Origin of the sequence: Ferrimonas balearica (assembly GCF_019802055.1) — a bacterium.
Lineage (GTDB): Bacteria > Pseudomonadota > Gammaproteobacteria > Enterobacterales > Shewanellaceae > Ferrimonas > Ferrimonas balearica_A.
Window position 1 is genome coordinate 1,032,160 of the sequence record NZ_JAHVHW010000007.1, and the last position, 230,686, is coordinate 1,262,845.

At 57.5% G+C, this 230,686-nt stretch carries 203 protein-coding genes, 11 tRNA genes and 2 pseudogenes (1 of these 216 cut by a window edge); 103 read left to right on the forward strand and 113 right to left on the reverse strand.

The window, feature by feature from the left end:
- Positions 1-31: 31 nt before the first annotated feature.
- The 8 genes from hisIE to hisG are packed head-to-tail and all read right to left on the reverse strand — an operon-like array spanning position 32 to position 7,083.
- Positions 32-640: a bifunctional phosphoribosyl-AMP cyclohydrolase/phosphoribosyl-ATP diphosphatase HisIE gene (gene hisIE, locus KUV52_RS12300; protein WP_222526230.1), complete on the reverse strand. Its 609-nt coding sequence runs from the start codon at positions 638-640 to the stop codon at positions 32-34.
- Positions 637-1,410, reverse strand: coding sequence for an imidazole glycerol phosphate synthase subunit HisF (gene hisF / locus KUV52_RS12305; protein WP_222526231.1), 774 nt, complete (start codon positions 1,408-1,410; stop codon positions 637-639). Before hisF ends, hisIE begins: the two co-directional genes overlap by 4 nt.
- Complete coding sequence (hisA, locus tag KUV52_RS12310; RefSeq protein ID WP_222526232.1) at positions 1,392-2,129, reverse strand: 1-(5-phosphoribosyl)-5-[(5-phosphoribosylamino)methylideneamino]imidazole-4-carboxamide isomerase; 738 nt, start codon at positions 2,127-2,129, stop codon at positions 1,392-1,394. Before hisA ends, hisF begins: the two co-directional genes overlap by 19 nt.
- Complete coding sequence (gene hisH, locus KUV52_RS12315; protein WP_222526233.1) at positions 2,126-2,713, reverse strand: imidazole glycerol phosphate synthase subunit HisH; 588 nt, start codon at positions 2,711-2,713, stop codon at positions 2,126-2,128. Before hisH ends, hisA begins: the two co-directional genes overlap by 4 nt.
- A 13-nt stretch (positions 2,714-2,726) precedes the next feature.
- A complete protein-coding gene (gene hisB, locus KUV52_RS12320; protein WP_222526234.1) occupies positions 2,727-3,794 on the reverse strand; it encodes a bifunctional histidinol-phosphatase/imidazoleglycerol-phosphate dehydratase HisB in 1,068 nt (355 codons plus the stop codon).
- Entirely contained in the window at positions 3,794-4,882 is a 1,089-nt protein-coding gene (gene hisC / locus KUV52_RS12325) for a histidinol-phosphate transaminase (protein ID WP_222526235.1), read from the reverse strand. Before hisC ends, hisB begins: the two co-directional genes overlap by 1 nt.
- The gene (gene hisD / locus KUV52_RS12330) at positions 4,879-6,159 is read right to left on the reverse strand and encodes a histidinol dehydrogenase (RefSeq protein ID WP_222526236.1); all 1,281 of its coding nucleotides are present in this window, start codon (positions 6,157-6,159) and stop codon (positions 4,879-4,881) included. The genes hisC and hisD overlap by 4 nt, the downstream gene beginning before the upstream one ends.
- A gap of 3 nt (positions 6,160-6,162) precedes the next feature.
- Complete coding sequence (gene hisG, locus KUV52_RS12335) at positions 6,163-7,083, reverse strand: ATP phosphoribosyltransferase (protein ID WP_222526237.1); 921 nt, start codon at positions 7,081-7,083, stop codon at positions 6,163-6,165.
- Positions 7,084-7,421: 338 nt separating this feature from the next.
- On the opposite strand from hisG, the gene KUV52_RS12340 reads away from it, so the two are divergent.
- Positions 7,422-9,338 carry an ATP-dependent DNA helicase gene (locus KUV52_RS12340; protein ID WP_222526238.1) on the forward strand — a complete coding sequence of 639 codons (1,917 nt, stop codon included), beginning with the start codon at positions 7,422-7,424 and terminating at the stop codon, positions 9,336-9,338.
- A 29-nt stretch (positions 9,339-9,367) separates the two neighbouring features.
- Here KUV52_RS12340 and KUV52_RS12345 read toward each other — a convergent pair whose 3' ends face one another.
- Positions 9,368-10,804, reverse strand: coding sequence for a glutathione synthase (locus tag KUV52_RS12345; protein ID WP_222526239.1), 1,437 nt, complete (start codon positions 10,802-10,804; stop codon positions 9,368-9,370).
- 335 nt (positions 10,805-11,139) lie between these two features.
- Here KUV52_RS12345 and tsaB point away from each other — a divergent pair, with 335 nt between their 5' ends.
- The 7 genes from tsaB to fadD (KUV52_RS12380) all read left to right on the forward strand — a co-directional run bounded on the left by tsaB (position 11,140) and on the right by fadD (KUV52_RS12380) (position 18,721).
- Positions 11,140-11,823, forward strand: coding sequence for a tRNA (adenosine(37)-N6)-threonylcarbamoyltransferase complex dimerization subunit type 1 TsaB (gene tsaB / locus KUV52_RS12350; protein ID WP_222526240.1), 684 nt, complete (start codon positions 11,140-11,142; stop codon positions 11,821-11,823).
- 76 nt (positions 11,824-11,899) lie between these two features.
- Positions 11,900-12,106: a hypothetical protein gene (locus tag KUV52_RS12355; protein ID WP_222526241.1), complete on the forward strand. Its 207-nt coding sequence runs from the start codon at positions 11,900-11,902 to the stop codon at positions 12,104-12,106.
- 71 nt (positions 12,107-12,177) lie between these two features.
- Positions 12,178-12,993: a class I SAM-dependent methyltransferase gene (locus KUV52_RS12360; RefSeq protein ID WP_222526242.1), complete on the forward strand. Its 816-nt coding sequence runs from the start codon at positions 12,178-12,180 to the stop codon at positions 12,991-12,993.
- Between the two features lie 84 nt (positions 12,994-13,077).
- On the forward strand, positions 13,078-13,953 hold the full coding sequence (locus KUV52_RS12365; protein WP_222526243.1) for an alpha/beta hydrolase: 876 nt from the start codon (positions 13,078-13,080) through the stop codon (positions 13,951-13,953).
- A gap of 74 nt (positions 13,954-14,027) precedes the next feature.
- Entirely contained in the window at positions 14,028-15,701 is a 1,674-nt protein-coding gene (gene fadD / locus KUV52_RS12370; RefSeq protein ID WP_222526244.1) for a long-chain-fatty-acid--CoA ligase FadD, read from the forward strand.
- Positions 15,701-16,825 carry a ribonuclease D gene (gene rnd, locus KUV52_RS12375; RefSeq protein WP_261389976.1) on the forward strand — a complete coding sequence of 375 codons (1,125 nt, stop codon included), beginning with the start codon at positions 15,701-15,703 and terminating at the stop codon, positions 16,823-16,825. The genes fadD (KUV52_RS12370) and rnd overlap by 1 nt, the downstream gene beginning before the upstream one ends.
- Before the next feature lie 228 nt (positions 16,826-17,053).
- The gene (fadD, locus tag KUV52_RS12380; RefSeq protein ID WP_222526245.1) at positions 17,054-18,721 is read left to right on the forward strand and encodes a long-chain-fatty-acid--CoA ligase FadD; all 1,668 of its coding nucleotides are present in this window, start codon (positions 17,054-17,056) and stop codon (positions 18,719-18,721) included.
- Between the two features lie 36 nt (positions 18,722-18,757).
- Here fadD (KUV52_RS12380) and minE read toward each other — a convergent pair whose 3' ends face one another.
- From minE to minC, 3 genes are read right to left on the reverse strand one after another with little or no spacing between them, the layout of a single operon-like run.
- Complete coding sequence (gene minE, locus KUV52_RS12385) at positions 18,758-19,006, reverse strand: cell division topological specificity factor MinE (protein WP_222526246.1); 249 nt, start codon at positions 19,004-19,006, stop codon at positions 18,758-18,760.
- Position 19,007: 1 nt separating this feature from the next.
- The gene (gene minD, locus KUV52_RS12390) at positions 19,008-19,814 is read right to left on the reverse strand and encodes a septum site-determining protein MinD (protein WP_222526247.1); all 807 of its coding nucleotides are present in this window, start codon (positions 19,812-19,814) and stop codon (positions 19,008-19,010) included.
- Positions 19,815-19,822: 8 nt separating this feature from the next.
- Positions 19,823-20,476 carry a septum site-determining protein MinC gene (minC, locus tag KUV52_RS12395; RefSeq protein WP_222526248.1) on the reverse strand — a complete coding sequence of 218 codons (654 nt, stop codon included), beginning with the start codon at positions 20,474-20,476 and terminating at the stop codon, positions 19,823-19,825.
- Positions 20,477-20,605: 129 nt separating this feature from the next.
- Between minC and KUV52_RS12400 the strand changes: the two genes are divergently transcribed.
- The 5 genes from KUV52_RS12400 to KUV52_RS12420 all read left to right on the forward strand — a co-directional run bounded on the left by KUV52_RS12400 (position 20,606) and on the right by KUV52_RS12420 (position 23,270).
- A complete protein-coding gene (locus KUV52_RS12400) occupies positions 20,606-20,884 on the forward strand; it encodes a YcgL domain-containing protein (protein WP_222526841.1) in 279 nt (92 codons plus the stop codon).
- A 20-nt stretch (positions 20,885-20,904) separates the two neighbouring features.
- Positions 20,905-21,879, forward strand: a complete 975-nt coding sequence (locus KUV52_RS12405) for a lytic transglycosylase domain-containing protein (protein WP_222526249.1) — start codon at positions 20,905-20,907, stop codon at positions 21,877-21,879.
- Positions 21,880-21,942: 63 nt separating this feature from the next.
- Positions 21,943-22,404, forward strand: a complete 462-nt coding sequence (locus tag KUV52_RS12410) for a YcgN family cysteine cluster protein (RefSeq protein ID WP_222526250.1) — start codon at positions 21,943-21,945, stop codon at positions 22,402-22,404.
- A gap of 123 nt (positions 22,405-22,527) precedes the next feature.
- Entirely contained in the window at positions 22,528-22,818 is a 291-nt protein-coding gene (locus tag KUV52_RS12415) for a hypothetical protein (protein WP_222526251.1), read from the forward strand.
- Between the two features lie 59 nt (positions 22,819-22,877).
- Positions 22,878-23,270, forward strand: coding sequence for a hypothetical protein (locus KUV52_RS12420; protein ID WP_222526252.1), 393 nt, complete (start codon positions 22,878-22,880; stop codon positions 23,268-23,270).
- Positions 23,271-23,346: 76 nt separating this feature from the next.
- Here the strand turns inward: KUV52_RS12420 and dsbB are convergent, their stop codons facing one another.
- Positions 23,347-23,874, reverse strand: a complete 528-nt coding sequence (gene dsbB / locus KUV52_RS12425) for a disulfide bond formation protein DsbB (protein ID WP_222526253.1) — start codon at positions 23,872-23,874, stop codon at positions 23,347-23,349.
- A 60-nt stretch (positions 23,875-23,934) separates the two neighbouring features.
- Complete coding sequence (gene nhaB, locus KUV52_RS12430) at positions 23,935-25,515, reverse strand: sodium/proton antiporter NhaB (protein WP_222526254.1); 1,581 nt, start codon at positions 25,513-25,515, stop codon at positions 23,935-23,937.
- A gap of 272 nt (positions 25,516-25,787) precedes the next feature.
- Between nhaB and fadR the strand changes: the two genes are divergently transcribed.
- On the forward strand, positions 25,788-26,507 hold the full coding sequence (gene fadR / locus KUV52_RS12435; protein ID WP_222526255.1) for a fatty acid metabolism transcriptional regulator FadR: 720 nt from the start codon (positions 25,788-25,790) through the stop codon (positions 26,505-26,507).
- Here the strand turns inward: fadR and KUV52_RS12440 are convergent, their stop codons facing one another.
- The 3 genes from KUV52_RS12440 to KUV52_RS12450 are packed head-to-tail and all read right to left on the reverse strand — an operon-like array spanning position 26,508 to position 31,253.
- Positions 26,508-28,016, reverse strand: coding sequence for a SpoVR family protein (locus KUV52_RS12440; protein ID WP_222526256.1), 1,509 nt, complete (start codon positions 28,014-28,016; stop codon positions 26,508-26,510).
- A 20-nt stretch (positions 28,017-28,036) separates the two neighbouring features.
- Positions 28,037-29,305, reverse strand: coding sequence for a YeaH/YhbH family protein (locus KUV52_RS12445; RefSeq protein WP_222526257.1), 1,269 nt, complete (start codon positions 29,303-29,305; stop codon positions 28,037-28,039).
- Positions 29,306-29,318: 13 nt separating this feature from the next.
- Positions 29,319-31,253 (reverse strand): PrkA family serine protein kinase, encoded by a 1,935-nt coding sequence (locus KUV52_RS12450; RefSeq protein WP_222526258.1) that lies wholly within the window; start codon positions 31,251-31,253, stop codon positions 29,319-29,321.
- Positions 31,254-32,061: 808 nt separating this feature from the next.
- On the opposite strand from KUV52_RS12450, the gene KUV52_RS12455 reads away from it, so the two are divergent.
- Together KUV52_RS12455 and KUV52_RS12460 are read left to right on the forward strand one after the other, a co-directional pair.
- Entirely contained in the window at positions 32,062-34,413 is a 2,352-nt protein-coding gene (locus KUV52_RS12455) for a multiheme c-type cytochrome (protein WP_222526259.1), read from the forward strand.
- A 182-nt stretch (positions 34,414-34,595) separates the two neighbouring features.
- Positions 34,596-35,912 (forward strand): transcriptional regulator, encoded by a 1,317-nt coding sequence (locus KUV52_RS12460; protein ID WP_222526260.1) that lies wholly within the window; start codon positions 34,596-34,598, stop codon positions 35,910-35,912.
- A 170-nt stretch (positions 35,913-36,082) separates the two neighbouring features.
- On the opposite strand, the gene sodB is transcribed toward KUV52_RS12460, so the two are convergent.
- Positions 36,083-36,664 carry a superoxide dismutase [Fe] gene (gene sodB / locus KUV52_RS12465; RefSeq protein WP_222526261.1) on the reverse strand — a complete coding sequence of 194 codons (582 nt, stop codon included), beginning with the start codon at positions 36,662-36,664 and terminating at the stop codon, positions 36,083-36,085.
- 203 nt (positions 36,665-36,867) lie between these two features.
- Here sodB and KUV52_RS12470 point away from each other — a divergent pair, with 203 nt between their 5' ends.
- Positions 36,868-37,200: a Grx4 family monothiol glutaredoxin gene (locus KUV52_RS12470; protein ID WP_222526262.1), complete on the forward strand. Its 333-nt coding sequence runs from the start codon at positions 36,868-36,870 to the stop codon at positions 37,198-37,200.
- A gap of 87 nt (positions 37,201-37,287) precedes the next feature.
- Here KUV52_RS12470 and speB read toward each other — a convergent pair whose 3' ends face one another.
- Positions 37,288-38,217: an agmatinase gene (gene speB, locus KUV52_RS12475; RefSeq protein ID WP_222526263.1), complete on the reverse strand. Its 930-nt coding sequence runs from the start codon at positions 38,215-38,217 to the stop codon at positions 37,288-37,290.
- Positions 38,218-38,402: 185 nt separating this feature from the next.
- Between speB and KUV52_RS12480 the strand changes: the two genes are divergently transcribed.
- Complete coding sequence (locus tag KUV52_RS12480) at positions 38,403-39,518, forward strand: hypothetical protein (protein ID WP_222526264.1); 1,116 nt, start codon at positions 38,403-38,405, stop codon at positions 39,516-39,518.
- Between the two features lie 128 nt (positions 39,519-39,646).
- Positions 39,647-40,315, forward strand: a complete 669-nt coding sequence (locus KUV52_RS12485) for a COG3650 family protein (RefSeq protein WP_222526265.1) — start codon at positions 39,647-39,649, stop codon at positions 40,313-40,315.
- 61 nt (positions 40,316-40,376) lie between these two features.
- Here the strand turns inward: KUV52_RS12485 and asnS are convergent, their stop codons facing one another.
- The 3 genes from asnS to KUV52_RS12500 all read right to left on the reverse strand — a co-directional run bounded on the left by asnS (position 40,377) and on the right by KUV52_RS12500 (position 42,896).
- Complete coding sequence (gene asnS, locus KUV52_RS12490) at positions 40,377-41,777, reverse strand: asparagine--tRNA ligase (protein WP_222526266.1); 1,401 nt, start codon at positions 41,775-41,777, stop codon at positions 40,377-40,379.
- 101 nt (positions 41,778-41,878) lie between these two features.
- The gene (locus KUV52_RS12495; RefSeq protein ID WP_222526267.1) at positions 41,879-42,475 is read right to left on the reverse strand and encodes an NUDIX hydrolase; all 597 of its coding nucleotides are present in this window, start codon (positions 42,473-42,475) and stop codon (positions 41,879-41,881) included.
- A 55-nt stretch (positions 42,476-42,530) separates the two neighbouring features.
- On the reverse strand, positions 42,531-42,896 hold the full coding sequence (locus KUV52_RS12500) for a DUF5329 domain-containing protein (protein ID WP_222526268.1): 366 nt from the start codon (positions 42,894-42,896) through the stop codon (positions 42,531-42,533).
- Positions 42,897-43,032: 136 nt separating this feature from the next.
- On the opposite strand from KUV52_RS12500, the gene KUV52_RS12505 reads away from it, so the two are divergent.
- Entirely contained in the window at positions 43,033-43,308 is a 276-nt protein-coding gene (locus KUV52_RS12505; protein WP_222526269.1) for a DUF406 family protein, read from the forward strand.
- Here KUV52_RS12505 and KUV52_RS12510 read toward each other — a convergent pair.
- The 17 genes from KUV52_RS12510 to KUV52_RS12590 all read right to left on the reverse strand — a co-directional run bounded on the left by KUV52_RS12510 (position 43,305) and on the right by KUV52_RS12590 (position 61,791).
- A complete protein-coding gene (locus KUV52_RS12510; protein ID WP_261389977.1) occupies positions 43,305-44,189 on the reverse strand; it encodes an FAD:protein FMN transferase in 885 nt (294 codons plus the stop codon). The genes KUV52_RS12505 and KUV52_RS12510 overlap by 4 nt on opposite strands.
- On the reverse strand, positions 44,189-45,481 hold the full coding sequence (locus tag KUV52_RS12515) for a DUF3570 domain-containing protein (RefSeq protein WP_222526270.1): 1,293 nt from the start codon (positions 45,479-45,481) through the stop codon (positions 44,189-44,191). The genes KUV52_RS12510 and KUV52_RS12515 overlap by 1 nt, the downstream gene beginning before the upstream one ends.
- Positions 45,472-45,684, reverse strand: a complete 213-nt coding sequence (locus KUV52_RS12520) for a DUF4266 domain-containing protein (RefSeq protein ID WP_222526271.1) — start codon at positions 45,682-45,684, stop codon at positions 45,472-45,474. Before KUV52_RS12520 ends, KUV52_RS12515 begins: the two co-directional genes overlap by 10 nt.
- Positions 45,685-45,694: 10 nt before the next feature.
- Positions 45,695-46,174: a TlpA family protein disulfide reductase gene (locus KUV52_RS12525; protein WP_222526272.1), complete on the reverse strand. Its 480-nt coding sequence runs from the start codon at positions 46,172-46,174 to the stop codon at positions 45,695-45,697.
- 89 nt (positions 46,175-46,263) lie between these two features.
- Positions 46,264-47,664 carry an aminodeoxychorismate synthase component I gene (gene pabB / locus KUV52_RS12530; protein WP_222526273.1) on the reverse strand — a complete coding sequence of 467 codons (1,401 nt, stop codon included), beginning with the start codon at positions 47,662-47,664 and terminating at the stop codon, positions 46,264-46,266.
- Between the two features lie 64 nt (positions 47,665-47,728).
- Positions 47,729-48,871 (reverse strand): endonuclease/exonuclease/phosphatase family protein, encoded by a 1,143-nt coding sequence (locus KUV52_RS12535; protein WP_222526843.1) that lies wholly within the window; start codon positions 48,869-48,871, stop codon positions 47,729-47,731.
- Between the two features lie 241 nt (positions 48,872-49,112).
- Positions 49,113-50,801: an NAD-dependent malic enzyme gene (locus KUV52_RS12540; protein WP_222526274.1), complete on the reverse strand. Its 1,689-nt coding sequence runs from the start codon at positions 50,799-50,801 to the stop codon at positions 49,113-49,115.
- A gap of 260 nt (positions 50,802-51,061) precedes the next feature.
- Positions 51,062-52,390, reverse strand: coding sequence for a DEAD/DEAH box helicase (locus KUV52_RS12545; protein WP_222526275.1), 1,329 nt, complete (start codon positions 52,388-52,390; stop codon positions 51,062-51,064).
- 69 nt (positions 52,391-52,459) lie between these two features.
- Positions 52,460-52,999: a hypothetical protein gene (locus KUV52_RS12550; protein WP_222526276.1), complete on the reverse strand. Its 540-nt coding sequence runs from the start codon at positions 52,997-52,999 to the stop codon at positions 52,460-52,462.
- Positions 52,972-53,568 carry a DUF3501 family protein gene (locus KUV52_RS12555; RefSeq protein WP_222526277.1) on the reverse strand — a complete coding sequence of 199 codons (597 nt, stop codon included), beginning with the start codon at positions 53,566-53,568 and terminating at the stop codon, positions 52,972-52,974. The genes KUV52_RS12550 and KUV52_RS12555 overlap by 28 nt, the downstream gene beginning before the upstream one ends.
- A 9-nt stretch (positions 53,569-53,577) precedes the next feature.
- Entirely contained in the window at positions 53,578-54,918 is a 1,341-nt protein-coding gene (locus KUV52_RS12560; RefSeq protein WP_222526278.1) for a heterodisulfide reductase-related iron-sulfur binding cluster, read from the reverse strand.
- Positions 54,919-54,966: 48 nt separating this feature from the next.
- Positions 54,967-55,386: a rubrerythrin family protein gene (locus KUV52_RS12565; RefSeq protein ID WP_222526279.1), complete on the reverse strand. Its 420-nt coding sequence runs from the start codon at positions 55,384-55,386 to the stop codon at positions 54,967-54,969.
- Between the two features lie 250 nt (positions 55,387-55,636).
- The gene (locus KUV52_RS12570) at positions 55,637-55,957 is read right to left on the reverse strand and encodes a helix-turn-helix domain-containing protein (RefSeq protein WP_222526280.1); all 321 of its coding nucleotides are present in this window, start codon (positions 55,955-55,957) and stop codon (positions 55,637-55,639) included.
- A 57-nt stretch (positions 55,958-56,014) separates the two neighbouring features.
- Positions 56,015-59,053, reverse strand: a complete 3,039-nt coding sequence (locus KUV52_RS12575) for an efflux RND transporter permease subunit (RefSeq protein ID WP_222526281.1) — start codon at positions 59,051-59,053, stop codon at positions 56,015-56,017.
- On the reverse strand, positions 59,054-60,091 hold the full coding sequence (locus KUV52_RS12580; RefSeq protein ID WP_222526282.1) for an efflux RND transporter periplasmic adaptor subunit: 1,038 nt from the start codon (positions 60,089-60,091) through the stop codon (positions 59,054-59,056).
- Between the two features lie 600 nt (positions 60,092-60,691).
- A complete protein-coding gene (locus KUV52_RS12585; RefSeq protein ID WP_222526283.1) occupies positions 60,692-61,570 on the reverse strand; it encodes a hypothetical protein in 879 nt (292 codons plus the stop codon).
- Positions 61,567-61,791, reverse strand: coding sequence for a hypothetical protein (locus tag KUV52_RS12590; protein ID WP_222526284.1), 225 nt, complete (start codon positions 61,789-61,791; stop codon positions 61,567-61,569). Before KUV52_RS12590 ends, KUV52_RS12585 begins: the two co-directional genes overlap by 4 nt.
- A 453-nt stretch (positions 61,792-62,244) precedes the next feature.
- Here KUV52_RS12590 and KUV52_RS12595 point away from each other — a divergent pair, with 453 nt between their 5' ends.
- The 5 genes from KUV52_RS12595 to KUV52_RS12615 all read left to right on the forward strand — a co-directional run bounded on the left by KUV52_RS12595 (position 62,245) and on the right by KUV52_RS12615 (position 69,641).
- Positions 62,245-63,588, forward strand: a complete 1,344-nt coding sequence (locus tag KUV52_RS12595) for an MFS transporter (protein WP_222526285.1) — start codon at positions 62,245-62,247, stop codon at positions 63,586-63,588.
- A 70-nt stretch (positions 63,589-63,658) separates the two neighbouring features.
- Positions 63,659-64,801, forward strand: a complete 1,143-nt coding sequence (locus tag KUV52_RS12600) for an efflux RND transporter periplasmic adaptor subunit (RefSeq protein WP_222526286.1) — start codon at positions 63,659-63,661, stop codon at positions 64,799-64,801.
- Between the two features lie 9 nt (positions 64,802-64,810).
- Positions 64,811-67,936 (forward strand): efflux RND transporter permease subunit, encoded by a 3,126-nt coding sequence (locus KUV52_RS12605; RefSeq protein ID WP_222526287.1) that lies wholly within the window; start codon positions 64,811-64,813, stop codon positions 67,934-67,936.
- Entirely contained in the window at positions 67,933-69,378 is a 1,446-nt protein-coding gene (locus tag KUV52_RS12610; RefSeq protein WP_222526288.1) for an efflux transporter outer membrane subunit, read from the forward strand. Before KUV52_RS12605 ends, KUV52_RS12610 begins: the two co-directional genes overlap by 4 nt.
- A 53-nt stretch (positions 69,379-69,431) precedes the next feature.
- Positions 69,432-69,641 carry an acetyltransferase gene (locus KUV52_RS12615; protein ID WP_222526289.1) on the forward strand — a complete coding sequence of 70 codons (210 nt, stop codon included), beginning with the start codon at positions 69,432-69,434 and terminating at the stop codon, positions 69,639-69,641.
- 38 nt (positions 69,642-69,679) lie between these two features.
- On the opposite strand, the gene KUV52_RS12620 is transcribed toward KUV52_RS12615, so the two are convergent.
- Positions 69,680-70,099 carry a desulfoferrodoxin family protein gene (locus tag KUV52_RS12620; protein WP_222526290.1) on the reverse strand — a complete coding sequence of 140 codons (420 nt, stop codon included), beginning with the start codon at positions 70,097-70,099 and terminating at the stop codon, positions 69,680-69,682.
- Positions 70,100-70,430: 331 nt separating this feature from the next.
- Here KUV52_RS12620 and KUV52_RS12625 point away from each other — a divergent pair, with 331 nt between their 5' ends.
- The 4 genes and pseudogenes from KUV52_RS12625 to KUV52_RS19065 form a co-directional block, all read left to right on the forward strand.
- A complete protein-coding gene (locus KUV52_RS12625) occupies positions 70,431-71,945 on the forward strand; it encodes a fumarate hydratase (protein WP_222526291.1) in 1,515 nt (504 codons plus the stop codon).
- A 78-nt stretch (positions 71,946-72,023) separates the two neighbouring features.
- Complete coding sequence (locus KUV52_RS12630) at positions 72,024-73,241, forward strand: cation:proton antiporter (protein WP_222526292.1); 1,218 nt, start codon at positions 72,024-72,026, stop codon at positions 73,239-73,241.
- Between the two features lie 148 nt (positions 73,242-73,389).
- On the forward strand, positions 73,390-75,417 hold the full coding sequence (locus KUV52_RS12635) for an alpha/beta hydrolase family protein (protein ID WP_222526293.1): 2,028 nt from the start codon (positions 73,390-73,392) through the stop codon (positions 75,415-75,417).
- A 237-nt stretch (positions 75,418-75,654) separates the two neighbouring features.
- Positions 75,655-75,791, forward strand: a pseudogene (locus tag KUV52_RS19065) (IS3 family transposase); the annotation flags it as partial.
- A 105-nt stretch (positions 75,792-75,896) separates the two neighbouring features.
- Here the strand turns inward: KUV52_RS19065 and KUV52_RS12640 are convergent.
- Positions 75,897-76,553 carry a CatB-related O-acetyltransferase gene (locus tag KUV52_RS12640; protein ID WP_222526294.1) on the reverse strand — a complete coding sequence of 219 codons (657 nt, stop codon included), beginning with the start codon at positions 76,551-76,553 and terminating at the stop codon, positions 75,897-75,899.
- A 912-nt stretch (positions 76,554-77,465) separates the two neighbouring features.
- Between KUV52_RS12640 and KUV52_RS12645 the strand changes: the two genes are divergently transcribed.
- From KUV52_RS12645 to KUV52_RS12660, 4 genes are all read left to right on the forward strand, one after another.
- Complete coding sequence (locus tag KUV52_RS12645) at positions 77,466-78,725, forward strand: hypothetical protein (protein WP_222526295.1); 1,260 nt, start codon at positions 77,466-77,468, stop codon at positions 78,723-78,725.
- A gap of 432 nt (positions 78,726-79,157) precedes the next feature.
- Positions 79,158-79,625: a nuclear transport factor 2 family protein gene (locus KUV52_RS12650; RefSeq protein ID WP_409996479.1), complete on the forward strand. Its 468-nt coding sequence runs from the start codon at positions 79,158-79,160 to the stop codon at positions 79,623-79,625.
- An 873-nt stretch (positions 79,626-80,498) separates the two neighbouring features.
- The gene (locus KUV52_RS12655; protein ID WP_222526296.1) at positions 80,499-82,073 is read left to right on the forward strand and encodes a phospholipase D family protein; all 1,575 of its coding nucleotides are present in this window, start codon (positions 80,499-80,501) and stop codon (positions 82,071-82,073) included.
- A 528-nt stretch (positions 82,074-82,601) separates the two neighbouring features.
- Positions 82,602-84,710, forward strand: a complete 2,109-nt coding sequence (locus KUV52_RS12660) for a TonB-dependent siderophore receptor (RefSeq protein WP_222526297.1) — start codon at positions 82,602-82,604, stop codon at positions 84,708-84,710.
- A gap of 109 nt (positions 84,711-84,819) precedes the next feature.
- Here the strand turns inward: KUV52_RS12660 and KUV52_RS12665 are convergent, their stop codons facing one another.
- The 5 genes from KUV52_RS12665 to KUV52_RS12685 form a co-directional block, all read right to left on the reverse strand.
- Positions 84,820-85,062, reverse strand: a complete 243-nt coding sequence (locus KUV52_RS12665; protein WP_222526298.1) for a VF530 family DNA-binding protein — start codon at positions 85,060-85,062, stop codon at positions 84,820-84,822.
- A 119-nt stretch (positions 85,063-85,181) separates the two neighbouring features.
- A complete protein-coding gene (locus KUV52_RS12670; RefSeq protein ID WP_222526299.1) occupies positions 85,182-87,998 on the reverse strand; it encodes an FAD-binding and (Fe-S)-binding domain-containing protein in 2,817 nt (938 codons plus the stop codon).
- A 69-nt stretch (positions 87,999-88,067) separates the two neighbouring features.
- Positions 88,068-88,724: a transglycosylase SLT domain-containing protein gene (locus KUV52_RS12675; protein WP_222526300.1), complete on the reverse strand. Its 657-nt coding sequence runs from the start codon at positions 88,722-88,724 to the stop codon at positions 88,068-88,070.
- 81 nt (positions 88,725-88,805) lie between these two features.
- Positions 88,806-89,237 (reverse strand): hypothetical protein, encoded by a 432-nt coding sequence (locus KUV52_RS12680; protein ID WP_222526301.1) that lies wholly within the window; start codon positions 89,235-89,237, stop codon positions 88,806-88,808.
- A 23-nt stretch (positions 89,238-89,260) separates the two neighbouring features.
- Positions 89,261-89,782, reverse strand: coding sequence for a YgjV family protein (locus KUV52_RS12685; RefSeq protein ID WP_222526302.1), 522 nt, complete (start codon positions 89,780-89,782; stop codon positions 89,261-89,263).
- 720 nt (positions 89,783-90,502) lie between these two features.
- On the opposite strand from KUV52_RS12685, the pseudogene KUV52_RS19070 reads away from it, so the two are divergent.
- Both KUV52_RS19070 and KUV52_RS19075 read left to right on the forward strand, forming a co-directional pair.
- Positions 90,503-90,727 (forward strand): annotated as a pseudogene (locus KUV52_RS19070) (methyl-accepting chemotaxis protein); the annotation flags it as partial.
- A gap of 126 nt (positions 90,728-90,853) precedes the next feature.
- Positions 90,854-91,159, forward strand: coding sequence for a CZB domain-containing protein (locus KUV52_RS19075; protein WP_261390049.1), 306 nt, complete (start codon positions 90,854-90,856; stop codon positions 91,157-91,159).
- Between the two features lie 75 nt (positions 91,160-91,234).
- Here the strand turns inward: KUV52_RS19075 and lon are convergent, their stop codons facing one another.
- The gene (lon, locus tag KUV52_RS12695; protein ID WP_222526304.1) at positions 91,235-93,661 is read right to left on the reverse strand and encodes an endopeptidase La; all 2,427 of its coding nucleotides are present in this window, start codon (positions 93,659-93,661) and stop codon (positions 91,235-91,237) included.
- Between the two features lie 286 nt (positions 93,662-93,947).
- On the opposite strand from lon, the gene fdhF reads away from it, so the two are divergent.
- From fdhF to KUV52_RS12710, 3 genes are all read left to right on the forward strand, one after another.
- Positions 93,948-98,048, forward strand: a complete 4,101-nt coding sequence (gene fdhF / locus KUV52_RS12700) for a formate dehydrogenase subunit alpha (protein ID WP_222526305.1) — start codon at positions 93,948-93,950, stop codon at positions 98,046-98,048.
- 727 nt (positions 98,049-98,775) lie between these two features.
- Positions 98,776-99,465, forward strand: a complete 690-nt coding sequence (locus tag KUV52_RS12705) for a rhomboid family intramembrane serine protease (RefSeq protein WP_222526306.1) — start codon at positions 98,776-98,778, stop codon at positions 99,463-99,465.
- Between the two features lie 123 nt (positions 99,466-99,588).
- A complete protein-coding gene (locus KUV52_RS12710; protein WP_222526307.1) occupies positions 99,589-101,355 on the forward strand; it encodes an alkaline phosphatase D family protein in 1,767 nt (588 codons plus the stop codon).
- A gap of 180 nt (positions 101,356-101,535) precedes the next feature.
- Here the strand turns inward: KUV52_RS12710 and dauA are convergent, their stop codons facing one another.
- From dauA to KUV52_RS12730, 4 genes are all read right to left on the reverse strand, one after another.
- Positions 101,536-103,251 (reverse strand): C4-dicarboxylic acid transporter DauA, encoded by a 1,716-nt coding sequence (dauA, locus tag KUV52_RS12715; protein ID WP_222526308.1) that lies wholly within the window; start codon positions 103,249-103,251, stop codon positions 101,536-101,538.
- A 204-nt stretch (positions 103,252-103,455) separates the two neighbouring features.
- Positions 103,456-104,838 carry a sigma-54-dependent transcriptional regulator gene (locus KUV52_RS12720; protein WP_222526309.1) on the reverse strand — a complete coding sequence of 461 codons (1,383 nt, stop codon included), beginning with the start codon at positions 104,836-104,838 and terminating at the stop codon, positions 103,456-103,458.
- Entirely contained in the window at positions 104,835-106,799 is a 1,965-nt protein-coding gene (locus KUV52_RS12725; RefSeq protein ID WP_222526310.1) for an ATP-binding protein, read from the reverse strand. The genes KUV52_RS12720 and KUV52_RS12725 overlap by 4 nt, the downstream gene beginning before the upstream one ends.
- Positions 106,800-106,900: 101 nt before the next feature.
- Positions 106,901-107,962 carry a porin gene (locus KUV52_RS12730; protein WP_222526311.1) on the reverse strand — a complete coding sequence of 354 codons (1,062 nt, stop codon included), beginning with the start codon at positions 107,960-107,962 and terminating at the stop codon, positions 106,901-106,903.
- Between the two features lie 360 nt (positions 107,963-108,322).
- On the opposite strand from KUV52_RS12730, the gene KUV52_RS12735 reads away from it, so the two are divergent.
- From KUV52_RS12735 to KUV52_RS12745, 3 genes are all read left to right on the forward strand, one after another.
- On the forward strand, positions 108,323-110,110 hold the full coding sequence (locus KUV52_RS12735; RefSeq protein ID WP_409996480.1) for a flavocytochrome c: 1,788 nt from the start codon (positions 108,323-108,325) through the stop codon (positions 110,108-110,110).
- Positions 110,111-110,231: 121 nt separating this feature from the next.
- Positions 110,232-110,810, forward strand: coding sequence for a GNAT family N-acetyltransferase (locus KUV52_RS12740; RefSeq protein WP_261389979.1), 579 nt, complete (start codon positions 110,232-110,234; stop codon positions 110,808-110,810).
- 87 nt (positions 110,811-110,897) lie between these two features.
- Positions 110,898-111,791 carry a L,D-transpeptidase family protein gene (locus tag KUV52_RS12745; RefSeq protein WP_315900142.1) on the forward strand — a complete coding sequence of 298 codons (894 nt, stop codon included), beginning with the start codon at positions 110,898-110,900 and terminating at the stop codon, positions 111,789-111,791.
- 68 nt (positions 111,792-111,859) lie between these two features.
- Here the strand turns inward: KUV52_RS12745 and KUV52_RS12750 are convergent, their stop codons facing one another.
- Entirely contained in the window at positions 111,860-112,120 is a 261-nt protein-coding gene (locus KUV52_RS12750; RefSeq protein ID WP_222526314.1) for an Lpp/OprI family alanine-zipper lipoprotein, read from the reverse strand.
- A 225-nt stretch (positions 112,121-112,345) separates the two neighbouring features.
- On the opposite strand from KUV52_RS12750, the gene KUV52_RS12755 reads away from it, so the two are divergent.
- A complete protein-coding gene (locus KUV52_RS12755; protein WP_222526315.1) occupies positions 112,346-114,652 on the forward strand; it encodes a DUF6351 family protein in 2,307 nt (768 codons plus the stop codon).
- Here the strand turns inward: KUV52_RS12755 and trhA are convergent.
- The 3 genes from trhA to KUV52_RS12770 are packed head-to-tail and all read right to left on the reverse strand — an operon-like array spanning position 114,542 to position 116,771.
- Complete coding sequence (gene trhA / locus KUV52_RS12760) at positions 114,542-115,222, reverse strand: PAQR family membrane homeostasis protein TrhA (RefSeq protein WP_222526316.1); 681 nt, start codon at positions 115,220-115,222, stop codon at positions 114,542-114,544. The two genes, KUV52_RS12755 and trhA, sit on opposite strands and share 111 nt — an antisense overlap.
- Before the next feature lie 44 nt (positions 115,223-115,266).
- Positions 115,267-116,250, reverse strand: coding sequence for an esterase-like activity of phytase family protein (locus KUV52_RS12765; protein WP_222526317.1), 984 nt, complete (start codon positions 116,248-116,250; stop codon positions 115,267-115,269).
- On the reverse strand, positions 116,247-116,771 hold the full coding sequence (locus KUV52_RS12770) for a GNAT family N-acetyltransferase (RefSeq protein ID WP_222526318.1): 525 nt from the start codon (positions 116,769-116,771) through the stop codon (positions 116,247-116,249). Before KUV52_RS12770 ends, KUV52_RS12765 begins: the two co-directional genes overlap by 4 nt.
- 113 nt (positions 116,772-116,884) lie before the next feature.
- Here KUV52_RS12770 and KUV52_RS12775 point away from each other — a divergent pair, with 113 nt between their 5' ends.
- Complete coding sequence (locus KUV52_RS12775; RefSeq protein ID WP_222526319.1) at positions 116,885-117,289, forward strand: VanZ family protein; 405 nt, start codon at positions 116,885-116,887, stop codon at positions 117,287-117,289.
- On the opposite strand, the gene KUV52_RS12780 is transcribed toward KUV52_RS12775, so the two are convergent.
- Positions 117,246-117,980, reverse strand: coding sequence for a metallophosphoesterase (locus tag KUV52_RS12780; protein ID WP_222526320.1), 735 nt, complete (start codon positions 117,978-117,980; stop codon positions 117,246-117,248). The genes KUV52_RS12775 and KUV52_RS12780 overlap by 44 nt on opposite strands.
- An 81-nt stretch (positions 117,981-118,061) precedes the next feature.
- On the reverse strand, positions 118,062-118,994 hold the full coding sequence (locus tag KUV52_RS12785; RefSeq protein ID WP_222526321.1) for a lipid A deacylase LpxR family protein: 933 nt from the start codon (positions 118,992-118,994) through the stop codon (positions 118,062-118,064).
- 147 nt (positions 118,995-119,141) lie between these two features.
- On the opposite strand from KUV52_RS12785, the gene KUV52_RS12790 reads away from it, so the two are divergent.
- Positions 119,142-120,455, forward strand: coding sequence for an alkaline phosphatase (locus tag KUV52_RS12790; protein ID WP_222526846.1), 1,314 nt, complete (start codon positions 119,142-119,144; stop codon positions 120,453-120,455).
- Between the two features lie 53 nt (positions 120,456-120,508).
- Here KUV52_RS12790 and dmeF read toward each other — a convergent pair whose 3' ends face one another.
- A complete protein-coding gene (gene dmeF / locus KUV52_RS12795) occupies positions 120,509-121,510 on the reverse strand; it encodes a CDF family Co(II)/Ni(II) efflux transporter DmeF (protein ID WP_222526322.1) in 1,002 nt (333 codons plus the stop codon).
- Positions 121,511-121,564: 54 nt separating this feature from the next.
- Entirely contained in the window at positions 121,565-122,383 is an 819-nt protein-coding gene (locus tag KUV52_RS12800) for a zinc-dependent peptidase (RefSeq protein WP_222526323.1), read from the reverse strand.
- A gap of 330 nt (positions 122,384-122,713) precedes the next feature.
- Here KUV52_RS12800 and nrdD point away from each other — a divergent pair, with 330 nt between their 5' ends.
- The 4 genes from nrdD (at position 122,714) to KUV52_RS12820 (ending at position 128,239) form a co-directional block, all read left to right on the forward strand.
- Entirely contained in the window at positions 122,714-124,834 is a 2,121-nt protein-coding gene (gene nrdD / locus KUV52_RS12805) for an anaerobic ribonucleoside-triphosphate reductase (protein WP_222526324.1), read from the forward strand.
- 50 nt (positions 124,835-124,884) lie between these two features.
- Positions 124,885-125,352 carry an anaerobic ribonucleoside-triphosphate reductase-activating protein gene (gene nrdG, locus KUV52_RS12810; RefSeq protein WP_222526325.1) on the forward strand — a complete coding sequence of 156 codons (468 nt, stop codon included), beginning with the start codon at positions 124,885-124,887 and terminating at the stop codon, positions 125,350-125,352.
- Between the two features lie 116 nt (positions 125,353-125,468).
- Positions 125,469-126,137 (forward strand): NAD-dependent epimerase/dehydratase family protein, encoded by a 669-nt coding sequence (locus tag KUV52_RS12815; protein ID WP_222526326.1) that lies wholly within the window; start codon positions 125,469-125,471, stop codon positions 126,135-126,137.
- Between the two features lie 92 nt (positions 126,138-126,229).
- Complete coding sequence (locus tag KUV52_RS12820; RefSeq protein WP_222526327.1) at positions 126,230-128,239, forward strand: NERD domain-containing protein kinase family protein; 2,010 nt, start codon at positions 126,230-126,232, stop codon at positions 128,237-128,239.
- Between the two features lies 1 nt (position 128,240).
- On the opposite strand, the gene KUV52_RS12825 is transcribed toward KUV52_RS12820, so the two are convergent.
- Genes KUV52_RS12825 through KUV52_RS12845 form a run of 5 tightly spaced genes read right to left on the reverse strand, consistent with a single transcriptional unit; the run spans position 128,241 to position 130,318 of the window.
- Positions 128,241-128,567 (reverse strand): TusE/DsrC/DsvC family sulfur relay protein, encoded by a 327-nt coding sequence (locus KUV52_RS12825; RefSeq protein WP_222526328.1) that lies wholly within the window; start codon positions 128,565-128,567, stop codon positions 128,241-128,243.
- Between the two features lie 2 nt (positions 128,568-128,569).
- Entirely contained in the window at positions 128,570-128,851 is a 282-nt protein-coding gene (tusB, locus tag KUV52_RS12830) for a sulfurtransferase complex subunit TusB (RefSeq protein ID WP_222526329.1), read from the reverse strand.
- On the reverse strand, positions 128,848-129,219 hold the full coding sequence (tusC, locus tag KUV52_RS12835; RefSeq protein WP_261389981.1) for a sulfurtransferase complex subunit TusC: 372 nt from the start codon (positions 129,217-129,219) through the stop codon (positions 128,848-128,850). Before tusC ends, tusB begins: the two co-directional genes overlap by 4 nt.
- Positions 129,220-129,609, reverse strand: coding sequence for a sulfurtransferase complex subunit TusD (gene tusD, locus KUV52_RS12840; protein ID WP_222526330.1), 390 nt, complete (start codon positions 129,607-129,609; stop codon positions 129,220-129,222).
- A 52-nt stretch (positions 129,610-129,661) separates the two neighbouring features.
- Positions 129,662-130,318 carry a Bax inhibitor-1/YccA family protein gene (locus tag KUV52_RS12845; protein WP_222526331.1) on the reverse strand — a complete coding sequence of 219 codons (657 nt, stop codon included), beginning with the start codon at positions 130,316-130,318 and terminating at the stop codon, positions 129,662-129,664.
- Between the two features lie 234 nt (positions 130,319-130,552).
- On the opposite strand from KUV52_RS12845, the gene KUV52_RS12850 reads away from it, so the two are divergent.
- Positions 130,553-130,643 (forward strand) — tRNA-Ser (locus KUV52_RS12850).
- 418 nt (positions 130,644-131,061) lie between these two features.
- Here the strand turns inward: KUV52_RS12850 and KUV52_RS12855 are convergent.
- Positions 131,062-132,036, reverse strand: coding sequence for a hypothetical protein (locus KUV52_RS12855; protein ID WP_222526332.1), 975 nt, complete (start codon positions 132,034-132,036; stop codon positions 131,062-131,064).
- Between the two features lie 210 nt (positions 132,037-132,246).
- Between KUV52_RS12855 and KUV52_RS12860 the strand changes: the two genes are divergently transcribed.
- The 7 genes from KUV52_RS12860 (at position 132,247) to KUV52_RS12890 (ending at position 140,340) form a co-directional block, all read left to right on the forward strand.
- A complete protein-coding gene (locus tag KUV52_RS12860; RefSeq protein ID WP_222526333.1) occupies positions 132,247-134,037 on the forward strand; it encodes an ABCB family ABC transporter ATP-binding protein/permease in 1,791 nt (596 codons plus the stop codon).
- A gap of 229 nt (positions 134,038-134,266) precedes the next feature.
- Positions 134,267-134,791 (forward strand): ECF-type sigma factor, encoded by a 525-nt coding sequence (locus tag KUV52_RS12865; RefSeq protein WP_222526334.1) that lies wholly within the window; start codon positions 134,267-134,269, stop codon positions 134,789-134,791.
- A gap of 33 nt (positions 134,792-134,824) precedes the next feature.
- On the forward strand, positions 134,825-137,578 hold the full coding sequence (locus KUV52_RS12870) for a serine/threonine-protein kinase (protein WP_222526335.1): 2,754 nt from the start codon (positions 134,825-134,827) through the stop codon (positions 137,576-137,578).
- 12 nt (positions 137,579-137,590) lie between these two features.
- Positions 137,591-138,097 (forward strand): hypothetical protein, encoded by a 507-nt coding sequence (locus tag KUV52_RS12875; protein WP_222526336.1) that lies wholly within the window; start codon positions 137,591-137,593, stop codon positions 138,095-138,097.
- Between the two features lie 125 nt (positions 138,098-138,222).
- Positions 138,223-138,987 carry a LytTR family DNA-binding domain-containing protein gene (locus tag KUV52_RS12880; protein ID WP_222526337.1) on the forward strand — a complete coding sequence of 255 codons (765 nt, stop codon included), beginning with the start codon at positions 138,223-138,225 and terminating at the stop codon, positions 138,985-138,987.
- A gap of 51 nt (positions 138,988-139,038) precedes the next feature.
- Positions 139,039-139,129: transfer RNA gene (locus tag KUV52_RS12885), tRNA-Ser, on the forward strand.
- 227 nt (positions 139,130-139,356) lie between these two features.
- Positions 139,357-140,340 (forward strand): transposase, encoded by a 984-nt coding sequence (locus KUV52_RS12890; protein ID WP_222526338.1) that lies wholly within the window; start codon positions 139,357-139,359, stop codon positions 140,338-140,340.
- 254 nt (positions 140,341-140,594) lie between these two features.
- Here the strand turns inward: KUV52_RS12890 and KUV52_RS12895 are convergent, their stop codons facing one another.
- Both KUV52_RS12895 and KUV52_RS12900 read right to left on the reverse strand, forming a co-directional pair.
- Entirely contained in the window at positions 140,595-141,086 is a 492-nt protein-coding gene (locus tag KUV52_RS12895; RefSeq protein WP_222526339.1) for a tetratricopeptide repeat protein, read from the reverse strand.
- A gap of 129 nt (positions 141,087-141,215) precedes the next feature.
- Positions 141,216-141,572, reverse strand: coding sequence for a DUF2750 domain-containing protein (locus tag KUV52_RS12900; RefSeq protein WP_222526340.1), 357 nt, complete (start codon positions 141,570-141,572; stop codon positions 141,216-141,218).
- Positions 141,573-141,765: 193 nt separating this feature from the next.
- Between KUV52_RS12900 and KUV52_RS12905 the strand changes: the two genes are divergently transcribed.
- Positions 141,766-143,043, forward strand: coding sequence for an integrase family protein (locus tag KUV52_RS12905; RefSeq protein ID WP_222526341.1), 1,278 nt, complete (start codon positions 141,766-141,768; stop codon positions 143,041-143,043).
- Between the two features lie 311 nt (positions 143,044-143,354).
- On the opposite strand, the gene KUV52_RS12910 is transcribed toward KUV52_RS12905, so the two are convergent.
- From KUV52_RS12910 to KUV52_RS12940, 7 genes are all read right to left on the reverse strand, one after another.
- The gene (locus KUV52_RS12910) at positions 143,355-143,750 is read right to left on the reverse strand and encodes a DUF3069 domain-containing protein (RefSeq protein ID WP_222526342.1); all 396 of its coding nucleotides are present in this window, start codon (positions 143,748-143,750) and stop codon (positions 143,355-143,357) included.
- Between the two features lie 245 nt (positions 143,751-143,995).
- The gene (yegD, locus tag KUV52_RS12915) at positions 143,996-145,360 is read right to left on the reverse strand and encodes a molecular chaperone (protein WP_222526343.1); all 1,365 of its coding nucleotides are present in this window, start codon (positions 145,358-145,360) and stop codon (positions 143,996-143,998) included.
- Between the two features lie 102 nt (positions 145,361-145,462).
- Positions 145,463-145,539, reverse strand: a tRNA-Val gene (locus KUV52_RS12920).
- Between the two features lie 6 nt (positions 145,540-145,545).
- Positions 145,546-145,622 (reverse strand) — tRNA-Val (locus tag KUV52_RS12925).
- A gap of 5 nt (positions 145,623-145,627) precedes the next feature.
- A tRNA-Val gene (locus KUV52_RS12930) sits at positions 145,628-145,704 on the reverse strand.
- A 113-nt stretch (positions 145,705-145,817) separates the two neighbouring features.
- Positions 145,818-146,810 (reverse strand): DUF3080 family protein, encoded by a 993-nt coding sequence (locus KUV52_RS12935; RefSeq protein ID WP_222526344.1) that lies wholly within the window; start codon positions 146,808-146,810, stop codon positions 145,818-145,820.
- Complete coding sequence (locus tag KUV52_RS12940; RefSeq protein WP_222526345.1) at positions 146,791-148,146, reverse strand: MATE family efflux transporter; 1,356 nt, start codon at positions 148,144-148,146, stop codon at positions 146,791-146,793. The genes KUV52_RS12935 and KUV52_RS12940 overlap by 20 nt, the downstream gene beginning before the upstream one ends.
- Positions 148,147-148,193: 47 nt before the next feature.
- Between KUV52_RS12940 and KUV52_RS12945 the strand changes: the two genes are divergently transcribed.
- Positions 148,194-148,805 carry a riboflavin synthase subunit alpha gene (locus tag KUV52_RS12945; protein WP_222526346.1) on the forward strand — a complete coding sequence of 204 codons (612 nt, stop codon included), beginning with the start codon at positions 148,194-148,196 and terminating at the stop codon, positions 148,803-148,805.
- On the opposite strand, the gene KUV52_RS12950 is transcribed toward KUV52_RS12945, so the two are convergent.
- Genes KUV52_RS12950 through KUV52_RS12960 form a run of 3 tightly spaced genes read right to left on the reverse strand, consistent with a single transcriptional unit; the run spans position 148,799 to position 150,617 of the window.
- A complete protein-coding gene (locus KUV52_RS12950) occupies positions 148,799-149,005 on the reverse strand; it encodes a CPXCG motif-containing cysteine-rich protein (protein ID WP_222526347.1) in 207 nt (68 codons plus the stop codon). The genes KUV52_RS12945 and KUV52_RS12950 overlap by 7 nt on opposite strands.
- Before the next feature lie 3 nt (positions 149,006-149,008).
- Positions 149,009-149,761 (reverse strand): pteridine reductase, encoded by a 753-nt coding sequence (locus KUV52_RS12955; RefSeq protein ID WP_222526348.1) that lies wholly within the window; start codon positions 149,759-149,761, stop codon positions 149,009-149,011.
- Positions 149,751-150,617, reverse strand: a complete 867-nt coding sequence (locus KUV52_RS12960) for a fructosamine kinase family protein (protein ID WP_222526349.1) — start codon at positions 150,615-150,617, stop codon at positions 149,751-149,753. The genes KUV52_RS12955 and KUV52_RS12960 overlap by 11 nt, the downstream gene beginning before the upstream one ends.
- A gap of 277 nt (positions 150,618-150,894) precedes the next feature.
- Between KUV52_RS12960 and thrS the strand changes: the two genes are divergently transcribed.
- From thrS to rplT, 4 genes are all read left to right on the forward strand, one after another.
- Positions 150,895-152,829 carry a threonine--tRNA ligase gene (gene thrS / locus KUV52_RS12965; protein ID WP_222526350.1) on the forward strand — a complete coding sequence of 645 codons (1,935 nt, stop codon included), beginning with the start codon at positions 150,895-150,897 and terminating at the stop codon, positions 152,827-152,829.
- 3 nt (positions 152,830-152,832) lie between these two features.
- Complete coding sequence (gene infC / locus KUV52_RS12970; protein ID WP_222526848.1) at positions 152,833-153,378, forward strand: translation initiation factor IF-3; 546 nt, start codon at positions 152,833-152,835, stop codon at positions 153,376-153,378.
- A 91-nt stretch (positions 153,379-153,469) separates the two neighbouring features.
- Complete coding sequence (gene rpmI / locus KUV52_RS12975; protein ID WP_013345357.1) at positions 153,470-153,667, forward strand: 50S ribosomal protein L35; 198 nt, start codon at positions 153,470-153,472, stop codon at positions 153,665-153,667.
- Positions 153,668-153,689: 22 nt separating this feature from the next.
- Positions 153,690-154,049, forward strand: a complete 360-nt coding sequence (gene rplT / locus KUV52_RS12980) for a 50S ribosomal protein L20 (protein ID WP_013345358.1) — start codon at positions 153,690-153,692, stop codon at positions 154,047-154,049.
- A 79-nt stretch (positions 154,050-154,128) separates the two neighbouring features.
- On the opposite strand, the gene KUV52_RS12985 is transcribed toward rplT, so the two are convergent.
- Together KUV52_RS12985 and KUV52_RS12990 are read right to left on the reverse strand one after the other, a co-directional pair.
- Positions 154,129-154,923, reverse strand: a complete 795-nt coding sequence (locus KUV52_RS12985; RefSeq protein WP_222526351.1) for a DUF1853 family protein — start codon at positions 154,921-154,923, stop codon at positions 154,129-154,131.
- Positions 154,924-154,960: 37 nt separating this feature from the next.
- Positions 154,961-155,314, reverse strand: a complete 354-nt coding sequence (locus tag KUV52_RS12990) for a hypothetical protein (RefSeq protein WP_222526352.1) — start codon at positions 155,312-155,314, stop codon at positions 154,961-154,963.
- Positions 155,315-155,550: 236 nt separating this feature from the next.
- Between KUV52_RS12990 and KUV52_RS12995 the strand changes: the two genes are divergently transcribed.
- Positions 155,551-156,543 (forward strand): 2-hydroxyacid dehydrogenase, encoded by a 993-nt coding sequence (locus KUV52_RS12995; protein WP_222526353.1) that lies wholly within the window; start codon positions 155,551-155,553, stop codon positions 156,541-156,543.
- 19 nt (positions 156,544-156,562) lie between these two features.
- Positions 156,563-157,318, forward strand: coding sequence for a Nif3-like dinuclear metal center hexameric protein (locus KUV52_RS13000; RefSeq protein ID WP_222526354.1), 756 nt, complete (start codon positions 156,563-156,565; stop codon positions 157,316-157,318).
- Here the strand turns inward: KUV52_RS13000 and KUV52_RS13005 are convergent.
- Positions 157,315-159,102, reverse strand: a complete 1,788-nt coding sequence (locus KUV52_RS13005; protein WP_222526355.1) for a cation:proton antiporter — start codon at positions 159,100-159,102, stop codon at positions 157,315-157,317. The two genes, KUV52_RS13000 and KUV52_RS13005, sit on opposite strands and share 4 nt — an antisense overlap.
- A 141-nt stretch (positions 159,103-159,243) precedes the next feature.
- The gene (metG, locus tag KUV52_RS13010; protein ID WP_222526356.1) at positions 159,244-161,301 is read right to left on the reverse strand and encodes a methionine--tRNA ligase; all 2,058 of its coding nucleotides are present in this window, start codon (positions 161,299-161,301) and stop codon (positions 159,244-159,246) included.
- A gap of 157 nt (positions 161,302-161,458) precedes the next feature.
- Between metG and apbC the strand changes: the two genes are divergently transcribed.
- From apbC to KUV52_RS13055, 9 genes are read left to right on the forward strand one after another with little or no spacing between them, the layout of a single operon-like run.
- On the forward strand, positions 161,459-162,571 hold the full coding sequence (apbC, locus tag KUV52_RS13015; protein ID WP_222526357.1) for an iron-sulfur cluster carrier protein ApbC: 1,113 nt from the start codon (positions 161,459-161,461) through the stop codon (positions 162,569-162,571).
- Between the two features lie 48 nt (positions 162,572-162,619).
- On the forward strand, positions 162,620-163,264 hold the full coding sequence (udk, locus tag KUV52_RS13020; protein ID WP_222526358.1) for a uridine kinase: 645 nt from the start codon (positions 162,620-162,622) through the stop codon (positions 163,262-163,264).
- Positions 163,265-163,295: 31 nt separating this feature from the next.
- Entirely contained in the window at positions 163,296-163,880 is a 585-nt protein-coding gene (dcd, locus tag KUV52_RS13025; protein WP_222526359.1) for a dCTP deaminase, read from the forward strand.
- On the forward strand, positions 163,877-164,692 hold the full coding sequence (pabC, locus tag KUV52_RS13030; protein WP_222526360.1) for an aminodeoxychorismate lyase: 816 nt from the start codon (positions 163,877-163,879) through the stop codon (positions 164,690-164,692). Before dcd ends, pabC begins: the two co-directional genes overlap by 4 nt.
- A complete protein-coding gene (gene mltG, locus KUV52_RS13035) occupies positions 164,683-165,696 on the forward strand; it encodes an endolytic transglycosylase MltG (protein ID WP_222526361.1) in 1,014 nt (337 codons plus the stop codon). The genes pabC and mltG overlap by 10 nt, the downstream gene beginning before the upstream one ends.
- Before the next feature lie 3 nt (positions 165,697-165,699).
- Complete coding sequence (gene tmk / locus KUV52_RS13040; protein ID WP_222526362.1) at positions 165,700-166,323, forward strand: dTMP kinase; 624 nt, start codon at positions 165,700-165,702, stop codon at positions 166,321-166,323.
- Positions 166,320-167,225, forward strand: a complete 906-nt coding sequence (gene holB, locus KUV52_RS13045; protein ID WP_222526363.1) for a DNA polymerase III subunit delta' — start codon at positions 166,320-166,322, stop codon at positions 167,223-167,225. The genes tmk and holB overlap by 4 nt, the downstream gene beginning before the upstream one ends.
- A gap of 8 nt (positions 167,226-167,233) precedes the next feature.
- A complete protein-coding gene (locus tag KUV52_RS13050; protein ID WP_261389982.1) occupies positions 167,234-167,563 on the forward strand; it encodes a PilZ domain-containing protein in 330 nt (109 codons plus the stop codon).
- Between the two features lie 43 nt (positions 167,564-167,606).
- The gene (locus tag KUV52_RS13055; RefSeq protein WP_222526364.1) at positions 167,607-168,374 is read left to right on the forward strand and encodes a TatD family hydrolase; all 768 of its coding nucleotides are present in this window, start codon (positions 167,607-167,609) and stop codon (positions 168,372-168,374) included.
- 202 nt (positions 168,375-168,576) lie between these two features.
- On the opposite strand, the gene rsmF is transcribed toward KUV52_RS13055, so the two are convergent.
- A complete protein-coding gene (rsmF, locus tag KUV52_RS13060) occupies positions 168,577-169,986 on the reverse strand; it encodes a 16S rRNA (cytosine(1407)-C(5))-methyltransferase RsmF (protein ID WP_222526365.1) in 1,410 nt (469 codons plus the stop codon).
- Positions 169,987-170,050: 64 nt separating this feature from the next.
- Here rsmF and KUV52_RS13065 point away from each other — a divergent pair, with 64 nt between their 5' ends.
- Positions 170,051-171,277, forward strand: a complete 1,227-nt coding sequence (locus KUV52_RS13065) for a nucleoside recognition domain-containing protein (protein ID WP_222526366.1) — start codon at positions 170,051-170,053, stop codon at positions 171,275-171,277.
- A gap of 4 nt (positions 171,278-171,281) precedes the next feature.
- Here the strand turns inward: KUV52_RS13065 and KUV52_RS13070 are convergent, their stop codons facing one another.
- The 3 genes from KUV52_RS13070 to KUV52_RS13080 are packed head-to-tail and all read right to left on the reverse strand — an operon-like array spanning position 171,282 to position 175,015.
- Positions 171,282-173,873: an MlaD family protein gene (locus KUV52_RS13070; RefSeq protein WP_222526367.1), complete on the reverse strand. Its 2,592-nt coding sequence runs from the start codon at positions 173,871-173,873 to the stop codon at positions 171,282-171,284.
- On the reverse strand, positions 173,830-174,483 hold the full coding sequence (locus tag KUV52_RS13075; protein WP_222526368.1) for a paraquat-inducible protein A: 654 nt from the start codon (positions 174,481-174,483) through the stop codon (positions 173,830-173,832). The genes KUV52_RS13070 and KUV52_RS13075 overlap by 44 nt, the downstream gene beginning before the upstream one ends.
- Entirely contained in the window at positions 174,473-175,015 is a 543-nt protein-coding gene (locus tag KUV52_RS13080) for a paraquat-inducible protein A (RefSeq protein ID WP_222526369.1), read from the reverse strand. The genes KUV52_RS13075 and KUV52_RS13080 overlap by 11 nt, the downstream gene beginning before the upstream one ends.
- Positions 175,016-175,261: 246 nt before the next feature.
- Here KUV52_RS13080 and KUV52_RS13085 point away from each other — a divergent pair, with 246 nt between their 5' ends.
- The 18 genes from KUV52_RS13085 (at position 175,262) to KUV52_RS13170 (ending at position 202,770) form a co-directional block, all read left to right on the forward strand.
- Entirely contained in the window at positions 175,262-175,735 is a 474-nt protein-coding gene (locus tag KUV52_RS13085; RefSeq protein ID WP_222526370.1) for a GAF domain-containing protein, read from the forward strand.
- Positions 175,735-176,034 (forward strand): hypothetical protein, encoded by a 300-nt coding sequence (locus tag KUV52_RS13090; protein WP_222526371.1) that lies wholly within the window; start codon positions 175,735-175,737, stop codon positions 176,032-176,034. Before KUV52_RS13085 ends, KUV52_RS13090 begins: the two co-directional genes overlap by 1 nt.
- Positions 176,024-176,683: an RNA chaperone ProQ gene (gene proQ, locus KUV52_RS13095; protein ID WP_222526372.1), complete on the forward strand. Its 660-nt coding sequence runs from the start codon at positions 176,024-176,026 to the stop codon at positions 176,681-176,683. The genes KUV52_RS13090 and proQ overlap by 11 nt, the downstream gene beginning before the upstream one ends.
- Positions 176,684-176,714: 31 nt before the next feature.
- On the forward strand, positions 176,715-178,757 hold the full coding sequence (prc, locus tag KUV52_RS13100) for a carboxy terminal-processing peptidase (protein ID WP_222526373.1): 2,043 nt from the start codon (positions 176,715-176,717) through the stop codon (positions 178,755-178,757).
- Positions 178,758-179,049: 292 nt separating this feature from the next.
- Complete coding sequence (locus tag KUV52_RS13105) at positions 179,050-180,426, forward strand: sodium-dependent transporter (protein ID WP_222526374.1); 1,377 nt, start codon at positions 179,050-179,052, stop codon at positions 180,424-180,426.
- Between the two features lie 66 nt (positions 180,427-180,492).
- Positions 180,493-181,965, forward strand: a complete 1,473-nt coding sequence (nhaC, locus tag KUV52_RS13110; protein WP_222526375.1) for a Na+/H+ antiporter NhaC — start codon at positions 180,493-180,495, stop codon at positions 181,963-181,965.
- Complete coding sequence (gene pepN / locus KUV52_RS13115) at positions 181,962-184,574, forward strand: aminopeptidase N (RefSeq protein ID WP_222526376.1); 2,613 nt, start codon at positions 181,962-181,964, stop codon at positions 184,572-184,574. The genes nhaC and pepN overlap by 4 nt, the downstream gene beginning before the upstream one ends.
- Positions 184,575-184,577: 3 nt before the next feature.
- Positions 184,578-184,796 (forward strand): DUF2835 family protein, encoded by a 219-nt coding sequence (locus KUV52_RS19080; RefSeq protein WP_222526377.1) that lies wholly within the window; start codon positions 184,578-184,580, stop codon positions 184,794-184,796.
- A 312-nt stretch (positions 184,797-185,108) separates the two neighbouring features.
- Positions 185,109-187,214, forward strand: coding sequence for a DUF1302 domain-containing protein (locus KUV52_RS13125; protein ID WP_222526378.1), 2,106 nt, complete (start codon positions 185,109-185,111; stop codon positions 187,212-187,214).
- 16 nt (positions 187,215-187,230) lie between these two features.
- Complete coding sequence (locus tag KUV52_RS13130) at positions 187,231-188,595, forward strand: DUF1329 domain-containing protein (RefSeq protein WP_222526379.1); 1,365 nt, start codon at positions 187,231-187,233, stop codon at positions 188,593-188,595.
- Positions 188,596-188,645: 50 nt separating this feature from the next.
- Positions 188,646-189,659, forward strand: a complete 1,014-nt coding sequence (locus KUV52_RS13135) for a WD40/YVTN/BNR-like repeat-containing protein (RefSeq protein WP_222526380.1) — start codon at positions 188,646-188,648, stop codon at positions 189,657-189,659.
- Positions 189,660-189,670: 11 nt separating this feature from the next.
- Positions 189,671-192,061 carry an efflux RND transporter permease subunit gene (locus KUV52_RS13140; protein WP_222526381.1) on the forward strand — a complete coding sequence of 797 codons (2,391 nt, stop codon included), beginning with the start codon at positions 189,671-189,673 and terminating at the stop codon, positions 192,059-192,061.
- 331 nt (positions 192,062-192,392) lie between these two features.
- The gene (locus tag KUV52_RS13145) at positions 192,393-197,234 is read left to right on the forward strand and encodes an NAD-glutamate dehydrogenase (protein ID WP_222526382.1); all 4,842 of its coding nucleotides are present in this window, start codon (positions 192,393-192,395) and stop codon (positions 197,232-197,234) included.
- Between the two features lie 60 nt (positions 197,235-197,294).
- Positions 197,295-198,320 (forward strand): quinone-dependent dihydroorotate dehydrogenase, encoded by a 1,026-nt coding sequence (gene pyrD / locus KUV52_RS13150; RefSeq protein ID WP_222526383.1) that lies wholly within the window; start codon positions 197,295-197,297, stop codon positions 198,318-198,320.
- A 184-nt stretch (positions 198,321-198,504) separates the two neighbouring features.
- Positions 198,505-199,044 (forward strand): cell division protein ZapC, encoded by a 540-nt coding sequence (locus KUV52_RS13155; protein WP_222526384.1) that lies wholly within the window; start codon positions 198,505-198,507, stop codon positions 199,042-199,044.
- Between the two features lie 211 nt (positions 199,045-199,255).
- A complete protein-coding gene (locus KUV52_RS13160) occupies positions 199,256-200,347 on the forward strand; it encodes a patatin-like phospholipase family protein (RefSeq protein ID WP_222526385.1) in 1,092 nt (363 codons plus the stop codon).
- 280 nt (positions 200,348-200,627) lie between these two features.
- Positions 200,628-201,770 (forward strand): HlyD family secretion protein, encoded by a 1,143-nt coding sequence (locus tag KUV52_RS13165; protein WP_222526386.1) that lies wholly within the window; start codon positions 200,628-200,630, stop codon positions 201,768-201,770.
- Positions 201,760-202,770, forward strand: coding sequence for a DUF2955 domain-containing protein (locus KUV52_RS13170; protein ID WP_222526387.1), 1,011 nt, complete (start codon positions 201,760-201,762; stop codon positions 202,768-202,770). The genes KUV52_RS13165 and KUV52_RS13170 overlap by 11 nt, the downstream gene beginning before the upstream one ends.
- Positions 202,771-203,135: 365 nt before the next feature.
- Here the strand turns inward: KUV52_RS13170 and KUV52_RS13175 are convergent.
- The 6 genes from KUV52_RS13175 to KUV52_RS13200 all read right to left on the reverse strand — a co-directional run bounded on the left by KUV52_RS13175 (position 203,136) and on the right by KUV52_RS13200 (position 203,902).
- A tRNA-Met gene (locus KUV52_RS13175) sits at positions 203,136-203,212 on the reverse strand.
- 111 nt (positions 203,213-203,323) lie between these two features.
- Positions 203,324-203,400: transfer RNA gene (locus tag KUV52_RS13180), tRNA-Met, on the reverse strand.
- A 111-nt stretch (positions 203,401-203,511) separates the two neighbouring features.
- Positions 203,512-203,588: transfer RNA gene (locus tag KUV52_RS13185), tRNA-Met, on the reverse strand.
- A gap of 30 nt (positions 203,589-203,618) precedes the next feature.
- Positions 203,619-203,695: transfer RNA gene (locus KUV52_RS13190), tRNA-Met, on the reverse strand.
- Positions 203,696-203,726: 31 nt separating this feature from the next.
- Positions 203,727-203,803, reverse strand: a tRNA-Met gene (locus KUV52_RS13195).
- 22 nt (positions 203,804-203,825) lie between these two features.
- Positions 203,826-203,902: transfer RNA gene (locus KUV52_RS13200), tRNA-Met, on the reverse strand.
- 176 nt (positions 203,903-204,078) lie between these two features.
- On the opposite strand from KUV52_RS13200, the gene rlmKL reads away from it, so the two are divergent.
- From rlmKL to KUV52_RS13230, 6 genes are all read left to right on the forward strand, one after another.
- Positions 204,079-206,181 (forward strand): bifunctional 23S rRNA (guanine(2069)-N(7))-methyltransferase RlmK/23S rRNA (guanine(2445)-N(2))-methyltransferase RlmL, encoded by a 2,103-nt coding sequence (gene rlmKL / locus KUV52_RS13205; protein WP_222526388.1) that lies wholly within the window; start codon positions 204,079-204,081, stop codon positions 206,179-206,181.
- On the forward strand, positions 206,171-206,407 hold the full coding sequence (locus KUV52_RS13210) for a glutaredoxin family protein (protein ID WP_222526389.1): 237 nt from the start codon (positions 206,171-206,173) through the stop codon (positions 206,405-206,407). The genes rlmKL and KUV52_RS13210 overlap by 11 nt, the downstream gene beginning before the upstream one ends.
- A complete protein-coding gene (locus KUV52_RS13215) occupies positions 206,404-208,326 on the forward strand; it encodes an ABC transporter ATP-binding protein (RefSeq protein WP_222526390.1) in 1,923 nt (640 codons plus the stop codon). Before KUV52_RS13210 ends, KUV52_RS13215 begins: the two co-directional genes overlap by 4 nt.
- 9 nt (positions 208,327-208,335) lie before the next feature.
- Entirely contained in the window at positions 208,336-210,390 is a 2,055-nt protein-coding gene (locus KUV52_RS13220; protein WP_222526391.1) for a DUF3466 family protein, read from the forward strand.
- A gap of 269 nt (positions 210,391-210,659) precedes the next feature.
- Positions 210,660-210,836: a ribosome modulation factor gene (gene rmf / locus KUV52_RS13225; RefSeq protein ID WP_222526392.1), complete on the forward strand. Its 177-nt coding sequence runs from the start codon at positions 210,660-210,662 to the stop codon at positions 210,834-210,836.
- 81 nt (positions 210,837-210,917) lie between these two features.
- Positions 210,918-211,400, forward strand: a complete 483-nt coding sequence (locus KUV52_RS13230; protein ID WP_222526393.1) for a glutathione peroxidase — start codon at positions 210,918-210,920, stop codon at positions 211,398-211,400.
- Here the strand turns inward: KUV52_RS13230 and fabA are convergent.
- Both fabA and KUV52_RS13240 read right to left on the reverse strand, forming a co-directional pair.
- On the reverse strand, positions 211,397-211,936 hold the full coding sequence (gene fabA / locus KUV52_RS13235) for a bifunctional 3-hydroxydecanoyl-ACP dehydratase/trans-2-decenoyl-ACP isomerase (protein WP_222526394.1): 540 nt from the start codon (positions 211,934-211,936) through the stop codon (positions 211,397-211,399). The two genes, KUV52_RS13230 and fabA, sit on opposite strands and share 4 nt — an antisense overlap.
- 69 nt (positions 211,937-212,005) lie before the next feature.
- Positions 212,006-213,730, reverse strand: a complete 1,725-nt coding sequence (locus tag KUV52_RS13240) for a S16 family serine protease (RefSeq protein ID WP_222526395.1) — start codon at positions 213,728-213,730, stop codon at positions 212,006-212,008.
- A 200-nt stretch (positions 213,731-213,930) separates the two neighbouring features.
- On the opposite strand from KUV52_RS13240, the gene KUV52_RS13245 reads away from it, so the two are divergent.
- Entirely contained in the window at positions 213,931-215,232 is a 1,302-nt protein-coding gene (locus KUV52_RS13245; RefSeq protein WP_222526396.1) for a tyrosine-type recombinase/integrase, read from the forward strand.
- Here KUV52_RS13245 and KUV52_RS13250 read toward each other — a convergent pair.
- Both KUV52_RS13250 and KUV52_RS13255 read right to left on the reverse strand, forming a co-directional pair.
- Complete coding sequence (locus tag KUV52_RS13250; protein WP_222526397.1) at positions 215,226-216,209, reverse strand: tyrosine-type recombinase/integrase; 984 nt, start codon at positions 216,207-216,209, stop codon at positions 215,226-215,228. The genes KUV52_RS13245 and KUV52_RS13250 overlap by 7 nt on opposite strands.
- A gap of 193 nt (positions 216,210-216,402) precedes the next feature.
- On the reverse strand, positions 216,403-216,810 hold the full coding sequence (locus KUV52_RS13255) for a hypothetical protein (RefSeq protein WP_222526398.1): 408 nt from the start codon (positions 216,808-216,810) through the stop codon (positions 216,403-216,405).
- A gap of 270 nt (positions 216,811-217,080) precedes the next feature.
- On the opposite strand from KUV52_RS13255, the gene KUV52_RS13260 reads away from it, so the two are divergent.
- The 3 genes from KUV52_RS13260 to KUV52_RS13270 all read left to right on the forward strand — a co-directional run bounded on the left by KUV52_RS13260 (position 217,081) and on the right by KUV52_RS13270 (position 220,599).
- Positions 217,081-217,269, forward strand: a complete 189-nt coding sequence (locus KUV52_RS13260; protein WP_222526399.1) for a hypothetical protein — start codon at positions 217,081-217,083, stop codon at positions 217,267-217,269.
- Positions 217,270-217,561: 292 nt separating this feature from the next.
- On the forward strand, positions 217,562-218,797 hold the full coding sequence (locus KUV52_RS13265; RefSeq protein ID WP_222526400.1) for a hypothetical protein: 1,236 nt from the start codon (positions 217,562-217,564) through the stop codon (positions 218,795-218,797).
- Between the two features lie 1,397 nt (positions 218,798-220,194).
- The gene (locus KUV52_RS13270) at positions 220,195-220,599 is read left to right on the forward strand and encodes a DUF3653 domain-containing protein (protein WP_222526401.1); all 405 of its coding nucleotides are present in this window, start codon (positions 220,195-220,197) and stop codon (positions 220,597-220,599) included.
- 27 nt (positions 220,600-220,626) lie between these two features.
- Here KUV52_RS13270 and KUV52_RS13275 read toward each other — a convergent pair whose 3' ends face one another.
- The 18 genes from KUV52_RS13275 to KUV52_RS13360 all read right to left on the reverse strand — a co-directional run bounded on the left by KUV52_RS13275 (position 220,627) and on the right by KUV52_RS13360 (position 230,574).
- Complete coding sequence (locus KUV52_RS13275) at positions 220,627-220,791, reverse strand: hypothetical protein (protein ID WP_222526402.1); 165 nt, start codon at positions 220,789-220,791, stop codon at positions 220,627-220,629.
- Positions 220,792-221,094 carry a hypothetical protein gene (locus KUV52_RS13280; protein WP_222526403.1) on the reverse strand — a complete coding sequence of 101 codons (303 nt, stop codon included), beginning with the start codon at positions 221,092-221,094 and terminating at the stop codon, positions 220,792-220,794.
- Between the two features lie 9 nt (positions 221,095-221,103).
- Positions 221,104-221,259: a hypothetical protein gene (locus KUV52_RS13285; RefSeq protein ID WP_222526404.1), complete on the reverse strand. Its 156-nt coding sequence runs from the start codon at positions 221,257-221,259 to the stop codon at positions 221,104-221,106.
- 10 nt (positions 221,260-221,269) lie between these two features.
- The gene (locus KUV52_RS13290; protein ID WP_222526405.1) at positions 221,270-221,677 is read right to left on the reverse strand and encodes a virion protein; all 408 of its coding nucleotides are present in this window, start codon (positions 221,675-221,677) and stop codon (positions 221,270-221,272) included.
- A gap of 56 nt (positions 221,678-221,733) precedes the next feature.
- On the reverse strand, positions 221,734-222,102 hold the full coding sequence (locus KUV52_RS13295; RefSeq protein WP_222526406.1) for a hypothetical protein: 369 nt from the start codon (positions 222,100-222,102) through the stop codon (positions 221,734-221,736).
- Positions 222,102-222,467: a hypothetical protein gene (locus KUV52_RS13300; protein ID WP_222526407.1), complete on the reverse strand. Its 366-nt coding sequence runs from the start codon at positions 222,465-222,467 to the stop codon at positions 222,102-222,104. The genes KUV52_RS13295 and KUV52_RS13300 overlap by 1 nt, the downstream gene beginning before the upstream one ends.
- Positions 222,464-223,120, reverse strand: a complete 657-nt coding sequence (locus KUV52_RS13305) for a hypothetical protein (protein ID WP_222526408.1) — start codon at positions 223,118-223,120, stop codon at positions 222,464-222,466. Before KUV52_RS13305 ends, KUV52_RS13300 begins: the two co-directional genes overlap by 4 nt.
- Positions 223,117-223,731 carry a hypothetical protein gene (locus KUV52_RS13310; RefSeq protein ID WP_222526409.1) on the reverse strand — a complete coding sequence of 205 codons (615 nt, stop codon included), beginning with the start codon at positions 223,729-223,731 and terminating at the stop codon, positions 223,117-223,119. Before KUV52_RS13310 ends, KUV52_RS13305 begins: the two co-directional genes overlap by 4 nt.
- A complete protein-coding gene (locus KUV52_RS13315) occupies positions 223,731-223,943 on the reverse strand; it encodes a hypothetical protein (protein WP_222526410.1) in 213 nt (70 codons plus the stop codon). Before KUV52_RS13315 ends, KUV52_RS13310 begins: the two co-directional genes overlap by 1 nt.
- A complete protein-coding gene (locus KUV52_RS13320) occupies positions 223,943-224,080 on the reverse strand; it encodes a hypothetical protein (RefSeq protein WP_222526411.1) in 138 nt (45 codons plus the stop codon). Before KUV52_RS13320 ends, KUV52_RS13315 begins: the two co-directional genes overlap by 1 nt.
- Positions 224,080-224,382, reverse strand: a complete 303-nt coding sequence (locus KUV52_RS13325; RefSeq protein WP_222526412.1) for a hypothetical protein — start codon at positions 224,380-224,382, stop codon at positions 224,080-224,082. Before KUV52_RS13325 ends, KUV52_RS13320 begins: the two co-directional genes overlap by 1 nt.
- A gap of 9 nt (positions 224,383-224,391) precedes the next feature.
- Positions 224,392-225,240 carry a major capsid protein P2 gene (locus KUV52_RS13330; protein ID WP_222526413.1) on the reverse strand — a complete coding sequence of 283 codons (849 nt, stop codon included), beginning with the start codon at positions 225,238-225,240 and terminating at the stop codon, positions 224,392-224,394.
- Between the two features lie 221 nt (positions 225,241-225,461).
- On the reverse strand, positions 225,462-226,997 hold the full coding sequence (locus KUV52_RS13335; RefSeq protein ID WP_222526414.1) for an RNA-directed DNA polymerase: 1,536 nt from the start codon (positions 226,995-226,997) through the stop codon (positions 225,462-225,464).
- 76 nt (positions 226,998-227,073) lie between these two features.
- Positions 227,074-227,811 (reverse strand): hypothetical protein, encoded by a 738-nt coding sequence (locus KUV52_RS13340; protein WP_222526415.1) that lies wholly within the window; start codon positions 227,809-227,811, stop codon positions 227,074-227,076.
- Positions 227,792-228,280, reverse strand: coding sequence for a hypothetical protein (locus KUV52_RS13345; RefSeq protein WP_222526416.1), 489 nt, complete (start codon positions 228,278-228,280; stop codon positions 227,792-227,794). The genes KUV52_RS13340 and KUV52_RS13345 overlap by 20 nt, the downstream gene beginning before the upstream one ends.
- Entirely contained in the window at positions 228,277-228,654 is a 378-nt protein-coding gene (locus KUV52_RS13350; RefSeq protein ID WP_222526417.1) for a hypothetical protein, read from the reverse strand. Before KUV52_RS13350 ends, KUV52_RS13345 begins: the two co-directional genes overlap by 4 nt.
- Positions 228,647-228,820, reverse strand: coding sequence for a hypothetical protein (locus KUV52_RS13355; protein WP_222526418.1), 174 nt, complete (start codon positions 228,818-228,820; stop codon positions 228,647-228,649). Before KUV52_RS13355 ends, KUV52_RS13350 begins: the two co-directional genes overlap by 8 nt.
- Positions 228,820-230,574 (reverse strand): replication endonuclease, encoded by a 1,755-nt coding sequence (locus tag KUV52_RS13360; RefSeq protein ID WP_222526419.1) that lies wholly within the window; start codon positions 230,572-230,574, stop codon positions 228,820-228,822. Before KUV52_RS13360 ends, KUV52_RS13355 begins: the two co-directional genes overlap by 1 nt.
- Positions 230,575-230,631: 57 nt before the next feature.
- Between KUV52_RS13360 and KUV52_RS13365 the strand changes: the two genes are divergently transcribed.
- On the forward strand, positions 230,632-230,686 hold the 5' end (the start) of the coding sequence (locus KUV52_RS13365) for a hypothetical protein (RefSeq protein WP_222526420.1). The gene runs 215 nt beyond the window's last position; only the first 55 of its 270 coding nucleotides appear in the window; it begins with the start codon at positions 230,632-230,634; its stop codon lies beyond the right edge, outside the window.

A 230,686-nucleotide genomic window follows, 5' to 3' on the forward strand; every position in this document is an offset into this window, starting at 1 on the left:
GGCTTTTTGCATTGTGTGCCTGAGTCGTGACTCAACGGTGGCGCTGACTCAGCCGGTCGATCACCTCAGCCATCGACACCTGCTGCTGCTCCAGCAACACCGTGAGGTGGTAGAGCAGGTCGGCTGTCTCATCGATCAGATTCTCCCGGTCGTTGGTGGCGGCGGCAAGGGCCACCTCTACGCCTTCCTCTCCCACCTTCTGGGCAACCCGACGCGGGTTACCGCTCAGCAGCGATGCGGTGTAGCTCGATTCCGGTGGGGCGTTACGTCGCTCGGTGACAATGGCGGCCAGGGTGTTGAGAAACGGCTGATTGGTCGCCTCGTCGAAACAGCTCTCGCTGCCCAGGTGGCAGGTGGGACCGTTGGGACGGGCCTGCACCAGAATGGCATCGTTGTCGCAGTCGGTACCGAGCGTCACCAGCTCCAGCACATGGCCAGAGCTTTCGCCTTTGGTCCATAGGCGCTGTTTGGAGCGGCTGAAGAAGGTCACCTGGCCGCTTTCCACGGTTTTGGCCAGTGCCGCTTCATCCATATAGCCCACCATCAGTACGCGGCCGGTGAGATGGTGTTGCACCACCGCAGGCACCAGGTTGTCCATCTTGGCCCAATTGATTTGGGGCAGATCCTTCACGATTGTCATGGGCGTACCACCACCTTTTGCTCAAGCAGATACTGTTTCAGGTCGGGAATGGCGATGATCCCCTTGTGGAAAACGGATGCGGCCAGGGCGCCGTCCACACCGGCGCGCTGGAACACATCTCGAAAGTGCTCTGGCGTACCAGCGCCGCCGGAAGCGATCAGCGGAACGGAACAGACGGCCCGTACCGCGCTGAGCTGAGTGATGTCATAACCTTGGCGAACCCCATCCTGATTCATCACATTCAGCACAATTTCACCCGCCCCCCGGCGGATAACCTCCTGCACCCAATCCAGGGTGTCCCACTGGGTTTCCCGGGTTGCGGCTTCGGAACCGGTAAACTGTTTAACCCGGTAGCGACCGGTATCAGCATCAAACCAGGAGTCGATGCCCACCACCACGCACTGGCGGCCAAAGCGATCATTGAGACGGTTGATCAACTCCGGATCCGAGAGGGCCGGGCTGTTGACGGAGATCTTATCCGCCCCATCGGCCAGAATGGTCTGGGCGTCCTCAATGGTTTTGATGCCGCCCGCGACGCAGAAGGGGATGTCCAGCTGCTCCGCCACCCGTGCCACCCAACTTTTGTCAACGGTTCGGCCATCGGCACTGGCGGTGATGTCGTAGAACACCAGTTCGTCCGCTCCCTCAGCGGCGTAACGGGCAGCCAGAGGCACGATGTCACCAACAATCTCGTGATTGCGGAACTGCACCCCTTTAACCACCTGGCCATCCTTAACGTCGAGACAGGGAATTATCCGTTTTGCCAACATGCCAGCGCCTCCTCAATGGTGAAACGACCAGCCAGCAGGGCCTTGCCGATGATGATGCCGCCGATATTGATCGCTTTCAGGGCACTGAGATCAGCCAGTTCTGCGATGCCGCCGGAGGCCTGCCAGCGGACCGTGGGGTAGGTGGTGACGAGATTCTGATACAGCGCCACGTTGGGGCCGGTAAGCATGCCATCCCGGTCCACATCGGTGCAGAGCACGTCGCTCAATCCCGCTTCCAGCAGTGGGGCGATCACTTCGGATAACGCCTTGCCGGAACCCTTCTGCCAGCCGTGGGTCAGCACTTCCGGCTCGCCCTGCTCATCCAGCCGCACATCCAGAGCGACGGTGATGCGATCCGCCCCATACTGGCGCAGCCATTGGGCCACCCGTTGTGGCTGGCTGACGGAGAGGGAGCCGATCACCACCCGGGCCACGCCGATATCCAGCAAGGCTTGCAGGTCCGCCTCAGTGCGCACGCCGCCGCCCACCTGAATCGGCGCTTCCAGCTGTTCAACGAGTGTGCGGATGGTCTCAAGCTGGCGGTTGGCCGGGTCCTTGGCGCCATCCAGATCCACCAGGTGCAGCAATTGACTGCCGGCATTCTGATAGGCCACCAACTGAGAAAGCGGGTCGTAGGCGAACTCGGTTACGGCGTTAAAGTCACCCTTTTCCAGGCGAACCACTTTGCCGCCGATAAGATCGATAGCCGGAATGATCATGCCGGGTACTCCAGAAAGTTTTTCAGAATGCGGGCGCCAACCGGCCCGCTGCGCTCAGGGTGAAACTGCACCCCCATAATGTTGCCGCGACCCACCGCAGCGGAGAAACGCTGACCATATTCGCAGCTGGCCAGCGTGAGGCTACCCTCAGCAACGCCGTAGCTGTGTACGAAATAGACGTAGTCCCCCTTATTGATGCCCTGGAACAGGGGGTGATCGATAGGCTCTAGTGTGTTCCAGCCCATGTGGGGCAGGGGACGGTCACCCACCTTTAGGCGCTGGGTGGTAAAGGGAAGCAGACCGGGCAACCGGGTATTGCCCTCCTCGGAAGACTCACCAAGCAGCTGCATCCCCAGGCAGATCCCCAGCAGGGGCTGCTCAATCTGCGGCAGCACCTCAAGCAGTCCACGTTCTGCCAACTGCACCATGGCAGCCTGTGCTGAGCCAACGCCGGGCAGGATCACCCGGTCGGCAGCAAGAATGGTGGTGGCATCGTCGCTCACCACCGCATTGGCCCCCAGTCGTTCAAAGGCAAAGCGCACGGAGGAGAGGTTGGCGCAGCCAGTATCGATAATGACAGTCATCGTTCTCTCCCGGTTACAAGGTGCCTTTGGAGGAGGGCAGGGTATTGCCCTCTTTCCGAAGTGCCTGGCGCAGGGTGCGACCGAGCGCCTTGAACAGCGCCTCCACCTTGTGGTGTTCGTTGTCGCCCGCCACCCGAAGATTGAGGGTGCAGGCCAGACCATCGGCAAAGCTGCGAAAGAAGTGAGGCACCATCTCGGTGGAGAGGCCACCCACCGCATCCCGCTTGAACTCGGCATCAAACACCAGGTAAGCGCGACCGGAGAGATCCAGCAGGCAGTGGGCCTCGGTTTCGTCCATCGGCAGGGAGAAGCCAAAACGACCGATGCCACGTTTATCCCCCAACGCCTGTCGAAGTGCAGCCCCGAATGCCAGTGCGGCGTCCTCAATGCTGTGGTGATCGTCGATGTCCAGATCGCCCGTCATGGTCAGAGAGAGGGCAAAGCCGCCGTGCGTGGCGATCTGGTCCAGCATATGGTCAAAAAAGCCGATTCCGGTGTCGATGGTGACCGGGCCGGTGCTGTCCAGGTCCACGGTCACCTGGATGTCGGTTTCTGAGGTGGTGCGGCGCAGCGTCGCGACTCGATTCTGGCCGGTTAATTGACGGGCGATCGCCTCCCAGTTGTTGCTGCTCGGATCATACTTGATGGCCCGCACCCCCATCGCCTGGGCCAGTTGGATATCGGTCTCCCGATCACCAATTACCCAGGAGCGTTCAAAGTCCACCTTGCCCTCCACCAGGTAGGGCTGAACCAAGCCCAGTTTGGGCTTGCGGCAGCTGCAGTTGTCCTGGTCGAAGTGGGGGCAGATCAGCACCTCATCGAAGCGGATCCCCTGGGATTCGAAGATCGCCATCATGGCGTTATGTGGCGCGTCAAAATCCGCCTTGGGGAAGCTGTCGGTGCCCAGCCCATCCTGGTTGGACACCATCACCAGTCGGTAGCCCGACTCCTGCAGTTGGCGCAGTACCGGAATCACCATCGGTTCCAGCTTCAGCTTATCCAGCCGGTCCAGCTGCTTGTCGATGGGCGGCTCCTCCACAAGAGTGCCGTCGCGGTCGATAAATAGAATGGGTTGCTTCATCACACCAGGTCCTTGTTGATCACGGGGGCGGTGTCCAGCGCGGCGTTCAGCGCCTGCTCGACCTGCTCAATTTCACTGTTGGCGCCGATGCTGATCCGCAGCCAGTCATCCAGCGACGGGTTGCGGTAGGCGCGAATAAACAGCCCCTGACGGGCCAACTGCTCGTAGCAGTAGCGGGCCTCGCTCAGCTCAAACAGCAGAAAGTTGGCCCGGGAGGGCAGCACCTGGCGCACACCGGGCAGCTCGCCCAGTCTCTGAGCCAGGCGCTCACGGCGGGCGTTGAGTTGGGCTACCTGGGTCTGCATCCGCTTTAGCCCCTCCGGCGAGAGCGCTTCCGCTGCCAGCTGCGCCACCGGCTCCGGTACCGGATAGGGCGCGATCACCTTCTCCAGAATGGCGATCACCGCCGGATTGGCCAGGGTAAAGCCGCAGCGGGCTCCCGCCAGTGCAAACGCTTTGGAGAGGGTGCGAAGCACCACCAGGTTCTCACACTTAGCTATCGCGGCGCTGACCGTCAGCTCCGGGCAGAACTCGATATAGGCTTCGTCCACCACCAGCAGGCTGTCCGGCAGCTGAGCGGCCAGGGCCACCAGGGTTTCTGGCGCAATCACCGTGCCGCTGGGGTTGTTGGGGTTGCAGACAAACACCAGTTTGCAGCCCTGCACCTGGGTGGCGAAGTCTTCCGGCAGCTGGTAGCCCTCCGCCCAGTTCAGGGTGCGACAAGCCACCGCATTGGTGGCCGCGCTGATGGCGTACATGCCATAGCTGGGGCCACAGGTGGCAACGCTGTCGATACCGGGGCGGCAGAAGGCGCGGATCAGCAGGTCGATCCCCTCATCGGCGCCGCGGGTGATCAATACCTGCTCCGGGCTGACCCCGGCGTATCCGGCGTAGGCACTGCGCACTGTGCCTGGCTGACAGTCGGGATAACGGTTGACGCCCACGACAGTACTGTTGTTCCAGGGGGACTCGTTGGCGTTCAGCCATACCGTGCCGCCGGAGGCCTCCCGACGGGCGGAGGCGTAAGGGGTAAGGGCCGCGATCTCAGGGCGAACCAGCCGATTGAACCGCTGTTCTGAGTTGCTCATGACTGGGTCTCCATCCGCAGTGTGACGGCGTTGGCGTGGGCTCTCAGCCCCTCGGCTTCCGCCAGAGTAGTGACCGCGTTGCTCAGGCCTGCCAGACCCTCGCGGCTGAGCTCCTGAACCGTAAAGCGGCGTTGAAAATCCGCCAAAGAGAGGCTGGATGCGGTGCGCGCGGCGCCGTAGGTGGGCAGCACGTGGTTGGTGCCGCTCGCGTAGTCGCCCACGGATTCCGGGGTCCAGGGGCCAAGGAAAATCGAACCGGCGGCCCGCAGCTGCGGCAGGAGATCCCTCGGGGCACGGGTTTGCACAATCAGGTGCTCCGGCGCATAGGCGTTGCTGATCTCACAGGCTTGCTCAAGGGTGGTGGCCAGGATCACCCGGCTTTCGGAGAGCGCCACCCGGGCGATGTCCGCGCGGGGAAGGGTGGCCAGTTGGCGAGTGACTGCGGCTTCCACGGCGTCAGCCAGCGCCGGGCAGTTGGTGACCAGCATCACCTGCGAATCTTCGCCATGCTCGGCCTGAGAGAGCAGGTCGGCGGCAACAAACTCCGGATTGGCGCTGTCGTCTGCAATCACCAGTACTTCAGAGGGCCCGGCGGGCATATCGATGGCGGTGCCCTGTTGGCTGACCTGGCGCTTGGCTTCAGTTACAAAGCGGTTTCCAGGACCAAAGATCTTGTCCACCCTGGGGACAGATTCGGTGCCGTAGGCCAGTGCGGCAACAGCCTGGGCACCCCCAATGGTATAAAGGCAATCCACTCCGCAGCGGGAGGCGGCGTAGAGAATGGCGTCGTTGACCGGTGGTGGTGTCACCATCACCTTCAGCGGACAGCCTGCAATACGGGCGGGCAGTGCCAGCATCAGCACGGTGCTGATCAGCGGTGCGGTGCCGCCGGGTACGTAGAGGCCAACCCGCTCAATCGCTTCACTGCGCAGCTCGCAGCGCACGCCTTGGGCCACGTCCAACGCCAGGGTTTGCGGCTGCTGTGCACTGTGAAACCGACCAATGTTATCAATCGCCTGGTCGATGGCCGATTTCAGACTCTGTTCCAGTCGAGCGCCAGCGGCAGCCATCTGCTCGGGACCCAGTTGCCACTCCTCCGCCATGGCGCCATCGAACTGTTCGGTGAGCGCAATCAGCCCCGCATCGCCCTGGCGTCGTACGGTTTCCAGTATGCGGCTGACCGCATCCGCCACCTGGTTGTCCTGAACCATCTCGGAGCGGGCCAGGACTCTGCACTGCTGCGCCTTATCCAGTTGTTGCCAGATTACCCTTTCCATCGTTTACCCCAGCATCTTCTCAATGGGCAGCACCAGAATGGAACTGGCACCAAGGGTTTTCAGTTCCTCCATGGTGTCCCAGAACAGGGTTTCGGAACTGACGGCGTGCAGCGCGACCCGGGAATCGTCCTCGGCCAGGGGCAGCACCGTGGGATTCTCAGCCCCGGGCAGCAGCGCGATCACTCGCTCCAACTCCGCCTTGGGAGCGTGCAGCATGATGTACTTGCTCTCTTTGGCCTGGATAACGCCGTTCACCCGAACCAGAAGCTTGTCCACCAGAGCCTGGCGCTCCTCGCTCAGCGGTTGCGGGGTCTGGATCAGCGTTGCCATTGAACGGAACACCACCTCGACCTCTTTCAGGCCGTTGGCTTCCAGAGTGGCACCGGTGGAGACCAGATCACAGATGGCATCGGCCAGTCCGGCGCGGGGAGCGACTTCCACCGAGCCCTTGAGCATGCAGCTTTTGAAGGGCACCGCTTTCTCATTGAGGTAGCGGCGCAGGAGGTTGGGGTAGGAGGTGGCGATGCGGCACTGGGCCAGGGAATCCGCAGCGGCGTAGGTAAAGTCTTCCGGCACCGCGAGGGAGAGACGACAGCCGCCAAAGTCGAGACGGCGGAGGGTCTGGAAGGCGGCTTCCTGCCCCCGGGCTTCCCGTTCAAGCCGCTCCTCCTCGAGGACGTTTTCACCGACGAAGCCCAGATCAACCACGCCGTCCATCACCAGGCCGGGAATGTCATCATCGCGAACCCGGAGGATGTCGATGGGCAGGTTTTCAACGTGGCTCATCAGGCGCTGGTCGCGCAGATTCAGCTTGAGACCACAGCGCTTGAGCAGAGTCTGGCTCTCGTCAGAGAGGCGACCGGATTTCTGAATGGCGATCCGCAGTCGCCCGGTGTTGGTGGATGGTGTAATTGGTTGTGTCATCTTATCAGTCCCAGTAAACGAAAAACCCCTGGCGCTCTGCCAGGGGTTTCGTCGTTGTTTGGACTTTCACCACCGGAGGCGCCGTAACGGCAACCTCCAGCGATATCGCCTTCGGCTACCGCTGTGTGTGATGATGATGATGCATAGCGTTCAGGCTAAAACGGTTCATTGATGTCCAAATCCGATAAATAGTTGACTGCTATTTACGCTAATGCAGCGATTTTTCATTTGCAAGACCGAATTTTGCTTTTTGCCGTTATGACTTATGACGTATGGTGGCGCCTGTTATGGCGGCTGCCAATCTGCCGCATCCAACCTGAACACTGCCGGGAGTCGTTGTGGCTGCAAGCCGTTTGCACAAAGAGGTGGCCCTTGCACTGGGTGAGGGGGGACTGCTGGGCAAGGGAGTCCCCGGCTTTCGTCCACGAGCCGTCCAGCAAACTCTGGCTCAGGCACTGACCGATACTCTGCAGAACCACACCATGCTGGTGGCGGAAGCGGGAACGGGGATCGGCAAAACCTTTGCCTATCTGGTTCCGGCACTGCTCAGCGGTAAGCGCACTCTGGTCAGTACCGGCAGTAAAAACCTCCAGGATCAGCTCTTTCTCAAGGATCTGCCCGCGCTGCTCAAACTGCTGGAGCGGCCACCCAAAGTCGCACTCCTGAAAGGCCGCAGCAACTACCTGTGTCATTACCACCTGAACCGGCGGCTGGCGGATCTGCCGGAAGATCCGACCCTGGTCGATGAACTGATGCGGATCCGCCACTGGGCCAACGGCACCGTCAGCGGCGATTTCGCTGAATTGACCTCCGTTCCTGAGGACTCTCTGGCGCTGGTGATGGCGGGCTCCACCAATGACAACTGCCTGGGCCGGAAATGCCCTGAGTTTGAACGCTGTGCGCTTAAAAAGGCACGAGATAAGGCAATGGAAGCGGACCTGGTGGTGGTCAATCACCATCTCTTCTTCGCCGATATGGCGCTTAAAGAGACCGGATTTGCCGAGATCCTGCCAAGTTGTGAGCTCTTTATCTTCGATGAGGCTCACCAGCTGCCCGACATCGCCCTCAACCATTTCGCCACCTCCGTCAGCAGTCGTCAGCTGCAGGATATTGCCCGGGAGATGTTACGCGCTTATGCGGGGCCACTCAGGGATTGCCGGCCGCTGCAGTCTGCCGCGTCCCGATTGCAGGCGGTGGTTGCTGATCTTTACGATCTTCTGGTTTCCGCCAGCACTCATGACTGGCGCCAACTGCGGGAGCAGGGTGCCGTTGCTGAGGCGATGGCGCGTCTGTCGGAAGCGCTCGCCTTTGCCCGTCGGATCCTGGAAAGCCAGTTGAGTCGTGATGAGGCTGCGGATCACGCCTTTGAGCGCGCCAGTCTGCTGGAGGCGAGGCTGGCCGCGTTTCTGACTCCGGCACAGGCTTCGCTGACGGTAGAGTGCCATCGTGGCCACTTTGTGTTGCGGTCCAGCCCGCTTTCCGTTGCCAGTGAGTGCCAGGGCTATTACCGCCAGTTCAAGGCGGGATGGCTGTTTACCTCGGCCACGTTGACGGTGGCGGATCGCTTTGACCATTTTATTGAGGCCCTGGGGCTGGAAACGCCTCAGGAACTCATTCTGGACAGCCCCTTTAACTACCCGGAACAGGCGTTGCTCTGCGTACCGCGATACCTGCCGGAGCCGGGCAGGGTGGAGGTGGCAGACAAGTTGGCGGAGATCGCCATCAAACTGTGCCAGGCCGCCCATGGTCGCACCTTCCTGCTGTTCACCAGTTACCAGATGATGCACCAGGTGGGTGAGCGTCTGGCTCGCCGTCTGGACCTGCCTTTGCTGGTGCAGGGGATGGGCTCCAAACGCACGCTTCTGAGCCGCTTTACCCAGTTGGGCAACGCCGTGTTGCTGGGCACCGCCAGTTTTTGGGAAGGGGTGGATGTACGGGGCAAGGCACTCAGTTGCGTGATGATCGATAAGCTGCCGTTTGCCTCACCGGATGATCCCCTGGTCAAGGCGCGCTCCGACGCGGTCAGGATGCGCAATGGCGATCCCTTTACCGAGGTGCTGGTGCCCGGTGCGGTGATTTCGCTGAAGCAGGGGGTGGGACGTCTGATCCGTGGGGAAACGGACCGGGGCGTACTGGTCATCGCCGATCCCAGGCTGGTCAGCCGCCCTTATGGCGCCATCTTTCTGGACAGTCTGCCACCGATGGCGCGCACCCGTGATCTTGAGCGCGCGCTTGCGATGCTGAAGCAGCTGTAATCGGGCGCCCAAAGCTGTGCTGGCAGGGGTCAGGGCGTCAGCATCAGAGAATCCAGTGCCCCCATCCCGCTGTGCACGCCACCCTCTGTGACCTGAGCTGATTTGCTGCGAATGAGGTAACCGGCATAGCCCTCATTGTCGAGGGCGGATTCCCCGTTGAAGTGGATCGTGAACATCCCGATTTCACTGATCAGATCGTCAATTCGGTGGATTTCGCCCTTACGGACGACATAGGCACTTTTCTCCCGAGCCGACGGATGCAGCCGTCGCATCAGGGTCCAGGCGGGATAGTCCTCTGGCCGCAGCTGTTTCAGCTTGGCTGGAATTGCCTCATCAAACACGCAGTGTCCACCGCCTTCCCCCTGGTTCTTCAATACCCAGTGGCCTGGTGGGCTGGTTTCAACACGCTCAAGGCTGAGCGCTGTAACCGGAGCCATCTCACCAAGCAGATGTTTGACGCTCTCCGCTTCGCTGAGTGACAGATCAAATCGGGTCAGCGCTTGCGCGTCGAAACCGGAGAGCAGCATCTGTACCCGCTTGCTGGTTGCCAACTGCTGACTCACAGTGGCGTTTACCGCAACGCGGTGTTGCTCAATGCGGATGCGGGTCTGCATCAGCGCTTCGCAGCAGGCCTGACCAATCAGATCCTTAGCGGCATAGTCACAGTACTGGTAACCGGAGCGCAGATAGACGCTGTCCACCGGACCGATCCCCTCAAGCAGCAGTCGATCCCCCGGGCCGGTGGTCAGCCCGTCATAGAGTTCTCTGAAAGTACGTCGTACGGTGCGCAGGCCACGCTGTTGCAACGCATACTCCAGCAGGTGCTGGTCGTAAACATTGTCCTCATGCTCCTGCACCACCATCAGGAAGGTTGCCAACCCCTCATCGTTAAATTCCTGCTTGATGCTGGTGGTGGCAGCGGCGATGCCGTCAGCAAGACGTTCCAAAGCCCGGTTTTCAATCAATGCGCCCGGTTCGCTCCCACTCCATTGCTCAAAGGGGACTGGCCACTGGGTTTTCAGGTGACGGTGGAGTTCATGAATGCGCTGGCCAAAAGGCCCCATTCCAGCAGCAATGCCATTGAACTCCACCAGTTTCGGACCCAGTTCGACGTCATCCATAAAGTCACTGCGCATAATAAGCAGAGGTCGACGAAGGGCGGGTTTCAGCCCATTGTGCAGTGCCTGATGCATCGCCAATAGCGCACTGAAAAACGCATCGCCCTCGGTAATGGGCGCGATTGCCTGATGCAGAAAATCATGATCTTCGGAGACGGCGTGGATCAATCGGCCAAGCAGGTGAACCGTTGAAGAAAGTTGCTCATAGCGGTCCCCCTGGATAGGAGTAGGGCTCAGGCTGAAGGCCGGATGGCGCGCGGAGTCTGATGTCACTTTCATGGCCATACCGTGGGCCAGTGCCCACTCGACCGCTTCGTTTTTGGCTTTATCGACATTTCGGTAGGCCATCTCGTTGCTCCTAAGTCGGGCACCCACGTCGCAGACCGGTGGTGCCATAATTCTATTATTGTCGAAATATAGTGTCCCAGACCGATTCTGACAATACATATTTCCAAACCCTTCGAAATGAAGCGGCCGGTTGTCAGCGTTACAGCACAAGGAGGTTACAGACCCCGCTTTCTGCTGTGCTATCATCCCGCCATCGCATTAGACCGCCTCAAAAAACCGGTTATCGGACGGGATACGACGCCGATGCCTGGGCGGCTGCCACTGAACCAAATCCGTTGCGGCGCACTGCAACGGTACAGGCCTGCTCAGGTCTGAGATGTAACAAGAGAGCCTTGATGAAGATCCTGATTATCGATACCGCCACTGAAAACTGCTCCGCCGCTCTGTATCTGGATGGCCAGATCAGCGATCAGGAGCAGGAGTCCCCTCGCGAGCACAGCCAGCGTCTGCTGCCGATGGTGGATACCCTGATGGCGGACGCAGGCATGACACTGAATCAACTGGATGCCATCGCCTTTGGCCGTGGTCCGGGCAGTTTTACCGGCATCCGGATTGGCACCGCCATGATGCAGGGTCTGGCGCTGGGCGCGGATCTGCCGGTACTCCCCATCTCCAACTTGGCTGCCATGGCTCAGGCCGCCATTGCCGAGGGTGCCAGTGAAGTCGTAGCCGCCATTGATGCCCGTATGGGAGAGGTCTACTTCGGCCACTTCCGCGCTGAAAATGGACTGGCTGTGCTGGTGGGAGAGGAGCAGGTGGTTGCACCGGAGCAGTTGTTGGCCCAATGGCAACTGGGTGACCAGGTGATTGCGGTCGGCACCGGTTTTGAAGCCTACCCGGAACTGGCCGCCGATGACCGAATCACTGTCGCTGAACATCTGCGCCTGCCCACTGCTAAACTGATGATTCCTCTCGCGGTTAGCGCGTTTGAACAGGGTCAGGCAATGCCGGTGGATGAGGTTGAGCCGGTGTACCTGCGTAACAACGTGGCCTGGAAGAAACTGCCGGGTCGCGAATAAACGAGGGTAGGGTATGCGTCCGGTCGGGATTGGGCTTCCGGGCCCACAGCACAGGGTTACTCCACCGGCCAGGCCGGTGGCGCCCACGGCTGCGGAAACCACCCCTGGTCCGGTTCTGGTGCAGCCTGCAGACCAGGCCGGCTGGGCGGATTGGCAGGCGGGCCGGGCGCAACTGCAACCCGATGGCGCTGACCACCCCGCGTTGTCTCTTTATCGTGATATTGCCCAGGGCGATCTGCGTCAGCAACTTCAGGCGATGGTCGGGGTTGACCTCTATGTATGACGCCTGTCTGGAGCCCGTTTGGCTAACCTGTTAAGGTCACTGCTGATTTTTTCTAAGGAAAGGAAATGATCATGACCAAGACACTTATCCCTATGGCCTTTCTGGCTGCGACCCTCTCTATCCCTGTTGCGGCTGAGTCGGCCCCGACCCTGACCGATCTGGCCGAGGGGAGTCACCGCAGCGAAGCCAATGTGGCGCGCAATCTCTATCGCCATCCCGTGGAAACCCTCGAGTTTTTCGGCCTGCATCCCCATATGCGAGTGATCGAGCTCTGGCCCGGCGGCGGCTGGTATTCCGAAATCCTGGCTCCCTACCTGAAGGGGCAGGGGAATTTTGTTGCCGCATCCTTTGACCTGAATCCTCCGGCAGAGGCGAATGCGCCCGCTTATCGGGCCCGCATCGGCAAGTCCTATCAGGAGAAGCTGGCGGCGGATCCCGACCTGTACGGTCAGGTCGAGGTGATCGCCTTTGACCCACCGCGCCAGTCCAGCCTCGGCATTGAAGCCACCGCCGATATGGTTCTGACCTTCCGCAATCTCCATAACTGGGCCAAAGATGGCCAGTTGGAAACCGTGTTTCGCAGTGCCTGGGAGGTGCTGACACCGGGCGGAGTGTTTGGTGTGGTGGAGCATCGCGGCAAGCCCGGACAGGATATCGCGAGTGGCTATATGGATGAGGCGGAAGTGATCGCACTGGCGGAGAAAGTGGGGTTCCGCCTGGCGGCTAAGAGTGAAATCAACGCCAACGCCAAAGACAGCAAAGACCACCCGAAAGGGGTGTGGACCCTGCCTCCCTCACTGCGCCTTGGTGAGCAGGATCGGGCGAAATACCTGGCCATTGGCGAGTCGGACCGTATGACGCTGAAGTTTTATAAGCCTGAAATTTAATCGCTTTAACATAAGTGCAACTGATCCAACCAGAGCCGAAGTGACACGGTTTTGTGAACTGGATCAGGACAGCGCAGGAGACCTATGGCAACCTTGCCCGCCGCCGAGGCGATAACCCTGAAACTGGATGATTTGACCCTGGCAGCACAGCGCTGGGGCGAGCCTGATGCGCCCTTGATTCTGGCGCTGCACGGCTGGCTCGATAACAGTGAAAGCTTTGCGCCCCTGGCTCCGGCACTGGTGGAGCAGGGTTACCAGGTACTGGCATTGGATTGGGCCGGGCATGGTTTGTCGGAGCATCGTCCTCCGGGTAACCACTACCCGTTCCTGGAGTACCTGTACGACCTGCACCGTGTGATGGCGATGCTGCCATCGCCCCCCTGCTGTCTGCTGGGGCACTCGATGGGCGGGATACTGGCGCAGCTGTATGCCGGACTCTATCCGGATGAAGTGCCTGCGCTGGTGGCCATCGAAGCGGTTGGGCCGCTGGTGTGCGAGACCGGCAAAGCCGCCGAGCGTTTGCGCTTTGGCTTTCTCAGTCGCCAGAAGCCGCAGGGGCCGATCCAGGGTTACGACAAGCTGGCGCCCCTGGTGGCGGCAAGAGCGCGCAGTGGCAGCTTTGACGAGCGCTTTGCCCGGATGCTGCTGTCCCGAAACCTGGAGTTTCGTGGTCGGCGCTGGTATTGGCGCTCCGATCCGCGCCTGCGGGAGCGGTCGGCGTGGATGATGACAGCATCCCAGGCCCAGGATTACCTGGCCGGATATCGACACTCTTCTCTGGTGGTGTTGGGGGAGCACGGCTACCCCCAGCTGAAATCCGCCCTGGAGGAGCGTCAGGATTGGTTTTTCGATGTTCGCATTGAGCGGATCCCAGGCGGGCATCATTGCCACATGGAGTCGGTGCCACAGATGGTCCAGACTCTGCTCAACTATATGTCACGGATACCTAACGGTTCCTGACCTGAATTTGGCTTTTTTAGGGGCAATGTGCCCCCAGTACCCCAAAGCAGTACTGTTCCACAAAGGAGAACAGCGTGGACAAACCCTGGCTGAACAGCTACCCCGCCGGCGTACCGGCAGAGATTAACCCGGATCAATACGGCAGCTTGCTGGATCTGTTTGAAGAGAGCTGCAGCACCTATCCGGATCAGGTGGCCTTTATCAATATGGGTGCCGTGCTCACCTATCGCCGTCTGGAAGAGCAGAGCCGGGCTTTTGCTGCCTACCTGCAGAACGAGCTGAAACTGACGGCGGGTGATCGCGTCGCCATCATGATGCCCAATCTGCTGCAATACCCGATTGCCCTGTTGGGGGTACTGCGTGCCGGTATGGTGGCGGTCAACGTGAACCCGCTCTACACGCCGCGGGAACTGAAGCATCAGCTGGTGGATTCCGGCGCCAAGGCGATCATCGCGGTCACCAACTTTGGCTCCAGCCTGCAGAAAGTGGTGCATGAGACTCCGGTAGAGCACGTGATCCTGACCAAGATTGGGGATCAACTCTCCGCGCCCAAGCGCACCCTGGTGAACTTTGTCGTCAAATACGTGAAGAAGATGGTACCGGCTTACCATCTGCCCGGTGCGGTTTCCATGCGCCGCGCATTGGCCAAAGGCCGCTTCCTGCAGTACGTCAAACCGAAAGTGGTGGCAGACGACATTGCATTCCTGCAATACACCGGTGGTACCACCGGCGTGGCCAAAGGGGCGATGCTGACTCACCGCTCCGTGGTGTCCAACATGCTGCAGTGCGATGCTTACTACGGCCCGTTGCTGGAGAACGGCAAAGAGATGGTGGTGACGCCACTGCCGCTCTACCACGTGTTTGCGAATACCGTGAACCTGCTGCTGTTCATTAAGAAGGGTGGTCAAAACCTGCTGATCACCAACCCTCGTGATCTGGATGCCTTTATCGGCGACCTGAAGAAGTACCCCTTCACGGCGCTGACCGGCGTGAACACCCTGTTCAATGCGATGCTGAACCACCCAGAGTTTGCCAACATCGATTTCAGCCAGTTCAAGCTGACCATCGGTGGCGGCATGGCGGTGCAGCGTGCAGTGGCAGAAAAATGGAAAGCGGCCACTGGCGTACCGCTGATCGAAGGCTATGGTTTGACCGAGTGCTCTCCGGTTGTGGCGGCTGGCCGCTACGATCAGACTGAGTACAGTGGCGCCATCGGTCTGCCTCTGCCCTCCACCGAGATGCGCGTTGTGGATGAAGAGGGCAACGTACTGCCCCAGGGTGAGGTTGGCGAACTGCAGGTATTCGGCCCTCAGGTCATGAAGGGCTACTGGCAGCGTCCGGAAGAGACCGCCAAGGTGATGGATGGCGAATGGTTGCTCACTGGAGACATCGGACGCATGGATGAAGAGGGCAACTTCTTCATTGTGGACCGTAAGAAAGATATGATTCTGGTCTCCGGCTTCAACGTATTCCCCAACGAGGTGGAAGACGTGGTTGCCCTTCATCCCAAGGTGTTGGAAGTGGCCGCAGTGGGTGTCCCCCACGAGGTCTCCGGTGAGCTCGTGAAGATCTTCGTGGTAGCGAAGGAGGCCGGCCTCAAGGAGCAGGACCTGATCGCCCACTGCCGTAAACACCTGACTGGTTATAAGGTGCCCAAGTTGGTGGAATTTAGGGACGAGCTGCCCAAAACCAACGTGGGCAAGATTTTGCGTCGCGAACTGCGCGACGAGGTAAAGGAGTCCAGTTGATGCAACCCATGCCCCAGTGGCAGTGGATCGACAATGACGATGACCTGGCGGCCTTGTGCCGCCAGTGTCGTCAGAAAGATGCGGTGGCGTTGGACACCGAGTTTGTTCGTACCCGTACCCTGCATGCCCAGCTGGGTTTGATCCAGCTGTATGACGGCGAAACCCTGGCGCTGATTGACCCTCTTGAGATCCGCGATCTTGGCCCTCTGTGGCAGCTGATTGCGGATCCCAACGTGGTCAAAGTACTGCATTCAGCCAGTGAAGACCTGGAGATCTTTGCCCATCGTGGCGGGGTGATCCCTCAACCCCTGTTTGATACTCAGGTGGCAGGTGTCCTGCTCAACCTGGGTGGCGCCATGGGATATGGCAAGCTGATTCATCACTACCTCGGTCTGGAGCTGGATAAGGGCGAAGCCCGCACCGACTGGCTCAAGCGTCCCCTGAGTGACAGCCAGTTGACCTACGCCGCGGCCGATGTGTTCTACCTGCTACAGGTCTATCGCCTGATGCATCCGGCCATCGAAGAGATGGGACGTTTGGATTGGTTGTGGCAGGAGGGTCAGCGCGCTTGTCGTGGCCGCCTCAAGCCGGATGATCCCAATAAAGCCTATCTTAAGGTGAAGAACGCCTGGCAGCTTAAGCCGGTGCAGCTGGCGGTTTTGAGATCCCTGGCCGCGTGGCGTCTGCAGATGGCAGAACAGAAGGATCTCGCCCTTAACTTCGTGGTTAAGGATACGGCGCTGCTTAACCTGGCCCGTCGTGCTCCGCGCTCAATGGCCTACCTGACCAAGATGGATTGCCTGCACGAGCGGGAGATCCAGCGTTACGGCAAAACTCTGCTGCGATTGATCGCGTCTGCGGACATCGACAATCCGCCAGAGCCGATCGACCCGATGGGATTGGACCCCAACTTCCGTGATGCCCTGGCAACGGCCCGCAAGGCTGTGCAGTCTGTGGCGGAAAAGGAGCAGGTGGCCCTGGAGCTGCTGGGTTCCAAGAAGTTGGTGCAGCAGTACGTGGAGTGGGTCTGGCGTGAGCGCTTCGGCCCTGAGCCGGACCTGTTGCAAGGCTGGCGCGGTGAGTTAGCCCGCGACACGCTGGAGCAGCTGTCATTACTGCCCTGAACCGTTTGAATAAAAGCCCGGCTTATGCCGGGCTTTTTTATGGCTGGACGTGCCTAAGCCGTTGTTGCCCGATAATGGTGCAGCGCTGCACCGAATGAATATCCTTACCGTGCCGGGGCTGGAAACGTGAGATTAAACGTGACATATTGTGGTGCAATTTAATTAAACGATTGTTTTAACGATACCAATAAAAAGTGACGACCACGTCACGGAGCAAGGAGGCTTTTGATGGAGAAGTTATGGCTGGGCAGCTACCCCAAGGATGTGCCGGAGGAGATCAATCCGGAGCAGTTTACCTCCTTGGTGTCGTTGCTGGAGGAGAGCGTTGCCAAGTTTGGCGACCGTGCTGCCTTCGTCAATATGGGCCAGTCTCTCACTTACCGTCGTCTGGATGAACTCAGCCGTGCCTTTGCCGCTTATCTGCAGCAGGACCTGGGCCTGAAGCAGGGCGACCGCGTAGCGCTGATGATGCCGAACCTGCTGCAGTATCCTGTGGCGCTGTTTGGCGTACTGCGCGCTGGCATGGTGGTGGTGAACGTCAATCCTCTCTATACGGCTCGTGAACTGAAACATCAGCTCAATGACTCCGGTGCGGAAGCGATCGTTATCGTCTCCAACTTTGCCCACACCCTGGAGCAGATCGTCGACGAAACGCCGGTAAAACACGTTATCCTGACCAGCCTGGGCGACCAGCTCTCCCTGCCGAAGCGCACCCTGGTTAACTTTGTGGTGAAGCACATCAAGAAGATGGTGCCCAAGTACCATCTGCCTCACGCCCGTTCCATGCGCAGTGCGCTGGCCAAGGGGCGTCATCTCCAATACGTCCGCCCGAATGTGAAGTCTGAAGACCTGGCGTTTCTTCAGTACACCGGCGGTACCACGGGCGTGGCCAAAGGCGCCATGCTGACCCACCGCAATCTGGTGGCCAATCTTGAGCAACTGTGTGGCTTTATTGGCCCCCTGCTGAATGAGGGCGAAGAAACCGTGGTGACGGCATTGCCGCTGTACCACATCTTTGCGCTGACCGCGAACTGCCTGCTGTTTATGAAACTCGGTGGCACCAACCTGCTGATCACCAACCCGCGGGATATGCCTCTGTTCGTTAAGACCCTGAAGAGCCAGCCCTTCACCGCGATTACCGGGGTGAATACCCTGTTTAACGGGCTGCTCAACACGGAAGGATTTGATGAGATCGACTTCTCCGGTCTGAAGGTGAGTCTGGGCGGTGGCATGGCGGTTCAGCGTGCTGTGGCAGAGCGTTGGCAGGCGGTAACCGGCACCCGTTTGCTGGAGGGCTATGGTCTGACTGAGTGCTCACCGGTGGCCAGTGTGGCGCCCTACACCGCGACGGGGTATGACGGCACCATCGGTTTGCCGCTGCCCTCCACCGAGATCCGCCTGGTGGACGAGGAGGGCTTTGAGGTTCCTCTGGGAGAGCGTGGCGAGCTGCAGGTAAAAGGTCCGCAGGTGATGAAGGGCTACTGGCAGCGTCCGGAAGCCAGTGCCGAAGTGCTTAAGGATGACTGGCTGGCAACCGGGGATATCGCGGTGTGCGATGAGCGGGGCTACTTCACCATCGTGGACCGGAAAAAGGACATGATTCTGGTTTCCGGCTTTAACGTGTTCCCCAACGAGATTGAAGACGTGGTGGCGATGCACGATAAGGTGGAAGAGGTGGCGGCGGTAGGGGTGCCCAACGAGGTATCCGGTGAAGTGGTGAAGATCTTCGTGGTGCGCAAAGATCCACGCTTAAGCGAAGAGGCGCTGATGGCGCACTGCCGCAAGCACCTGACCGGCTATAAGGTGCCCAAGCTGATTGAGTTCCGGGATGAACTGCCGAAAACCAATGTCGGCAAGATCCTGCGTCGTGCGCTCCGGGAGGAGCAGGCGGCCTAAAGCAAACAGAAAGGCCCGCGTTAGCGGGCCTTTTGTCTATTTGGGCGGCAGGGGAACATTCAGTTCCAATACCGCCAGATCCTCATCATGGTCGAGGGCGATCACGATGTCCTCGGTGGGCACGTACCGGCCCAGTACCGCCATCAACTCCCGTTGCAGCTCAGGCAGGTAGTCGGGGCCGTTGCGATGGAGGCGCTGGTGGGCGACGATCACCTTAAGGCGATCTTTGGCCATGCCGGCGCTCTCGTTGTCTTCGCCTTTACGGAAATACTCCAGAAATCCCATCTCAGCCCCCAAACAGCTTCTTAAGCCAGCCCTTCTTCTGCTCGGTGAAGCGCAGCGGCCGGGTTTCGCCAAGCAGTCGGGCGACGGTGTCCTGGTAGGCCTGACCGGCGTCCGATTCCTGGTCCAGAATCACCGGGTTACCGAAGTTGGACGCCTTCAGCACCGAAGGACACTCGGGAATCACGCCCAGCAGGGGGATCGCGAGGATCTCCTCAACGTCGGCCAGGCTCAGCATCTCGCCACTGGTAACGCGATTTGGGTTATAGCGGCTCACCAGGAGGTGCTCCTTTACGGGCTCAAGGGCCTGTTCGGCACGCAGAGAGCGGCTTTGCAGCATGCCCAGAATCCGGTCGGAATCGCGGACAGAGGAGATTTCCGGGTTGGTGGTGACGATCGCTTCGTCGGCAAAATAGAGCGCCATCATGGCGCCATGCTCAATGCCTGCCGGGCTGTCACACAGGATAAAGTCAAAGCGCTCTCTCAACTGCGCCAGAATCGCCTCAACACCCTCCCGGGTCAGCGCGTCTTTATCCCGGGTCTGAGAGGCGGGCAGAACGTAGAGGTTGGCACAGCGCTTATCTTTGATCAGCGCCTGATTCAGGGTGGCTTCGCCGTTGATCACATTGACGAAGTCATACACGACGCGGCGTTCACAGCCCATCACCAGATCGAGATTGCGCAGGCCAATATCGAAATCGAGGACGACGGTGCGGTGGCCGGCCAGGGCAAGGCCCATGCCGATGGCGGCGGAGGAGGTGGTTTTGCCCACTCCCCCCTTGCCGGAAGTGACGACGATGACTCGGGACATGAGTTCTCCTAGGGGCGTGACAGGGCGTGGCAGGTGAGTGCCGTGCCCTGTAACTGAACAAGAACCGCTTCGCCCCAGTGGGGGTGACTGGGCTCTACGGTTTGATAATGACCGGCCAGAGCAACAAGCTCTGGTTGGAAGTTGTGGCTGATCAGATAGGCGCTGCTGTCCCCGGTGGCGCCCGCAAAGGCGCGCCCCCGCATCGGGCCATAGACCTGGATATCGCCGTCTGCCATCAGTTCAGCACCGGCACTGACGGCACTCAGTACAATCAGGTCTCGCTCCTTGGCGTAGATCTGCTGACCGGAGCGCACCGGTTTGTCGATGATGAGCGGGGGCAGGCGGTGGTGGGCCTTCTGTGCCTTGTGCTCAAGGTTGGGCAGGTCCAGTTCGACCAGTTCGGATTTGTGAGTGGGCTGAGCGCGGCTGACCGCCATGGGCAGCAGCTGGTGGCGCCGCACCAGGGCGACCACCTCCGCCAGTGCCAATGTCGGGTCCAGACCCTCGATGTCGAGGATGACCGGCATTCGGGTAAACAGGGCGGGAGCGCGTTCAATATGTTGCGTCAGGGCAGCGTCCAACTGGGCCAGCGTACGGCCACAAAGACGGAGTGTGGACAGGGTAAAACTGCCACCTTTGAATTCGATGACGGGGGAATGCATGCACGCCTCAAACAGCTGGGCGGACTGGCGAATCGCTAGCCAGTAACGGATTCTTTTCTTGGAGGCGCATGGTATAGTGAGCGCTGCGATTTACGCAATAAGCAACAGAATGAATTGCCTAAAAAGATGATGATTTGTGCCATTTACAAGAGCAGTCGAAAGGCCGATACCTATTTGTACCTGCCCAAGCGGGACGACTTCTCCAAAGTGCCTCAGCCGTTGATGGAGGTGTTTGGCACTCCGCAGTTCGTGATGATCCTGCCCATGGTAAAGATCAAACAGTTGGCCAACGCCGACCTGTCAAAAGTCACCCAGGAACTGAGCGACAAGGGCTATTACCTGCAACTGCCTCCTCCGACGGAAGATCTGCTCAAAGCACATCGTCGTACCCTGGGGTTACAAGACTGATAACAAGGAGGTCCCTGTCTATGTGGAAACGGGCAATTGTCGCAGCACTGATCGGTTTCAGCGCCAGCACTATGGCGGTGGATGCTGATGGATTTCGGGATTACGTCAGCCAACTGAAGCAGGAAGCGGCGGATAAAGGCTATCAACAGGCCACCATCGATGAGGCATTTTCCGACCTTAAGCTGTTTAAGCGGGCGATCTCAGCGGACCGCAACCAGCCGGAATTCAAAAAGACCCTGGATACCTATCTGCCTCAGGCGGTGCCGCAGTGGAAGGTGGATCAGGCGCGCAAACTCTATAAAGAGCACAAGGAACTGCTTGAAGAGATTGGTAAAGCCTATGGCGTCCAGCCCCGTTTTATCGTGGCGCTGTGGGGCATTGAGACCAACTTCGGTGGCTACACCGGTAACTACCCGGTATTAAGCACCACGGCCTCTCTGGCCTATGAAGGCCGGCGCGAGGCGTTTTTCAAAGAGCAGTTCTTTGCGGCCATGACCATCCTGGATGAGGGCCACATCAGTGCAGACGCCATGCGTGGCTCCTGGGCTGGCGCCATGGGCCAGACTCAGTTTATGCCCACCTCGTTTCTCAGTTACGCCCAGGATTATGATGGCGACGGTCGCAAAGACATCTGGGGCTCTCTGCCAGACGTATTTGCCTCTGCGGCAAACTACCTGAAGAATGTTGGCTGGGAGTATGACCAGACCTGGGCTCGTCAGGTGAAACTGACGGCGCCGGTGGCCGAGGAGAACCAGGGTCTTAAGGTGAAGAAGACTCTGGAGGAGTGGCAGGCTCTGGGCGTCCGTCGTTTTGATGGGACCGATCTTCCGGCCCGTGGGATCGAAGCGTCACTGGTATTCCCGGATGACGCACACGGTCGCGTTTACCTCGCTTACGCCAACTATGACGCCCTGATGCGTTGGAACCGCAGCCACTACTTTGCGGTGGCCGTGGGTTACCTCTCGGATCGCATTAAGTTCCCTCCCATCGAGTGAGCGTTTTTGCTATCATGCGCGCCCCCGGAGTCCCGGGGGCGCCGTTGTTTTAGGGGAGTGGCCATGTCTGAGCAAACGCCGTTTTGGCAGAAACCGTTGACTGAAATGACCGATCAGGAGTGGGAATCCCTCTGTGACGGTTGCGGTAAGTGCTGCCTGAACAAGCTGATTGATGACGACACCGATGACGTGTACTTCACCAATGTGGCCTGCCAGCTGTTGAATCACAAAAGCTGCCGCTGCAACAAGTACGAGACCCGCTTCGACTACGTGCCGGACTGCTACAAGATCACCCCGGAAAACGTCGGTGAACTGGATTGGCTGCCGCCCAGCTGTGCCTATAAGCGCCTGAATGAGGGCCGTGGACTGCCGAGCTGGCACCCATTGCTGACCGGCAGTGCGTCCGCTATGCATGCTGCGGGGATGTCGATCCGCAATAAGGTGCTGGATGAGCGCGATGTGGGCACCGAAAGCCACATCCTGCTGGGCTGCATTGTGCATTGGCCAGCCAACGAGATTGATTGAAAAGAGGCGCCCAGAGAGGCGCCTTTTTTGTGACTGTCTGCCGTTGAGCAGAGTGTATCTAGGTATTGCCTCCGTAGGGTGATATGTGACACCGTCATGGAGTATTCCAGGGAGGGCAATGCCATGGTTCGAACCAAAACCTATGAACATGATGAGGCGGGAAACTGCATTCTGACCGTCAGTGCGGCCAGCCAGAATGGTGGAATGGCACAAGTGGTGGGTGGACATCTGTTTCGCCGTTACCTGGAGGGTGATCGCTCCTTTATCATCCGTTTGCCCGGCAACATCGGCCAGACCACCATGGAGGTGATTAGTGGCGCGCTGTTGGGGCTGAACGCCAATATCCGACTGGAAGGGGATGGGGCAGTGCGGGTCGAGGAGTACCTGCGCGAGGAGCATGGACATCAGCTTTAACCGGGAGATGAGGTGATAGCTGGCCTGATTCAGACCGTGTACTGGCTTAATGGATTACGATGCGCCGCCAATCCCTTGCGCAGGTGAACACGATGAAGAGAACGTTAAAACACGATATTCTGCTGATACCGTTGCTCTTCTTTATCGCTGTGCTTCTGCCAGTGTTCGCGTGGCATGGTGTGGGATCTCTGGACAGCGACATTGGTGAATGGTTTCAAAGAAGCGGGTCGCTGGTGGTGCTGTGCGCCGCAGTGCTGGAATACCTGCTGTTTAAAATCACGCTTTCTGCAACGCCGGCCAGTGGTGAGCGCACTGGGCGCCGGCCTCACTACCGGGTGTCATCCACCTACCTCAAGTACATTCAGGCGCTGAAGTACGTGACCGCAATAGTTGCCATTATCGGCACGGTGATTTGGGGCTATGGTGATCTGATGTATCAGCACGCGCGTTAACGTCCACGGGCAATTCCCTGAGCGGGAAGCCAAAAGAAACGGCGCCTGTTGGCGCCGTTTTCTATTCCAACAACGCTTATCGACGCTGGGTTATCACCGCCAATAACACCAGTGCCGCGGCCGCCAGATAGAGCGCAAAAGACACCAGCGTCCATTGCGCCATGGTGATGCCCAGCCACTCCCAGGCTTTGTCGGTGCAGTCGCCGGTAGGCTCAAACAGGGCCGGCATCCAGTGGTGCAGCGGTGCCCAGTTGGGGAAGTCCGGGATAAAGTCACAACTGGCGCCGAACAGACCAAAGCCCTCGGGCGGGGTGGACTGTTTGTCGATCAGTTGCCAGGCGATCTTCGCGCCCCAACCCGCGCCAACCAGCCAGCCTGCCCAGCCAACCAGACGGAACAGCACGTTATTGGGTGCCACTGCAGCAACCAGGGCGCCCAGAGCAATGGCGCAAACCGCGACACGGATGTAGATGCACATCACGCAGGGGCCCAGATCCATCGCGTACTGGAACGCCAGTGCGGCGATCATCAGGCCAAATGCGGTGAGGGAGAGCAGCGCCCAAGCGAATCGTTGACGGGGAAGTTGGGCGAGGGTTTTCAACATATCCATTCCTTAGAAATCAAAAACGGCGCCATCAGGCGCCGTTTTCAGTGAAGGGGGGTATCAGTGGCCGGAAACCGCTGCGCCCGCTTCAGCAGAGTGATGCGTGATCCACTGCAGGTTATACATCGCCTCGGTGGCATCAGACAAGACACCGAACTGAATCATAGCCAGTCCCACCAGAGTCAGGACGATGGTGTAAGGCAGAGCCAGAACCACCATACGGCCATAAGAGAGGCGGATAAGCGGAGCCAGGGCCGAGGTCAGCAGGAACAGGAACGCCGCCTGACCGTTCGGAGTGGCTACGGAAGGCAGGTTGGTACCGGTGTTGATCGCCACAGCCAGCATATCGAACTGGTCACGGGTGATCTGGCCCTGCAGCAGCGCGGCTTTCACTTCGTTGATGTAGACGGTACCTACGAACACGTTGTCGGACACCATGGAGAGGGCGCCATTGGCCAGGTAGAACATCACCGATTGGGTGTTGCCCTCAAACTGCAGTACCCAGTGAATTACGGGGTAGAACAGTTTCTGGTCGATGATCACGCCAACAACGGCAAAGAATACGGCCAGCAGCGCGGTAAAGGGCAGGGCCTCTTCAAACGCCTTGCCCAGGCTGTGCTCATCAATAACGCCGTTGAATGCGGTGCAGAGAATGATTACAGACAAACCAATCAGACCAACCGCCGCCAGGTGCAGAGCCAGACCGACGATCAGCCAGAGACCAACCAGTGCCTGAATGATCAGTTGCATCTTCTCTTTGTTGGTGCGGTTTTCATCTTCGTAATTGGCGTAGTCCACCAGGATCTGGCGAACCGCTTCCGGCAGGGGCTCGCCGTAGCCAAAGATTTTGAACTTCTCGACGAAGAAACAGGTGGCCAGACCGGCAACCAGAACCGGCAGACTCACCGGGGCCATACGCAGGAAGAACTCACCGAAGTCCCAACCGGCCTGAGCCGCGATGATCAGGTTCTGCGGTTCACCCACCATGGTGCACACACCACCCAGAGCGGTACCCACACCGGCGTGCATCATCAGATTGCGCAGGAAGGCGCGGAAGCCCTCAAGGTCATCCTTGGACAGCTCAATACTGGCATCGTCACTGTGGTCGTGGCTTTGCTGGAAGTTCTTGCCGGACGCCACTTTGTGGTAGATGGAGTAGAAGCCGATGGCAACGCTGATAACCACCGCGATAACGGTCAGTGCATCCAGGAAGGCCGACAGGAAAGCGGCGGCCAGACAGAATGCCATGGAAACCACGACCTTGGAGCGGATGCGGGTGATCAGCTTGGTAAAGATGAACAGCAGCAGCTGTTTCATAAAGTAGATGCCGGCGACCATGAAGATCAGCAGCAGAATCACTTCCAGGTTGGCTTCGATCTCATGAAGCACCTGGTTGGGCGAGGTCATGCCGATGGCGACCGCCTCAATGGCCAACAGACCACCAGGTTGAAGTGGGTAGCACTTTAGCGCCATTGCCAGGGTAAAGATGAACTCGACCACCAGCAGCCAGCCGGCGACAAAGGGGTCGATCATAAATACCACGGGGTTAATCAATAAAAAGGCGAGAATGGCCGTTTTGTACCATTTCGGGGCGCTGCCCAGAAAATTCTGGAAAAATGCCTGTTGTAATGAGACCGCCATGACTTCCTCAGGGGCTTAATAAAAGACTCACGAAGAGTCGATGTTATGATTTTAAGGGCGGATTTTAATGCGAATGAAGTCACAAAGTCACTGCTTGCGCACATTTAGTCAGCAAACAGGGGTACTGTGTGACGCTATTGTGTTCAATGTTGATGGCTTTGTAGCCGCGATACCATAAGGTTTGACGAGGGGCTGGCTTCCTATTTCACCCCCCTCTGGTATGATCACCCGACAACTAGAAGCGATAACATGACTAACAGGCTGCTGCATCAATGATTATTAAAGCTCAGAGCCCGGCCGGCTTTGCCGAAGAGTACATTGTAAAGTCCATCTGGAACAATAAGTTCCCGCCAGGCTCCATCCTGCCTGCGGAGCGTGAACTTTCCGAGTTGATCGGGGTGACTCGTACCACCCTGCGTGAAGTATTGCAGCGTCTTGCCCGTGATGGCTGGCTCAGCATTCAGCACGGTAAGCCGACTCGGGTCAACAACTTCTGGGAAACCTCCGGCCTGAACATCCTGGAAACCATCGCCCGACTCGATCAGGACGGCGTTCCGGAGTTGATGGACCAACTGTTGGCTGCCCGCACCAACATCAGCAGCATCTACCTGCGCTCTGCAGTGCGTCACTGCCCTGATAAGGTGCTGGAACTGGTTAAAGAAGCGGCAGAGTTGCCGGAAGATGGCGCCGCGTTCGCGGACTTCGACTACCGCTTTAACCACACCGTGGCGTTTGAGTCCGGTAACCCCATCTACTCTCTGATCCTTAACGGCTTTAAGGGCCTGTACAGCCGGGTGGGGCGTTACTACTTCACCAGTGAAGAGGGTCGCGAACTGGCCCGTGCCTATTATCGCGAACTGGGAGAAGTGGCCGCGAATCGTGACTTCGAAGCGGTGATGCCGCTGGTACGTCGTTACGGTATGGGTTCCGGCAAGATCTGGCAGAAGATCCGTAGCGATATGCCCAAGGACATCGCCGAAACCAAGATCTGATCACTCCCGACTCTTCTCCGGGCAGCGTGCGATCAACTCCACGCTGCCGTTTTCCTGCTCCTGTTCCAGCAGGACGTCAAAGCCCCAAAGCCGGTGCAGGTGCCTCATCACTTCGTCGGTGCTGTCTCCCAGTGGGATCCGATTCTGCGGTGTATAACGTAGGATAAGACTGCGGTCACCACGGACCTTCACGTTCCAGATCTGAATGTTGGGCTCCAGGTTGCTCAGGTTGTACTGGCGAGCCAACGAAGTCCGCAACTCCTTGTAACCCTGCTCATCATGGATGGCGGAGACCTCCAGATAGTTCTTCCGGTCATCATCGCGCACCCCAAACATCTTGAACTGACGCATCAGTTTGGGTGACAGGTACTGGGCGATAAAGCTCTCATCCTTGAAGTTCGCCATGGCGAAATGGACGGCGTCTAGCCAATCGGTGCCTGCCAGGTCCGGGAACCACTCCCGGTCTTCCGGCTCTGGGTTCTCGCAGATGCGGCGAATGTCCTGGAACATGGCAAAGCCCAGAGCGTAGGGATTGATGCCACTGTAGTAGGGACTGTTGTATGGGGGCTGAGCAACCACATTGGTGTGGCTGTGCAGGAACTCCATCATAAACCGGTCGGACAGTTTACCTTCGTCATACAGGTGGTTAAGGATGGTGTAGTGCCAGAAGGTGGCCCACCCCTCGTTCATTACCTGGGTCTGCTTTTGCGGATAGAAGTACTGGGCGATCTTACGGACGATACGCACCACTTCCCTCTGCCAGGACTCGAGCAGAGGGGCATTCTTCTCGATGAAGTAGAGCAGGTTTTCCTGCGGGTCGGGTGGGAATCGGATCTCATCCTCTTCTTGAGCCTCCTGTTTTCGCTGGGGCAGGGTACGCCAAAGGTCGTTGACCTGGGTCTGCAGGTACTCCTCCCGCTCTTTCTGACGCTGTTTCTCCTCCCGCAGGGAGATCTCTGCGGGCCGCTTGTAGCGATCAACACCGTAGTTCATCAGGGCGTGGCAGGAGTCCAGCAACTCCTCCACTGCATCGATGCCGTGTATCTGCTCGCAGTCGGCGATGTATTTTTTGGCAAACAGCAGGTAATCGATGATGGAGTCGGCATCGGTCCAGGTTCGGAACAGGTAGTTGCCTTTAAAGAAGCTGTTGTGACCGAAGCTGGCATGAGCCATCACCAGCGCTTGCATGGTGATGGTGTTCTCCTCCATCAGGTACGCAATACAGGGGTTGGAGTTGATTACGATCTCGTAGGCCAGCCCCATCTGGCCGCGCTTATAGTGCTGCTCGGTTTCAATGAACTTCTTACCAAATGACCAGTGTGAATAGCCGATGGGCATGCCCACGCTGGCGTAGGCATCCATCATCTGCTCGGCGGTGATCACCTCAATCTGATTGGGGTAGCTATCGAGACGGTAGTGCTCCGCCACCCGCGCGATCTCACCCTGGTACTTCTCCAGCAGTTCGAAGGTCCAGTCCGGACCGTCCGGCAGTGTCTTTCGCTCCGTCATGATCAACCCCCCTGAAAAGGTTACGCGGCCTGCTTTTTGAACAGCTCGCGGAATACCGGGTAGATGTCCTCCACCGAGCGGATGTGCTGAAGCGCAAAGTGCGGATTGGACTTGGCCAGCGCCTCATACTCCCGCCATAACGTCTGGTGGGCCCGGTTGGTGATTTCGATGTAGGTGTAGTAACGGCATACCGGCAGGATCTTGTTCTCCATGATCTCCCGGCACTGCGGTGAGTCGTCCGCCCAGTTATCACCGTCCGATGCCTGGGCGACGTAGATGTTCCATTCGTTAGAGGGGTAGCGCTCCGCCTGTATCTCATGCATCAGCTTGAGGGCGCTGGAAACGATGGTTCCCCCGGTTTCCTGGCTGTAGAAAAATTCGTGCTCGTCCACCTCTTTGGCCTGGGTATGGTGTCGGATAAACACCACATCCAGAGCCTTGTAGGTCCGGGTGAGGAACAGGTAAAGCAGGATGTAGAAGCGTTTGGCCATGTCCTTGGTGGCCTGATCCATCGAGCCTGACACGTCCATCAGACAGAACATCACCGCCTTGGAAGTGGGCACCGGGCGTTGGTTGAACGCGTTGTAGCGCAGGTCAAAGGTGTCGATAAAGGGCACCGCTTCAATGCGCTGCTTAAGCCCAGCAATCTCCTCTTCAAGCTCATGGATCTGCTCGGTACTGGAACCCGGGGTATTGAGGAGTTGCGCCAGCGCTGCCTCCAGCTCTGCGAGACGCTTCTTTTTCCCCGCCGTCAGCGCCGTTCGCCGCGCCAGAGACTGGCGCAGTGAACGGACGATGTGGATATTGGCGGGCACACCGTCAGTGGTCACCCCGGCGCGGTAGGTTTTGAACTCCACCAGCTTGTCCAGGCTGTTTCGCTGCAGGTTGGGCAGGGCGAGGTCGTCAAACAGCAGGTCCAGGTATTCATCCTTGGAGATGGTGAAAACAAAGTCGTCTTCACCCTCGCCACTGTTGGATGCCTGACCTTTTCCGGCTCCCCCGGCGCCTCCACCCGGAGGGCGCTCAATGCGGTCACCCCGGATAAACTGGTCATTTCCCGGATGCACCCGCTCCCGATCACCGCCAGCACCCTGATGGAATACCGGTTCGGTGATGTTCTTGGCCGGGATGCTTATCTGCTCGCCACTTTCAACGTCCGTAACGCTGCGGTTGGTGACCGCATCGGAAACGGCTTTTTTGATCTGCTGCTTGTAGCGACGCAGAAAACGCTGCCGGTTGACCGTGCTCTTGCCCTTGGCGTTCAGGCGTCGATCGATGAAGTGGGCCATAGGACACCTCCCATCAGCTCGACTTCCGAACGCGGAGGTACCATTCAGACAGCAGCCGCACTTGTTTGCGGGTGTAGCCCTTCTCCATCATGCGGTCGACAAAGTCGTCATGTTTCTTCTGCTCATCCGCAGAGGTTTTGGTGTTGAAGGAGATCACCGGCAGCAGGTCTTCGGTGTTGGAGAACATCTTCTTCTCAATCACCGAGCGCAGTTTTTCGTAGCTGGTCCAGTTCGGGTTCTTGCCATTGTTATTGGCCCGCGCCCGGAGTACGAAATTGACGATCTCATTGCGGAAATCTTTCGGGTTACTGATGCCCGCAGGCTTCTCAATCTTCTCCAGCTCCGCGTTCAGCGCTGCGCGATCGAACAGTTGTCCGGTTTCCGGGTCCCGATACTCCTGATCCTGAATCCAGAAATCCGCATAGGTGACATAACGGTCAAAGATGTTCTGGCCGTATTCACTGTAGGACTCCAAGTATGCGGTCTGGATCTCTTTACCGATGAATTCGACGTATTTGGGGATCAGATAACCCTTCAGGTGCTCCAGGTACTTGTCGGCCAGTTCCTGTGGGAACTGCTCACGCTCGATCTGCTTCTCCAGTACGTAGAACAGGTGCACCGGGTTGGCTGCTACTTCGGCATGGTCGAAGTTGAATACCCGGGAGAGGATCTTAAAGGCGAAGCGGGTAGACAGTCCGCTCATACCCTCATCGACACCGGCAAAGTCGCGGTACTCCTGATGGGACTTGGCCTTGGGATCGGTGTCCTTGAGCGTTTCCCCGTCGTACACCCGCATCTTGGAGTAGATGGAGGAGTTCTCCGGGTCCTTCAGTCGGGACAGCACACTGAACTGACTGAGGATGGACAGGGTGCCCGGGGCACACTGGGCGTCCAGCAGCTCGGAGTTGGCGAGCAGTTTCTCGTAAATCCGCTTCTCTTCGGACACCCGCAGGCAGTAAGGCACCTTAACGATGTATACCCGGTCGAGAAACGCTTCATTGTTCTTGTTGTTGCGGAAGCTCTGCCACTCAGACTCATTGGAGTGGGCCAGGATGATGCCGCCGAAGGGCAGGGCGGACAGCCCCTCTGTGCCGTTGTAGTTGCCCTCCTGGGTGGCGGTCAGCAAGGGGTGCAGCACCTTGATGGGCGCCTTGAACATCTCGACAAACTCCATGATCCCCTGGTTGGCTTTACAGAGTGCGCCGGAATAGGCGTACGCGTCGGCGTCGTCCTGGGCAAAATGCTCCAACTGACGAATGTCGACTTTACCCACCAGAGAGGAGATGTCCTGGTTGTTTTCATCGCCTGGTTCGGTCTTGGCGACGGCGATCTGGTCCAGTACGGAGGGGTAGACCTTGGCCACACGGAACTGAGTGATGTCTCCACCAAACTCGTGCAGCCGCTTTGCGGCCCAGGGTGAGGTAACGTTGCGGAGATAGCGTTTGGGTACCCCATACTCTTTCTCAAGGATCTCGCCGTCCTCTTCCATATCGAACAGACTGAGAGGATGGTCATTCACCGGACTGCGCACACCGTTGGCAGTGAGCACATAGATCGGAATGCGGGTCATCAGCTTCTTGAGCTTTTCCGCCAGGGACGATTTGCCGCCCCCCACAGGCCCGAGCAGGTAGAGGATCTGTTTGGATTCTTCCAGGCCTTGAGCGGCGTGCTTCAGGTACGCGACGATCTGCTCAATCGCCTCTTCCATGCCATAAAACTCGGCAAAGGCGGGATAGCGGGAGATCACGCGATTGGAAAAGATGCGGGAAAGCCTGGGTTCCAGTGCGGTATCGACCATCTCTGGTTCACCAATGGCCAACAGCAAGCGCTCGGCGGCGCTGGCATAGGCGGCGCGATCGGTTTTGCACAGCTCCAGAAACTCCTGGATGCTGTACTCCTCGTCGCGAGTTTGTTCATAGCGATGTTGATAGTGCTCAAAGATGCTCATGTGTCACCCCCCAAAGTCGCCAAGGCCTTAAACCACGGCTGCGTTGAATTTGCGCTACCTCCTCGTAAGCGTAGACCGATTATCCCTAACCTGTTCACTACGAAAGCAAAACCGGGCAGATCTTCTTCGGATATCTTCAGCTTAGCTGAGTAAGACTGCTGCCGGCTGCCTCCCTAGTAGACCCTCTTGTACGGGGGGATATTGCAACCAGATTGCTCTGTTGGGGTTTTGTTTTGAGAAAAGGGATGCCTCGGGAGGCCAACTGATGAAACGCGTAGGACGACTTTGCCCGTTCACATAATGCTGGGCAGGGCATTCTGGCCGTTCGTTACATTCCGGGGGCGACGGCACCTCTCAGCAGCTGGCGCTTGGCGTCAGCGGGTAACGCTGCTTGAGCACCCTTATCGATCCTCTCTCTGGTGCTCATGCCGACCCTTCTGATGGCTATGATAAATCGGGTTGGTGACGTTAAAAAGCCAAACGGTTTTAGTGGCTTAACCTCGATTTGGCAACTCTTCATGCTAATTCTTAACTAATCCCATTTTTGGCAATATTTGGGAGCCCAAAACCTGTCCCAAATCACCCAAATTGGAGCGGATGGATCAGAAGTGAAACCAGAATGGATCCAGGGATTATCCTGGCTGTTACATTGTGGCTTCATGTCTGTGCGTTTCGTTGTGGCTAACTCACAGTTGTTATTTTGTGTCACTTTGCAATTGAGTTGGTCACAGAGCCTCGCTGGCGCAGTCAATAGCATCTCCCTTGCCCGACATTGGGCCCAATCAAATCTGATTGAAGGGAAATGATGATGACGAACCAAAACTACAAATTGGCCATGCTGGCGACGGTGGTTGCTGCAGCCCTATCGGGATGTTCCGATGGGAAAGATGGTGCGCCTGGGGCACCTGGAGAATCTGCTCCTATCCTGGCGGGCAGTGCCACCGAATTGAATGTGGAAGTTGAACAGATTGCGCTGGGGCAGGATTCCACCCTGACTTTCAGAGTGACCAACGAAGAGGATCTGGCTGTCGCTGGTCTGGATAAATTTGGCTTTATTCTTTCAGGGTTAGAGCCGGGCCAGGAGGGTGACGCCAACAGCTGGAAACTGCTCTCCTCTGAGACCTGTCCCGCGTCCAGATACTCTCAGTGCGGCGAACTGGTCGACAACAAGGACGGTACCTACCGCTACCGGTTTGAGAAAGACCTCTCTGCCGCGGACGCCTTTGAGTTAACCGACAGCAAGACGCTGCGCCTGGTGGTTCGCACCGGGGGGGAATCCGTAGGCGCTTCAGAAGTCCCTTATGCCAACGCGATCCACGATTTCCGTCTGGATGGTGCCGAGATTGAGTACAGCAAAAATGTGGTTACCGCTGAGAACTGCACAAGCTGCCACGATGATTTGGCGTTCCATGGTGGAAAATACACCGAAGTGGAAACCTGCGTGGCGTGCCATGCGGATAACAAAGTCAGTGAAGACGCCGTCTTCCCGATTCTGGCTCATGAGGTTCATATCGGCGTAATTTCAGCGCCGGTTGGTGGCTGTGACAACTGCCACAGCGATACCGGACTGGCACAAGATTTTGCGAACTGGAAAACGGTACCGACGGCAGAGACCTGCTCGGTTTGCCACCAGGATGTGAACTTTGAATCGGGTGAGAACCACATCGGGGGGGCCCGCGAAGACAACAGCACCTGTGCCATGTGCCACAGCGAGTCTGATATTGAGATGAAGCACCTCTCCACCTACCAGGGCCAGACCTCGCGTCGTGAAAATCTGCACCTGACTGTGGTGGATGCCAGGATGGTGGATGCGCCACAAGCCCAGGAGAACATCGACTCTGGCCGTGACACCGACAAAACCGGTTACGTACAGCTCACCGTGGATATCCTCGATAAAGATGGTCAGTCCCTGAATCTGCAATTGGATAAGGCGGACTTCTTCTACTACTCCGAGTTCTACATCAACTGGGGTGGTCAGGATATGGGCATGCAACGGGGCAAGATTCTGCGCGTGTTCACCAACAAAGAGGAGACGCTGGACTCCGATTACGTGGCCAAGCCGGTACTGCTGAGCTTTGCAGATGGCCAATCGACCTACGAGATCGGCCCCTTTGATCTGGAAGACACCTTTGAGGGTGACCTGAATGATTCCTACGGCATGGTGACCCCTCGTATCTGGTTCTGTATGGACGCTAAGGGCGAGAAGATTGAATCCTGCTCTGAAACCTCCAGTGTTTGGGGACAAGGTGCCGCAGGCTACAACTGGCTGCACTTCTTTGATAAGCAGGGCATGCTGGACGAGCGCCCACGTCGTCAGGTGGTGACCAATGAGAAGTGTGGTTCCTGCCACGGCATGACCGAGCGTGAGAGCGACGGCATGGCGCAGATGACGCTCAACTGCCGCTCCTGTCACCCGGTCACCAAGACCGACTTCTTCGGAACGACTTGCGCTTCCGGTTCGGTAGACAGTGATGGTGATGGTCAGTTGGACGAGCAGGTCATGCTCAAGAGCATCGCCCCGCGCGGTGAGCGGGACTGGACCACGGCCTCTAATGCGGCAGAAGAGTGTGTGGCTTGCCACAACGCCAACAACCCGCCGACCCAGGTGATTCGGGACTCCCACACCAAACAGGGTGATGCGGATTATATTGAACAGCTGACCATGAGCCACCCTGACCACAAGGTATGGATCCACGCCATGCACGCCAACAACCGGGCTAACCAGGGTGGCGAAGGCTGGGTGCGTAATGTGGAGTACTCTGCTGATCTGGCGAACTGCGTTAAGTGCCACGAAGGGGACAGTTTCGACGCCAAGTATCTGGTGGGTCGTAAACCTCTGGCACTGGACCTGGATTACATGGACACCTATGACGGCCTTGATCCTGCAAACCCTCAAGACGTCAGTGGTAACAAGCGTTTTGCCATCGATGCCGAAGCGGATGCGTATGTCTCACCAACCGCCGCCGTGTGTTTGAGCTGCCATGGTAAGCGGGCGCCGGAGGCCGGTGAAGACCGTCGCCAGGTGCGCGCCGACGTTGTGGCTCACATGAAGCAGAATGGCGCTCAGTTCGGTGTGACTGAAGGCGAGTACACGGGTGAAGAGTCATGCTCAGTCTGTCACGACCTGAGCAACCTTAAACAGGTTCATGGACTGAAATAAGCCGAGTAAAAAGGAGCGCGTTCAGCGCTCCATTCCCTGCATGAATGTAAACCTCGGACTCATATTCCGAGGTTTTTTTCCATGTATCAGTGATTCGAGAACTGGGTCATGCAAAACATGGTTCGCTGCAAGTATGATTCATTTTCTTTACCCCTTTGTTGTGAATGGCGCTTGGAGGAAGGATGCAGCTATCTCAAAACTTGCAAATCGATGAAGCGCGGCGTGAGCTGATCGATGCTCGAGATGGCTCCGTACACCCACTTTCTTTTGCGGAACTGGCGATACTTAAAGAGCTGCATCTGCATTGGGGCGAGGTGGTAGATAAAGACAGACTGACCGATGTGGGCTGGCCCGGCCGGGTGGTGGCTCAATCCTCATTGACCCAGTGCATAAGCACCTTACGGCGCAAGCTGCAGAGCCACAAAGAGGTGGAACTCAAGACCATACCTCGTCACGGCTATTGCCTGTGCAGCAGCGAGTGTCAGCGAAATCCGGAAACCCATTCCCATATTGGCCCGGAGCAGAAACCACCACCGTATTCCCTGAGCCGGAGCGTGAGTTGGACTCAACTTGGAGCCTGGGCATTAGTGCCTGCCCTATTGATGGTGCTCGTGTTCCTTCACAGCAGCGGTTTATTCGCCAGGGCGAAGCAGAGGTTGCAGCTTCTGGACGCCCCGCAAGTGGCTGAAGTGGTGGTGGAACCCATTCAGGTGGGTCAAAACACCAACCTGGCTTATCAGGTTGTATTTGATGTGGACCAGGACATGGAGTCGGTGACACCGCAGCAATTCGTTGCCAATTGGCGTCATGTGGATCAGGTGATGCCTCGGGCCAATCAGCAGCGAAGTTTCATTAAACAGAGTGCGGACTTTGACTCCATTGCCCTGTGCATGAACTACCAGGATGGTTGTAAAGACCGCATCCCCCTCAATCTGGTCAAACGCCACCAGACTCAGCCTCAATTGGACCTGTCCTGGCTGCAGCAAACCAAGCTCAGGATGGAGCAGGTTACCTACAACAAGATCCTGCTCGATCGCTTTGAAGGCCCCTCGGATGGTTTGACGGAAGAGGTCTATCGAGCCGATGTCTATTACTACGGCGACAGTGACAATGTGGTTCGCAGTGATATGCGATTCTCACTGGTTTTTGAGTCCGATAACCGGGGCAAAGTGATCGTGGCTGCCTGTTTTACCGATGCGGTGAATTGGGATACCAGCATGAGATATGAGTTCTCTGGTTCCTTTAATGCCTATGACTCTCAGGTGGATGGTCGCTTAGTCAGGCGTTTCCAGGTGGATGTGGATAGCCAACAGTTCAATCGTCCCGGAGTGCTGACCGAAGAGATGGCGGTGATCTACCGCGAGTTGCAGAAGGCGGTGTTGTCTCAGAAGCAGTTAGTACTGCATCAGTTGCAGCAGGATGAAGGCAGCGGCGTGTGGAGCCTGCCTCTTTGGGGAGACACCATGGTTTGGGCGACTCGAGCTGAACTTAAGCTGTGAATCGTTGAGAAGACCTGTCTGGATACCAAGCCCTCGCCATCAAGGTGGGGGCTTTTTTTGCGCCTGTTGAACGGAATGGGTTGGTTCGCCGAAAACGAACAGGGCGGCCCATGCGGGCCGCCCTGTGTTAAGGCTGGCATAAGCCAGCCACAAAACTGCTGGTGTGCCTATCAGGCGAAGTTTTCGTTAACGAAATCCCAGTTCACCAGGTTCCAGAACGCGTCCATGTAGGTCGGACGAGCGTTGCGGTAATCGATGTAGTAAGCGTGCTCCCACAGGTCAACGGTCAGCAGCGGGGTTACGCCTTCTTCGGTCAGCGGGGTCGCAGCATTGCTGGTGTTCACGATGGCCAGAGAGCCGTCAGCTTTTTTCACCAGCCAGGTCCAGGAGGAGCCGAAGTTGTTGATGGCGGAATCGGTGAACTGAGCCTTGAACGCGTCGAAGGAACCGAAAGCACTGTTGATGGCATCGGCGATGGCGCCGGTTGCTGCACCGCCACCGTTCGGGGACAGGCAGTGCCAGTAGAAGGTGTGGTTCCAGATCTGGGCTGCGTTGTTGAATACACCGCCGGTGGAGGTCTTGATGATCTCTTCCAGAGACTTATCCGCCATCTCGGTGCCTTCAACCAGGCCGTTCAGCTTGGTGACGTAAGTCGCGTGGTGCTTGCCGTGGTGGAACTCCAGGGTCTCGGCAGAGATGTGGGGCTCCAGTGCGTCTTTTGCGTACGGCAGTGCAGGAAGTTCAAACGCCATTGCTCTTCTCCATTGATATTAGAGGTGTGTTATCCGTGTGCTGGTCGTCATTCTAACGGAGGAAAAGGTGAGGTGCATCAACTTATATAGCCAGCAAAAAGCAGTTGGTTAAAAATTTAGCCACAGAAATAATGGTGTTTTGTCCACCTGCCTCCTTGGCTTAGAATGGGACCAGGTCCACAACCCTAGAGACAAACGAATTCATGGATACCGTAGAAAAGATCAAGAGCCAGATCGCTGAAAACTCTATCATTCTGTATATGAAAGGGTCCCCCAAGCTGCCCAGCTGTGGCTTCTCCGCCCAGGCAGCCCAGGCGCTGATGAACTGCGGTGAGCAGTTTGCTTACGTTGATATCCTGCAGAATCCTGACATCCGCGCCGAACTGCCGGCGTATGCCAACTGGCCGACCTTCCCGCAACTGTGGGTAGAAGGTGAGCTGATCGGCGGCTGTGACATCATCATGGAGATGTTCCAGAAGGGCGAACTGCAGGCACTGATCAAAGAGACCGCAGCCAAAAACGCTGCAGCAGAGTGATTCCCCTTTCTTAGCGGGAACGAGAAACGGCGCCAATGGGCGCCGTTTTTTATTGTGCAGGGAGTGCCAATATCTCAGGCATCCCCATTAAGGCAGAGCCTTCAGACGCACGGCCTGAAGATGCAGCATCTCTGTGGCCAGAGTGGCGCCGGCCAGGGCGGTCAGATCGGCATGATCGTAGGCGGGAGCGACCTCCACCAGATCCATACCTACGATGTTCAGCCCCTTGAGACCACGGATGATCTTCAGAGCTTTATCGGAGTTCAGGCCACCGCATACCGGGGTACCGGTTCCCGGGGCAAAGGCGGGATCCAGACAATCGATGTCGAAGGTGAGGTAGATCGGCTTGTCGCCCACACGGGCACGAATCGCCTCGACAATGGCGTCGGCGCTCATATCGTTGGCGCTGTCCGCTTCAATCACGGCGTAGCCGTGGTTTTCCCGGGTGTACTCAGTCCGGATACCGATCTGGATGGAGTGCGCCGGATCCACCAGACCCTCTTTGGGAGCGTGGTAGAACATGGTGCCGTGGTCGTAGCGACCACCGGCATGGTAGGTGTCGGTGTGGGCATCAAAATGCACCAGCGCCAACTCCCCATAGTTCGCGGCATGGGCCCGGAGCAGGGGCAGGGTGATGAAGTGATCGCCGCCAAAGGTGAGCAGGGTCTTGCCCGCTTTGATCAGTTGGTCGGCGTGCGCGGTAAGACGGGTCATCATCTGCTCGCTGTCACCGCAATCAAACACCAGGTCGCCACAGTCCACCATCTTCAACTGCTCGCGCAGATCGAAATCCCAGGGCCAGCGACAGCCCTCCCACGCCAGGTTGACGGAGGCTTTGCGAATGGCCTCGGGGCCTTGTCGCGCACCTGAACGACCCGTGGTCGCCAGATCAAAGGGAACGCCGGTGATGACCAGGTCTGCGTCGGATTCCGCAGGACGGAAATCCAGCGGTTGGCGCAGAAAGCCAAAGGCGTTGCTGTACAGGGAATAATCAGGATGGTTGGCGAGAGTAGCCATAGTGCTCCAATGAAGAGTATTGAGGTGGGGTCAGCCCCGTTAGCGTCTCAAGTATTGTCCTTCAGGGATAGCATCTTGTCACTCATTGCGTGAGGCGAACGAGAGAATCTCACCTGTGCAGCTGGATTGGACAGGATCGGGATCCGGTCATAAGGTCAAAGAACCTCTCTGATTGGTGACGGCCTATGCGTTGGTTTCCTTTGCTGATACTTCTGTTTGGTTGCAGTGCCAGCGCACCACCGGTGCCCAGCGTAGAGCCTGAACCCCTGATGCTGACGTCGGAAACCGGCTATCTGGTTGATCGGTTAACCGAGGATCTCAACAGCGGAAATCAGGACGGGCTGCGGGAGGCGATTCAGCCGCCTCATCCTCTGGCGCAATGGGAACCTGAGTTGAAGAATGATCCCGCCTGGCAGAGCCTGGTGAACCAGTGGATCGAGGAGTTGGTGCTTCATGCCGGGGCCGGGGAGTGGCAGTTTCGTCAGCTCAATGTCATCCCATCGGGGTGGCGCGCCGAGTACCGTCTGGTGCATGAAAACTTTGCCGTGGAGTACTTCTACTTCGACATCGAAGAGGGCCCGGCTGGCCCACGGGTGTCGGACATGGGCAACCACCTGTTCCAGATGAGTCAGGTGCAACTGATGGACCATCTCTATCACCAGTTGATGCTGGAGTATGGTGAGTCCGAGCAACCCTTTGCCCAGTTTTTTGCGTTCCTTCAACCCTATGGTGAGGGCGAGGTCTCCAAGTCGGTGTTTGTGAAAGCCTACCGGGCCCTCCCTGGCGACCTGCAATCCCATTCGCTCACTCGGGAGTTGGTTTTGAGAGCGCTCAGCGGCAACGAGAGCCAATGGTATACTGGGCTGCCCACCAATATGGTGCATCGGCTCTATGGCGATGATTACCGTTTGATGCAGACCAACACTTGCCTCTCCAACCTGGATGCGGACTGTCGTGGCATCTTCCAGCGACTGCCCAGCACCCTGAAAAACGACGTGGCGATGCAAACGGAGATGGGGATCCGGGCACTGCACCGGGGGGAGTTGACCATCGCCGAAGCCCACGTGGACGCGGCGCTGGCTGACAGCAAAGAGTACCTTCCCACCTACTGGCTGAGTTTGCAGGTGGCGCTGGGGCAGGGGGATTACCCCGATGCCATCGCCAGTCTGGACAGACTCTCACGCCACTTTGATCTGCCGCTGGACAGAGAGATTCTGTTTGAGGTTTATCCCGACGCCGGAGCACGCTTTCTTGCCTCTTCGGACTTCTACCAGTGGGCCAAAGGGTTGCAGGATGAGTAGCACCGCGCGGGTGCTTCTTCGCATTTGATCCGGGTCACAGCTCAGGCGGATTTTACGAAACCCCTTCGACAACCCGGGTTGGGCGCATTACTGTTTTTGTCAGTAGATCAACTGGATGGAGAGGTTGAATGAATCGCCTTATTAATTCCCCGATTTTGGCGCTCGGCGCGACGATGCTGGTGGCGGGCTGTGCAGCGCCTGATGGCTCAGTGGAGATGGCGGCGCCACCAGAGCCGGTGGCTTCGGTTCAAACCGCTCCGGTGACTCTGGTGATGGAGTGCGGTGATATCACAGTACCCACCCGTATTGATGGGGAGAGTGCGTGGCTGTTCCTGCCGGGAGAAACGGTCAGGGCGGAGCATGCGATCTCCGCCTCCGGTGCGCGTTATATCGCAGAGGGGGTAGAGCTTTGGCTGAAAGGCGAGGAGGGCCTGCTGATCCAGGAGGGACAACCGAACCGCAACTGCACCAACAACCGTCGGGCTGCGATCTGGGAAGGAGCGAAACTGGATGGCATGGACTTTCGGGGCGCCGGCAATGAGCCGCCCTGGATCCTGGAGTTGTGGTACGACAAACTGGTGCTGAAAACCGGCTATGAACAGGCGCGTCGAGAATGGCCACGCCCCCAGCCGATCACGCTGGATCGGGCAAGCCGCTTTGACCTGGCGGATGGGGTATCCGTTTTGCTGGAGGGCAAAGCCTGCTCCGACAGCATGAGCGGCGAGGCGTTTGAAACCACCATCACGATTACCGATGGCGACCGAACCTATCGGGGCTGCGGACGCGCCCTGCATTAATGCGGGAACGGAGAATAAAAAAGCGCGCCAATCGGCGCGCTTTTTATTCACCCGGCCAATCTTAGAAGTTGGCGGTGCGCGGAGCGCGGGGGAACGGGATCACATCACGGATGTTCTGTACGCCGGTGACGTAGCTCACCAGACGCTCGAAGCCCAGACCGAAACCGGAGTGCGGGATGGTGCCGTAACGACGCAGGTCGCGGTACCAGTACATCTCTTCTTTCGGCAGGCCCATCTCTTCCATACGCTGGTCCAGCACGTCCAGACGCTCTTCACGCTGGGAGCCACCGATGATCTCACCGATGCCGGGAGCCAGAACGTCCATCGCAGCAACGGTCTTGCCGTCGTCGTTCAGGCGCATGTAGAAGGCCTTGATGTCTTTCGGGTAGTTCTTAACCACCACCGGAGACTTGAAGTGCTCTTCCGCCAGGAAGCGCTCGTGCTCAGAAGCCAGATCGATACCCCACTCAACCGGGAACTCAAACTGCTTGCCGCAGTTCTCCAGGATGGTGATGGCGTCGGTGTAGTCCACCTGGGCAAAGTCAGCAGCGATGAAGCTCTGCAGACGGGTGATCACCTCTTTGTTCACACGCTGCTCGAAGAACTTCAGGTCGTCCATGCGCTCATCCAGAACCGCCTTGAAGCAGTACTTCAGCATCGCTTCAGCCAGCTTGGCGTTCTCATCCAGATCGGCGAAGGCCACTTCCGGCTCCACCATCCAGAACTCCGCCAGGTGGCGGGAGGTGTTGGAGTTTTCAGCACGGAAGGTCGGGCCAAAGGTGTACACCTTGCTCATGGCGCAGGCATAGGTCTCAGCGTTCAGCTGGCCGGATACGGTCAGGAAGGTCTCTTTGCCAAAGAAGTCCTGGTCGTAATCCACTTCACCGTTTTCCAGGCGAGGCAGGTTGTTCATGTCCAGGGTGGAGACGCGGAACATCTCACCGGCGCCTTCACAATCGGAAGCGGTCAGAATCGGGGTGGCAACCCAGATAAAGCCCTGCTCGTGGTAAAAGCGGTGGATCGCCTGAGACAGACAGTTACGAACGCGCATTACCGCACCAGTGATGTTGGTGCGCGGACGCAGGTGAGCCACTTCACGGAGGTACTCGATGGAGTGGCGCTTGGCCGCCATCGGGTAGGTGTCCGGGTCTTCTACCCAGCCCACCACTTTCACGTCGGTGACTTTCAGTTCGAACTGCTGGCCCTGGCCGGGGGATTCCACCACTTCGCCGGTCATCTCAACAGAGCAACCTGCGGTCAGGCGGAGGATCTCATTCTCGTAATTCGGCAGATTATTGGGCGCTACGCCCTGAATCGGGTCAAAACAGGAACCGTCATACACAGCCAGGAAAGAGATGCCCGCTTTGGAGTCACGACGGGTGCGGATCCAACCGCGCACCGTGACTTCGCTGCCGACAGCGTGATCGCCCTTGAGGACGTCAGCAATGGTTGCCAGGGTCATACTCGAAAAGTTCTCCAACGAGTCGTTTACTATCAGGGTTTTCGGCTTTGCGCCGGACTGGACATCTTACCTTGAAACGCCAGTTTCTCAAGGCCCAATTCTCAAGGGCCGAAAGGAGATTCGGCGTATCCCAGATGGCGAACCAACTGTTCAATCATAGCCGCTGTCGCGCCCCATACCTGATGGGGCATAAAGTAGACACCCTGAACGCCATTGGGGCGTCGAACCGGCAGTTTCCAACGCTCTCTGGGCTCAAGAAAATCCACCAGAGGGGCGCGGAACAGACGGGCCACTTCACGCTCCGACAACACGGGTTCAAAAGGCTGGGTGATCAGGGCGATCTGGGGGAACACCCGGAAGCGACTGATGGTGTGAAATACCGGCAGCTCGCCAATCCGCAGCACGCTTTGCGGTGGCAGGCCGATCTCCTCCCAGGACTCCCGCAGGGCCGTGTGCCAGGGACTGGCATCGTCGCGGTCCATTTTGCCGCCGGGGAACGCGATCTGGCCGGCGTGAGTGGGCATCTGCGCGGTGCGTTCGGTCAGCAGCAGATGTAGCTCCCCCTCAATCTCCTCCAGGGCGATCAATACTGCGGCATCGCGCAACTTAGGGTGGGTCGACATGATGCTGCGCAGGGGGTCCTCCCCATCACTGCCCGGCTGGAGCTGAAAGCGCAGCAGAAATTCCGTTTTGTCCATCTTGACTCGGTAAAGGCTCGGTTACCGTCAGAGTGCCAGATGTGGAGGAGGGGAGCTAGCGTCCGCTGCCGTTACGGTAGGTCTCCAAAGCTCTGAGCAGCCAGGTAGCACTGGGTTCGGGGGGCTGATCCGGGCACTGGATCTGGTAAGCGCGTCCACTGAAGCTACTTTTGGTGGCGGCGAACTCGATAAACTGTTCGGCGGTGGGCTCATGGCCCCGATTAAGGATGTAGCGGTACTTGCGCTCGATGTGGTCCCGCGCCTCCTCGCCGTCGTACTCCTTGCCGTTGCGAATAAAGAGGCAGGGGGCCTGCTCTATCTCTGACAACAGGTACTGGATCTCCAGCTCAGAGGTCGGGTCGCCCTGAGCGGCAGCAGGGAGTATCACCAGACAGATAAAGGCAACGAAGGCTCGGTACATCGTCGGACTCCTGTTCAGGGAAAGTGTCGTGGGCCGGGGCTCATCAGGGTCATCTTCGCCCGAGTCGGTAACCGGGTCCAGCCCCTGTGGAGATCCTATACTCCAGCGGAGACGTTGACCGGGTTGGAGTGTGGCTATGGAAAATGTGGACAAGAACACCATCGTTGACAGTGATGATGGCCATGTTGAGGTGGATGCTGTGATTGATGAGCAGGATGCGGTGATGCATCTGATCATTGAGGCATCAAACGAAGCGACCGCACGGGAACAGTTTCAACTGCTGCTGGCCCAGGCTCAGGGACAGAGTCCGGCGGTAACCGGCTCAGCCAACTGGGTGGGGAAGCAACTGGAGGGCCAGTTACGTTTTCCCTCAGCAGCAGAGCGTCTGACCTTTGAGATGGGTCTGGGTTAATCGGTGATCCAGTAGGGCACCCGCTGAGCCTGGATAAAGGCCTCGGCATCGGGGCCGTGCAGCAGGGCCAGGGTGCTGAGCAGACCCGCCTGAAGACAGGTTTTGCCCGCTACCGTCATCTGTCGGGGGCCGCCATGGGTAGCCCTGCCGGTTTTGGGGTTAAGAAGGTGACTGTACCGAACCCCGCTATGCAGCAGAAACCGCTGGGTGTCTCCGCTGGTGGCCAGAGCCCCGTCTGTCAGCGTCAGCAAGGTGGGAGAGGGCGCGTCCTTTGATGCGGGTGTGATCCCGATACGCCATGGCAGATCCACAGGCTGGGACAGGGCCAGATCGCCGCCAAAGTTGACCAGCACCGGTGTGTCTGGCGCCAACTCAGCCATCAAGGCTGCCACGCAATCCACTGCGTACTCCTTGCCGATCCCACCAAAATCCAGCTCCATCCCCTCCGGCAGAATGATCCACTGGGCATTCCACTGCACCTTGTCCCAGCCAATTCTCGCCAAAAGGGGAGTGATCTGCTCCGGCGTTGGTAATCGATCTGAACCATCAAACTGCCAGGCCCTGCGCAGTACGCCGGAGGTAAGATCAAACAAGCCCTCACTCAGTCGATAGCAGGTGTCGGCGAAAAGAAGCAGCCGGTGAGTCTCTTCGTCGATCGGGACTGGCTTGCCCTGGCTTCGGTTTATCCGGTCACAGAGGCTGCCGGTGATATAGCGGCTGAATTTGGCCTCAATGGCGCGGGTTCGGGCTTCGGCGGCCCGCAGCAGCGAGTCAGCAAGGGCTGGATTGGCAGTGCGCATCAACAGCACACAATCGCAGGCCATCGCCGAAAACCGGCCCTGAAAGTGATCCTGCTGGCGGAGGAGTCGGGGCGAGTTCATCAGAACCGATAGCTCAACTGGGCCATCAAAGCCCCAACCTCGGGATAGAGTTCCAGGCTGGCCAACTGCCCCGGACCGACCGGCCCGTCAGGCTGCTGAAGATAGTACTCAAGCCTCGCCGCCGCCTGATGTTCGCCTACGGGGAAACCGTACTTGAGGCCAAGGGTATAGGTGTCCATCTCGGCCAGCCGGTAGTCGGCACTGGCGTATTCGGGCAAGGGGGCATCACTGAGCAGATAGGGCTGATAGAACTCGGCATCGGACTGGTGGTAGTAGCGGAGGTGAGGCTCCAGAGTGTGCCCGTTACTGAACTGCCAGTTCAGTCTCAGGTCCAGCGTATGGGAATCGATCGCCCAGTCGTCCGTCATGTAGCGGTAGCTGAAATCCAGTACCGGCGCCCCCAGATAGGCTTTGGTCTGCCAATAGAGGGCGTGCTTGCTGCGGCTGTCGGGGCGGGATTCATACAGCGTCCGTTGAACCATCCCATCGTTGTTCACGACGGAGACCAGTTTGAAGGGATCGGTCTGATAGCCGTCCACCTGGGCGTAGCTGTAGTTCAACTGCATAACCACATTGCGGTTGATGACCTGGGTGAGCCCAAGGGTGAGTTCCGCCGTAGTTTTGTGCTCCTTGGCATTGCCCCGGGTGGCGCTGAACGCCTCGGCAAACGCCTCTTCGCTGGGATAGTCCTGTCGAAGGACCATGGTGGAAAGGGGTAACGGTGTGCGCCCCTCCGGCTCAATGGTGTCGAAGTACGCCGACGAACCCAGTCGAATCGAGGTGTTTTTCCGGTCCAGATAACGGGTGAGGCCGCCACTGATGCCCAGAGAGGTGTAGTCGTACTCTTTGGAGAGGTGCCCGCCCAGGTCATAGTCCCAGTTATGGCTGAGGGCCGCGGCCCAGCCAGCATTGAGCTGAACCCGCGTATCCCGGAAAGTGTCATCCAGTGGCGTATTGCCAGCGGCAGAGGTGTATTCCCCCCGCCCTGACGGGCGGGTAAAGGTTTGCGCTGTGGTCTGGGGGACGGCACCGGTAGGGGTGGCGCCGGTCAGGCTGTCTACGGTGGCAGACAGACTGAGGATCTCGTTGTCAGCGTTGGTCCGGACGCCCTTCAGGGTACCCTCGACGGCGGTCACCCTGTCCCCATCTTCGCCGTAGTAGAGCAGGGCAGCGGTGTGGTCCCAACTGGCATCCTTGTCGAACCAGTCTGCCTGAGCGGGCGCGACCAGTGCCTGACTGGCCACCACCAGGCTGCCGGAGATGCAGGCGAAGGTTTTGTCGGTCAGTTGCATCCACAACCTCCCCCAGCGGTGCCTCGTCCGCCACTGCTGGCTTCCTTGGAGAAGTAGATGTGGTCATCAAAGGCCTTATCGAGTGCATCGGCCTCCAGCGCCATGCGGGGATCCGCAAGCCGATCCCGCTCCCAGGGCTGAACCCCCAGGCTGCTGCAACCGCAGAGCATAAGCAGACCGATCAGAGCAATAATGCCTTTCATACCGGGTGACCTACTCCTTCAGGTAGCTGGCGACCTCGTCCATCAGGGCATCGGATTCACTCTTTCTGAAACCCACGTGGCGGACCAGGATCTCGCCATCCTTAATCAGATAGCTGGTGGGCATACCGGGTACCTGGTAGGCCTCGGCAATCGTGCCCTCAGGGTCGTAGTGGATGGCAAAATCGGCGGGGTATTTGGCCAGGAAGGGTTTGGCGTCCTCCGGATCCACATCGACATTAACGGCGACCACCGTGAGGCCTTTGGGGCCGAGTTCCGTATGGAGCCGGTTCATAAAGGGGAAGCTGTAGCGGCAAGGACCACACCAACTGGCCCAGAAGTCGAGATACACCACGGTTTCCTGAGACAGGCTGACCAGCGTGGTGTTTTTGCCGTTGAGGTTCAGGGCAAAGTCCGGGGCGGGGGCCGCCCAGAGCGAGGGGCAGAGCAGTGCTGCCCCGATGACCATGGCACGAAGAGCGGATGGGGTCACGACAATCACCTCCTTGGATACGCCGTAGAGTGCTCTATATCAGAACCTTTGAATGTACTCCTGTCAGTCAGCCAAAAACAGCAGTGAGTTCAAAAAAGTTCTGAACGGGTGTCGGTCAATAGCGGCAGGATGCGACTGACCTTGTCAAAACTCTCCTGGTATTCGCTGGCGCATTCAGAATCCGCCACGATGCCGCCGCCCGCCCAGCAGTGCAGGCGCCCGTCTTTGGCAACCAGTGAGCGAATGGTGATGCTGGTGTCCATACGCCCATGCTGGCTGAGATAACCGATGCTGCCGCAGTACAGGCTGCGGCGGTGGGGCTCCAGTTCCTCAATGATCTCCATTGCCCGGATCTTGGGCGCGCCGGTGATGGAGCCTCCGGGAAAAGCGCTGCGCAACAGATCCAGGGCCGTGGCGTCGTCCGCCAATGTGGCCGTCACCGTGCTGACCAGATGGTGCACCGCTGGAAAACTCTCAATGGCAAACAGGCTGGGCACCCGCACGCTGCCGGGGGCGGCGATGCGGCCCAGATCGTTGCGCAGGAGGTCGACGATCATCAGGTTCTCTGCGCGGTCTTTGCTGGCCTGCTGCAGGGCTTGTGCGCTTTGGGCGTCCTCCGCTGGGTCGGCAAAGCGGGGTCGGGTGCCCTTGATTGGCTTGGTCTGCACCTGACGGTCATTGACCAGCAGGAAGCGCTCAGGGGAGACCGACAGCAGTACGGCGTCCGGCAGCCGGATAAAGGCGGAGAAGGGCGCGCCATTGTGCTCCCTAAGCCGCTTATAGGCGTCCCACTCATTGCCGCCGTAATCGGCACTGAACCGTTGCGTCAGGTTGATCTGATAGCAATCTCCACTGGCCAGGTAGGCCTGAACCTTGTGGAAGCGCTCAGCGTACTGCTCCGCCGTAAGCTGGTGCTGCCAGGGGCCCTTCAGAGCAAAGCCCGGTTGACGGGGCTCTGCAGACAGCTGCTCAACCAGCCAGTGATAACGCTCCTGCCACTGCGCTTCGTCCCCCAGCACCACCAGTTCCACCTGGTAATGTCCCTGCTCAATGATCAGCGCCCAGTCGTAGATCCCAACCGCCATCTCCGCCAGACCGATGTCGTCCTCAGCGGTGGAGGGAAGGCGCTCAAAGCGGCGACCAAGGTCATAGCTGAAATGGCCCAACGCCCCGCCAATAAAGGGGAGGTCTGCCGGGCCTTTAAGCTCCGGTCCCAACACCGCATTCAGAGTGACCGCCAGGACCTCAAGGGGATCTTCGGGATGACGGGTTACGCTGTCCCCCTGACGAACTTCGGTGCACCCGCCATGGGTTACCACGGTGGCTCTGGGATCGGCGACCAGAATGTCGTAGCGGGCATCCGGATGGGCGCTGGCCAGATCACCGATGGCGGAGTCCAGCAGCATCGCCCAGCTCTGGTGGGCAAAGTGTTCAAACAGTGCGATGGGGTTGGCGGGCAGGGAGAGGGGACGGCGAAAATAGTGTGTCATGGTGCGGCTTCACTGCGGCTGATGGCCGGGAGCCTACCATAAAGGCGCTACCCGGCCCAAGCCGTTACGGTCCGGTCAAATCCAGTTCAAGCCAGACCAGACGATGGTCCGATGAGGCACCTCGACCCGCTACCAAACGGGCCAACTCCAACCCCTCTACCGGCCAGAACACGGCGCCACGGTGGGGAGTAAACCCATATTGAGAGGGCAACACATAATCCACCTGTGCTCGCCAGGCCGCAGTGTGGTAGCGCGCTTCCGGGTTGTCCGGGCTATGCAGTGCCCCACCAGTGCTTTCCGGACGCAGTGTGGCGTTGACTCCAGGATGGTTCAGAAGCTGGTCGATGGCACCGGGACGACTGTTCCCCTCAGTGGGGGAGGCGTTGTAATCCCCCAGGATCACAAAGCGGGTGTCCGGCGCCAACCCGCCGCGCTGACCGGCATCATCCACCAGATAATCGGCGTTGTTCAGGTAGTCAGCCCAGAGGCGGATCTCGTCATAATTACGGGCGCCATTGCGGTTCTCCGGACCGTCAAACACCGGCGGCGTCGGGTGGGCGGCCAGAATGTGGACGGTGCGGTCACCCACCTGCACCGGCAGATCCCAATGGGATTTGGAGGAGAGCCTCAAACCCTGCCAGGTGTCGGTGTCGTAAAAGGGGCTGCCATCCGGGTTAAGAATCGGCTGGGCATCGGGCATCCGGTGCCAAGGGAAGGTGCGGAAGGTGCGTACCTGGTCCTGATCGATGGGGTAACGGGAGAGCAGCACCATGCCGTACTGCCCCGGATAGTGGCCAAATCCCCAGGCATCGCCACCGGTACCAGAAGCGACGCCATCGCCATCGATGTCATAGGGGCTGGGCACGCCGGTATTCACCGGAGCCACATAGTAATAGGGGTAATCCAACGGCTGGCGGCCATTCTGGCTGACCTTCAGATAGTGACGAAGAAACGCCTCAACTCCCTCTGCCGGGTCGGCGATATAGTCGAATTCGTTGAGCAGGACGATATCGGGGCGCACCCGTTGCAGAATCTCGGCGATATTGCGGATCTGAGGATGCTCGCCATCGGCCAGCAATTGGGCAAGTCGGTTGGGGTCGAGGGGGTCGCCTTTGGCGCGGTAGTTTCCCGCCTCCATGCTGACGTTAAAGGTCGCCACCTTCAGGCGGACAGGCTCATGGGATGGAGTCGGGGACTCTGAAGGCATCGGGGCGTGGCATCCAGTCAGGGCGGCAATCAGCAGGCCGCAAAGTAAACGAAGCAACACAAAGGGCTCCTGTCAGTTTGCGACAGTGTAGCGCAACAGGCTAATGGAAGCCTCGGTCGTTGCATAGCTAAGTGACTGACCTACTCACATTTCTACTTGTGGAAACCTGAGTGTTGCAAAGCCAGGTCGATAAAGTGAAAAAGGCAGCCATCCGGCTGCCTTTTTTAACGCTTGGCGCAAATCAGAACGAGGTGCGGCGGTAGTGACGGTATTCGGCGGTCCAGAACGCCGCCTCAATGGCGTCGCGCAGGTCGCTGTTCTTCACCTTGATCGCCACGCCATCAGCCATGGCGGCCTTGGCCACGGCAAAGGCAATCTGCTTGCTCACTTCCTGGATCTCCTCCAGCGGCGGCAGCAGGCTGCCATCGCCTTTCTGACCCAGCGGGGAGCACTCCGCCAGGGCGCGGCTGGAGGCCATCATCATGCCGTCGGTGACGCGGTTGGCGCCACAGGCGATCACGCCCAGGCCGATGCCCGGGAAGATGTAGCTGTTGTTGCACTGGGCGATGGAGTAGGTCTCTTCACCCAGCACCACGTCCTGGAACGGGCTGCCGGTGGCCACCAGCGCTTTGCCATCGGTCCAGCGCAGGATGTCTTCCGGCACCGCTTCGATGCGGCTGGTCGGGTTGGACAGCGGGAAGATGATGGGACGCTCATTGTTGGCGGCCATGGCGGTGATCACCTCTTCGGTGAACAGGCCCGGCGCGCCGGATACGCCGATAAGGATCCCCGGCTTGGCGTTGTTCATCACATCCAGCAGAGAGACGTTTTCGTGCTCCAAAGTCCATTTCTCGACCACTTTCGGGTCCTGAACCAGACGCTGTTGGAAGTCGAGCAGGTTCACCATGCCATCCTGCAGCAGGCCCCAGCGATCCACCATAAAGATCTGGCTACGAGCTTTCTTGTCAGAGAGCCCCTGAGCCACCATCTCCGCGATGATCGCTTCAGCGATACCACAACCGGCGGAACCGGCGCCGAGGAAGGCGACGCGCTGGTCTTTCAGCTCTTTGCCCTGGGCCTTACAGGCGGCCAGCAGAGAGCCAACGGTAACGGCGGCGGTGCCCTGAATGTCGTCGTTGAAGCAGCAGATCTCGTCTTTGTAGCGCTCCAGCAGCGGCATGGCGTTTTTCTGGGCAAAGTCCTCAAACTGCAGCAGGGCGTCGGGCCAGCGCACTTTGATCGCCTGGATCACGTCATCCACAAACTGCGCGTACTCTTCACCGCCGATGCGGGGGTTACGCCAGCCCATGTACATGGGGTCGTTCAGACGCTGCTGGTTGTCGGTACCCACATCCAACACGATGGGCAGGCAGTAGGCGGGGCTGATGCCGCCACAGGCGGTATAAAGGGAGAGCTTACCGATTGGGATGCCCATGCCGCCGATGCCCTGATCTCCCAGACCCAGGATCCGCTCACCGTCGGTGATCACAATCACTTTCACATTGTGGCGGGTGGCGTTGTTGAGTACGTCGTCGATCTTGTCCCGGTTGGGGTAGGAGATAAACAGACCCCGGGAGCGGCGATAGATGTTGGAGAACTCTTCACATGCGGCGCCCACGGTCGGGGTGTAGATGATCGGCATCATCTCGGAGATGTGGTCCTGCACCAGACGGTAGAACAGCGTTTCGTTGGTGTCCTGGATATTGCGCAGGTACACGTGCTTGTCCATGTCGTTGGTGAACGCCTGGAACTGTTTGTAGGCGCGGGAGGCCTGCTCTTCGATGGTCTCTACCGCATCCGGAACCAGGCCGGTCAGGTTGAACTCACTGCGCTCTGCCTCGGTAAAAGCGGAACCCTTATTCAACAGGGGCGTTTCCAGCAGCACCGGGCCAGCGTAGTGGATGTACAGGGGGCGTTTTTTATCGTCCATTAAGAAGGGCCTTTTGCAGCAAGGGCTTGGATCTTGGTTTTCGGGCGTGAAGTGTATCACGTTTACTCCGCAGGTGGACCAGGGTTCGGGATCCGACCAGAGACGGTCGGCGGTGTTCAGGGGATGCATGATAAAAACGCCTCCTTGCTGGCAGTTGCCGCAAAGACTAGGCGTCCATGAGATCCGAATAAGTGAATATTTGATTAACCTTTTCCGTCACTTAGCGAGCCCGTCGGGATGGGGCCTGGACGGTAAGGCGGTTACAGCAGGAGTTTGACCCTGACCGTTCGGCCCTTTATCTGGCCGTTGTTTAGCGCGGTCAGCGCGGCAGAGACCTGGGTTTTTTGCAGGGTGACGTAGCTGTGGTCATTCAGCAGATCGATGGCCGCGATCGCCTTATGGGGCACGCCAGCGCCTTTGATCAGCGCGCCCATCAGGTCCCCTTTGCGCAGTCGGGCACGGCGTCCGGCATCCACCATCAGGGTGGCCAGCGAATTGGGCGTAACCGTGACCGACTGGGATGGGGCCGGTTGTGATGGGATACCCGGCGCAAGCTGTTGCAGAGCGGATTGCTGCTCCGGACGATAGAGGGTGATCGCCCGGCCGCTGGCACCGGCGCGCGCGGTGCGGCCAATGCGCTGACTGTGGGTATCGCTGTCGGAGGCCAGCTCCGCATTGATCACCGTCTCAATCGCTTCCACATCCAGGCCCCGGGCTGCCAGATCAGTGGCGATAAGCAGAGGCGCGCTGCCGTGGCGGAAGCGGATAAGGGTCTGCTCCCGTTGCTGTTGATTGAGATCGCCATGAAGTGCCAGCGCCGGGCAGCGGGCTTTACACAACTGCTGTGCCAGGGTGCGGCAAACCGCTTTGGTGTTCACAAACACCAGCGTGCGGCCCTGCCCAGTGAGCTGGGGAATCACCTCAGCGAGCTGGGCACTTGGCGCCAGGCACAGGGCCTGTTGGTGAATGTCCGGGGTATCCCCCTGAACCTCAATGGCGTCAGCGGGCGCCATCGCCAGCAGCGCTTCCGGGTAAGTGGCGGAGCACCAGACCCGCTGACAGGCCCTGGGAAGGGCTGCCGTCAGGGTCTGTAGGTCCCGGACAAACCCCTCAGCGTGCAGGCGATCCGCTTCATCCAGCACCAGAATCCTGACCTGGTCCAGGGTTAGCGCCCCCTGTTTCAGCAGGGCAGTAAGGCGGCCCGGCGTTGCCACAATCAGATGGGCACCGTGTCTCAGTGCCGCCTCCTGTGCGCTCTGATCGGTACCGCCATAAACCGCGGCCACATGAAGATTGGGGTAGGGGCGCCCCAGTTGCCGAAGCACCTGGGCGATCTGTTCTGCCAGCTCCCGGGAGGGGGCCAGAACCAGACCCTGGGGCTGGCGGCGGGACAGGTCCAGTTTCGCCAGCAGGCCCAGCCCGAACGCCACCGTTTTACCGCTTCCCGTCGGGGCCTGGATCCGAAGGTCGCCTCCGGCCAGCAGCTTCGGCAGGCTCAGTTGTTGCACCTGGGTCAGTGGCACCAGGTTAAGCGCTTGGATATGGGCGTTGAGCGGGGCGGGCAGCAGGGTGAGGGTATCGGTGCTCAAGGGACGCTATGGGATCAGGGAAAACTGGGGCTTATGCTACCAGATATTGGCATCAGAGCGAGATGGCGATCAGGAGTCCGGCGCACTTAACCGGTTCAACTGGAGCGTTTGTCGCCGGATCCAGTGCGTTCCTTTGTCATCTTGATAATCCACCTCTTCTTCCCGGCTCAATTGTTGGGGCAGGCGTTGCCAGGTCTGGCGGACTCTGACGGGACGCTGTTGGCGAATTGCGCTGAACTCAAAGCGAAGGGTCCAGACCTCGTCACTGACGTAGTGAAAGCTGGTCAGTTCGCGCTCCTGCTCATACTCCGCGTGCTGAAACTGCTGGATAACACGGTAGGGCGGCTGAACTTCGACATATTGGGCAAACCGGGATTGGGGCGTGGTGACCTGCTCCTCAAGCCACTGGGGCTGCTCGGTGGCACTGATGGTCAGCTGCACCGGCGTTTCGGTGATCTCTCCACTGTCCAGGTTCATCCCCTGCCAGTGCCCTTGCCACTCTCCCTGCAGGCTCATCAGTGCCTGAAACTCCGGTTCAGTGGCGAAGGTGGGGGCCACCGCAAGCAGCCCCCACAACAGGATTAGTGTGCCCGGGGTTCGTCGAGACATGCGCGCAGCGCCTCCTTCTGCGGCTCGGTCAAGGTGGTTTCGACGGACAGGGCGGGGTGGTCGCACCCCAGATGCACCGCTTGTCCCTGTTTTAGCGCGGCCATCATGCTGTCGCTCAGTTCCCAGCGCAGAAAGTGCACACTGCTGGTCTTGCTTTCGTCGCTGCGCTCCAGATCCTCATCGGCGATGGCGTACACCCTGGGGCCATCGCCCACCTGAACCCAGACCCGACGCTCCACATCGATAAGCCGCGCCAATGCCAACCTGCGCTCCTCGACATCCGCGTATTCCAGCAACATGGTGGCTTTCCAGTTGTGTCCATCGGGGATCAGCGGGTTGTAGGCGTCCAGTTCCTCCTGAATCGCGTCGGGCTCAAACACCCGCTCAATGCGGAGCATCTCCTGAACCTGGTACTGAATGGTCATGCGATCCTCAAACAGCAGCCTCAGATGCTCACCCAAACCCGCCTGAAGATCCTTTTTATGGGCCAGCACCTGCTGGCGAAAGCCCGCGCGGTGCTGCGCGTACTCCTCAAGAGACCAGAGGTCATTCCGTGTCAGTTTGTCCATAACCTGTTCCTACAATCCGTATGCCTGACGAAGCAGGCTGATGGGGTGAAGGGCGTTGCCCGGCTTGTCGCCCAGTCCGGTGCGCTGACTGCCGATGTGGCTGGCGGCCATGGGGCAGTCGCTGACATGGTGGTCTGGTTGAGTGCGATCCACCTGACGAACCACGGGGCGGGCGATCTTCAAAGACGCTTCCCGGGTCTCCAGTTTGACCGCGTAGGTGCCATCATGCCCGGAGCAGCGCTCAATAGTGTGCACCTGTGTATCCGGTATCAGCGCCAGAATGTCGCGGGTTCGGGGGCCAAAGTTCTGTACCCGCTGATGGCAGGCTGGCTGGTAGGTGATGTTCCCCAGCGGCTGAGTAAACTCGGTTTTGAGTTTTCCCCCCTTGTGCCTGAGCCAGAGATACTCGAAGGGGTCGAAGAAGGCTCGCTGCACCAGTGCCACCTCCTCGTCATCCGGAAACATCAGGGGCAACTCCTGCTTAAACATCAGTACGCAGGAGGGGATGGGCGCGATCAGGTCATAGCCCTGCCGCACCAGCTCAGCCAGGCGTGGAATATTGTGCGCTTTCAGTCGGGCGACGCTCTCCATATCGCCAATCTCAAGCTTGGGCATGCCACAGCACTGCAGCGAGGTGGCCGGTTCAATCTGGATGTCGTTGTGCTGGAACACCTTCATGAAATCATCCGCCAACTCCGCCTGGGTGTAGTTGGCGAAGCAGGTGGCAAACAGGGCCACTTTGCCGCTGGTGTCGCCAACGGGCGTTGGCGGAATGGTTTGCACCTGTTCCTGAGCGCGCTGCTCCAGCGTTGGGCGGGAGTAGCGGGGCAGGGGCGCATCCCGATGGACGCCGAGGGTCTTCTCCAGTGACACCCGGAACACTTCGGTATTGCCCAGCCCCGACATCATCTGCGAGATCCCGGGACTGGAGGCGAACTTGCCCATGGCGTCGGTGTTGGTCAGAACCCGATCCCGGAATCGGGCGCCGGACTTGTGGAATCGTTGCGCTTTGGCCTGCAGCATCAGGTGGGGAAAATCCACTCCCCACTCGTGCGGCGGCACGTAGGGGCACTTGGTCATAAAGCAGAGATCACAGAGGTAGCAGTGATCCACCACCTTGTAGTAATCCCCCTTATCGACCCCATCCACCTCCATGGTGTCGGATTCGTCCACCAGATCGAACAGGGTCGGGAACGACTGACAAAGGCTGACGCAGCGGCGACAGCCATGACAGATGTCGTAGACCCGCTCCAGCTCCGCCATCAGTTTGGCGTCGTCGTAATAGTCTGGTCCCTGCCAGTCGATTGGGTGTCGGGTGGGCGCTTCAAGACTGCCCTCTTTACGGCTCATGGTGCCTCCGGCGCGCAGGGGCGATGCAGTCGCACCGCCCCGATCCGTTTAGCTGTCGAGATTATCCAGCGCTTTCTGGAAGCGGTTGGCGTGAGAGCGCTCCGCTTTCGCCAGCGTCTCAAACCAATCGGCAATCTCATCAAAACCCTCGTCCCGGGCGGTTTTCGCCATGCCGGGATACATGTCGGTGTACTCGTGAGTTTCACCGGCAATGGAGGCTTTCAGATTGGCTTCGGTACCGCCGAACGGCAGGCCGGTGGCCGGATCGCCTACCGCTTCCAGGTACTCCAGGTGGCCATGGGCGTGGCCGGTTTCCCCCTCCGCAGTGGAGCGGAACACGGCAGCCACATCGTTATAGCCCTCAACGTCCGCTTTGGAAGCGAAGTAGAGGTAGCGGCGGTTGGCCTGGGATTCGCCAGCAAACGCGTCTTTCAGATTCTGCTCGGTTTTGGATCCTTTCAATGACATGACTTTCTCCTGTGGCGTCAAACGCCTGATTGCTTCACACAGGATCAAGCGTAGACAGCCACGGGCCGTTTATAGATGGAATTTCTTCGCTGACCTAATCGTTGTGCTCGATTGAACCATGCAGGCTTACCCAGAACGCTATGGTCAGCGTCGCAGGGTGGGAGGAGGCAGTGGGTTAAGCGGTCGGAGAAGTGTGGCGCCCTGATGCAAAAAGCCCCGCACAATGGCGGGGCTTTTCAGGGTTCGGGCTTCAGGCGCCTTCCAGAGAGCGGCCCAGTTCGGCCAGTTTCTCGAGCGCCTCTGGATTGTCGACCGCTTTAGGGTGCTCAATATTGAACTTCCCAATCTTAATCGCATCGCGAATGGACCAACTGGTGTTCATACCCAGAACCCGCAGGAAGCCCAGTGCTGGCCCACGGGCACGCATGGTGCCGCGCTGCCAGCGACGTACTGTCTCTGGCGTGGTGCAGAGGAAAGCCGCAAGTTGACTGGTATCCATACCCGTATTGTCACGGATGTACTTCAGGATCTGGGCTTCCTCGGTATCGGCAAAGCCTGGGTTTCTGGACATTTCGTCTTCCTCACTCATCATATGGGCGTCATTGTACAACGGGACGCCCGTTGATTGTTAGGCCGGGTTCTTTACCCGGAAGATCATGCTGTAGTACAGCGGAATCACCACCAGAGTCAGCACGGTTGCCACCAGCAGACCCACCATGATCACAGCGGACATGGATTTGAAGAACGCATCCCCAATCAGTGGCGCTACGCCAAGAATGGTGGTGGTTGCCCCAAGGACCACAGGGCGTGCCCGACTCAGGGCCGCACCAATGATGGCTTCGTACGGCGTGATACCCGCCTTCACATCCTGGTCAGCCTGATCAACCAGCACGATGGCGTTCTTTACCATCATCCCCACCAGAGAGAGGGTGCCCAGTGTCGCCATAAACTCAAACGGTGTCTGGAACACGATCAGGCCAGCGGATACCCCCACCAGGGCCAGCGGAACAGTCAGCCAGATAACCAGGGCCTGACGAATGCCGTTGAACATAAATACCACGGCCAGAATCATGGCGGCGAAACCGTAGGGCGCACTGATCGCCAGGCCCTCATTGCCCTCTTTGGCGTCCTTGTATTCACCGTGCCACTCCAGGCTATAGCCGCTCGGCAGCGTCATTTCAGCCTCCAGTTGAGCGCGGATCTCCTCAAACGCTTCAAAGGAGAGGACACCCGGAGCCGGATCCGCCTGTGCCTTGATGGTCGGGACGCGGTCGATGCGCTTAAGCAGGCCATCTTCAAACGTCACGTCCATGGCAGTGACCAGTTGGCTGACCTGAACGTAAGCGCCTTGGGCCGGGCTGAACACTTCGGTGTTTTCCACAGCACGCTGGTGTGTGCGTTCGGCTTCCGGTGCACGGGCGACAATCGGGATCAGGCTATTGCCTTCACGATAAACGCCCACATCGCGCCCGTTCAGAGTCTGGGCGATCGCGCCATTGATCTCCTGAGCCGTCAGGCCCAATCGCTGTGCCACCTGGCTGTCATATTCAGGGCGCAGGGTCGGCACCTGATTGCGCCAGTCATCCTGGATGGCCATCAGCGCCGGGTTGCTGGCCATGATCGCTTTGGCTTCTTCGGACAGCTGACGCAGAACGGCGGCGTCGGGACCGGAGAAGGCGGCTTCAATCTTTTTCCCACCACCCGGGCCCAGCATAAATTTCCAGGCCATGATGGCGGCATCGGCGTACTTGGCGGACAACTCCTCGTTCAACTGTTCGAGCAGCGGGGCGATGTGTTTGAAATCATCAACGTCGACCAACAGCTGGGCGTATGCAGTGTTTGCAGGCTCCGGGCTGTAGATCAGCATAAAGCGCAAACCGCCGGCACCGATAAAGCTGGTGACGTTAGTGACGCCCTCTTTGGCCATCACGTCTTGTTCAATCTGAGCGACCACATCGGCGGTGCGCTGGAAGTCGGAGCCTTGCGGCAGGTTGATGTCCACCACGAACTGCGGACGCTCTGACTCCGGCATAAAGCCAGGCGGTACGAACTGCAGAGACAGCACACCCAGCACCATCACCGTCAGGATGGTGGCCAGGGATTTCTTTCGGTTGTGCAGCACCCAGACCAGAAAGGTGCGGTACGCCTTCAGAATGCGGCTCGGCTTTTGCCCCTTGCTGTCATTGACCTTGAGGAAGTCATGACACAGCAGTGGTACCACAGTGATGGCAAGCACCCAGGACAGCATCATGGAGTAGAGGATCACCCAGAACAGCGAACCGGCGTACTCCCCCATATTGGACGGGGAGAGGCCAATGGCACTGAACGCCAGGATGCCCACGATGGTTCCGCCCAACAGGGGCCACTGGGTGGCTCGCACTACCTCACCGATAACCAGCTTTCGATTGGCCTTAGGGTTCTGTTGCAGTCGCGTCAGCACGCCGTCGGTAACAACGATCGCATTGTCGACCAGCATGCCCAGAGCGATGATCAGCGCGCCAAGAGAGATCCGCTGCATGGCGATATCGTCAATCAGCATCACGATTAGCGTGCCAGCGACAGTCAGTACCAGTACGCCGCCGATGATGATGCTGGAGCGCAAACCCAGGAAGAAAAACAGCACCGTGAACACAATCACCACGGCAGCAATCAGGTTCAGTACGAAGTTGTCCACAGCCTCAGCAACACTGACGGATTGCAGCGAGATCGGATTGATCTCCATGCCAAGAGGGCGGCGATCATCGAGCTCGGCAAGGCGGGCCTGCACGGCATCACCCATCACCACCACATTGCCCCCCGAGACATTGGACACACCCAGGCCGATGGCAGGCTGGCCGTTAAAGCGAACCAGTTCGGTCTGATCCTGGTAGCCACGGGTAACCTCAGCGATGTCGCCAAGGCGAACCAGAGTGTCGCCCAGTGCGATCTGGATGTTCTCAATCTCCTGGAAGCTGGACACGCTGGAGATCGGGATGACATTGACGTTCATCGAGCCGGTTTGCATGGTACCCGCCAGAGTGACCGCATTCTGCTTGGCCAGGACGTCATAGACCTGATCCATGGTCAGACCGAAGGCGTGTACACGGGCGCTGTCTACTTCAACAAAAATGCGCTCCTGCTGCTCCGCCTGAGTGGCGACGTTGGCCACACCAGGCACCAGCGACAGCTCGCGAGCCAGCATATCCACGTAGTCCTGCAGCTGCTTAAAGCTGTAGCCCTCGCCGGTGACGGCATAGTACATGGCGTACACGTCACCGAAGTCGTCGTTGACGTAGGGATGGCTCGCCCCCGGAGGCAGGGACATCGCCGCGTTGTCCACTTTGCGACGAAGTTTATCCCAGACCTGCTGAATCTCGGCTTCGCCGGCCGTGAAGCGTCGGTCCATCTCAATGATCACTTCGGAGACACCGGGCTTGGAGGTCGAGGTGATTTCATGCACCTCCTGCATCCCCATCAGGGCACCGACGATGACGTCTGTCACCTCGTTGTCCACCTCCTGGGCAGTGGCACCGGGATATTGGGTGATCACAACGGCCTGACGAATAACGAACTCAGGGTCCTCAAACCGTCCCAACTTCTCGTAGCTGATCCAGCCACCGAGCAGTACCAGCAGGACCAGTACCCAGGTGGTCGTTCGTTTCGCAATAGCGGACTGGGCGATGTTCATTTACTTGGTCTCCGTAACAGGGCGAACGGTCATGCCTTCGGTCAGCGAGGACACGCCCGCCAACACGACACGCTCTCCATCAGACAAGCCGTCTACTGCGACTCGATCCTGACTGATCTCTCCGAGGCTGACACCACGGCGACTGAGGGTATTGTTCTCGTCAACGACCCAGACAAACTGGTTGCCAAGGTTGTCGGGAACCAGGGCAGTCAACGGGACGGTGATCTGCCGTTGGCTGCTGTTCGCCAGGGGGATCACCTTGGCGGCCATACCGGGCAACACAACGGCGTCCTTCAGGTCGGTAAAGGCGAACGTCACCTGATAGGTCTGGGTGGCCTGGTCTGCTTCGGTGGCGAAGCTTTTCATAACAACGTCGAACCGGCGGCCAGGCAGGGCAGAGATTTCAGCGACTCCGGTCACCTCATAGCCACCGGAGGCCACGACCCGATCCGGAACGCTGATGGTCACTTCCAACGCCTCCAGATTATGAAGAACGAAAGCGGCCGAGTTAGCGGCCACCTGGGTGTGGTTGTCCACCAGGCGGTTGCCGATGTAGCCATCAAACGGGGCGACCAGTGTGGTGTATTGAAGGTTGCGCTGGGCCTCTTCGACACGAAGGCGAGCCAACTCAACTCGGGTGGTGATCTCCTCCATCTCCGCAACGGAAATGGATTGGCTCTTCGCGAAGATCGCTTTGGCACGACGGTGGTCAGACTGAATGCTGTTGAGTTCGGCAACGGCGGAACTCAGTGCAAGCTCAGCCTCTTTGGGATCCAGTTGGGCCAGAACCTCACCCGCTTTTACTCGATCCCCTTTCTCTGCAAACACATTGATCAGATGGCCACCGGTGCGGAAAGACAGGTCAGCGCGGTCTGCCGCGCTGACAGCACCAAAAAACTGGTGGCTGGCGGCAACCTTGCTGCTCACAGTCTCAACCATCGCGGGCCGAACGGTCTCTACGGCCTCTTTGATCGGCGCTTCCTGGGTACAGCCCATCAGCATAGCGGGAAGGGCGAGGGCCAGAATCGTCTTTTTCATTGGTGGTTCCTATCTGTTTGCCAAGAAAAGGGAAGCTCAGTCCGTTTTCAGATGGTGATGGTGAAGCCAAGCAGCAGCGCAATCAGAAAGAACACCGGCTCTGAGGCGTTGACCAGGTAAGTCATGATTCGGTCGAACATCGTTTTCTCCTGAACGTCTGGTGTGGACACTGAGTTGCAGCTTGATTGTGTGTCGCATAATACGGACGAATAGGAGCCTAAACAACGCGAAAAGCAATTTAAATGCGACGACGATCCAAGGTTGTGATCTGCGTCACGGAATGGTTTTGTTCAGAAAGTGTTCAGTGGTTATCAGAGAGTCCAGCGCCGAGTGCGCCAGCGGGAGGTGCCGTAGGCTGTGGTACTGCTCTCTATCGGTTCTGGAAGGGCTTTCGGTTGGGGAGAAAGGTCAAGCCGGGTAAGGAGCGATAGCGCTTGTCGGGAAAAAGGGGAGTGGCGCGTTACTAAGAGGCCAGCAGGCCGGTGGCCGGGGAAAACGCGCCGGGCTGCCCACCGCGTCGGGAAGGGGCCGCCGTCCGCGAGCCCCTGTCGAAACAACAGGGGCAGGCCTGCCCCATCTCTGCCTGCACAGAGGAGTGGGTTACATCCGACGGGTCAGCGAGAGGAATGTCGTTCTGCGGGCCCCAAAGCCGGACTCAATCAGCAACTCCCAATCGCGATTCAGGGCGTACTGCGCGCCAACGATGGTGTTCCACCGGGAGGAGGCACTCTGTTTGACATCAAACCGGCCTTCACCGAGCAGAAGGGCAAGCTCCGGGATCAGGTCCGCCAGGTCTCCGGACAAATCCTGTTGTACCCGCTGATACATGCCTCCGGCATAAAGCCGAAACTCACGGCCACCGTCGAGTTCCCATCGATAGCCAACGCGAGGCGCCGTGACCAGTGTTTTGATCTTACCGTCCACTTTGCGCAGGTCAGTCAGGGTGTAGTTGGTGTCGATGACGCCAAACCAATTGCCGATTCCCCCGGCGAAGGTGGTGCCCAGGCCGTAGGTGGGTCCCGAGAGATCCAGCGCAAAGGGGGCGCCGACAACCGCGTCGCCGATACCGTCGATCAGGCCACAAAGGATCTTATCGCCAAACTCCGGCAGGTCGTCGGGATTGCAGCTCAGCTGTCTGATGGTGGCAACCGATTCACCGCTGGTGTAGCCCACGATCCCGTAGACATTCCAGAAGGGCAGTACCCACAGATCCCCTCGCAGAGTCGTGTTGTACCCTTCGAATTCGGCATCGGGAGCGCTGATCTCAAGCGCTTCAAGCACAGGAGACCCGGAAAGACCGATCTCCTGCACCCGCACCGGGTTGCTCATATCCATATAGGAAACCGACAGCCCCCACGGCTTGGGCAGGGTGTAACCCAGTTCCGTGGCCTTTTCTCCCCAGATCGGAAACCGGGAGTCTGACGCCAGGCCCGGTGCACTTGCTGCCAACAGGGCTACGGCAGAAATGACCTTTCTCATTGCAATGTCTCATTCAGTTGGTTGAAGCGGATTGGTCCCTCGATGGCGCCATACACCGCCACATGCTCCTCCAGGGTGCTGATGGGCGGGACCGGCTTGATCGATTTCACGCTGGCAGTGGTGTTCTGAAAGCTCAGTGCTTTAGGCACCGCTGCAACGAGAACCAGGGCCGCGAGTGCGACCGTCAATAGCGTCAGCTGTTGCTGAATTCGGATGGTCATGGCGCCCCCTACACACTGAGAACGAAGAGGAGGATGGCCAGAGCCGTCAGAAGCCCGGCCACTGGAGGCCCGTCTTCCTGTTGATGTTTGTTGTTTCTCATTTTCTGCTCCTGCACTCCCACAAGAACGGCATGGCTCTAACGTGGAGTGATGCTTGTTAAGGCTCTAATGGGCGCAAATATAGAGATAAAAGGCTTCCTAAAGCAACGGGCCGTAGCGTAAGGTGAGTTATTTTGTGATCCGCTTGGCAAACCGGTGTCAGTCTGTCGGTTGAAACCGCTGTGAAGTCCTCAAACTGGGCAGATGTGTTGCCCTGAACCGGCGTTTTGCCGGAACCCGGCGGTTTAGTGGGCATGACCTGAAGGAGAAAGCCGGGGAAGGTGAGGAAAGTCTTAACGTCACGGGAATGGTGTAAGCTGGTAAAAAATCAAACAAAAACGTGGATGACAACGGATGGTTCAGAGTAGGGCTGCGGCAGCGGAGCCGGTGAGTAAGCTCGAGATCTTCGGCTGGGCGATGTTTGACGTATCCAACTCCGCCTACACCACGGTGGTGATTACCATCGTATACAGCGCGTTCTTTGTGCATCACCTGGTGCCGGAAACCTCAGAGTGGGGCAACACCTACTGGGGCGTGGCGATGGTGGTGTCCAACTTGCTGACGATGCTGCTGGCCCCGTTAATGGGGACCCTCTGCGATCTGAAAGGGGGCAAGAAGCGCTTTTTGCTGGGCAACATGCTGCTCTGTGCGGTCACCACGGCATGCCTCTATTTTGTCGGCCCCGGCGCCATAGGGTGGGCCATCCTGTTGATCACCATCAGCAATGTGGCCTGGATGCTGTCAGAGGTGTTTTGCGCCAGTTTCCTGACCGATCTGGCCACCCCGAAAACCATGGGGCTGATCTCCGGCATCGGCTGGGGCGTGGGCTATCTTGGCGGACTGCTGAGTCTGGTGATGGTGCTGTTTGGTGTGATCACCACAACCGCAGAGGCAGATCTGGCCACCTACATTCACCAGAATCAGTTGTCGATGCTGGCGGTCGGCGCTTTTTTTGTGGTGGTTTCCCTGCCCACCATCCTCTGGCTCAAGGAACGCGACCCCATCCGCCGGGATGTGTCGGCCAAAGAGGTATGGCGTCAGACCTGGCAACGACTGAGTCACTGCTGGCAGTTGACCCGGGCGTTGCCTGTGCTGTGGCGCTTCTTTCTGGTGTTTACCCTGTATTCCGCCGGGATGGCGATCGTCATCAAATTCTTCGGCATCTATGTGGACGCCCGACTCTCCCTGAGTGCGGGTGAGAAGACCACCATCTTTCTGGCTCTGCAGGTGTCCGCTTTTGTGGGCGCCGTGGCCTTCGGTGTGCTGGAAACCCGCATCGGGCCCAAGGCGACCATCTTTCTGACGCTGGTCTGGTGGATCCTCGGTGTGCTCTCCATCTACGGTCTGACGCCTCTGTCTGAGTGGTTGGGGATGACGGAAAACCAGGTGTTTACCATCTGTGCACTGCTGGCGGGTTCCGGCCTGGGGTCAACCCAGAGCGCCAGTCGCACCATCGTTGGTCTGCTGACGCCGGTGCGCTACAGCGCCATGATGTTCGGCTTCTGGGGCCTGTTTGGGCGATTGGCCACCATCCTTGGCAGTCTCTCCTTTGCCCTGGTGGCGGATCTGTTCAGTCTGCAGGATGGCCTGCTGGTGATTCTGGCGTTTTTTGTACTGGGTGCAGTGCTGGTGCTCGGAGTGCCGATCAGTCAGGGGATGAAGCAGGCGGGTCATCACGCCGATAACGGCGCGACCTGAAACGCAAAAGCCCGATTGCTCTGCTAATTTTTGTTCACTGACTCGGCACTCAAGGAACATGGAGCAGGGCATGAATCCATGGCGCAACCATCTCGTTACCGGCCTGCTGATCGGCTTTTTGTCCGCCTGTGGCGGAGAGAAGCCTCAGCAGGGGCCACCGCCCGCTGCTGAAGTCGGCGTTATCACGCTCAAAACGCAGCCCGTTACACTGTCGGTCCAACTGGCGGGTCGCACCAGGGCGTCCCTGCAAGCGGAGGTGCGTCCCCAGATCTCCGGCATCGTGCTGGAGCGGAACTTTGCCGAGGGGGCTATGGTGCAGGAGGGCCAGCAGCTCTACCTGATCGATCCCGCCCCCTTTGAAGCGGACCTGGACCGGGCCAAAGCGGATCTGGCCAAAGCCCGTGCCAATCTGAAAACCGCCAAAAACCGCGCTGATCGTTACGCCAATCTGGTTGCGGCTCGCGCCGTGTCGCAACAGGACTACGATGACGCGCTGGCCAACTTCCAACAGGCACAGGCGGACGTCGCCACCGCGCAGGCGGCGATGGAAACGGCGGTGATCAACCTGGATTACACCAAGGTGTATGCCCCAATCACCGGCCTGGCCGGACGCTCGACCGTGACCGTCGGCGCGCTGGTGACCGCCAATCAGGGCGACCCGCTGGTGACGTTACAGCAGTTTGACCCCATGTTTGTGGACGTGACCGAATCCAGTCGGGCACTGAACCAACTCCGCCGGGACTGGGCTTCCGGCGCGTTGATCAAGCAGGACAGCGCCAAGGTCAAACTCTACTTCGACGATAACGACCTTTATGAGCACGAAGGTACCTTCGAGTTTGCCGACATCAATGTTGATACGGGTACCGGCACCTTTACCATCCGCACCGCCTTCCCCAACCCGGATTCGGTTCTGCTTCCCGGCATGTTTGTACGGGCTGAACTGGTGAGAGGCGTGGTGCCAGAGGGCTTGCTGGTGCCTGCTCGTGGCGTCACCCGTAACGCCAAGGGCGATGCCACCGTCATGGTGGTTAACAACGACAAGGTTGAACAGCGTGTTGTGCAGGTGGAGCAGATGGTGGGTCAGGACTGGCTGGTCCGTCAGGGACTCGCTGCGGGAGACAAGGTGATTCTGGAAGGGCTTCAATTCATCCGTCCCGGTGTGCCTGTGGGCACGGTCCGGGAAGTGAAATCCAGTCCGGACCCGAAAGGCTAGGGGGGCACCATGGCCAACTTCTTTATTGACCGGCCCGTCTTTGCCTGGGTACTGGCGATCCTGACGATGCTGGCGGGTCTGCTCTCCCTGTTGGAGCTGCCTGTGGCGCAGTACCCCAATATCGCCCCGCCGGCGATCCAGGTCTCCGCCTTCTACCCTGGTGCCTCTGCCAAAACCGCCGAGGAAACGGTTACCCAGGTGATCGAGCAGGAACTGACCGGGCTGGACGGACTTCGCTACATCTCATCCGAGTCGGACTCTTTCGGTAACGCCATCATCACCCTGACCTTTGAAGCGGGTACCGACCCGGACATTGCCCAGGTGCAGGTGCAGAACAAGGTCTCCGGTGCCACAGCGAAACTGCCGGAAGTGGTTCAGCGCCAGGGGGTGGTGGTGGAAAAATCCAGCGACACCTTCCTGATGGTGATCGCCTTCTACTCCACCGACGGCTCCATGACCGACACCGACCTGTCGGACTTTGTGGCCAGTAATCTGGAGGACCCCATCAGCCGGGTGCCCGGCGTGGGCTCGGTGCAACTCTTTGGCGCCGAATACGCCATGCGGATCTGGCTCGATCCCAACCGGCTGGAGAGTTACAGCCTCAACCCCACTGATGTGACCGCCGCGATTGCTGAGCAGAACACCCAGGTTTCTGCCGGTCAGTTGGGCGCCACGCCGGTGATCAAGGGGCAGCAGCTTAACGCCACTATTACTGCCCGCTCTCTGTTGAGAACCCCGGAGGAGTTTGAGGGGATCCTGCTCAAGGTGGAGGAGGATGGCTCTGAAGTGCGGATCCGGGATGTGGCACGGGTTGAACTGGGGGCCGCCAACTACAGCACCATCGCCCGCTATAACGGCCAGCCTGCCAGTGGTCTCGGGGTTGCCCTCGCCACCGGTGCCAACGCGCTGGATACCATGAATGCGGTCAATGAGCGCATCGATGAGTTGCGCAACCTGTTTCCACCCGGCGTGGATATGCAGGTGCCCTATGACACCACACCCTTTGTAAAACTCTCCATTGAGAACGTCGTCCACACCCTGATTGAAGCGGTGGTGCTGGTGTTCCTGGTGATGTACCTGTTCCTGCAAAGCTTCCGGGCAACCCTGATCCCCACCATCGCGATTCCCGTGGTGGTACTGGGCACCATGGCGGTGTTGATGGCGCTGGGTTACAGCATCAATACCCTCACCATGTTTGCCATGGTGCTGGCGATCGGTCTGCTGGTGGACGACGCCATTGTGGTGGTGGAAGGGGTTGAACGGGTGATGGAGGAGGAGGGACTGCCTCCTCTGGAAGCCACCCGTAAGTCGATGCAACAACTCTCCGGTGCCCTGGTGGGGATCGGCATGGTGCTCTCTGCGGTGTTTGTGCCGATGGCCTTCTTTGGCGGCACCACCGGGATCATCTATCGCCAGTTCTCCATCACCATTGTGACGGCAGTGGCGCTGTCGGTGCTGGTCGCATTGATTCTGACGCCGACCCTCTGCGTGGCCCTGATGAAACCGGGGCATGGCGGTGGTAGTGATAAGGGGTTTTTCGGCTGGTTCAACCGCACCTTTGAGCGGGCCACCAATGGCTACGTCAATCATGTCGATGGCTTTATCAAGCGGACGGGCCGTCTGATGATGGTCTACCTGGCGCTGGCGGCGGTGGCGGGCTACTTCATGACCCGCTTGCCCACCAGCTTCCTGCCGGATGAGGACCAGGGTGTGATGATTGGCATGGTGATGCTGCCAACCGGCTCTACCCAGGAGCAGACGGTCGAGGTGCTGAAAAAGGCCGAAACCTACTTTATGGAGAACGAAACCGAGTCGGTGGCCTCGGTGTTTTCGGTGGCAGGATTCAGTTTTGCCGGGCGGGGCGCCAACGCCGGTATCCTGTTTATGAACATGCAGCCCTTTGACGAACGTACCACGCCACAGACCTCGGTCTGGTCGGTAATGGGTCGGGCCCAGCGGGCCTTCTCCCAGATCAAGGAGGCGATGGTGTACGTGTTTGCGCCCCCGGCCATTATCGAACTGGGTACTGCTACCGGCTTTGACATGTACCTGCAGGATCGTACCGGCATGGGCCACGATGCACTGATGCAGGGGCGCAACCAGTTGTTGGGGATGGCGATGCAGAATCCCAACCTGATGAATGTGCGCCCCAACGGTCTGGATGACACCCCTCAGTTTGTGATTGAGATTGATCAGCTCAAGGCGGAGGCCCTTGGCGTCAGCATCAATGACATCAACAACACCCTGACCACCTCGTTCGGCAGTGCGTATGTGAACGACTTTATCGACCGCGGCCGGGTGAAGCAGGTGTATGTGCAATCCGATGCCGCCTTCCGCATGGTGCCATCCGATATCGACTTCTGGTACGTCCGCAATAACCAGGGTGAGATGGTGCCGCTCAAGGCGATCACCAGCACCCGCTGGGAGTTCGGTTCGCCCCGACTGGAGCGCTTCAACGGGGTGTCCGCCATGCAGATCCAGGGGGAGCCCAAGCCGGGGATCAGTACCGGTGTCGCCATGACCACCATGGAGCAGTTGGTGTCCCAGTTGCCTAATAATCTCAATGTGGCCTGGAGTGGGCTCTCCTATGAAGAGAAGGAAGCGGGCGGTCAGGCCGGAGCACTCTATGTGCTTTCGATCCTGATCGTATTCCTCTGTCTGGCGGCTCTGTATGAGAGCTGGAGTGTGCCTTTTGCTGTGGTGCTGGTGGTGCCGCTGGGGGTACTGGGGGCGGTGATCGCCACCGGTTTGCGCGGCCTGGACAACGACGTCTACTTCCAGGTGGGCCTGCTCACTACGGTGGGACTCTCAGCTAAGAACGCCATCATGATCGTGGAGTTCGCCAAGCAGTACTTTGAGGAGGGGGCAGATATGGTCCACGCGGCACTGCACGCGGCCCGGGTCCGTCTGCGTCCCATCCTGATGACCTCACTGGCCTTCGGTTTCGGGGTACTGCCCCTGGCGATCTCCAGCGGGGCGGGCTCCGGTGCACAGAACGCAGTGGGTACCGGGGTGATCGGAGGGGTGATTACCGCCACCTTCCTCGGTGTGTTCTTCGTACCGCTGTTCTTCGTGTTTGTCAGCCGCATTGCGCACAGGGAGCGCACTCAGGCGCCGGTGGAGGAGGGGGCATGAAGCGACATCTTATCGCGGCCACGGTCGCCGCCACACTGGCCACCGGGTGCAGCATGGCGCCGGATTATGAAACGCCGCCCTCACCAGTGGACGAGATTTGGCCCCTCAGCGCCGGCGAGGCGGATATGGGCAACAGCGCCATTGAGGATTGGCGCACCTTTGTTCTGGACCCCCGTCTGCAGGTGTTGGTGGAAAGGGCGCTTGAGCACAACCGCGATCTGCGGGTAGCGGTTCAGACCCTGCGCCGGGCGGAAGCCCTCTATGGGGTGCAGCGTTCGCAGAAATTCCCCGACATTGATTTGGGTGTTCGTGGCAGCAACCAGCGTCTGGGCGAAGCGGTCACCGGCGGAGAAAGTCGCATTGACCGGCAGTACAGCGTTGATCTGGGGATGACCGCCTATGAGATCGACTTCTGGGGTCGTCTGGCCAGTCTGGAGGAGCAGGCGCTGCAATCCTTCCTGGCCACCGATGAAGCCCGACGGAATACCCACATTGCTGTAGTCAGCCAGGTGATCACCGCCTATCTGACTCTGGCGGCGGACCGGGCGCTGTTGCGCCTGGCCAACGAAACCCTGTCGACACAGAGCGCGTCACTGGCTCTGACAGAGCGCAGCTTTGAAAACGGCGTCGCCACTGGACTTGATGTGGCACAGGCCCAGGTCACCGTGGCGATTGCCCAGGTGGATGTGGCCAACTACACCAACCGGGTTGCAGCTGATATCAATGCACTGGCAGTGCTGGTGGGCACCGGTTACGACCCGATCCTGCTGCCGGATGGCCGACGTGAGATTGAACTGGGGCCGATCCAGGTGGGGATGCCCTCGGCCATGCTGATGCAGCGGCCCGATATCCGTTCTGCCGAACATACCCTGATGGCGGCCAACGCCAATATCGGTGCGGCACGGGCGGCGTTCTTCCCCAATATCTCCCTGACCGCCACCGCCGGGGTGCTCAGTGGTGACCTTGACGATCTGTTCAGCGGCGATGCCCGCAGCTGGAACTTTACCCCGACCCTGACCCAGCCGATCTTTCACTGGGGTGAGTTGAGCGGCAACCTGGACGTGGCCAAAGCGGATCGGGAGATCGCCCTAGCGCAGTATGAACGAACCATTCAACTGGCGTTCCAGGAAGTGGCTAATGCGCTGGCGTCCCGGCGCAATCTGGCGGACCAGTTTATGGCTCAACAGCAGTTGGTGGCGGCCTACCGGGACAGCTATGAACTCTCCGACCTTCGCTTCCGACAGGGCGTGGACAACTTCTTCTCGGTGCTGGATTCCCAGCGGAACTACTACCAGGCGGAACAGGATTTGATCAGTCTTCGCCTGAGCCAACAGGCCAATCTGGTGGCATTGTTCAAAGCGATGGGGGGCGGCTGGACCGGCAGTTGGCAGGCCAGGGAGCAGGGCGATCAAACCCCTGAGCCTGAGAGCGAGGCGCCATAGTCCTCAACTACACTGAAAGGGACAGATGACGTTATTTTGGGAGGCAGTGACCCATGCTATTACGTGATACCCAGTCCGGCGATCTGGTGGAGGTGATGGACACCACCGCATTGGTGAACCCCTTTGCGGACTCCGTTATGGTGCAGTTCCAGTGCGGTGAGGATCTGCCTGATCCGGAGATCTGCACCAAGTCCAACCTGGTGTTTCCCTCCGGAGAAACCCTGCCGGAGTGCTGGCGCAACGGCCACTACCGCCAAAGCTGATAAAAAAAGCCCCCGTGTCGGGGGCTTTTTGTTGAGATTCACACCTCAATCATATTGAGCCACACATCGTGCTTGTTGCACATGCTGAGGGCGTACAGTGGGCCGCTGTATTCGGCGAGGGCAAATTCGGAGATGGGGGCGGCGTCCTTCATTGGGTCAAACATCCGCTCATCGATAAACTCAAAGTTGCCGTCCAGCAGGGTGTGTTTAACGATGTAGTGCTCATACCCTTTCATCTCGTGACCGGTCACCACTTTCACCTTCCCGGCGTCTTTATCGACCTCAATCATCGGCAGGTGGCCAGCCACCTTTTTGCTCCAACGGCCAGGGGCGTCCTGAGTGTAATAAACGCCGCCCGCCATGGGTGAGCCTTCCACTCCGGCCAATACCTGACGGGGGGCCACCAGCGTGGCTGCGGCTCCCACTAACCCCAACCGGATCAGTTCACGTCGTTGCATACTCATCTCCCTTTGCAGTTATTCGGGCATCATCGCCCTGAAAAATGGCTCTCCTAGTGGTGGCACACGGGGGGCAAATTGTCCATTTAATGACCGCCTTGAATTGACTCCAGGCAGGTGGGATTGAGTCAACTAGCAACTGAGCCGACGCTGTCCGACGTCCAGGTAGGGTTTCGGAGGGAGCATTCATAATGTGAAGGTATGAAGTCAGACGTGACCGGGATCAACCTCTGGCCCCGCCCGACTCAGGGGGGTATCATAGTCGCCACTTCCAAACTCTTATAAAAACACTGGCATAGCAAAAAAGGGCGGGACGCCCGCGGAGTAGAAAATGGCCGTGATCCAGAAAGAGCACTTCATCAGCTCAGTGGCTGATGCACTGCAATACATCTCCTATTACCACCCGAAGGACTTTATCGACGCGCTGACTGAGGCCTACGCCCGGGAGATCAACCCGGCAGCCAAGGACGCCATGGCGCAGATCCTGATCAACAGCCGCATGAGCGCACAGGGCCATCGCCCGCTGTGTCAGGACACCGGCATCGTCACCTGCTTCGTCAAGATCGGCATGCAGGTTCAGTGGGACAGCGATCAGACGGTTCAGGAGATGGTGGATGAGGGCGTGCGCCGTGCCTACTCCAACCCGGACAACCCGCTGCGTGCCTCCATCGTCGCCGACCCGGCTGGCGCCCGTAAGAACACCAAAGACAACGCTCCCGCCGTGGTGCACATTGAGATGGTGCCGGGCGACACCGTGGAAGTGGCGATCGCAGCCAAGGGAGGTGGCTCCGAAAACAAATCCAAGATGGTGATGCTCAACCCCTCCGACGACATCGCCGAGTGGGTAGAGAAGACCCTGCCCACCATGGGCGCAGGCTGGTGCCCCCCGGGCATGCTGGGCATCGGCATTGGCGGCACCGCTGAGAAAGCGGCGGTAATGGCCAAAGAAGCCCTGATGGAGCACATCGACATCCATGAACTGCAGGCTCGCGGTGCTGAAACCACCGAAGAGAAGCTGCGTCTGGAGATCTTCGAACGCGCCAATAAACTGGGCATCGGTGCTCAGGGTCTGGGCGGTCTGACCACGGTGCTGGATGTGAAGATCAAATCCGCGCCGACCCACGCCGCCTCCAAGCCGGTGGTGATGATCCCCAACTGCGCCGCCACCCGCCATGTGCACTTCCACCTGGACGGCACCGGTCCGGCAGAGCTGCCGGTACCCAAGCTGGAGGATTGGCCGGAAGTGACCCAGGAAGCGGGCGACAACGTCAAGCGCGTGTTCCTCGACAACATCACCAAGGAAGAGCAGGAAAGCTGGAAAGCGGGCGATGTTCTGCTGCTGAACGGAAAGATCCTGACTGGCCGTGATGCCGCTCATAAGCGCATCAAGGACCTGCTGGACTCCGGCGCAGGTCTGCCGGAAGGCGTGGATTTCAACGGTCGCTTTATCTACTACGTGGGCCCGGTCGATGCGGTGCGTGACGAAGTGGTTGGCCCCGCGGGCCCCACCACCGCAACCCGTATGGACAAGTTCACCGAGCAGATGCTGTCCGAAACCGGCCTGATGGGCATGATAGGTAAAGCGGAGCGTGGCCCGGCCACGGTACAGAGCATCGCTGACCACAAGTCCGTTTACCTGATGGCCGTTGGTGGCGCTGCTTACCTGGTTGCCAAGGCGATCAAGCAATCCCGCGTGGTGGCGTTTGAGGACCTCGGCATGGAAGCGATCTACGAGTTTGACGTGGAAGATATGCCGGTCACCGTGGCGGTGGACTCCACCGGCAACAACGTCCACGAATCTGGCCCGGCCTACTGGCGCGGTCAGATTGCCGAGTTGGATAAGTAATGAAGAAGGCCCCTTAATCGGGGCCTTTTTTATGGGTTGTTCAATACTGTAGGAACTCAACCAACAACAGGACCCGTCATGGAAACCCTGACACTGCTGGGACAGGTACTGGCTTTTGTGGCCATGGTGATGTCTGGGGCTCTGCTGAATCGGGTCACCGGGCTGGAGATCACCCTGTCCTGTCTCACCAGCGGCGTGGTGGCCGGGCTGCTGGTGACCACCTTTGGCTGGGATGTGGGTTTGCGGGCTGAGTTTGTTCAGGACCAGGTGTTCTACCTGTTTTTGCCCATTCTGATCTTTCAGGCCGCCTGGGCATTGCCCCCCTCCATGTTGCGGCTGTGGGCGGGCAAAGCGCTGTTTCTGGCCACCGTCGGCGTGCTGCTGACCGGTTTTATCTGTGCCCTGGTGATCTGGTGGGCCATCGGCCATCCCACTGGCCTGCCGCTGATGATGGCGGCGCTGACCGGCGCCATTCTCTCCGCGACAGACCCGGTTGCCGTGGTGGCGACCCTCCAGCGTCTGCATGCCCCAAAGGATCTCGCCACCCTGTTCGAGGCGGAAAGCCTGCTTAATGACGCCACGGCAGTGGTGCTGTTTGCGCTGGTGATGGGGATTCTGCAGCAGGAGATGACAGACCCATCGCTGCTGGGGATCGTGCTGGAGTTTTGTGTGGTCTTTTTCGGCGGGATCCTGACCGGGGCTGCGCTGGGCTGGATGGGGCAGGGGCTGATCCGCTATCTGGCAAGGGAAGATCTCGGAATGATCACTCTGCTGCTGCTCGCCTTCGGCAGTTTCTTTGTGGCGGAGCACCTGCTCCACGTCTCCGGCATTATGGCTGCCGCCAGCGCCGCGCTGGTGTGCCGGGCCGGGTTGGCCAAAGCGGAATCGGCGGCGATACCGAGACTGAGCAATGGTCTGGAGTGGTTCGGCTTGCTCTTCAACCTGCTGATCTTCTGCCTGATGGGGCTGGTGATCACCTTTGATATGTTTTTGGAGCGCTACTGGGCCATGGCTTTGGCCATCGGCGCGGCGGTGTTTGCCCGGTTTGCGTCGGTCTATCTCTGCCAGGGCATTCTGACTCTCAGCGGTCGCCCATTGCCTCGTGGCTGGCCGTTGCTGCTCAGCTGGGGTGGGCTGCGTGGCGCCATTGCCATCGCGCTGGTGCTCTCCCTGCCCATAGCGCTGCCCGGCTGGTGGACCGTGCAGTCCATGGTGTTTGCGGTGGTGCTGTTTTCCCTGCTGGTACAGGGCACCACCTTCGCGCCGTTGCTCAGGCGTCACCTGGATTCGGTGTGATCCCCTGACAGCTCAGAGAGTTGGGCTGTAGCGACAAGGTTGCACATGGGTTGCAAGCGTGGAAAAGTATGGGGGCTTTAAACCCTGAGCGGTCTCTGTATGGCGGGGGCATTTCCGTCAGCCGCCTAGCTAAGTGGGAACAATAACAATGAATCAATGGATTGCGGCGCTGACTGTGGCGCTACCCCTGGGCAGCGCTGTCGCTGCTGAACCCTTTAATGTCCACCACCTCAACAGCTTCAATAAAGTGCACTCCAGTGCCTTGGCACCGGATGGCAGCACCGTGGTGTACGGCCTGAAAACCGTTGATGGCGACCACACTCAGTCTGATCTCTATCGACTGACGGTAGGTGGCGAAGCGGAACGCCTGACCTTCGACAAAGGCACCGAGCACTCCGTGGCGTTCAGCGCCGATGGCAAAGGGATCTACTTCCTCTCGGCCCGTTCCGGCTCCACCCAATTGTGGTATCTGCCTCTGAGCGGCGGTGAAGCCCGTCAGATCTCCGATCTGCCCCTGAGCGTGGACGGCTTTAAGTTCGATAACGCCGGTAAGCAGGTGGTTCTGCAGGTGCGCATCGACCCCGCCTGCGAGACCCTGGCCTGCAGTGCCGAAAAGGCCGAAGCCCGCGAAGAGATCAAAACCACCGGCCAGCACTATACCCAGTTGATGTATCGCCACTGGGACACCTGGACCGACGGCCTGCGTAACCACCTGTTTGTGGCGAACCTTGAGGGTGACAGCCTGAGCGAGCCGGTGGATGTGACGGTGGGTCTGGATACCGAAGTTCCGCCACTGCCGTTCTCCGGTCTGGAAGAGGTGAGCTTTACCCCGGATGGCAAGCACATCGTTTACGCCGCCAAAGCTCCGGGTAAGGACCAGTCCTGGCACACCAACTATGACCTCTGGCAGGTGCCGGTAACCGGTGGGGATGCGGTTAACCTGACCGCTGATAACCCGGCCTGGGACAGCCACCCGACCTTCTCCGCCGACGGCCAGTACATGGCCTGGATGGCGATGAGCATTCCCGGTTACGAGGCAGACCGCTTCCGCGTGATGCTGAAAGACCTGCGCTCCGGTGAAGTGAAAGAGCTGGCGCCCGGTTGGGACCGCAGTGCCGGTGGCATCGCGTTTGGCGATGACAGCAATACGCTCTTCGTCACTGCACAGGATCTGGGGCAGGTCTCCATCTTTGCCATGGACACCCGCTTTGGTGACCGTGTCACCCTGGTGAACGAAGGCAGCAACAGCCTGCAGGCCGCGGCCGGTGGCAAACTGCTCTATACCCGCAACACCCTGAACGAGCCGACCGATCTCTACCTGATGGACGCGGGCGGTCGCAACCAGACCCGCCTGACCAACGTCAACGCCGACAAACTCAAAGAGGTGGCGTTTGGTGAGTATGAGCAGTTCAGCTTCAAGGGCTGGAACAACGAAACCGTCTACGGCTACTGGATCAAACCCGCGGACTACAAAGAGGGCGAGAAGTACCCGGTGGCATTCCTGGTTCACGGTGGCCCACAGGGCAGCTTTGGTAACCGCTGGCATGGCCGCTGGAACGCTCAGCTGTGGGCGGGCGCCGGTTTTGGCGTGGTGATGATCGACTTCCACGGATCCACTGGCTACGGCACCGAGTTTACCCACTCCATCTCCAAGGACTGGGGCGGCAAACCGTTGGAAGATCTACAGAAGGGCCTGGCTGCCGTGGGCAAACAGCAACCCTGGCTGGACGTGAATAACGCCTGTGCCGCAGGGGGCTCCTACGGTGGCTACATGATGAACTGGATTGCCGGTAACTGGAACGACGGCTTCCAGTGTCTGGTTAACCACGCCGGTCTGTTCGATATGCGCAGCTTCTACATGGTGACCGAGGAGTTGTGGTTCCCTGAGTACGAGTTCGGCGGCACCTACTGGGACAGCACCGAACTGTACGAGAAGTTCAACCCGGTTAACCACATCGACAAGTGGCAAACCCCGATGCTGGTGATCCACGGTGCCCTGGATTACCGCGTCCCGCTGGAGCAGGGCCTGGCAGCCTTTACCGTGCTGCAGCGTAAAGGGATCGAATCCGAACTGCTGATGTTCCCGGACGAGAATCACTGGATTCTCAACCCCGACAATCTGGTGCAGTGGTATGAACACACCCTGGGTTGGATGAAGAAGCATACCGATAAGTGATCCCGCGCGATTAGGGATTGCCTGCTGAAACGGCGCCACTCGGCGCCGTTTTTATTGGGCTGCATATCACTGCCATAGAGGATGCTTTAGCTCAGGAAGTGCACTAGTGAACGGCTCATCCATTACGGCGCTTTGACAAGAAAGCGTCGCTCATTCAATACGGAGTTCAAACTGGAAGCCGCATGCCTGGTTCTCGATCAGAGTTATTGCCGAGGCCAAATGCCGGTTAGACGTCGGCAGCAGCAAAAGATCCAAGCGTTTGAAGCCCGAATTAATCGGCTTAAACGTGGGAAAGCGGTACTTAAATATGGCCACAGCTCTCTTCTGATGGCGGACGAATTCGAATGAGCGCGCTGCTAGACCGGGCGAGAGAGCACAATGATGGGTGCCGCCTTCGAGTGCCGAGTTTTGGTTTAAACAGGCGTCCAGATATCGTTGACCATTCCATATGTCCAGATAAGTAAGCGAGATAAGCCGCCTTATACCAATCCATTTCTATCGGCATACGCCAGGAGATTGGATACTCTGCCGCTGACCAACAGCGGTATGGCGGCTACAAGATGGTTTTCCGACCAGTCCCACCAGGCTAAAGCTTCCAGGGTAGCTTGCTCTTCCTCGCTAAAGCGGGCTCTAAAGACTCTGGCGGGATTGCCCACTGCGATGGCATAGGGAGGAATGTCTCTGGATACCACGGATTTGCTTCCGATGATGGCACCGTTGCCAATGGATACACCAGGCATCACGGTGACCTCGAAGCCCAGCCAGACATCATGGCCAATCACCGTGTCCTTAATTTTTTTGAATGGGTAATCAGTGATGGGCTTAGCCTCGGCCCATTTTCCGCCAAATACTGCGAAGGGAAAGGTGCTTATCCCGGCCGTGGCGTGATTGGCGTCGGGCATGATGAACTTCACGCCGTGCGCGATGGCGCAGAACTTTCCGATATGAAGGGACGCTCCGGAGAAGCCGAAGTTGTACAGCACATTATTGTCCAGGAACCGTGTTGGGTCCTCAAAGTCGCTGTAGTAGCTGTAATCCCCGACAAACACATTGGTGACGCCGCTTTGGGCGATCAGGGGCTTCAATAAAACCGTATTGTCGACATTTTCAATAGGATACAAGGTGTTCGGATTCATCCGGTTACCAGTTTATGGGGTTTACCCAAGGCTAACGAAACGCCCCTAAGAAGGCTACGGTTCCATTTGACTTGTTCTTTCCTGGTTTGGCTGGCGAAGTTAATAAAGGAGCTAAACTAGAAGGAGCTAAGCTGGACACCCATTTTCAGCCTCAATGGCCGCTTAGGAGGCAATATTTGCCTGTAAAGCCCATCCTACGAGTAGCTGTGTCATATATCCAAGCGACCATCTTATGGCGCTTTAAGTCCTCATGGTGGATGTCCAAATTAGGGCTTTGCTCAAAACACTAGGAGGAGATCATGGCATGTGGCGAGCGTGTAGAGGTCACTGAGACCTATTGGTCTGTTTGTTGGAAATGGTTTGTTCCTTATCCTTGTAAGAAGTCACGAACAGTGACTCGCTACCAATACGATTTTACTCCCTGGCGCACGAGATTCAGTTGGTCTCCCTTTCGTCGTAAGTACCAAGGTTGTTGTGGCGGTTTGCTTTACGAATGGAGCTACTGGACTTGGAGTCCATTTGGCACTGGCAATGGTCCGTGGGTTTACACTCCTTGGAAGTATTACTCCAAGGGGACAATCGGCTCAATCGGCAACTGTCCATTCAATGATGGTGGGGACATTCTTTAACACGAACCAGCACTGAGACGCGGATTGAAGGGCAATCTGTCGTTTCCCGTCGGTAAGTTGCTGCAATTCGATGTTCGTTTGTCGACGGTTGGTTTCGCGGTAACGCGAGTACAAGTGCTTTGAAGTAAGCATTACTTCGCAGGCCGTACACCTAACTCACTTCAGGCGACTTAGCTGGCCTCGGAATGCGAGTGCCTTCCAATCTTGGAAGACCAGTTCAAATTTATTGTGTAGCTGAATAAGTCTGGGAACTTTCTTAAGTCAATTGAGAAGGAGGTAAACCATGGCACGCAAAGTAATTCGAATTAATCTGGAGCTTGATCATATTCATTGTTATGACGAAGGGGATGGTTGGGGGAGTGCGGAGCCCTACTTGTGGACCGTATTCTTTAAAGTGGATGGAGGTACTGTTCAGCTCACTGAGTCACTGAGTTTGTCCGGTACTCCAACCACGCACAATACTCCTGGGAGCCACGGGAATCTGGGTGACACTGACGTCGACGCAGGTGACAACGTAACCATTCCCGCTTCCATTGGTGAGTGGGAAACATACTTGAAACCGATTCCGGTCCCTGCCAGTTTTTCCAGCTTACTGGGAGATGTTGGCGGGGTAGTGGGGGTTGTGGCTATTCTCATGGAAGAGGACAACGTGACTGACGACGGTGCAGATGCGGGGCACGCGGCGGTGAATTCGTCGGTACGTGATGCATTGCAACAAATCGTCGACACTCGTTCTCTCACGAATCAAGATGTCTCCGAAGAGGAGATCAGCGGATTCACCGGAGTGATCGAAAGCAAGATTAAGGATGCAATTGTCGCTCAGCAAAATGCCTTTGAAAACTTCTGGAGTTGGCTAAACCCGGATGACACTATCGGAGTCAAAGTGTTTGTATTCAAACACGATGATCTCGATCCCGCCGTTACACAGAACTTTTCTCATCGCTGGAAGAACGAGGGTGACTGGGAGCTATTCGGCCATATCACTTCCACGCCGTTATGTCCGGCTAAGGCGTTGAACGCGTTGTTTGAAGGCATAGGTGGGAAAAGTGACTCTTCTGGCGCGAGTGCATCTGCCACGAGCAAGGCGAACCTGGGAGAAAAGTGCATGGAACCCTCTGTTGATTTGGAGCCAATGCGCAGATTCCGGGATGGTGATTACCGTACCATGCCTGGCCTTGAGCGTTGGTTCAGGTTAGCAGAGCGCCACGCCGGACGGATCGTAGGTCTTGCGCTCACAGACCCTGACTTACGTGCATCTGCGCGCAAAATGCTGGAATGGGGCAATCTCATTGCACATCAACCCGAGGCGGTGTTAGCGAAAGAGCATGTGGAGCATGCTGAACGCCTGTTGACTGCTTTGTCCAAGCACCGAAACCGTCATGCACGTATCGATGCGCGCCGTGCTCTGTCGATTCTCAGTGCGATAAAAGGAAAAACCCACCGTGAAGCAATGGCATTTCTAGCAGGCACAGCACCGGCCAGACATCCGACGGTCGAAGGAAACACCTGCGCCCGAATCCTTCCAAATAACAAGCGCACGTAATTGGACGCTTCACGAAAGGCAAAATGTTGATTGCTAGCGACTAGAACATTCGTTGGCTTCAGCAAAACACTTATGCTGGCCAGCAAGTCGATACGCCAAACCACAAGCGTTTCGCTTAAAGGCGGCAGGTGAGTTGGTACGAGCAGCTATGAACGGTTGGTATCTGCAACAAACGCGACTCATCCCCAATGAAAGCGGCGCCACTCGGCGCCGTTTTTATTGGGTTGCGCATCGACACTGGAGTGGGCGCTTTAGCAAAAAATGCATTTCGAGCCAATGTTCCCCTTATGGAAGAACCACTTGTGGATTCTGGTGCTTCCGGTAAGTTGAGGGTTCAGAGAATTGGGCTCGGAGTGAGAGCACCAACAGGAGTACTGAGCATACGGCTTGCGGATTAGGCCTCGTATTAACGCTTCAACAAGGGAACAGGGCGTGAAGATGCGAATTGCACTCTCCTTTTTACTGCTTATCTCCATCTCAGTATCGGCCAACGACGCCAAGATCGACCTGAGGGAGTTTGCCCAGACCTACTTCGACAGAATGACCGAAACTCAGGCGCCGGATGCCACCGGTGAGGCGCTTGAATCCTATTTGGCCCTGTTGACCGATGATGTGGGGCATACCCATCTGCCCTGGCAAACCGATGGTGCCCGTCTGCCGGATGGTAAGGCCGCAATGAGAGAGGGGATGACCTTCTACCTGGGCGCCCACACCCACTACCGGGCAGAGTTGCTGGATGTGTTTGTCTTTAACCACTCCGCTATTGCCATTCGTTACCGCAATCACGCCAAAGGGGTACACCCGCAAACTCAGCAACCCATTGAGTACACACAAACCATGATGGAGGTGCTGGAGATGGAGGAGGGCAAAGTGGCGGTGATTCGGAAATATCACGAATGACCGAGAGCCCAAACGAGTCTGGGGACTTTGAGAGAGAAATGCGCGAACTCTATCGTGGCTGTGATCTTTACAGGGACGATAAAGAATCCAACAGCAAAAGGTGGATATGAAAAAGCTAAAGGCTCTGCTGGAAAACAAAGGATTGGACAACAGCCCTCACTATTTATTGAGTCAGGAGCTTGAGTTTGAATACGCTAAATCGATCGTGACCTATTCAGTGGCGTTCATTGGGGTGTCGTCACCTTGAAATCGGCATTATCCATCGATACACCCATCGAAGAGGGCTTGTCTGTTGCCATCACGGCTGCTGTGCTTTCCGCCGTGATATCGTTTGAAAATCAGCAGGGCATCATCAGGGACCTACGCTTGAAGAGAACGCCCAGCTACTTTCGGACTTTGTACCGGAAGTTTGCTGCGCCCATGTGTCTGGGTGTGGCCATTGGCTATGCGTTGATCTATTTCGGAGTGCTGGTGTAAATGGGGAGGGCTACAGTGGCTCACGTGCTCAGCTGGACACTCATCTGTAGAGCCAGCGATCCTGTTGTGGCGACGGTTGCCTTTTCCCGTTTAATCCGTGTGCCACAGGCAGCAGGCTACGGCAAGATCCCCATTCTGAACCGGTGAGGCTGCGCTTCGCCGACCCTTTCATACCATCGGCATCCACCAAGGCTCCCTGGCCACCGCCCATATCAGGGCACAATCCGCCACCTTTGCGCAGCAGGAGTGGTGGTCGGAAAGGCGCCAGGATTGACCGATATTTGTCAGGTATCTCTGGACGCTATCGGCTTTCGAAATATTCTGGTTCAGGGTCTTTGATATAAACCGAGTTTATGATTTAGTCTTAGAAATAAATTCACGGGATAATTTGACAGCATGAGTATGGACAATGTCAGAAGGATAGCACTATCTCAGAATTCACTGGTGCGAATCGCTTTTCTCTGCGCGTTGATTTTTCTCACAAGCTGTTCAAGCACTCCACTCCCAGAGCACACTGAATTTACCCATCATATAGGTCGTGATACAGCGAGTTACCTTCAAAAGACAACGACAGAATTAAGGGCTGATGGAATTGAGGAAAATGATAGCGGCTTTTTCATTCTGGCTAACCCTATCGATGCACTGGTGGCCCGTGCAGCCTTGATTCGAAAAGCTGAGCATACAATAGATGTTCAGTACTATATTTACAAAAGTGACCTAACCGGAAAAATACTAGTAAAAGAGATGCTGGATGCAGCAGATCGAGGTGTGCGCGTGAGAATTCTTCTCGATGATTTTGGTAGTTTTGGCAATGATAAGGGTCTGATTGCTCTCAATGCACACCCTAATGTATACATTCGGTTATTTAATCCTTTCAAACGTAGTGGCTCAATGTCTCTTCAACTACTGACAGGATTTGGGAAAAAGACACGACGGATGCACAACAAAGCGCTTATTGCGGATAATCAATTGTCAATAGTTGGTGGTAGAAATATCGGCGACGAATACTTTGGTGCAAACCCCAGTGTCGTTTTTGATGATCTCGATGTTCTATTAACCAACCCGGTGACCAATGACATTTCACAAGTGTTTGATGAGTTCTGGAATAGTTCAAAGTCTCGTCCCGTATCTGAAAAAATTGATATGAGTTTTGATGATGAGCAGTTAATTCAACTCAGACACAACTTAGAAGAAGAACTGGCGGCTCACCAAAACTCTGAGTACTCTATTGCTATTAGAAATAGTCGGTTGGTGAATAAAGAAACTCTTTCTGAATTCAGTTTCCGCTGGGCCGGATGCAAACTGAAAGCGGACAGTGTTGAGAAAATCAGAGCTGAGCGTGATGCAGAATCCTTGATGCTGGCTCCACAACTGGCTTCACTGCTTAAAAGTCTGTCTGAACGATTTATCGTGGTCTCTCCCTATTTTGTGCCAGGAGAAAAGGGGGTAGCCTTTTTCAAAACATTAAGAGATCGAAACGTGGAAGTCATTGTTGTCACTAACTCTCTGGCTTCCAATGATGTGGCGATCGTTCACTCTGGTTACAGCAAGTATCGACGTGACTTAATTGAGTTAGGTGTAAAAATCTACGAAATAGATGGGAGAGATTTTGAAAGTAGACCAAGCGGATCCCTGTCTGAACGCTTTGCTTCACGGTCCAGCCTTCATGCCAAGTATTTCGTCTTTGATGACACGGCGACATTCGTTGGCAGTTTTAACTTCGATCCGCGTTCTTTCTATGAAAACACTGAAGTCGGTGTCTCCATTTACTCGTCTGAGTTGAGTCAGGCACTGGCCGATGAGGTGCTGAAACAACTGCCATTGGAGGCATTTGAAGTAACACTGAATGATAAAGGATCGCTTCAATGGCAGTTGGGAGATGAGATTTTTGACAAGGAGCCGGGTACCAGTTGGTTTAAACGAGTACTCAATGTGATTATGGGTTGGCTACCGGTAGAATCACAGCTGTGAATTTAATGGATGAGGTCGCTGGGCGGGCTTAAGGTTCATTATTCGCTTGCTGACCATGACGACGGTCCATAAAGAAAGGCGCCTTTCGGTGCTGTTTTCGGTTCTCTTACTCCCACACCCTATGCAGGAGGTGGAGGTGATTATCGCACTGCTCGAATGTCACCGACGACTTGAGTGCGGCTCCAGCTCATCGCGTCCTAATCCTGTCCATCTTCGTGCACACGCACTTCAACTCCGACAGGCTGATTGACCTCTAGCGCGTACCCGCCAAAAACCGCCACGCCTCTCTTTAATCATTCTCGCCATCCCTCTCACCATGCGGGGTGCGGCAGGCTCCATCCAATCCGATCCGCGCAGCTCATTCGGTGCCCGGTCGCCTGAGCACCTCAGCGAGGGGAGGGCGAAAAATCGTGCACTCAGTTCAAATTAATCAATTTTTATATTGAAATGAGAACGATTCGCATTACAATCCAGTCCCAACTTAATCCGGGCGCTGACTCGAACCCAGCGACCCTTTTGGAGGAACCGATGATGAAACTCTCCCCCCTGTTCAGTGCCATGCTGATGGCTGGTTTATGTGCGCCAGCCAGTGCCCTGGCAGCGGAATCCAGCGAACAATCTGTCGACGAAACCCTGATTGTTCGTGGTAACAGCTTTGACGACTACAAGGTGGACAACGCCAGTGGCGCGATGCGGGGTGACATTCCCCTGCTGGACACCCCTCAGTCCGTTACCGTGATTCCGGAGATCGTCATCGATGAGCAGCTGGCAACCACCCTGAGCCGGGTACTGGTCAACGACGCGTCGGTTACCGGGGGCTCGCAGAAGTGGAATCGGGAGGTGTTCTCTCTGCGTGGTTTCGAGCTGGACTCCGGCAGCGGTTATCTGCGGGACGGGATGCAGCACTGGTCTCACTATGTTCAGCCGATTGAGATCCTGGAGCGCGTCGAAGTGCTTAAGGGCCCGTCCTCCATGCTGTATGGCCAGTCCAACCCGGGTGGTCTGATCAACATGGTTACCAAGAAGCCCACCGTTGAGCGCATCACGGACTTTGGCTTCGATGTGGACGACAACGGTTCCACCCGCTACCAGATCGACCTTGGCGGTGCCCTGGTGGACTCCGGCGCACTGCGCTACCGCGCTGTGGGCGTGAAGCAGGACACCAAGGAGTGGCGTGAGTACACCAATGGCGAGGAGCGTGAGCGTGACCGCTGGCTGGGTTCATTGATGGTGGAAGGGGACATCGGCCAGTGGGGCACTCTGTCGGTCCACTATGACAAAACCAGCGATAAGGCAGGCATCGACCGGGGCGCCATTCTGGATGCCAACGGCGACGTCATCGGTGATCGTGACACCATCTGGGACATGCCCTGGGCCTTTATCGACAACAACATTGAGAACTACGGCGCCAACCTGAACCTGTACCTCAGCAGCAACTGGGAAGCCAAGCTGGGCTTTAACCACCAGATGTATGATCGTCAGCGCATGGATTCTCTGCCGGGCAACCACAATGTGGCGGAAGGCACCTACGTGGTGGAGGAGTATGACCGCTACGATGATTGGGAATTTAAGACCGCCTACATCGACTTTACCGGTCTGGTTCAGGCGATGGGGATGGACCACCAGGTTCTGTTCGGCGCCAACCGCCTGGATTACCGCTACCAGCGTGTGATGGCCCGAGGCGACAAGATCACCGTCACCAACGACGGCACCAACCTGCCGGACGCTCCGGTGTTCGCTGCGGATGACTACACGGTTTACGACGCGTCCACCTACGATTACTACGGCGTTTACCTGCAGGATTTGGTGACCGTAAACGAACACTGGCAGGTTCTGGTGGGGGTTCGTTACGACAAACTGAATGATGACGCCAATGGCGACTCCGATTCCCTGCTGCCAAAAGTAGGCCTGATCTACCACCCGGTAGACAACGCCTCTATCTACCTGAACTACAGCGAGAGCTTTGTTCCTCAGGGCACCGTAATTAACGAAGGCCCCAACGGCGATGAAGAGCTGAACCTGGACCCGGAGATGGGTACCCAGTGGGAGTTGGGCTACAAGTGGGAGTTGTTTGATCAGCGCCTGATGCTCTCTGGTGCCGTGTTCGACATCCTTAAGGACAACATCACCATCACCGAAAACGTCGATGGCTTCGACATCACCACTCAGGGGGGCGAGCAGCGTCACCGTGGTCTGGAGATGGCGGCACAGGGACAGGTTAGCGACAGCTGGTTCCTGATGGCGTCCATGATGTACCTGGATGCCAACTACGAAACCCACGACAAGTACCAGGACAAGACGCCCATCGATGCGCCGGAGTGGACCGCCAGCTTGTGGTCCCGCTACATGATGACCGAGGACCTGGCCCTGAACGCCGGCCTGTTCTACGAAGGAGATCGCTTCGCTGACGCGGACAACACCATCGTCAAAGATGGCTACGTTCGGGTGGATGCGGGCCTCTCCTACGGGATGAAACTGGCCAACACCGAGCTGGATTTCCGCCTCAATGTGGAGAACCTGTTCGACAAGGAGTACCTGAGTGGTGGTAGCAGCACCATCAACGATGGCATCTACAACGGCGACGTGGCGATCGGTAATGGCCGGACTTTCCGTGCCTCAGTACAGGTGGCGTTCTAAGCGTCGGCGCTCAACACTGTTCTAACCAGCAAGCAAGTCAAAGCGGGCCATAAGGCCCGCTTTTTTTGACTCTGAATCCTGTGGCGTAAACCCACGATTTCAGACGGTGTTATTGCTGCCAGGGATTCACATTGCGAACAAAAGTCTCGATGTACAGGGCTTCCACCTTGTCCCGGGCCCATTGGGTTTTGCGCAGAAACTTCAGGGAGGATTTGATGGAGGGGTTGCTGTTGAAGCAGTTCACCTGGATATGGTCATGCAACTCCTCCCAGCCGTAGTAGTCCACCAACCGGGTAAGGATGGCTTCCAGTGTCAGGCCGTGGAGCGGATTATTGGGTTGTTCTTGGCTCATGGAGCGGGTGTCCTAATGGCATTGGCGCACCATCTGCGCCGGGTCATGCGGCGCAGTCTAACAGAACCGCTCAGGGGCGCGGCACATTTCGCCCCTGAGCGAACAGTATCTGCGGGCCATCAATCGGGTCTGGTGCACTCCTCCACCAGATACGCCAGGTGACGATAACTGATGCCGCTGTGCCGGGTTAACCCGACCTCGCACATCCGGTTGGCGTAGTAGCCTTCCCGGGTCTGCTCCGGCAGTTTCTCTTTGAGGTGGCGCAGCGACTCGGCGTTGATCTCCGGCTTGAACAGGCCCTTTTCGCCGGCAAAACCACAGCAGTGGATGCCGTCGGGGCGGATCACCTGATCGGCGCACCGGGCGGCGATGGCGGCCATCTTGCCTCCGGCGTTCATATGGCTGGCAGTGCAGCCCACATGCAGTGCCACTGAGGCTTTGCGCCGATGAATCGTCAGTTTTGGCAGCAGTGTGTCTTCGATAAAATCCACCGCATCCAGCAGGGGGTAATCCACGCCTGCGTCCTGAAGGGTGCGCTTGGTGCAGGAGAGGGCATCCACAATCACCGGATGGCGACCATCTTCGGTCAGGGCTTTCAGTGCGGCGATCATCTCAGCCCGTTTGCCGTCGGCGTTTTTGTAGTCTCCCTTGGATTCCCACATCTGACCGCAGCAAAGCGCTCGGGTGTTGTCCGGCACCCGGACTTCGTAACCCGCCCGCTCCAGCAGAGTGACCATCACTTCCGGCAGGGTGGTGCCGTCCGGATCCTTTGGTGTGGGGCCAAAGGTGCGGCCGCCACAGGCGGCAAAATAGACCACCACCGGGCGACCATTGCCACGTAAGGTGGGTTTGGGCAGGGAGCCCCCCCGGGGAAAATCCGGATCCCAATAGGGCACTTCGCCGGAGATTTTGCGGCCCAATGCCATCACCTGGCCGGTAAAGGTGTCTCCGGTAAACCGGTGCAGACCATGCAGCAGGTCGAAGCCGCCACTCAGCACCTGGTTGACCGCGCCATAGTGATTGGCCTGGAAGTCCAGCACCTTCTGGGCGGTGGAGGTGAGCTGTTCGCCCCGCAGCTGGCGCACCAGCATCCCCATGTTGTTGTCCACCGGACAGGCGATGGTGCACAGCTGGCAGGCGGTGCAGGTGTCGATCACATCGTATTGCGACGCCTTCCGCATCGCTTCGGCCTCATCCCGCTGTCCGGCCTGATCCAACCGGGCGATCTCCCGCAAGGTAGTGATGCGGTGGCGGGGCGACATATTGAGAGAGGAGGTGGGGCAGGTCTTTTCGCAGAAACCGCACTCGATGCAGCGGTCCACCCAGTCGTCGACAACGGCGGCCTGCTTTATCCGCTTAATGTGGACCTCGGCATCGTCATTGAGGATCACGCCGGGATTGAGCAGCTCCTCCGGGTCAAAGGCGGCTTTGATCCGCTTCATCAACTGATAAGCCTGAGTTCCCCACTCCAGCTCGACAAAAGGCGCCACCGCGCGGCCGGTGCCGTGTTCCGCCTTCATTGAACCGTCGTACTTGTTGACCACCAGTTCGGCCACCGCCTGCATAAAACGGTCAAACTGCTCGATGTCGGTCTGGCGACGGAACATCGGCGTGATGATGAAGTGGAAGTTGCCATCCAGAGCGTGGCCGTAGATTACCCCCTCCGGATAGCCGTGGATCTGAAACAGTTCCGACAGATCGGCGGCAGCATCGGCCAGGTCTTCAACCCGAAATGCCACATCCTCAATGATCACCGAGGTGCCCTTGGGGCGTTCGCCGCCAATGATGGGAAAGAGCCCCGAGCGCATAGCCCAGTACTGGCCATAAACCAGCGGGTCGGTGCTGAACTCGATGGGACGAAGCGTATTGATGTGGCTGATGGCCTGGGCGGCCATTTCGGTGAAGCGGTGCAGGGTTTGCTCATCGTTGGCCCGGCATTCGATCAGCAGAATGGCGGTGCCCTCCGGCAACTCCGACAACCACTCCGGCATCCCCTTTTTACCGGTTACCGCTTTGATGGAGGCCCAGTCCAGCAGTTCTGCTGCCGCAACCGCTTCGGTTTTCAGGGGAGGGATGGCGGACGCCGCATCCACCATATTGTGGAATACCGCCATGGCGGAGGCCTTAAAGCGGGCTTCTTCGACGGTGCGGTAGGTGACCTCCTCGACAAAGGCCAGGGTGCCCTCAGAGCCCACCACAAGGTGGTTGATGAGATCAAAGGGGTCGCGGAAATCCACCAGCGCATTCAGGCTGTATCCCGTGGTGTTCTTAATGGCGTATTTGTGGCGAATCCGCTTGGCCAGCGCAGGGTCCGCCTGGGTGCTGGTGGCCAGCTCCGTCAGATTGGCCAACAGGTCGGGGCGGGCCTGAGCAAAGGCCTCCCGGGATGCGGTATCCCCGGTATCCAGCCGGGTGCCATCGGCAAACAGCAGTTTGGCGCTTTCAATGGTCTGGTAGCTGTTCTGGGCGGTGCCACAGCACATCCCGGAAGCGTTGTTGTTGACGATGCCGCCCACCATGCAGGAGGCGAGGGTAGCGGGATCCGGACCTATCTTTTTATCAAAGGGCTTGAGACTGGCGTTGGCTTCGGCGCCGATGACGGCTGCCCCCAGGGTAACGCTTTCCCGGTCGTCACTGATCCGGATCTGGCGAAAACCGTCGTAGCCCAGCATCACCAGAATCCCCTCACCAACGGCCTGCCCGGAGAGGCTGGTGCCTGCTGCCCGGAAGGTTACCGGAGCCTGATGGGCGCGGGCGACGGCAAGGGTGGCGGCCACTTCATCCGGGTGGTTCACCCGCACCACTAACTCTGGAACGATGCGAAAATAGCTGCCGTCGGTGGACCAGGCGAAGCGGCGAACCGGATCATCGGTAACCGCTTGCTCGCCCAGTGCTGCCTTCAGATCGTCGTGAACCTTGGTGTAATTGATGGCCATCCCGGTTCCCTTTGTCGAATAGGGTGCTCGTTCGACGATAGGAAACGCAGGCGATCTCGTCCAGTGCGATCAGATCCCGATGGTCTGTTCCGGACGCTGGGGAAAGTGCTTATCCAGCACGTATTCATCGTAGGCGGCGAGGGCGCGGGTCATCTTGTTCAGATAGCGGTTGGCGGCTGCCTGACTGCGAACCGGTTTACGGAGCAGGTTGCCGGGGCCGACATTGTAGTGGGAGAGGGCGCAGGCGTAGGGGGCGAACTCGTCGTCACAGAAGCGGGTTTTGTAGTGAGACAAGACGACGCCGGCACACAGCACATTGGTGCGGGGCTCGGAAACATCGCCGCAGGCCTGTTCCCAAATCTTCGGCATGATCTGCGCCGGGCCGATGGCGCCCACCACCGACACCGCCTGGTCACGGAAGTGGCTCTCGGTGTGGATCAGGGCGGCAATCAGCTCTTTGGGTACGCCGGAGTAGGCGGCAGATTCCAGAATGTATCCAGCGTAGCGACGGGCTTTGTCCGGGCTCAGTTGATAGGCCTCGACCAGACGTCGGGAGTAGGCGTCCACCTCTTTCTGAGGGGAGAGGCTATCCGCTTCAAATGCTGGAAGATCAAGGGCCTGTCGACGGGCGGACTCGGTGACGGTGTCACCAAGGACGGCATCGCAAAGTAGGGCTGATGCGCCAAGAACGGCGCCGCTGGATAATGCTCTAAATGTCATTTTCATGGCGCGCATTATGCCAGAAAACTGACGCCGCAAATCTAACGCATTGTAAAAACTGGGTAAAAGTCTGGTGTAAAGACAGGGCTACGCTTCGTCATCCTGAACCGAGATGGCGGCCTCGCACATTGCCAGCCAGTAAGGGGGCCGTTGATGGTGGCGTTGTGCCTGATGCTCGGCCCGGGTCTTGTGGTGGCGTACCCAGTCACACAGGCCGCGAAACGCCGGGCTGGTCCAGAAAAGGGAGTCGGGAATGGGGGCGGTGGGACCGGTTCGGATCGGCAGACCAAATGCCTCGGCGACCACGCCAACCTCCTTTTCGGTCAAGGTACTGAGCGCAATGTGTCCTTTCAGATCAAACACCCACCAACCCGGGTGGGAGGGGAAGTCATGGGCCAGGTAGGCTTCTCCGACCGCCAGACTGTCGCCGCCTACCACTTTCAGGTGGGGCCCATCGGTCGTTACCATGCCTTCAAAATCACCGGACGCCATTGTCAGCAGGTAGAAACGGTTTGCCATATCTCCTCCGACCCTGAATGCTCCTACTGAACAGTGTAGGCGGGAAAATGCCGTTTTAGCTCAAGGATTAATTGGCGGCTAAGCAAGCCGATGGCCACCGTGTGGTACAGCATTCCGGAGAGGGAACCCAGACTCAGGGCAAAGATCAGATTAAGGCCACTGCAGATCAGCAATCCCCAACGCAACCGCTCGCCCTGAACGGTAAAGAGCAGCAGGCTGCTTAACATCGCCGCCGCGACCGCACACCACTCGCTCCAGTGTTGGGCCAGCAGCAGGCCCTGAAGTGCCGCACCTAGGGCAAATATGAGGGCGAGCCGGACAGAAGGGCCACGGCGGGCCAGGCCAAAGCGCAGGGCGGAGAGCATCTGGGTTGCCATTCCCAGAGGACTGCCGAGCAGCGCAAGGTGCAGCGCGGTGGCGCAGGCGGCTGCCAGGTTACCGGTGAGCAAGCGGCTGTCCTGTTGCTGTGCGCTGGCCCACCAGCCCATCAGCATGGCGATCCCTCCCAGGATCTGCGCTGCCCAGTAAACCTCGTTGCCCTGCATCTTCGCCCGTCTCAGAAAAAGGGCGCTATTGTCCGTACTTCTGTCACCGAGTCTGTGATCGATGGTGAATATTCCACCAATTCAGGCTGGGTAAGGTGAAAAAATGTGCGCCATGCCACGGGAAACGGCGCTGTCCGCAGAGTGACGTTTGTGGGAAGTACGCACTGATTGACCGGCTTTTGGGAAGGGACTTTGGGCCAATGCGCATAAGAAGCTCAAAAGCGGTCACAGCTTCGGTTTTCCGGACTTTGTTATAACGCGTTGGCGGGTATAGTAGGGCCGCTTACCACCTAGGGAACCCCAATGTTTTTTAACAATAAGAAGAAATTAGAGGCCCTTGAGGCCCGTTGTCACGAACTGGAACAACAGGTTCTGACCCTTGAGCAGGAGCGCGCTGCCAACCAGCGACTTGTTGAAACGACAGAGTTGGAGCTGTCACGCACCGCTCAGCAACACGAAACCCATGAGCAGTCGATGACACTGCTGCTCAGAAGTTATTTTGGTGTGGGGGACGTGCGCCAGACGGTGGCGGACCTCTCTATGGCGATGCTGGCCCAACGGGAGCAGGTGACCGGCTCTGCTGTCCTTTATGACCAGTCGATCCAGGTGCTGGAGCGCATCCACCGTGAGCTGGAGCGGGTATCGGGTCAGGCGGAAGCCAGCCTGGCCAGCCTTGGCCAGCTTAAGCAGGCGGCAAAGCGGATCGACGAGTTTGTGGGCGTGATCGGCAACATCTCCGAGCAAACCAACTTGCTGGCCCTGAATGCGGCGATTGAAGCCGCCCGGGCGGGCGATCAGGGTCGCGGCTTTGCGGTGGTAGCCGGTGAGGTACGGGATCTGGCCGAACGCGCCAACACCGCCAGCAGTGAAATCAGCCAACTGATGAGTCGCATCGAGGCGGACACTGACAGCACTGACCGCCACCTTCAGGACACCCATGATATCTGTGAGTCCCTGGTTAAGGAGGCCAATGAGGGCCTGCAGGCGGTGCAGGAAGCACTGGCGCTCTCCAAGGAGATGCATGGCGCCATCGAGCGCAATGCGGAGCTGGGCTTTATTGAAACCGTGAAGATGGACCACCTCAGCTGGAAAGCCACCGTCTACCGCGCCGCGGTATCCGGAAAAGCGGAGGGCGACATGGGGGATCACACCACCTGTCGTCTGGGTCAGTGGTACTACTGTGGAGATGGCCGGAAATACCACATCGGCAAAGCAGAGTTCGCGGCACTGGAAGCGCCCCACAAAGCGGTGCATGAGTTCGGTGTGGCGGCGTTGGAAGCGGTGGCGGAAGGGAAACCAGCCGGGTCGTTACTGCTGGCGATGGAGGAGGCCAGCGATGCCCTGATGCAGGGGTTGGATCGTCTGGTTCAGTCCTGAGGCCCAGTCATAAAGCACAGTCGTAAACCGATAAAAAAACGGGACGCCAGGCGTCCCGTTTTCTGTTGCTCAGTCTCACTCAAACATCAGGCCGGCGACCTGCTCATAGCGATCGGCGAAATGCACGGTGATGCCCTCTTTGACGTAGTCAGGCAGCTCATTGAAGTCGCCACGGTTCGCTTCCGGCAGAATCACCGTGGTGATCTTCTGACGCTTGGCGGAGATCACCTTTTCGCGGATACCACCCACCGCCATCACCTGGCCTGACAGGCTCAGTTCACCGGTCATGGCCATCCCTTTGCGCGGGGCACGACCCAGTGCCAGAGAAAGCAGCGCCGTGGTCATGGTGATGCCGGCACTTGGCCCATCCTTGGGCGTCGCGCCATCGGGCACGTGCAGGTGGATATGAGCATTATCAAAGTAGTGTTCAGGGGCTCCGAGGTGACTCAGGCTGCCACCTTCGCCGATGCCCGCACTGACGTAGCTGTGGGCGATGGTGGCGGACTCCTTCATCACGTCGCCCAGTTGGCCTGAGAGGTGCAGGCCGCGGCGCTGCTCATGGATGCGACGCGCCTCAACCGGCAGTGTGGCACCTCCCAGTGAGGTCCAGGCCAGGCCGGTGACAATGCCGACGCCACAGAGGAGATCCTCTGGCTTAAAGCGGGGCATCCCAAGCATCGGCTCAATCTCTTTAAGGCCGATGGTGGCTTTTTCGTTGCCACTTTCCATCAGTTTGACCACGGACTTGCGCACCAGCTTGGCGAGCTGCTTTTCGAGGGCTCGAACCCCCGCTTCACGGGCATAGCCATCAATCACCATACGCAGTGCCGGATCGCTGATCCTCAGTTGGCTGCGTTTCAGACCCGCCTTCTGCAACTGGCGCGGCCAGAGATGGTGTTTGGCGATCGCCAGCTTCTCTTCCGCCAGGTAGCCGGAGAGGCGGATCACATCCATCCGGTCCAGCAGCGGTCCGGGAATGCTGTCCAGGGTGTTGGCGGTACAGACAAACAGGGCTTTGGAGAGGTCAAGACGCTGGTCGAGGTAGTGGTCCAGGAACGCCACGTTCTGTTCCGGATCCAGGGTTTCCAGCAGCGCCGAGGCGGGATCGCCCTGGTAGCTTTTGCCCATCTTGTCGATCTCGTCCAGCATGATCACCGGGTTCATCACCTCCGCCTCTTTCAGCGCCTGAACCAGCTTGCCGGGCATGGCGCCGATGTAGGTGCGTCGGTGACCCTTGATCTCAGCCTCGTCGCGCATCCCCCCAACACTGAATCGGTAGAAGGGGCGGCCCAGACATTCGGCGATCGATTTGCCGATGGAGGTCTTGCCCACGCCGGGCGGTCCCACCAACAGGATAATGGAGCCACTGATCTCACCCTTAAAGGCGCCAACCGCCAGAAATTCGAGAATGCGATCTTTGACGTCAGCCAGACCATCGTGGTGTTTATCCAGCACCTTGCGGGCGGTGGGGAGGTCGATGTTGTCCTCCGCCAGTACGCCCCAGGGTACCTGGGTCAGCCAGTCCAGATAGTTGCGGGTGACCGCGTATTCCGGGGAGCCGGTTTCCAGTACCGACAGCTTCTGCAGCTCTTCGGTAAAGCGTTTATTGACCGCATCCGGCAGAGTTTTTCCCTTCAGGCGTTCCTGAAACTCCTCGGCGTCGGAGGTTTTGTCGTCCTTGGACACCCCGAGTTCACGCTGGATCACCTTAAGCTGTTCACGCAGGAAGAACTCCCGCTCGCGCTGCTCCAGCTTCTGGTTCACCTGCTCACTGATCTCGCTGTGCAGCTTGGCTGCATCCAGCTCGTTTTTGAGCAGGGCCAGGGTTTTCTCCATGCGCGGCAGCAGGCTGACGGTATCCAGCACACTCTGGAGCTGCTCCGCCTTGGCGGTGGTGATCGCCGCGCCAAAGTCGGTCAGCGGAGAGGGCTCATGGGGACCAAAGCGCTCAAGGTACTGCTTGAGCTCTTCGGAGTAGAGCGGGTTGAGGGGGATCAGCTCCTTGATCACAGCGATCATGGCGATGGCGTACGCCTTGATCTCCTTGGTGTCCGGGTGCTCTTCAATGGGGTAGGACAGCTCGGCCAGGTAGGGCTGTTCGTCACTGACCCAACGCAACAGGTTAACCCGCTCCATCCCTTCGGCAACGAAGTTGAAGTGGCCATCTTCGTTTTCCCGAATCTCATGCACGCGCACCACGCAGCCGGTTTTGGCCAGCGCGTTCTTATCCAGAACACCGTCGGCGGCATTGGGCTGATGGGAGTAGAAGAGCGCCATCAGCTTATGATCGCTCTCCTTCACCGCCTTGAGCGTGGCCTCCCAGTGGCGGCCTTTGACCGCAACCGGCATCACCTGGGCAGGGAAAAAGGGACGGTTCTGCACCGGCATCACCGGAAGGGTATCCGGACGATGGGGTTGGGCGGGGATCAGCTCAGTGCCGCTCTCTTCGGGTTCGTCCATATCCAGGTGCCAGTCAGCGTTGAATTCGATGGTTTGGGTCATGCGTCTGCAACACGTTGCCAATGATAGTGGGGATCTGGGGATGATGAGGCAGATTTGCAAGGTCATCCCGGGGCGACTGGTCAGGGAGTGAGCAGTCGGGCGCAGCAAATCCCGATTTTTGGTCATACCAGCGAACCAAAGCGCGAACTTCGTCACGCTTAAGATCAATGGCGATGTTGGCAGGGGAACCCGATTGATAGCCTTAGCGTCAGAAAAATCCGGGACTTCGCCCCGAGACAACATTTTCGACAGGTGGCCTAAGTAGCCACCGGCATGATGGACTGTGATGATCGAGATTACCCTGGACAGCAAAGTAGTGGTCGCCGAGAAGGGCGTCCGTCTGTTGGATTTCGCCAAGAGTCAGGGAGTGGCCATTCCCACACTCTGTGAGCGCAACGTCGATGGGCCCAAGGTGCCCTGCGATCTTTGCGTGGTCGAGGTGAACGGTGAGCTGCAACGCAGCTGTGAACTCACCCTGGCGGAACCGATCACCGTGGTCAGCCACTCCGAAGCGATCACCGCCCACCGCCAGGCCGCACTGAAACGGATTCTGGCGGACCATCACGCCGATTGTGAAGCCCCCTGTAAAACCGCCTGTCCTGCGGCGGTTGACGTTCAAAGCTACCTCTACCACATCGCCCAGGGCGATGCCGTCGCCGCCACCGCAGTGGTCAAGCAAAGCTTGCCGATGCCCCTCTCCATTGGCCGTGTCTGTCCCGCCTTCTGTGAAACGGAGTGCCGCCGTACCCTGGTGGATGAGCCGCTGGCGATCCGCCAACTAAAACGCCATGCGGCGGACATCGATCTCGATGGCGAGCCCCACCTGGCCCCGATAGAAGCCCCCATTGGCAAAAAAGTGGCGATCATCGGCGCCGGACCGGCCGGTCTGGCGGCAGGTTACTACCTCACCCATGATGGCGTTGAGGTGGACGTGTTTGAAGCGATGCCGGAAGCGGGCGGCTGGCTGCGTTACGGCATTCCCGAGTACCGTCTGCCCAAAGCCACTCTGCGCAAAGAGATTGAGCTGATGTGCCGCGCTGGCATGCGCATCCACACCAACACCGCGTTGGGCCGTGAGATCCAGCTCGATACCCTGAAGCAGGAGTATGACGCCGTCTGTCTGGCTATCGGTGCCCAGAAAGCGGTGCGGATGGATTACCCCGGTTCCACCCTGGAAGGGGTGATTCTGGGTGTGGATTACCTTAAAGCGTTCTCCTCCGGCCTGCCCGTTGCCACCGGCAAAAAGGTGGCGGTGGTCGGGGGTGGCAACACCGCCATCGACTGTGCCCGAACCGCACTGCGTCAGGGCGCCGAGGTGACGCTCATCTACCGCCGCACCAAGGCGGATATGCCCGCCGAGGATTACGAGATCCATGAAGCGGAGGTGGAGGGCATTAACTTCCGCTTTATGTCGGTGCCGGTGGAGAACCAGGCCGATGACAATGGCCGGGTATGCCGGGTTAAGGTGGAGCGCCTCGAACTGGGCGAACCGGATGCCTCCGGTCGTCGCAGTCCGCAGCCCACTGGCGAATTCGAGTGGATGGAGTTTGATACCGTGATTCCGGCGGTGAGTCAGAAGCCGGACACCAGTTTTATTCCGAAAGGAGCGATCCCGCTGACCCGCTGGAACACCGCCGACGCCTGCCCGGACAGCCTCCATACCGGTATCGATAACGTCTTTGCCATCGGCGATTTCCGCCTGGGTCCGGCTACCGCGGTGGAAGCGATCGGGGAGGGGCGTCGCAGCGCTGAGGCGATGCTGCGCTTCTTCAAAGAGGGTCAGTTCCGTCCTGAACCGGTGCAGTTTAATGCCCGTAAAGCCGCCAGCCTGAAAGAGGTGGAAGCGCGCTTCTACGACGAGATCCCCTTTAAAGCCCGCCTGAAAATGCCGGAGCTGCTGGGCGAGCGCCGAACCGGTTCCTTTGACGAGGTGGAACTGGGCTTTGGTGTGGACGAGGCAATTGCCGAGGCGGCTCGCTGCCTTGCCTGTGGTTGCCAGAAGAGCCAAAGCTGCGACCTGCGTGATTACGCCACCGAATACCGGATCCGCGATGAGGATCTGCTCAATCCGGCGCCGCAGAAATTTGCGCTGGATGAGAGCTCGCCCTTTATCCGCCTTGATCGCAACCGCTGCATCAGCTGCGGCCAGTGCGTTCAGGCCTGTCGGGAGCAGGGGGTACATAATGTCCTCAACTTCCCGGATGGCCAGCCTCTGTGTCGGGTGCAGGTGGGTGAGGGCGAACTGATGGCCTCCTCCGATTGCGCCCAGTGCGGCATGTGCATTCAGGCGTGCCCGGTAGGGGCGATCACCGCCAGAACGCAGCATCAGCACGGTCAGAAAGAGACCTACAAGAAGGTCAACACCATCTGCACCTACTGCGGTGTGGGCTGTGGCCTGACCCTGCACGTGGATGAAGCGAAGAACCGAGTGGTGAAGGTGACCGGCGTTGAAGGTTCACCGGTGAATGACGGCATGCTCTGCGTTAAGGGCCGTTTTGGTTTCGACTTTATCGCCTCCTCAGAGCGTCTGACTCAGCCGCTTATCCGCAAGGATGGCGAGTTGCAGCCCGCCAGCTGGCCGGACGCCATCGCCTACGTGGCCGCTCGTCTGGGTGAGATTAAAGCGCGCCATGGCAATGACGCCCTGGCCGGTTTCTCCTCCGCTAAGGCGACCAACGAAGACAACTACCTGTTCCAGAAGTTTGTCCGTACGGCGTTGGGCACCAACAACGTGGACCATTGCGCCCGCCTGTGCCACGCCACGACGGTAACCGGTCTGGAACCGGCGGTCGGCAGCGGCGCCATGACCAACGACATTCCGAGCATTCAGCACTCGGACCTGATCCTGATCATCGGCTCAGACACCAGTAACGCACACCCGATCATCGCCTCCCACCTGAAGCAGGCGGTGAAGCGCGGTGCCCGCCTGGTGGTGATCGACCCCCGCAAGATCGATATGGCGTTCCATGCGGATCTCTACCTGAGCCAGCGCCCTGGAACGGATGTGATGCTGCTGAACGCCGTGATGCAGGAGATCCTGCGCAACGGCTGGCAGGATGACGCCTACCTCGCGGCTCGTACCGAGGGGCTGGACACACTCAATGATGAGGTGATGCGGTGTGACTACAGCCTCGATAACGCGGCGGCGGTCACCGGCATCAAGGCGGACGACATTGCGGCGCTGGCCCGGATGATCGGTACGGCGGAGCGCACCGCCGTTTACTACGCCATGGGTATTACCCAGCACACCACGGGTACCGACAATGTTCGCTCCTTGGCCAACCTGCAGCTGCTGTGCGGCAACATCGGCATTGAGGGCGGCGGCATCAACCCGCTGCGCGGCCAGAGCAACGTACAAGGCGCTTGTGATATGGGCGCTCTGCCCAACTACCTGCCGGGCTACCAGAAGTTGCCGGATGACGGTTTGATCGACCGATTCCAGCAGCACTGGGGCGCGGTGCTCTCCCGCACACCGGGTCTGAAACTGACCGAAATGGTGGACGCCATGGCTGAGGGGCAGATCAAGGGCCTCTACGTAATGGGAGAAAACCCGGTTCTGTCCGACCCGGATCAGCACCACGTGATTGAAGCGTTGGAAGCGCTGGAGTTCCTGGTGGTTCAGGACATCTTCCTGACCGAAACTGCCCGCATGGCCGATGTGGTATTGCCCGCGCACGCCTTTGCAGAAAAGGCGGGACATTTCACCAACACCGAACGCCGGGTACAGCGTCTGAATCCGGCGGTTATCGCCCCTGGTGAGGCCCGCGCCGATTGGGCAATTCTGCAATCGGTGGCCAATGCCATGGGGCTGGACTGGCACTATCAGGATGAGCGCGCAATCTGTGATGAGATCTGCGCGGTGACCCCCAGCTACCGGGGCATCACCTGGGCACGCACGGAAGCTGAGTCACTGCAGTGGCCTTGCCCGGATGCGAGCCACCCCGGCACGCCGGTGATGCATACTGAGCGTTTCCTGCTGACCGAAAAGGCGCAACTGGCGCCGGTCTCCTTCCGCGTTGCGGCTGAGCTGCCTTGCGAGGAGTATCCGCTGGTGTTGACCACCGGACGTCAGTTGGCCCAGTTCCATACTGGCACCATGACCCGCAAGACCAAGGGGCTGGATGAGATGGCCGGGCCGGTGGCGATGATAGCAGTACAGGATGCGGAGCGACTGGGTCTGGTGAATGGCCAGCGCATCAAGGTGGCCACGCGTCGTGGTGAACTGGAGGTGCCTGCCTTTATCACCAAACGGATGCAGCCGGGCGTGGTGTTCGTGCCGTTCCACTTCGCCGAGGCCGCCGCCAATGTGCTGACCAATTCGGCGCTGGATCCGGAAGCGAAGATCCCGGAGTACAAGGTATGCGCAGCCCGGGTAGTGGCAGCCTGAGCCCAGTAGATAAGTGATAAAAAAGCCCGCATTGCGCGGGCTTTTTTTGTCAGTCTTAAACCACCTCCTATGGAGGTGGTGATCGTTTCCTCGGGACTCTGCCCGTAGAGTTGGGATTTCTAAATAATTCTGCGCAAACGAATAAGCAGAATTGCCACGAAATTGAATCCATTTTGATGTTGTCGCAGATCTTTCACGGCGACAGCCGTCCACCTTGGCCGACTCGCGGCGCCGAGCGGGAACGACTGGGAATGAAGCCGAGGGCCAGGGAAGGTCCGAGTGGCCAGCCGAGCATGGAAGCGAGTCTGGCCAGAGCTGAAATGGGAAGGAGAGGGAGCGAGGGGCATTCGCCGCGCCGGAGGCAAAGGGGAGTCCAGAGGGGCGTAAGCCCTTCTGGCGGCCCCCGGGCCGCTCCCGGCAAAGGGAGTAATGGTGCATCTAAAGTCACATGCCTGTGGCATCCCCGAAAACAAAAAGCCCCCTTAAAGGGGTCTAATCAAAGCCACCTGCTATGCAGGTGGATGTTTACATCACCAATGAGCAGACGAAACACCGGTATAGGGCGGCATAAGTTATCGGCAAACGCTGCCGGAGGCTGAAGCTCACGCTACGTCCCCCCCATCCGCTCAAATAGATTTTTTTCGAATACGATTGAAATCTCCCCATTATCTCCCCATAGCTAGAGAAGGCCTCAGGGCAACCGGGTTCGGCGGAATAGGGAGATAAGATGGCGCAATCAGGGCGCAGAGATGAACGACTGCAGCAAAGCATGCTGGCCATCGGCCTGTTTCTGGCGCTGCTTTGGGCCATCAAAGGGATAGAGTGGGTCAGTGGCGCGGACCTCTCCGTGTTGGGCGTGCGCCCCGGCCAGCCCGACGGGCTGTGGGGGATACTGTTTGGGCCTCTTATCCATGGCTCGGTGACTCATCTGGCGGCCAACAGCGTCGGGGTACTGGTGTTGGGCACCGCGCTGTTCTACGGCTACCCCAACAGCCGCTGGAAGGTGGTAGCGTTGATCTGGATCGGCTCCGGCATCGGAGTTTGGCTGTTTGCCCGACCCAGTACCCACTATGGTGCCAGTGGTGTTACTCACGGTCTGTTCTTCTTTCTGTTTCTGGTGAGCCTGCTGCGGCGGGATAAACGCTCCATCGCGCTGATGATGATCGCCTTCTTTCTGTTTGGCGGCATGATCTACTCGGTGTTTCCCCGGGAGCCCGGGATCTCATACGAATCCCACTTTGCCGGTGCCGTCGCGGGGATCGCCGCCGCGCTATTATGGTGGCGCAATGACCCCATGCCTCCGGTCAAACGCTATGACTGGGAGGGCGAGGCGGAAGCGGAACCGGATGACGATGATGTGATAGGCGACCTCTGGCAGCATCCACCCACTGATTCGGATAAACCGAGAGACTCCTGATGGCCTGAGGGATAGCCAGGTGGCATTTACAGACAGCCTGAACTGACCTCACTCGTCACTTGCCTGACACAAAGCGTTGCCAGTATGTTGCAAAAATTACACCTAACACCAAGGGAATGAATGATGCAACAGAGACTGACACGGCGGCACTTTCTGAAAATCTCCGCCTATGGGGCGGGCAGCGCGGTGCTCTCTGTAGGGCTCTCAGGCTGTGGTGATGATGACAACGATGCGACCACCGGTATCACGGCACGCTTTGATCATGGCGTCGCCAGCGGTGACCCCACCACCAACGCGTTGATCCTCTGGACCCGGGTGACCCCGGAAACTGACGGTGAGGTGACCGTCAGCTGGGAAGTGGCCACCGACAGGGATTTTACGCAGCTGGTCACCACCGGCAGCACGGTGACCGACGCCTCCCGGGACTACACGGTGAAAGTGGATGCGGCAGCGCTTGAGTCCGGTCAGTCCTACTTCTACCGCTTTAAATCCGGCGAGACTTACTCCGCCACGGGCCATGGCAAAACCCTGCCCGTCGGCGCGGTGGACTCGGTGCGCTTTGGAGTCGTCAGTTGCGCCAACTATCCTGCGGGCCACTTCCACGCCTATCGAGGCATCGCTGAAGAGTCTCTGGATGCGGTGCTGCATCTGGGCGATTACCTCTATGAGTACGGCCAGGGCGGTTACGCTACCGAAGACGCGGCTGCGCTCGGTCGCGAAGTGCAACCCGCTCATGAACTGCTCAGCCTGTCTGACTATCGCACCCGCTATGCCCAGTACCGGACCGACCCCGATCTGCAGGCGGCTCATGCTGCTCATGCGTTTATCGCGGTCTGGGATGATCATGAGATCGCCAATGACGCCTGGCGCGAAGGGGCGGAAAACCATAACGAGGGGGAGGGCGAGTACGACGTCCGTCAGGTGGCGGCACTGCAGGCGTACTTCGAATGGCTCCCGATCCGCCCGCCGGGTAACGAAGCGGTCTCCGACACCATCTATCGCAGTTTCGCCTTTGGGGATCTGGTTGGCCTGCATATGCTGGACACCCGTGTGATCGGCCGTGACCAGCAACTGGATTACGGCCTCTACCTGGACCCGGCCACCGGTGCCTTTGATGCGGAGCGGTTTGTGGCGGAGGTGAGTGACCCGAACCGGACGCTGCTGGGGGCGGAACAGCTGACCTGGCTACAGGGCACACTGCTCAGCGATACCGCCACCTGGCAGGTGCTGGGACAGCAGATCCTGATGGGCCGAATGGTGTTGCCGGCGGCCATTGCCACCCAGCAAATGAGCATTCAGGAATTTGCCGATCTGGCCTATGTGGCTCAGTTGGCTCAGCGCGCGCAAGCGGGTGACACGCTGACTCAGGAGGAGCAGGCGTACCTTATCGCCAACGCCCACCGTCTTACGCCGGAAGTGATTGCGGCGCTGCAACTGCCCAGCATCCCCTATAACCTGGATGCGTGGGACGGTTATGCCTACGAGCGGGAAGTGGTGTTGGGCACCGCACTGGCGGCCAACGCCAACCTGGTGGTGCTGGCGGGGGATACCCATAATGCCTGGGCCAACAACCTGTCCGACATCGAAGGTAAGCCGGTTGGGGTGGAGTTTGCCACCGCATCGGTGAGTTCTCCGGGGCTGGAGGAGTATCTGGGGATTGCACCGGAGGAGGTGGAAGCCACGGAAGCGGGCATCGTCTCACTGGTTTCGGGCCTGGAGTATCTCAACGCGGCCGACCGGGGGTATATGACGGTCACCTTTACCGCCGACAAGGCGGAAGCGAGCTGGCAGTTTGTGCGGGACATCAAGAGCGCTGAATATGCACTGGAACCGGCCCGGGCCTACGCTGCGAGCGTGACTGCGGGCAACAAGCAGCTCGATACGTTGTAAGACGGCAAAAAAAATAGAAAACCCGGGCCATGGCCCGGGTTGTTCCGTTTTTTGCAGGGAACGGAATCCGCCGCCCGGTTTAGGGGAGGGGGTGGCGGATTCGCTGACAATACGCCGATTCAGAAGCATGCGACAGCGTATGGATCACAACTTCCCATCTTTTGTTGCCTTATCCGTGTGTTACGCCTCTGCCAATGCCTCTTCCAGCGTCGGGAAGAACTTCAGCACCCTCTCAATCGGCTGCACTTTGGCTTTGGCCAGGGTTTTCAGCGGTTGGAACTGCAAGTCGCTGATCAACAGACGGGTGCCCCGTTCCTGACAGCGCTGAATCAATTTGGTCAGCGCGGAAAGCCCTCCGGCATCCAGCAGGGTGACGCCATCCATCTGCAGCACCAAAGTGTGCGCGTCACCACTAAGCAGGCTGATCTCACCAAACACATTGTCCGCCGCTGCGAAGAACAGCGGGCCTTCCACTCTGAGCACGGTGGTGCCTTGTGGCAGTGGCTCGCTGACGTAGCGTTTGTCCTCACTGATCTCCCGGACCCGGGTCATCTCCGCCACCTCTTTCATAAACAGCAGGGCGGCCAGCGCGATCCCCACACTGATGGCGATCACCATGTCGAACACCACGGTCAACAGGAAGCAGATCAGAAACACCAGAATGTCACTGCTGGGCGCGGTCTTCAGCAGGTGCAGGGCTTTGGGCGCCTCGCTCATGTTCCAGGCAACCACCAGAAGCAGCGCGGCCATGGCCGCCATCGGGATGTAGGCCAGTACGCCGGTCAGGGCGACCAGTGCCAGCAATACCACTGCCGCGTGAACCATGGCAGATACCGGGCTCTGGCCACCGGCCTTGACGTTGGCGGCCGAGCGGGCGATGGCGGCGGTGGCCGGGATCCCGCCAAAGAAGGGCGCGACGATATTCCCGAACCCCTGGCCCAGCAGTTCACTGTTGGCGCTGTGGCGTGTGTTGGTCATCCCGTCCAGCACCACGGCGCAGAGCAGCGACTCAATGGCGCCCAGCATGGCGATGGCGAAGGCCGAAGGCAGCAGTGCCTGAACCAGAGACCAACTGATGGTTAAGGGTTGCCCATCGGGGCCGGGTTGAAGCCAGGGCAGCGCAAACTCCGGCATCACCGCGGGAATGCCAAACCCGCTGGTGCCGTCCGGCAACGTGTAGCTGAAACGGCTGCCGATGGTGTCCACCGCAAAACCGTGTTGATTCAGATAGAGCCCGATAAGGCTGCCGATGATCACCGCCGGAAGATGGGCGGGCACCGGCAGTTTCAGCTTTGGCCAGATAAGCATAATGGCCAGCGTAACTACAGCCACCACCAGGCTGGGCCAGTGGGCAGTCGGCGCGGCGGCAACCAGAGTCGCCACCTTATCCCAGTAGTGTTCCGGCATGGTGGCAACATCCAGGCCGAAGAAGTCTTTCAGTTGCAGTGTCGCAATCACCACACCGATACCGGCGGTAAAGCCAAGGGTGATCGACTCAGGGATGTACTGAATCAGGCGCCCCAGCCGCAGCAACGCCATGACCACCAGGATCACACCGGACATCACGGTAGCCAGCAGCAGCCCGGCCAGGCCAAACTGCTGGGCGATGGGGAACAGCAGCACCACAAAAGCGGCGGTGGGGCCGGAGATGCTGTAACGGGAACCGCCGGTGAGGGCGATAACAAACCCGCCGATGATGGCGGTGTAGAGACCGTACTGGGGGGGCACACCACTGGCGATCGCCAAGGCCATGGCCAGGGGGATGGCGATGATGCCTACGGTAATGCCAGCCAGAAGATCCTGGCTGAAACGCCGCCCGTTATAGGGATCGGCAACGCAAGCCTGAGACAGCGCATGGCCGATCTTCAGGGAAAACAGATGAGCTCTATGTGGCACGATGATAACCCGCAATGAGAAGGAGGGTTGGCAAGAGGCGCTTATAGTAGTGCGCAGAACGGAGCGCCAATGGGATGGCGATCACACATTCTGATCAGCTTGCTTTTCTTCTCGGGTTGGGTGTGATTGCCGCCGGATTGCCATAGGGCAAAAGCGGCGGCAGATCACAGTCGCGGGCGATTTGAACGGTTTCCCGCTCAAATACTACTCGGACCGGCTTTTGGCCAGTCGTCGGCTAAGGGCAGGCTGACTGAGGCCAAGCAGCGCGGCAGCGGCACTTTGATTGCCGGCGGTTCGGCTCATCGCCTCCTCAATCAGCATATCGCTGACCTGCGCCAGGGTGGGCAACTCAGCCGGAAACACCAGGTGATCCGGTATGGTTGAGGGCACGGCGGCACTGACCAGTTGGCTGAACGGGTCCAGACAGAGCGTCGAGCCGGTGCTGCGACTGACGGCGTCGTAAGCCAGCGCCGCCAACTCTCGGACATTGCCCGGGAAGGGGTACGCTTTGAGCAGGGGAAACACCGCTTCGTCGATCTGCAGTGGCGTTTTGCCAAGCTCTTCGCAGGCCTGATGGACATAGTGGCTCAGCAGCAGGGGCAGATCAGCGGGACGATCCCGCAGGGCAGGCACCTGAATTTGGTGCGCCCGTAGCCGGTAGTACAGATCCTCCTTAAGCCGCCCCTGTTCAAACAGCGCCGTCATCGGCTGAGTGGCAGCACAGAGAATGCGACACTGGCTTTGCAGACTGCGATCGGAACCCAGCGGGAAGTATTCGCCGGTTTGCACCAGGGTAACCAGTTTACTCTGGATCTCCGGCGCCAGTTCATCAATGCCGTCCAGGAACAGTACGCCGTTTCCTGCGCTCCGCACCAGTCCGGCACGGTGGCTGTCGGCACCGGCGAAGGCGCCCTTAATGTGGCCAAACAGCGTGTCGTCGATCGTTGCCGGGTCCAGGCTGGCCAGGTTGATGGAGACGAAGGGTTCATTGGGGCAGCTGGTTTGGTGTATCGCTTTGGCGATAAGGCATTTGCCGGTCCCGGATTCACCGCAGATCGCCATGGGTTGGCGGCTGACGGAGAGGGCTTCGATATAGCGGAAGATGTCGAGCATCGACTCACTGCAGGTCAGGATCTCTGAGAACGCCTGCGGGGTCTTCAGCAGCTTATCGAGGAACCGGCTGCTGAGGTTGAGATAGGCCTGCTCCAGGTTGGCGATCTCCAGCGCGCGCTTGACGCTGGCTGCCATGGCGGCCACCTCACCGGTTTTGACAAAAAAGTCATAGGCCCCTTTGCGCATGCAGCGGACGGCGGTGTCCACCTCGTTAACGCCGGTCACGATGATGACACGGATCTGCGGATGGTGACGCCGGATCTGCTCCAGCAGCATCTCGCCGCTGACGTAGGGCATGGTCAGATCCAGCAGCACCAGAGAGAAGGGGCTTTGGCCGAGCCGGTCCATCACTTTGCGGCTGTCCAGACAGGTCTCCAGCATGGCATCGGGAACCAATCGGTTCAGGGTCATGGTCATGCTGCGCAGCCAGCTGGCTTCGTCGTCGACGATCAGAATCGATTTGGTGTGGCTCATGCCAGGGCCTCCGGCGAAAACAGAATGCGGATCCGGGTACCCTGACCCGGGATGGAATCGATGGTCATCTTGGCGTTGTGCTCCGCCAGGATCCGGGCGCAAACGGCCATGCCCAGACCGGTACCGCCCTCGGCGCGACGGGTGGTAAAGAAGGGCTCGGTGATCCGCTCACGGATCTCGGCGCTCATACCGTGGCCGTTATCTTCCACCTCAATAAAGGGCTGGGCATCGATCAGTCCGGTGCGAACCCAAAGCTGGCCATGCTCCGTTGGCAGCGCATGGCAGGCGTTCTGCAACAGATTGATCAGCACCTGCTCCATCGCCTGCTGCTGCGCCTGAATGGCGGGCAAGCCTTCAAACAGGGTGGTGTGAAGCTCAAACGCTTTATGCTGGTTGGTGGTCAGGCGCAGGGCGGTTTCCACCACATCGTTAAGGCACACCTCCTGGGTCACATGGTCATGGTCCGGTTGGGCATAGCGCTTCAGATCACTGACGATGGTACTGATTCGGCGGGCGCTGTCCTGGATGCTCTCCTGGCAGTGCTGCAGTTCCGCCAGAGCACGTTGCGGCGGCAAACCGGCGATTTGCCAGAACGGGTCATCCTGTTCGTAGGCGTCGCAGGCGGGCAACAGGTCCGGCAGGGCATCGGCCAGCAGCGCCACCTGTTGCAGGATCAATCCGGTGGGGTTGTTGATCTCATGAGCCACGCCCGCAGACAACTCTCCCAGACTGGCCAGACGGCTGGCTTTTTCATTCTCGTGCCTGAGTTGGACCTGTTCGGTGATCTCCAGCCCCATTACTACTACCTGTCTCTGCAGCAGAGGTTGGAAGCGGATCTCCCAGTGGCGGCCCTGATCGTCCTGGTAGTGCTCAACCAGAGGCTGACCATGTTTGAGTACCACCAGTATGCCGGCGTCCAGATCCAGTGGCCCGCGGGCATTGCTGAGTCGGTGTTTTACCGTAAGGAAGGCTTCGGCCTTGTCGTTCCCCCATAAGCGATTGCGCTGAGCGTCATAGAGCGCGATACCGTGGGGCAGACCGTCAAGCACCGACTGGAATTGACGGGAGAGCAGGGCGTAACCATTTTCTGCCTTGCGACGTTGAACCAACTCTTTGCGAAGCTCACTGTCACGGGCCTTAAGGCCTCGACTCATGCGCCAGGTCACCAACATACCTATCATCGAGATGATGGCGACGGCGTAGGCGGCAACGGTATAGCGGTCCTGAGTGGCTTCGAGATCCACCTTCTCCCGGCCCACCCCCAACCACTGATTAAGCAGACGGTCGTATTCGCCGCTGATCTTCATCTGACGCAGTTGCAGGTTGATCTCATCGATCAACGCTTGGTTGCCCTGGTAACTGACGAAGTTGAAGGAGCCGTAGATCAGCGGGTCGGAAGCGGAGTGCACCCGGTCATATTTGGGCTGCAACCGCCGGGCGACGTACTGCTCGGCGATGACCAAATCAACCTGACCCGCCTGAAGACGGCGAAAGCCGGTTTCGTACAGATCCACCGGGACGATCTCAAAAGGCCAGTCCCGGCCGCGCAGGAACACATCGACAAAGGAGCCGGTTTTTACCGCAATGCGCATTCCCGCCAACTGGGCCCAATCGGTGATGTAGGGCTGGGAGGGCAGGGAGTAGGCTTTGGCGAAGGTGGTGAAAATCGGGTCGGACTGGGGCAGGTCCCGGCGGCGATCCACCGGACTGACGGCCACCACCAGGTCAACCTCCTGACGCTCCAGCTTGTCCAGAAGGGTCTGAAAGGTGTGGCGGCGGACCTGGAGATCTTTGCCCAGGCGGCGGGCCAGTCGCTGGCTAAGATCAACATGCAGGCCGGTATCGATGCCATTTTGGCGCCATTCAAACGGGGGCGTATGGGAGTGCACCCCGAGCACGATGGGTTCAGCGTGTGCCAGGGCTGGCAACAGCGCCAGGCAGAAAATCAGAAGACGGTTCATGGCAGTCATGATACTGAGCAGATAGTGACGGGGATGTTGCCCTGATCGCAAAAAGCCCGACTCAGCAAAAGCCGAGTCGGGCGGGCGCTAGCTAACCGAAGTTAGAATTTGAAGTGCATGCCGACGGTCACCAGGTTGTCGGTGTCGTCGTACAGAGTGGCTGCGGCGGTCTTCACCTCAGCATCAAACACACTGTAGTGGGCGAACAGTTTGGTCTGCTTGGACAGGGCGTAGTCGGCACCAACGGCGTAGTTGGTGACCTTGGTGCTGTCTACGGTGGCTTTGTCCAGGCCGTCCAGGCTGCCCATAACCTTGCCGATGTAGCCGCCGTTGCCGGAGTCATCCTGACCATAACGGGCTTTCAGGCTGAGCTTATCGGTCAGGCCGTAGGCCAGGTCAACAATAAAGCCGTTGCCATCCAGGTTGTCGAACTGGGTGTCCTGAGTGTTCTGGTAAACCGCGCCAATCTTGAACTTGCCCAGTTTGTACTGACCGGTGGCACGAATCGCTTCGTCACCGCCAATACCAGCGTTGTAGGCCACAGCGAAGAAGTAGGGCTGGCTCTTCATCATCTTGTCGCCGTAGCTCAGGGTCATGGAGTAAGGATCAGCGTCCTTCGGCTCGTTGCCCTTGCCGTAGTAGTCATCTTCCAGCAGGTAGGAACCGATGAACTGGAAGCCAGCCATATTGGGGCTGAAGTACATCACCTGGTCGCCGTGACGGTTGTTACCGGCCAGCAGACGGTTCATATCGGTGTTGGTCAGGTTGAACTGGTCCACCTTACCTTCGGCCAACATAAAGGCCTGGTCGTGGCGACCAAAGATCAAACGACCCAGTTGGCTGGAATCCAGACCCAGGTAGGTGTTACGGGAGGAGAAGGGGTCTTTGCTGTTGGACTGATCCATGGCGTTGACCTGAACTTCCGCCTGGTAAACCACCTTGACGGTTTCGGAAACAGCGTGGCTGCCGCGCACCCCGATCATGGAGAAGTCGTTCTCCAACTGGGTGCCTTCGCCGCCGCCCGGGTTAGAAGCAAAACCGGTATCGGCGTGGGTCACACTGGCGCGGAACGCCCCGTAAAACTGGGGCTCTTCGGCCTGAGCCATCAAGCTGGTGGCAGACAGGGCAATGGCCAGAGTAGACAGCGCAAATTTGTTCATCATATCCCTCAATCATTTCTATGGCTGTGTTGAGACAGCGCCAGAGTAGGCAGGGGCGACCGGATGAAATGTGATTTGAACCTCATTTCAATTTGCGACATTGAAGGACGCTCATTTCTGTTAGCTGGGTGGCAACAGTGGGGGTAAAAAACAAAAAGGTTCCACCTCGATATGCAAAAACGCATAGCGGGTTGTTATTCGTTATGCACCAGCGCATAGGGCATAAATCCTTTTGTGACGGTGTTTTAGGATTTTGCACTGGTGCGTTTCTCCGCTGAGATAAGTGCTGAATAGTAATCAGGCATTGAAACACCCTGTCCGGCGCAAGGGGCTGAGGCAGGGGGGAACCCTCAGTGGAGAGAGATGATGAAAACACGTTTTACCCTGACACTGGCCGCTGGCCTCGTGGCTGGTGTACTGGCCGCGCCGACTCTGGCCGCCGACAACCTGGCCGCCTTCCATGCCGATATGGGCGGCTGCCAAAACTGTCACAGCGACGCCAACAAGCCGACCGATGACAACCTGACCTACGAAAACGAACAGTGTCAGACCTGTCATGGCACTCTGGCGGACGTTGCCGCGACCGAAGAGAACGTGGAGCACAGCCCCCACCTGTCTCACCTGCCTGGCGAGCCGGCCTGTACCTCTTGCCACATGGGTCATGAAAAGTCCGTGGTGTACTGTGATTCCTGCCACAGCTTCGACTTCAACATGCCGTTCCAGGGCAAATGGGAGCGCAAGGAGCAGGGCATCAACGACCTGCTGCAAGCCAATCTGGACATCGAAAAAGCCCTGAAGGCTGAGCCTCGCGCCACTACCGATATCGTGATCATCGGTTCCGGCGGTGCTGGTCTGTCTGCTGCGGTTGCTGCCCACGACAAAGGCGCGGGTGTGATCGTTCTGGAGAAAGAACCTCTGGTAGGTGGTAACACCAAACTGGCGGCAGGCGGCATGAACGCGGCCCTGACCAAGCAGCAGGCAGCCAAGGGCATCGAAGACAGCCTGGAGCTGATGACCGAAGACACCATGAAAGGCGGTCGCAACATCAACGATCCGGCGCTGGTTGAAGTGCTGGTTACCCACTCTGCGGGTTCCGTTGACTGGCTGACTGGCCTGGGTGCTGACCTGAACGATGTGGGTCGTATGGGTGGCGCGTCCGTTAACCGTACTCACCGTCCGACTGGTGGTGCCGGCGTCGGTGCCCACGTGGTACAGGTGCTCTACGATAACGCCATCAAGCGTGAAATCGACATCCGTTACAACAGCCGTGCGGTTGAGATCCTGGAAGATGACAAAGGCCAGGTTCGCGGCGTGCTGGTGAAAGGTGAGCACACCGGTTACTACTGGATCAAAGCAGAAGCGGTGGTTGTGGCTACCGGTGGCTTTGCCCGCAACAACGACCGTGTATCCGCCCTGGATCCCAAGCTGAAAGGCTTTGCAGCCACCAACCACCCGGGTGCGACCGGTGATGGTCTGGACGTTGCCGGTAACGCTGGCGCTGCCATGAAGGATCTGGAATACATCCAGGCTCACCCGACCCTGTCCGTGGCCGGTGGTGTGATGGTGACTGAAGCGGTACGTGGTAACGGTGCCATTCTGGTGAACCGAGAAGGTGACCGTTTCGTCAACGAAATCACCACCCGTGACAAAGCCTCTGCTGCCATCCTGGAGCAGACCGGCAAAACCGCGTTCCTGATCTTCGATGATTCCGTACGTCACTCTCTGAAGAAGATTGAGCGTTACATCGAACTGGGTGTGGTACCGAGCAACTCCAGCCTGAAAGCGCTGGGTGACTCCCTGGGCATCAACGGTGCCGAGCTGGAGAAATCCGTTGCCCGTTACAACGAGTTTGTGGCTTCCGGTAAAGACGCCGACTTCGCTCGTCCCAACATGCCGCGCAGCCTGAACCAGGGCAGCTACTACGCCATCGAAGTCACCCCGGCCGTTCACCACACCATGGGTGGTGTTCAGATCGACAACCAGGGTGAAGTGGTTGGCAAAGACGGCAAAGTGATCAAAGGCATGTTCGCCGCCGGTGAAGTAACCGGTGGTGTTCACGGCGCCAACCGTCTGGGTGGTAACGCCATCTCTGACATCGTGACCTTTGGTCGCATGGCCGGTGAGAACGCTGCCAGCTTCGTGAAGAAGTAAGTTTTCCTTTCACACAGGTCAAAGCGGTCCCTCGGGGCCGCTTTTTTTTTGTGCCTGATTATTGATGAGACCCGTTGGCCTGCTTATTGCCTGACAGTTGTACACGGGAGACCGTGACAGAATGACAGTGGAGGAGAGCAGTTTGCTTATCGGGGAGTTGAGTACGATCCACGGCCGGGAAAAGGCGTTAAGCGCGCTGCTTATCGATACGGTAGAAAGCGGCGCTTCGGTGGGCTTTCTGACGCCCATTGAGCCTGAAGCGATCAACGCATACTGGGCCGAAACGGAATTGGCCTTGCGTCAGGGCAGCAGGAAACTGTTTGTGGCGCTCGATGAAAGTCGCATTTTGGGCGCGGTACAGTTGGCGATGTGCCAGAAGGCAAACGGGAGGCATCGTGGCGAGGTGGAGAAACTGATGGTGAGATCGGATGCCCGGGGAAAGGGCATTGGTAGGGAGCTGATGCACCATCTTGAACCGGTGGCAAAACAGTGTGGGTTGTCCCTGCTTATACTCGATACCCGGCAGGGGGATGTGGCTTCTCACCTGTACCGCGCTTTAGGCTATGTTGAAGCGGGGCGGATCCCCCGGTTTGCCCTCAGTACTGATGGCCAACTGGATACGACGGTGTTCTTCTATAAATGGTTGATGGAAAGCCGCGGGACGGCCGTGGGTGAGGGTGGTAAAACGGACGAGATCTGAATGGGATCTGTGGGACTCGACTCAGTCGACTTTTTATCCAGAGTGGAGGTAGGTAGAATGTCGCCTCGTTTGTCTTGGAGAAATGGCGTGCGTGCTCTGATCTCGCTTCTGTTTTTATTCGGATTTTCCGCCCAGGCAGCCATCTACTCCGCACCGGCCCATGACAGTCGTCTGTTGGGCTTTCCCATGGTGCATCAGGTGGTTGAAGGGCAATCTCTCGATCATGTGGCCCAGCAATATGACATGGGCCTGTTGGCGATGATGGCCGCCAACCCGGGCGTTGATCCCTTTTTGCCCCCCACCGGCAGCTCAGTGACCCTGCCGTCCCAGATGCTGTTGCCGGACGTTGAGCGCAAAGGGGTTGTGATCAACCTGGCTGAACTGCGGCTCTACTACTTCGACAACGCGCGTGGCCGGGTATACGTGTATCCAATTGGCATTGGCCGGGTAGGGCGGGAAACCCCGCTGGTGACCACCAAAGTCAGTCAGCGCATCAAGGACCCAACCTGGACCCCAACCGCACGTACCCGCAAAGAGTGGCTGGAAGAGCGGGGCATTGAACTGCCCAAGGTGGTACCGGCCGGTCCGGATAACCCGATGGGTCATCGCGCGTTGCGTCTGGCCTATGGTCGCGGTGAGTACCTGATCCACGGCACCAACCACAAGTTTGGCATCGGCATGCGGGTCAGTGCCGGCTGCATCCGCATGCGCCCGACTGACATCGAAGAGCTGTTTGAGCTGGTGCGTGTGGGTGAACCGGTTCGTATCATCAATGAGCCGATCAAGATCTCCCAGGAAAGCTCCGGTCTCTATCTTGAGGTTCACGAGCCGTTGAGTCAGGACGAGGAACTGGACAAAAGCGCCAAGACTCTGGAACTGACCGCAGACCAACGTCAATCATTGAGTGAGCCGGGTCTGAACGAGAGCAAGATTCAAACTCTGCTGCGTGAGCAGCGTGGTCTTCCGATGACAGTAAACTGAGGATTCAGTTTGATTCGGTCAATAAAAAAGGGCGCCTCAGGGCGCCCTTTTTGCTGGCGTGCTCGAAATTATTTGCGATAGCCGGTGGCCATGTTGTCGATACGAGCGTTGGCGCGAGCAGCTTCAGCTTGTGCATCTTCAGCGGCTGCGCGAGCGGCGCGAATGTCGCTGTTCATCTGGCTGTGATCAGCACGCAGGGCACCCACCTGGTCAGACAGGGAGTCCACTTTGTTAGACAGGGACGATACCTGGGCTTCCAGTTCAGAAGTGTTGGCACAACCAAAGAGCAGGGCGCTCATTGCGATACCGAGAAACAGTTTTGCTTTCATATCCTCTCCTTAAAACCTGACAACGACGGCGCGAATGAGACGGCCTGCACTCGCCGACACGTCATTGCGCCGTAGAGTATGGCACATTAATTCGCCACCTCAAGGTTGTCACATCCGATAAGTCTTTGCCAATAAAAACTTTTGGCAGCAAATTGCGTCGAATCAACAGCAAGCAGGATCATTTCATTAACACGCCTGCCCTATACTGGCTTGAGGGAGGTGGCCATGAAACGTATTGCGCTTGTAGTATCCTTCATCCTCGCCGTTGGCCTGTTGGGTCTGTTCATTTGGGGGCAGTATCAACTCGCGACGCACCCCTACGCCAAGCACCAGGTTCAGGGTATCGCGGACGCCAGTAACGATCCTTTACCACTGCGGCCAGATGCTCATCTGGCGCTGACCCTACGCCCTGACGATCCCTTTCCTTTCCCGATTGCGGTCGGTGAGCCCGGCCCGGCGGTCGCCCTTTATGCCGGGGCACGCCAGTACCCGTTTTTCTGCATGACCATGAACTCCGGACTGGGGCAGCCTCTGGTGGATAACTGGGCGGGAGAGGGGGTTCCGGTATTTCGGGAGGAGAAGGGGGAGATCACCGAAGATGTGATCGGCTATTCCCGCGACTGCATGCTGGCCACCGCGATTCAGTACTGGTACGTCGACGCCAAAGGGCAGGTTCGCCCCTATGACCTGGCCTCTCCGCCCGTTGGTGTGGGACAGGTGTCCTTGGGCGAGCAGAGCATTCCGGAGATCTACCGGGTGGAGACCGGCACCATCAACCGCTTTCCCTACTTTATCGTGATGCTGGCGGATCCGGGCGCACCCCGGGAAGACGCCCGCTATTGGGATCGTCGACTGATCTACCAGTTTCACGGGGGCAGTGGCATCGGATTTCGCCAGGGGCGACTGCGTCCTCAGCGCCTGATAGAGAAGCGTCTGGATCAACTGCGGCGGGGTTACGCCGTCATCAGCTCCACCGGCAACAAAACCGCTTACACCTACAACATGCTGCTGGCGGAGGATACCGCACTCAGGGTTAAGCGGCAGTTTGTCAGCCTCTACGGCGAACCAAAGTACACCATCGGCATTGGTGGCTCCGGTGGCGGGCTGGTGCAATACCTGTTGATGCAGAACGGGGGCGGCGTGATTGACGGTGGCCTGGCCCTGTATGCCTATCCCGATATGTTGAGTCAGACCCTCTATGGTCTGGATTGTGACCTGCTCAACACCTATTACGCGTTCCGGGCCGACGAGCCGGAACTGTGGCAAAACTTTGATGCCCGGCCCTCGGTCGAGGGGCTCAATGCGGTGGCAGGCTTTGACCAGAGAGCGCCGTTTCTGGAGCCGCTTAATCAGCTTATCCGCGGGCAGTGGCCCTACTGGCCGAAGGGTTCCAGTGAATGCATCAATGGCTGGTTTGGGCTTTCCGCTCTGATCCACAACCCCAAGCAGGGTTACCTCCGCCCCATGTTCAGTGAGCGTATCCAGGAGCAGCAGCACTGGAGTTACTGGGAGGATCTGCATCAGATCCTGGGCCGGGACGAGCAGGGCTTTGCCCGCTCCACCTGGGATAACCGAGGGGTGCAATATGGACTGGAAGCGCTTCGTGCAGGGCAATTGACCCCCAGAGCCTTCCTGCACCTTAACCAGCGGATCGGTGGGTGGGTTGAGTCAGGGGAGATGGAGCCGGAAACCCTTTGGGCGCCCTTTGGCAAGTTGCTGCCCCTGTGGCTGACACTGTGGGGCAATCACAACATCCATGACGGCGAGTTTGCGCGCCGTACCGAGGGTGACCCTGTCGCCATTGAGCGGGCCTATCGCGCCGGTCAGGTTTTCCTGGGGTATAACCCGTTGCCGGTGATCGACCTGCGCCACTACCTGGAGGATCAACTGGATATGCATCACCTGTCCGCCTCCTTTGAAGCCCGCGCTCGAATTCGAAGCTGGCATGGACACCATGACAATCAGTTGATCTGGGTTTCTCATAAAGGCTACACCCCGCTGGCGGAAGCGTTTGATGCTATGGAGCGTTGGATTGAAGCGGGACAGGGCGGAAAGGAGCGTCCGTCGGATCTTGAGGATCTCTGCTTTGACCAAGCGGGTGAGGTGATAGCCATAGGCGAAGGGGTCTGGGATGGGGCCTGGAACGGTCGCACCAATGGTGTCTGCACTGAGCGATACCCGGTCTATACCAATGCCCGCATACAGGCTGGCGGGCCCTGGCAGGGCGCGGTGTTCCAGTGCCACCGTATCCCGGTGACGCAAGCGCTGGCCGAAGGACTCTACCAGCCGGCACCGATGGCGGCTCACCGGGCCGAGCTGGAGCGGATCTTCCCCGATGGGGTGTGTGATTATCGACGAGGCGACGCCGCCCGGCCCGCGGATCTGAATCCCTGGACGCTGGGGCTGACGTTGCCCCAGGATTTACGGAATGACGTAGAGCGCGATGGTCAGACAGTGGCAGACGGCACCGCCCAGTACGAACAGGTGCCAGACCGCGTGGGTGTAGGGGAACCGCTTGGCGGCATAAAATAGAGTGCCAAGGCTGTAACTCAATCCACCGGCCAGCAGCAGCGCAAAGCCCGCTGTTGGCAGCACCTTGTAGAGCTCGACGATCACCGCAAGACTGGCCCAGCCCATCAGCAGGTAGGTGGTCATCGCCAGCTTTTTGAAGCGATGGACAAACAGGGCTTTGAACAACACCCCGAGCGCGGCCAATACCCAGATAAAGGCCAGCAACAGATGGGAACCGTTGTTGTCCAGCGAGATCAGCATCAAGGGGGTATAGCTGCCTGCGATCAACAGATAGATGGCGCAGTGATCCAACCGCTTCAGTACCGCCTTGGACGGCGCATGCTGGATGCTGTGGTAGAGGGTGGAACAGAGGAACATCAGGATCAGCGTGCCGCCATAAACACTGATGGCCGCGATGCCACTGGCGGGCAACACGGGGATCCCTTTGTTGAGCATCAGTGTGAGACCAACGATGGCGGCGGCAACGCCGAGGCCGTGTGTGACGGCGTTGGCGATCTCTTCGCCGATGGAGTAAGCCCGGATCTGCATAGGGTCTGAGATTCCATTAGAGTTTTTATTCTGAGTCGTCATCCTAACAGGCCTCCAGTTGGGCGCACAAGTGTTCGCCGAAACTTTCAGTTTAGCCACTCAAACAGCATCAGCAGGGTATTTTGGCGGCCGGGGCGTTGCCAATCGACATTATCGTCTGAGATCAGAAGCAGATATTGGCGTCCCTCTCTCTCAAAGGCGGCCAGACCTTCAAAATTATCCAGTGATTGGGTCAGCATCAAGCTTCGCATCTGCAACAACGATTGCGGCACTATTGGTGAGTCTGACTGCAACTCCTGGCCGTCATACCGGCTCAGACCAATGGTAATGATGCCGGAGGCGTAGTGACGATGAAGCAGGATCAGATCGCCATTGGGGAGCCGGGTGCTGCCCACCGGGGAGAGATCCATGGCGAGGGGCAGCGAAAAAGGGATGGCGTCACTGCCCGGAGTAAGCCGCCATGCCTGACGAGCTGAGGGGGAGCCTGAGTCGGGCCTGGCCTTCTCGGCAATGGGCAGCAGGGGACCGGCAGGTTCGATAAAGGCCAGAGATTCGATGCCGTCATTGCGTCCGGGGCTGAATGACGCCAACGTAAAGCGTGGCCTGGCGCGAGTGCGATGCCGGTCAAGTTGGTAGAGGACCGGGCTTTCATCCAGACCGACCAGGATCAGCTCGCCCGCCACCAGCATCGATTCAATGTTCTCAAGCCCTTTGCCGTCGGGGCCCAGGATCTGGCCGTGATCCAGGTAGTGTGCCCCAATCAGTTCGCCCTCTTTAACCTTGACGTCAAAGGTGAACCAGTGACCGTTTCGGTCTGAGGTGGCCTGAAATCCCAGATGGGGCCCGAGATAGACCAGCGCCGACCAGGCGCCCCGGTGGGTGTCGAGGCCGCTTGGTGGATGCAGACGTAGAGTGCCAGCGTAACGAAGCCGATCAGTTTGCTGCTGCAACACCTCAAAGTCGGAGTGCCAGCGCTCGGTGACCAATGTCGGCGTGTTCTGCTCTGGCGCAGCCTTAGCTCCCAGGCCTATCAGGAGCAATACCACCGCCTTTAAGACAGGGCGGATCATCCCTGTGTCTCCCGGTACTGTTGCCGGGTGATGCCGTAGATCTCCACATCAAAGCCGCGCACCACTTCATCCCGCCAGTAACGCTCCCCCAGACCGAGCGCTAAGCGCTTGGATGCCAGGTTGTCCGGATGAATGATGCTGATCACCTCATCGCGCTCTGGGTCGGAGAAGGCCCACTTCAATGCGGCTCGGGCTCCCTCTGAGGCGAGCCCCTGGCCCTGATATTCGCGGGCGATGCACCAGCCAATCTCAAATCCGGGCCACCCCTCGGGCTGCAGAAAGCCCAGCCGTCCGATGCAGACTCCGGTTTCCCGATGCTCAACCGCCCAGTGACCAAACCCTTTCAATTGCCAATGACCAGCCATCACCGCCATATGACGCCAGGCTTCCTCCCGGCTCAGGGTATGGCCTCCCAGATAGCGCATCACCTCTTCATCGGCGCAAAGCGCGGCGTAGGCATCGATGTCGCTGTCGCGCCATTGGCGCAGGTGCAGTCTTGGTGTGTCCAGTTGTAGTGACAAAGCGCTCTCCCTTAGCGGTTCAGTCCAGGTTGTTCTCCTGAAGGCTACTAGGTTACCCTGCGCAACCTGATGACAAAAGCGCAACAATCCAGGGAGGGAGTGGCGTGGCCGGAATGAAAACGGTGGGGAAGTGGCTGGTAGCCTTCGGTTTTTTTGCCTTTATCCTCTGGGTGATCCTGCTGGCCAATCGGGGAGAGGTAGGTCAGTGGTTCGGCTTTATCCGCACCTTGCCCTACGGCGACAAACTGGGCCATGCGGTGCTGTTCGGTGGCCTGGCGCTGCTGTTTAACTGGGCATTGGCGTGGCGCTCGATGGACTCGGCCGGCTGGCTGCAGTGGGGCACAGGGTTGGTCGCCACCTTTGCGCTGTTTGAGGAGTTGTCTCAGGCCTGGAATCCTAATCGGACCCTGGATTGGTGGGATCTTATGGCGGATGGCGTGGGTTTTCTGGTGGCGACACTGCTGGCGGTATGGCTTAAGCGGGGCAGCGCACCAGCTCCAGAATCTGCTCTGCGCTGAGCAGGGATAAGCGCCCCTGCGAATAGCCGGAGCCGGTGTCGAGCCAGACGCGGTTACCGTGGCTTTTCAGATTTTGCTGCGGAGTGTGTCCCATTACCACCGCATCGATGCCGGGCAGGGGCGGCGGGTAGGCGCCCTTGGTCATCTCCCTGAGGGTGTCCCGGCTCCAAAGGCAGGCAAACTGCTGATGGTGGTTTAGGGGGTATTCGCAGGCTTCACGAAATTCGGCCCAATGGTCCGTCGGGCACTCGGCGTGCACCACCCCTATCCGTGCCTCAAGTGAGGGGAGCTGCACCTCCAGACCAAACGGCACCTGCGGCAACAGCCTTTCTGCTTTGGCCATCATCGCGATTCGTTCGGGCTCTTCCAGGTCAAGGTACCAGGCGCCACCGCAGCGCAACCAGCTGTTGAGGTTTTCGGCGTCACCGGTTAACGCGTCCATCAGCATCGCTTCGTGATTGCCCAGTACAGAGTGGAACCAGGGCAGGTCCAGCAGGTCCAGACAGGCAACCGAATCCTGGCCGCGGTCGATAAGATCACCGACGCAGATCACCCGGTCACCCCGTTCGGGCGCAAAATTAACAGCGCTCAACAGCTGGCTCAGCTGTTTGCGCTCACCGTGCAGATCCCCAATAAAGAAAGCCCGGCCCTCAACGGTGAGGGTCTGGAACTGACCGTTGTAGTTACTCAAACCGTGTGTCTCTTACCTGTCACTCAACCCCAAGTGTAGCGAGCCGGAAGCGGCAACGAAAAGGCACGGCATGAACCGGGGTTAATATTGCCAGGTAAAGAGAAGACGTCCGTAGCTTGTCCAGCGGTTGGAAACGCTTTCGTAGGCGGGGCTGTCGCCCTGCACGCTGAAGGCGGCGCCGACCCGTTTGTAGTGGCCTCTCAGCCCCACGGCCCAGCTGCCCTGCCAATGGGTCATGGTGACATCGGGGGCGTCGTCGGGCCTCGGTCCCTGCAGGGTGATGTCATTCAACCGGTATCGGACCTCGGTGCCGATAAAGAGCGCCCAGCCAACCTGTCCGGAGGGAGAGATGGGCGGTTGTTGCCAGTGTCGTCCCCGTAATTGCCCCAAATCGTTGCCGAAACTCAGACTGGCACCCACAGCCGCTTCGCTTTGCACGTTGCCACCCTGGGCACGGGGGTGCCACAGCAGATCCCAACCGGTCCCCTCGGTTGACGATTGCCACAGCCGTTCATTTCGCAGCCAGGACAGCTGCATCAATGGGGTGTTTTCAATCTGGGATTCCCAGCCATCCGGCGCAGTATTGCCCAGCCACTTGTGTACCTGACGCTGTACCGCTTCTGCGCCGGAAGCAGGCCCGATAACGCCAACCGAGATGCCGTAATGATCACTGTGTTTCGTCTCTTCGGTGCCCAGCCCAACGGTGGCCAGCAGGACACCGGCATAGGGCCGCTCCAGTTGTGATTGTTCGTCGGGGTTGAGGTCTGAAGGCGTCCACATCTTCTGGCTGAGTTCCGCATGCCAGTAAGTGTTGGATTCAGGCAAATGGCGGGCGAACGGACGCAGGGGAGCGGGAAGGCGGGCGCCGGGCTGGCTGACGTGCCCAAGAAAGAGACCGTTGGTGTAATCGCCATCGGTGCGTACCACCACATCGTTATCCATGATCCAGTAGCCGGTTGAAGCCTGGCCGGGCAGGGCAGTGGCCAGGCCCAGCAGTGCGAGCCACACTCTCATCACGACTCCTTACTGTGTGAGGTCACTTCACTCTACTGGGCTTACGTTGATGGTGCAAAAATTGCCCCGTTGGTGACTTTATAATGGCGCTGGAGTGAGATACGCTGGCGCGACTTTCGGAGAACAAAGACAAGGAAAATCATGTCGATGAAGCGTTCCATGACCGCCTTGGCCATCGCTGCTGTTGCGCTTGGCGGTTGTGCCAGTCAAACCGCTCAGGCCCCGGCCAGTCCCAAAAACATCATCTTTATGATTGGGGATGGAATGGGCCCGGCCTACACCACCGCCTACCGTTACTATCGGGCAGGCGAGGCCGGCTCCGAGGTCAAGCCTACGGTGTTTGATGAACTGCTGGTGGGAATGGCCAGCACCTATCCGGCGGACAACACCTGGGTGACCGATTCAGCCGCGTCCGCGACGGCGTTGGCTTCCGGTGTAAAAAGCTACAACGGCGCCATTGGTGTGGATGCGCAGAAACTGCCGGTGCAAAGTGTGTTGGGGCAGGCTCGTAAGGCGGGCTGGTCCACCGGTGTGGTCGCCACCTCTCAGGTCAATCACGCTACACCAGCGGGCTTCGTGGCCAATGTGGCGTCTCGCCGGATGTACGACGCCATCGCCGAGCAATATGTGCAAAAACGGATCGCCGATAACACCATGCTGGATCTGATCCTCGGTGGCGGTCAGCGTTACTTCTCCCGAGATCCCGGCGGCCTGTCCGAACAGATGGCGGAGCAGGGATACCAGCAGATCTGGGACCTGGCCGATCTGGACAGTCTGACTCAGTTGCCTGCCATGGGACTGGTAGCGGACGTGGCACTGCCCCATGCCATCGATTCCGACCAACCGGAGCGCCTGGTGGCGATGACCGACAAGGCACTGTCGCTGATGAGCGAGCAGGAGCAGGGTTTCTTCCTGTTGGTGGAAGGCAGCCAGATCGACTGGTGTGGCCACGGAAACGACATCGCCTGCGCCATGGCAGAGATGCACGATTTCTCACTGGCCATTGAGCGTGCCAAAGCGTTTGTGGATGAAAACCCCGATACCCTGCTGGTGATCACCGCCGACCACTCTACCGGCGGCCTGACTCTGGGCGCCAATGGCGTCTATGAGTGGAAACCGGAAGTGGTGGCACAGGTGCGCGCCAGCGTGCGCCCCATTACGGAAACCCTGATGGCGGGCAGCAGCGCTGAGTTGGCGGAGCGCTGGCGTCAGCACGTGGATTTTGACCTGAGTGAAGAGGAACTGTCCGCGCTGGATACCGCTTATGGCAAGGGCGACAAGGCGTTGGCGCGAGCGGTACTCAAGGTGATCAACGACCGCAGCCTGACCGGCTGGACCACCGGTGGGCACACCGCCGTGGACGTCCCGGTAATGGCCTACGGCGCCGGTGCCCAAGCCTTTATCGGCTACCAGGACAATGTGAACATTCCACAGCGCATGATGGCCATGATGGGATGGTAAAAAAGAGGGCAGCGAAAGCTGCCCTTTTTGATCGCCTTGCCTGCTATCTGGTTTTATCCGTCCAGGCAGGGCGTGTCGTGGCAGGGGTGCACCTCTACCGTGATATGAGCGAGTTTGGGCAACCCTTCCAGCAGCGAACGATAGTGCTGTGGGGGTTGAGGGTGGTGGGTCACCAGGCTGATGATCACGCCGTAGTGGTGGCCGGAGAGGGGCCAGAGGTGCAGATCCGCGACCCGGTTATCCCGATCCGCTTCGATGCGGGCCTGAATGGTCTGGGCCAGTTCGCCGTCCGGTGTGCGGTCCAGCAGGGCGGGGCCGGTGTCCCGGATCAGGGACCAACCCCAGCGGGTGATGATCACCGCGCCAACGATGCCCATGATGGGGTCGAGGCCGGGCATGTCGAAGTGACGGGCGGCCAGCAGCGCCAGAATGGCGGTAAATGAGGTTAGGGCATCCGCCAGCACGTGCAGATAGGCCGCATACAGGTTGTGGTCATGACCGTGATGGTGGTGGCCATGATCATCGTGATGGTCATGGTGGTGATGATGATGGTCGTGGTGATGATGATGGTGGTGGTCATCCCCCTGGTGCAGCAGCACGGCGCACACCAGATTGATCACCAGACCAATCACCGCTACCAGAAGGGCATTGTCGTAGTCGATGGTCACCGGATCGATCAAACGCCCAATGGACTCCAGCGCCATCAATACCGCCACCAATACCAGCGCTACCGCGCTGGTGTAGCCCGCCAGCAGGTTAACTTTGCCAGCGCCGAAGCTGTAGCGATGGTCTGCACTGGCGCGGCGGGCAAAGCGGTAGGCAAAGAGGGTAAGGCCGAAAGCCGCGACGTGGGTGCCCATGTGCCAGCCGTCGGCGAGCAGGGCCATCGATCCGGTCACGTAGCCGGTAACAATCTCAATCACCATCATGGCCGCGGTAATCAGTACGGCGTACCAGGTGCGTTTTTCGTTTTTCTTCTGTTGCTGGGCAAACTGATGATGGTGTTGCCAGCGGTGGAGGCTGTGACTGTGCATAGAAGTAGGAATCAGTTGCATTTGATATCCAAGTTTATGCGCAGGTTGCCGATTCAAAACGGGGCGGTGATCACTTTATTGGGAATTTGGGGTTATTGGTGACCAAAGGGGAGCGCGGGTTTGAGGATCCTGCCCAAAGAACGCTTTTAATAGCCGATAAAGTCGAGGAAATCCCTGGTCCAGTGAGATGGGGTCGGTAAAGAAGGCCTCAACGCAGACGGCGAAAAACTCCGGTTCATTCTCGCAACCGTAGGGATCCAGCCAGACAGCGGACCAATCATTCGTTTGCTCCGCCTGCTCTGCCTGCTGGCAGTGACGGTGGAAAGCCGCAGGAAACGCTTCAAGCCACGCCGGTCGCAGGGCAGGGGGCAGGTCCGGATACCCGGTGGCCTGACCGCCATTGGCGATATCCAGCTTGTGGGCCAGTTCATGGATCACCAGATTAAAGCCGTTCCAATCGCCGCTTTGGCCCAGTTCAGCGAGGGAGAGCAGTAGGGGGCCCTGTTCCCACGCTTCCCCGGAGAGCGCCTCTTCGCCTTCATGGGCCAACCCATCTTCATCCACGTAGTGTCTGGGGCTGACAAAGTCCTCGGGGTAGATCAGCAACTCATGGAAATGGCCGTAGTGTTCCAGGCTCAGGTGGAGAACAGGAAGGGCGGCCTGGAGGGCGATATCGATGCAGTGTTCGGAGGTCAGAACCGCTTCGCCAACCGGAGTGAAGCGCTTCTGGTGAAGAAAGATCCAACCCACTTCAATAAGGCGTTGCTGCTCGCCGTCGGTGAGCCCCTGAAGGATCGGCAAACGATCGATGCGGGTTTGCCACCGTTCGACGACAGTCTCATCCAGATCGTTAAGCAGACGTTGTTCGCGCCAGCGGGTTAACCAGTTCAGCATGGCGCCAGCCTAGCCTGGAGCGAAAAAAAAGGGAACGTCAATCGCAGATCAAGCTTGATTTTCTCAAGGGGTGATCGGCGGCATGGATCCCATTTCTCGTGGTAACCCCAAGGCCAAAATTGGGGTAGAGTTCGCTGCCTTCAAACGCCGATTCCGGACGGCCATCAGCCCCCTGAATAACAAGTAACCCGTTGAACCCGAGATTGATCTTGATCACGGTACACGGGCGCCACTTGCCGGACAATGCACTAGATGTTGTGTTTATCGATGGCGCCTATACTAGATATAGGCGCTTTTTGGGCGTCGGACACTTTACTTAGGAGTGAAAAAATGGGACCAGTTGTGATTAAGCGGGATGGATGCCGCGTGCCTTTTAAACCAGAGCTAATTCAACAGGCGGTGCTGCGCGCAGCGGCGGCCGTTGGTTGTGACGATCTGGTTTATGCCGCGGGCGTAGCTCAGGCAGTGGCAGCACAACTGATCGGTGAATCTGAGGTGCCGATCCACCGTATTCAGGATGCTGTGGAGAATCAATTGATGGAGGGGCCCTATAAGGATCTGGCTCGCTCCTATATCGAGTATCGTCACGATCGCGATCTGGCACGTGAAAAGGCCAGTCGTCTCAACCAGGAGATCCGCGGGCTGGTTGAGCAGAGCAACTCTGCTCTGCTGAACGAGAACGCCAACAAGGACTCCAAGGTGATCCCCACGCAACGGGATCTGCTGGCGGGCATCGTTGCCAAGCACTACGCCTGCCGTCATATCCTGCCTCGTGACGTGGTGGAAGCCCATGAAAAGGGCCAGATCCACTACCACGATCTGGATTACGCTCCCTTCTTCCCGATGTTCAACTGCATGCTGATCGATCTGCATGGCATGCTCACCGGCGGCTTTAAGATGGGCAACGCCGAGATTGACACACCCAAGTCGATCTCCACTGCCACCGCGGTTACCGCTCAGATCATTGCACAGGTCGCCAGCCACATCTATGGCGGCACCACCATCAACCGCATTGACGAAGTGCTTGCGCCTTACGTTAAGTCCAGCTTCGACAAGCACCTGGCTATCGGTCAGGAGTGGCAGGTTGCGGATCCGGAAGCCTACGCCAACGCCCGCACCGAGAAAGAGTGTTATGACGCGTTCCAATCTCTGGAGTACGAGGTCAACACCCTGCACACCGCCAACGGCCAGACGCCGTTCGTCACCTTTGGGTTTGGCTTGGGCGACAGCTGGGAAGCCCGTCTGATCCAGAAGTCCATTCTGAAGAACCGCATCGCTGGTCTGGGCAAAAACAAGAAGACCGCGGTGTTCCCGAAACTGGTGTTTGCCATCAAGGCAGGCCACAACCAGAAAGCGGGCGAACCCAACTACGACATCAAGCAACTGGCCCTTGAATGCGCCAGCAAACGGATGTACCCCGATATCCTGAACTACGACAAAGTGGTTGAGGTGACGGGCTCCTTCAAGAACCCGATGGGTTGCCGCTCCTTCCTTGGCGCTTACGAGAAGGATGGTCAGTTGGAGCATGAAGGCCGCAACAACCTGGGTGTGGTCTCCCTGAACCTACCCCGTATCGCCATCGAGGCGCAGGGTGACGAACAGCGCTTCTACCAGTTGCTCGATGAGCGTCTGAATATCGCCCGCAAGGCATTGATGACCCGCATCGATCGCCTGGAAGGGGTGAAAGCCCGTGTGGCTCCGATCCTCTATATGGAAGGGGCTTGCGGTGTGCGCCTGAAGGCGGACGACAACATTGCCGATATCTTCAAGCATGGTCGCGCCTCCATCTCCTTGGGTTACATCGGCCTGCACGAGACCGTTAACGCGCTGTGTGGCAACGAGACCCATGTGTACGACTCTGAGCAGCTGCGTGAGAAGGCGCTGGATGTGGTTCGCTACCTGAAGAAGGCCGTGGAAGCGTGGAAAGCGGAAACCGGTTACGGCTTCAGCCTCTACAGCACCCCCAGTGAAAACCTGTGTACCCGTTTCTGCAGCATCGATACCAAGGCGTACGGACTGCTGGATGGTGTGACCGATAAGGGCTACTACACCAACAGCTTCCACCTGGATGTCGAGAAGAAGGTGAACCCCTACGACAAGATCGACTTCGAGATGCCGTATCCGGCGATCACCTCCGGTGGCTTTATCAGCTACGGGGAGTATCCCAACATGCAGCACAACGTCGAAGCCCTCGAAAACGTCTGGGATTACAGCTATGACCGTGTGCCTTACTACGGCACCAATACGCCAATTGATGAGTGCTACGAGTGCCACTACACCGGTGAGTTTGAGTGCACCAGCAAAGGCTTCGTCTGCCCCAGTTGCGGTAACCACGATCCGGCCAAGGTGTCCGTGACCCGCCGAGTCTGTGGCTATCTCGGCAGTCCGGACGCTCGTCCCTTCAACGCCGGTAAGCAGGAAGAAGTAAAGCGCCGGGTTAAGCACATGTAACCGTTGCCGGCTCCGTTCAGGCGGGGCCGGTATTCGCTTAAGAGCAGAAGATGAACTATCACGCCTACTATCCGGTTGATGTGGTCAACGGGCCCGGTACCCGTGTGGCCCTGTTTGTTTCCGGCTGCGAACACCAGTGCCGGGGTTGCTACAACCAGAGCACCTGGCGTTGTGACTCTGGCCATCCCTTCGACCAGGCGATGGCGGATCAGGTGCTGGCGGATCTGACCGACACCCGTATTCCCAAGCGCGGCCTCTCCCTGTCCGGAGGCGACCCTCTGCACCCGGCTAACCTCGCCGATGTCCAGGCGCTGGTAAAACGGGTACGGGAGGAGGCACCGGATAAAGACATCTGGGCCTGGACCGGCTACACCCTGGAATCCCTGACTGAGGCGCAGCAGGCCGTGGTGGATCTGGTGGACGTGCTGATCGATGGACAGTACATCGAGTCCCAGCGCGACGCCAATCTGGTATGGCGTGGCAGCGCAAACCAGCGCATCCACCGCTTTGAGCGCTAAACACCTTACATTGTTGTTAAAAACGGCAAACAGAACGGTCGCTTATTGCTGAGGGATCGCCCAGCGTCTAAGCTGGGCGGCCCTTGATGTTTTCCGACAACAGAGTGTCGTTTCCGATGAAAACTGCCCTAGTGGTAGGCGCCACCGGCGCCACCGGCAGCGCGCTGGTGAATGCGCTGCTCACCAGTGATGAATACCGCGCCATCCACCTTGTCAGTCGCCGAACAACCCATTGGCGTCACCGCGACGCGATTCGTGAACACATCCTCCCACTGAGCCGAATCGGCGATCTCACCACCCCATATGCCATCGACGAGGTCTACTGCTGCCTCGGCACCACCATGAAAACCGCCGGCTCCAAAGCGGCATTTCGCGCCGTGGATTACAGCGCGGTAGTGGCACTGGGCCAGTGGGCCAAGGCCAACGAGGTCGGGCAGATGCACGTGATCAGCTCCAAAGGGGCGAATGCGGGTTCCCGAAACTTCTATCTGCGCACCAAAGGGGAGATGGAACAGGCGCTCTCCGCCCTGGATCTTCCTGCGCTCTATCTGTATCGCCCCTCGCTGCTCAGCGGTGAGCGGATTGACTCTCGACGTAAAGAGCGACTGGGTGAAATGGTGCTTAACGGCCTGACCTGGCTGCCCGGTTCTGCCCGTTGGCGGCCGGTGCCGATCGAGACCCTGGCCCATGCGATGATCGCACGTGCCAAAGCGCATGAGGGCAAAGGGCGTTTCCGAATCGAATCGGACCAGATCCTTCGCGGCGCACCGCAAATGACTGAGTGAAAAGCGAGCAAACGGGGAATTCCCCGTTTTTTTTCGTCCTCGCTCTGGCCTAGACTGGCGTCACCCCCATAAGCCATCGACAGGGAGACAGCATGGCGAAACAGATCCGGTTTGGCGATCCCGTCAACGAATCCGAGCGTTGGGCCTTTAAACTGCTGGCGGAGGAACTGCCAGACGAGTACCTGCTGCTGACCAATATCGAGATCCCCACCCAGACCGGACAGGCACTGGAGGTGGACGCCCTGGTGATTGGCCAGTGGGGGATCTACGTGGTCGACGTCAAAGGCTATATCGGTCAACTGGAAGCGGGGCAGCACGCATGGCAGCTGGACGGCCGCGATGTGGACAACAGTCTCGCCAAAGCCAACTACGTCGCCCGGGTGCTGGCCGGGCGCTTTAAGCACAAGTTTCCTATCGGCGTTTACGCCCCCTGGTGCCAGGGCATGGTGTTTGTTACCGGCCGCCGTGGCAACGAGATCAGCCTGCGTAAGCGGGAGGGGGAACTCTCCATCTATACCCCAGAGCAGATCGTGGAGGCACTGACGGGAGACTGGGCCCTGACCTCCCGTTTCGCTCATCAGGTGACGGAACAGCAAAAGGAGTTAGTACTGGACGCCATCGGCCAGGTGGCGTTGGTCGAGCAGCGCAACAATCGCATCCAGGACTTTGAGAAGCAGAAGTGCCTCTACATCAAACACGGCCTGGAGATCTGGCAGGCGGACTACAACCCCGGTGACTGGCAGGCCCCCTGGTTGTTGAAGATCCTGGTGCCCTCCGAGTGTGAAGACCAGGACCAGGCGACGATGCTGGAGGGGCAGATGCGAGAGGAGCTCTACCGACTGCAACAGCTGGCAGGGTGCTCCGGAGTGCCGTTCAGTGCGCCGCTGATCCAGGATGGGGAACAACTGGTGCTGCCCATTCGTATGCCCAGGGGCACCCCGATGCACCAGTTTGATTACCAGAAATGCGACCGCACCCAGGCGTTATCACTGCTGGTGCGCGCGGCGGTTGCTTTGCAGCAGATCCACCGCCGCGGCATCACGGTTTCCGGCTGGGGCGAAAACGGTATCTTCCTGAGTGAATCCGGTGAGGTGGAGTTTATCGATATCCGCAATACCCTCACCGAAGCGGAAGACATACAGCACTTTGCCACCGTATTCAGCGAATTGGCCCACTGCACCCATGAGCCCCGCATCACCAGTTGGTTTGCTGAGGCGGCCCGGGGTCGCACCGACTGTCTCGATGAGTTAAGAGTGGATTTGGCACTGGTGGTGCAGCGCCCCGAAGCCTCCCGGCTGGCGGTGGACCCGGACACGCTTGCACCGGGCATGGCGATCGACGGCCGCTACCAGTTGGAAACCTGCATTGTGGAAGGGGAGTCCAGTCAACTGTGGCAGGCGCGGCATCTGCAAGGCCAGTATCCCTGCGCGCTGTCTGTGTATCGCGGGGTGTCCGAGCGCTGGCCCCATCTGGCCAGTACCTACAAAGCCCTGAAAGGGATCTACCACCCCAATGTGGAACAGGTGCTCGATTTCGGTGAAATGGGCAGGAAGGAGGCGCTCTACATCACCCGGGCCTGGGTGGAGGGGGAGTCCCTGCGAGACCTGCAGGGGCGGATTGTCGTAGGTCAGCCCGGGGCCTGGTTCCCGCAGCTGTTAACGGCACTCTACTACCTGCACAGTCAGCAGATCTTCCATGGTGCCATCTGTCCTGCCAACATCATCTGCCAGGGCAACCGGGCGGTGCTGGTCAACTTTGGGGTGGGTCTGGATGTGGCGGCCAGCGGTTACGCGCGCCGTTATGCCGATCCTGAGTTGTGGGCCAGTGAAGGCGCTGCCGAGCAGGATCTGTTCGGATTGGTGGCCAGTTTCGTAGATGTATTGGCGCCGGGGGTGGAGTGTCGGGACCGCGCCGAATTACTGGCCGCGTTGGATGACTTCTCGGCAGAGCTGGTGCCGGAGGCGTTTCGGGAGTTGTGCCGGAAGGTGCTGAACTTCGAGTTTCAGCTGCTGGATGGGGTGGATTACCTGAGCCAGTTTGGCTGGGACGAGATGCCGGCACGTCCGGCGGGTGTGGTCCCGCCGGAACTGCTGGAGGCGTAAATCAGATGCAGCGGGCGGGCTTCGGCAGCCCGGCAATCTTGGTGGCCTGCTTGGCCGGGCCTTTGGGGAACAGCTTGTAGAGGTACTTGCTGTTCCCTTTGTCTTCACCCAGTTTCTGGCCAATGGCCTTCACCAGTACCCGAATCGCCGGACTGGTATTGAACTCCAGGTAGAAGTCCCGCACAAAGTTCACCACTTCCCAGTGGGCGTCGGTCAACTCGATGCCTTCCTCTGCCGCCAGTAACGGCGCCATTCCCGGCTCCCATTGGCTGGCGTCCAGCAGATAGCCCTGCTTGTCGGTGGCGATGTCGTTTCCGTTAAAGTTCATGGTTACCACGCTTGCACGTTGTCGTGTTGAAGAGTCAGGGCCACAAAACCGGGGTAGTCTACGGTAGTGGCAGAAAGCGCCAGTGACAGTCCCCGCGCCGTGAGGTCATCCGCCAGCACATAGAGTGCGTAGTCGGAGAACGCCTCGGCAAACCGGGCCTGTGCTGCCATCGCAACCGCATCCTGCATCAGCAAAATGCTGGTGCCCGGGGCCAGATAGGTAAGGGTCTCTGCCAGGGCAGCCGGGGAGGGCGCCAGATCGCTCAGGGTATGCAATACGGTCAAAACGTCAGTACCTGTTGGCTTTGATTCAGATGGGCGGTGACCGCGTCCGCGGTCACCAGAGTGACCGGGAGGATCAGATCCTCAACGCTCATCCCCCGTTCCGCCAGGGCGGTTTCACACACCAACACCGTTTCCACATCGTAGAGGGGCAGCGCTTTAAAGGTGGCGATGTAGTCCTTGCTCTCGATGGCAGCGGGTTGCTGGTCTTTGCGCAACTGGAACACTCCGTCACCGACGAACAGGGCCGCACACTGCTGGTCGTAACTGGCGGCCAGCAACAGCAGATCCAGACCTTCACGACCCTTGGCGCTACCGTGGGGCGCGTGGCGGAACACGACCGCCAAATCGTACTTGATTGAACCCATCATCTACCCGAATTGCACCGTGCGGTCAGCCGTAGCGGCAGCCGTGACATATTCACCCAGCCCGCCAAGGATAAAGCAGGCTGAGAGGTTGGCAGCATCAAGCTCCGCGTCTTCGGCGGCTTCAACGTCGATAACCCCCCGACGCAGGCCCGCAGACACGCAGCTCACCAGGGGAATGCCCCGTTCATGCAACCGCTGCCAGCGCGCCGCCAGATCCAGCTCGTCGCTGGCAGGGCAGAGCAGACGAGACGCGTTTTGCACCCCATCCTGGTAAAAGAACACCTGGCGCACCTGGTGGCCGGCTTCCAGCGCCGCCTCGGCAAACCGCAGCGCCGAATAGGCGTGTTGGGTGCCGTAGGCGGGGCCGTTTACGAAAATAACAAATTGGCTCATAGCAAGAAAAAAGGCCCCGTTAAGGGGCCTGATTGTAACGGATCCTGACCGCTTAGTCGTCGCTCATGCCGAGCAGGCTCAGCAGGCTGACGAAGATGTTGTACAGCGATACGAACAGGGTCACAGTGGCGTTGATGTAGTTGCGCTCACCGCCGTGGATGATGGCACTGGTCTGCATCAGGATGGCACCTGAGGAGAACAGGATAAACAGTGCGGACAGCGCCATCTGCAGCGGCTGAATGCTCAGGAACAGGTTGGCCACAAACAGGGCGACGATCACCCAGAAGCCCGCCTGCATCATGCCGCCGAGGAAAGACATGTCCTTGCCGGTCATCAGTACATAAGCGGACAGACCGAAGAACACCAGAGCGGTACCGCCCAGGGCCATCATCACTACGTCGCCCATGCCTGCACCCAGGTACATGTTCAGGATGGGGCCGAGGGTGTAACCCATAAAGCCGGTCAAGGCGAATACGGCGGGGATCCCCATGGCGCTGTTGGCGGTTTTAGCCACCAGGAACAGCAAGCCATAGAAACCAACCAGGGTGATCAGAATGCCCGGGTAGGGCAGGTTCATGGCCATGGTGACGCCAGCAACGGCCGCTGAGAAGGCCAGAGTCATGGCCAGCAGCATGTAGGTGTTGCGCAGGACGCGGTTGACCGCAATCCCGGAGTCAACGCTGGCCGTTTCAAAACGACGGGTTTCCATAGAGGCTCCTTAATAGTGGGCTCAATTGCCTTTCGGTAGATTAGGATACCGAATCGCCAAAGAGTTGCACCCTTTGAACTGTGAAAAAGTATATCGGGATCATCCTTCCGCTTTTCAACCCCTTGGGCGATCTTTCTCGATCTTCCTCATTGATGAAAACTACGCCACTTGAAACACTTAGCCGGAATATGGCCTTTACAGGCACCGGATAAACCCCTACTATTCTGCTCCGTCGGAGGGATGGCAGAGCGGTTGAATGCACCGGTCTTGAAAACCGGCATACGTTAGTAGCGTATCCAGGGTTCGAATCCCTGTCCCTCCGCCATATTAGAGAAAGCCTCCCAATGTGGAGGCTTTTTCGTATCTGAAGTAGGGCGCTGGGGACAGGGTGAGAACCCTGACCGGGTTCGCAACGAGCGTAGCGAGTAAGGCCGAAGGCGGTCATCCCGCTTTGTCCCTCCGCCATATTAGAGAAAGCCTCCCAATGTGGAGGCTTTTTCGTATCTGAAGTAGGGCGCTGGCATTAGGCCCGGGGTAACAACACTTCCCTGTGGCGGGGTTCCTGTCGGCATCCCTGCCTCCACTTCGCCGGACTGCGATGCGTTGCATCGGTTCCGGCTCACCCTGCCGGGTTCGCAACGAACGGAGCGAGTAACGCCGAAGGCGGTCATCCCGCTTTGGCGCTCCGCCATATAAGGAAAGGCCCGCAGAGATGCGGGCCTTTTCTGTATCTGCGAAACAGTTTAGAGCTTCTCAATGGTGGGCGTCTGATTCGCCTTCAGCAAAGCAACCGACTCTCGGGCCGCCCGGGTCAGCGCTTCTTCATCCCCAAGTTGCTGGAAGGCCCAGATCTCGGCATTTGGGGACAGTCCACAATGAGCGTGAAGCTTATCGCCATCCACTTTCAGGTCACACCGGTACAGCACCTGCTCCTCGTGCTTCACTCTCAGGTAAGCGCCGGGCTGACGGGTGCCATGCACGCGCCAGGTGGTTTCCACCTCGGTGGTGGCGCCCGGGAGTTTCAACTGGCTGATACGGGCCGCCTGGTTCTGGTGCAGCATATCGGCGTTTTTATCCTTGATGGCGCGGTGGAGTTGGCCAAAGACCTCGTGTCGCGTGATCACCACCTCCTTGTCCAGCAGCAGACTGATCCGCTGCCGGTTGATTCGGTGGGTGGGCTTTAACGCCGCAATCAGACGGGAAACCGTGCTCTCCGGCGCCACTTCACCGGTGCCGACCAACCCCTGTATCAGTACATCACAGCGCAACGCGGGGGCACCGCGCGCTTCGATATAGCGCCGGTTCTGTTTTTCCATCGCTGAGGCCAACTCTTCCCGTCCCGCCACCAGCAGATGCCCGACCGACAGGGTAGGCAGTTCGGCGGTATGCAGGGCCACGCTCATGGTGATGCCCACATTGGGGTTCAGGTCATTGTGCCAGGTACCCGGCAGATACCAGGCCTGGGCAAGCGGATTTTGTGGCTCCCCCTCGGGTCCGTAGGGGAAGTTGGCCGTATGACGCTCGTACAACTGAGCCCCGGCTTCGCGACACCGCTCAACAAAGGGCTGGAGCGCGAGTTTCAACTCCGGTTTTTGATGAGTCAGATGCCCGATGGGGGTATGGGTGGCGCGACTGTGAACCGATAGATCGGGCAGGGCGTCGGCGCCAGCAAGCGGGCTGGCCAAAAGGAGCAGCAGAGAAAAGGTTGTTCGAGTCATCGTATGTTGCTTTCGTCCCTGAATATTCAACATCGGATCGCAGTAAAGACACTATGGCGCGTTTTTGCACTTCGGCCAACCGTTAAACCGGGAATTTTTTTCAATCAAAGAAGGCTAACTGCCGGTAAATGAACAACTTTAATCCATTGATTCTTCACGGTTACAATAGGAGTCTGGCACCAGTCCGTGTGTCGATACCGAGCGAAGACAATGCGATCCCGAACCCAAACTCATGTGGCCTTTTCTGAAGTGAACTGGGGCACCCTGAAATCCCTATTGCCCTACATGATGGAGTTCCGCACCCGGGTGGCCCTGGCCATGCTTTGTCTGATCGCCGCAAAGATCGCCAGCGTCGGACTGCCTTTTATTCTCAAGCACGTGGTGGACAGCCTGGATGCCAAGGGGGCGGACGCCATGCTTGCGCTGCCACTGGGGCTGCTATTGGCGTACGGCGCAGTGCGCTTTTCCAATGTGCTGTTTGGCGAGTTGCGGGACACCCTGTTTGGCCGCGTCACTGAGCGGGCGATGCGTCGTCTTGGCCTGAAAGTGTTCAAGCATCTGCATCACCTCGACCTGGAGTATCACCTGGGGCGCCAGACCGGCGGCATCTCCCGGGATATCGAGAGGGGCACCGCAGGCATCTCCTTCCTGATGCGCTTTATGGTGTTCAATATCGGCCCGACCCTGCTGGAGATCGCCATGGTGATGGGGCTGCTGTGGTGGAACTACCACCTGGGGTTTGCCCTGATCGTGGGTGTTGCGGTGGTGTTGTACGTGGGGTTCTCGGTGCTGGCCACTGAGTGGCGGACCCATTTTGTGCGTGAGATGAATCAGGCGGAATCGGAGTCCAGCAGTCGAGCGGTTGACAGCCTTCTTAACTTCGAGACGGTGAAGTACTTCACCAACGAAGCGGAAGAGGCGCGGCTATACGATCGCGGTCTGGCGCAATGGGAAATGGCGCGCCGCAAAAACCGGCTCTCCTTGTTTGCCCTCAATGGCGGGCAGGCGTTGATCATCGCTGTGGCCATGACCGCGGCCCTGATCCTTGCGGCCAATGACGTGATCAACGGCAGCATGACCCTTGGTGACTTCGTCCTGATCAACGCCTTTATGATGCAGGTGTTTATGCCCCTCAACTTCCTGGGCTTTGTCTACCGGGAGATGAAAGGGGCAATGGCTAATATCGAAAAGCTGTTTGGCCTGTTGGACGTTCAACCCAGGGTGGTCGACTCTCCGGACGCAGGACCGCTGGTACCCGGGCCGGGGCGCATTGAGTTTGAGGACGTGCGGTTTCATTACCACTCTGATCGCCCCATTCTTAAGGGGATTGGGCTGACCGTGGAGCCACGCCAGAAGGTGGCGATTGTTGGCAGCAGTGGCGCCGGCAAATCGACGCTGTTTAAGCTGCTTTTCCGGTTCTATGACGTTACTGGTGGGGCGATCAGGATTGATGGTCAGGACATTCGTCACCTTACCCAACACTCCCTGCGTCAGGCGATCGGTGTGGTGCCTCAGGACACGGTCCTGTTCAACACCAGTATTCTGGAAAACGTCCGCTATGGTCGGGTCGATGCCACAGACGAAGAGGTGTGGGATGTGATCCGCCTGGCCCACCTGGATGAGTTTGTATCCCGTCTGCCTGAAGGGCTTCAAACCCGGGTTGGCGAAAGGGGACTGAAACTGTCCGGAGGGGAGAAGCAGCGGGTGGCCATCGCCAGAGCCTTGTTGAAACGGCCCCCCATTATGGTGTTCGACGAAGCCACCTCGTCACTGGACAGCCATTCGGAGAAGAGCATTCTGACCGCGCTTAAGGAGGTGGCGGCAGAGCAAACGACGCTGGTGATTGCGCACCGCCTTTCAACGGTGATCGACGCGGACGCCATTGTGGTGCTCAAGGATGGGGTAGTGGTGGAGCAGGGCACCCATCAGGCGCTGCTGGCCCTCGGGGGACACTATGCGCGTCTCTGGGCGTTGCAGCAGAAGCAATCCGACGAGATGTAATGAATCTGTCGTGAGTTAATAGCAGTGTTTGAGCGACTATATTGTGGTTGCCCCTGAGTAAGACGAGCTATCGCGAATTGATCTGTTGCTCGAAATCTGGGCCAATGATCTGCGTAGAAATCGAACGTAAATAGGGTTATCAATCGCTTGCAGGAAAACCGGGTGCTGCATTAAGGTGGGCTGGATGTTAAATTGGCCTTATAAAACATTCTGATGGGAGAAGTCTGACGTGAGCGAAGGGAGTGTTCGCGAGACTTTTGCGGATAGGCAACTGAGTGAACTGGTCGAGCTGCTGTACCAGCAGTTGCGTCAGCGTGCCCGCTCGGTCCGCAATCGCATGCCCCACTGCGCCACCATGGACTCTCGCGCTCTGATCCACGAGGCCTACGCCAAGATGGCGCTCGGAGAGAATCAGTTTCAAAGCGAAACCCACTTTCTGGCCACTGCCAGTACGGCGATGCGCCACATCATGATCGATTATGTCCGGCAGCGGAATGCCGGAAAACGCGATGGTGAAGGGATAGACGCCGACTTCTTTCTGCCCGAGGCCCAGCAGGATCAGATGCTGGAGATCGACAACGCTCTGACTCGATTCGAGCAACACTACGACCGCGAGTATCGGGTCGCGGTGTACCGCATCTTTGGAGGTATGACTTTGGAGGAAACTGCATTGGCGGTCGGCGTTTCGCTGGCAACCGTCAAGCGGGACTGGGCCTTTGCGCAGGCCTGGCTCCATAAGCAGATCGCCAGCTGAATTCGCCCAATGCCGTTCATAGGGAAATGACCGATGGCCAAGCCTGATAACTTGCGCTCGCTGTTTGAGCGGGCGATGAACCTGCCGGAACCCGCAAGAACCCGGTGGATCGCCAGCCTGGATGACGATACCCGCGCTGAGCTCGAAGCCCTGCTGGAGCACGTGGACGAAGGCCGGGATTACTTTCGTGGCGTCACCCAGGTCCTCTTTGGCGAGCAGGAGCAGGATCCCTTTACTGACGACCCGCTGGAACTGCTGGGCAAAACCATAGCGGGTTATACCGTAACCGAACTGCTCGGGCAGGGCGGTATGGGCGTAGTGTATAAGGGCTACGACCCCAAACTGGCTCGCTCCGTTGCCATTAAGCTGCTGGCGCCGGGCCAACACCTCTCTGACGCTGCCCGAGACCGTTTCCTCAATGAAGCGCAGCTGATCAGCCGCCTTGATCACCCCAATATCGGCACCGTGTACGGCCACGCCCAAACCGATCAGGGCCTAGATGCCCTGATCATGGCCTTCTATGACGGCAATACTCTGGCTGACCGAATTGAATCCAGTACCGTCGATGGGGAGTCTATCGTCTCCATCGGACAGGCGGTGCTGGAAGGGTTGCGCTACGCCCACAGCGAAGGGGTGATCCACAAGGACATCAAGCCGGCGAACCTGATGGTTCTTCCCGGTGGGCAGGTCAAGATCCTCGATTTTGGTGCGGCGGCTTACCTGGAGCAGGAGCAGGAAGATACGGCGGTGCCCATTGGGACCACCGCGTATATGAGTCCGGAGCAGATCCGAGGCGAACCGCTGACCGGCGCAACGGATCTCTGGTCGCTCGGCGTGGTTCTGTTTGAAGCCGCCATCTCCCTGGGCTGGCTGGACAGGGTTAACGCGTTCACCTGGGCGCAGAATCCGTCTGCCAGCGCGAAACGGGCACCAGAAGCGATCGAACAGATGCTGCTGGCGCTTTTGGTGGTGGATCCAGAACGTCGTCTGGAAGCGGTCGCCGCATTGGATCTGACCGAGTTGGACCGTGCCGCTCGACAGATCAAAGTTTCACTGACCGGCAAAACCGCCAGAACCGTTGCACTCACTTCGGTACTGATCGCTGTTGCAGCCTTTGCCTGGCAGACGTTGAAGCCGGCCCCTTTGGCGTTGCCAGAACACCGCAAGTTGGCGTTGGTTTATGACCTCAGTGATGGACTGGATACGGCGCTGGCGGGAGAATTGACAGAGCGACTCAAATTGTTGGCCTACGAGCAGGGCAACATCAGTTTTATTGGCGAATACGGTTACCAGCAGGAGGGTGGTGCCGTTGGCCTAGAGCCGACCGGTGCTAATCTGACTTGGAACCTCTCAGTGAGTGACGACAGCGACAACCCGGCTTTGGAAGACGATGTCAAGGTATCCCTGAGTTTGCTGGACACTTTAACTGGCGAGCCGTTAAGCCATTGGCAGCAACGCTATCCCAAGGCCAGGATGGATCTGGTGCCAACGGATCTCTACCAGCAGATATTAAGTGCGCTGCAAGTGCAGCCTGCCGGGCTGGCCAGCTTGCAGAATCAGGAGTCCATCACCGATCCCAGATCTTACAGCCTCTACCTTGACGCCAAAGCCAAGATGGCGCGCTATCAGCAATCCGGCGACACCGATGATTCCCCCCTGCTGGAGGAGGCCAAACAGAGTTTATTAGAGGCTCACAACCTCAGCCCTCGGGCCAGTTATCAGTTGGCACTGGCCCAGGTGTATACCAAACAATATGAAATGCAGGAGCGGCCCCAGCAGATCAGCGACGCCATCTACTGGGCCAACAAGGCGCTGGAGACCAATCCGCAGTTGATCCCCGCCTACCTCGCCTTGGCTGAACTCTATGGCCTGAAAGGCGAGTATGGTACTGCCATCGCCTCCTACCGACTGGCTCTGCAGCAGCAACCCAGCAATATTGAAGCGCTTCAAGGCCTGGCACTGATCTACCGGGAAGCGATGCGGTTTTCCGAGGCAGAAGAAGCTTTACAAAAAGCGGTTGTGTTGGAACCTAATAACTGGAGAAGTCATAGCCTTTTAGGTACGGTCGATCACTTTCAAGGAAAGTTGGATGATGCAGCGAATCACTATCATGATTCGTTGTTACTGTATCCGAATAACCGACTTGTTCAATCTAATTTGGCTGTTTTATATATCAATAAAAAAAGATATTCAGAGGTGTTGGATATCTACTCTAAAGTCGAAGAAGATGAATTGGATGGCTACGAAAGATTGAATCTGGCACTCGCTCACTTTTATCTAAAAGATTATGTTGAAGCGGAAAGGTACTATGCGCTAACCGCAGAAAAATTGACTGACAACCATAGTGTCTGGTTTCAACTTGGCCTTTCGAGACTGCTCGCACACGGAGACGAGGAAGGCGCAAAAGAAAGCTTCGAGAATGCGCTGAAAGTTGCGCAGAGAATGCTTTCGGAAAAACCAAACGATATCCTTTTGATCGTGAACCTGGCATCAACCTATTCCTGGTTAGGAAAGCATGATGACGCAATTTTGACGATTGAAAGGGCTTACGAGCTGTGGACCAACAATCAAAAGAAGAGCGATGCATATGAATTGAGTGCGCTCTTTTCGACCCTTATTGTGGTGTACGAGAAATCCGGTAGGAGAACGGAAGCTCTGAACTGGCTGGCTCTTGGTATGGACAATGGGTACAAGCCTCAAGACCTTCAAGCTCTTCCTATACTTGATGCATTCAAAAAGGATGTGCGTTTTCAACAAATCGCGTTTTCAGATGAACGTGATAACTAAAGGAGCGACACTATGACATTGGATGGTTACTACCTGGTGCCAATCACCATTACTCTGGAAGACGGTAAGCCGGTAGCAAAATATGACCCTTTGGGGAATGGCAGTGAGCCACAGCTAAAAATCGACCTGGAAGACAATCCGGACAGTACTTACGATCAGATCCAGTATCAGATCACCATCGATCCAAATACGAACCTAAAGGCAATTCAGTGGGCTTTTTCCGTCGAGGCTGACGAAGGCGATATCTCCAAGTATGTAAAGCTCTATAACATTGATGGCAGTGGCAAACTGACTCCAGTCACTGGTGTCGTTACCAGTGGCGAATTTGATGCGACAGACGTCTTTGAAAAGAAACTGAACTTTGCGTTGTCGCGAAAAGGACCTTCTACTAGTGGCTTGGTCTTTACCTTGACCAACAAGTTCCTGTCGCTGTCTCTAAGTCAGCAAGGCGAGTCAGATATGACAACGGTCACCGGAGGTGCAACAAATATCCCACCCGGTGGCATTATCCGCAACTGATAGCGAGCTAGTCGGATCTACGCCGCCACCCTGGCGGCGATTTTTATTATTTTCAAAAAAGTTGAGCCAATCGGGGAGGTCTTTCCGTCCTATTGAATAAACCGTGACACAACCAAGGACCGGACATGACCTCACGAACCCACCAAACCGCAATCGCCCATACCAACTATGCGCCCTCCGCCTGGCAGCGCCTGGTGGAGGCACTGCCCCAACTGATGCAGGAGCGAGAGCTGGAAAAGCAGCTGGTTACCCTGTCAGATCTCTTTTCTCACTGTTTCTCAGGCCTCCATATTGATTGGCACTGGCGCGGTCGGCGTTACGCCAATCTGCACTCCGTTCACCCCGAGCAGTTTCGCCACAGCTGCAACAACCTGCTGAGTGGCAGGGTTTATGGAGAGCAGACTCCGGATGAGCTGCTGAAGGCAGAGCTGTTGGCCTGGATCCAGGCTTGTGGTGACGTGCTGGTGAGTCATGGACGAACTCAACTGAGCCGCGCCGATTTCAGTGCTCTGGCTGACATCCGCGAACAGCTCCGTAACGTCGAATACATTCAGGCCGCCAATCAGTATGTTGAGTTGTTCAGCGCTGACGAAACCAGTTTCTTGTTCAGGGTCAACCTGCATCAGGTGGAAGCGATGTTTGGCGATGTGTTGTGCCGCGTGCACCGCAGCTACCTGATCAATCCCGCGGCGGTGACAGCAGTGGAGCGTAAGCGCAATGGTCGTTATGTATTGAAAATCGATGAGGTCGCCATTCCTGTGGGTGACAGTCACCTGGACAAAGTGCGCGAATTGAACCCGAGCTGGTTCAGCCAGCGCGCCAATCCGCGCCCCCTGCAGAGCTGGTTGTATCCGAAAGGGGATGAAAACGGCGCAAACCTGACCGGTTGACCACTGAGCCCCTTTACAGAAGTCTTTCGCGTCCCTATTATGCACGGCGTCGGAGGGATGGCAGAGCGGTTGAATGCACCGGTCTTGAAAACCGGCATACGTTAATAGCGTATCCAGGGTTCGAATCCCTGTCCCTCCGCCATATTAGAAAAAGCCTCCCTTAGTGGAGGCTTTTTCGTATCTGAATCATTGCACTTGGGACAGGGTGAGAACCCCTCCAATTAAGACACCCACCTTTAATCTGATTTAACTCGACGCCCTCTAATCTAGACACCCACCATTAATCTGATTTAACTCGATGTTATGCCCCTTCAGGGTGAGCTGTCGCTACGTTGAACGCAATGTCCAACGATTGCCTGGGGGTGTTCCATGGCACAACCTCGTCGAAACCAAGTCAGTTTGCAGGATACCTGCTTTTACCATTGCATCAGCCGCTGCGTGCGCCAAAGCTATCTTTGTGGGGAAGACGTCCGCACGGGAAAAAGCTACGAACACCGTCGCCAGTGGGTTGAGAAGCGTCTCCTTGGGTTGACCCATATCTTCGCGATCTCAGTATGCGCTTTCGCTGTGATGAGCAATCACACCCATGTGGTGTTGTGTGTAGAAACCCAACAAGCGGAGAGCTGGGATACGAGAGAAGTGTTGGAGCGCTGGCACCTACTCTACAGGGGCACGGCACTTACCCAAAGATATTGCCAGCAAGAAGAGTTCAGACAAATGCCCAAGGCGGAGCGTCTGGCCGCCGAGCTCTTAGCGGAAACCTATCGACAACGGCTTCTGGACATCAGTTGGTTTATGCGAGCGCTTAATGAGCCCATAGCCCGGATGGCCAATCGGGAGGATGGCTGCACTGGTCGCTTCTGGGAAGGGCGCTTTAAATCCCAGGCATTGCTGGATGAACAAGCGCTATTGTCCTGTATGGCCTACGTCGACCTCAATCCCATCCGCGCCGATATTGCGCAAACCCCGGAAACGTCCAACCACACTAGTGTTCAGCTTCGCATTAGAGCTGCGATAAAGGGCAAACAGCCCGACGTATTAAAGCCATTTCAAAGAGATAAGCTTGATGATGAACATGCATTGCCATGCCATCTGAATGACTATCTGGATGTGGTGGAGTTCAGTGGTCGTGCTCAACGGTTGGATAAGCCGGGCCATATTCAGGAAACCGCGCCTGATCTGACTTCGCGCCTTGGCATCTCAGGCGAGAACTGGCTCTCTTTAACGGAAGGCTTTGAGTACCAATTTGGTTGTCGTGCTGGCACATTTACCAGCTTGCAACGGTGTCGAAATCGAGAGGGTGGGGTTCGGATCCGAGGTTCCTGTAATGCACGCCGGTTGTTTGCGGCTTAATTCCTTTACCTCTCTCCACAAGTGACCGCAATGCACCCCAGTGCAGGGGTTATCATGACTAAAGAATGGATTGTGCCGAGGTTTCTGCCTCTAAATCACTTCATCCGCGCCCAGGAGAAGGGAAGTGGATGTGGTCAAGCGCCAAATCGGGTGAGTATCGACGTTCTGCATCGCCTCTGCAGCCGTTCACTAAGATGGGTGTCCAATTTGGGATTTTTGAAGTTTAAAAGTGGGTGTCCAATTTGTGGGGGAGGTTAGTTCTTCAGCGGGGGGTGTTTAAGGTAGGCCTGTTCGATCAGCCGGATGGCGGTTTCCTGGTTACCCAATTGGTGCTGTGCCCTGGCGAGAAAGGCCAGATGGAACCAGCGTAAAGCGGGATGACGTTCAATCAGGAAGCGGTACTTCTGATACTCTTGGTGCTGGCCCTCTGCTAATGCCAACTGTGCCAGGCCGGTAAGTGCCTCCAGTTGGGAGCGATCCATCTCAAGCGCTTCGGCAAAAAGTACTCTGGCCTGGCCGTTTGAGTGGCGTTCCAGCTCTATCTGACCCAATAGGGCCAGTGTCAGCGCATCGGGGCCCTGTTCTACCAGAATGGCCTCCAACTGGCTGGCCAGCGGATCCAGGGATTGGGCCTGGCAACAGTGGACGCTCTCGTTGTGGGATATCCAGTTGCGCATGGTGTCGAGATCAGGGGTGCCGAGCGCACTGAGGTAGGCGTGCTGCATGTCGAATAGGAAATGCGGCATCTTGGCCTGGGCCGGTATGAGGCTCAAGCAGAGGAGAATAGGTAGTAAGGGGAAATAAAAAGGGATCCGCATAATGGATCCCAGTGAAGCGATTTTAGGTGCCGTCCTCAAGTGGACGGAGTGAGTCGATCAGACTTCCTTATCCGCCATCAGCTTGGCCAGATCAAAGGGATCGATCTCTGCACCTTCAAGATCGGCATTCCAGTCGATGCCCACCATCACTTCGTCTTCGCTCAGGCTTTCCAGCCAGGTGTCGAAAAACTCGGAAACCGGAATGGCTGCAGGTTGGTAGTCTGCCCACTCGTCGTGGCAAATCGCCTTGGCGGCGGACTCGCTGGAGAACAGGGGCAGGGCATCGGTGTCGGCGAACTCGGCGGAGTCCACAACCACCCAGTCGTCACCGGCGCTGAGGGCCCAGATCTGACCGCTTTCGGTCACCGCTTCGATAAACGCACGGATTTGAGGGTTGATGGCATTGTCAGTCATGGGGGATCTCCTAGTGGTAATGGTGGGATCCTCGCCCACTGTTTCCGCAAGCGCAACCATAATGCAGCGCCTTTGTGGAGTGAATGCCTAAAAATAGCACCAACTGGTTGTCGTACTGCGCAATTTCCGCTGGGAAAGTGGCGCTCGATCTGGAAGGATCCATAGGGATCAGGTTATTGGACAGGACAGTCCCATGGTCAAATTGACCCCAAAACAACAAGTGCTGATGCTGCTGGATGAAGCTCTGGCCACTGGCGTCCGAGGCCGGGTGGCCACCATTCTTAAGCAGGCCAAGGCAGAGATTGAGGGACGGCCGATTGCGGACGATAGCTTTTATGCACAAGCGTCCAGCGATCTGAGCGATCCCGACCGCCCGGGACTGGTGTTCAAAGTCGGCAAGCATAAGCGTCGCTGGATCTACCGTTATACGCCCCCGGGTAAGCGCAGCACTCAGCAGGTGACGCTGGGTCACTTTCCGGAGATGGGCGTCGAAGCGGCAAGAGCCGCCTGGGAGCAGGCCCGGTCTCAACGAGAGCAGGGGCCAGTCACAGAACCCGCTCCAGTAGAAATGTCGGTAAAAGAGCTGGTGGAGCGCTATCTCGACTATGCCCGTCATAGTCGTCCCCAGTGGCGACAGGAGCAGCGCCTACTCGAAGGCGATCTGTGGGAACAGTACGGCGAGAGTGACGCGCACAGCATTGACCGTGCCGTGATTGAGCTGTTGCTTGAACAGGCTAGGCAGCAGGGCCAACGCCGGGGCGGGCACGGCCAGCGTGCCGCCGAACACGCCCTGCAATGTTACCGACACCTCTTTAATGTGGCCCGGGGGATAGCGGAGCCACCCGCCCCGGAGTCACCCTGGCTTTCCCCACGCCTGGCCAACCCCTGTGAAGGGATTCATCTCCGCCGGGTGCCGAATCTGGACCGCGCTATCACCCTGTCCGAGGTTGGACGTTACCTGAAAGCGCTTATCCGCTTACCCGTGAACGAATCGATCAAGCAGGTGCTGATGTTGCAGTTAAGCCTGCTTTTGCCACTTTCCGCTCTGTGCCGTATGCGGTGGCAGGGGGTCGACTGGAAACAGGGAAGGGTGGTTATCGAGAACGAAAAGGGTGAGCGAAGAACCTTCCCATTGACGGATCAGGCACTGGAGCTGTTGCAGCAGCGCAAGCGAAAGGCGATTGCGAGCGACTGGGTTTTCCCCGCCATGAAGGTTCAGCACAAGGCCCTTCCGGTCGCCTATCCAACTCAACTGCTGGTGGCGGTTCGTCGCCATATCGAATTGCCAGACCAATTTACCTCTGAGTCAATTTGCCGACTTGGACGGGAGTGGTTGCGCAACGACAGTCCCTTGCCGGTGTTGCGTTTGCCCATCAAGGATGAGCAGGGGAGTGAGCTGCAATTGGTCGCCATTAAAGGGCAGCTGGAGCAGTGGAATCGCTACCTGGCGAACCTGAGGCAGAGCGTGTAGCACCAATTTCATGCTGTAACGCAATATGTAACAGCGGTTCCAAAGCGGGCTTTGGTGGGGTTGTTACGAGGCTGGTGGCCGTATAATGCTGTGGTTACTCCCTCTCTGGCCGTCTGCCCTTCTCTTCACCATTCGCGCAGCGACAGGGCGCTCGATGGCCAACTGTTGTCGGCTTAAAAGCGTAAGATTTGATGACCGGGCATCGTCGGGTGTCAGTTACTGACAGGGAGGAGAAGCGGATGTTGGTGGGGGCAGTCTTGCGGTATGTCCAATTTACCAAATGCCCGGCCTGATGACCGGGCATCGTAAACTCAGGCTTTGAAGGGCGCCTGGAATTCGTTACGCAGGGTGGCGTTACGACGGGCCGCTTTCAGGTCTTTGACCATCATCTTGATCCCCTGCTGCAGCAGTTGCTCCATCATGGCATCGGCCTGAGCGTCGTCACGCTCTTCCCCTTCGGCGTTCTGCTGAACCATTGACACCAACTCGGCGGTCGGGCCAACCAGGGTAAAGGCCACAACGGCCTGGAACTGCTCAAAGCTCTCCATTACGTTACGAGCACTCTGGGGCTGCTGTTCCCAGGCGTGGCGCAGCGGGCCTTCGACCGCGTTAAACACCGCCAGTACCGCCTCATGCTGTGCTTCCGGGGTACCCATGTATTCCAGTACTTGCTTCAGCTCAACAGGCAGAGCATTGCTTTCGCTCATAGTCATCTCACTATCGGGGTGGAAAGGGCGGTATCTTAGCGGATCTGAGGCAAATGTCAGTGGCTTTTGACCCAGCCCCTCAACACCATAGAACAAAGCGTGCACCGCCTCACTGTGGGATAACGGTGTCGGTCACCGATGTCACAGTAGCGGGTGGCAAAATCGGGAGCCTTTTTAGCCCTTTACCCGCTGCCTGCCGGGCCATCTCCCTTTTCCCTAAAGGGAGGACGGACAGGCGAAGGGCATCAATCAAAGATACGGTCAGCCCACAGGGCCAGACCGGTGGTCACGCTGCCAAAGTTGTCGCCCTGAACCAGTCGCGTATCGAAACGGTCCGACAGGGCGTTTCTGAAGTAGGGCGAATTCGCACTGCCGCCGGTCAGGAACACCAGATCTGGCTGGCATCCCGCCTGCGCCAGTGTGTCGTCAATCAAGCCGAAGATCTGCTTCATCAGCCCCTGAGCAGCCTCGCCAAACTGTGTCCGGTTAACCGACGCGGCTAACTCATGCTCGATATAGGAGAGATCCGCCTGAGTGCTCTCGTATTCACTGAGCGAAATCTTAGCGCGCTCTGCCACTGCACTCTGCTGGAAAGTCATCTGGTTGCGCTGAAGCGTCATCAGGCGAGACAGGCTACCGAGCCCGGGTTGACGGCGCAGGGCGTCCAACTCGTGCCGATTGCTGGTGCTGTAGAAGCGGGTCTGTGCCGACAGGTTGTTGACTGCCGCGGCGTCGTGGAAGGGTTGCGTGGGCAGCATTCGCCCCTTCTGATCCGTCAGGCCCAACCCGAGCGCGGGCATCAGCGCTTTATAGTTCAGGGCCACATCAAAGTCGTTGCCGCCGATCCGCTTGCCACAGTGCCCAAGCACCTGGCTTTCCGGGCTGTTGGCACTCATGTCGCCCGGCCCCATCAGCACCATGGAGATGTCCGTGGTCCCGCCCCCGATGTCTACCACCAGCACACGCTGCTCTTTACTCAGCGTCTGCTGAAAGGTGAGCCCGGCGGCCATCGGCTCATACATAAACTCAAGCTGCTCAATGCCAACGTGGCGTGCCGCGCGTCGGATGATGGCGGTGGCCTGCTCATTACTGCGCTCACTGTTGAAGCCCTGGAAGTTGATAGGACGACCGACCACCAGCTTACGGATAGCCCCTTGGCCAGCGTCGTCAATCTGGTTCAGCAGGTGGAACAGCATCGATGCGGTAATGTCTTCCAGTACCTCTTGCTGACGAGGTGACAAGCCGCTGCCACCCAGAAACGACTTATGGCTTCGGATGTAGTAGCAGTCAGACGGGTCTTCCAGATAGCGGGAGAGGGCGTCGTCGCCAAAATGCAGTTGGTCCTCATAGCCATCCAACTTTGCCTCAGTGAGTGCATGAAGGCTGGCGCTCAGGCTGTGTTGGCGGGCCTGCTGAAACGCGTGCTCCCGTCCCTGTTCTTTCAACTGACGATAGAGCCATCCAGCGATCACTTCAGAGCGTGCCGCATAGAGCGTCGATGGCATAAAGCGACCGTGTTGCGGCAGGTTCAGCAACTGGGGTTTACCATCACGAACCACACCAACACCGCAGTTTGATGTGCCGAAATCGATCCCGGCGATCGCTTTCATAGCGCGCTCCTTTAATGAGAAAGAGGGAAACGGGGCTGTATTCCCGCTGGCGGGGAATGGAAACGACAACGCCCGCTCAATGAGCGGGCGTTGTCTGGAATATGGTGCGTCTAAGTAGACTCGAACTACCGACCCCCACCATGTCAAGGTGGTGCTCTAACCAACTGAGCTATAGACGCAAATTGTGGTGCGTCCGAGTAGACTCGAACTACCGACCCCCACCATGTCAAGGTGGTGCTCTAACCAACTGAGCTACGGACGCAAAAGTGGTGCGTCCGAGTAGACTCGAACTACCGACCCCCACCATGTCAAGGTGGTGCTCTAACCAACTGAGCTACGGACGCACAATGCTGTCGTTGACAGCGAGGCGTATAGTAATCAGGCCCAGACCATCTCGCAAGGGGATTTTCCCCCTTATCGGCCCGAGTGGTGACGCTTTATGCAATGCGCACAGGGTTTAACCCCTCAGATCGGCCGGTGAACGGTCACAGCGATTCAGCAGGGTTTGCCATGCCAGAGTATGTTGCTGGATCGCCAGATAAAATTCGTGGCGTAACTGGCCCGGTTCCTCGCCAAGGTAGAAATCGAAATAGGGGTGGGAAGGCCAGGGGGACAGCAACTGGCGAAGGGGTGGCGTGAGGCGGTGATCAGCATTTTGAACCTGGGACAGGAGGGGTTGAATCCGTTCGCCGTAAATGCTGATCAGGATATTCGGCAGGATGTTCATCGCTTCGCTGTGACAGGGCAACTCTTCGGCGCGGGCAAGCATCATGGCGGCCTGGTTCAGGGTTTGGATGCTGTTGAGCATGCTGCGGTGCAGTGAGCGGGGAAGTTGAGCATGGTGAAGAACCGCCAAACTCTCCTCTAACTGGCCGTCGTCTAATGGCAGCGAGTCCCAATGCAGCAGTGATGCTTTTGTTTCCGCCAGTTGGGTCAGGCTCTGCTCCACTTGGGTTACCCCCTCAAAACGCCAGGGCGCACTCTCTGCGCCGAGATTAAACCAGAGCTCATCACTGAGCAGAAACAGGCGCGCGCCCCCTTGCTCCAGTTGTTGAATCTTACTCTTCAACAGGCGCTCCCTAAGTGCCTGTCCCTCTTTATCCAGGGTCGCAGGATCGCAGTGGTAGAGCCGATATCCCAACTCCAGGTGGTACAGCAGCTGTTGTGACGGTGCGGCGACCCGGCCGAGTTGCGCGTTGTGCTGGGCGATCAGAGGCAAAACGCCGCAGGGCTTTAGGGCTAGCGGGGCTAACAGGGAAACGGTCAGTGAGTCGTCGGGTTCAAACTGATGCCGACTGGGGCGATCCGGCGGGGAGAGGGCGATGGAGGGGCGCTCGGTCTCGAGCACCCGCTCAAGCCTGGACAGATAATCGTCCAGGGCGGTATCGGGGCCCGGCTGGCACCCCGATACCAGAACAAGCAACAGTAGCTTAAGCGGCCACTGCCACATAGCGCTTCTGTACCTGCTTGAGCCTCAACTGAAGCAACAGGGCAGCGAATGAGAGGCCGGAGAGGAAGCCGATCCAGAAGCCGTGAGCCCCCAGCGGTTCCACCACCCAGTTGGTCAGGCCAAATACGTATCCGACAGTCATGCCGACGCCCCAAAACGCGACCAGAGCGATCCAGAGGATCGATACCGTATCCTTGTAGCCACGAAGGGCTGCGGCGCTAACGACTTGAATGGCGTCGGAGATCTGGTAGAAGGCGCACAGGAACATCAGCTGCACGGCCAGGGCAAACACCGCCTCATCGTTGGTGTAAAGGTGGGCAATCCACTCTCGGCCCAACACGGTAAGGAGGGCGGTGGCCAGAGCGACGGCCACACCCAGCCAGACCCCCAGTTTTGCCACCATGGCAGCGATGTCCGCCTGCTGGCGTCCCAGGTAGTAGCCGACGCGGATGGTTACTGCGATGCCGATGGAGAGCGGCAGCATAAAGATGATGCTGGAGAAGTTGGCTGCCACCTGGTGTCCGGCAACGACGACGGATCCCAGTGGGGCAATCATCACGGCGACAAAGGCAAACAGGGTGACTTCGAAGAACACCGCCAGCGCGACGGGAAGGCCCAGTTTGACGATCGCTTTCTGCTCGTTCCAGTCGATGGCTTTAAACCCTTTGAACAGTTCAAAACTCTTGAAACGACCGCTGATTGCCAGGTAGATCACCATCGCCAACAGCATTCCCCAGTAGACTAACGCAGTAGCGACGCCACAACCGGCACCGCCCATGGCAGGCATGCCAAAGTGGCCGTAGATGAAGATGTAGTTGGCGGGGATGTTGATGGCCAGGCCCACAAAGCCGATGATCATCGACGGCAGTGTCCAGCTCAGCCCCTCGGTAAAGCTACGCAGAACCTGGAACAACAGGAATGCCGGCGCGCCCCACAATACGGCATTGAGGTAGCCGTTTGAGAGATGCAGCAGGGCAGGTTCTAGGTCCATCCGGCCCAGCACCAGATCGGCGTTGGCCAGAATCACCATGGTCAGAACACTGCTGCCCAGCGCCAGGTAGAGGGCCTGATGCACCAACGGGCGGATTTTCCCCTCTTCATTGGCGCCGTGAAGATGGGAGATCAGTGGCGGCATCGCCATGATGATGCCAGCGAAAAGCAATATCGTGGGTAACCACAGGCTGGTGCCCACAGCAACGGCCGCCATATCGGCCGGGCCGACGCGACCAGCCATTACGGTGTCGATCAGGCCCATCATGGTTTGCGCAACTTGCGCGATTAGGACGGGCAGGGCAAGCTGCACCAGTTTTTTAATTTGAAAGCCAGCGTTAAGCATTGGTGTTCAGTCAACCAAAGTTTTGTTGAGTGTAAGCGAGTAGTGAAATGTTCACCGGCATCGTGACGACAACCGCGCCCATTGTGGCGATCGAGGAAAGGGATCATCTGCGCACCCTGGTGGTGGCGCTGGAGGATCGTGAAAGAGAGAACCTGGAGATCGGGGCCAGTGTGGCCAACAACGGCGTGTGCCTTACGGTCACTAAGCTCGAGGATAATAAGGTCTTTTTCGATGTCATGGAAGAGACGCTTCGCCGTACCAACCTGGAATATGTTCAGGTCGGGAGCCGCGTCAACATCGAGCGATCACTGGTGTTTGGCAAAGAGGTGGGAGGGCACATGGTGTCCGGCCATGTTCATGCCAGAGGCACCCTGACGGAGCTGGAAAAGTCCGACACCAACTGTCGCATGCGAATCACCCTTGAGCCCCGCTGGATGAAGTACATTCTGCATAAAGGCTTTGTGGCAGTGAACGGCTGCAGCCTGACCGTGGGTGAGGTGTATGAGGATGGGTTTTCGCTTTACCTTATCCCGGAAACGCTGAGCATCACCAATCTTGGCCAGGCGGACGTTGGCACGGTATTCAATATTGAGATCGACAGCCAGACCCAGACCATCGTGGATACGGTGGAGCGTGTACTGGCGGCCCGAGGTCAGTAGTTCTGCTCGTCGTCGGCGTCGATAAAGAGTTGCACCTTCTGGGACAACTCATCGACATGAAGACGAATGTGAATGGGGCTGCAGCAGGCGCTGCAGTCCTCGTAAAACTCCTGATCGCCGCCGCTGCTGTCGATCTGAACCCGGGTGTGGAAACCACAGTGTGGGCAGGTGATGATCTGCTCGCTTGCGCCCAATTTCATCGCTCAGGCTCCTTTCAGGGGGGCCAGACTTCGACCGCCATCCACGGCGATCACCTGGCCGGTCAGGTAACTGGCACCTTGCGCTAAAAACAGTGCCGTTTCGGTTATCTCATCGAGTTGTCCCAGTCTGCCCAGCGGCACCTGCTCCAGCACCGCCTGTTGAGCATCCGGGTTGCCGCCCTGCTCAGGCCAGAGCACCGCGCCCGGTGCGATGGCGTTAACCCGAACCTGTGGAGCCAGCTCAAGCGCCAGTGAACGGGTCATCATCTCCAGTGCGGCCTTTGCCATACAGTAGAGTGTATGCCCTTTAAGGGGGCTGCGAGCGTGCACGTCCACCAGGTTAATGATGCTGCCCTGGTGCGCTGTCAGCGCGGGCGCCAGCGCCTGACTGAGTAACAGCGGCGCCATCATGTTGCTGCCCACCAAATCGAGCCAGGCCTTCTGATCGATCTGGCCAATCGGGGTAGGGTAGAAGCGGGACGCGTTGTTGATCAGCAGGTCCATCCGTTGCCACCGAGCCAGAGCCTGCTCCGCCAAAGCCTCAACCGCTGCGGGATCGTTGAGATCGGCGGTCAGCACTTCGGCTGAATCCGGTCGGGCGGCGTTGAGCCCGGCCGCGATGGCATCCGCTTCAACCCTGGAAGCCAGACAGTGAAGCACCACACGATAGCCGCGTTGATGGAATGCTTGGGCCAGGGCCGCGCCAATTCGCTTTCCTGCCCCGGTGATCAACGCGACGGGCGCCTCAGTTGTCACAGAACTGTTCCCTTAACTGTTGCTGACACTGCTGGAGGTAACTGCCGCCAAACAGGTTCAGGTGATTAAGCAGGTGATAGAGCTGGTAGATGGGGCGGCGCTGGTTGTAGCCCGGGTCCAGGGGCCACTCGGCGTCATAGCCTTTATAGAAGTCGCCGGGGAAGCGGGAGAACAGTTCCGACATCGCCAGATCGGTTTCCCGATCGCCATAGTAACTGGCGGGGTCGAACAGGACAGGCTCCCCTTCATAGAAGCCCAGGTTGCCACGCCAGAGATCCCCATGGAGCAGGGAAGCGGTGGGCTGGTGGCCCTGAAGGGCGGTGGCGCAGGCGTCGACCCATCGGTTCAGGTCACCCAACTGAAACCCCTTCTCTTCGGCCAGTTTTAACTGCCAGCCGATGCGTTGCTCCGCAAAAAACCGGGCCCAGTTACGCTGCCAGCGATTGGGCTGCTCTGTGGTGCCGATGAAGTTGTCTTCGTCAAAACCGTACTCGGCCTGAGTTTGGCTGCGATGCATACGGGCCAGTTGCTGGCCAAATACAAACCACTGGGATGCTGTAGCGCTCTCCAGTTCGAGGTACTCCAGCACCAGGAAGGCGTGTTCTCCCGTGGTACCAACATGGACCACCTCGGGGACCCGGATCTCCTTACCCTGGGCCAAGCGGTTGAGTGCCAACGCTTCCTGCTCAAACAGCGGCAGCTGGTGTTTGTCGTTGATCTTGACGAACAGCCGGGTGTGGCCGTCATCGATCGCAAAGGCCTGATGAATGTCGCCGCCACTCACACGGCGTTTTTCAACGATCTTGAAGTCGCGCCCGAGGGCGTCGCTTACCTGTTGACTGATCCCGTTCCACATCCTGTCTGTCTCCGGTATCTACCATATGGCAGCACCTATTATTGCTGACAAATCACTTGCTTCACACTGATCTGGGTAAAACTCCTGTCGATTGACCCGTTCGGAAGCGTCTGAGACAAGCCCACCTTGAGTGCAGACGCCTAAGCCTATAGACTTGCGTGCTCAGTCTCGGTGAACTGGCACTGGTAACGTCATGGCCCGGGACTGCTCGCCCATTTTTTAATGTATGACACTCATGTGGTCCTTGGTATGGATCACCACTGAACTGGAGCGCAAAATGCCCGTAATTACCCTTCCTGATGGCAGCCAACGCCACTTCGATCAACCCGTATCCGTTATGGACGTTGCCATGGACATCGGTCCTGGCCTGGCCAAAGCCTCTCTGGCAGGCCGCGTCGACGGCAAACTGGTGGACGCCTGTGAAATCATCGAAAACGATGCTGAACTGGCCATCATCACCACCCGGGACGATGAGGGCCTGGAATTTATTCGTCACTCCTGTGCTCACCTGTTGGGGCACGCCATCAAGCAGCTGTGGCCAGAAACCAAGATGGCCATCGGTCCGGTGATCGATAACGGCTTCTACTACGACGTGGATCTGGAGCACAAGCTGACCCAGGAAGACCTGGAAGCGCTGGAGAAGCGCATGCTTGAGCTGGCCAAGAAAAACTATGACGTGATCAAGAAGACCGTCAGCTGGCAGGAAGCGCGGGACACCTTTGCCGCTCGTGGCGAAACCTACAAGGTAGAGATCCTGGACGAAAACATCAGCAAAGATGACCGTCCCGGCCTGTACCACCACGAAGAATACATCGACATGTGCCGTGGCCCGCACGTGCCGAACATGCGCCACTGCCACCACTTCAAGCTGATGAGCGTGGCCGGCGCCTACTGGCGTGGCAACTCCGACAATAAGATGCTGCAACGCATCTACGGTACTGCCTGGGCCGACAAGAAGCAGCTGAAGGCTCACCTGCAGCGTCTGGAAGAAGCGGCCAAGCGTGACCACCGTAAGATCGGTAAAGCGCTGGACCTGTTTCACTGGCAGGAAGAGGCCCCGGGCATGGTGTTCTGGCACAACGACGGCTGGACCATCTACCAGGAGCTGGAAGGCTACATGCGCAAGCAGCTTCACAAGTTCGGTTACGAAGAGGTTCGTACTCCGTTGGTGATGGACAAGGTGATGTGGGAGCGTTCCGGACACTGGGACAAGTACTCCGAGATGATCTTTGCCACCGAGTCCGAGAAGCGCACCTACGCGGTGAAGCCGATGAACTGCCCGGGCCACCTGCAGATCTTCAAGCAGGGCCTGAAGTCTTACCGTGACCTGCCTTACCGCATGGCGGAGTTCGGTCTGGTACACCGTAATGAGCCTTCCGGTTCTCTGCACGGTCTGATGCGTGTTCGCTCCTTTACCCAGGACGACGCTCACGTGTTCTGTACCGAAGAGCAGATCCTCGATGAGGTGACCAGCTGCATCAAGATGGTGTACGACACTTACAAAACTTTCGGTTTCGAAGAGATCGAAGTGAAGCTGTCTACCCGTCCGGAGCAGCGCATCGGTTCCGATGATCTGTGGGACAAAGCGGAGCAGTCTCTGGCGGAAGCGCTGGACGCCAACGGTCTGGCTTACGAACTGCAGCCGGGTGAGGGCGCGTTCTACGGGCCGAAGATCGAATTCACTCTGCACGACTGCCTGGATCGCGCCTGGCAGTGCGGCACCATTCAGCTGGACTTCTCCATGCCGCAACCTGAGCGTCTGGACGTCAGCTATGTAGCGGAAGACAACAGCCGTAAGGTGCCGGTGATGATCCACCGGGCCATTCTCGGCTCACTCGAGCGTTTCATCGGTATTCTGATTGAAGAGTTTGCCGGTAAACTGCCCACCTGGCTGGCTCCGACTCAGGTCCAGGTCATGAACATCACCGACAATCAGGCCGATTATGTGCGCCAGGTCGTCGAAATGCTGAACGACCAGGGAATTCGTGCCAAGGCGGACTTGAGAAACGAGAAGATTGGCTTTAAAATCCGCGAACACACTTTGAAGCGGGTTCCCTACCTGCTGGTCTGTGGTGACCAGGAGATGGAAAACGGGGAAATCGCAATTCGTACAAGAAACGGGGTAGACCTGGGCAAAATGAAGCTGGAGCAGTTTGCTGACGCCATTGCCCGAGAGGTCCGCACCCGCAGTCTTACCATGCTGGAGGAATAAGCTATAAAAGGCGGAAAACAGAAAGGTCCGATCAATAAGGACCGTAACCGTATCAACGGCGAAATTCGCGCGCGGGAAGTGCGCCTGATTGACGCTGAAGGCGAGCAGGCGGGCATCGTATCCTTGAATGAAGCACTGGATATGGCAGCCTCAGCTGAACTGGACTTGGTCGAGATCAGCCCGAACGCCGAGCCTCCGGTCTGTCGTGTGATGGACTACGGTAAGTTCCTGTACGAAAAGAGTAAGGCTGCTAACGAGCAGCGCAAAAAGACCAAGCAGATCCAGGTTAAGGAACTTAAGTTCCGCCCTGGAACTGATGTGGGCGACTATCAGGTAAAACTACGCAACCTGGTTCGCTTCTTGGAAGACGGAGACAAAGTGAAAGTAACACTGCGTTTCCGTGGGCGTGAAATGGCACACCAACAATTGGGTTTTGACCTGCTGAATCGTATTAAAGACGATACTGCAGAGCTGGCCCAGGTGGAGTCCTTCCCGAAAATGGAAGGCCGCCAGGCCATCATGGTCCTCGCGCCCAAAAAGAAACAGTAAGGCCCACAAGTAGCAAATCAGCCGGGCCTTGGCTCGGCTGATTTTGTTCGCCTTGCAGTTCATTTAATTTAACAATGCGGAGTTTCTTCCAATGCCGAAGATGAAATCTCACCGTGGCGCTGCAAAGCGCTTCAAGAAGACCGCCTCTGGTGGCTTCAAGCGTAAGCAGTCTCACCTGCGCCATATCCTGACCAAGAAGAGCACCAAGCGTAAGCGCCACCTGCGCGCCGCCGCTATGGTAGCTAAAGTAGACGTAGCATCCGTACAGCGCATGCTGCCGTACGCTTAATTTGACTGGTAGGAGATAAACAATGGCTCGCGTAAAACGTGGTGTGACCGCTCGTGCCCGTCACAAGAAAGTTCTCAAGCAAGCTAAGGGTTACTACGGTGCCCGTAGCCGTATCTATCGTGTAGCATTCCAAGCCGTTACCAAGGCTGGTCAATACGCTTATCGTGACCGTCGTGCTAAGAAGCGCGTGTTCCGTCAGCTGTGGATCGCCCGTATCAACGCTGCTGCTCGTCAGAATGGCATGTCTTACAGCCGTTTCATCAACGGTCTGAAGAAAGCTTCTGTTGAGATCGATCGTAAGATCCTGGCCGACATCGCTGTATTCGACAAAGTGGTATTTGCCGCTCTGGTAGAAAAAGCGAAAGAAGCTCTGGCCAAGTAAGATTACCCTTCCGGGTAATGTACCGAACCAGTGAAGAGGGCGCCCCAGGGCGCCCTTTTTTCATGCCTGAAATTCGGGTTTACCAGTCATCCGGAACCACAAAACAATGCTGGTGACGGTCCACATCATAAAGATGCTTGGGCCAGTCCAGGGTGGACGGTGCTCGGTAGCGGGACAACAGTCGCCAATCCCTTCCAGCTAACCAATCTGTGCGCGCCAATCGTCGGTAATGGCCCGAAGGCAATTGGGAATGTCTGTGCCACTGCCCCTGTGGGGCATTTAAAGAGAGTGGTGCGGGCAACAGGCTGTGATTCGCCGGTGAGTAGAGTCTTCCCTGAAGGACAATCCGCCGCCGTGCGATCTCCCAGCCCCGCTGCTGGCACAACCGTAAGCCCTCAGGTTGGCTAAGCAGTGGTAACTGGTGATGCTCAAGTCGCGCCAACTTATCCGCCAGGCGATCCTGCTTGCCCGGCCCAATCCAGCTCTCCAGGCCGGTTCCGCGGCCCAGATAAAACTTCACCGCCACCTCCCAGTGCTCCAATTGGCCTGTAGGAAGGTGCTTCAATACAAAATCCGCACTGCCAATCACCCGCTTATCCTCCTTCACCAGAACGTCCCGATCGATAAGGTGATAGTCGGGGTGCAGTGAGAAGGCGAGAAGCCAGAGTTGCTCATAATAGTGACCAAGGCGAGCGATGGGGCGGATCCGAAGAAGGGGCGAGGCGGGGAGGGACGAGAGTGCAGGCAGCAGCGGCCACAAGGGGGCGGCAAACCGGGTTAAGGCCTTGAGGTCGGTATAGGGCGGCTGTTCAACCAGCGGGGGACTGGACAGCAGCCAGGCCAGGTCACGAAGAATAGGGTGGGAATAGGGCATAAGAAAAGCCGACCCTAAGGTCGGCTTTCTATTGAGCTTAGAAGCCCCGAGGCATTTTAGAACCCTTGGCCAGGTTCTTTGCCCAAGCATCTTTGGGGCTGAGGCCACCCTTATCACCGCTGGCTTTAACCTTCGCCTTTTGGGCTTTGGCAGGAGCGGCTTTAGGTTTGGCGGTTTTCTTCACCGGAGCCGCTTTGGCTTCCGGGGCCGCAACAGGAGCGTCGCCAGCCAGTTCAGCAGCCATCTCAGCCAGCTCTCCAAGGCGTACAGACTTACCGTCGTCCACCTTGAACCAGCTGCCTTTTTGTTCGATTTGCGGCGCTTTACCGTGTTTGGCGAGGTATGCGGCGGTGAATTGCGCGATCACCTCTTCCTTGATCAGTTTTGACATAGTTACATGGTCGCTGTTGAAAATGTCAGCGGCTGATATTACCTGTATGGGTCCTTAAGTTCAATCCAAGGCGCTCATGGAATCGCCTTCAACCCCAAGAACTTAGACTGGATCATAAAACTCGGTCGCCACTCTGGACCCCATGGCGTAATCTCCCTTGCATAAGCAAGTCCCGGCAAAAGAGCCTAAACCTGTGCAAGGGCATTTCTTGCCAGCTAACCAGACACGAGGCTGTTATGGAACCGAAACGCGTTGCGGTGTTTTCCAGCAAACCCTACGACAAACACTTTCTGGACCAGGCCAATGACGGTCAGGGAATGCAGCTCGAGTACTTTGAGAATCGACTACGCAAATCCACCATGCGCCTGGCGGAAGGCTATGACGCCGTATCCTGCTTCGTTAACGATATTGTTGACCGTACCGTGCTGGAGCACCTGGTCAGTAATGGGATCCGGATGATTGCGCTCCGCTGCGCCGGCTTTAATAACGTCGACCTGGAGGCAGCGAAAGCGCTTGGCGTGCAAGTAGCCAGGGTGCCGGGCTATTCGCCCGAGTCCGTGGCGGAACACACGGTCGCAATGATCCTCTCTCTTAATCGGCGCTTGACCAAAGCCTACAACCGGGTGAAAGAGCACAACTTTGACCTTGATGGCCTCTTGGGCTTTAACCTGCAGAAAAGTACGGTAGGCATCATCGGCACAGGGAAAATTGGACTGGCCACCATGCGGGCACTCAGCGGCTTCGGCTGTCGCCTGCTTTGCCACGATCCCTATCCCTCTGATGAAGCGGCCAAGCTGGGAGAGTACTGCGATCTTGATAAGATCTACCGGGAGTCCGATGTGATCTCTCTGCACTGTCCTCTGACCGACGAGAGTTACCACCTGATCAACGAGGCGAGCATCGCGAAGATGAAGCAGGGCGTCATGTTGATCAATACCTCCCGGGGCGCACTGGTTAATGCCCAACATGCATTGGATGGGATGAAACAGGGTAAGATTGGCTATCTCGGCCTGGATGTCTACGAACTGGAGGGAGACATCTTCTTCCGCGATCTGTCCGGGAAGGTGCTGCACGATGATGTGTTTGCGCTGCTGCTGAGTTACCCCAATGTTCTGGTTACCGGGCACCAGGGGTACTTTACCCGGGAGGCGCTGACGGAGATCGGGCAGACCACCATTGATAATCTGGCCGCCCATTTTGAAGGCCGGGTTACCGGCAACGAACTGTGAATAATCCGAAGAAATAACGATGTTAAGAGAAGAACTGATCCGCTATTTGGATGACTTGCTGAAGCCCTGGTTGATTAACGATTACGCGCCGAACGGCCTGCAGGTTGAGGGGAAGGACACCATTCGCAAAGTGGTGACAGCAGTGACTGCCGACCAGTTTGCTGTCGATGCGGCTGTGGCCGCTAATGCGGACGTGCTGCTGGTGCATCATGGCTACTTCTGGAAGAGCGAACCCGCTCCCATCACAGGCATGAAGAAGCGCCGGATTGAGCAACTGATTAAGCATGACATCAACCTGATCGCTTACCACCTGCCGCTGGATGTGCACCCTGAACTAGGCAATAACGCGGAGCTGGCCAAAGCGTTGGGCGTTGTGAATGTCCGGGCTTTCGAAGAGGGCAATGACGCCAGCCTGGTGCTGCGGGGGGAACTGGATCCACCGCTGACTGGCCATCAGTTGGCGCAACGCATCTCCGACGCGCTGTCTCGTCCGCCCCTGCACATTGCCGGGCACGACCGCCCCATTCGGACTCTGGCCTGGTGTACCGGTGGGGCCCAGGACTACATCGATGGCGTGGCTGCGGCCGGATTGGACGCGTTTCTATCCGGTGAGGTGTCTGAGCGCACTTACCATAGCGCTGTGGAGCAGGGCATCGACTACTACGCCTGTGGCCATCACGCCACCGAACGCGGGGGCGTTAAGGCGCTGGGAGAGCGATTGGGCAAGGAGTTGGGCCTGGAGGTCAGCTTCGTCGATACGCCCAACCCGGTTTAACCCTTATCCTCGGGGATCAGCGCCAGGATCTCCCATCCGGCATCCGGTTCAAAGGGCGCCTGTGCGGTAAAGACCCTCAGCTTACGCTGGGGGTCAAACGCAAACAGGGGTACCGCCATCTTGCCTTGCTGGGCCTGGTAGCTGTCCCAGCCAAAACTCCCCGTCAGCTTGGTGGCACGGATCTGCGCACCCTGAGCCACCATACTGCTCAATTTCGCAAAGTACGCTTCCTCCCCAAACAGGGATTGATGGCGCTCTGCCCGACGCCTTCTTGGGCTGCTGTCTCTGGGTTGCTCCGGCAACCGATACACCTTATGCGCCCCAAAGCGGTCTTCGTAGTGATAGGCCACATCGGCATTGAGTCGATGGTAGGGCGCCAGCACCAACAGCCGGTCAACCAAAGAGAGGTCCAGCGTGGCGTCGGCATGCTCTGAGGTGGGGTTACCGTAATAGACCGGCAGATCCTGCATTCTCGCCTGACTCAGGCTATCCCAGTTGGTGTCGCTCAAAACCACGGGGATCTCATAGCGCGACAGGGCTGCGGCGATGGCGCGAGCCAGCGGGTTGGCGCCGAAGATTAGGAATCCATTTCGCGGAGGCGCTTTTAGGCCAAGCCAGTTTGCCATCGGTGAGGTTAACAGGCTCTGCATCACCACGGTGGCGATGATCACCAGGAACACCAGCGGCACCAACCGTTCGGTTCCCGGCAGATTCTGCTCCGCCAGCTTCAACGCGAACAGAGAGGAGACCGCCGCGGCCACGATCCCTCTGGGCGCCACCCAACCCACCATCCATCGCTCTTTCCAGGACAGTGCTGATCCCAGTGAACACAGCATCACCGCTACGGGCCGGGCAACCAACACCAGCACCGCCAACCAAAGCAGCGCCGGGCCATCTATCTGGCCAATGTCTGCGGGTGTCAGTCTGGCAGCAAGCAGAAGAAACAGCGCGGAGATAAGTAGGATGGAAAGGGTCTCTTTGAACTCGATGATGGGGTCCAGATCCAGTCCACGGGTGTTGGCCAGCCATATGCCCATAACGGTGACGGTCAACAGCCCGGATTCGTGGGTCAACTCATTGCTGATGGCAAAGGCGGCCAGCATCAGAGTCAGCACCGCCACCACTTCAAGATAGTGTGGGAAGAATCGCCGTTTAAGAGCCTGTGCCAGCAGGAATCCGCCGAGCGCACCAGCGAGTATGCCGGTAAGGATCGTCTGTCCAAACGCCAGCAGCGCGTGTTCGACAGCCAGACTCTGGCGAACGCTGATGTACTCATACACCAGCACCGCCAGCAGGGCGCCGATGGGATCGATCAGGATCCCCTCCCAGTGCAGCAGCGTCGCCAGGCGCGGCGACAAGCGCACGCTGCGAAGCAGGGGGGCGATAACGGTGGGACCGGTAACGACCACCAATGCACCCAGCAAAGCCGACAATCCCGATGAGAAGCCAAGCAACCAGTAGGCCGCCAGTGCCGCTATGGCGAAGGTCACCAGCATCCCCACGGTGATCATCAGCAGGAGCAGTCGGTCCTGGCCTTCGATGTCGGCATAGCGGAGAGTCAGGCTACCCTCAAACAGGATGATGGCGACCGCCAGAGAGACAATGGGAAAGAGCAGGTCGCCAAAAAGGGGATCCGGCTGGAGCAAGCCAAAACCGGGGCCGATCAACAGACCCGCCAGCAAAAGTGGAAGAATGGCGGGCACTTTAAGTCGAAACGCGGTCCACTGGCAGAAAATGGAGAGCAGTCCGATGGCGGCAAGGGCAATCAATGGAGATGGCGACACGCTCTAGACTCCTTTAGGGGGAAAACTGAGTCTAGAACAACGCGCTGTGAAGTCAGCCGGGTAATGAGTTGCGGGGTTGGTTCAGGGGAAAGGGGGAGTCGAAGGGCCGAAAAAAACGGAGCCCGAAGGCTCCGTCTGCGACTACATGATGCGCTGGCCAGGTTTGGCGCCGCTGTCGGGGCTGAGGATATGGATCTCTTCACCACCCGGGCCGGCAGCCAGTACCATCCCTTCAGACACACCGAACTTCATCTTGCGGGGCGCCAGGTTGGCGACCATCACCGTCAGGCGTCCTTCGAGGTCTTCCGGCTGGTAAGCGGACTTGATGCCAGCAAAGACGTTGCGGGTTTCGCCACCCAGATCCAGCGTCAGTTGGAGCAGCTTGTTGGCACCCTTAACGTGCTCAGCCTTGGCGATGCGAGCCACGCGCAGATCCACTTTGGCAAAGTCGTCAAAGTTGATGGTTTCCGCGATTGGGTCCTTCTCCAACTCGTCGTTCTGTTCAAGCGTCACAGCACCCTGGTTGGCCAGGGCGGCTTCCGCTTCAGCATCCACTTTGGTGGCTTCGACAACGGCTTCGATCTTGGCCGGCTCAATACGCTGAATCAGCGCCTTGAACGGGTTGATGGTGTGGCCGGTCAGTACATCGTTGATGCCATCCCAGGTCAGAGCCGCGCCCAGGAACGCTTCCGTCTCTTCGGCGATCTTCGGCAGTACCGGCTTGAGGTAGATCATCAGGATACGGAACAGGTGAATACCCATGGAGCACACTTCGTGAGTCTTCTGCTCCATGCCTTCCTGCTTGGCCAGCTGCCAGGGGGCGGCGTCGGCGATGTAGGCATTGGCTTTGTCGGCCAGCGCCATGATCTCGCGGATCGCTTTACCGAACTCGCGGCCTTCGTAGTAAGCGGCGATCTGATCGGCGGCGTTTTGGAACTCTGCCAGCAGTTCGGGCTGGTCGATGCCTTCGGCCAGCTTGCCGTCAAAGCGCTTTGCGATAAAGCCGGCGGTGCGGGAGGCGATATTGACCAGCTTGCCTACCATGTCGGCGTTTACGCGCTGGGCGAAATCTTCCAGATTGAGGTCGAGATCGTCGATACGGTCGTTCAGTTTGGCAGCGTAGTAGTAACGCAGGTACTCAGGATTGAGGTGATCCAGGTAGGTACGCGCCTTGATAAAGGTACCGCGGGACTTGGACATCTTGGCACCGTTTACGGTGACATAGCCGTGAGCGAACACGTTGGTCGGCTTGCGCAGGCCAGCACCGTCCAGCATGGCGGGCCAGAACAGGCTGTGGAAGTAGATGATGTCCTTGCCGATAAAGTGGTACAGCTCGGCGTCGGAGTCCTTGCTCCAGTATTCGTCGAAATTCAGGTCGTCACGACGCTGGCACAGGTGCTGGAAAGCGCCCATGTAGCCGATGGGGGCGTCCAGCCAGACGTAGAAGAACTTCTTACCGTCAGTGCCGGGGATCTCAAAGCCGAAGTAGGGCGCATCACGGCTGATGTCCCACTGCTGCAGGCCCTGCTCAAACCATTCGTTAAGTTTGTTGGCCATCTCGGATTGCAGCGCGCCGGAGCGGGTCCACTCCTCGAGTACGCCTTTGAACTGGGGCAGGTCAAAGAAGTAGTGCTCGGATTCCTTCAGTACCGGAGTCGCACCGGACAGCACGGACTTGGGGTTCTTCAACTCTACCGGGCTGTAGGTGGTGCCACAGTTTTCGCAGTTGTCGCCGTACTGGTCTTCGGCGTCACACTTGGGACAGGTGCCCTTAACGAAACGGTCGGGCAGGAACATCTCTTTTTCCGGGTCGAACAACTGCTCGATCACCTTGGTTTTGATGTAGCCCCCACCCTTCAGACGGCGATAAACCTCTTCCGCCCACTGGCGGTTCTCGTCGCTGTGGGTGGAGTGGTAGTTGTCGAAGGCGATGTTGAAGTCGGCAAAATCAGCCTGGTGCTCCTGAGATACCTTGGCGATCATCTCCTCCGGCGTCATGCCCAACTGCTGGGCTTTGAGCATCACCGGGGTGCCGTGGGTGTCATCGGCACACACGTAGGTGCACTTGTGGCCGCGCAGGTTCTGGAAGCGAACCCAGATATCGGTCTGGATGTATTCCAGCATGTGACCCAAGTGGATGGGGCCGTTGGCGTACGGCAGGGCACTGGTCACAAGGATTTTTCTACTCTCGGTTGCCATCGTCTCTCGATTCATTTCGGGCTACTACAAGGGAGCCAAGTCTAACCGAAGGACGGCCCTTTTTCACCCACAGAGCAAACCTTTGCCTGCTTTATGGTCATACCTTGCCGGACCCTTCTGGTACACTGTGGCCAACTCAATCAAAAGGAGCGCGCCTGTGAGCGACCAAGCCATCCGCAACGGCCTTCCCGAACCTCTTTCTCAGCAGGTGATTTCTCGCCTGGAACAGCATATCGATCCCTATTTGGAACAGGACATTGTCAGCGCTGGCATCGTCCGTGTTCTGGAGATGGATGGTCGCCGACTCCAGCTGGGTATGGCGTTTCCCTACCCCTGCAAGAGCCAGTACCGCGACCTGGTGATGGCGTTGACGGAGAAACTGTCGGATCTGGAAGAGGTGGATGAAGTTGAGTGTGAGATCGGTCTGGCGGTGCCTGAGATCAGCGCCAGTTCAGTCCCCGCACTGCCCAATATCCGTAATGTGATTGCTGTGGCGTCAGGAAAGGGCGGGGTAGGGAAATCCACCACCGCAATCAACCTGGCGCTGGCACTGTCCGCTGAAGGTGCCCGTGTCGGTGTGCTGGATGCCGACATCTACGGCCCCTCTGTGCCAATCATGCTGGGCGTGACCGACTTCCGTCCTGTCAGCTACGACGGCAAAACCATGGCGCCGGCATTCGCCCACGGAGTGGCGGCCATGTCCATCGGCTTTATGGTGACGGAAGACAACGCCGCAGCCTGGCGCGGTCCGATGGCTGCCGGTGCGCTGGTTCAGTTGATTAACGAAACCCAGTGGCCGGAACTGGATTACCTGGTGATCGATATGCCGCCGGGCACCGGTGACATCCAGCTCACCCTGTCTCAAAAAGTGCCGGTATCAGGCGCGGTGATCGTGACCACCCCGCAGGAGATTGCCACTTCCGATGCCCGTAAGGGGATCACCCTGTTTAACAAGGTGAACATCCCGGTTCTGGGTATTGTTGAGAACATGAGCTATCACATCTGCAGCAACTGCGGCAGTAAAGAGCATCCGTTCGGCACTGGCGGTGGCATTGAGACGGCAAAACGCTACAATGTGCCGCTTTTGGGCGATCTGCCCCTCAATCTCTCCATTCGTGAGCACGTCGATTCTGGTCAGCCCAGCGTGGTGGCGGACCCGGAAGGGGAGATCGCGGAGGCGTATCGTGAGATCGCCCGTAAAGCGGCGGCCGCACTCGTTTCGCGTTCCGAACCGGAACCGTCTTTGGCGATTGAGATCACCAGCGACTGAATCCGGTGCCGTCCATAATGTGTTATTCCCCTGTTGAGAACTGAATCCATGCCCAGTCAAGCCCAGTGTGTCATCATCGGTATTGCCGGCGCGTCCGCGTCCGGTAAGAGTCTCATCGCCCGCACCATCTATGAGGAGTTGCGACGCGATCTCGGGACCGACCAGATCGAGGTGATCAATGAGGACTGCTACTACAAAGATCAGTCCCACCTCACCATGGATGAGCGGGTGAAAACCAACTACGACCACCCGCAGGCACTGGATCATGCCTTGTTGCTGCAGCATCTTAAGCAGCTGAAAGCGGGACAGAGTGTTGAGGTTCCGACCTACAGCTACTCTGAACACACCCGGATGGAGGAAACCAACACGGTTACCCCCAAAAAGGTGATCATCCTTGAGGGGATCCTGCTGTTGACGGACAGCGCACTGCGCCAGCAGATGCACGCTTCCATCTTTATGGATACCCCGCTGGACATCTGCCTGATGCGTCGCCTGGTTCGGGACGTTGAAGAGCGGGGCCGGACCATGGAGTCGGTATTGACCCAATACACCCACACCGTGCGTCCGATGTTCATGCAGTTTATCGAACCCTCCAAGCAGCACGCGGACATCATTGTTCCGCGGGGTGGTAAGAACCGCATTGCCATTGATATTCTCAAGGCCAACATCATGCAGTTGCTGCACGGCGAATAACAACAACGACACACATCTCTGGAAGGTAAGGATGCGCCTGAACGACATCGAAATCCTCGAATACCTCGACCAGGAGCGGATCGTCATCGAACCGCGCCCGGCCAATGATAAGATCAGCGGCGTCAGCGTCGACGTGAACCTGGGCAACCGCTTTCGGGTGTTCCAGGACCATACCGCCCCCTTCATCGACCTCTCCGGTCCCCGGGAGGAGGTGCAGAAGGCATTGGAAAACGTCATGAGCGACGAAGTGCGGATCGAGGAGGAAGAAGCGTTCTTTCTTCATCCGGGAGAGCTGGCGCTCGGCGTGACTCATGAGTCCGTCACCCTACCAGCGGATGTGGTTGGATGGTTGGACGGGCGCTCCTCTCTGGCCCGTCTGGGCCTGATGGTGCATGTAACCGCGCACCGTATTGATCCGGGCTGGTCCGGGCAGATCGTGCTGGAGTTCTTCAACAGTGGAAAACTGCCTTTGGCACTGCGTCCTGGGATGCCGATTGGTGCGCTTAACTTTGAGCGCCTGAGCGGCCCCTGTGCCCGTCCTTACAACAAGCGCCAGGATGCCAAGTACAAAGGGCAGTCTGGTGCAGTCGCCAGCCGGATCAGCCAGGACGGATGAAGTTCTGGCTCGACGGCCGCGCAGCCGACTCGGTTCCCGGTGACGATCGTGGCCTGACCCTTGGGGATGGCCACTTCACCACCATGCTGGTGCAGGGTGGCGAGGTCGCTCTGTGGCCCCGTCACCTTGCCCGCCTGACCGAAGCCAATACCCGATTGGGCTTTGCCCAGCCGGATTGGGCAGAGGTGAAGGCGGAGATCGATGCCGCTTGCGCCAACGTCGAATTGGCCTGCTTGCGCCTGACCTTTACCCGCGGCAGCGCGGGCAGAGGATATCAGGGCGCCTGGCAGGTACTGCCCCGTCGGCTGATGTCACTCTCCCCCTTTCCCCATCATTACCGCCAGTGGCAGGAGCAAGGCATCGCTGCCGAACTCGCCACCACTTGCCTGGCCACCGGTGGCAGTCTGACCGGACTGAAAACCCTGGGACGCCTTGAGCAGGTGTTGCTCAAGCAGGAAGCGGCGGAGAAGGGGGCTCTGGAGTTGATCGTGACCGACGGTGCCGGACAGATCATCGAAGCGAGCGCCAGTAACCTGTTTTTGGTGACCAGGGATGGCCCCGTGGTTACCCCCTCCCTGCAGGAGTGCGGCATTACTGGCGTGATGCGTTGTGAACTGATCGAACAATTGAAGCAGATGGGGCAGACCGTGGTAGAGCGGCCTGTTGCTGTCGACGAATTACCCTCCTTTGACGAAGTGTTTATCACCAACACGCTGATGGGCGTAGTACCGCTCACCCGGATTGGCGTCACTGAGTTTACCCGTCGCACTTTGGCGGATTCGCTTTTGGAGAGTCAAAAATTATGGCGTTGAACGCCTGGGTAAAAGGGGCGCTGGCAGCCAGCGGCCTCGCCATCACCGGTGCTTTGGCCGGTGTGGGTTTCGCCTGGTATCAGGTGAACACCGCATTGAACAGCCCGCTGAATCTTGAGGCAGCAGAGGAACTCACTCTCGCCAACGGGCAGAGTGCGGGCGCCCTGCTAACCCAGTGGGAGCAGCAAGGGCTTATCGACAACCGTTTCTGGTTGCGGTTGGCGCTGAAGCTGCAACCGGAACTGACCGCCGTTAAAACCGGCACCTACGAGCTGCAGCCGGGTATGACAGCAGCGCAGGCGTTGATGCTGTTGGTGTCCGGCGATGAGAAGCAGTTTCAGATCACCCTGGTTGAGGGGGGAACCGCGAAGCAGTGGCTTTCCCAGGTTCAGGCTCACCCTCGGATCACGGCCACACTGGATGACATCGTGGCGTTGGATGTGGCGTTAGGACTGGCGGATCAGCCGGTAGAAGGGTGGCTCTACCCGGATACCTACGCCTTCACGGCCGGCACCACGGATCTGGCGATCTTTCAGCGGGCCTATACCCGTATGGAGTCGGCGGTCGATGAGGTGTGGTCTCAGCGGGTTGAGGGTCTGCCGATCAAGTCCCCCTATGAGATGCTGATTCTGGCGTCCATTATCGAGAAGGAGACTGGCAAGCCGGAGGAACGGCGTCTGGTCAGCTCGGTATTTGTGAACCGGCTCAACAAGGGGATGCGCCTGCAGACCGATCCCACCGTCATTTACGGCGTGGGCGATGACTATCAGGGCCGGATCACCCGCAAGCACCTGAACACCTGGACCCCATACAACACTTACCGGATCCACGGTTTGCCGCCGACGCCCATTGCCAACCCCTCGTTGGCAGCCCTGCAGGCCGCCGTGAACCCGGAAAAGAGTGACTACCTCTACTTTGTTTCCAAAGGGGATGGTTCTCACCAGTTTTCCCGGACTCTGCGGGAGCACAATAATGCGGTTAACCGCTACATCAGAAACCGATAAGTGATGACAGATAAAGGCATGTTCATTGTTGTCGAAGGCCTGGAGGGTGCAGGAAAAAGCACCGCCATTGCCGTTGTCGACCAATACCTTAAAGCGCGCTTTGAAGGGCGGGAGATCGTCCATACCCGTGAGCCGGGTGGTACGCCCTTGGCCGAAGAGATCCGTGCCATCTGGAAACAGCCCCGTGAAGAGGCGATGGCGCCAATGACCGAACTGCTGATGGTGTACGCCTGTCGCGCCCAATTGGTGGAGACGGTCATTAAGCCAGCGCTTGCACGCGGCGCCATTGTGGTGGGCGACCGTCACGATCTCTCCAGTCGCGCCTATCAGGGCGGCGGTCGTGGCTTGTCTGAGCCGGTCTCTAAGCTCTCGGCCCTGACACTGGGCGAGTTTGCCCCGGACCTGACGCTCTATCTGGATATCGATCCTGCGTTGGGTTTGTCCCGTGCCCGAGCCAGAGGGGAACTCGACCGCATAGAGCTTGAGGCACTGGGCTTTTTTGAGCGCGCCCGGGCGACCTATCTTGATGAAGCCCGCCGCGATCCCCGCATCGTAACCATCGATGCCAGCCAACCCCTGGAGCAGGTGCACCAGGCGCTGGTTGTGGCGTTGGACGGAGCGCTATGATCGAACCGTTTCCCTGGCTTGAGCCTGTCGCACAACAGTGGCGTCAACAGCGCCAGCAGGGTCGACTCGGCCATGCCTTGATACTGCAAGGCCCAGAAGGTGTCGGAAAAGGCGCCCTTGCCGAGTGGATCACTCAGCAACTGCTGTGCGAACAGGGGAATGGCTGTGGTTACTGTAAAGGGTGCCAGCTGCTTGCGGCGGGGCATCACCCGGATCGCTACGCCCTGGCACCGGACGGCCAGCAGATTAAGGTGGACGCGGTACGTCAGTTGATCAACCAACTGACGGGAACGGCACACCAGGGTGGGGCGCGTGTCGCCGTGCTGACGGATGCTCAGCGACTCAATCAGGCATCAGCCAATGCGTTGCTAAAAACCCTTGAAGAGCCGCCTGCTGGCGTGCATCTGGTTTTGGTTGTGGGGCCTGGGCAGCCGCTGCTGCCCACCATTGTCAGCCGCTGTCAGCGTCTGATTGTGCCGATGCCCAAAGACGAGCAGATCGCGGCCTTTATTGGCCACCAGAGCAAGTCGGTGCTGGATTGGCCCTATTGGCCGAGAGTATTGGGCGGTCCCATCGCGTTGAAAGCCGCGATGGAGTCCGGACAGCTTGAGCAGCTCAACACTGTGCGGGCAGCCTGGTGTCGGAGTCTCCAATCCGGGCTGTTGGCTCCTGAGTTGAGTCAGGCGGATAACGAACGCGCATCAATACTGCTCAAGGTGTTGTATTTTGAGCTATTATCCCAGTGCGAGCGTGATCCTGCGCGGATGACCTGGTGCTATCCCGTGCTGAAAAGGGTTGCAGAGACTCAGCGCTGGTTGGACAGGCAGAGCGGCATCAACTTGACCGCCACCTTCCAACAATTGATAGTGGAATACCAAGATTGTGCCCAGGAGGGGGCCTAGTACTCATTATGGTGGTGACATTGGAAGTTCAGTTCGACAGTCTGGCCCAGTTGTATCGTGCTTACATGCCGTTCGTCCGGCATGGTGGACTGTTTTTCGTCTCCAGCCACGAGTATCAACTGGGTGATGTTGTTGAAGCCCGCTATCGATTGCCGGAAAGCAGCGAGTGGCTGCAGTTCACCGGGAAAGTGGTGTGGATCAACCCGCTCGGCTCTCAGGGCGGGCGACCACCGGGTGTGGGTCTGGCCTTTGGCGATGAACAGAATCCCCACAAACCCCGTATCGAACAGTTGCTGGCAGACCAACTCGGGTCCAATCAATTGACCTCCACCATGTAGCCGGGTACCCTTGCGGCCCGGTTTTTATGTGGAGCGTTCCCCTTTGCTCATCGATTCTCATTGTCACCTGGATCGTCTGGTCGACAACGACCAGCCTGGTGCACTTCAACCCGTTCTTGATGCCGCTAAAGCCCGTGGCGTAGAGAAGTTTCTTTGTGTCTCCGTGTCCGAGAAGGGCTATGAGCGCATGAAGAACCTGGCGATGCCTCATCCGGAAGTGGTGATCTCCTGTGGTGTGCACCCGCTGGACATTAAAGACGGATTTGATCCGGCTTGGTTGGCGCGCGAAGCGGCTGACGAGAAAGTGGTGGCGATCGGTGAAACCGGTCTGGATTACTACTACAGCCAGGACAATGTGAAGGATCAGCAAGCCGCGTTTTCAAACCACATCGAACTGGCCAATAGGCTAAACAAGCCGGTGATCATCCACACCCGTGACGCCCGTGAAGATACCCTTGGGATCTGGCGCGAATCCCAGGGTAACGCCGGTGTGCTCCACTGTTTTACCGAAAGCTGGGAGATGGCCCGCGACGCGCTGGACCTTGGACTCTATATCTCCATCAGCGGGATTGTGACATTCCGAAATGCCGAAGCGCTGCGGGACGTGGTTAGAAAGGTGCCGATGGACCGCCTTCTGGTGGAGACCGACTCTCCCTACCTGGCCCCCGTGCCATACCGCGGCAAGACCAATCAGCCAGCGTATGTGCATGAGGTAGCTCAGTTTGTGGCTGACCTTAAGCAGGTTCGCTATGAAGAACTGCTGAATCAAACGGCGGAGAACTTCTTCCGTCTGTTTCCAGCAGCACGGTAACACCGGGCTTCATAGCAACAGAAAACGGCGTGCTCAGCACGCCGTTTTGCTTTCTGCGAATAAAAAAAAGCCCGCGACGACTCCGATGTCACGAGCTTAGGGGAAGGGAAATGTGCCTAGCTGGCACCTTGTAGCCATAAAGCGTAGACGATCGCCGCCATTTTGCAGCGATGTCGCAAACTTTTTGGTAACGGATGGTAAATCAGGGGCGGCTGATCTTATCCCGCACCAGATCGCGGGGCAGTCCATTCTTCAAACGAGCGCCGACCCACTTGGCGAAACCCAGTGGATAGCCCTCATAAGTCACCACCACTTCCCCTTTGCCTTCAGCGGTTTGGCGCGCCACATCGCGGCCCATGAGATACTGCTCAGCCTCTGCCTCATCCAGACTGATGGCGCGGTCCGGATCGAGTTCTAGAGATTGCGCGGCTTCGTGGAAGGTCTTGAATCCCTTTTTGTGGGCCTCGACGAGTTTGATGCCCATGCGGTCCATTCGGATCCGGCCAATCAACTCATCCATTCCCTCCGGGAACCACCAGAATTGGGCATCCCGGGCCATTACTTTGCCGTTTGAGGGCAGGGTCAGCCCCAGCTGCTTCAAGTGCTTGGCGACGGCTTCGGCGTCTGCGCGTTTAGCGGGCAGGTAGGGAAACTTGTCGAGTCGGTAGCGCTTGACCGGGGTCTCCACCGTGGCGGTTTTGCGCAGTGCCGCGACAAAGAAGCCTTCGGAGTCGTAGATTTGAGGCCAGATATGCAGGTAACCCTCCTGGGTCACCGCCTGTTCGGCACCGGGGAAAAGATCCGCCAGGTTTTCTACCTCAACCGCTTCCGGATAGCTTTCCAGCAGGTGTTGGCACACGTCCTGGTTTTCCCGGTGATTGAGCGTGCAGGTGGAGTACACCAGCAGGCCACCGGGCTTCAGTGCGGCAAAGGCCGATTCAATCAGCCCACGCTGTACTTCGGCGATCGATTCGATCGACTCCGGGTTCCAGTTACTCATGGCATCCGGGTCTTTGCGGACTGTGCCTTCACCGGAGCAGGGCGCATCCAGCAAAATAGCATCAAACTGCTCCGGCAGCGTAGGACCAAACACCCGGCCGTCAAAATGGGTCATCACCACATTCCGGATCCCCAGACGTTGGAGGTTGGCGTGCAGACCCTTAAGGCGACTGGAGGAGAACTCGTTGGCCATCACCAGGCCGCTATTGCCCATAGTGGCGGCAATCTGAGTGGTTTTTGAGCCGGGGGCCGAAGCGACATCCAGCACCCGTTGGGGGTGGTGGCTGTGAGTAAACAGCGCGGTGGGCGGCATCATTGAGGAGGCTTCCTGTATGTAGAACAGGCCAGCAAGGTGCTCAATGGTGTTACCCAGCGACTGGCTTTCATCCTCTCGCTCAAGCCAGAACCCCTCTTTGCACCAGGGCACCGGAATCAGGGTCCAGCCTTTGGTGCGCATCCGCTCCTGAAAATCTTCTGTGCTGATCTTCAGGGTATTGACCCGAATTGAGCGCCGCAGGGGTTGCCCGCTGTACGCCACGAAATCTTCGAGGGTAAGATGGTCAGGCAGAATCGCCTTGATACTGTCCAGAAATTCCTGGGGAAAGGGCGCCATGGTTCGGGTCCTAGAGGGTAAAACGGCGGCAACTATAACACAGGGGACGTAAGGTGGGGACAGGGTGTTAAACAGAGTTTGGGGCGGGTTCTTTCTGCTGTCAGGATTGGCAGCGTTGGTGCAGTGGTTGGGTGGCAACCCGGCGATATTCGCGACTCTGATCGACCAATTGATGGCGATGGCAAAGCTGTCGGTGGAGATCATCATAGGGTTGGCCGGTGTGATGGCACTCTGGATGGGCCTGCTTAAGGTGGCGGAGCATTCCGGGCTGACCGAGCGTTTGGCCATCTGGCTTTCGCCGCTGTTGCATAAACTGATGCCGGAAGTGCCCAAAGGTCACCCCGCCTTCGGTGCCATCACCATGAACTTGTCGGCGAACGTGCTGGGACTTGATAACGCCGCTACCCCCATGGGGATCCGTGCCATGAAGGCGCTGCAAAAGCTGAACCCCAACCCTGACACTGCCAGCAACGCACAGATCCTCTTTCTGGTGCTGAACACCTCGTCAGTGACGCTGTTTCCCATTGCGGTACTGCTGTACCGGGCTCAGCAGGGGGCGGCAAACCCCGCCGAAGTCTTTGTCCCTATCCTGCTTGCCACCAGCGCTTCAACACTGGTGGGACTCCTCTGTGTAGCCTGGGTGCAGCGTATCAATCTGTTCAACCGGGTTGTGATGGTTTGGGGGGCTGCGCTTATCGCACTGTTGTTGGCGCTGCTCGCCACTGTCGCAGGCTACAGCGCGCAGCAACTGCAACAGTTCTCGGTGTTCTGGGGCAACCTGGCACTGTGCGGGTTTATCGGCCTAATTTTGGCCACCGGCTACTGGCGGCGCGTTGAAGTGTTCGACCGCTTTGTGGAAGGGGCGAAAGAGGGGTTTCAAACCACGGTATCGATCGCCCCCTATCTGTTGGCGATGTTGATCGCCATTGGCGCGTTGAGGGGTTCTGGGGCGCTGGAGCTGTTTTTGGATGGATTGCGCCAACTGGTGGTGGCGATAGGCTGGGATACCCGGTTCGTGGAGGCATTGCCAACCGCATTGATGAAGCCGTTCAGTGGTTCCGGTGCACGGGCCATGATGCTGGAGACCATGAATACACAGGGGGTGGATTCCTTCGCGGGGCGCCTGGCAGCGCTGTTCCAGGGTTCGACCGAAACGACGTTCTACGTGTTGGCAGTCTATTTCGGCAGTGTGGGGATCCGCCACTCCCGCCATGCCATTCCCTGTGGCCTGGCGGCGGATCTCGGTGGGATCCTGGCCGCCATCGCCGTGGGGTATTGGTTCTTTGGTTAAGGGGTCAGAAGCGGGGTTGCCAGTTCAACCACTCCGATTCGGCACGCTGGGCCAAATCAAAGCGTTCGCCATCGCTTAGCGGCGATGCGCTCGAGGTTTCCGTTGCGAAGGCGATGCCGCCGACCAACAGGGTTTCAATGGATTCAGCGGCGATCTGCGCGCCGCTGAACCAGCCCACATCCACATACAGACCAGACGCATTCCAGAACCGACTGCTCTGGTTCACCAGGTGCTGATAGCGGGGATCGAACTGAACCTCGATATCCACGGATGCACCGTCCTCCGCAAGCCGGGTATGCACCACTTCACCCACCTTCATCTGGCGATACAGAATGGGGCTGCCAATCTTCAGGGAACCGAGTCGGGGCTGGTTGAGTACCAACCGCAGGCCGTCGTCGAAGGGCAGCAGCAGAGGGGTCTCCTGCTGCAGGTTAAAGCTCTGCTCCGGGGTGGCGCTCTCTCCGGGCAGGGCGGCAATGTAGTTCCCGGTCAGCAGGGTATCCAGATGCTTGGCGCCAGCCAGGGAAACGTCGGCGCTGACCAGGTAGTACTGGGCATCCTGACGAAGGAAGTGAGATTGCCAGCGGGGCTCGAGCTGGGCGGTGAGCAGCTGGTGTTTAAGATCGTCGCTGAGGGTAACGTGCAGTACTTCGCCAACCTGGTGGCCAAGATATCGGATGGACGCGCCGGGGTTCACATTGGCTTTGGCGCTGGCGTATAGCGTCAGCTCAACGCCGGGCTCCATGGCGGACTGTCGATCCGTATAGATCTGGCGGTCTGCGACCATGGCGGACGGCAGATGATCAAAGCCGAGACCGCCGCGAAGGAGTTGCGGCAGGGGCCCTGCCTGAATCTCGACGCCGGCAAGTGAGCCTTCGACCTTAATCTTGCTCTGATGCCAGAAGCGGGTCTGATCGGTAATCAGTGCGCGATAGGCGGATTTGATTGCCAGCGCCACATCAAACTGGTCACCGGAAAGCTGGATGTCGGTAACCTTACCCACCTCCAGTTCGCGATAGTAGATGGGGGCACCAATACCCAGGCCATTGAGCGCGGCGGTATTCAGTGTGAGCGACAGCGGCGGGCCCTCAAGGGCCTGCTCCCGATCCTGATGGACAAGGAAGGTCTGGTCTGCACTGGCAACGTCGCCCTGACCAGTACTGAAGCTGATGCCGCCTCGCACCAGGTTCATCAGCGGAGCGCTCTGTACGCGAATCCCGGAAAGGTCAGCATCTACTGCGAGGCCACTGTGACGCCAGAAACGGGAGTTGGACTTTACCAGCCCGTCATAGGGTTGGCTGATCCAGGCGACGGCATTGATCCCTTTGTCGCTCAGCTCGAGTTGAAGGATCTCACCAACGGGAAAGCCTCGATAGAGCAGGGGAGCGCCAACGGACAGGCCGTCGGCTGTGGGCTGAGTCAATTGAACCAGACGGCCTTCGTTCGGGCTTAAAGGCCGTTGCTCATTCAGTTGAAACTGCTCACTGGGCTCTCCCTCTCCCGGAAGCAGAGCAATAAAGTCACCAAAAATCAAGGTGTCGAGGTGTTTGACGCCATCCAGCCCCAGTTCGGCACCGGCGCGCCAGAAGCGGCTGCCCTGATTAAACAGGTGGCGGTATTCCCCAGCGACTCGGGCCTGCATTACGACGCCTTCGGGCAGCAGCTGCAGATCAACCACCTCGCCCAGTTTCAGGCCACGATGCTGAATGGGCGTGCCGAGACGCAATCCCTCAGCATGGTCCGCGGTAAAGGTCACGATAAAACTGGGCTGGGCTTCATCGGCGTTGTTGTAGAGATCGTAGGTGGTGCCGGATTTGGCTTCGCTACCGGATTCCGGAGAGGAGAAATTCACGCCGCCGCCGATCAGGGTAGCAAGGCTGTCCATCTCCACATTAATGCCGTCCAGACCCGCTTTGAAACGGGCCCCGGATGCGTTCCAGAAGCGGCTGTTGTCCCTAACCAGAGAACGATACTTGGACTCAATCACCGCAGTCAGGCGGACATTGCGGCTGTCAGGCTGCAACTCATACTTGGTGATCTGGCCGACCTGGATCTGTTGGAAATAGACACCACTGCCAACGTCCAGCGAGCCCCGTCGCTCGGCGATCAGCTTAATGGTAAGGCCACCATTTTGCGTGGCGAGCAAGGGAGCTTCAAAGGTGCCTTCAAACTGGGTCTTTCGGGGGCCTTTACCCGGCGACATGGTGATGTAGTTGCCGCTGAATAGGGCGTCCAGTCCCTCAATGCCTGTCAATGAGGCCTTGGGGGTGACCAGCCAGAACTGAGTGTCCCGTCGCAGCAGATCATCGACCTGATGGCTCATCTTGACCGTCACTTCAACGCCACCCTCTTCATGCAACTCAACTTTGTTGACCTGACCAACCACCAGTCCCTGGTAACGAACCAGGGTTTTGTTGGCTTCAATGCCATTAGCAGAGGGGAAATGGATCTCGATGTCGGTGCCGCGCTCCCGAATGTAGGAGGCGAGCAACCAGGCGCCCAACAAAAAGGCGGTGATGGGCAGGATCCAGATAGGAGAGAGCAGCTTTTTCTTAGCGACTTTCGGCGTCTTGGTGGCGGTCATTTGGGTCTTCACATTCGAGATCCCACAACAGCCTGGGATCGAGGGATTTCGCAGCCAACTGGGTAAACAGAATCACCAGGGCAAAGAAAGTGGCGGCGGGCGCGGGTTTGGCGTACAGCAGTTGCCCCATGTTGACCAGGCTCACCACAATGGAGATGACAAAGAGGTCGAGCATGGACCAGCGCCCAATAAATTCAATCACATGAAAGCTGAAAGTAAGCTGTCTGCGGGACAACTTTAGCCGGAACTTGATGGTCAGTAATATCAGACTTAGGCCGATGATCTTGGCCATGGGGACCAATATGGAGGCGGTAAAGACGATGACGGCGATCGCCACCATGTCGTTTTGAACCAGCGACACAATGCCTGAAAAGATGGTGTCGTAGGTGGTTCGTCCCTGGTTGGTCAACTGGGTGATGGGTAGGCTGTTGGCCGGGAACAGCAAAAATATGGCGGTCAACAGCAGGGCCAGAGAATATTGAAGGCTGTGCGGCTTACGGTCGTACACCGGAGAATCGCAGCGAGGGCACCGGTCAGCTTTGTGCACGACCATGCCACAACCGCCACACAGGCGCAGGTTGCGGTCCAGGCCTCTCTCCGGTTTGGGTCGCTCAGTCGCCATAGATCTCGTCATAGTGCTGCCACATCAGCTCACGATTGTATTCGTATTGCACATAAAAGGTTAGTACGAACAACAAGATGTAACACAGAGTGCCCCATCCATACGTCAGATCTGCGATGTCGACCAGCTTAAAAATGGAGACGAACAGGCTGATCATATAGATCTCCACCATGCTCAGCTGGTCCAGAGTAGGGTGATGAAGCAAGAGCCAGCGCAACAGGTCGCGTCCCTTGCCAATGCGCAGGAGCGTCAACTGGGTAAGAATGGAGAGCAACAAGAGAAGCGGGGCGATCACCCCGGCGACCAGAACGGCAAGCCCCACCAGCACAAACCCCTGTTCCATCACAACCATAGCGCCATGAAGTACCGTGGTCTGGCGTAGGTTGCCAACCAGATCGATCTCCAGAATCGGCATCAGGTTGGCCGGGAAATAGAGCAGCAGTGCCGTAATCACCAGCGCCAGCAACCCGCCCATATCGCAATAGGGCGCATCATAGATGCGGCTTCGACAGCGTGGGCAAAAGGCGCGCATTCCTCGGGGCAAGGCGCGGCGGCGCACATAGGTGTCACAGGTGGGACACAGTAGTGGGCGACTGGACAATAAGGGCGTCCTGCGTAATGAACCGGTTAATGTGGACGAGTGTACTCAAATTGATGAACCATTTCAGACTAATTGCCCCGTAACTGTCCGATCAGCGGCAACTCCGGGCGCTAGTCCTTGACTGACAGGGCGTAAACTGGATTAATGGCAGGCTGTTGAGAACTCTGCATTGCGGCCATGTCTGTACATACACCCGTGGATTATTCCTCCCTGCTTGCCCAGGCCAAAGCGTTGACCGAAGGTGAGCCCAGTCTGATTGCCAATCTGTCTAACCTGTCTGCTCTGATCTATCACGGCCTTGGCCGCGTGAACTGGGCCGGATTTTATCTGACAGAAGGGCGCACCCTGGTTCTGGGTCCATTCCAGGGGAATGTGGCTTGCGTACGCATTCCCTGGGGTAAGGGTGTGTGTGGCACCGCGGCGGAAACCCGGTCCGTACAACGGATCGAAGATGTGCATCGCTTTGATGGCCATATCGCCTGCGACGCCGCCAGCAATTCGGAAATTGTGCTTCCGATCCTGGTAGAGGGCGAAGTGGTGGCGGTATTGGATATCGACAGCCCGGAATTTGGTCGCTTTAGTGAAGCAGACCAGGCCGGCCTGGAGCCGATTGCTGAACTGATTAGTGCGTGTTTTGCGGCAGCAAAATAATGAAAGAGTTTGTTTCAATTTATACCTACCTGGTAGAGCCCCACGAAGTGGGGGAGTGGGAGGGGGAGGAAGCCCTGGCGGCGGAGAACCTCAACCGGCTCTATCATGCGGTTTATGACGCAGCTGACAGTGATATCGAGCCCGCGTTGCTCGAAGAGATGCTGTCTGCTGTGTGGCCACATTGGCAATTTAATCCCCAGTTATTGGAACTGGACGAAGATTTGATCGACGCTTTTGTCGAAACGCTGTTTTCCCATTTTGACCCGGATGCGGGCCAGGAAGAGTTTGATGACCACTGAACAACAGAACACCCAGGAATCCACTGCAGAGAAGCTGACTGACGTTAAAGCCGTCATCGCCTACCTGGCTGAGAAGTTTCCCGCGTGTTTCTCCGTAGAGGGCGACGCGAAGCCCCTGAAGATTGGCCTGTTCCAGGATCTGGCTGAGCGACTGGAGGGTGACGAGCGGGTCAGCAAGACTCAACTGCGTCAGGCTCTGCGTCGCTATACCAATTCCTGGCGCTACCTGCGTTGCCAGAAAGCCGGCGCTCAACGCGTGGACCTGGATGGCAATGAAGTGGGCGAACTGGAAGCCGAGCACGTAGAACATGCTCAGACCGCGCTGAAAGAGAGCCAGGACAAAGCCAAGGCCGCTCGTGCTGAAAAGCAGGGCAACAAGCCTGGCAAGCGTCCTGAAGGTCGTAAGCCGGCACCGCGTGCTGAGCGTGCTAAAAACGCTAAGCTCAAGAGTAAACCGGAAACTAAGCGGAACCAGGCGCCTCTTCAGACTGTCTCATCTGACAAGCTGAAAGTGGACCAAGCCGTTATGGTGCAACTGGGTCGCTCTCCGGCGAAAGGTGTTATCGTGGACATCAACCGCGATGACGTGATGGTTCGACTGGAGACTGGTCTCACCGTTAAGGTCAAAGCCGAACACATTCGCATCTAACGCATCAGCAGCGAAAAGGAGTTGCGAGTCGATGATGAAAAAAACCTTGTCTGCGCTGGTGGCGGGGGTCCTCCTTTCCACTCAGGCTTGGGCAGTAGCCCCGGACATTAGCGCTTCCGATTTGCCGGTACTGGCTCAGGAAGCTCAACATCGTGTCGCCAGTAAGCGGGTGGCGGACCTGTTCACCCGTTCCCATTATCGTAAGTTCGATATGGACAAGGCGTTCTCCAGCGACGTCTTCGACCGCTATCTCCAACAGTTGGATTTCAACCGCTCCCTGTTCCTTGCCGGTGATGTCGCCCGTTTTGAAGGGGAGCGGGATAAGTTCGCCTCAGAAGTGGCTAAGGGCGACCTTGAGCTGGCTTACGAGATGAACCAACTGGCGATGAAGCGCCGCTACGAGCGATTGTCGTATGCGCTGAGCCTGCTCGATGCGCCCATCACGTTCGACGTAGCCAATGACAAATACTACTTCGATCGGGAAGAGGCTCCCTGGGCTAAGACCACGGCAGAGCTCGACGAGATCTGGCGTCAGCGCGTCAAGTACGACGCGCTGAATCTGGCGCTGACCGGCAAAGAGTGGCCTGAGATCCAGGACATTCTGACGAAGCGTTATAACAACGCGATTAAGCGCCTGAGCCAGACCAACAGCGAAGACGTCTTCCAGTCAGTGATGAACGCGTATGCGTACACCATTGAGCCGCACACCAGCTATCTGTCTCCCCGCAACGCAGATCGCTTCCAGACCGAGATGAATCTCTCGCTTGAAGGGATCGGTGCGGTGCTGCAGATGACCGACGACTACACCGTGGTTCGCTCACTGGTTACCGGTGGACCGGCGGACCGTCAGGGCGAGCTTTCTCCGAACGACAAGATCATCGGGGTCGGTCAGGAGGGCAAACCGGTCGTTGATGTTATCGGGTGGCGCCTGGACGACGTGGTTGATCTGATCAAGGGTCCGAAGGACTCCAAGGTCACGTTGCAGGTATTGCCAGCCAAAGGCGGCAGCAACGCACGTGCCAAAGAGATTGTGATTGTCCGTGACAAGGTGCGTCTCGAGGACCGCGCGGTGAAATCCGAGGTGCTTGAGGTTGAGCAGGGTAACGGTGACGCGCGTCGTATCGGCGTCATTGAGATCCCAAGCTTTTACATGAACATCAGCCAGGACGTTGCGGCACAGCTGGTGAAGCTTGATGCTGAGAATGTCGAAGGCATCGTCATTGACCTGCGCGGCAATGGTGGTGGTGCGCTGAGCGAAGCCAGCCTGTTGACCGGACTCTTTATCCGCCAGGGGCCTGTGGTTCAGATCCGCGATCAGCGCGGTCGCATCAGCGTCAACGGCGATAATGACGGTCAGATCACCTACGACGGCCCTCTGACGGTTCTGGTTGACCGCTACAGCGCGTCGGCGTCTGAGATCTTCGCTGCGGCGATGCAGGATTACGGTCGTGCCTTGATAGTCGGCGAGCAAACCTTTGGTAAAGGCACGGTGCAGCAGCACCGGGGTCTGAGCCGCATCTATGACCTGTATGACAAGCCGATGGGCAACGTCACCTACACCATCGCTAAGTTCTACCGCATCAATGGCGGCAGCACTCAGTTGGAAGGGGTAACTCCGGACCTGCTGTTCCCAAGCTTTGTGGAGCATGGTGAGTATGGTGAGTCACAGGAAAAGAACCCGCTGCCCTGGGATTCCATCCCGAGCGCGCGTTACGGCCAGATCGCAGATCTCCCGCAGGATATGCTGACTCAGTTGCAACAGCGCCACCAGGGCCGGATGAAAGGTGAGCTTGAGTTCCAGATGCTGCAGGAGGACATTGCCCGTTACCGCAAGGATAAGGACAAGGGGTGGATCTCCCTGGTCAAAGCTGAGCGAGAGGCAGAATCCGCTGCGGATGATCAACGAGAGCTTGATCGAGTCAACGCCCGACGCGAAGCGATTGGCGAAGCGCCCATCGAAGACCTGGCTGCGGCAGAGGATACCGAAGCTCCGGACTTCCTGCTGGATGAGGCTGGAGCGATTACGCTTGATATGATCGACTGGACGCGGATAGCGAAAAGCAAAAACGGTTGATCGTTCGCTCCTCAGAAAAATGCTTAAAACCGCCCGAAAGGGCGGTTTTTTTGTGTCTGTTGAGTCGTAGAGCCGGGGCGGGCTTCCTGAGTTCCCTTGGGATCATACCGGCGAATGGGGCGTCTTAAGCGGCTGTGTAACATAGCCAAAATGACGGATTTGTTCCATGGCGTTAGGGAGTTAGCACAGGACTCCAAACCGTTTCCGGGGGGCCGATCGCCTTGTTCTCATTTGCTGGGTCGTGGTACAAGAAGTGATTGCGATCACAAAAAGATAACAAAAAGGACGTTTTATGACGCAACAAGCAGTCACCCACGGACGGTGGTCCAGTCGCCTGACCTACATTCTGGCGGCAACCGGTGCCGCAGTGGGACTGGGGAACATCTGGAAGTTCCCTTACATCATGGGGGAGAACGGCGGCGGCGCTTTTGTACTGGTCTACCTCCTGTGCATCCTTTTTATCGGCATTCCGATCATGATGTCAGAAGTGATCATCGGGAAGTTCGGGCGGCAAACACCCGCTCGCTCAGTGGCGTTGATGTCGGACGCCTCCGGTGGTGGCCGAGGGTGGAAAGTCGTTGGTTGGTCCGGCGTGCTGGCCGGTTACCTGATTCTCTCCTTCTACGTAGTGATCGCAGGGTGGGCATTGGCCTACACGTGGTACGGCTTTAATGGCCTGTTTGAAGAACAGAGTGCGGCTCAAATCGGTGAAATCTTTGCAGACCTGAACGCCACGCCGGGACCCTTGATGGGCTGGAGCCTGGCAATCATCCTTGGCACCGTATTGGTGGTCGGAAAGGGCGTCAGAGAAGGGCTCGAGCGTGCAGTGAACTGGATGATGCCTGCACTGCTTGTGCTGCTGGTGGTGATGGTGCTCTACGCGGCCCGCCGTGGCGACTTTGCGGCTGCATTTCACTTTATGTTTAACGCTGACTTCAGTGCCCTGAGCTGGAATGGCGTGCTTATCGCACTGGGCCACAGCTTTTTCACCCTGTCCCTGGCTTCCGGCATCATGACCATGTATGGCGCCTATCTGCCGGAACAAACCTCCGTGGTTAAAACCTCCATCTGGATCGCCCTGATGGACACCCTGGTGGCGATGCTCGCCGGGCTTGCCATCTATCCGATTGTCTTCGCCAATGGGCTGGAGCCCGGCGCCGGCCCAGGCCTGATATTCCAAACCCTTCCCATCGCGTTTGGCTCCATGCCTCTGGGTCAACTGTTTGGCGGACTATTCTTTCTGATGTTGGTAGTGGCGGCGTTTACCTCGGCCATCGCCCTGATCGAATCGTCGGTTGCCTGGTTGGTGGAGAAGCGGGGCATGAGCCGCATGGGAGCAGCGTTTACCGCGGGCTTCGGCATCTGGGCACTCAGCCTGCTGACCGTATTCTCCGTAACCGGGGCACCATGGGCGATTGTGTCGCTTTGGGGCGACATCAAGATCAGCTTCTTTGATCTGCTCGATTACGTTACCGCCAACATCATGCTGCCTCTGGGTGGTTTGATGATTGCGCTGTTCACCGGGTACCGGGTACGCAAAGAGATCACCTGTCGTGAAATCGGCAGTGTTAAGCCCATCTACAACATCTGGCGGATATCGGTTCGCTACGTCGCACCGGTGGCGATCACCCTGGTGTTCCTGCAACTGATCGGGGTACTCGGCCTGTAAAGGACGTGGTGCCATCCACTGAACGACGCCGTCCTAGGACGGCGTCGGCATTTAAGGAAGGAATCTATGGAGCCCAAATCACCTTCGCTGCTGGATGCACTGACACCTGTATTGGTGTTGATCATCGGTCTGGCCGCATCCGTTACCCTGTATGGGGACAACGCCTCCTATGGCCCGAACCAGATCGTGCTGTTCCTGGTCGCTGGCATCGCCATGATCGTTGGTTGGAAAAATGGCTACAAGTGGGAGCAGCTAGAATACGGCTTGCAGAAAGGGATCAGCATCTCAATCGGCGCCATCCTGATCCTGTTGGCGGTGGGAAGCCTGATCGGCACCTTCCTGCTGGCCGGCACTGTGCCAACCCTTATCTATTACGGTTTACACCTGCTGAATCCCGCCATTTTCTACGCAGCGACCTGTGTGATCTGTGCGGTTGTGGCGCTCTCGATTGGCAGTTCCTGGACGGTGGCAGCGACCGTTGGTGTCGCCCTGATGGGGGTCAGCCAGGGGCTCGGGATGGACAAAGCGATCACCGCCGGCGCGGTGATCTCCGGTGCCTACTTCGGGGACAAGATGTCGCCCCTGTCTGAAACCACTAACCTGGCGCCTGCCGTGGCGGGGTCCGAACTGTTCAGCCACATCCGCAATATGGCTCGTACCTCGATTCCCGCGTTTGTCTTGGCGTTGCTGGTGTTTGTTGCGATGGGCTGGGGTCAGGGCAGTGACTTCGACCCTTCCCGACTTGAAGCGATGGCGACCGGGCTGAAGGTGCAGTTTCAGTTGGGTTGGTACCTGCTGTTGCCTCTGGTATTGGTGCTGGTGCTGGCGATGATGAAGATGCCAGCCTTTCCTGCGATAGCGATTGGTGCTTTAACCGGAGGTCTGTGGGCGGCGCTGTTTCAGCCGGATGCAATCCGATCCATGAGTGACGGAAGTGGCAGCTATGGCCTGATGGCCCTGACCGTGGTTTGGCAGGCATTGTTTGAAGGGATAACGGTACAAACCGGCACGGACGATCTGGATGCGCTGCTGTCCGGTGGAGGGATGGGGTCAATGCTCAATACCGTTTGGTTGATCCTGGCGGCCATGAGCTTTGGCGCGGTAATGGAAACCTGCGGGTTATTGCGGCGATTGGTGCAGGCCATTCTGTCCGGTGTGAAGACCAGTGGATCGCTGATCGCAACCACCATCACAAGCTGCTTTGGGGTCAACCTGCTGACCGCGGATCAGTACATCGCCATTGTTGTACCGGGGAGAATGTTCAAGGCGGAGTACGAGGAGCGTGGTTTGTCGCCTCTGAATCTGTCCCGGGCGCTGGAGGATGGCGGGACCATCACTTCGCCACTGGTGCCATGGAACAGTTGCGGTGCCTATATGCAGGGCGTGCTGATGGTGAATCCGATTGATTACGCTTTGTACGCCTTTTTTAACTGGTTCAGCCCTGTGATTGGTATACTCCTGGCTCACCTGGGGGTAGGGATTAAGATGGCTCTGCCCCGTACCTCTCGCCTAGACAGCAGTAAGGAGAGTGCTCAATGACGGCTATGCAAGCCAAATATCGCAAGGACTACCAGGCACCAGATTTCACCATTACCGAACTGGACCTGGCGTTTGTACTGGATCCCAACCACACGCAGGTCATCGCCACCAGCCATGTGGTCCGGCAGCGCCCCGATGCTCGAGAGCTGGTGTTGGACGGTGAGTCACTGCAGTTGAAGTCGGTCAAGGTGAATGGAGAGGCGTTGAGCGCTGACCGTTATCGTGAGCAGAATGGCCAGTTGGTGATTGAACTGGACCAGGATGAAGCCACGCTGGTGATCGAAACTGAGATCGATCCCGCCAACAACACCACGCTGGAAGGGCTCTATCAGTCCGGTGGAGCATTCTGTACCCAGTGTGAAGCGGAAGGTTTTCGCCGCATTACCTATTTCCTCGACCGACCCGATGTACTGGCCCGCTATCGTACCCGCATTGAAGCGGACAAGGCTCAGTACCCCTTCCTGCTCTCTAACGGCAACAAGATTGAAGCAGGTGACCTGGATGACGGTCGTCACTTTGCCGTTTGGGAAGATCCCTTCCCGAAGCCCAGCTACCTGTTTGCGCTGGTAGCGGGTGACTTCGATCTTCTTGAGGACACCTTTGTTACGGCGTCCGGCCGCGAAGTCGCCCTTGAGCTGTTTGTCGACCGCGGTAACCTCTACCGCGGCCACCACGCCATGGCATCACTGAAGCACTCGATGGCCTGGGACGAAAAGCGTTTCGGCCTGGAGTATGACCTCGACATCTACATGATCGTCGCCGTCGACTTCTTCAATATGGGCGCGATGGAAAACAAGGGGCTGAACATCTTCAACTCCAAGGCCGTATTGGCGGACCCGCAGAGCGCCACGGACGCTGAGTATCACCGCATTGAATCGATCATCGGCCACGAGTATTTCCACAACTGGACCGGTAACCGGGTAACCTGCCGCGACTGGTTCCAGTTGAGCCTGAAAGAGGGCCTGACGGTGTTCCGTGACCAGGAGTTCTCCTCGGAAATGGGCTCCCGTGCCGTCAACCGCATTCAGGCGGTGAAAGTGGTTCGCAACCAGCAGTTCGCTGAAGACGCCGGTCCGATGGCGCATCCGATCCGCCCCGAGAAGGTGATCGAGATGAACAACTTCTACACGGTTACCGTGTACGACAAAGGCGCCGAAGTGATCCGGATGATGCACACCCTGTTGGGTGAAGCCGGCTTCCGTAAAGGGATGGATCTCTACTTTGAGCGTCATGACGGCCAGGCGGTGACCTGCGACGACTTTGTGCAGGCGATGGAAGATGCCAGTGGCGTGGATCTGACCCAGTTCCGTCTTTGGTACAGCCAGAGCGGGACGCCGGTGCTCTCGGTTGAACAGCAGTATGACGCCGAACGTCACAGCTATACCCTGACGTTGTCTCAGCACACACCGCCGACCGCTGACCAGTCTGAGAAGGTTGCCCTTCACATTCCGGTGGCGTTTGAACTGATCGACAGCGAGGGGCGTTCTGTTCCGTTGATCTGCGATGGTCAGTCTCACAATGGCTTGCTGGAACTGAAATCCGATTCCCAAAGCTGGACCTTTGAGCAGGTGCCTGCGGATGTGGTGCCGTCACTGCTTCAGGAGTTCTCCGCGCCGGTTCGGTTGAGCTTTCAATACCAGCCTCAGCAACTGGCCCGCATTCTGGCTCATGCGAGCAATGACTTTGCTCGTTGGGATGCCGCTCAAACGCTCTATCAGGGCGAAGTGTTCGCCATTGCGGACGGCGAACAGGAGCGGGTAACCGACACCACTCTTGAAGCGATCCGCGCTGTATTGTTGGGCGAGGGGCAGGACCCGGCCCTGGTGGCGGAACTGCTGATGCTGCCCTCTGAGTCGACTCTGGCCCAGGCTCGGGCTGGTGCCGATGTTGAAGCGATTCACCATGCCCGCCGCAGTGTCCAGTCTCAGTTGGGCCTCGCTTTGGAGGATGAATTGACCGCCGTTTATCGGGCTCACTTTGATGCCAGCTACGCCAACAATGGTGAAGCGGTAGGGCGACGGGCACTGAAAAACGCCTGTCTGCATCTGCTGGCTATGGGGGGTAAGGCCAGCAGCCAGAGCCTGATCGAAAGCCAGTTCCAGAGCGCAGACAATATGACTGATTCCCTCGCGGCTCTGAATGCAGCCAACCAGGGCGCATTGCCAGTAGCCAAGGCGATGATGACAGCGTTTGAAACCCGATGGCGTGAAGAACCACTGGTGATGGATAAGTGGTTTGCCCAGGTTGCGATGCAACCCGGCGCTCACGCTCTTGATGCCGTCAAAGCCGCGATGACGCACGTCGCATTTGATATCAGCAACCCGAACCGGGTGAGGGCACTGATAGGGGCGTTTGCTGACGGTAACCCCAACGCGTTCCACGCCATCGATGGCAGCGGATACCAGTTCCTCACTGACATTTTGATCAAACTGAATGGCATAAACCCCCAGTGCGCCGCACGGATCATGACCCCTCTGATGCAGTGGAAGCAGCAGGACGAGGAGCGTCAGGCCTTGATGCTGGCGCAATTGAAACGGTTGGCATCACTGGAAGGGTTGAGCCGGGACCTGTTCGAGAAAGTGAGCAAGAGTCTGGAGCAGGCGGCCTGAAGGATGCGCTGTTATCAGTTCGATGTAAGGCTCTCTGCGGAGCAGATGATGCGCTATTACCGGGGGCAGGCCAACCTGGTAGTGATACGGGACAGGGCAGGCAAAGTGTTACATTTGCACCCCCGATACCTGAGGCCGCATCTGCGCCCTGAAGGAGTGGTTGGCAGTTTTGAACTGCGCCTGAGTGAGCAAGGACAATTCGTCGAACTAGTGCGCATTTAGAGCAAATGCTTCAAACGCAAAGGGGTCAGCTAACAGCTGGCCTTTTTTTATGTTCGTTTCTAAAAATATCTTTTAAATCATGCGACTAAGGTATCGGGGACGGGGCAGGGGACGTTGACAAGGCCAGCATTTAAATGGATTGATTTAAATGGTCGTTTGAATGCAGGTAAACCGTTAAATTTGAAGTGCTTTCTATGTCACAAAGTGGTTGCTAGCACCTTTCCCTTATTGTAACAATGGGGTTAATTTCGGCCTGAAAATAGATCCGAAATCTCATAAAACGATAACATCAGGGAAGGGAGAACAGCGACAATGACTGCAAGCGTATCCCGCTTTCGCCGCTCAGTGCTGGCAGCCAGTATCGGAATGGTACTGGCTGCGCCGACTCAGGCGGTGACATTCGAATGGGGAGATATCCAAGGGAGCTTTGACTCAACCTGGACCCTTGGGGCAGCGTGGCGTGTCGAGGAGCGCGATCTGGATAAGATCGGCAAGAGTAACCGGTTCAAATGGGACACGGGTTACGGCTTTGACTTTGTCAACGGCACTTTCAACGATACCGGGCTGGAAGCCAGCCAGATCTTCGGATTACCGGGGTCTTACTCCTCGAACGGTGATCTGGCCAATATGCTCTACAGCAAGGGCGACACCTTCACCGAGATCTTCAAAGGCCTGCACGAACTGGAACTGGTTTACGAAAACATGGGGGTTTTCGTACGCGGGTTCTACTTCTACGACAACAAACTGGAAAACGGCGACTTTGACTACCAGAACCCGATGAGTGGTGAGGAGTTTGACGTTTGCGCGGACGACAAAGCGGCAGAGTACGCTTGCTCCGATATCCGTTTGCTGGATGCCTACTTCTTTGCGGACTTCGATCTTGGGACGATGCCTTTCTCCATCCGTATCGGTGAGCAGGTTGTCAGCTGGGGTGAAAGCACCCTGATTGCCCATGGCATCAACTCCATCAACCCGGTTGACCTTGCCCGTCTGCAGGCACCGGGTTCCGAGTTGAAGGAAGCGTTTATCCCAGTCGGTACCGTTTGGGCCAGCTTGGGCCTGACCGAGAACTTCAACATTGAAGCCTACTACCAGTATCGCTGGGAAGAGACTCGTCTGCCGGTAACCGGTACCTACTTCTCCAGTAACGACTTCGCGGGCGCGGGTGGCTATGTAAATAACGCCCAGTTGGGCTTTACCTCTAACCCCGACATTACGCTGAACTACCTGCTGGAAGAGTATCAGCGTCTGGGGCAGGCCGCTGCCGGTGCCATCGCAGGCTCTGGTGCCACTACGCCGGAAGAGATCCAGGCGGCACTGGTTCCGTTGGCGCCTCTGGCCGTTCCCTATGGAACCAAGACCACCCTGGTGGGCTACGAGCAGAAGCCAGATGATCAGGGCCAGTTTGGTGTGAAACTGGGCTACTTTGCCCCCGACCTCAACGACACCGAGTTCGGACTCTACTTCATCAATTACCACAGCAAGCGCCCCCTGATTTCTGGTCAGGCCGCTGACTTCAGTGGCGCAGCCCTGGTTCAGGATCTCGCGACTCTGAGCGCCATTGCCGGCGCTGGCGGTGAGGTATCCCGTGATGACCTTCTGGGTCTTAACGCGTTTTCCAAAGCGGTTATCGAGTATCCGGAAGACATTAAGCTGTACGGTTTCTCCTTCAACACCACTCTGGGTGATACCTCAGTAGCTGGTGAGATCGCCTATCGTCAGGATGAGCCGCTGCAGATTGACGACGTTGAACTGCTGTTTGCCGCCATGCCGGAGCAGCTTTATAACGCCGACAATGACGCCTATGGCGTGTTTGAGAACCTGTCTCAGTACGTGAAGCCCAACGGCGAGCGTCTGATGCCCGGTGAGTTTGGATCCGGCTATGTGCTGACCGACTCCACCCAGGCGCAGATGACCTTTACCCACATCTTTGGCCCCACTCTTGGTGCCTCTAACTTCCTGATGTTAGGAGAAGTGGGTGGCGTCTGGCTGCACGACATGCCGGATACGTCAGTACTGCGCATGAATGGTCCGGGCACTGAACGTGCGGGCCTCGAAGGGCGTGAAGACAGCGCCGGGGTGCTGGGTCTGCTGCACAACGGCCCCGAAGAGGATGCGTTCCCCACCGATAACGCCTGGGGCTATCGCATCGTCGCCAAAGCGGACTACACCAACGCGCTGTTTGGCTGGAACCTCTCACCTCGAGTGGTGTTCTCCCACGACGTTTCCGGTACCACTCCGGACCCGCTGTTCCTCTTTATCGAAAACCGTAAATCCGCAGCAGCCACGCTGTCCGGGGATTACCAGAACCGCTGGTCTTTCGATTTGAGCTACAACGCGTTCTGGGGCGGCAAGGGCAGCACCAATTCTTTGGAAGACAAGGACTTCGTGTCCTTTAACGTGAAGTTCTCCATCTAAGAGAGGCGGGATCCAAATGAAAAAGATCACAGTAATGGCGTCTGCAATGGCGCTGATGTTCGGCTCCGGGATGGCGATGGCCAAGGTAAGCCCGGAGGAAGCGGCAAAGCTGGGTAAAGACCTGACGCCGATGGGCGCAGAGATGGCTGGCAACGCCGATGGCTCCATTCCCGCCTGGACCGGTGGTATTACTCAACCGCCTGCGGGATATCAGAAGGGTACCTTCCACGTTGACCCCTATGGAGGGGACGCCAAGATCGTCACCATCACCAAGGACAACATGGCGGAATACGCGCCGCTCCTGAGTGCCGGTGTCCAAAAGATGTTCGAGATGTATCCGGACACCTTCAAGATGGATGTGTATCCGACACACCGCAGCGGCTCCTACCCGCAGTTTATCTATGACGCCACCATCAAGAACGCCACCTCTGCGGAGTTGGTTGATGGCGGTAACGGTATCCGCGGCGCTGCCACGGGCATTCCGTTCCCAATCCCGGCCAACGGCCTGGAGGTGATCTGGAACCACATTCTGCGTTATCGCGGCGAGACCGCTGAGATTCAGCGTAACCAGGCTGCACCGACCGCAGGCGGTTCCTACACGCTGGTAGAGACCAACGAGCAGATTAAATTCCTGTACACCATCCCCGGCGCAGACGCGGCGGCACTGGCCAAGGACAATCTGCTTTTCTACTTCAAGCAGGTTGTGACTGCTCCGGCTCGATTGGCGGGCACCGCACTTCTGGTTCATGAAACCATGGATCAGAGCAAGCAGCCTCGTCAGGCCTGGACCTACAACACCGGTCAGCGCCGTGTGCGTCGCGCTCCGAATGTCGCGTTCGATACTCCTGGAACCGCGTCTGACGGCATGCGTACCACTGACGATTTCGACCTCTATAACGGTTCTCCGGAGCGTTACAACTGGGAGCTGGTCGGTAAGCAGGAGATGTACATCCCCTACAACGACTACAAGCTGCACAGTGGTGACCTGAAATACGATCAGATCCTGCAAGCAGGCCATATCAACATGGACCTGGTTCGCTGGGAAAAGCACCGGGTTTGGGTGGTTGAAGCCACGTTGAAGGATGGCGTTCGCCACCTGTACAAGACCCGTCGCTTCTACATCGACGAGGACAGCTGGCAGATTGCCCTGGTTGATCTGTACGACAACCGTGACCAGATGTACCGGGTCGGTATGGCGCACACCGTCAACTACTACGAGCAGCCGCTGGTATGGACCACGCTCGAAGTGTTCTACGACCTGAACTCCCGCCGCTACATGGCCATGGGTCTGGATAACGAAGGTAAGGTGGCCAATTTCGACGCCGATATCTCCGTTTCCGACTTTACGCCTCAAGCGCTGCGCCGTCAGGGCCGTCGTTAATCCCATCTGATAAAGGCGCCCCAATCGGGGCGCCTTATTCGAGAGTTCCTATGTTGTATCGAATCCTGTTTTCTACCGCGCTGTTGAGCGCCACTGCGCTGGCCAACGACGCAGGAAACCTGCATGAGGCGTTTATTGCGCCCAAAGCGTCGCAATCACTGCTACTGGATATTCAGTCCGCAGGCGATAAGTGGGTCCTGGTTGGCGATCGAGGCACCGTACTTCGAGGAGATGGCCAGAGTTGGATCCAGTCTCCGGCACCGCTAACCACCATGCTGACTTCCGTGACGTTTGCGGACGATAGGCAAGGCTGGGCGGTGGGTCACGATGTGACGGTATTGGCGACACAAGATGGCGGCGCAAGCTGGAAGATCAGCCAGAATCTGCCGCAGAAGGATAAGCCGCTGCTGGACATCCTGGCACTGGGCAATGATGAGATCGTTGCGGTTGGTGCCTATGGGTTGTTTTACCGCTCCGTGGATGGCGGACGCAGTTGGAGTGAGGAGTTTCACGACGAGTTGCTGTTCGAGGAGGATCGACTCTACCTCGAGGAACTGAAAGCGGATGATGAAGCACTCTACCTGGATGAACGCAGTGCGATTCTGCCGCACTTTAACCGCATCAAGCGTTTAGCAAATGGTGACCTGTTTCTCCTTGGAGAGATGGGCTTTATGGCGCGCTCCAGTGACAACGGCCACCATTGGCAGAAACTGGAAGAGATCTACTTTGGTTCCTTTATGGATATGGTCGAACTGCCCAATAGCGGGCTGCTGGCTGTTGGTCTGAGGGGGAACATCTTCCGAAGCGACAACAACGGTATCGACTGGGAGCCTGTTGATGTAGACCTGCGCTCTACCATCAACAGTGGCATTCGCTTAGACGACGGTCGAATCGTGTTGGTCGCTAACGGCGGCGTGATGCTGGTTAGTGAAGATGATGGCAGAAGCTTCACCAGCCGCCTCCTGGCCAAAGGGGACGACCTGGTTGCGGTCGCGGCCGTGGACGGTTCCACACTGCTGGTTGTTGGCAGTAACGGCGCCAACCTCTATCCCATTACGGAATAAGGAGTCGTACCGTGTTGGATAAATGGATAAATCTCGTTGAGATGGTGGTTTTCCGCCATCGCCCGGCAGTGCTGATCCTGTTCGCCCTGTTGAGCGTGTTCCTTGGCTACAGCGCCACGGAACTGAAGATGGACGCCGCCTTTACCAAGAACATTCCCCTGAACCACCCCTATATGCAGACTTATATGAAGCATCGGGAGCAGTTCGGCGGCGCCAACAGCATTATGGTGGCGGTCTCGGATAAGAGCGGTGACATCTATAACCCCAAGTTTTTTGATGTTCTGCGACAGATTCACGACCAGCTGTTCTTTATCCCCGGCGTGGATCGGACCCAGGTGAAATCCCTGTATTCACCCTCTACACGCTTTACCGAAGTGGTGGAGGATGGATTCCGCGGTGGGCCGGTGATCCCGGCGGACTTTGCCGCTGATGATCAGGGACTGGCCCAGGTCCGGGCCAATGTCGAGAAAGCGGGGATCATCGGGCGTCTGGTATCAGACGACTTCAGCGCCGCCATGGTTACCGCCCAACTTCTGGATTGGGTGCCCATTCCGGAAGAGGAGAGGGTCGAAGGGGGACCGGTAACCCGGTCCATGGACGTGTTGGCGTTTGCCGAACGTCTGGAGGCGGAGATCCGGGAACAGTACGAAGATGACCAGATCCAGGTGCACATCATCGGCTTTGCCAAGATGTCCGGTGATGTGGCTGATGGCGCTAAGGACGTGCTGCTGTTCTTCCTTATCGCCATTGTTATCACAGCGGTTATGGTTTACTCCTTCTCCCGCAGCATCATGCTGACACTGCTGCCTCTCGGATGCTCTTTGGTTGCCGTAGTCTGGCAGATGGGGGGATTGACCGTACTCGGCTTTGGCCTGGACCCCATGTCGATCCTTGTGCCTTTCCTGGTATTTGCGATTGGTGTGAGTCACGGTGTGCAGATGATCAACGCCGTCGGTCACCGGGTTGCAGAGGGTTCCAATACCAAAGTGGCGGCGCAGATCGCGTTTCGCTCCCTGCTGGTTCCGGGTGGTGTTGCACTGATTTCCGATACCGTAGGGTTTATGACGCTGCTTGCCATCGACATCGGCATCATTCGGGAACTGGCGATCACCGCATCGCTCGGGGTAGGGCTGATCATCCTGACCAACCTGGTGCTGCTCCCGGTACTGCTCTCCTATGTGAAGTTTTCGCCCGGCTATCTGGAGCGAGTGAAGGCCAGCCACGGCAAGGTTGCGCCGCTGTGGCACAAAGTCTCTCACTTTGCGGATGGCAAAACCGCCAAGATCGTTGTGGTTGGCGCCATTGTGCTGTTCGGGTTGGGGTATATGCAGGCCCAAACCATGAAGATCGGTGATCTCCATGCCGGTGCGCCAGCGCTTAAAGAGAGCTCTCGATACAACCAGGATACCTTTTACATCACCGACAACTTCTCCATCACCACCGATGTGTTGACGGTGATTGTTGAAGCCTATCCGGAAGCCTGTACCTATCACGAAGTGATGGAGCGCATTGACCGCTTCCAATGGCGGGTAACCAATGTGCCCGGTGTGCAGTCCAGCGCCAGTCTGGCATCCGTGGCCAAGATTGTGAATGGCGGATACAACGAGGGTAACCCCAAGTGGCGTGTGCTGCCACGGACTACGGCGACCCTGGTGCAGGCGACCTCCCGTGTGCCTACCTCATCCGGGTTGCTGAACGGCAACTGCTCTGTGATGCCGGTGTACCTGTTCCTGGAAGATCACAAAGCGGAGACGCTGGACCGTGTTGTTGCGGCAGTGAAGTCAGAAGCGCAGCGTTTCGACACCCCTGAGGTGAAGTTCAAGCTCGCTTCCGGGCCTGCCGGGGTGATGGCGGCCACCAATGAAGCGGTCGCTGAAGCGCAAACTCCCATGATGCTCTACGTCTATGGCGCGGTATTCCTGCTGTGTCTGATGAGCTTCAAGTCGCTGCGCGCCACCCTGGCGGTGATTTTGCCGCTGTACCTGGTATCGACCCTGGCTCAGGCGCTGATGACTTTCCTGCAGATCGGACTGACGGTGAGCACGCTGCCGGTGATTGCGCTCGGTGTGGGTATCGGTGTTGACTACGGCATCTACATTCTGTCCACCATGACACCGTATCTCCGGGCTGGCATGAACGTACAGGAAGCTTATCTGCGGGCTCTGTGCGAACGCGGTAATGCGGTGGTGTTCACGGGCATTACCCTGGCGGTTGGTGTCAGTACCTGGGTGTTCTCCAGCCTTAAGTTCCAGATGGACATGGGGATCCTGCTCACCTTCATGTTCCTGGTGAACATGGTGGCGGCGGTGGTGGTACTCCCGGCACTGGTCCGTTTGCTGTGGGGTAAAGGGCATCCGGCCTCCGAAGTGGAAGGGCCACAGGAAACACAGAAGGCCGCCTGAATCCCGTTCTCCAAACGCCACCGTCTAAGGTGGCGTTTTTTATGGCTTATCGGAAAATCCGTACAGCACAATCCACTGGTCCTACCAAGAACTTTTCCTGCATAAAGGCCTCCGGTTCCTGCGTGAATTTGCACTTTTTAAGGCGCTTGTTGACTGTCTGGTCAATTGGTACCGGAAGTGGCCAAAAACCCAGCATTTCAAAATGCGAAACGCCTCACACTCGCCCAGAAAGGGTGATACACTTCGCGACGCAAGTGCCGCCAGGCAGCGGCAGATCAAATGGCAAAACAATAATTAGCGAATAAGCGCCATCGCAGAAAGGACAAGCAACATGGCCAAGCAAACGTCTACCCCCCAGGTCCTGCTGGACAATGTTGTGGAGCTGATCCACAAAAAGATGCCCGAGCAGCAAGCCCCCCTAATCGACGCCTTTGCCCGCCTCATTTTCGGCACCCTGGCAAAAGATGAACTCTCTCAGCGCAGTGACAGTGACCTGTACGGCGCCACCCTCAGCCTCTGGAACACCCTGAACAAAACCCGCGCCGGTGAATTCCGTAACCGAGTCTACAATCCGGTTCAAAGCACCCACGGATGGCAGTCTGCTCACACCATTATCGAGATGGTACTCCCCGATATGCCGTTTCTGGTGGATTCCGTTGCCATGGCGCTGAACCGTCATGGCATCACCAGTCATTTGATGATCCACTCTCCGGTTGCGATTGCCCGAGATGAGGAGGGCGCGGTAACCGCCGTACGCCATGTGCTGGAAGGTGAGCCGCAGGATGAACGGGTTGCCGTATTCCTGGTTGAGGTGGACAACCTTGACGACAAGGCACGGATGAAGGAATTGGCCGGTGAGTTGGATTCCGTCATTCTCGATGTCACTGCAGCGGTTGCCGATTGGCAGTCGATGCAGGATAAGCTCGGCGAAGTGATTGATACCGTTAAACAGGGCCCAATCTCCGGCCACGAAAGTGACCGAGACGAAGCGGTCGCGTTTCTTGAGTTCCTGTCCAATCACCACTTCACCTTCCTGGGCTATCGCCATTACGATCTGACCAAGGTCGAGGGTGACATCAGCCTCCAGGGCGACAATGCCACCAGCCTGGGCATCATGAGAGAGCAACCTAGCCAGGGCCTTCTGCTCTCCTCACTGCCTGAACAGGCCCGTAAAGAAGCGCTGGGCAGTGGGCATCTTATCCTGACCAAAACCAACACCAAGAGCCGTGTCCACCGTCCGGCCTACATCGATTATGTTGGGGTTAAGTGCTTTGACAAGCAGGGTCAGGTGATTGGCGAGCACCGCTTTATCGGTTTGTACGCCTCGTCCATGTACAACCGCAGTCCCCGTGAGATCCCCTTGATTCGTCGTAAGCTGGATCGGGTTGTTGCCCGCTCCGGCCTGGCGCCGAACAGCCATGACTACAAAGCCCTGATGAACATCCTGGAGACCTATCCCCGGGATGAGTTGATCCAGGCCAGCGAGCCGCAGTTGTTTGACGGTGCCATGGGCATCCTGCACATGCAGGACCGTGACAAGGTACGTCTCTTTGTCCGTCGCGATCCCTTCGGTCGTTTCTTCTCAGCGCTCGTATTCACCACCAAGGAACGCTACAACACCCAACTCCGTGTCAAGACCCAGAAGTTGCTGGCGGAAGTGTTCCAGACCGAAGATGAGGTGGAGTTTACGACCTATTTCTCCGAGTCCACCCTGGCACGAACTCACTACCTGGTGAAGGTTGAAGACAACAATATGGACATTGACGTAAAAGAGCTGGAAAACAATCTGGTTGAACTGGCTCGTTCCTGGGAAGACAAGCTGGATGCGGCTCTGGTTGAGAGCCGTGGTGAAGCACAGGGCAAGCAACTGTCCCGCCGCTTTGTGAACGCGTTCCCCCGCAGCTACAAAGAAGACGTCCTGCCCAGCGCAGCACTGGTGGACATTGAACACCTGGAGAAGCTGGAAACTGCCGATGAACTCGGCATGTTGTTCTACCAGCCTCAGGAGCGGGCGCTGGGCAGCAAGCAGGTCTGCCTGAAGCTGTTCCATAAGAATGAGCCTATTCATCTCTCCGACGTGCTGCCGATGCTGGAAAACTTCGGTTTGCGCGTAATTGGCGAGCGCCCCTACAAAGTGGTAACCGCTGAAGGCAACGAGTACTGGATCCTCGATTTCTCCATGACTCTGAAAGGGGAAGTGGAGGAGGAGATCAGCTCCTACCAGGTTCGCTTCCAGGAAGCGCTCGGCAAAGTCTGGTCCGGCGATTATGAAGACGACGGCTTTAACCATCTGGTGCTCTCTGCGGGGCTGACCGGCCGCGAAGTAACTGTACTGCGTGCATACGCCAAGTACATGCGCCAGATCGGCGTTACCTTCTCCCAGGAGTACATCGCCGAAACGCTGGACAAGTATCCCCACATTGCCCGTCTGCTTGTGGAGATGTTCAACAAGCGCTTCAATCCCAAGAGCCGTGCGGTCCGTGGGCTGGAGAAGCAGTTGACCCAGGTGGAAGCCTACCTGGATGACGTAGCCAACCTGGATGATGATCGCATCATCCGCCGCTACGTTGAGCTGATTGAAGCCACCCTGCGCACCAACTTCTACCAGACGCTGGCGGAAGGGGACGATAAGTCTTACGTCTCCTTCAAGGTTCAGCCTGAGCGCATTCCCGAGATGCCTCTGCCGATGCCAAAGTTTGAGATCTTCGTTTACTCCCCCCGTATGGAAGGGGTACACCTGCGTGGTGGCAAAGTGGCCCGTGGTGGTCTGCGCTGGTCCGATCGCCGGGAAGATTTCCGTACCGAAGTGCTGGGCCTGGTAAAAGCGCAGCAGGTGAAAAATACCGTAATCGTTCCCTCCGGCGCCAAGGGCGGCTTTGTGTGCAAACAGTTGCCCACTGAGCGTGAAGCGATGCTGGCGGAAGGGCAGGCGTGCTATCGCATGTTTATCCGCGGCCTGTTGGATGTGACCGACAACATTGAACAAGGCGAAATCATTCCGCCGGTCAATGTCGTCCGCCATGACGAGGATGACCCCTATCTCGTGGTTGCCGCCGATAAGGGTACTGCGACCTTCTCAGACATCGCCAACGGCATCTCCGAAGAGTACGACTTCTGGCTCGGTGACGCGTTTGCCTCCGGTGGGCAGTATGGTTACGACCATAAGAAGATGGGCATCACGGCCCGTGGCGGCTGGGAGTCAGTAAAACGCCACTTCCGTGAGATGGGCATTGATTGCCAGAGCACCGACTTCACCTGTCTGGCTGTGGGCGATATGGCTGGCGACGTATTTGGTAATGGCATGCTGCTTTCCAGGCACACCCGCCTGCTTGCTGCATTCAACCATATGCACATCTTTATCGATCCGACGCCGGATGCGGCCAAGAGCTATGTCGAGCGTGAACGACTGTTCAAACTGCCTCGCTCCAGTTGGGAAGATTACAACGCCGATCTGATCTCAGAAGGGGGCGGTGTCTTCAACCGCAGCGCCAAAGCGATCAAGCTGACGCCGCAGATGAAGGCGATGGTAGGCTCAAAGAAAGCCCAGATGACCCCCAATGAGCTGATCCAGCATCTGCTTCAGATGGAAGTGGACCTGCTTTGGAACGGTGGTATTGGTACCTATGTTAAGGGCACCAAAGAGAGCCACATTGAGGTGGGTGATCGCGCCAACGATGCCGTCCGCATCAACGGCACCCAGCTCAACGCCAAGATTGTGGGTGAGGGCGGTAACCTGGGTCTGACCCAACTGGGCCGTATTGAGTACGCTCAAAAGGGCGGTCGCATCAACACCGACTTCGTGGACAACGTCGGCGGTGTGGATTGCTCTGATAACGAAGTGAACATCAAGATTCTCCTTAACCGTCTGGTGACGGAAGGGGAGATGACCATCAAGCAGCGCAACCAGATGCTGATGGAGATGACCGACGAAGTCGCCGAGATCGTTCTGGAGGATTGCCGCCATCAGACCCTCTCCATCTCGGTAACGGAAGCCCGTAATGGCGAGCAACTGAAAGAGCAGATCCGCTTTATCCAGTATCTTGAGAAAGAGGGTAAGCTGGATCGTGCGCTGGAGTTCCTGCCCACCGACGAAGAGCTGTCTGAGCGTCTGGCTGCGGGCCATGGCCTGACCCGTCCGGAACTGTCCGTACTGGTGGCTTACGCCAAGATGGTTCTGAAAGAGCAACTGGTGGACCCGAGCGTCACCGATGAGGAAACCATTGCGAAGCGCCTGGTTGACTACTTCCCGGTACGCCTTCAGGAGCAGTACAGTCAGTGGATGACCGAACACCCGCTGCGTGCTGAAATCATCGCGACTTCGCTGGCCAATGACATCATCAACAACATGGGCCTTAACTTCATCCAGCGTATGCAGGATGAGACTGGTGCCTCAGTCTCGGAAGTGGCACTGAGTTACACTATTGCCGCCCAAGTGTTTGGCTTAGATAGCATTAAGGCGCAGATCATTGAGCATAACGGCGTTGTCGATGCCGAGCGACAGCACGAGATGCTCTACCAGTTGCAGCGCACCGTACGTCGTGCAACCCGCTGGTTCCTGCGCCACCGCACTGGCAACCTGGATGTGGCTGGCAGCGTCGCCTTCTTCCGTCCGGTAGTGGAGGAGCTCAATCAGAGCTTTGATTCCCTGCTGCAGGAGGAGGAAGCTCAGGGCATCCGTGCCCGGGCAGAGAGCCTGGTGGAAAGTGGTGTGAACGCCGAACTGGCCCATACCGTTGGCCGCCTGAGTACTCTGTTCTCCGCACTGGACCTGGCCGAGATCGCCAAAGCCGATGCCAAGCCGGTTTCGCTGGTTGCCGAAACCTACTTCCGACTGGGAGCCGACATCGAGCTTCACTGGTTCCTGGAGCAGATCAACGAACAGCCGGTGTCGAACCACTGGCAGGCGTTGGCCCGCGCCGGTTTCCGGGAAGAGCTGGATTGGTTGCAGCGCCGCCTTACCCTCGTGGTGCTGCGCAACTGTGGAGCCCAATGCCAGGCGGACGCTATCATTGAGCAGTGGGTGAATGACAATAACGCAACCCTGGATCGCTGGTTGCACATGATGGCGGAGTTCCATACTTCCAAGAGCCACGAGTTCTCCAAGTTCTCTGTTGCTCTGCGTGAACTGAACCTGCTCATCATGCGCTGTGACTCGGTTAACGAGGCACGCTAAACCATCGTAAGGGGAAAAGCCTCGGCCTTAGCCGAGGCTTTTTTTAGATCTGGAGAAAGAATGTTTTACCGCATCGCACAAAAGTTCCTGTTCCAAACCAACCCGGAATGGGCACACGACTTTGCCATGGGCAGCCTGAGCCGTACTGCCAATACGCCTTTAGCCTGCTTCTACGCGCAAAACGTCCCCTTCACTCCGGTGGAATTTATGGGCGTGCAGTTCCCCAATCCGGTCGGTCTGGCTGCCGGAATGGACAAAGACGGTGAAGCGATCAATGCCTTCGCTGCCATGGGCTTTGGTCATGTGGAAGTTGGCACCGTGACCCCGCGTCCGCAACCGGGCAATGATTTGCCTCGTCTGTTCCGTCTGAAACCTGCGCGCGCCATCATTAACCGCATGGGCTTCAACAACAAAGGTGTAGACAACCTGGTTGCCAACATCAAAGCCTCCAACCCCGGCGACTGCGTTATTGGCGTCAACATCGGCAAAAACAAAGACACGCCGCTGGAAGAGGGTAAGAACGACTACCTGATCTGCATGGAGAAGGTGTATGACGTTGCTGGCTACATCGCGGTTAACATCTCCTCTCCCAACACCCCGGGCCTCCGCACTCTGCAATATGGTGAGATGCTGGATGACCTGCTGTCTTCTCTCAAAGCCAAGCAGCGTGAACTGGCCAAGAAGTACGGTAAGTACGTACCGGTAGCGCTCAAGATCGCTCCGGATCTGTCTGATGAAGAGATCCGTGAAGTAGCGGCCTCGCTGATCCGCAACGAGATTGATGGCGTGATTGCCACCAACACGACTCTGGCCCGCGAAGGGGTAGAGCACCTGCCGGAACACGGTGAGGCTGGCGGTCTTTCTGGCGCGCCGCTGACTCAGCGTTCTACCGAAGTGATCCGCAAACTGGCGGAAGCGCTGGAGGGCAAACTGCCGATCCTGGGCGTCGGTGGTATCGATTCACCGCAGGATGCCATGGATAAGTTGGATGCGGGTGCCAAAATGGTGCAGATTTATACTGGTTTTATTTATAACGGGCCGGAATTGGTTAAATCGATCACTGAAGCATTCCTGAAGCGAAAATAATCGTTTCTGAATTAGAAAAGGGGGCGTCGCCCCCTTTTTTGATCGCCGATCAATGATCCGATCAAAGATCAAAAAGGTGATCCAGTAAGATCCTGATCCCTAAAGATTATTTTTTAAACTTTGCTTGTAAGCCGCTCAATTATTGGTCTAATATAATGTTGGGCTAGGGAATGGAATAATCATTATGTACATCACACCGGAACCCTCCTGGGTATGGATGTATCATCATGAAGAAGAGAAATTAGCGTTGGAATTCGGCGAGGATTGGTTATTTCTTACGCCGTTTAACGCTCGTTCTCTTATTCCTGATAGTTTGCATGGATCCGCTTTTTCGGCCGAACATGCGGATTATTACGAATCCGTTCTGACTCAGCTGCGCAAGTACCTCGACCTGAGCGCACCGGAGTTGGTGCAAATCGCACTGAATCTGACTGCGGCCCATTTTTTCAGCCTGCCGATGATGCCAAAGAGTTGGCATTTCAAAGCCAGCGAACAGATTGCCTACGCTTGCAATGGCAAGCTGGTGGAGCTCAATACCGGCAGCGAGCGTGGTCGCTTCGTCGTGGTGGACGGAGGAGAACAATCCTCACTCCTGATGCTGCTTGAAGACACGCTGTCTCTGGGCAATAAGAAATCGCTGAAACGGTTTGAACTGATCAAGGTGATGAACGACAGATTATCACCCAGTCGTAGACTCAAGCATCGACGCATCGTTGCCGCCTAATCCCAAACGCCTCGCTTATTCGCGGGGCGTTTTTCTTTCCCCCGCACTTTGTTCTGTCCCTCAAAAGCTACACTCCAGTCACGGCATTCAGAGCGAGGTTCCATCAATGGGGACTCGACCGATACTACTTCTGCTTACTGCCCTCGTATTGTGTGGCTGTGGTAGCGTTGAAAGGCAGCCTGTGCCTGAATCGATGCAGGATTCGGTTACGGTGCTGGGCAGACAGGACCTGAGGGAGTGGGGCGACCACGTGGGTGTGACGCCAACGGATACAATGCAGAAGTATGGGGAGTTGGAAACGGTATTTCCGGCCATAATGCACCGAGAGCACCACTACCTGGTGCTGTCCGGCGGCGCTGAGGATGGCGCCTACGGGGCAGGGTTGCTTACCGGTTGGAGCGCAACAGGAACCCGGCCGGAATTTACCATGGTAACCGGCATCAGTACCGGCGCTCTGATTGCCCCCTTTGCCTTTCTCGGCCCGGAGTACGATTCGGTGTTGGAGACCATCTACACCACATTAGGATCAAAAGATCTCTATACCCAACGCAACTGGTTGTCTTTGTTTAACGCTGATGCCCTGGCCGATACCAGTCCGTTTGAGGAAAGCATCGCCCGGTTTATGAATGATCAAACCCTAGATGCGATCGCCGCAGAGTATCACCGTGGCCGCCAACTCTTTATCGGCACCACAAATCTGGACGCGGGTAGACCCGTGATCTGGAATGTGACTCGCATCGCCGCATCGGGTCATCCCGATGCCTATCCCTTTATCCGTTCGCTGTTTCGAGCATCCGCTGCGCTGCCTGGCCTGTTTCCGCCGGTTTATGTTCCGGTTCGGGGTCCAGAGGGCCAAGTGATGGATGAGATGCATGTGGATGGAGGCGTTACCGCACAACTCTTTTTTGCGCCCAGTGATATGGATTGGTCGGAAGTGATGCGCTTGCTGGACGTAAAGGGTAAACCCACCCTTTACCTGATCAGAAACTCCCGCGTTGAGTCCCGCTACCAGGCTATCGATCCCAACCTGAAGTCGATCGCCGGGCGAACCATTGGCACGTTGATCCGTACCCAGGGGGTAGGGGACATCTATCGATTAATGTTTCTGGCCGAGCGGGACCAGATCCAGATTAAGGCAACCTGGATCCCGGTCAATGCGGTTAACGACATCACCATCGACGAGGTGTTTGATACCGACTATATGCAGGCGCTTTATCAGTTCGGCCAGGAGAGAGCGTTATCCGGAAAGGTCTGGTTTGTTGTGGGAAGCGAGTTCGTCGGTGAGTTGGATGTCGACCGCTAATCAGCAAGCGGCGGTGTTGTTTGGGTTCAGCCTTAGTCCAACCAATGTGTGACACCATTTACTGCCTATCTGTATGCCGTATGCCCGACGGAACTCAATCCCTGTTTCGGATCAAAATATGGTCTGTATTACCAAAGACGTTTTGTGATGGCAACGGCACACCATTTCCCCTTCAGCGAGTAAGATATTTGCGCTGAAATATTGAGCAGAAAGATAATCTACTCGTCTTCTTTGGTTTTAATGTTGGTGAATTGCCAACCAGTAATAGGGAACATCGCCCATGAACGAATCCGTTTCTGGCCCCTCAACCAACGCGACGTCCAATGAACCCGCACAGTCCGAGCCTCAGGAATCGGGGAAAACCCTCGACAGTGCACGCCGCTTTACTTTTATTCTTCTCTTCGTTGCGTTGACGGTCTGGATTTACACCTTGTGGGTAGACCGTCTGACCCCCATGACTGACCATGTCCGGGTCAATGGCCAACTGATTCGATTAAGTCCCCAGGTATCAGCGCAAATCGAAAAAGTCCTGGTCCCCGACAATGCCAGGGTGTCCCAAGGGCAACCCTTGATCCAATTAGAGAAGCATCAGTTTCAACTGAAGGTGGACTCGGCAAAGGCTGCATTGCAGCAGACAACCCAGTCTGTAGACGCTGACACGGCTGCGGTCGCGGTGGCGAAAGCGAACCAGGTTGCCGCCAGAGTGCGGTTAGACAACAGCCGACAACACGCTCAGCGTAATGTTGCTCTGGCGGAGAATGGTGTAATCAGCCAGTCCGCACTGGACGACAGTCTGGCGGAGGTTCAGTCGGCAGAAGCGCAACTGGCACAAGCAACGGCGAACCTGGAGAAGGCCAAGCAGGCGCTGGGCCCGATTGGTGAGAACAATCCCCAGCTGAAGTCGGCGTTGAACCAACTCGATCAGGCGTTACTGAATCTCTCCTATACCACTTTGTATGCCCCCGGAGATGGGGTGGTGACCAATATGGAGTTGGCGACAGGCGATTATGCTGGCGCTGGCAAACCGCTGCTCACCTACATCAATAATGATTCGCTTTGGCTCACCGCTATGGTCAGAGAGATTTCACTGGCCTACGTGAAACCGGGTACGCCAGTGAAGATCATTCTCGATTCGTACCCTGGACGAAGTTTTCAGGGAGAAGTGCAATCGATCGGCTGGGGCAGCGCCGGTAACGGCACCCTGGAGGTGGACCCAAACAGTGGGCTGATGACCTCGCCAAATGGGTTGCAGCATGCCCAACGCTTTCCGGTCAACATCCGTTTCCTGGACCTGCCAGATGAAGTTCAGCTGCGATATGGCGGAAGGGCCACCGTCAGCTTCTATCCTGGACAAACCGCCACAGGCGAGAAGCTGCTCGACCTCTGGACCTGGATCTGGAGTTACCTGAGCTATGTTTCATAGTCGAGCTAATGGCCTGATCCGCCTAGCGGTTTTTCCGGTGTTGCTTCTGTTTCTTCAGTTCGAGTTTGGCACCCGATTACCCTTAATTGCGCCGGCACTGACGGCCGTATTTCTCTCCGTCTCGCCGGTTGCTCCCCCGGTCATCATGGTGGTAATGATGGCTTCGGTGCTTGCCGCAACGGCTTGGGTGCAAGCACAGCTCAGTGTGCTGTTGATTGATCATCCGCTGGTCTATTACATCATGCTGTTTGTACTGGTGTACTGGTGTATGCAGCGGATCAGGGATAATCCGGCGGATCTGCTTGGCATCCTGATGCTGGTGTCCACAGCGATTGTCGCGGTGTTTACACAACAGAAAGGGGCTGAGGTCAGCCAATTGTCGTTGAGCTTGCTGTTAGAACTTCTCTACGCCGGTTTGACCGCCTACCTGGCTTACTTCCTGTTTCCCGGTGGGGACCCTATCGCTGAGTCCCCAAAACCACCACCTAGTCAGGCTTTACACACAGAGATATGGCATCTGGTGGTGAAAGCGGCAGTCGTAATTCTGGTGCTGTACTTCGTCATCCGAATGGATCTGGCACAGAGCACCATCATTGCGATCACCGTGGCCAATATTATTAAGGATCCCAACCCCATTGCCGGCAAGCAGTACGGTTTGTTCCGCGTTGCAACGACCTACGGTGGCTTTCTGTTTGCGTTGCCAGTGCTGGTGATGAGCCTGTTGCAGACCAATGTCGTTGGACAACTCGGAGCGGCGCTGGTCTGTGCCATGCTGATGGGGATCTTTGCGATAAAGAGGCAAGCCAGCTTCAATACGCTTCAGTTGCTTTACAGCGGTTTTGTTGTGTTGGTGTATTACGGACTGACGGAAACGGCGGGAACAGCGCTGCTTGCAGATGGCAAACGCCTGTTGTCTATCTTTGCTGCTGCGCTGGTTGGACTGCTGGTGCTGATATTGCTACAACCCAAGCGAATGGATGAAGCCAGATCGGGCCGATAGTGAGCCCTTCAGTCGCTAACGGTCCGGATTGCCCGGATCGTTAGCGCCTTGTCTCGATACTGAAGTAAGGGCGGGGTAGCGCGCTCCTCTTTTCTGACCTCACCGCTCCCAACATCGACCGCTGAACATCCAGGCTTTCTGCAGGCGTGATGATCTCTCCAAAGTTCGATCTGCCACTGCAGTGGCTGCATATCCCAATCGGTGCTCTCAATAATGCCCCTGGCTGACCGCGATTGCGTCATATCTCTGTGAAATGAAAACCATCGATCGGCGTCCTCGGAGGCGTTGAGAGTGACGATTGGGAGATAAGGGGGAGGGGACAGGTACAAAAAAGCCAACCCGTAGGTTGGCTTTTTCGAAGAATGTGGTTGCGGGGGCCGGATTTGAACCGACGACCTTCGGGTTATGAGCCCGACGAGCTACCAGGCTGCTCCACCCCGCGTCCGAGTATCGTTTTGCTTCTGAAGGGAAGTGGTTGCGGGGGCCGGATTTAACGGGCGTCCCACGGCGATGGCCTGAGGGTTATGAAGACCGATTCAGATCATCTTGAAAGTGGTTGCGGGGGCCGGATTTGAACCGACGACCTTCGGGTTATGAGCCCGACGAGCTACCAGGCTGCTCCACCCCGCGTCCGAGTATCGTTTTGCTTCTGAAGGGAAGTGGTTGCGGGGGCCGGATTTAACGGGCGTCCCACGGCGATGGCCTGAGGGTTATGAAGACCGATTCAGATCATCTTGAAAGTGGTTGCGGGGGCCGGATTTGAACCGACGACCTTCGGGTTATGAGCCCGACGAGCTACCAGGCTGCTCCACCCCGCGTCCGAGTATCGTTTTGCTTCTGAAGGGAAGTGGTTGCGGGGGCCGGATTTGAACCGACGACCTTCGGGTTATGAGCCCGACGAGCTACCAGGCTGCTCCACCCCGCGTCCGAGTATCGTTTTGCTTCTGAAGGGAAGTTGGTTGCGGGAGCCGGATTTGAACCGACGACCTTCGGGTTATGAGCCCGACGAGCTACCAGGCTGCTCCACCCCGCGTCCGAAAGGTGCTAGTGAGAATTGGTTGCGGGAGCCGGATTTGAACCGACGACCTTCGGGTTATGAGCCCGACGAGCTACCAGGCTGCTCCATCCCGCGTCCTCAAAAGCGGGGCGTATCATATTCACTGGCATTTCAGTATGCAAGGGAAAACTCGATTAGCAATGTCCGTTCGCTTAGATTTTGCACCATTGACTAATTCGCCATATAGAGGAAGTCTCGAGAACGAAATCCCGGTATAATGGGCGTTTTGTTACCGAATTAAGATCCAATTCATGAAGCGCTTTTATGCTGCCACCCCTAAGGGGTTGGAATACCTGCTGGTCGATGAACTGACCGCCCTTGGAGCCACCGAGGTCAAGGAAGGTCAGGCCGTTGTTCATTTCGAAGCGGAATTGGATACCGCCTATCGGATCTGCCTCTGGAGCCGACTCGCCAGCCGTATTGTATTGGTGCTGGCTGAAGTGCAGGCGAAAACCGCCGAACAGATCTACAACGGCGTAAAAGGGATCTACTGGCCCGGCGTTTTCACCCCTCAAAGCGACTTTGCCGTCGATTTTCATGGTGGCAACCGGGAGATCCGCAACAGTCAATTTGGTGCCTTGAAGGTAAAGGACGCCATTGTTGATGCCTTTGTCGAAGAGCGAGGCACTCGCCCGACGGTCTCCAAGCAGTCTCCGCAGATTCGCATCGACTGCGCGCTTCGTGCCGACAAACTTTTGGTGGGCCTAAACCTGTCCGGTGCTGCAATGCACCAGCGTGGGTATCGTCTGGACAAGGGTAAAGCGCCATTGCGAGAAAACCTGGCGGCGGCGGTATTGATGCGCAGCGGTTGGACTCAGTCAACCGACAAGCCGCTGATCGATCCCTTCTGCGGCTCCGGTACCTTGCTGATCGAGGCGGCATTGATGGCGACTGATACCGCGCCTCTGCTTCATAGAGAGCAGTGGGGCTTTGACCACTGGGTTGGTCACCAGCCCGCTAAGTGGCAGGAGATCCTGACCGAAGCCAAAGTCCGCGCCGACAGAGGCTTTAATAACTGTCAGACGCGCTTTATCGGCCGCGATATCAACCGTCGCGTTGTCGCCATTGCCAAAGAGAATGCCTACCGCGCTGGCGTTGAGTCGCTGATCCAGTTCGAAGGTGGGGACGCAAACAATATGCCCTCTCCGCCGGCAACCCCCGGCTTTGTTGTGGCTAACCCCCCCTATGGTGAGCGACTTGGTGACATGCCGACGCTGCTGCATCTGTTTGCCCGACTGGGACAACAGTTCAAGGCGGAGTGGGGCGGTTGGCAGGTCAGTCTTCTGTGCAGTGACCCCATGCTGCTGGGCGCTACCCGCCTGAAGGCCGACAAGCAGTACAAGCTGTATAACGGTGCGCTTGAGGTGGTACTGGCCAACTATGCCATCACCGAGGGCAGCGGCGGCCGCGCCTATGGCGAGGACTTTGCCAATCGCCTAAGAAAGAACCTGAAGCAACTGAAGAAGTGGGTTAAGCAGGACGAGATTGAGTGCTATCGCGTTTACGACGCCGATCTGCCTGATTACAACGTGGCTATCGATCTCTACCAGGACTGGGTTGTGGTGCAGGAGTACGCGCCGCCGAAGAGTGTGCCTGAGCAGAAGGCTCGCCAGCGGATGATCGATGTGCTGTTGAACCTCCCGGAGGTGCTGGAGATCGACCCGTCACACGTCATCGTCAAGGTTCGCCAGCAGCAGAAAGGCAAAGGGCAGTACGAAAAGCTCAACCAGGAGCAACATGAGATCAAGGTTCGCGAATATGGTGCCCAGTTCCTGGTCAACCTGACCGATTACCTGGATACCGGCCTGTTCCTGGACCACCGTCTGGCCCGCCGTTATATCCAGGAGCATGCCCAGGATAAGCGATTCCTTAACCTGTTTGCCTATACCGGCAGTGCCTCCGTGCATGCGGCCATCGGTGGCGCTCGTGCCACGACCACGGTCGACATGTCCAAAACCTATCTACGCTGGGCTGAAGACAACTTTTCCCTCAACCGTTTGCGCGGCAAACAGCATCGCTTTATCCAAGCGGATTGTCTGGCCTGGCTGGCAGAGTGTGGCGAGCAGTTCGACTTTATCTTTATTGATCCGCCCACCTTCTCCAACTCCAAGCGGATGGAGAAGACCTTTGACGTACAGCGTGACCATCTGTGGCTGATGACTCAGCTTAAACGGATCCTGGCGCCGGGCGGTGAGGTGCTGTTCTCCAACAACAAGCGCCACTTTAAGCTGGATGAAGAGGGGATTGCAGCGCTGGGGCTGACCGCCACCAACATCACTGCGAAGACTCAGTCCCCCGACTTTGCCCGCAACAAACATATCCACAATGCCTGGGTGCTTAAGCATGCCGAGTGAGATGCCGGTACTGTTCCACACCGATGGTTGCCACCTCTGTGAGCAGGCGCAGGCGCTATTGGCTGAGGCGGGCATTGCCTACCGGCTTGCCGATATCGTTGATGACCCTGAGTGGGTCGCAGCCTATGGTGTGCGGATCCCTGTGATCCGCCGCCAGGATGGCGCCGAACTGGGCTGGCCCTTCGACCTGGCCCAACTGAACGCATTTTTTAAGGACAGTGAATGAGCCTGATCCGACTGAGCCAGGCGCAACTGGCGTTTGGCCATATTCCTCTGCTGGATAACGCCGATTTCGTACTGGAGCCCAATGAGCGCGTCTGTCTTGTTGGCCGAAATGGCGCTGGCAAATCAAGCCTGCTGAAGGTTCTGGCCGGTCTGCAGGACCTGGATGACGGCACGCTCAGCCTCAATACCGACATCACCATCGCCTATCTTCCTCAGGACCCGCCCCGTGCTGAAAGCGGCACTGTCTTTCACTATGTCGCGGAAGGCCTTGAGCAGTTGGGTAAGGTTATCGAGGAGTATGAAGTCGCCAATCGCATGGTGATGGAAGACCCGAACGAGAAACACCTGGCACGTCTGGCCCGTGCTCAGGAGTCGATGGACCACCACAATGGTTGGCAGTTTGAAACTCGCATCCATCAGACTCTGAGCCACCTTGAGCTCGACGGTCAGCAACCGATGAGCGCGCTCAGTGGCGGTTGGCAGCGCCGAGCTGCACTGGCTCGCGCACTGGTTCAGGCACCGGATGTCCTGCTGCTTGATGAGCCTACCAACCACCTGGATATTGACGCTATTGAGTGGCTGGAAAACCTGCTGCTCGGTTTTGACGGCTCCATCATCTTTATCAGTCACGATCGTGGCTTTATCCGCCGCATGGCAACCCGCATTATCGACCTTGATCGAGGCCACATTCTCTCTTTCCCGGGTAACTATCAGACCTACCTTGAAGGTAAAGAGGAAGCGCTTCGGGTTGAGGAGGAGCAAGCGGCCGCCTTCGACAAGGTGCTGGCAAAGGAGGAAGCCTGGATCCGACAGGGGATCAAGGCTCGTCGAACCCGTAACGAAGGGCGGGTTCGAGCCCTTAAGGCGATGCGTAACGAACGTGCTGCCCGCATTAGCCGCCAGGGTAAGGCCAACATGTCGATGAACCAGGGAGAACGCTCCGGAAAACTGGTGTTCGATGTCGAAAACCTGGGTTACGCCTGGCAGGATGAGCCTATCGTTAAGGGCCTCACCACCTCCGTGATGCGAGGGGATCGTATTGCGCTTATCGGTCCCAACGGCTGTGGCAAATCCACTTTGATCAAGCTGCTGCTGGAAAAACTGCCAGCACAGCAGGGCAGTGTGAAGCAGGGCACCAACCTGCAGGTGGCCTATTTTGACCAGCACCGTTTGGAGTTGGACCCGAAGAAAACGGTTCAGGAAAACGTCGGTGAAGGTAAAGATACGGTCACTGTTGGAGGCCGAGACCGCCACGTACTGGGGTATCTGCAGGACTTTCTGTTTGCGCCGGCACGTGCGCGAAGCCCGGTCAGCTCGCTGTCCGGGGGCGAAAAGAATCGCCTGCTGCTGGCTAAGCTTTTCCTGAAACCCGCAAACTTGCTGGTAATGGATGAACCTACCAACGATCTGGATGTCGAAACCCTCGAACTTTTGGAGGCCAAACTGGCTGAGTTCGATGGCACTTTGCTGCTGGTGTCCCACGACCGTGAGTTTATCGACAACACGGTGACCACGACCTGGTGGTTCGGCGGTGACGGTCAGTGGCGAGAGTACGTTGGTGGCTATCAGGATGCGGTTGCGCTGGGCGCGAAGTTCTACCGACCGGAAGAGGTCAAGGAACCGGCCAGTGAAACAGAGCCTGAGCCTACGGTGACTCAGAGCGCTCCGGTGCCTTCAAGTGCAGCGCCGAAGAAGCTAACATACAAACTTCAACGTGAACTGGACGCCTTGCCCGCGAAATTAGAAGCGCTCGAGGCGGAGATTGACTCTTTGCAGGCTCAGATCGCGGAACCCGGATTTTTCGATGGCGACAGCCAGGCGGTAAACGCGGTCCTCAATCGATTAGCTGAAAAAGAACAAGAATTGGAACACGATTTTGCACGCTGGGAAGAGCTCGAAGCGATGCAGAATCAGGCTTAAGGGGAGACTATGAGCCAAACGATGTTTGCCACCCGGAAGGTGGCGTTTGCCGTCAGTGCCGCTCTGACGCTGAGTGCAACCGGCGCTCACGCGCAGGAGCAGGAGAGCAACTGGCCTGCTTACGAAATCGTGAATCTGAACGAGGTTTTCTCCGTCCGAGGTACCCTGGACAATACCCGTAACGGCTACGGTGCTGCAGTGAGCGGTGATGTCGCGTTGGGGATCGCAAAAGGCGTAAACGACGCCACCAGTTCCGAAGACGACAATGTTCTCGATGATGTGGTGGACGCCATCCTCCCGGAAGAATCAGTCAGTTCCAACAGCATTTTCCGTCCCTTTATCGGCAACAACTTCCTGTTTGAGCAAAGTGCAGCAACCGGCTGGGAGCCGACTTATGTACCGTTGCTGGAGAATAAGCCGCCGCTGCTGAATCCCGATGAGGATGAGGATGCCGACGCCATTCCGCGAACCAATGCGTTCTATTTCGGTGCGAGTGCTCTCGGACTTCGTGTCGGCAGCACCAGTGCCCTGCAGGAGGCACCGGTAGACAACCCCAACTGTGAAGTCACCGAAACCAGCACATGCAGCGAGTTTTACTACTACCGCAGTTTTGAAAGCCACGGTTTTGTTCAGTCCGGCGACAACTATGTGCTGCTGCCGCCTGCTCCGGAATCGACCGTATACGTCACAGAGGATGAGGAGTTGGATCCCACGCCGATTAACGTCGGTGGTAACAGTGTTTCCTCTTCCATTAATGACAACGGGTTTGTCGTTGGCTATGCCTCGACAGCCATCTCTGATGCCTCAAAGGAAAGCATTGATGGCTGCCTGAAGTCATTGGCTGAAACTGACGGCGACAACGAACCGCTTCCGATCGATATCTGTGTTCAGAATATGCAGAACAGCGGCGCGATGTTCTATCAGACTCGCGGCTATGTGTGGCAGTTGGACCCTTCCAATCTGGATATCATCAGCCAACAGGCGCTGCCGATGAATTTTGTCCCGGAGGAACTTCCTACCGAATCCGACCGGGATAACGTGTTCCTCGCCCAGGCTTTGGGCGCTTCGGATACCAGCGATACCTATATTGTTGGCCGGGCCAATCAGCTGAATAAAAGCAGTCGCCCTTTAAGTACGCTCTATGCGCAGGCCTGGCGTGCCAACGGCGGAGGATACGACCCGTATCTGATCGGTCCCACCGTAGAAGACTCAGAGCGTATCGAACAATCGATCGCTTATGACGTCAACGATCAGGGTATGGCCGTCGGTGTGGTCCGTCGCTGGGTTGATGGCTATGTACGTAACAAGTTCGCGGTTGTAGACCTGAGTGCTGAGCCGGAAGAGTATCGCGATGGCCAGCGCTTTATGTTTACCGAACCCAACGACTTCTTCGACGGCCAATCTGACCTGGCGTCTATCGCCCGCTCCGTGAATAACCAGGGGATCGTGGTCGGCAATATCGAAGTGGATCGGGTGAAGAACCTGCCCCGACGTGTACGAGGGTTTGCCTACAACATCGCTGAAGACGATTTTATCAACATCAACGAGCTGCTGACCTGTCAATCCCGAGCCTACATTCCTTTTGATGAAGCGAATGACGGGACCGTTGAGATCGACGCGGAGGGCAATAAGTGGAATCGGGTCGTCATTGAGGATACCGAGAACTTCTCCGCGCCGATCAAGTATGAAGCCGAAGTCATTGTGGTGGATGCCAATCAGATCAGCGACGATGGCACTATCGTGGCGACGGCATTGGTCAAGTTGCCCCGGGTTAAAACCGAGCAGATCACCGAGGTTGGGGATGACGGTAAAACCTATATCCGCACCGTAGTTGTGACTGAGAACGGTAAGCCGGTTATCGAAAACGATGCTAACGGTAAACCCACCACTAACCAGGTACCACGCTCGCTGGTGCTTAAGCCGGTTGATGCTGCACAAATATGTTCTTTGACCATCGAGGACGGCTTGAATCCACCGCCTAACGAGCGTCAAGGTGCCAGCTTCGGTTGGCTGGCGCTTATGGCCCTGGCTCCGCTGGCCTGGTGGCGTCGTCGTAAAGGGTAATTGGCCCTAAAAATGAAAAGGAGGCTTACGCCTCCTTTTTTATTGCAAGGTTACCAATGTGTTGCCTGCGTGTTGCGATTGACCGCCAGACCGACCTGGCCTTACGAGACGGCTAAAAATATTAATCTTTCTGACTCAGAAGCTTAATGGTCATCTGCGATTGTCGAGCGTTTTACCCTGTTGACCTCGGTCGAAAAAACATCAAGTATTGACCTGAGGCACTTAGCCTCTTCCCATTGCACATCACTGTTACGAGGGATGATATGCCAATGAAAAGACAAAAACGGGATAAGATGGAGCGGGCTTTCTCGCGCGGTTTTCAAGCAGGCTTGGCAGGCCGTTCGAAAGAGAATTGCCCCTATCAAGCAGTGGACGCGAAGACACACTGGCTAGGAGGATGGCGGGAAGCCATTGATGGCCGAGAAACAGGATTGTTTTCCAAATAACCCCTCAATCAGTGCCCTCCAAATGGAGGGCTTTTTAAGGCCTGACGGTTGCCGTATGCTGGACGCATAAAGGAGGACACCATGTCAGGGAATATCTATCAGTTCAACGCTCAACTCAGTAGCGGCGAAAACCAATCCTTAGAAGCGTATCGCGGCCAGGTGCTGCTGGTGGTCAATACTGCCAGTGCTTGTGGGTTCACGCCTCAGTATCAGGGACTGCAGACGCTGCAGCAGCAATATGGCGAGCAGGGCTTTTCGGTGCTTGCCTTCCCCTGCAATCAGTTCGGTGAGCAGGAGTCGGGTGATGACGCCTCGATCCGCGAGTTCTGCGACCTCAAGTTCAATATCAGTTTCCCACTGTTTGCCAAGATTGAGGTAAATGGCTCACAGGCCCATCCGTTATATGGCTGGCTGAAGTCTCAGAAAGGGGGATGGTTGGGGTCCAACATTAAGTGGAACTTTACCAAGTTCCTGGTGGATCGAGAGGGAAGGGTGGTGGAGCGTTATGCGCCGACGACCAAACCTGAGTCGATCGCCGGCGATATCGAGAAGCTGTTAGCTTAGAAGCTGGAAGTGTCTTGGAAAACGCCCACTTTGAGGTCGGTAGCGCTGTAGATTTCACGGCCATCGACGGAGAGGGTGGCGTCGGCCAGACCCATGATCAGCTTACGGTGAATGGTGCGCTTGAGGTGGATGTGGTAAGTCACCTTTTTCGCCTCAGGCAGTACCTGACCGGTAAACTTCACTTCACCAACCCCAAGGGCACGACCTTTCCCTTTTGCGCCTTGCCACGCCAGGAAGAAACCTACCAGCTGCCACATGGCATCCAGGCCGAGACAGCCCGGCATTACCGGATCGGATTCAAAGTGGCAGTCGAAGAACCACAGGCTGGGATCGATATCCAACTCAGCGATGATCTCACCCTTACCGTACTTGCCGCCATGGTCGTTGATGGTGGCGATCCGATCCAGCATCAGCATGTTGTCTTTGGGGAGGCGAGGGGCATCCTCACCGAAGAGTCGGCCGTGTCCGCTTTCGACCAGCGCCTCTTTGTCGTACTCAGAGGCGTTAATGGGTTCTAGTTGTTCTGCCACTTGCATCGTTAAAAACTGTTTTGCTTCTAAAGGAGCAAACAGATTAGCGAACACCTGTACGCCAAACAACTCCGATCAGCTGAAACCGAGCCACCGCTGCCAAAATGGACGGGGCTCATCGTCGTCCCGACCGGCCATCTGGTCGAGCCGATCCTGAACCAAACCGTACAGAGTGCCCTCTTTAAAGCGATTGTCCTCGTCGGCAACGCCCACTTCACGGCCGGTGAGAAGCGCCAACGCTTCCTCCACATTATCGACTTGGAACAAGTGGAATTCACCAGATTCAACCGCGGCGATAACATCATCACTCAAATTCAGCTGACGAGTGTTTGCTCTAGGCAAAATGACGCCCTGTTCACCTGTGAGTCCGCGATAACGACATACGTGGAAGAACCCTTCAATTTTCTCGTTGATCCCGCCAATTGCCTGCACATTACCAAACTGGTCAATGGCACCGGTCAAGGCCAGACCCTGTTTAACGGGAACTTCGGCAATGGTTGAGATCAGGCTACAGTATTCAGCGAGGGAGGCACTGTCACCGTCGATGGTTTGGTAGGACTGCTCGAAAACGATGTTGGCATTGAGGTGCAGAGGCTCGTCCTGACCGAAGATGCGGTAGAGACAAGCGGAAAGGATCATCATGCCTTTGGCGTGAATGTTGCCGCCAAGCTCGGACTTACGCTCAATGTCAGCCACCTCACCATCCCCGTAATGCACCGAGACGGTAATACGTGCGGGTTCGCCATAACTGTGGCCGCAGTAATCGACAACGGTCAGGCCGTTGATCTGGCCTACCTTTTCACCTTCAGTATCAACACGAACCAAAGCCTCTTCGACATTGCGCTGGGCATAGATTTCGATGCTGTTGTGTCGGTGCTGCTGAGCGTGCAGGGCGTCGTTCAGTTGGTCAGCGGTAAGCGTGCCTTCGCCTTCGCACTGTTCGAGCAAACAGCCCAGGTCGTGCCATGCCAGACTGATTCGCCCCTGGTGTTCGCAAAGTCGACTGGCGTGACGGGCCAACCGGGTAAGCGCAGGACCATCCATCTGTCGGCCTGTGTAATGAGCGGCAACCTGTTGTGCCGCGGCACCCCAATGCTGAGCGTCTTCGTCGGTGTCGATAAACCACTCAGGCTGGGATTCACCCATCAGGCAGAACAGGTCAGTAAAGTGAGGATCGAACGCGTGCAGAGTGTCGTAATCGATCACATCTCCCAGAATGACGACCTTACAGCAAACCGGGATCTGCACAGCCGACCCACTGAACGAGATGTATCCGCGCTTCAGTGCTTCCTTAATCATCAGCCAGCGGCTGGGCTTCTGCAGCAAGCCTTCTGCCGGGATCGCCAGAACTTCGCAGCTGGCTAAAAGGCCCGCATGATAAGCGCCTGCCTTGTCTACGGTACCAAGCAGGGTATTACGCGACAGTGGCTGGTCCACAAAGCGCAGGGCATCCAGTTCAAAAAGTGACGTCAGCGTGGCGCTCTCTGGAATCGCTTCGCCAGTAGGCAGTTGACGTTGGGCGAACCCCTCGGCTGACAGCTTCACCAATGACTGGGCGTCACCGTCGACAATCGAGGCCAGGATACCGGGTTGGGAGCAGTAGGGCTGTTGCTGAAAGAGGGCGCGGAGCAGGGCTTCACCATCAAACCCGGGAAAGGCCGTTACAAACAGATGCTGGTTCGCGCAGCGGCGAAACAGGGACCAGGCGTGGGCTGCTCGATCCTGTCCGAGTAACCAGGGACTGGGAAGGTCGGCAAGGGCTGATGGGTCCAACTGAGGGTAGTGTGGCTTAAGTGCCAAAGGGGCCAATCGCAACTGGGGCAAGAGGTGCCTCTCCAATCAAAAAAACAATGCGCCACTATACCATAGCGCGTTTATTGAAGAGCCCGGTGCGTCGGTATTTGCCGTAAAGCTGTTCGCTCAACATCAATAAAGTGGGGTCTCAGGCAGGGATTTATGGAATACTGTATGGATATACAGCTTTTGGTAAATCTCCATCGATGAATACTCAAGTCCCTCCGGCGATGCCGCTGTTCGATACCCTGCAACACTTTGAGTCAAGCAACCCCTATATCAACCAGTACCTGGCTTCTCTGGTGTGTGACGGGATTGAGGATGCCTCATTAACCTATGAACATGCGCTCGACTTTCTGGTGGAGCAGCGTCACAACGAGAACAACTACAAATCCCACCGCAGCGAATTAACGGGGTTTCTCCATTGGTGCTGGCGTGAGGAGGGGGTTTCTCTGGCGAACGTCGATAGGCGGTTGTTGGTTCGTTATCTTGATTACTGTCAGGCACCACCCGTAACCCTTATCGGGTATCGGAATGTGGCGCAGTTTACCCGGCTAAAAGGCGAGGATACTCGCAGGCCCAATCCTCAATGGCGCCCGTTCCTGGGCAAAAGGTCTCTGGGCAAAGTGCTTCCCTATCGGCTGAGCGTGTCTGCAATCAAAACCAAACTGGCGTTACTTTCGGCGTTCTTTACCTACCTCAATGATGTGGAGTACACCGACAGAAACCCCGCAGCATTGCTGTTAAAGCGGGCCAAAGCCCGGTACGCAGGCAACGCAGGCTGTGATGATGAGGCTCCAATGAAGGCATTTTCCGAACTGCAGTGGTCTTACGTTATGGCTGCCGGGACCAGATTGGCCGATGAGGAGCCGGAAAAACATGAGCGTTCGTTGTTTCTGATCGCACTGCTTTACAGCTGCTACCTGCGGGTGTCTGAAGTGTCGGCCAGGCCGGGATTCAGCCCGGTGATGGGGCAGTTTCGGCGGGACAGTAAAACCGGTGTGTGGGGATTCTATGTGCCGATGAGCAAAGGTGGTAAGAGCCGAACTGTTGCCGTATCTGACGCGTTGCTGAAGGCATTGAAGCGTTATCGGCGTTACCTTAACTTGCCGGAACTGCCTGCGCCAAAGGAGGTTGTCCCCCTGTTTTGTCGTCATAGAGCAGCTCAGCGGGGAAGGGATACCGGAGAGCTCAATGCCAATCTGGGTCAGCGTCAGATCCGAGACCTCGTTGATGACGTGATTCGAATTGCGTCGCTGGATGCGATGTCCGACGGCTTTGTTGATGACGCCAGGGAGATGGAGGGAATGACAGTGCACAGTCTAAGGCACACTGGTATATCCCATGATATCAACCTTAACGGGCGTCCACTTTCCCACGTACAGGCGGATGCCGGACACGATTCCATCGATACCACCAGCCACTACTTGCATACCAGCCAGGTGGAGCGCCACCAAAGCGCCAGAGCCAAACCGTTAGACCACCTGGAACATGCAGCGGATCAGTAAAGTCCCTGGCCCGGATGCTGCTCGAAGTGACCAAGATCATCCAGATAGAGCATCAGGGTTTTGGGGTCCCGATGCCCGGAGATCTTCATTACTTCACTGATGGGGGCGCCCTTTAGCAGCGCGGAATCGATAAATCCGCGGCGCAAACTGTGGCCGGAGATACCGCCGTGACTGCTCGCCAGTCCAATCTCTTGAGCTCGTTTCATGATGATGCGGGCCACTGAGGTGGGATGCAACGGCTTGCATAAGGGTTGCCGATTTCGGTTTGCCCTGCGAAACAGCGGACCGCTGTGATCAGAAAGGTACGCGAGGTACCGACGAAGTAGCGCGACCGGGCACCGTTGCGGATCACTGCCGGCTACGATAGGCACCTGGCTGAACTCGCTCCGGCGCTTACGGGTTTCAAATCCCAGATTGGCGCCGTTGGGGTAAAGGCGGATGTCTTCCACCTTCAGTGAAGCAAGATCACTGACGCGGAGTGCGCCAGCAAAGCCGACTGCCAACAGCGTCTTATCCCGTAGATCGATAAACTCTCGCTCCTCCATACTGGCCATCAGGTCTGCCATTGGGTCGCTGCCCAGACCTTTTGCCCGCTTGGGTCGTGAAGGCAGCAATCTGACAATGCCGGAAAGATGATCCTGAACCAGTGTGGATGATGCCGGATTTGGCTGTCGCCCCTGCTGAGCCATCCACCATTTCAGGGTCGACAAGCGACGACGAATGGAACGAACCGAAAGGGGAGGGCCGGATACCAACGAGGACTGACGTGTCCGGGGTTGGTAAACCAGTCGGTTCGGACGACCATCGCAGGCCATGTGGGTCATCCATAAGCAGAGATCCGCATCGGTTGCCCGGGCGGGATCGATCCCCTGTGCCTGACACCAATAGCCGTACTGGCGCAGATCTGATTGGCGGGCTTGCCAGGTCTTATCAGACAAACGAGCCCGATGGACCTGGTCCAGCAACGCCTGGTCCATTTCATCAACGGTAACACTAAGACCTTGTTTTGATTCTAATAATGCAGGTGTCAGTTCCATGAATATCTAAAGCAGTGCAAACGACAAGGTGATCCTATCCAGACTGATCGTTTAGATCAACTAACGGCAATTATCTGATCTAATATGGTGCAGACCGGCACAAAAGAGGGGGCTTCAACGCCCCCGATAGAAGTCATTCAACCTCAGAATCCTCCAACTCCCTGACCATCCAGGAGATGGTTTCAGAGTAGGAGTCCAGCTTGTACTGAACCCGAATTTTATCCAGCGCCGCAAGGGCATCAAGGTCGAGGTCCACTGCCTTTTTCTGGCGGGACACTCGATGCAGGTGGGTACTGTATCGACGGCGCAACATAGGCAAACGACCAGCGCCAAACGTCAGTTCCACAAAGGACACCAGGTCTTCGCTAAGGCTTGGATCAGCTTGCTGTTCCCGACGTCGCCACTCAGGCAATTGTTGTTCCTGTACGCGAAGTCGCCAACTGTCGGGATCGGCCAGGCTGGCGTAACGAACCAGGAAAGGGGCAGAGCGGCTAAGCAGGAATTGGATAAAGTCGCAGTTTATGGGCAGGGGCTTCGCCATAACACACTAAAATGAAGAAACAGGGCGCTCATGCTATCACATGTGACAAAGTCTAAAACACTGATTTGTCAGGGGCGAACCCAGTTAATGCGAGGAGTTTCGACCTCTCAATGTGGTAGTAGATTGCATGAGTCTTTCTGCCTGTATCAATATCACCTGGGGTAGTGCCTCAACAACGACATTTTGGGCACCATGGCTCGGCAAACTCACCAAAATCATCACTGCCACATGTGGTAATGATGGTGGTAACCGGAGGCAAAAGTGGAAGGGATGGGACTGAAATTCAACCTGTTGGCGCAACAGGCCGCGAGCAACGGTTATGGGCTGAAGATCAACCATGACCATCCGGAACACTATGATCTGTACGCGCTCTCACCAAAGCAGCAGGACCATAGTGTTGAAGACATCAGCTATCAGGAGTTACTTAGTGAACTTGCGCTGATAGATAAGGAGGACTAAGCGCCGTAAAGAGGGCAATGATCCAAAATCTTACATGCTCAGTGTTAAATGGTATAAGCGCCCGGCCCAGTTAAGTGGCTGAAAAGCTGGATGAAAAAAAACACTGTTTTACAGTGCTTTACCCTTATGTCGGATTTTGTCTCCACCTTTTAGTCACTTACTCCAGGTCGATCCCGGCCGCGCTATCAATCGCGAATGCATGACAACGCTGAAACCAGACAATCTCAGCTAAACTTCCGCCTCAGCAACACCCAACCCTCTCGTAGCCCAACAAAAAAGAAGGGGCGCCGTTATGAGAAAGCGTCAGCAACATCCCGTAAAACTGGCCTTGATTGCCGCCGGCGTGAGCCTGGCTTTCAGTGTCTCTTCAGCCGAACTCCACTTTGACCAACTGCCCACCGGCAAAATCGTCGGCGAACTGTCCAACGGCAATGGCGCCAGCGGATTGCGCGGTGGTTCGGTCTACATCTGGGGCTTCAACCCTCAGCTAACCATTGATGATAACGCCGCAGTGATTTTCGATTCGGAAAATCCCTCCGGAGGCGACGATGACCTGGGTACGCCCAACTCAGACTTTGGTGGTCCCGGTGTCGATGAACGCAGCGACCCCAATACCGGTGGTAAGCAGGGTTCGCCATTTGAAAACCATACCGCACTCGGCAAAGTGCTGATCATCAATGAACCCGCCGGACTGGATGATACCAACGGCAATGGCCGTATCGATCCTGATGATGCCAATGTTGCTGATCCGGACGATGACGATGAGCGTGGCCAGTTCTTTGAGCTCGACTTCTCCGGGCTAAAGAAAGGCAATACGGTCACCATTAATTCCATCAGCTATATGGATGTTGAGCAGGAGGAGGGCGAGGACGGCACCAGCGTTTACCTGTTTGGACCAAAGATCCCGGCACCAGGCGTAATGCTCACCCTGCATCCAACCGGTGATAATGGTGTCTTTACCCAGCAAATTGGCATCGAGGGTGTGACTATGATGCGGATTGTGATGGGTGGCTCAGGCGCAATCACCAGCGTCGTACTTGATGAAGACCCTGAGCGCCCGTGCTGGGTTACCACCGGTGGCTTCTTCAATGCCGGTGTCGTTTCCGGACCCAAGCAATGCACCTTTGGCGGCAATGTTGGCCCGCCACCTTCCGGTGCCTTTGAGGTGAATTTCCACACCGACGGCCCGGATACCGGGGCAACTGCCGGAGATAAATTCCATACCAATGACATCACCGCAGTTCGCTGTACCGACGAAACCGAAGGGGGACCGCAGCAACCGGGTGGCAATAAGGGTTTGGTGGTCGACACCCTGTACTTTGAATGTACCGGCCGCTTTAACAATGCCAATGGTTACACCTGTGACGGCTTCCTCCAGGATGCCGGCGAACCGGCAGGTAAGAAAGGCAATGGATACGACCATATCCAGATGGTGATTTACGACAGTTACCAGAATGAAGTGGCGCGTTGTGAAGGGGATCTGGATGGCGGTAATGTTCAAATCCATCCGCCTGTGCCCAACAACTAAGCATTACCTGGAAAAACAGACGGGAGCTTCGGCTCCCGTTTTTTCTAAATGGGCAGAGCAGGGCGGTTGTATCGCTATAACACACACTGTCACATGAGACATTAATATTATTGGAACATTGAATACTTAACAAATAGAGGGTTTGTAGACCAGAACAGATAATAAAAGTGTAAATCCGGGTTCTATTTTCTTAGTATTTTCCTGAAGGCGTCCACTATATTTTTCGTTTCACGGGCTTTTATTGGTTTATTTAAGCGATGCAAAAGCCATTGTCTGATATGTATTAGTCATTAAGGATGGTCGGGAAGTAGAACGGTGCTAATCAGAAGCGATTACGAATCTGTCAGTGCAGGAATCAGCTCAACAGAAAACGGCGACATTATGTAAGTGAATCGCTTAACGACCTTGTAAAACAGCAGGATATGGGCATTAATGCCGATAATCCTAATTATCGGCATTATGGTTATAGAGGCATGTCATGACTCATCTGTGCTATCTAATTTCGCAATCCTGCTCCTTGGACATCTTCAGAAATCGAGGAATCGCATTGGCGATCTACAGCCATAGATTCAAAAGTTGTCCGAGAAAACAAACCAAAGGTAGGTTCGTTCGATGTACGTAATCCTATAAATGATTTGGTGCATCACAGACGGACTAACAGCACCATAAATCCCTTATTCGAAACTCCATTTATTGGCCTTTATCCAGTTGGTTCTCTTGTAAGACGGCACCAACAACTTAAAGGACAACGTACCGCGAAGTGATTTTTGTCGTACTTTAATGACGCGAGTTGGATCAAGAAAAAACTGCATGTCGGATTCCATGGCAACAACTCAATTCTGTCATCGAGGTTAGTTGAGATCCTAGAACAGCCGTCTGAGACGGTCAGTGGCGCACAAACTGAACATCGTGTTTTACTTTGCTTCAACTGGTGCGACTCGAAGGCTGTTTGTGCACTTTAAAGGCGTTATCTAAATCCCACCATGAGGCAGCGGGATGCGGACTCATCCAGACAGAAACCTGGCCGATCATGGCTCATCCTCCGGGATAGTCGCAACATGCACAATTGCGCACAATGTATATTATGTTAAATGCGCAATGTAAGACGACCAGACTGATTGGTTATTGCAGATTAAGTTTCCTAAGCGCCCTAGCGGTCTGGGCCTTGGGTGTTCTACTCCTTAAATCGTGGGCTTCCATGCTCCCGGTTCAACTAGCCGCCATTTCATGCAGTATCCCAAGGACGGGAAAAATTGCTCCGTTAGATCCGTTGGTTAGCCCCGCAATCGCAACGATGACGAATAAATCTAAAAAGGAGTACTGCAATGGCCTTTAAACCCGACTCGCGTGTTACCTATTCACGCCTCCACATGCCGAACTGGCATCCCCGAGATGCAATGAGCCAGGTGTTTCCCAGTAACGCCATTGCTGCTGAGTTCTTTGGTGTGAGCATCCGAACGATTGAGCGTTGGAAGAAGTTTGGCTACACCATCCCGAACTGGGCGCTCCGTCTGATTCAGATCCACTGCGAAGGTGCGCTGCCGTGTCCGGCCTGGGAAAATTGGCGCATTCTTGAGGGCGAACTGATTTCGCCCTACGGCCACCCGGTTACCCCGGAGTTTCTGCTTGGGTTGTTGGCGGCCTGCAGTGTGGAGCCCAATCCGCGCCTGGCTGAGTGGCTGAAGAACCGTCCTATTGCCATCGGCCCGGATGGCTACCCCAAGCCCCCTGAGATTAAGCGGTTCTCGGTGCCCAGCATGACCCGGCGAACCAAGGTGATAGAGCTACCGGAAGATGACTGAGAACAGAAAGCCCGCTTATCAGCGGGCTTATTTGGCTGGGCTGTGACTCTCTAAAACGGCAACGCGCTTATCGATGCCGTTAAGTGATCGGCGCAGGTCCATCAGGCTTTGATTTAGCCGGAACAAGAACCAAAGCAAAGCGCCGTCTGTTGGGCTCAGGCCCATGGCGTTGGCGACTTCGAAGATCTCCATTTAGCCTCCTTTGCCTTTAACCAGGGTATACGCGCCGGTAGCGCCGGAGACTCCGGCTACCAGTTCCCAGGTAATTTCGACGCCGTTTTGGCTTGCCCAGGCATAGAAGCCCACTTGCACGAGGGCCAGCAGCTGACGCCCCAGCTTATGCAGCCCATCGAGCAGCGGAATGGTTTTGGTGCGCAGTTCCTGGAGATAGAAAGCGGCTTTGAGTTTGACGCTGAGATCACCGTCATCAATGAGTTGGTCAGCGAGGTCCAGCCCCTTATTTACCGGGCTTTTGAACCAGTCCAAAAGGCTCATATCCACCCCCTATCCCACCAGTTTCTTGTGCAGGCCATTGGCGGCGACGTAGTAGACAACACCACCGATCACGATCCACTTTACGGCTTTCTCTACGCCGTTTCCGGCCTTGTAGCCGAACCAACCAGCGGCCCCGATGGCGGGGATAAGTAGAAGCAGAGGCATGCGCCCTCCCCTATGCGTTTGCGGCCGCCCAGGCCTGTTCGATGTTGGTCATCGGGTAAGGCTGTTGGCCGTTTTCGTGTTGGACAATCAGCGCCATCAGCGCCGGGTATTGGCTTAGCTGCAGTGGCATATCCGGCGGTGTACCGAGGCTTGCCACGGCGTGATCGATATAGGCACTGGTGTCGTTCTCAGTGGCAGGTGCCCACGTGCTGATCACCTGACTCAATGAGTACAGCCCGCGCTGCCGGTAACTCAGGAGCACTTTGGCCATGGCTCTGAGGCCATAAAACGGCGTCCCAAACCGAACAAAGCCGCCGGTATCCACGCCTTTCATTCCCAACCAGGGATTTGCCGGGTTGTGGCGGATGTTACCTGGATTGTGATTGCGGATACCGCGGGGCTGTCGTTGCTTGCTCATCAGTGCGATTCCTATCGCCAGCACGGCCAGCGTTAGCCAGTGCTGGGCCTTCATGGTTAAAAAGCTTCCATAAACAGGATGCTGAATTCAGAATCCTGCGGCATGCCGTTAGAGCCCATGGTCGAAATCTCGAAAACGGTATGCTCCAAAGGCGGTTCCCAGTAGGTCGCCGCATAAACGGATACCTGGTGGTAACCCGTCGCCACGACCACGCAGTTCTCGCGGTTGCCGTGGAGTTCGATGGTGTAATCACCATCACTGCGCTTACTGACACTTTTCACAATGTCTCCGGCCATCTGGGCATTACCGCTGGCAAACACCTTTACCGCTGCCAATAGCGGTTTGCCTTGAATGTCGCCCCAACTGTTCGGGGTGGGCTCGGGCGGCGGGGCTGGTACGACCGGCGCAGGGGTCACAGTCGGCATTAGATGAACTCCTCCAGCTTGTGAAGGGTGCCGCCCTCCGGGGCAATAACGTAGATGGCAGCGGTGGTGGCCATGGTCATTACCTGGCCAGCCTTCAGGGGGAAACTGGCGGCCTGAATCATGCCCATATTGCCAACGACGCAATCCGCCGAGCAGACAAAGGCAATCGAGGTTCGGTTGCTCCTGGTCCCCGCAATGTTGGTTTTGGTGCCCGGTTGCAGCTGAAACACCGAGCTTGTGATTGAGTTGCTGATTGGCCCCGGCGGCGGAATGTCGCCAATAGCCATGGTGGTGCCGTTCACCGCCGCAGCAACGCTTTGGATTGCGGCCACGATGCGGTCAATGATGCCTTTGATGTTAATCATGCGGTGTCTCGCCAGTGTTCGGCGCCAGTCACCTTTAGTGGGCCGGTGCCAGTGTTGCGGATGTAGACGGCGGTTTGTGTCGCCCATTCGTGTGAGGCGGGAGCCATACCGGAGCCCAGCAGCATCACCCCGGCGCTCTCGGTTGGTGCTTCTGCGCCCAAGCGGGCGCGTGCTGCGGTGTCGTCGTCTGTGTAGACCTGAACCACCACAGCGCGGCCCGGTGCGTCCCGAGCGTCACACAGTTTCAGGGTCTCGCCGGGTGCAACGGTGTGCGTTGCCAGCGGCTGAGATTGGTTCGCGCCCAGGCTGGCCACGGTGCCGCCCTCAATCGTGGCGGCGGCATTAACCTCAATGCCCTGCTCTATCCGTTCGATCACCAGTTTGTTGCTCACCTCTACGCTCTCAGAACCGGATGCCTGGATGCGCAGCGCCGACGATTGCAGTTCCAGCTGCAGTTCGGAGTCGTTCGGGTTGCTGACGTCCACGGAGGTGTAGTCCTGGACATCGACAATCCAGCCGCTTTTCAGTTGCGTGTCGGGCAGGCCCGCATCGTGATTGGCGATGATGAACGGGTCCGAAGCGGCCAGCACATTGAGGAAGCGGGCCGCAGTGGGAAACATCCGGCTTTCGCCTGGTTGCAGGATAAGGATCATGAGCGCCCTCCCAGTACCAGGGCGGCGGCCACCAGCGCCACAGCACCCGCCAGATACATCACCATTTTCCCGGCGGTTTCGGCGACAACAGTTTGCCCGTCCAGTGCGGTTTCCGATGCCAGGTCGGCGATGCTGTTGAGCCCTTCGGTGATGAGCGCTCGGTTGGTACTCAGAGCATCGTCGGCAAAGTTGAACGCCTGCTCGGTGGCACTGCCTGCCCGGGCAATGGCGTCATTGCTGAGGTTGATCGCCTCGCCCACCACATCGCCGCTGAGTGCGACAACCTGGTCAATCGCCGCGCTATTGCTGTTGATGGCGTTATCCGTGACTTCCTCCGCCATGGCCAGCGCCGAACCGGCCAGGTCAAAGGCACCACCATCTGTGATCACCATGGTGTTGCCGGAGCCGACGATACCGGACACATCACCCCACTCCTGGGAGTTATCGACGTCCCATTGCTGGGAGTTGTCGATGTCAGCGTCGATTCGGACCGAGTTATCGATATCGGTATCAACGCGGGAGTAATCGCGGTTGTCGATGCTGGTCTGTGACCGGTTATCGGTGTAGTTGGTGGTGTTGCTGGTGCGCTTACTGCTGCTTAACAACCCCATCAGCGGCCTCCTTTGATAACGATGACGCCAATCAGCACCAGGGCGCCCAACAGGAGCCAGGCATTACCCGGCCCCTGCCGCTGCTCCTGGCCAAAGTTCACGTTACCGAAGCCACCGGTTGCCCAGTCGCCGGTGCCCAGGGTGTCATCGCCCATGTCATTGGAGAGACTCAGGCCGCCGCCACCAGTAAGGCTGGTTAACGCATTGAGCATCAGATCTCCTCCGCGATACGAAGCACGTTATAGACCGGCAAAGTCTGCTTGCGACGCTTGGCACGAAAGGCGCGCTTCGGCTTGGGCAGCCGGAAGCGCTTACGGCGTGTTGGCCTGGTAAAAAAACGGCTAAGCATTACCGGCCCCCTTTCAGCAGCAGCGCCAAACCCAGAATCAGGGCGGCGCCACCGGCCAGAACCACGCCGTTGTTAACGCCGCTAATCCACTGGCCACTGGCGGTGCCCAGCTGGCTTACTAGGGGACGCCCATCAACATCGACGCCTTTGACGGGTTCGCGCTGTTGGTTGACCTCCGGCTGTGCGAGGGTTTCGGTGCGATCACCCCCGCCCAGGGCGGTGCCGTAGGCGGAGGCGAAGTTCTCCCCGATGTTTTCCACCAGGTCGCCGCCGAAGGTCATCAGGTCGTCAATCCAGGACATACGCCCCCCTTAACCGGCTGCGGTATCGAACGGACGAACCTGTTCCAACAACTCGACCAGGATTGGTACCGGACCGGCACTGGCCTTATTCAGAACAAACTTCAGTTCCTTATCGGCGTAGGTGGGAAACAACCCTTCGAGGCCGAACTTGAGTTGGCCCGGATCGAAGTGGAAGTAACCGGTCTGGGGCACCAGGCCGTTCAGCTGCAGGTCGAACAGGTTATCGTCGGCCTGCACTTCGTGGCGCTTGGTGTCGTCACGGAACACGGTCAGCCGGTTGATGTTGTTGGCCCGGAAATGCAGACGGCGAATAAAGCGGGTCACGCTGCCGTTCTTCCAGAACAGGTCGTTATCGCCGGAGGCGGCGGCATCGTAGGTGAGGCCGAAGATCTTGGGCACGAAGTAACGTACCGGCTGGGCTGCGGTAATCCAGGAACGGGCCCGCAACGTCCAATCGTCGGCGATGGTGTCATCCAGGTCGATATAGACGATCAGTTCGTCGGTGGGCAGGGTCACCAGCTCCCCGCTGCGGATACCGTTTTTGGTGCGGTATTGCGCATCGGCAAAGTCGACGATGTAGCGCCCTTCTTCGGTGTGGTTGCCCTTGTACTGCTGCAACATCACCATCTCGGAGCCGGTCAGGCTCACGATCTGTTCACCGTTTAGTTCGATGCTCAGTCGCTTGAGTTTGGTTTTGCTGATGCCGGAGGTGATGATCTCCAGCTTTTGATAGGTCGGGCCGACCTGGAGTGCGATATGACCGCGCTGTCCCGCTGCCATCCCTTGGGGGCTTCGGGTATCACGGCTAAGAGGCTGGTAACGGTTTACCAGGGACTGGTAGAGGGTAGTGATAGTCATGACTACCCCCTTAACCGATCACATCTTCGACGGCATCGACGTTATTAGACGCCCATACCACCCCAGCTGCGACGGCGGCGGCAATGCCCACCAGTACCAGGATGCTCCACTGCTGCTTTTTGTTCATGGTTCCTCTCCATTGGGAAACGATGATTGGGTTCAGCAGTAGTGGAGCAAGGTATTCTGTTTATCTTCCAACTGTTTTCAGAACATTCTTGAAACTAGCGAAGCTTAGGAGGGTCAAATACATCGAGGTGTTTTACCAAAGATATACGCCTTCCTGATGATACACACCCTTCAAACAACTTGAAGTCGTTTTGATTTGTGAACAGTGAGTTTCTGTTGTTTAAAATACTCTTAGTGATTGGGTCGCTTAGAGTTATTATAGACTTTATGTTCCCATCAAGCTTATTGCTAACAAGGAAATAGCATAGCCAAGATATTAGGTATTTATTGCGAAACTCCTCTTTTGATAACTCTACTAGAAAGCTTTTCAGATAATCCACTATCGTATATTTGTGTAAGATTCCCCAAGGCGATTTAATAATAACCTCAATGATTGCCATTATTTTTGGAAATGCCTTAATTCTCAATCGGCCAAGCATCAGCAACATGCTTATTACCTTCTTCAAATTGAATATAGAGACATTGACTCTCAATTCACCTTGCTTGTTAATAATATCTGATAGAAAGCGATCTATGACGCCAGTCCCTGGGCATTCCTTATCAATTTTCACTACGGAAAGATATATTTCCCTGAATTCCTTCCATGAGTATGATTCTTTTTTGCTTGGGTTTACCGAATAATATTTTGAAACCCAATCTCTAAAAAGTCCGTCTGGTAACTTTGATATTGATGTTTTCTCATCACTCAGTTCAAGGTTAAAACTCTTTAGCGCCGACTGTAGAAGTTTAATCAATCTCTTTGCGTCAGATTCGGACTTTGCAAGGATCCTATAATCATCTTTAAATCTCGCAACCTCACAGTCGATCTGTTCCTTCTTTATTTCCAGTGAAAACTCTCTGTCAACTGAAGCCACAATTAATTCAGAAATTACGTCAGATACAACTGGCCCAATAGGAATACCGTTTGTACAACCATCATTAGCACATTGGAAAAGCTTATCGAGTCTATTACCAACTAGAGAATAATTTTGTATATTCCCTTTTTTTCTGACAAAATTTTTGCCGTGCAATGACCACGCAATACTGTGCGTATATATTGATGGGTAAAAGTTTTTGATATCCGCCTTTACCACATATTCATACCGATATGCCTCCGATGCGATATCCTCTTCTGTCATACCAATATACTCATAGATCATTCTGCCACTCCTAATAGTAGTAAGGCGACCTAAAATCTTTGAGGATATTGGCAAAGGAAAACTATAAGAAGAAACGATATTGTCTTTGTGAAACAATACAGCACATATATCACTCCATACCCATGCGATATTTAAAGCGATGTCGTTATGTATATGCGGATGAATAATTCCAAATGTACGATCGGTATATTCTGACTTGGGAAAGTGAAAGTTCACCAATTCATGTCGAGTTGGAGAATATTTTTTGCTTGTGCCAGTTCGCTTAAAAAAGAACTTCGGCAATGATGGTCGCTTATTAACTGTAAAGCATGGTGGCATTACATAATTTTCCGCAAAATATCCACCATCCAACAGCCAAGAATATACATCAGTCCTTTTTATTGCTAGCGCTAACTTTTTTGTGGCCTCAAAGTGTTCTTTGATTTTACTCATCTAACCATCACTCTAGCCTGAATAACATTCGGGCAATCATCCGTAAGGGGAGTTTTAAAAGACTAGAAGCTAGCAGTTAGATAGTTGTTCGATCAATAGCTAAGTTTGTTGTTGTTTGATTTTTAGACCACTCACCCATTTCAATTTTGAATGACGAAAAATTGGATAGACCAGGGCTTTTCAACAGATAACATAGTGCTTTTAGACTTTTGATCTCCTCAAACCCGCAATCCAGCTCCTTCATCATCCGCTCCGCATCTGCCCTGCTCTCCTGCATTCCCACTATCTTGTAGGGGCTCTGGCTGGTGATGGTTTTCGGAACTTCCGTGGGGCGCTGGGCGACGGTGTGCATCACCAGTCCGAACTTACGGCCGCCGGTCATGCACTCCCCCAGGATGGATTGTTCTTTGGCGGTGGACTCCACCCATTTCGCTACTTCTTCTATTACTACGTCCAGACGGCGGTCACCGTCAGCTGCGGCCCACATTAGTTCGCAGAACCAGAGCATTTCGGCCCGATTGGGTTTCGGCGGTTTATAGGCGATGCGGAAACACTTGCGGGTGCCCCAGGCCTGACGGAACGCCCGGGCGAAGCCTCGCCGGGTGCTGTAGTGGTACACCCGCTTGCCGCCAAAACCGTTATCCCGCTTTGAGCCGGTCTTATAGAGGTAGTCGCCGTAGGGGTCGAAGATGGCCAGGCAAGGAACGCGGGGCACAAACCCCGCGTACTGTACCGCCATGGATTTGCCGCCACCGGTAGTGGCCGTGTAGAAAACGTGGCGGGCCGGCAGGGTGTTATTCGGGTTGATCGCCATGGCCGGCCCCCTGCTGTTGCCGTTGTGCTGCCTTACGCTGCCGCGCCTTGTCGGCCACCACGGCGGAGCGCAGGCCCAGACCAAACACGGTGATCGCGTACAACGCAACGGCTTCGGCCCGGTACTGCAGCAGCGAAGCAAACCAGGGCGGTGGGTTTTCCAATGCCGCGGCATACTTCAGCAGCACCGGGTGTACCTGGTTAGCCAGGTTGTCGATCTGACGTTCGTCCGGTTCCAGTTGCGTTTTGGTGAGATCACCGACGACATGGGTCAGCTTAACCGCCCCCAAAGCCACAACCGCCCTAGCGTCGGTGGCGGTCATCAGTACGGTTGGAGCCTCGGGTTCGTTGCTGGCGCTCTCCCCCTCGGTAGCCTCTACCACCGCATCCAGTTCCGGATTACCCAGGGTTTCCTCTACCTGGTTGTCCTCAACGGTTTCGGTTTCCTGTTCAAGACGTTCCTGGTTCATCCCCGACCTCCGCTGTAGCGCACACCGAGAAATGCGAGGCCAACGGCCAGCACGGTGGCGATCCCCAAACCCACCCAGGTGCCGGTACCGGCTTTTTCCGTCTCCTGGTTCTCAGATTCCGGACAGGTCTGTTCGTCGGGAAGCCAGGTATTCTCTGGCGTTTCCCCAGATTCTGCGCTGCCCTCGGGCAGTTCGTCGTCCACGCCGACCATCTGCTCCCGCCACATCGCCTGAACCTTGGCGCCGGAACGCCGGTCCATGCCGCAGTTGGGGCAGATGGTATAGAGCAGCCGTTCGCCGTTGCACTGCTGGCGCACTTCGGCCACGTCGTCACAGGTGTTGCATCGCAGTTTGCCGATCGCCGGGTTAGCCATGGGCACCTCCTGTTTGGTGGTTTTCGAGACGGACCAGTCGCGCCTCAAGGTTTTCCAGCGCCGCCAGGGTGGCTGCTGCCACCACTTTGGCCTGGCTGAGCGCGTTTAACGGGCCAGCGTTTTCCGCATCGGCTACCGCTTTACGCAGGGTTTGGATCTCTTTCATCAGTGGTACTCCCTCAGTTGGCCGCCCCGCAGGGCGAAATATCGATCTCCCAGGCGACTGGTGACGAAGCCGCCCCGTTCCAGAATGCTGCGGGCCTCCGGCCCTACTCCCAGGAGAGCTAGATGACGGTCAAGCGCATCGCCTTTTCGGCACGGCGTACAGTTATTGGTAGGGCTCCAAGGCGCGCCTCTGGCGCTTTGGATCAGTTCGTCCCGCTTTGCGGGCCTCACCAGAGCCCACTTCTTAGGTCGGGTGTGGATCACCTGGTCCCCGGCACGGACACCGATCACGCGACGGGTGTCGTCGCTGTACCGGCCTGCTTCTTTCTCTATTTCGTATTCCAGCTGCAGCGAACGGGCGACCTCGCAGAACGCGTCCCACTTATTGGCGACGGCGGCGGCCCTGGCTTCTTCGAAGGTTTCCGGGAAAGGCCCGGTTTGCTTATGGGTTCGGCGGCATTCGCGCCAGAGGGTGACGCTGCCGGTTCCGAAAAACTGGAACTGTCGGATCCCGAATCTCCGGGCCCAGGCAACCACCCGGTCAATGGTTTCCGGGACGTTCAGATCCGCCTCCTCGGGCTTACTGTTATGGGCACAAGGCGTTTCCTCGCTCAGTTCATCTGCCATGTGCGCGCCATTGAGGTTTTTGGACAGGTACTTGATCACGTAGCCAACGGCAGAGCCTTTTTCCGGGTCGATGTACTTGGCGTGAAAGCGATGGCGCCAGGCCCCCTTCTCTTTACCCTCGTCCTGCAGGCACCAGCGGCGACAGATGCGCTTAAACTCCGCTACCTGATCCGGATTGAGGAACACCACCGCATGCCAGTGCGCGGTGCCGTCCTGGTGAGGCTCCACCACACGGAGTCCGTAGTAGTCGATCTGCTCGCGGTTGAGTTTGGCGCGGATCCGTTTCCACACATCCAGGATCCAGTTATGGGCGGCCACCGGGCTGCACCCATTCCATTTCTTACTGGCTTTGTGAAAGCGGGAGGGCGCGGTGAACGTGAGGAAGTACCCTATTCTCCCCTCCTCTGTGGCCTGCTTCTCCAACCCTGCCGTTCTCACCAGTAACTCAACCCGGCGCAGTTCCGGATTGGCCATGGAACTGTCCACCACTTCGGACAACTTCAGCACGTCACCAAAATCTGAGGCGACTGCCATCTCCTCCATCCAACTGCGCTGGCGCTTTTGGGTGCGCTGGTGTTGCTTCACGCAGTTGTCAGAACAGTACGGCGTGTTTCGATTGACGTTGCCCTTGGCGATTTCCAGGTGTTCGGCGGCGCGTTTCGCTTCCTTATTAATGGTGCGATGCCACCAGTCTTCACAGGCCATCCGAAGAACGGCTTTCTCGTAGTCGCGTTGTTTGGGTTTCTTGGGCAGGTCGAAGGGCTCGATGCGACGGTCTGCGCAAACCTGGGCGGCCATTCGATAACCTGCTTTCAGGCTGGCCAGGTAGGAATCGCACTCTACTGAGCTCAACAGGCACAGCACTTCATCCGCCGCCCCCTTCGCCCACCGTTCACGAGCCGCCGCATCGAATATCAGGGCATCAATCAGCGCGGGATACTGGGCGATCACCGCCGCCATCAGGGGGATCTCCTGCCTGATGGCCTTGTTGGCCTCAGTCAGCCCGGCACAAAGGCGGTGGCGCTCCCAGCGGTTCAGCAGCCAGGTTCGCATCCGGGGGCCAAATCCCTCTCTATCCACCAGGGATTTGATCCACTTTACAGAGTCTTGCTCGGCTGGGGTTTTCATCGTAGCCCCTTTTTACATAAGGTTATTTCCGCACAAGGAAAAAATGGAGAGTGCAAAATGGAAAGGTACGTTGAGGGAGTTACACGCCCTGAATGGGATGATCGAGTCAGCA

Excerpts from the sequence above, each read along its gene's own strand:
- KUV52_RS13310 (WP_222526409.1), bottom strand. The coding sequence starts at position 223,731 with ATGGGGTTGTTAAGCAGCAGTAAGCGCACCAGCAACACCACCAACTAC.
- KUV52_RS13105 (WP_222526374.1), top strand. The coding sequence starts at position 179,050 with ATGACGCAACAAGCAGTCACCCACGGACGGTGGTCCAGTCGCCTGACC.
- KUV52_RS13145 (WP_222526382.1), top strand. The coding sequence starts at position 192,393 with ATGGCCAAGCAAACGTCTACCCCCCAGGTCCTGCTGGACAATGTTGTG.
- hisIE (WP_222526230.1), bottom strand. The coding sequence starts at position 640 with ATGACAATCGTGAAGGATCTGCCCCAAATCAATTGGGCCAAGATGGAC.
- minD (WP_222526247.1), bottom strand. The coding sequence starts at position 19,814 with ATGTCCCGAGTCATCGTCGTCACTTCCGGCAAGGGGGGAGTGGGCAAA.
- KUV52_RS12870 (WP_222526335.1), top strand. The coding sequence starts at position 134,825 with ATGGCCAAGCCTGATAACTTGCGCTCGCTGTTTGAGCGGGCGATGAAC.
- KUV52_RS13355 (WP_222526418.1), bottom strand. The coding sequence starts at position 228,820 with ATGAAAGAGATCCAAACCCTGCGTAAAGCGGTAGCCGATGCGGAAAAC.
- KUV52_RS13215 (WP_222526390.1), top strand. The coding sequence starts at position 206,404 with ATGAGCCTGATCCGACTGAGCCAGGCGCAACTGGCGTTTGGCCATATT.
- KUV52_RS13155 (WP_222526384.1), top strand. The coding sequence starts at position 198,505 with ATGTACATCACACCGGAACCCTCCTGGGTATGGATGTATCATCATGAA.
- KUV52_RS12765 (WP_222526317.1), bottom strand. The coding sequence starts at position 116,250 with ATGATCCGCCCTGTCTTAAAGGCGGTGGTATTGCTCCTGATAGGCCTG.
- KUV52_RS13080 (WP_222526369.1), bottom strand. The coding sequence starts at position 175,015 with ATGCGCGCCTTTTGCCCACGCTGTCGAAGCCGCATCTATGATGCGCCC.
- rplT (WP_013345358.1), top strand. The coding sequence starts at position 153,690 with ATGGCTCGCGTAAAACGTGGTGTGACCGCTCGTGCCCGTCACAAGAAA.
- tusC (WP_261389981.1), bottom strand. The coding sequence starts at position 129,219 with ATGATGGGTTCAATCAAGTACGATTTGGCGGTCGTGTTCCGCCACGCG.
- KUV52_RS12825 (WP_222526328.1), bottom strand. The coding sequence starts at position 128,567 with ATGAACTTTAACGGAAACGACATCGCCACCGACAAGCAGGGCTATCTG.
- KUV52_RS12555 (WP_222526277.1), bottom strand. The coding sequence starts at position 53,568 with ATGGACAAACTGACACGGAATGACCTCTGGTCTCTTGAGGAGTACGCG.
- KUV52_RS13345 (WP_222526416.1), bottom strand. The coding sequence starts at position 228,280 with ATGAACCAGGAACGTCTTGAACAGGAAACCGAAACCGTTGAGGACAAC.
- KUV52_RS12900 (WP_222526340.1), bottom strand. The coding sequence starts at position 141,572 with ATGACTGACAATGCCATCAACCCTCAAATCCGTGCGTTTATCGAAGCG.
- hisD (WP_222526236.1), bottom strand. The coding sequence starts at position 6,159 with ATGGAAAGGGTAATCTGGCAACAACTGGATAAGGCGCAGCAGTGCAGA.
- KUV52_RS12500 (WP_222526268.1), bottom strand. The coding sequence starts at position 42,896 with ATGTACCGAGCCTTCGTTGCCTTTATCTGTCTGGTGATACTCCCTGCT.
- KUV52_RS12450 (WP_222526258.1), bottom strand. The coding sequence starts at position 31,253 with ATGAGCATCTTTGAGCACTATCAACATCGCTATGAACAAACTCGCGAC.
- KUV52_RS12995 (WP_222526353.1), top strand. The coding sequence starts at position 155,551 with ATGGAACCGAAACGCGTTGCGGTGTTTTCCAGCAAACCCTACGACAAA.
- KUV52_RS12860 (WP_222526333.1), top strand. The coding sequence starts at position 132,247 with ATGCGATCCCGAACCCAAACTCATGTGGCCTTTTCTGAAGTGAACTGG.
- KUV52_RS12935 (WP_222526344.1), bottom strand. The coding sequence starts at position 146,810 with ATGTGGCAGTGGCCGCTTAAGCTACTGTTGCTTGTTCTGGTATCGGGG.
- KUV52_RS13285 (WP_222526404.1), bottom strand. The coding sequence starts at position 221,259 with ATGCCTCTGCTTCTACTTATCCCCGCCATCGGGGCCGCTGGTTGGTTC.
- KUV52_RS12820 (WP_222526327.1), top strand. The coding sequence starts at position 126,230 with ATGGCGAAACAGATCCGGTTTGGCGATCCCGTCAACGAATCCGAGCGT.
- KUV52_RS12735 (WP_409996480.1), top strand. The coding sequence starts at position 108,323 with ATGATGAAAACACGTTTTACCCTGACACTGGCCGCTGGCCTCGTGGCT.
- KUV52_RS12680 (WP_222526301.1), bottom strand. The coding sequence starts at position 89,237 with ATGGCAAACCGTTTCTACCTGCTGACAATGGCGTCCGGTGATTTTGAA.
- KUV52_RS13090 (WP_222526371.1), top strand. The coding sequence starts at position 175,735 with ATGAAAGAGTTTGTTTCAATTTATACCTACCTGGTAGAGCCCCACGAA.
- KUV52_RS12615 (WP_222526289.1), top strand. The coding sequence starts at position 69,432 with ATGCTATTACGTGATACCCAGTCCGGCGATCTGGTGGAGGTGATGGAC.
- KUV52_RS12510 (WP_261389977.1), bottom strand. The coding sequence starts at position 44,189 with ATGAACTCGCCCCGACTCCTCCGCCAGCAGGATCACTTTCAGGGCCGG.
- KUV52_RS12440 (WP_222526256.1), bottom strand. The coding sequence starts at position 28,016 with ATGACGGAGCGAAAGACACTGCCGGACGGTCCGGACTGGACCTTCGAA.
- KUV52_RS13265 (WP_222526400.1), top strand. The coding sequence starts at position 217,562 with ATGAGAAAGCGTCAGCAACATCCCGTAAAACTGGCCTTGATTGCCGCC.
- KUV52_RS13220 (WP_222526391.1), top strand. The coding sequence starts at position 208,336 with ATGAGCCAAACGATGTTTGCCACCCGGAAGGTGGCGTTTGCCGTCAGT.
- KUV52_RS12460 (WP_222526260.1), top strand. The coding sequence starts at position 34,596 with ATGCAGCTATCTCAAAACTTGCAAATCGATGAAGCGCGGCGTGAGCTG.
- speB (WP_222526263.1), bottom strand. The coding sequence starts at position 38,217 with ATGGCTACTCTCGCCAACCATCCTGATTATTCCCTGTACAGCAACGCC.
- KUV52_RS12455 (WP_222526259.1), top strand. The coding sequence starts at position 32,062 with ATGACGAACCAAAACTACAAATTGGCCATGCTGGCGACGGTGGTTGCT.
- hisC (WP_222526235.1), bottom strand. The coding sequence starts at position 4,882 with ATGAGCAACTCAGAACAGCGGTTCAATCGGCTGGTTCGCCCTGAGATC.
- KUV52_RS12985 (WP_222526351.1), bottom strand. The coding sequence starts at position 154,923 with ATGCCCTATTCCCACCCTATTCTTCGTGACCTGGCCTGGCTGCTGTCC.
- KUV52_RS13330 (WP_222526413.1), bottom strand. The coding sequence starts at position 225,240 with ATGACTATCACTACCCTCTACCAGTCCCTGGTAAACCGTTACCAGCCT.
- KUV52_RS19080 (WP_222526377.1), top strand. The coding sequence starts at position 184,578 with ATGCGCTGTTATCAGTTCGATGTAAGGCTCTCTGCGGAGCAGATGATG.
- fadD (WP_222526245.1), top strand. The coding sequence starts at position 17,054 with ATGGAGAAGTTATGGCTGGGCAGCTACCCCAAGGATGTGCCGGAGGAG.
- KUV52_RS12675 (WP_222526300.1), bottom strand. The coding sequence starts at position 88,724 with ATGAAAATGACATTTAGAGCATTATCCAGCGGCGCCGTTCTTGGCGCA.
- KUV52_RS12895 (WP_222526339.1), bottom strand. The coding sequence starts at position 141,086 with ATGCCGCATTTCCTATTCGACATGCAGCACGCCTACCTCAGTGCGCTC.
- dmeF (WP_222526322.1), bottom strand. The coding sequence starts at position 121,510 with ATGCAACTGATTCCTACTTCTATGCACAGTCACAGCCTCCACCGCTGG.
- KUV52_RS13325 (WP_222526412.1), bottom strand. The coding sequence starts at position 224,382 with ATGTCCTGGATTGACGACCTGATGACCTTCGGCGGCGACCTGGTGGAA.
- KUV52_RS13260 (WP_222526399.1), top strand. The coding sequence starts at position 217,081 with ATGGGACTGAAATTCAACCTGTTGGCGCAACAGGCCGCGAGCAACGGT.
- KUV52_RS12785 (WP_222526321.1), bottom strand. The coding sequence starts at position 118,994 with ATGAGAGTGTGGCTCGCACTGCTGGGCCTGGCCACTGCCCTGCCCGGC.
- hisB (WP_222526234.1), bottom strand. The coding sequence starts at position 3,794 with ATGAAGCAACCCATTCTATTTATCGACCGCGACGGCACTCTTGTGGAG.
- KUV52_RS12495 (WP_222526267.1), bottom strand. The coding sequence starts at position 42,475 with ATGGACAAAACGGAATTTCTGCTGCGCTTTCAGCTCCAGCCGGGCAGT.
- pyrD (WP_222526383.1), top strand. The coding sequence starts at position 197,295 with ATGTTTTACCGCATCGCACAAAAGTTCCTGTTCCAAACCAACCCGGAA.
- KUV52_RS12520 (WP_222526271.1), bottom strand. The coding sequence starts at position 45,684 with ATGAAAGGCATTATTGCTCTGATCGGTCTGCTTATGCTCTGCGGTTGC.
- KUV52_RS13255 (WP_222526398.1), bottom strand. The coding sequence starts at position 216,810 with ATGGCGAAGCCCCTGCCCATAAACTGCGACTTTATCCAATTCCTGCTT.
- KUV52_RS12575 (WP_222526281.1), bottom strand. The coding sequence starts at position 59,053 with ATGAACATCGCCCAGTCCGCTATTGCGAAACGAACGACCACCTGGGTA.
- KUV52_RS12405 (WP_222526249.1), top strand. The coding sequence starts at position 20,905 with ATGTGGAAACGGGCAATTGTCGCAGCACTGATCGGTTTCAGCGCCAGC.
- KUV52_RS12720 (WP_222526309.1), bottom strand. The coding sequence starts at position 104,838 with ATGAGCCACACCAAATCGATTCTGATCGTCGACGACGAAGCCAGCTGG.
- KUV52_RS12620 (WP_222526290.1), bottom strand. The coding sequence starts at position 70,099 with ATGCAACGACGTGAACTGATCCGGTTGGGGTTAGTGGGAGCCGCAGCC.
- minE (WP_222526246.1), bottom strand. The coding sequence starts at position 19,006 with ATGGGATTTCTGGAGTATTTCCGTAAAGGCGAAGACAACGAGAGCGCC.
- KUV52_RS13000 (WP_222526354.1), top strand. The coding sequence starts at position 156,563 with ATGTTAAGAGAAGAACTGATCCGCTATTTGGATGACTTGCTGAAGCCC.
- KUV52_RS13210 (WP_222526389.1), top strand. The coding sequence starts at position 206,171 with ATGCCGAGTGAGATGCCGGTACTGTTCCACACCGATGGTTGCCACCTC.
- asnS (WP_222526266.1), bottom strand. The coding sequence starts at position 41,777 with ATGACCCTGGCAACCATTGCTGACGTCCTCAAGGGCGATCACGCTGTC.
- KUV52_RS12960 (WP_222526349.1), bottom strand. The coding sequence starts at position 150,617 with ATGTGGAACGGGATCAGTCAACAGGTAAGCGACGCCCTCGGGCGCGAC.
- minC (WP_222526248.1), bottom strand. The coding sequence starts at position 20,476 with ATGCATTCCCCCGTCATCGAATTCAAAGGTGGCAGTTTTACCCTGTCC.
- KUV52_RS12565 (WP_222526279.1), bottom strand. The coding sequence starts at position 55,386 with ATGTCATTGAAAGGATCCAAAACCGAGCAGAATCTGAAAGACGCGTTT.
- KUV52_RS13135 (WP_222526380.1), top strand. The coding sequence starts at position 188,646 with ATGTTGTATCGAATCCTGTTTTCTACCGCGCTGTTGAGCGCCACTGCG.
- KUV52_RS12540 (WP_222526274.1), bottom strand. The coding sequence starts at position 50,801 with ATGGACGATAAAAAACGCCCCCTGTACATCCACTACGCTGGCCCGGTG.
- KUV52_RS12950 (WP_222526347.1), bottom strand. The coding sequence starts at position 149,005 with ATGAAATTGGGCGCAAGCGAGCAGATCATCACCTGCCCACACTGTGGT.
- KUV52_RS12815 (WP_222526326.1), top strand. The coding sequence starts at position 125,469 with ATGAAAACTGCCCTAGTGGTAGGCGCCACCGGCGCCACCGGCAGCGCG.
- KUV52_RS12600 (WP_222526286.1), top strand. The coding sequence starts at position 63,659 with ATGAATCCATGGCGCAACCATCTCGTTACCGGCCTGCTGATCGGCTTT.
- KUV52_RS13130 (WP_222526379.1), top strand. The coding sequence starts at position 187,231 with ATGAAAAAGATCACAGTAATGGCGTCTGCAATGGCGCTGATGTTCGGC.
- KUV52_RS12365 (WP_222526243.1), top strand. The coding sequence starts at position 13,078 with ATGGCAACCTTGCCCGCCGCCGAGGCGATAACCCTGAAACTGGATGAT.
- KUV52_RS13340 (WP_222526415.1), bottom strand. The coding sequence starts at position 227,811 with ATGGCGATCAACCCGAATAACACCCTGCCGGCCCGCCACGTTTTCTAC.
- fadR (WP_222526255.1), top strand. The coding sequence starts at position 25,788 with ATGATTATTAAAGCTCAGAGCCCGGCCGGCTTTGCCGAAGAGTACATT.
- KUV52_RS13170 (WP_222526387.1), top strand. The coding sequence starts at position 201,760 with ATGTTTCATAGTCGAGCTAATGGCCTGATCCGCCTAGCGGTTTTTCCG.
- KUV52_RS12945 (WP_222526346.1), top strand. The coding sequence starts at position 148,194 with ATGTTCACCGGCATCGTGACGACAACCGCGCCCATTGTGGCGATCGAG.
- KUV52_RS12905 (WP_222526341.1), top strand. The coding sequence starts at position 141,766 with ATGGTCAAATTGACCCCAAAACAACAAGTGCTGATGCTGCTGGATGAA.
- lon (WP_222526304.1), bottom strand. The coding sequence starts at position 93,661 with ATGACCCAAACCATCGAATTCAACGCTGACTGGCACCTGGATATGGAC.
- KUV52_RS12560 (WP_222526278.1), bottom strand. The coding sequence starts at position 54,918 with ATGAGCCGTAAAGAGGGCAGTCTTGAAGCGCCCACCCGACACCCAATC.
- prc (WP_222526373.1), top strand. The coding sequence starts at position 176,715 with ATGATGAAAAAAACCTTGTCTGCGCTGGTGGCGGGGGTCCTCCTTTCC.
- KUV52_RS13295 (WP_222526406.1), bottom strand. The coding sequence starts at position 222,102 with ATGCCGACTGTGACCCCTGCGCCGGTCGTACCAGCCCCGCCGCCCGAG.
- KUV52_RS13320 (WP_222526411.1), bottom strand. The coding sequence starts at position 224,080 with ATGCTTAGCCGTTTTTTTACCAGGCCAACACGCCGTAAGCGCTTCCGG.
- KUV52_RS12790 (WP_222526846.1), top strand. The coding sequence starts at position 119,142 with ATGAAGCGTTCCATGACCGCCTTGGCCATCGCTGCTGTTGCGCTTGGC.
- thrS (WP_222526350.1), top strand. The coding sequence starts at position 150,895 with ATGCCCGTAATTACCCTTCCTGATGGCAGCCAACGCCACTTCGATCAA.
- KUV52_RS12910 (WP_222526342.1), bottom strand. The coding sequence starts at position 143,750 with ATGAGCGAAAGCAATGCTCTGCCTGTTGAGCTGAAGCAAGTACTGGAA.
- KUV52_RS12800 (WP_222526323.1), bottom strand. The coding sequence starts at position 122,383 with ATGCTGAACTGGTTAACCCGCTGGCGCGAACAACGTCTGCTTAACGAT.
- hisF (WP_222526231.1), bottom strand. The coding sequence starts at position 1,410 with ATGTTGGCAAAACGGATAATTCCCTGTCTCGACGTTAAGGATGGCCAG.
- rpmI (WP_013345357.1), top strand. The coding sequence starts at position 153,470 with ATGCCGAAGATGAAATCTCACCGTGGCGCTGCAAAGCGCTTCAAGAAG.
- KUV52_RS13050 (WP_261389982.1), top strand. The coding sequence starts at position 167,234 with ATGGTGGTGACATTGGAAGTTCAGTTCGACAGTCTGGCCCAGTTGTAT.
- dcd (WP_222526359.1), top strand. The coding sequence starts at position 163,296 with ATGCGCCTGAACGACATCGAAATCCTCGAATACCTCGACCAGGAGCGG.
- KUV52_RS13300 (WP_222526407.1), bottom strand. The coding sequence starts at position 222,467 with ATGATTAACATCAAAGGCATCATTGACCGCATCGTGGCCGCAATCCAA.
- KUV52_RS12875 (WP_222526336.1), top strand. The coding sequence starts at position 137,591 with ATGACATTGGATGGTTACTACCTGGTGCCAATCACCATTACTCTGGAA.
- KUV52_RS12470 (WP_222526262.1), top strand. The coding sequence starts at position 36,868 with ATGGATACCGTAGAAAAGATCAAGAGCCAGATCGCTGAAAACTCTATC.
- udk (WP_222526358.1), top strand. The coding sequence starts at position 162,620 with ATGCCCAGTCAAGCCCAGTGTGTCATCATCGGTATTGCCGGCGCGTCC.
- hisG (WP_222526237.1), bottom strand. The coding sequence starts at position 7,083 with ATGACACAACCAATTACACCATCCACCAACACCGGGCGACTGCGGATC.
- nrdG (WP_222526325.1), top strand. The coding sequence starts at position 124,885 with ATGAACTATCACGCCTACTATCCGGTTGATGTGGTCAACGGGCCCGGT.
- KUV52_RS12420 (WP_222526252.1), top strand. The coding sequence starts at position 22,878 with ATGCGCCGCCAATCCCTTGCGCAGGTGAACACGATGAAGAGAACGTTA.
- KUV52_RS12940 (WP_222526345.1), bottom strand. The coding sequence starts at position 148,146 with ATGCTTAACGCTGGCTTTCAAATTAAAAAACTGGTGCAGCTTGCCCTG.
- KUV52_RS12590 (WP_222526284.1), bottom strand. The coding sequence starts at position 61,791 with ATGACCATCCGAATTCAGCAACAGCTGACGCTATTGACGGTCGCACTC.
- KUV52_RS12415 (WP_222526251.1), top strand. The coding sequence starts at position 22,528 with ATGGTTCGAACCAAAACCTATGAACATGATGAGGCGGGAAACTGCATT.
- KUV52_RS13125 (WP_222526378.1), top strand. The coding sequence starts at position 185,109 with ATGACTGCAAGCGTATCCCGCTTTCGCCGCTCAGTGCTGGCAGCCAGT.
- sodB (WP_222526261.1), bottom strand. The coding sequence starts at position 36,664 with ATGGCGTTTGAACTTCCTGCACTGCCGTACGCAAAAGACGCACTGGAG.
- tsaB (WP_222526240.1), top strand. The coding sequence starts at position 11,140 with ATGAAGATCCTGATTATCGATACCGCCACTGAAAACTGCTCCGCCGCT.
- proQ (WP_222526372.1), top strand. The coding sequence starts at position 176,024 with ATGACCACTGAACAACAGAACACCCAGGAATCCACTGCAGAGAAGCTG.
- rnd (WP_261389976.1), top strand. The coding sequence starts at position 15,701 with ATGCAACCCATGCCCCAGTGGCAGTGGATCGACAATGACGATGACCTG.
- KUV52_RS12705 (WP_222526306.1), top strand. The coding sequence starts at position 98,776 with ATGGCGCAATCAGGGCGCAGAGATGAACGACTGCAGCAAAGCATGCTG.
- KUV52_RS12585 (WP_222526283.1), bottom strand. The coding sequence starts at position 61,570 with ATGAGAAAGGTCATTTCTGCCGTAGCCCTGTTGGCAGCAAGTGCACCG.
- pepN (WP_222526376.1), top strand. The coding sequence starts at position 181,962 with ATGACGGCTATGCAAGCCAAATATCGCAAGGACTACCAGGCACCAGAT.
- KUV52_RS12630 (WP_222526292.1), top strand. The coding sequence starts at position 72,024 with ATGGAAACCCTGACACTGCTGGGACAGGTACTGGCTTTTGTGGCCATG.
- KUV52_RS12360 (WP_222526242.1), top strand. The coding sequence starts at position 12,178 with ATGACCAAGACACTTATCCCTATGGCCTTTCTGGCTGCGACCCTCTCT.
- pabC (WP_222526360.1), top strand. The coding sequence starts at position 163,877 with ATGAAGTTCTGGCTCGACGGCCGCGCAGCCGACTCGGTTCCCGGTGAC.
- trhA (WP_222526316.1), bottom strand. The coding sequence starts at position 115,222 with ATGACGACTCAGAATAAAAACTCTAATGGAATCTCAGACCCTATGCAG.
- KUV52_RS13280 (WP_222526403.1), bottom strand. The coding sequence starts at position 221,094 with ATGAGCCTTTTGGACTGGTTCAAAAGCCCGGTAAATAAGGGGCTGGAC.
- KUV52_RS12665 (WP_222526298.1), bottom strand. The coding sequence starts at position 85,062 with ATGAGCCAAGAACAACCCAATAATCCGCTCCACGGCCTGACACTGGAA.
- KUV52_RS19075 (WP_261390049.1), top strand. The coding sequence starts at position 90,854 with ATGGACCACCTCAGCTGGAAAGCCACCGTCTACCGCGCCGCGGTATCC.
- KUV52_RS12890 (WP_222526338.1), top strand. The coding sequence starts at position 139,357 with ATGGCACAACCTCGTCGAAACCAAGTCAGTTTGCAGGATACCTGCTTT.
- KUV52_RS13275 (WP_222526402.1), bottom strand. The coding sequence starts at position 220,791 with ATGGAGATCTTCGAAGTCGCCAACGCCATGGGCCTGAGCCCAACAGAC.
- KUV52_RS12480 (WP_222526264.1), top strand. The coding sequence starts at position 38,403 with ATGCGTTGGTTTCCTTTGCTGATACTTCTGTTTGGTTGCAGTGCCAGC.
- KUV52_RS13270 (WP_222526401.1), top strand. The coding sequence starts at position 220,195 with ATGAGCCAGGTGTTTCCCAGTAACGCCATTGCTGCTGAGTTCTTTGGT.
- KUV52_RS13085 (WP_222526370.1), top strand. The coding sequence starts at position 175,262 with ATGTCTGTACATACACCCGTGGATTATTCCTCCCTGCTTGCCCAGGCC.
- yegD (WP_222526343.1), bottom strand. The coding sequence starts at position 145,360 with ATGAAAGCGATCGCCGGGATCGATTTCGGCACATCAAACTGCGGTGTT.
- KUV52_RS12750 (WP_222526314.1), bottom strand. The coding sequence starts at position 112,120 with ATGAAAGCAAAACTGTTTCTCGGTATCGCAATGAGCGCCCTGCTCTTT.
- KUV52_RS12345 (WP_222526239.1), bottom strand. The coding sequence starts at position 10,804 with ATGGCCTACCGAAATGTCGATAAAGCCAAAAACGAAGCGGTCGAGTGG.
- KUV52_RS12755 (WP_222526315.1), top strand. The coding sequence starts at position 112,346 with ATGAAACGTATTGCGCTTGTAGTATCCTTCATCCTCGCCGTTGGCCTG.
- KUV52_RS13165 (WP_222526386.1), top strand. The coding sequence starts at position 200,628 with ATGAACGAATCCGTTTCTGGCCCCTCAACCAACGCGACGTCCAATGAA.
- KUV52_RS13230 (WP_222526393.1), top strand. The coding sequence starts at position 210,918 with ATGTCAGGGAATATCTATCAGTTCAACGCTCAACTCAGTAGCGGCGAA.
- mltG (WP_222526361.1), top strand. The coding sequence starts at position 164,683 with ATGGCGTTGAACGCCTGGGTAAAAGGGGCGCTGGCAGCCAGCGGCCTC.
- rmf (WP_222526392.1), top strand. The coding sequence starts at position 210,660 with ATGAAAAGACAAAAACGGGATAAGATGGAGCGGGCTTTCTCGCGCGGT.
- KUV52_RS12570 (WP_222526280.1), bottom strand. The coding sequence starts at position 55,957 with ATGTCCAGAAACCCAGGCTTTGCCGATACCGAGGAAGCCCAGATCCTG.
- KUV52_RS13350 (WP_222526417.1), bottom strand. The coding sequence starts at position 228,654 with ATGGCTAACCCGGCGATCGGCAAACTGCGATGCAACACCTGTGACGAC.
- KUV52_RS13290 (WP_222526405.1), bottom strand. The coding sequence starts at position 221,677 with ATGAGCAAGCAACGACAGCCCCGCGGTATCCGCAATCACAATCCAGGT.
- KUV52_RS12730 (WP_222526311.1), bottom strand. The coding sequence starts at position 107,962 with ATGATGAACAAATTTGCGCTGTCTACTCTGGCCATTGCCCTGTCTGCC.
- KUV52_RS12485 (WP_222526265.1), top strand. The coding sequence starts at position 39,647 with ATGAATCGCCTTATTAATTCCCCGATTTTGGCGCTCGGCGCGACGATG.
- holB (WP_222526363.1), top strand. The coding sequence starts at position 166,320 with ATGATCGAACCGTTTCCCTGGCTTGAGCCTGTCGCACAACAGTGGCGT.
- KUV52_RS12845 (WP_222526331.1), bottom strand. The coding sequence starts at position 130,318 with ATGGAAACCCGTCGTTTTGAAACGGCCAGCGTTGACTCCGGGATTGCG.
- KUV52_RS12400 (WP_222526841.1), top strand. The coding sequence starts at position 20,606 with ATGATTTGTGCCATTTACAAGAGCAGTCGAAAGGCCGATACCTATTTG.
- KUV52_RS12610 (WP_222526288.1), top strand. The coding sequence starts at position 67,933 with ATGAAGCGACATCTTATCGCGGCCACGGTCGCCGCCACACTGGCCACC.
- fdhF (WP_222526305.1), top strand. The coding sequence starts at position 93,948 with ATGATCGAGATTACCCTGGACAGCAAAGTAGTGGTCGCCGAGAAGGGC.
- KUV52_RS13360 (WP_222526419.1), bottom strand. The coding sequence starts at position 230,574 with ATGAAAACCCCAGCCGAGCAAGACTCTGTAAAGTGGATCAAATCCCTG.
- rsmF (WP_222526365.1), bottom strand. The coding sequence starts at position 169,986 with ATGGCGCCCTTTCCCCAGGAATTTCTGGACAGTATCAAGGCGATTCTG.
- KUV52_RS13315 (WP_222526410.1), bottom strand. The coding sequence starts at position 223,943 with ATGCTCAATGCGTTAACCAGCCTTACTGGTGGCGGCGGCCTGAGTCTC.
- KUV52_RS12725 (WP_222526310.1), bottom strand. The coding sequence starts at position 106,799 with ATGAACCGTCTTCTGATTTTCTGCCTGGCGCTGTTGCCAGCCCTGGCA.
- KUV52_RS12445 (WP_222526257.1), bottom strand. The coding sequence starts at position 29,305 with ATGGCCCACTTCATCGATCGACGCCTGAACGCCAAGGGCAAGAGCACG.
- KUV52_RS12655 (WP_222526296.1), top strand. The coding sequence starts at position 80,499 with ATGAGTATGGACAATGTCAGAAGGATAGCACTATCTCAGAATTCACTG.
- KUV52_RS13245 (WP_222526396.1), top strand. The coding sequence starts at position 213,931 with ATGAATACTCAAGTCCCTCCGGCGATGCCGCTGTTCGATACCCTGCAA.
- pabB (WP_222526273.1), bottom strand. The coding sequence starts at position 47,664 with ATGACACACTATTTTCGCCGTCCCCTCTCCCTGCCCGCCAACCCCATC.
- KUV52_RS12855 (WP_222526332.1), bottom strand. The coding sequence starts at position 132,036 with ATGACTCGAACAACCTTTTCTCTGCTGCTCCTTTTGGCCAGCCCGCTT.
- fabA (WP_222526394.1), bottom strand. The coding sequence starts at position 211,936 with ATGCAAGTGGCAGAACAACTAGAACCCATTAACGCCTCTGAGTACGAC.
- KUV52_RS12605 (WP_222526287.1), top strand. The coding sequence starts at position 64,811 with ATGGCCAACTTCTTTATTGACCGGCCCGTCTTTGCCTGGGTACTGGCG.
- KUV52_RS12660 (WP_222526297.1), top strand. The coding sequence starts at position 82,602 with ATGATGAAACTCTCCCCCCTGTTCAGTGCCATGCTGATGGCTGGTTTA.
- KUV52_RS12710 (WP_222526307.1), top strand. The coding sequence starts at position 99,589 with ATGCAACAGAGACTGACACGGCGGCACTTTCTGAAAATCTCCGCCTAT.
- dsbB (WP_222526253.1), bottom strand. The coding sequence starts at position 23,874 with ATGTTGAAAACCCTCGCCCAACTTCCCCGTCAACGATTCGCTTGGGCG.
- KUV52_RS12505 (WP_222526269.1), top strand. The coding sequence starts at position 43,033 with ATGGAAAATGTGGACAAGAACACCATCGTTGACAGTGATGATGGCCAT.
- KUV52_RS12625 (WP_222526291.1), top strand. The coding sequence starts at position 70,431 with ATGGCCGTGATCCAGAAAGAGCACTTCATCAGCTCAGTGGCTGATGCA.
- KUV52_RS12640 (WP_222526294.1), bottom strand. The coding sequence starts at position 76,553 with ATGAATCCGAACACCTTGTATCCTATTGAAAATGTCGACAATACGGTT.
- KUV52_RS12410 (WP_222526250.1), top strand. The coding sequence starts at position 21,943 with ATGTCTGAGCAAACGCCGTTTTGGCAGAAACCGTTGACTGAAATGACC.
- KUV52_RS12595 (WP_222526285.1), top strand. The coding sequence starts at position 62,245 with ATGGTTCAGAGTAGGGCTGCGGCAGCGGAGCCGGTGAGTAAGCTCGAG.
- tusD (WP_222526330.1), bottom strand. The coding sequence starts at position 129,609 with ATGAGCCAATTTGTTATTTTCGTAAACGGCCCCGCCTACGGCACCCAA.
- tmk (WP_222526362.1), top strand. The coding sequence starts at position 165,700 with ATGACAGATAAAGGCATGTTCATTGTTGTCGAAGGCCTGGAGGGTGCA.
- hisA (WP_222526232.1), bottom strand. The coding sequence starts at position 2,129 with ATGATCATTCCGGCTATCGATCTTATCGGCGGCAAAGTGGTTCGCCTG.
- KUV52_RS13075 (WP_222526368.1), bottom strand. The coding sequence starts at position 174,483 with ATGGCGACTGAGCGACCCAAACCGGAGAGAGGCCTGGACCGCAACCTG.
- nhaC (WP_222526375.1), top strand. The coding sequence starts at position 180,493 with ATGGAGCCCAAATCACCTTCGCTGCTGGATGCACTGACACCTGTATTG.
- KUV52_RS12515 (WP_222526270.1), bottom strand. The coding sequence starts at position 45,481 with ATGCAACTGACCGACAAAACCTTCGCCTGCATCTCCGGCAGCCTGGTG.
- metG (WP_222526356.1), bottom strand. The coding sequence starts at position 161,301 with ATGGCAACCGAGAGTAGAAAAATCCTTGTGACCAGTGCCCTGCCGTAC.
- hisH (WP_222526233.1), bottom strand. The coding sequence starts at position 2,713 with ATGACTGTCATTATCGATACTGGCTGCGCCAACCTCTCCTCCGTGCGC.
- KUV52_RS12535 (WP_222526843.1), bottom strand. The coding sequence starts at position 48,871 with ATGCCTTCAGAGTCCCCGACTCCATCCCATGAGCCTGTCCGCCTGAAG.
- KUV52_RS12740 (WP_261389979.1), top strand. The coding sequence starts at position 110,232 with ATGACAGTGGAGGAGAGCAGTTTGCTTATCGGGGAGTTGAGTACGATC.
- rlmKL (WP_222526388.1), top strand. The coding sequence starts at position 204,079 with ATGAAGCGCTTTTATGCTGCCACCCCTAAGGGGTTGGAATACCTGCTG.
- KUV52_RS12550 (WP_222526276.1), bottom strand. The coding sequence starts at position 52,999 with ATGTCTCGACGAACCCCGGGCACACTAATCCTGTTGTGGGGGCTGCTT.
- KUV52_RS13250 (WP_222526397.1), bottom strand. The coding sequence starts at position 216,209 with ATGGACCAGGCGTTGCTGGACCAGGTCCATCGGGCTCGTTTGTCTGAT.
- nrdD (WP_222526324.1), top strand. The coding sequence starts at position 122,714 with ATGGGACCAGTTGTGATTAAGCGGGATGGATGCCGCGTGCCTTTTAAA.
- KUV52_RS12635 (WP_222526293.1), top strand. The coding sequence starts at position 73,390 with ATGAATCAATGGATTGCGGCGCTGACTGTGGCGCTACCCCTGGGCAGC.
- KUV52_RS12990 (WP_222526352.1), bottom strand. The coding sequence starts at position 155,314 with ATGTCAAAACTGATCAAGGAAGAGGTGATCGCGCAATTCACCGCCGCA.
- KUV52_RS12670 (WP_222526299.1), bottom strand. The coding sequence starts at position 87,998 with ATGGCCATCAATTACACCAAGGTTCACGACGATCTGAAGGCAGCACTG.
- nhaB (WP_222526254.1), bottom strand. The coding sequence starts at position 25,515 with ATGGCGGTCTCATTACAACAGGCATTTTTCCAGAATTTTCTGGGCAGC.
- KUV52_RS13305 (WP_222526408.1), bottom strand. The coding sequence starts at position 223,120 with ATGATCCTTATCCTGCAACCAGGCGAAAGCCGGATGTTTCCCACTGCG.
- KUV52_RS12880 (WP_222526337.1), top strand. The coding sequence starts at position 138,223 with ATGACCTCACGAACCCACCAAACCGCAATCGCCCATACCAACTATGCG.
- KUV52_RS12775 (WP_222526319.1), top strand. The coding sequence starts at position 116,885 with ATGAAAACGGTGGGGAAGTGGCTGGTAGCCTTCGGTTTTTTTGCCTTT.
- KUV52_RS12645 (WP_222526295.1), top strand. The coding sequence starts at position 77,466 with ATGGCACGCAAAGTAATTCGAATTAATCTGGAGCTTGATCATATTCAT.
- KUV52_RS13335 (WP_222526414.1), bottom strand. The coding sequence starts at position 226,997 with ATGAGTAAAATCAAAGAACACTTTGAGGCCACAAAAAAGTTAGCGCTA.
- KUV52_RS12580 (WP_222526282.1), bottom strand. The coding sequence starts at position 60,091 with ATGAAAAAGACGATTCTGGCCCTCGCCCTTCCCGCTATGCTGATGGGC.
- KUV52_RS12685 (WP_222526302.1), bottom strand. The coding sequence starts at position 89,782 with ATGCAGGGCAACGAGGTTTACTGGGCAGCGCAGATCCTGGGAGGGATC.